The organism is Nonomuraea sp. NPDC049158 (assembly GCF_040648335.1).
Taxonomy (GTDB): Bacteria; Actinomycetota; Actinomycetes; order Streptosporangiales; family Streptosporangiaceae; genus Nonomuraea.
On the sequence record NZ_JBEZDM010000024.1, the window covers coordinates 1 to 170,713 of the forward strand.

The following is a 170,713-nucleotide window of genomic DNA, read 5'->3' on the forward strand; positions in this document are numbered from 1 at the left end:
AGCGCCTCGGCCGCGGCGCCCATGTCCGGGTCCGGGTGGCCGGCCGGGGTGAAGGGCGCCCGCTCGTACGGTACGGCGGGGTTCCCCCGGTGCGCCCGCAACGGCGCGGTGGAGGCGCTCTCGACCCCACCGGCGATGACCAGCTCCATCTCCTCGCTGGCCACGGCCTGACCCGCCATCAAGATCGCGGCCAGCCCGCTGCCGCACTGCCGATCCACCGTGGCGCCGGGAACTGCCTCGCCCAGTCCCGCGCCCAGCGCCGACACGCGAGCCAGGTTCCCGCCCGGACCCATGCAGTTGCCGAGCACCACGTCCTCGATCGGCACGCCGAGACCGGCGACGTCACGGGCCAGCACCTCGATGACGGGCGAGGCCAGCCTGTCGGCGCTCACCTCCTTGAAGGCGTGCCCGGCGGTCCCGATCGCCGTACGGCGCGCGGCCACGATGACCGGCGCGATGTCCGGCCGCATCAGGTGAGCCGCCACAGGTCAGGATCGCCGCCGGCCAGGCGGGCGGACAGGAGGCCGCGGGCCGGCTTGCCCGCCGAGGTGCGGGGCAGGCTGTCCACCGCGTACCAGCGGCGGGGCCGCTGCGCCGCGGCCAGCCCGCCGCGGGCCACGGCCTCGAGCGCGGCCCGCGAAGGCGGGATCCCGGCGCCCACCTCGACGATCGCCGTGACCACCGCGCCCAGGTCCGGGTGCGGCGAGCCGACCACCACGACGTCGCCCACCCCGCGCACGCTCCTGAGCACCTCTTCGACGTCCTCCGGCACGACCGTGGCGCCACCGGTCTGGATCGCGCCGTCGCCCCGGCCGCGCAGCCGCAGGACCTCACCCGGCAGGTACGGCTCCGCCACGTCCCCCACGCTCATCCAGCCGTCGCCGTCCACCCGCAGCGGGCCCGCCGCGCCGGCCAGATAGCCTTCGGCCAGCCAGGGCGACCGCGCCCACACCTCGCCGAGCGTCTGGCCCGGCAGCGTTCTGACCTGGACTTCGACACCCGGAAAAGGGCGCAGCCCCGCGCCGTCGACGTCGGCGGCCACGAAGGACAGCTCGGTCGCGCCGTAGTAGGACACCACCCGTACGCCGGCGTCCGCCGCCCGCTCCCGCAGCCCCGTCGGCAGCGCCGCCCCGCCGATCACGACGGTCCGCAGCGGGGCACCCTCTTCCAACGCTTCCAGTACGGCCGGCAGGCAGTGCGGCACCAGATGGGCCACGGTCGCCCGGCCGAGCTGCTCGCCCAGGGCGCCGGGCGACCAGCGGCCCGGCACCAGAGCCGTGGCGCCGACGGCCAGCGCGTGCACGGCCGCGAAGCCGTACAGGGACGAGCCCAGGGGTCCGGGCACCAGGACGACATCGCCGGGCCCGATCCCGGCCAGCTCGCTCACCCACGGGAACGACGCGGTCCAGGACGCGCGCGTGCGGACCACGGCCCGGGGACGGCCGGTGCTCCCGGAGCTGAAACACGCCCAGGCCCGATCGCCGTCCTCCGGCTGCGGCCACTTCGCCGCGTGAGGAACCAGCATGCCCGTCTCAACGGATGGCCCCGCACCCACCTCGGCAGATGACCGCCCGCCCGCCTCGGCGGATGGCCATCTGCCTGCCTCGGCGGGTGACAGAACGTCGTTCGCCCCGGCGGGCGGGAGGCTGTCGAGGTGGCGGTCCGCGGGGATCGCGGCCCGTACGCGTTCGTCCCAGGTGGGGTCGCACAGCAGCGGCGTACCCCCCGCCAGGTCCGTCGCCAGTGCGGCGATGAGCTGGTCCACCGGGTCGGCCACGCTGATCGCGACCAGCGCCCCGCGAGCCAGCCCCGGCCCGGCCAGGCCCGACGCGGTCCCGCCCGGCGCGGTCAGGTGCGCCGCGGTGTCGCGGATGCGCCGTGCGAGCTCGGCGTAGCTCAGTTCGCCCGCCGGGCCGCACACCGCGAGGCGGTGCGGGTGGTCGGAAGCGTGGCGCAGTACCTGTGCGGCGACCGGCATGACCGGTTCAGCCCTCCTTGCTGGCGCGGAGCCGTTCGCGATGCACGGCCGGGACCGCGTCAGGGTATGCCCGTTGAGTACCTTTCGTCACAATCGCCGCCAGCGCCGCCTTGATCAGGTCGCCGGGCAGGAACAACGTGGCGCTGAGCAGCGCCGTCCGGCCCAGCGGGACGCCGGTGACAGCCGCCTGCACGGGCAGACCGATCAGGTAGATCACCCCGATGCCGCCGACCACACAGGCCACCACCAGCCGTACGATGCCCGGCCGATGGCCGCCGCGTTCGACGATCCAGCCGGTCACGGCCGCGCCGGGCAGCCAGCCGATCAGGTAACCGGCCGACGGCCCCGCGAACACGCCCAGCCCGCCACGCCCGCCCGCCAGCAACGGCAGGCCGACGGCCACCAGCACGAGCAGGACGGCGACTGCCAGGGCGGCCCGCCACGATCCCAGGATCGTGCCCGCCAGCATGACGCCGAACGTCTGCAGCGTGATCGGGACCGCGTTGCCGAACAGGTTCAGGGTGCCCGGCAGGCCGAGCGCGGCGATCAGCGCCGCGAAGACGCTGATCCGGGCGATGTCGCCGGTGGGGAAACCCTTTCCCCCGGTGAGCCTCGGCATGTCGCCGCCTCCACTTCTCGTAGGTGCTTCTCGTAGTCGCGTGGAACTTCTCGTAGGTGCGGATCCGATCTCACACCACAACGTCCCGGGACACGCATGGAGGGATGCCACAACATTCGCCCGCGAGCGTCGTCACCGCTCAACTTGAGTAGGGGCCTACTCTCGCCAACGGGCGGACCTGAGCGCACGATCGTTCGGGCCATGCTCACCGTGCTGGGCCGGGTCCGTCCGGCCCACCCGAAGCAGGACTGGATCGATCTGTCACACGCCCGGCTCGGCGCCGCCGACCTGAGCGCTGCCTACCTGCCCCGAGCCAAGATGTACGGCACGATCCTCGCCGAAGCCAATCTGATCGAAGCTGACCTGTCTGACAGTGTCATGCCCTTCTCCGACCTCTCCTCCGCCTACCTGACGAACGCCAAGCTCGCTCGCGCCACCTTCAACCTCGCCGACCTGACCGGTGCCACGGGGCTGCCGCCCACCGCCCGGCTCAAGAAGATCGTCCGCTGGGACGTCCGCACGAAGTGGCCGTGACCCGTTGGATCAGCGCGACGACCGCGCCGCCGATCGGGCGGCCAAGCCTCCGCCACGCCAGGTGGGCAGCGGCCGGTGACCGGCGGCGACCTCGTACGCGGCGACGGCCATGAGGCGGGTGGAGTCGAGCGTCGGCAGCGGCGACACCCCGGGCGTCACCAGGAGCGGGATCTCGGTGCAGACGAGCGCGACGGCGTCACACCCCCGCTCCGCGAGCCGCGAGATGACACGGACGTACTCCCGCCGCGACTCCTCGGTGAACACCCCGCTCACGAGCTCGGCGAAGATGATCTCGTTGATGATCCGCCGGTCGTCCGGATCCGGCACCTCCGCCGCGATCCCACGCGCGGCGAGCGCCTCCGGATAGAGCCGGCTGTCCATCGTGTACGCCGTACCCAGGACACCGACCTTCGTCCGCCCGTCGCGAACGGCCTGGTCGGCGACCACCTCGGCGATGTGCAGGCCGGGCAGGGCGAGATCGGCGCCGGGCCGTTCGAGCGCCAGGTGGGCGGTGTTGTCCGGGCAGGCGAAGAAGTCGGCCCCGGCCCGAGCCAGCCGCCCCACGCTGACGGCGAGCGTGTCCCTGATCGAGTCGTAGTCGCCCGCGTCCCACGCGGGCATGCTGTAGCCGAAGGCGATGTAATCGAGGGTCACGTCGGGGTGCTCATGCCGGCCCACCCGGCGGAACCCCTCCTGGCAGTAGGCCAGGAAGCACAGGGCCGCCCCTTCGGTGCTGTGGGCGAGGATGCCGAGATGCCGCATAGTGATCACTCCTCCGATGGCGGGAACCTTCGCCCACCACCGCCCAAGGTGCCACAGCCGACCGCCCCGAGCGCGGTTGGCGGAGCTCCGTCCTCTCCGGGTCGCTCACCGCCCAACAAACCAGTAGCGATCACCACACTCCCGTCGAATACGCTGCTAGGAGATCATCAACCAGAAAGGCAGCCCCTCATGCCGCAGCGGGTAGCACCCGGACTCATCTCTTGGGCGAGCGACATCGAGCCGGACGCCATCGAACAAGCCGCCCGCGCCGCCCGCCTGCCCTTCGTGCCCAGCCACGTCGCGCTGATGCCGGACGCCCACGTCGGGATGGGCGCCACCGTCGGCTCCGTCATCCCGACCCAGGGCGCCATCATCCCCTCGGCCGTGGGCGTGGACATCGGCTGCGGCATGGTCGCCACCGAGACCGACCTGACCGCCGCGGATCTGCCCGACACCCTGGCCGCGCTCATGCCGCTCATCGAGCAGCGCATCCCGGCCGGCGTCGGCCAGGGCCATGACGACCCGTCCACGGACGCCTCACTCAACGCGATCGGCACGCCCGGCACCTCGCTGACGGGCAAGCAGGAGCATACGGTCATCGCGCAGTTCGGGACGCTCGGCTCCGGCAACCACTTCGTCGAGGTCTGCCTGGACGAGCGCGACCACGTGTGGACGGTGCTGCACTCCGGCTCGCGCGGCATCGGCAACCAGCTCGCCACCATGCACATCACGCAGGCGAAGAAGCTGATGAAGCAGTGGTTCATCGAGCTGGCCGACCCGGATCTGGCCTACCTCGTGCAGGGCACGCCGCAGTTCACCGCCTACATCGAGGACATGCTGTGGGCCCAGCGCTACGCCATGGCCTCACGCGCCCGCATGGCCGAGGTGCTGGTCGCCTCCCTGTTCCAGGTCGTCGGCCACGGTGCCGCGCTGCGCACGATCAACGCCCATCACAACTTCACCCAGATGGAACGCCACCACGGCCGCGACATGTGGATCACCCGGAAGGGTGCGATCAAGGCGGCCAGCGGGGACGAGGGAATCATCCCCGGCTCCATGGGTACCCGCTCCTACATCGTGACCGGCCTGGGCAGCGCCGCTTCCTACAACTCCTGCTCCCATGGTGCGGGACGGCGCATGTCCCGCACCGAGGCGCGTAAGAAGCTCACCGCCGCCTCGCTCGCCGAGGCGATGGGCAGCCGCGTCTGGAACGCCGACCGCGCCGGGGCGCTGGTGGACGAGCACCCGGAAGCGTACAAGTCGATCGACCAGGTCATGGAAGATCAGAAGGACCTGGTCACCGTGCAACACACGCTGCGCCAGATCTTCAACTACAAGGGCTGATCCCGATCCTCGACGCCCGCCAGCATGGAGGTGATCCGCTGGAGCGCCGCGTGATTCGCGGGCACCTGTACGACCATCACCAGGTCGGGGCGCTCGACCAAGCGGACCTGGAACATCTCCAGTTCGATCCGCCCGGCCTCGGGGTGGTCGAGTTCGATCGTCGCGGGTCTGAAGGAGCGGATCGGGTATTCGTTCCACCATTCCCGGAACTCCGGACTCGCCGCGGTCAACCCGGCCACGATGTCGGCGAACCGCGGGTCGTCCGGACGCTGCCCCACCATGGCCCGGAACTGGCTGAGGACGGCCCGCGCCGCCGGCTCCCATCGGGTCATGCGGGCCCGGTTCTCCTCGTCGGTGAACATCATCCACACCAGGTTGCGCCGATCGGCGGGAAACCTGTCTGGATCGTGGCGGACTAGCGCGTACGCCCGGTTCCACGCCAGGTAGTCGAAATGGCCGTCATAGATGGAGGCGATGTTCGGAGCCACGGCGTCGACCAAGCGTCGCAGTCGCGGACGTACGTCATCGGAGGGGGTTTCCCGGTCCGGGGCGGCGAGACCGGCGAGGTGCCGAAGGTGCCGGTGGTGGTCCGGGCCGAGCAGGAGCGCGCGGGCCAGCGCGTCGATCACCTGAACCGACGTGGAGATGTTCCGGCCCTGCTCCAGCCAGGTGTACCAGGTGACACCGACGCCGGACAGCTCGGCGACCTCTTCGCGCCGGAGGCCGGCGGTCCGGCGTCGCCCCGGTATGACGTCTTCCGGCAGCCCCACGTCTACCGGCCGCAGCCGGGCTCGCCGGGCGCGCAGAAAGGCACCCAGCTCGGCGCGCCGCGCCGCGTGTCCGTTGTCGTGGCCGCTTTCCACACAGCTCCCGTGGACGGTGAACCGACCGGCAGGTTAGCAGTATCTGTACCAGGATCGGCCGCCTCTTCGTCGTTAGCCTGATCATTGTCACCGTCGGGCGAAGGAGGGCATATGGCACAGCAGAAGGGACCGGTGCTGGTGATCGGGGCCACCGGCCAGCAGGGTGGCGCGGCCGCGCGCCAGCTGCTCGATCGTGGCTGGGAGGTGCGCGCCCTGGTACGGAATCCCGGCTCGCCGGGCGCTGAAACGCTGCAGGCCGCGGGAGCCACTCTCGTCACCGGCGATCTGGACGACGCGGCGTCGCTTCGGGCGGCGATGGACGGCGCGTACGGCGTCTTCCTGGTGCTGACCATGCTCACCGGGCCCAAGGTGACCCCTGAAGGAGTGATCGCCGAGGAACGGCGCGGCAAGGCGGTGGCGGAGATCGCCAAGAAGTCCGGCGTCGGGCATCTCGTCTACAGCTCGATCAGCGGCGCCGGCCTGGTGAGCGGCATCCCTTACTACGACAGCAAGGCCCGCATCGAGGAACGCGTCGACTCGCTCGGGTTACCGGCCACCGTGCTGCGGCCTGTCATGTTCATGGAGAACTTCACCTCCCTCACCCGCCCGGTCGTGGACGGCGACGAGCTGGCGGTCAACCTCGCCGTACGGCCGGAGACGCGGGTACGGCTGATCGCGACGCAGGACATCGGGGCTTTCGCCGCGATCGCGTTCGACCAGCCCGGCGAGTTCATCGACCGGAAACTCGAGATCGCCGGGGACTGCCTGTCCGCTCAGGCGATCGCCGAGGCCTTCGGCCGGGCCGGCGGCCTGCCCAGCCGCTTCCATCAGGTGCCCATCGAGCAGGTGCGGGCCTTCGACGAGCAGGTGGCCAGGATGTTCGCCTGGCTCGGCGACCGCGACGACGACGAACCCGACTTCCCAGCGCTGCGCGCTGCCCACCCGGGCCTGATGACGCTGGAGAACTGGCTGGAGGCAACCCGGTGGAAGCCATGAACGACCCGGACCTGACCGATGGACTGCTGCTCGGGCCTGGCGCCGGACACCGGATCCAGACCGCCGGCATGACGGTCAAGGTGGGAGCGGAGCGGTCGGCCAGCTGGTCCATGTTCGAGGCGGACGTCGCACCGGGATTCGACGTCGGGGCGCATCTGCATCATGAGGCCGAGGAGGTCTTCTACATCCTCGACGGGGAGCTCGACCTGCTCGCCTTCCATCCACGCGAGAAGGCCGACGGCGACTGGCGGACGTGGGAGTCGGCCACCGGCACGCCGGTGTTCAGAGGCGGTCCGGGGAGCGTCATGTTCGTACCCGCCGGCTGCCCGCACGCCTTCTTCAACCCCGGCCCCAAGCCTGCGCGCATGCTCTTCCTCGTCTCCCCGTCCGGCCACGAGCACTACCTCCGCGAACTCGCCGATCTGATAGCCGCCACCCAGCCACCCGATCAGGAGGCGATCGCGGCCCTGCGGGCCCGCCACGACATTCACCAGCTGACCTCCCTCATGAACCGCCCCTTGACGTAGCGGTAGACCACGGCCCGGTAGGGCCACCAGGAGGCCCATTCCCACCGATGGCGTTTTAGCCGATATTTCGCCTTTTCCCGCCTTCTGGGGTTGTTGCGATAGGTTGAGGCGGTGACGTACGGGTGGCCCCGCCGGCCGTGGAGAAGGCGCGCGACCGGCTGGAGTGCGTGATCACCTGGCATCGGCGTCATCAGATGGCCCTGCTGCTGGCCCACTCCGTGGGAACGCAGGTGGTGACCTTCGTGCTGCGGCCGACCATGTCGTACGGGGCGATCGAGCTGCACGTTTCGGCGGCGTGGCTGGGCGTGCTGGGCGCCAGCTTCGCCATCGCGCCGCTCGTCCTGGCCATCCCCGCCGGGCAGGCGGCCGACCGGTACGGCGAGCGGCGCATGGCCGTGGCGGGCGCGATCCTGCTCACGACCGCCTGCGCCGCCTTCCTCGCGTTCGGCCACACGATCCCCGGGCTGATCGCCGGCGGCGTCCTGCTCGGCACGGGGCATCTCGGCTGTGTCATCGCCCAGCAGGCGCTGGTGGCCAACGTGACCGAGCGCGGCCGCCATGACACCGCCTTCGGGCACTACACGTTCGCCGCCTCGCTCGGGCAGGCCTTGGGCCCCATCCTGATCATCGTGTTCGGCGGCGCCCACGCGATCCCGGACACCGGGCGGATCTACCTGTGGACCTGCGGGCTCGCCGCCGTGCTCGTCGTGCTGTCAGCGCTCCTGACCGGCAGTCCGCGGGCCACCGCGCGGGCCGGCGGACAAGCCACGGGGGTGCGCTCGCTGCTGCGGCTGCCGGGTCTCGCGCACGCGCTGGTGACCAGCTGCGTGGTGCTGGCCGCGGTCGACATCACGCTCGTCTACCTGCCGGCGCTGGGCACCGAGCAAGGGCTCGCTTCAGGCGTGGTGGGCGTCCTGCTGGCGGTCCGCGGCGTGGCCTCCATGGGGTCACGCTTCTTCCTCGGCCGCCTCTCGCACGCCTTCGGCAGACGGCGTCTCCTTGTGGCCGGCACCGTCTCAGCGGCCCTGGCCATGGCGCTGACGCCGCTGCCGATGCCGCTGTGGCTGCTGGCCTGCGTGCTGCTCGTCCTGGGGTTCGGGCTCGGGATAGGACAGCCGATGACCATGTCGTGGCTCGCCGAGTCCGCGCCCGCCGGCCTGCGGGGGCGGGCGATGTCGCTCCGGCTCGCGGGCAACCGTACCGGGCAGATCCTCATCCCGGGCGCGGCCGGGCTGGTGGCGGCGGGCGCGGGGGCCGCGGGAGTACTCCTGATCACCGCGCTGGGCCTCGGCTGGGCGGGCGTGGCCGCCCGCCGCCTGCCCGTCGACACCTGACCGGCGCTCCACGGGCGAGCGGTGCAGCGCCTAGACTTCGCGACCGTGGCAGGCATTGTTTTCAGGCAGCTCACCGGAGTGCTGGCCGGGCTGGTCACCGGGGCCGCCGCCCTCGCCCTGTGGACCTTCGCCTGGCCGTACCGGAGCAGGTGGGCACCGGGGATGGTGGCGCTCGAACGGGCCCGGCTGGCCGCCTGGTTCGGGCAGGAGACCGACGGGGCCGCGTCCGGTCACGGCTATCTCGCGCTGCGTGCCCTGGTCGGCGTGTTCGGCGGCTATCTCGCGCTGGCGTTGCTGTTCCTGGCTCTGCTGTTCCTGGGCGGCAGCATGTGGGTGCTGTTCTCCGGCGACTACGCGCCGGTGGCGCTGGACCTGCCGGGCATCAAGCTGTCGATGCACAGCTGGGCGGTCGGCCTGGCCTGCGGGGTGCTGATGCTGGCCCTGGGCGCGTTCTGGTGCCGCCTGCTGGTGGCGACCGAGCGGCGGCTGGCCGTACGCTTCCTCGGTCCCGGGCCGCAGGAGCTGATGCGGCGGCGCATCGCCGAGCTGACCGTCAGCCGGTCCGGCATCGTGCGGGTGGTCGACGACGAGCGGCGCCGGATCGAGCGGGACCTGCACGACGGCGTACAGCAGCGCGGTGTGGCGCTGGCCATGCTGCTCGGGCGGGCCCGGCACAGCCCCGCCGGGGCGGCCGAGCTGGTGGACCAGGCCTACGCCGAGTCCCGGCAGCTGCTCGACGAGCTGCGTAGCGTGGCCTGGCGGATCTACCCGACCGCGCTCGACGAGCTGGGCCTGCGCACGGCGCTGGCCGGGGTCGCCGAACGATCGTGCGTGCCGGTGACCGTCGACTACGGGCTGGCCGCGCGGCCCGTCTCGGAGGTGGAGACCGCCCTGTACTTCGTGGCCAGGGAGGCGATCACCAACGCGGTCAAGCACGCGCGGGCGCGGGACATCCTGGTCGTGCTGAGCGAGGACGAGCGGTCGGTACGCGTGGTGATCTCCGATGACGGCCGGGGCGGCGCCGACCCGGCGGGCGGCGGGCTGTCGGGGCTGGCCAGGCGGGTGATGGCACTCGACGGCCGGTTCGAGGTCGACAGCCCGCCCGGCGGCGGCACCAGGGTCTGCGCGACCCTCCCGAAGGCGGCATCGTGCGGCTGATCCTCGCCGACGACGCCGTACTGCTGCGTGAGGGCCTGATCAGGCTGCTGGAGGAGGCCGGGCACGAGGTCGTGGCCGCGATCGGCGACGCGGAGTCCCTGATCGAGGCGGTGGCCGAGCACCGGCCGGAGGTCGCGGTGGTGGACGTGCGGATGCCGCCCACCCACTCCGACGAGGGCCTGCGGGCGGCGCTGGAGATCCGCGCGCGCTGGCCCGCGGTGGGGGTGCTGGTCCTGTCGCAGTACGTGGAGAAGACGTACGCGGCCAAACTGCTCTCCGACGCCACCGAGGGCATGGGCTACCTGCTGAAGGACCGGGTGTCGGAGGTGGCGGACTTCCTGGGCTCCCTGGAGCGGATCCGCGCGGGCGGGACCGTCATCGACCCCGAAGTGGTCAGGCAGCTTCTCGCCCGCACCACCCGCGTGGACCCGCTGCGTACGCTCAGCGAACGCGAGTCGCAGGTGCTGCGGCAACTCGCCGAGGGCTTCACCAACGCCGCGATCGCCACGAACCTGCACGTCTCCCTGAGCACGGTGGAGAAGCACGTCAACGCCATCTTCGACAAGCTCGACCTGCCCGTGACCCCCGCCTACAGCAGACGGGTGCTGGCCATCCTGCGCCACCTCGACGGCTGAGGCGAGGCCGGTCAGAGCTGGGCGGCGCGTGACTCCAGATAGCGCTGCTCGGGCAGGCTGAGCGTGCGGCGGGCGGCCAGCTCGTACTGGGTGCGCGCCGCCTCCCGATCGCCCGCGAGGTCCAGCAGATGCGCGCGTACGGCCAGCACCCGGTGATGGCCGGCGAGCGCCGGATCGGTCTCGGCCTTCGCCAGCCCCTCCAGCCCGGCGAGCGGCCCGTGGACCATGGCGACGGCGACGATCCGGTTGAGCGTGACCATGGGCCCCGGCGCGATGCCGTCGAGCAGGTCGTACAGGGCGAGGATCTGCCGCCAGTCGGTGTCCTCGGCCCGCGGCGCCTCGTCGTGCACGGCCGCGATGGCCGCCTGCACCTGGTAGGGGCCGAGCGGCGCGGCGGCCAGCGTCTCGGTGATCAGCTGGACCCCTTCGGCGATGGCCTCGGCGTCCCATTTGCTACGGTCCTGCTCGGCCAGCGGCACCAGGCCGCCGTCGGGCCGGGTGCGGGCCGGGCGGCGGGCGTCGGTGAGCAGCATCAGGGCGAGCAGCGCGGCCACCTCGCCGTCGCCGGGCAGGCGGTCGTGGAGCTGCCGGGTCAGGCGGAGGGCCTCGCCGGACAGCTCCACGCGGTGCAACGTGCCGCCGGAGCTGGCGGTGTAGCCCTCGTTGAAGATCAGGTACAGCACGTGCAGCACCGCGGCCAGCCGCTCGGCCTGCTCGGCCTCCGGGGGCAGCGTGAACTCGGCGCCGCTGCTCTTGATGCGCTGCTTGGCGCGGCTGATGCGCTGCGCCACGGTCGGTTCGGGCACCAGCAGCGCGCGGGCGATCTCGGCGGTGCTCAGCCCGCCGACGGCGCGCAGTGTCAGCGCCACCTGGGAGACCGTGGTGAGCGCGGGATGGCAGCAGAGCAGCAGCAGCGTGAGCGTGTCGTCCACGGCGGGCGACGGATCCGGCTCCGGCGGCGCCAGCGCGGCGGCGGACTCCTCCCTGCGCCGCCGGGCGGACTCGCTGCGCCACAGCTCGATCCGCCTGCGGGCGGCGACGGTGATCAGCCAGCCCTTGGGATTGGCGGGCACACCCTCCTCGGGCCACTGGACGGCGGCCGCGAGCAGGGCCTCCTGCACGGCGTCCTCGCACAGGTCGAAGTCGCCGTAGCGCCGGACCACCGCGCCGAGGACCTGCGGCGCCAGCTCTCGCAGCAGCCCTTCCAAAATTTCCCCCTCGAAACGTGTCGAATTCGGCCGCCCGGGTTCTACGTCCCCCATGACGGAAGGAAACCATCATGTTCGAGAACTCCAGAGCCTTCAGCGGCTTCTCCACCGACGACATCCCGGCCGCCAAGCGGTTCTACGGCGAGACGCTCGGCCTGCGCGTCACCGAGGACCACGGGATCCTCACGCTGCACCTCGCGGGCGACCGCGACACGATCGTCTACCCGAAGAAGGATCACACGCCGGCGACGTTCACCATACTCAACTTCCCGGTCAGCGACATCGACAAGGCGGTGGACGAGCTGGTGGCGCGCGGGGTCGTCTTCGAGCGGCTGGAGGGCACCGACGACAAGGGCGTCAACCGCGTGAGCGGCCCGCTGATCGCCTGGTTCAAGGACCCGGCGGGCAACTGGCTGTCGGTGATCCAGCTGGACTGAGCTCACGAACTGTTCAGGTACGCCAGTACGGCCAGCACCCGGCGATGACCGCCGTCGGCCCCTGGCGTACACCTTCTCCACGTACTGCGACAGGACCAGCACCGGCAGGCCGGGGTGCGCGCGCCGGATCTCCAGCGCGGCGACCTCTAACCGAGGCGGGGCACGGCGTCCACCAGGGCGCGGGTGTAGGGGTGCCGGGGCCGCTGGAACACCTGCTCGACCGCGCCCTCCTCCACCACCCGGCCGTCCTTCATGACCAGCACCCGGTCGCTGACGTGGTGGACGACGCCCAGGTCGTGGGAGATGAACAGCAGGGCGGTGCCGTACTCGGCCTGGATCTCGGCCAGCAGGTCCAGCACCTGGGCCTGGATGGAGACGTCGAGCGCCGAGACGGGCTCGTCGCAGACCAGCACGTCGGGGCGGGGGGCGAGGGCTCTGGCGATGGCGACCCGCTGGCGCTGGCCGCCGGACAGCTCTCTGGGGTGGCGGGCGGCGTACGCGGCGGGCAGGCCGACGCGCTCCAGCAGGTCCAGAGCCCGCGCCCGGCGTTCGCGGCGGGGCAGGGCGAGCGGCTCGGTGACCAGGCGGCCGACGGTGTGGCGGGGGTCGAAGGAGTCGAGCGGGTTCTGGGAGATGAGCTGGACGCGCTGCCGCATCGGGCGCCGCTGGCGTTCCGGCAGCCCGCTCCACTGCCGCTGGTGCAGGCTCACCCGTCCCGTCTCGGGTTCGAGCAGGCCGAGGACGAGCCTGGCGAGCGTGGTCTTGCCGGAGCCGGACTCGCCGACGATGCCGAGCGTCTCGCCTTCGTGCAGGGTGAAGGAGACGTCGTCGACGACGCGGCGCGGTCCGTACGACCTGCTCAGGGCGGTGGCGGCGAGGACCTGTGCGGACGGGTTCGGTGCGCGGCGCGGGAGCGGCGGGCCGCCCGACAGGCGGGTGCCCCTGGAGGCGGCGGAGGGCACGGCGGCGAGCAGCGAGCGGGTGTAGTCGTGCGCGGGCGCCGACAGCACGCGCCGAACGGGCCCCTCCTCGACCACCCGGCCGTCCTTCATGACCAGGACGCGGTCGGCGATCGAGGCGACCACGGCGAGGTCGTGGCTGATCAGCAGCAGTGCCGTCCCGGCGGCCTTGCGCTCGGCGAGCAGCCGCAGGATCTGGGCCTGCACGGTGACGTCGAGCGCGGTGGTGGGCTCGTCCGCGATGATCAGCTTGGGCTCGGCGGCGATGGCCGAGGCGATCAGCACCCGCTGCCGCAGGCCGCCGGACAGCTGGTGCGGGTGCTGGCGGGCGCGGGCGGCCGGGTCGGGGACGCCGACCGCGTCGAGCAGCTCCAGCACCCGTTCCAGGCGGCGGGCGCGGGGAACGACCTCGTGTACGGCCAGCACCTCGCCGATCTCGGCGGCCACGGTACGCAGCGGATCGAGCGAGACCAGCGCGTCCTGCAGCACCAGCCCGGCGAACCCGCCGCGCAGCCGCCGCCAGTCGGCCGGGCGGAAGGCGCGGGCGTCCCTGCCGGACAGGTCGAACGTCCGGGCCTCGACCTGGGAGCCCGGCCCGGCCAGGCCGAGCAGCGACCGGGCGGTGACGCTCTTGCCGGAGCCGGACTCGCCGACGATCGCCACGCACTCCCCCGCCGCGACCGACAGCGAGACACCGCGCACCACCTCGGTCCCGCCGAAGCCCACCCGCAGATCCGCCACGGCCACCAGCGGGATGTCCGAGGCGGGCGCGCGGCCGGTCTCCGCGTGCTCTTCCTGGAACGTGGTCATGGCGTCCTTCCCTCGAAGCGGCGCTGCAGCCGCCGCCCCAGCACGGTCAGGCAGATGACGGTCAAAGTGATCGCGATGCCTGGGAACAGCGCCTCCCACCAGGCGACGCGCAGGTAGTTGCGGGCCTCGGCGAGCATGGCGCCCCACTCGGCGGCCGGCGGCTGGGGTCCCATGCCGAGGAAGCTGAGCCCCGACGCGCCGATGACGGCCTGGCCGAGCCCGATGGTGGCCAGCACCGGGATCGGGCCCAGCACGTTCGGCAGCACGTGCTGGGCGGTGATGACCGCGCGGGAGCGGCCGAAGGTCACGGCCTGCTCGACGTAGCCGGCGTGGCGGACCACGAAGGTCTGCGCCCGGATCACCCGGGCGTAATTGGGGATCTGCGCGACGGCGATCGCGAAGATCACGCTCCCGGTGCCGGGCCCGGTGATCGCGATGACCAGCAGCGCCAGCAGCAGCTCGGGCAGGGTCGACAGCACGTCGAACGAGCGGGCCAGCGCCTCGTCCAGCCATTTCGGCGACAGCCCGGCGGCCAGGCCGAGCAGGATGCCGGAGGTCACGGCGACGGCGGTGGCCGAGACGCCGATGCTGAGCGAGTGGCGGGCGCCGTACACCACTCTGGACAGCACGTCCCTGCCGAGGTGGTCGCTGCCGAACCAGTGCGCGCCGCCGGGCGGGGTCAGCGCGCGCAGCGGGTCGGCCGCGAGCGGGTCCACGCCGGTGAGCAGGCCGGGCACGGCGACGGCCAGTGCCAGCAGGGTCAGGAGGGCAACGGGTAGGAGGATCCTGGCCGGCACGCTCAGCCCCCGATTCTGGGGTCGATGGCGCGGTAGGCCAGGTCGAGCAGCGTACTGATGGTCACGTACGCGATCGCCGACACCAGCACCACGGCCATCACGACCGGCATGTCCCGGCCGGTGACCGCCTGCATCGCGACCTGGCCGAGCCCCGGCCGGCCGAACAGCACCTCGGTGATCACCGTCCCGCCGAGCAGCGTGCCGGTGAACCACCCGGCCAGCGTCACAGCCGGGATCAGCGCGTGCCTGAGCGCGTGCCTGGCGACCAGGGCCCGCTCGGTCAGCCCGCGCGCCCTGGCCGTGACCGCGAACGGCTGCTCCAGCGCGCGTTCGAGCCCGCCGCGCAGCACCTGCCCGAGCACGCCGGCGATCGGCAGGCCGAGCGCCAGCGCGGGCAGGACGAGCGCCTGCGGCCCCGAGGCGCCGGAGACCGGGAACCAGCCGAAGGTGAACGAGAACACCGACAGCAGCACGATCCCGATGAGGAACGGCGGCACCGAGACCGACACCAGCTCGGCGGCCGAGGCCGCGCCGCGCGACCAGCGGCCCCGGCCCGCGGTGGCCAGCGCGATGACCCCGGCGAGCGTCACGCCGGTCGCCGCGGCGGCGAGCGTGAGCTGGAGCGTCGGGCCCACCTGGGTGGCGAGGATCTCGCCGACGCCGCGCTGGAGCTGGTACGACCGGCCCAGGTCGCCGTGCAGCAGCCGCCACAGGTAGGACAGGTATTGGACCACCTCGGGACGGTCGAGCCCCCATTCGGCGACGATCCTGGCCCGGATCTCCGGGGTGTCGGCGCCGTCGCCGATCAGGATGTCGATGGTGTCGCCCGGGGCCAGGAGCAGCGCGACGTAGGAGGAGGTGGCGGCGGCCCAGAGCACGGCCAGCCCGGTGCCCAGACGTTTGATCATGTGCCGACCTGGACGGCTGATCATGTGTCGGCCTGGACGTCGTAGGCGTTGCGCGGCGTCCCCGAGCCCGGGTCGAAGCCGAGGCCGCGCACGCCGTTCTGGGCGGCCAGCTGGTCGGCGGGCACGTAGATCGGGAAGGCGACGGCCTTCTCGGTCACCACGGCGCGCTGCACCCGGGTGTAGAGGTCCTTGCGTAGTGCCTGGTCAGTGGTGGTGGAGGCCTGGGCCAGCCACTTGTCCACCTGGGGGTCGGAGAAGTGAGTGCGGTTGATGGCCCCCTTGCTCGGCAGGATGAGGTTGAGCGCGGCGCCGACGTCGGAGTCGCCGCGGGAGTTCTCGAAGATCTCGTACTGGTTCTCGTCCACGGCCTTCTGCGCCGTGCCCTGGTCGACGATCTTCACCTGGAAGTCGATGCCCGCGCTCTGCTTGACCTGGGCCTGGATGGCCTGGGCGAGGATGTCGCGGCGGTCCCTGACGTACGGCGCCGCGGAGACGCTGCGCACGGTGAGCCGTTTGCCGTCCTTGCCCCTGAAGCCCTCGCTGTCGCGCTGCCGCCAGCCGGCCTCGTCGAGCAGCGCGTTGGCCTTGGCGGTGTCGCCGCCGAAGGTGTGCTCCAGCGACGGGTCGTAGAACGGGCTCGCCTTGCCGACGACGCTCCACGCCCTGGTGGCGGTGCCCTGGTAGACGGAGGCGAGGACGGCGTCGACGTCCACGGCCTCGCGGAAGGCCTGCCGTACGCGCTGGTCGTCGAACGGCGCGTGCGAGACGTTGAAGTAGTAGATGAAGGAGGTGCCCGAGTTGAGCGCGGTCTGGAAGGCGTGCTCCTTCTTGATCAGGCTCACGTCGGTGGCGGGGACACCCTCGATGACCTGGACCTGGCCGGAGGTGAGCGCGCCGACGCGGACCGCGGCCTCGGGCAGGAAGCGGTAGGTGATCTCGGAGAGGTAGGCGGGCCCCTGGTGCCCGGCGCTCGGCGGCGCCCACTTGTAGGCGGGGTTGCGGTGGTAGTGGAGCTCCTGGCCCTGGACGTACCGGTCGAGGATGAACGGCCCGGTGCCCACCAGGTCGGGGCCGCCGAACTTGAGGTTCTTGGCCGCCTTCAGCGACTTGGGCGAGACCTGCCCGCCGTACGGCGAGGCCAGGAAGTCGAGGAACAGCCCGTCGGGTTTCTTGAGCGTGACCTTCACCGTGGTGGGCGAGACCACCTCGGCCTTGTCGAAGGCGGCCAGCTGGATCGCCGCGACGGCCGCGTTGTAGCCCGGCACCAGGAACTGCTCCAGGTTGGCCTTGACCGCCGCCGCGTCGAATTTCGTGCCGTCGTGGAAGGTCACGTCGTCGCGCAGCTCGAAGGTGTAGCTCAGCCCGTCGGCCGAGACCTTCCACGACTTGGCCAGCCACGGCTGGAACGAACCGTCGCGACCGCGGGACAGCAGCGCGTCGAACTGGTTGAACACCAGCAGCCTGACCTTGTTCTGCGCCCACTGCTGCGGGTTCAGGGTGATGGGCTGCGTCTCGATCGCCCAGGTCAGGGTGGTGCTCTGGGCCTGCTGGGCGGACGGCTGGGAACCGCAGGCGGCCAGGGCCGGCATGAGGACGAGCATGAGGACGAGCAGGGTCCGCTTCATGAGCGGCCGTCCCAGGCGTCGGCCAGCAGCTCGTAGGAGCGTACGCGGTCGGCGTGGTCGTGGGTGATGGTCGTGACCAGCAGCTCGTCGGCGCCCGTCACCCGCCGCAGCACGCGCAGCCGCTCGGCGACGGCCTCGGGCGTGCCGACGAACCGCGTGTCGATCCGGTCCTTCACCAGCGCCAGGTCCTCGGCGCTCCAGACGTGCGCGTCGGCTTCCTCGGGTGTCGGGTACGTCCTGGCGCCCGCCCCGGTCCTGATGCTGCGTACCCACAGCCCGTACGGCTTGGCCAGCTCCCGCGCGGTCGCGTCGTCGTCGGCCACGACGACGTCGGCCGACACGATCACGTAGGGCTCGGCCAGGGCCTTCGACGGCTTGAACGCCTTCCGGTAGCCCTCGACGGCTTCCAGGACGCTGGACGGGCTGACGTGGTAGTTGGCCGCGAACGGCAGCCCGCGTTCGCCCGCCACCTGGGCGCTCTGGCCGCCGCTGCTGCCGAGGATCCACAGCTCCACCTCCGCCCCCTCGCCGGGGACGGCGTGCGCCTGGTGGTCGCCGGTCAGGAACGCGATGACGTCGTCGATCTGCTCGGCGAAGTCGGGCGTCTGCGCGCCGGGCTGCTGGAGCAGCGAGGCGTGGAAGGCCAGCTGCGGGTGCGCGGCGAGCCTGGACCAGTCGAACGGCGGCGGAATGAGCAGCCCGTCGACGACCCGCCCCGCCTCCCCGTCAGGTGGGGGCTTCGCCGGCGCGGCCTTGGCGGCGAGTTCGGCGCGGCGTTGGCCGGAGCGGCCGATGCCGAGGTCGATCCGGCCCGGATACAGCGCGTCGATCAGCCCGAACTGCTCCACCACCGACAGCGGCGTCTGGTGCCCGAGCTGCACGGCTCCGGATCCGACCCTGATCCGGCCGGTGGCCGCCGCCACCAGGCCGATGAGCACGGCCGGGGCCGAGCTGGCCACGCCGGGGGCGAAATGGTGCTCGGCCAGCCAGTAGCGGCGGTAGCCGGACGACTCGGCCCGCCGGGCCAGGTCGATGGTGTTGAGCAGCGCGTCACGCGCGGTGCCGCCGGAGGGGATGGGGGCGAGGTCGAGGATGGACAGCGTCACGCGGTACCTCCGGGGAACGGCCTGCTGGGGATCTCCTGGCGCAGTACGGGCGCGATCTCCGCCTGGAACAGCTCCAGCGCGTCCCGGTGCTGCTTGGTCGTGAGCCCGTCGGCGTCGGCGTGCAGGTGCATCACCTCGTGCCCGAAGCGCTGGTGATAGCGCAGCACCTTGTCGATGATCTGCTGCGGGCTGCCGACCAGGATCGAGCTCCGTTCGATGGCGTCCTCCAGCGTGGCGAACACCGGCTCGATCCCGAGCTTGGCGAACAGCGCCAGCCGGGCGTCGAAGATCGGCCGGTAGGTCTCGATCGCCTCCTGCGAGGTGCGGGCCGCGTAGTAGCCCGCCGTCCCCGCCCCGACCAGCGCGTCGGCCGGGTCGTGCCCGTAGCGGACCCACTGCTTCCGGTAGTAGTCGATCAGGTCGGCGTACGGCTCGATGGGGTTGGTGACGTTCGCGGAGAACAGCGGGTCGCCGTAGTAGGCGGCCAGGTCCACCGACTCCTTGCTGGTGGCGCTGCCGTGCCACACCCTGATCGGCCGCTGGAGCGGCCGGGGCCAGGTCTCGGCCTCGGTCAGCGCGGGACGGAAGCGGCCCGACCAGGTGACCTTGTCCTCCCGCCAGAGGCGGCGGAACAGGTCGTACCCCTCGCGGTTGCGGTCCCACTGGTCCTCGGGGGTGACGTGGAAGAGCTGTGCCTGCGCCGCCCCGTTCCCCTTGCCGATGATCAGCTCCAGCCGACCGTCCGAGAGGTGGTCGAGCGTGGCGTAGTCCTCGTAGGCGCGTACGGGATCGAGCAGGCTCAGTGTGGTGACCGCGGTGAACAGCCGGATCCTGGACGTCTTGGCCGCGATGTGGCTCAGCACCACCGGGGGCGAGGAGGAGATGAACGGCCGCTCGTGCCGCTCCCCCACGCCGAACCCGTCGAAGCCCAGCTCCTCGGCCAGCACCGCGTTGTCGACGACCTCGCGGAACCGCTCGGTGGGCGACCGCCTGTCGTTATGGACGATTAACGTGATGGCCAGAAATTTCATGACACCTCCGCGTAGCGGCTGGCCGGGCGCGGCAGGCCGAGCAGCCCGCGCAGCGTCGTGGCCTCGTACGAGCGCCTGAACGCCCCGCGCCCGCGCAGCTCCGCCGTCAGCCCCCGGGTGATCGCCTCCAGGTCGTACGGCAGCGCGCCGGGACGCAGCCGGAACCCCTCGATCCCGGCCCGCCGCCACTGGAGCAGCAGCTCCGCCAGCTCCTCCGGGGTGCCGGTGAAGATCGCGGCGTCGGAGCGCAGCTCGGCCCCGTCGAGCCCGTCGAGGCGGGCCTTGCGCTCGGCCGCGTCGTCGCCCAGGAACACGACCAGGTCGGCGAAGACCCGCAGCTCCGCCGACAGCTCCCTGACCTCCTCGACGATGGCGCGCGCCTGGTCGGCGGAGTGCGGCGTGACGTACACGACGTCGGCGCCGCCCGCGGCGAACTCGTACGGCAGGCGGGCGTGGGCGAGCGCCGTGACCACCGGCTGGCCCTGCGGCGACCGAGGCGTGATCGACGGCCCGCGCACCGAGAAGAACCGCCCGGCGAAGTCGATGTAGTGAAGCTTGTCCCGGTCGATGAAGCGGCCGGTCGGCAGGTCGCGGATCTCCGCGTCGTCCTCCCAGCTGTCCCACAGCCGCCGTACGACCTCGACCGCGTCGGTGGCCTCCTCGAACAGCGCCCGGACGTGCTCGTCATCGATCGAGAAGGACCCGTCCAGCCGGGGGAACGGGCGGCGGCCGAAATGCGCCGCCTCGGTGCTCCTGGCCGAGATCTGCGGCCGCCACCCGGCTCGCCCGCCGCTGACGTGGTCGAGCGTGGCGATGCCGATCGCCACGTGGAACGGCTCGGTGTGCGTGGTGGTGGCCGTCGGCACCAGCCCGATCCGGCTGGTGAGCGGCGCCAGCCGGGCGGTTAGCAGCACCGCGTCGAAGCGCCCGCGCACCTGGTCGGCCCGCGCGTCGGGCCCGTCAAGCAGAGTGGACTGGAGGCTGAGCGAGTCCTCGATCGTGACGAAGTCGAGCAGCCCCCGCTCGGCCTCGGCCACCAGCGCCGCCCAGTAGCGGGCCGAGAAGATCGCCTCAGGTTGCGCGGACGCCTCGCGCCAGGCGGCGGGATGCCAGCCGGCGCCGTCCAGCGCGACGGCGAGATGCAGGGTCACTAGGGCACCATCCTTCTGGTGGGCATGGTCACGGTGCTCGCTGTCACGACAGCTCCAGGTGCTCGCGCAGCGTGGTGCCGGTGTAGTCGGTACGGAAGGCGCCGCGTTCCTGCAGCAGCGGCACCACGCGGTCCACGAACTCGTCGAGCCCGCCGGGCGTCAGATGCGGCACCAGGATGAACCCGTCCGCCGCGTCCGCCTGGACGTGCTCGTCGATCTGGCGGGCCACGCCCGCCGGAGTCCCGACGAACGTCTGCCGCCCGGTCACCTCGATCACCAGCTCGCGGATCGTCAGCTTCTTCTCCTCGGCCAGCGCCCGCCATTTGGCGGCCACCGCCGCCCGGTCGCCGAACGGCACCCGCCCCTGCGAGACGCCCTCCGACGGGTCGGGCTCGACGTCCGGCAGCGGCCCGTCCGGGTCGTAGGCCGACATGTCACGACCCCACACCTGCTCGATGAAGGCGGTCGCGGTCTGCGGGCCGACCTGCTGGCGGCGAATGGCGGCCGCGTTCTCGGCGGCCTCCTCCTCGGTGTCACCCAGCGCGTACGTGGCCGCGGGCATGATCTTCAGCTGGTCCGGCTCGCGGTGGTAGCGCGCCAGGCGCCCCTTGACGTCGGCGTAGAAGGCCCGGCCGTCCTCCAGCGTGCCGTGCCGGCTGAAGATCACGTCGGCCGTGGCGGCGGCGAACTCCCTGCCCTCGTCGGAGTCCCCGGCCTGGATGATGACGGGATGCCCCTGAGGGCCGCGCGGCAGGGTGAACTGCCCTTCGACGGTGAAGTGCGGCCCCTCGTGGCGGACGGTGCCGATGGCGGCGGGGCGGACGAACTGGGCTCGGCTCTTGTCGGCGAGGTGCGCGCCGGGCTGCCAGGAGTCCCAGAGCTCGCGCGAGAGGCGGACGAACTCGGCGGCGCGGGTGTAGCGGTCGGCGCGGTCGAGGTAGCCGCCGCGCCGGAAGTTCTCGCCGGTGAAGGCGTCGGAGGTGGTCACCACGTTCCAGGCGGCCCGGCCGTCGCTGAGGTGGTCCAGCGTGGACAGGCGCCTGGCCAGTTCGTACGGCTCGTTGAAGGTGGCGTTGACGGTGCCCGCGAGCCCGAGGCGCTCGGTGACGGCGGCCAGCGCGCTCAGCACGGTGAGCGCCTCGGGGCGGCCCACCACGTCCAGGTCGTGGATCCGGCCTTTGAGCTCGCGCAGCCGTAACCCTTCGGCCAGGAAGAAGAAGTCGAACTTGCCCCGCTCGGCCGTCCTGGCCAGGTGGGCGAACGAGGCGAAGTCGATCTGGCTGCCGGAGCGGGGATCGGCCCAGACCGTGGTGTTGTTCACGCCGGGGAAGTGGGCCGCGAGGTGGATCTGCTTGCGCGTCACTGGTCGCGGAGGTTCGGGTGAGTGGAGTGGGACATCGCGCCTCCCTTGAATGCCTACATAAACAGTAGGAAAAGAGGGTTTTTATGTCAATGGCCGCGAGGGAACTCCAGGCGGGCGGCTCTATCCGGGTGGCGTCAGCAGGCCGCGCAGGATGCGGGAGAGGGCGGTCGCGTCGTCCGGCGGCAGGCCGGCGGCCAGCCGGGCCAGGTTGGCGGCGTGCTCGGTGAGCGCGGCGTCGATGACCCGCCGCCCCTCCTCGGTGAGCGCGACGCGGAAGCTGCGCCGGTCGGCCGGGTCGAGACTCCGCTCGACCAGCCCCGCCGCCTCCAGCCGGTCGAGGCGGTTGGTCATGCCGGCCCGCGACATCATCAGCGTCGCCGACAGCTCCGACGGGATCAGGGTGTACGGGGGGCCGCCCCTGCGCAGCGCGGACAGCACGTCGAACTCCCCTTGGCGCAGCCCATGACGCGCGAACACCTCCTCGACCGCCGCCTCCGCGACCCGCGCCACCATGGCTATCCGCCCGAACACCGCCATGGCCGAAAGATCCAGGTCCGGCCGCTCACGGCGCCACTGCTCCAGAATCACGTCGATCGGGTCCCGTGACTGGTCGGATCCCTGCTCCTCAGGCGCGCCGTTCATGCGGTCGATCCTATTCGGCCCGCGATAGTCAGCCCCCGTACCAATCGAAGATGCACAACTTTATTTGCGCAATTTTCCTTTCGCTTCTATGGTGGAGCCATGGCCACGCATGAGACCCGTCGCCTGAGCGATCTCGACGAGCTCAAGGCGTTCACGCACCCGCTGCGGCTGAAGCTCTACCGGGCCCTGCTCGTGGCGGACACGGCCACCGCCTCCCAGCTGGCCGACCAGGTCGACGAGGCCGTCTCCCTGGTCAGCTACCACCTGCGCAAACTGGCCGCGCACGGCCTCATCGAGGAGGCCGTGCCGCAGACCGGCGACGGCAGGGAGCGCTGGTGGCAGGTCGCCTCCCAGCACGTCAGCGCCAGGGCCCCGTCCCCGGAGGAGGGCCCGGAGATCGTCGCCGCCCGCACCGCCCTGTCCCGCGTGGCCTCTCGGATGCAGGACGAGATGTACCAGCGCTACCTCGACGAGCAGCCCGCCTGGTCCGCCGAGTGGCGCGGCGCCGCGTTCGCCAGCGAATACCTGGCCTCGCTCACCGCCGAGGAGCTGCGACTGGTCGGCCAGGAGCTCGACGCGGTCGTCGAGAAGTGGTGGGCGCGCGGCAAAGCCGCCGAGGCGGCGGGCGACACCGAGGGCCGTGAGCACGTCGCCCTGCAGTTCTTCGGATTCCCGTTCCGGGCCTGAGCCTTCCAGGAGGTCGGCACATGCACCCCGACATGCACCTCTACACCGAACGCCACAGAGCCGCCGAGTTGCGGGCCGAGGCCACCAGGTGGCGCCTGCTCCGCGACTGCCGGCGCGAGCTCCCGCCCAGATGGGCGGCCGGCGTGACGGCGCTCGGCTGGACCATGGTGTCGGCCGGCCTGCGCCTGATCAGCCTGCCCCGGCGGCCACCGGGCACCGTCCCGCGCTTCGGTGATCACCGCTGATATCCTTATGACGTAAGGGATTATCGCGCCCGTGGAGGTTGTCAGGTGGTGGTCTTCGCCGGCCAGGGAGACGCGCGCCGCTCGATGGCCCTGCTGTGGCGGGCGACGGGGCCGGGCCCGCGCACCGGTCCCGGCCCCAAGCCGGGGCTGAGCGTGGACATGATCGTGGACGCCGCGATCGCGGTCGCCGACGAGCAGGGCATGGCGGCCCTGTCCATGCGCGCGGTGGGCGAACGCCTCGGCCGTACGGCGATGGCCCTCTACACGTACGTGCCCAGCAAGAGCGAGCTGATCGACCTGATGCACGACCACGCCCTGGCCGAGCTGCCCACCGACTACGACCTCGGGCCGGGCTGGCGGGCGGCCGTGACGTCGTGGGCCGAGGACGTCCGGGCGTTCTACGTACGTCATCCGTGGGTGCTGCAGGTGTCGCAGGCGCGGCCGGTGCTGGGGCCCAACGAGTTCGTGATGATGGAGACGATGGTGGGCGTCCTGCGCGCGACCGGGCTGCGCGCCGGTCCGCTGCGAGGCGTCGTCTCGCTGCTGACCGACTTCGTCCGGGGCGCGGCCAGGACGGTCGCGGAGTCACGGCAGGCGCCGGCGGCGACCGGGGTGTCCGACGAGGAGTGGTGGTACGCCCGATCGGCCCTGCTCGAAGAGGTCGCCCCCGGTTTCGCCGAACGATTCCCGATGGTCGCCTGGATCGAGACCGACGACCCGCCTCCCCCGCCGTCCCGCGAAACCCCGCAGTCCGGGCAGGCCACGACATACCTGGAAGACAAGGCACGACCGGCCTTCGCCGCCGGACTCGCCGTGGTCCTCGACGGGATCGAGGCGGCCATCGACCGGGCGGGCGTCAGACCGGCAGGCTGACCCCGGGCGGGATCAGATCCGCCGGGCGGGCGTCAGACCAGCGAGCTGAGGTCGGGCGGGTCTGATCCGCCGCGCGCCCGTCAGACCAGCAGGCTGAGCTTCGGGTCGCCGCCGGTGTACCACTCGGTGGCGAGCAGCCGGTCGCGTGTCGCCTCGGGCAGGGCGGTCAGCAGCCCCATCGAGGCGCCGCGCTCGATCTCCGACTCGTGCGCCCGCACCGCCGCCCACTTGCGCTCCACCCATGGCCGGACGTCCACGGTGGCGGTGACCTCGTCGTCGGGTATCCCGGGCAGCGTCTGGTCGCCGCCGGGCGCGGCTCCGAACAGGTCCTCCCAGGCGGACCGTACGATAGACCGCGGCAGGGTCACCAGATAGAGCGCACCCGGCCGCCACGGCGGGCCGGCGGCGGGATAGAGCTGGTCGTACCCGGCGGCTTCGACGGCCGCCAGGGTCACCCGGTGCGTGTGGACATGATCCGGATGGCCGTAACCGCCGTACCCGTCATAGGTGATCACCGCATCGGGCCGGAAGTCTCGGATATGCCCGACCAGCCGCCCGACCGCCTCGTCCAGCGGCGCGTCGACGAAGCGGGCGGCGCCCGGCGCCGACAGCCCGGCGTTGCCGTCGGCGTACCCGAGCAGTCGCGGCTCGCCCGCGCCGAGGATCTCCAGCGAGCGCGCCAGCTCGGCGACCCGGCGCGTGCCCTCGGTCCACGTGCAGGTGACGACGCCCGTCCTGGCGCCCGCGTCGGCGAACCGGGCGAGCGTTCCGCCGGTCCACAACGCCTCGTCGTCAGGATGCGCGTGCACGCACAGCAGGCTCGGCTCGGTCACGGATCCCCCTAGATCATCAGCCCGACGCCTGACGACGATACCGGCCCGAAAGCGGTAACGGCCCGAAAAGCCCCGCCCGCCGGGCTTCTCCTCGCGGGCGGACAAATACGTTGCTCCACCTTCCCCGCTGTGGCAGCGTCGGCCGGGACGGTATCCCGCGATCCAGCAGGAGGTGTGGCACATGGCCACCAAGGTCCTCGGCGAAGTCTCGGCTCACACTTCGACGCGAGAGGTCGCCTGAGGCGTACCGGGCTCCTCGCGTTGGAGTGATCTTCCATCACGATCACGAGGAGCAAGAGTGTCTTCCCAACCATCCTTCGAGCCCCTGCTGGGCGCCGAGGGCAATCCCACGCAGGTGGTCCGGCACGGCGACGTCGTGCTGCGCCCGTCCGGGCCGTGGACGGACAGCGTTCACGCGCTGCTGCTGCATCTGGAGAACGCGGGCTTCACCGGGATCCCACGCCTGGTCGGCGACGGTTACGACGAGGAGGGACGAGACGCCGTGACCTACATCGACGGCGACTTCGTCCACCCGCATGCCTGGTCCGACGAGGGCGTGTGGCAGGCAGGACGCCTGCTGCGCGAGCTCCACGACGCGACGGCCGGGTTCCGGCCGCCGCCGGACGCGGTGTGGCACCCGTGGCCGTTCGAGGGTTCCGGGCCGGATGCGATCATCAGCCATCGGGACACGGGGCCGTGGAACACCGTGGCCCGCGACGGCCTGCCAGTTGCGTACATCGACTGGACCACCGCCGGTCCGATCGACCGGCTGGACGACGTGGCGGGTGCCGCGTGGTGGAACGCCCAGTTGCACGACGACGACGTCGCCGAACGGCAGGGCCTGCCCGACGCCGAGACGCGCGCGGGTCAGCTGCGCCGCTTCCTCGACGGCTACGGGCTGCCCGCCGCCGAACGCGACGGCTTCGTCACGCGGATGATCGAGTTCGCCATCCGTGACTGCGCGTCCGTGGCGGTCAGGTCGCGGATCACGCCCGAGAGTACGGACCCGGGCCCGCTGTGGGCCCTGGCCTGGCAGGCGCGGGCGGCGGCGTGGATGCTACGCCACCGGCCACTCCTGGAGAACGCCCTCACGGCGTAGTCGAACAATGGTGGCTGCCGTTCGCCGAACGGCAGCCACCCCCACACCGCCACCCAGTTCACCGAACAGCGGCCACCTGCCACCCGGTTCACCGAGGGTCCGGCGCGCCCAGGTGGCCCAGCCCGTTGGCCAGCAGGGCGTAGGCCCGCTCGGCGTCGCTCACCGCGCCCGGGTAGCGCTCGTCCGCGCTCTCGCCGCCCGCCAGCCGCATGGCGTTGTCGATCGTCAGCGTCCAGTGGACCGCCTGGATCTGGACGGCCGCCACGCGTGCGCTGAGCTCATCGACGCCGGCCGTCTCCCGCAGCGCACCGGCGAGCGCCTGCTCGGCCGCCGCCTGGAACCGGTGCATCCGGGCGGCCAGCGACGAGGTCTCGAAGACCATCCGGTAGAGCGCCACGATCGCGGGTATGTCGTTGAGCCCGCTGGCCGGATCACGCCTGGCCAGCGCGTCGAGGTAGTGCGCCCGCAGCGCCTCCAGCGGCGTGACGTCCGCCGCGCGGGACTCGACCACCCGGGCGCTCTCCGTCTCGTGGTCGGCGAACCGTTGCACCACGAGATCTTCCTTGGCCGGGAAGTAGGCGAACAGCGTGCGCCTGGACACCTCGGCCGCCTCCGCCACCTGGGCCACCGACACCTGGTCGTACCCGTGCCGCAGGAACAGCTCGATCGCCGCCTCGGAGATCGCGGCGTGCGTCCGCTGCTTCTTCCGCTCGCGCAGTCCGGGCTCGTTCGTCACACCCATCACCCTAGCAGAAATCTGCACTTGGACTTTTTCTGCACTGGGTCTATATTCGCACTCAGACGAGATAACCGCGGAAAGAGGGCGGGTCATGAAGGACTTCGAGGTGGTCATCGCGGGTGCCGGGCCGACCGGCCTGATGCTGGCGTACGAGCTGGCGCTGGCCGGGGTCGGCACACTGGTGCTGGAGAAGCTGCCCCAGCGCATCCAGCAGATGAAGGGCGGCGCTCTGCAGCCCCGCACGCTGGAGCTGCTGGAGCTGCGCGGGCTGCTGGAGCCGCTGCTGAGCCGGGCCCTGAACCGCGAACCGGTCGGCGGCCATTTCGCGGCTCTGCCGGTGCCGCTGGACTGCGAGCCGTGGCGGACCCGGCATCCGTACCCGGTCGCGGTTCCTCAGTGGGAGATCGAGGAGGTCCTGGAGGAGGCCGCGACCGCCCGAGGCGCGCGCGTCCTGCGCGACGCCGGGGTCACGGCGGTCGAGCAGGACGCCGACGGGGTGACGGTGCGCGTGGGTGAGCGCCGGTTCCGGGCCGACTATCTGGTGGCGTGCGACGGCGGGCGGAGCACCGTACGCAAGCTGCTGGGCATGCCCTTCCCCGGCCGGGACGGGACGTTCGTGGCGGTGCTGGCCGACGTCCGGCTGTCGGCCACCTCGGCGTCGGTCCCCCAGGCGCTGGGCCACATGAGCAGCCTGGTCCGCGAGGGCGGCGGCTACTGGGCCATGCTGGTTCCCATCGGCGGCGAGCGTTACCGGCTGACGTTCGGCAGCGAGGAGCAGGGAGACCACGGTCGCGACGCGCCGGTCACGGAGGAGGAGGTCGCCACCGCGCTCCGGGCCGTCTACGGCGAGGAGACCGTGCTGCGCGCCGTGGACAACTCCTCGCGCTTCACCGACGCGACGCGGCAGCTGGCGGACTACCGGGCGGGCCGCGTCCTGTTCGCGGGCGACGCCGCGCACATCCACCCGCCGTTCGGCGGGCAGGGCCTGAACCTCGGCGTGCAGGACGCGATCAACCTCGGCTGGCGGCTGGCCGCGACCCTCCAGGACCGGGCGCCCGAGGGCCTCCTGGACCGCTACCAGGCCGAACGGCATCCGGTGGCCGCCCAGGTGCTGCACCACACGTCCGCGCAGCGCGTACTGAGCGCGCCTCGGCCCAGCGCGGACGTGGCCGCGCTGCGCGACATCTTCACCGACCTGCTGCGGCTGCCGGACGCCAACCGCCACATGGCGGGCCTGATGTCCGGCCTGTCGCTGGGCTACGACCTCGGCGGCGAGCATCCGCTGGCCGGGCAGCGGGTGCCGGACGCCGACCTGCTCGTCGGCTCGGCGTCGACCCGGCTGTCCGGGCTGTTCGGCGCCGGGCACGCGGTCCTGCTGGATCTGGGCGGAATCGTCCCCGCCGAGCTCCGGCTGCCCGCCCGGGTCGATCTCGTACGGGCCAAGTGCGCGGACGACCTGGGCGCGGCGGCCCTGCTCCTGCGGCCCGACGGCTACGTGTGCTGGGCGGCCGACGACGCCGCCACCTGCGAGCGGACCCTGGCGGCCGCGATCGCCGAGCACGTGGCAGTAGTGGAGTGAGCGCCGCACGACCGCAGCGGATGGACTGAGCGCCGTGCGGCCGGGACGGCCGGCAGGGGATCCTGTCTACCGTCCCGGCCGATCAGCTCACCGCGAAGAAGAAGGCGATGGCGGTGCCGTCCTTCGAGATGACCTTGTCCATGGTTTTCACTCGGCGAAAAGATGGTCGAGCCAGGCATGCCACGCCGGACCTTGGTCGCCGGTGCCGGCGAAAAGGTGGTGCGCGGCGACCATCGAGCCGCCGAACCCCTGCAGGAACCGGTAGAGCGCGTCCGGGGTCCGCACACCGAGCGTCTGGGCGTTGGCGTAGTAGACGACGCCTTCGATCGGGGCGAGCCCGGCAGGCGCGAAGCGTACGGTATCGCCTGGCTTGGCGTGGCCCGGGGTGCCGAGCGCGCCGTAAAGGATCTCCCAGGCGCGCGGCCAGTCGGCGACAGGCGGCCCGAACTCGGTGATGGGCGTCGCGGTCCGGCCGCGGAAGTGCGTCAGGTAGGCGACCAGAGTGGCGAAGAACATCTCCAGCCCCCTGGACATCGCCTCGAACTCGGCCTCCCAGTCGTCCCCCGGCAGGAAGCCGCTGGTCACCATGCGCAGCGTGGTGCTGCCCTGGTCGCGCCCCTCGACGAGGAACTCGTAGGCGACGAACCGGCCGTCCTCCGCCGTCGGGCTGGCGTGCGCGAACCGGGCAGGCGGCTCCGCGGCGGTCACGGTGGATTCGGGGATGTACTGGCCGAAGGCGGTACGCACCACGCCGTCGGCCACCTCGGTGCGGCCCATGAACCACGAGTCGATGCCGGGGCCGGTGGCGATGGCCGCCCACACCTCCTCGGGGGCCGCCCCGACCTCGGCCTCCTGGGGAAGCTCGAAGGAATGTCCCACGTCAGTGCTCCTTCAGCGACGGGTGCACGGCGACGACCAGCCGGTGGTCGCGACCGTTCTCGGCCGTCTCGTCGTGGTATTTGCTCACCAGCGCGGTCACGGCGTCGGCCAGCTCCTCGGCGAAGGCCGCGCGGTCGGCCGCCGAGGCGAACCGCACCTCGCCGTCGATCGCGAACGTCGCCACCCGCTTGCGGGCCTCGGTGGCGCCGGTGATCAGCGTCCCGACGTCGCGGACGAGCTGAGCGGCGACGGCGAGCAGCCAGCGGGCCGACAGCCGATCGGGCGCCTTCCCGGGATCGGGCTGCACCGCGGCCAGCGCGACCGGGGAGATCACGAAGGACGCGGCCGTGGCCTGCATCACCCGCTCGGTGACGTTGCCCTTCTTGCGCTCCTCCACCAGCTCGACCAGCCCGTGCCGCTCCAGCGTGCGCAGATGGTAGTTGACCTTCTGCCTGGCCAGGCCGACCCTGGCCGCCAGCGACGTGGCCGAGCCGGGCTGGACCAGCTCGGCCAGCAGCTTCGACCGCATCGGGTCGAGCGACGCCTCGGCTGCCGCGGGGTCTTCGATCACCGCCACTTCGTACATGATGAGACGATGACACCGAAAAAAGTTGTTGTCAAGAAAGTCTGGCTGCTCGGCGGCCGACCCTACCCTGCCGACCGCCGAGCGGCATACGTCACGCCGACCTCTGCCGTACCAACCGGCGGACAGACGGCTTTATGCCATACACCGACGCCTCACGCGGGCGGCAGCCATGCGTGGAAGGCCGCTGTCAGGGTGGTGGTGTCGGCCGGGCCCGGGCCGGATGCCCAGGCGACCGTGCCGTCGGGCCGGACGAACGCGGCCGACAGGTCGTCATGGTCCTCCACGGTCGCCTCGACGACGTCCAGCTCGCCCCGCCAGGGTGCCGCCGCCTGCGCGATCTCGGGCTGCGACGGCGCGTGGACGAGCAGCGGCCGGCCCGACGCGGCGAGCTCGGCGAGGGTCCGTGTGACGCCGGACGGCAACGTGAGCCGCAGGTCGGGGCAGGGGCGGCCGGTCAGGGGGTGGGTTGCCGGATACGGGAGGTCGTAGCGGGTGCCGAGCCCGTTCAGCAGCCGTCCGAAGTAGCGGTTGACCTCCGGCAGGTCGAGCAGGTCCGACACGATGTCGCGCATGGCCGCCGCGTGCGCGCCCGGTCGCAGCAGCGCCGACTGGGCGCGGGTGTTGTGCAGGACGGCGGCGCCTACGGGATGGCGTTCGGCGGTGTAGGTGTCGAGCAGGCCGTCCGGCGCGCGCCCGGTGACCGTGGCCGCCAGCTTCCAGCCCAGGTTGACCGCGTCCATCAGCCCCAGGTTCAGCCCCTGGCCGCCGTTGGGAGAGTGGACGTGGGCGGCGTCGCCCGCCAGCAGGACGCGGCCGAGCCGGTAGGTGGCCGCCTGACGGGCGACGTCGGTGAAGCGTAGGGTGTCGCGGACCGCCGTCACCTCGACCTCGACGCCCGTCACTCTGAGCAGGCTGTCCCGCATCTCCTCCCCGGTCAGCGGTGCCTCGCGGTCCTCGGGGAAGCCGTCGTGCTCGACCGTCGCCACCATGCCGGGCGCGCTCATGAACATCCCCGTCGACTGCCAGCCCGGCGCGGGCAACCGCTCCATGCCCGAGATATCGCCGATCAGCCGCCGTACGACACTCGTAGGGGCGGTGCCGGGGAAGTCGAACCCGGCCAGCTTCCGTACCGTCGATCGGCCGCCGTCGCAGCCCGCCACGTACGCCGCGCGGACGCGCCGCTCCCCCTCCGGCGTCCGTACGGTCAAGGTGACGCCGGAGTCGTCCTGGGCCAGGGCCGTCACCTCGTGTTCGCGCTGGACCGGGACGCCGAGCGAGGCCAGGTGCTCGGTCAGGATCCGTTCCAGGTCCGGTTGCCAGATCAGCGCGCCGGTCCGCTCGGGTTCCTCCTGAAGGTCGGGGTCGATCTTGTGGATCTGGGCGAAGTGCCCTTTCTCGCTTCCGTGGTCGCGTGCCTTGTCGGCGAGACCCTGTTCCTGGAACTTCGCCAGGTCCTCCCCCAGCCCGCGGCGGCGCAGCGCCTCCGCGGCCAGCGGGCCGATACCGCGCGCCTTCGGCTCGCTCGTCGGCCGGGCGAGCCGGTCCAGCACCAGCGGCGTGGCCCCGGCCAGCCGTAACTCGGCGGCGAGCAGCAAACCCACAGGTCCGGCCCCGACCACCACAACATCGGCGTTCATACGCCCTCCAAACTAGACTAGACCGTCTAGTCTCGTAGACTAGTACCCATTCGGAGAAAGTGGGGACAAGCCATGGCCGACCACGGCCCGCGACGTTCACCGGCCAAGCGCCGGGCCATCCTCGACGCCGCCATCCAGGTCTTCACCGACCTGGGCTACGCCCGCGCGAGCGTCGACGCGATCGCCGCGGCGGCGGGGGTGGGCAAGCAGACCGTCTACGGCCACTTCGGCGACAAGGAACAACTCTTCCTCGCCGCGATCCAAGAGGCCAGGTCAGCGATGGGAGGCACGCCGGGCCAGGCCGTAGCCTTCACCGGTGATCCGGGTGCGGATCTGACCCTGCTCGGGGAGCGGACGCTGGACATCGCGCTGTCGCCTCGGGTGGCGGCGCTGCACCGGCTGACCATCGCGGAGGTGGGTCACCATCCGGAGTTGCAGCGCACCTGGCGGGCGAGTTCCTCGTCGCTGGACAGCGGCGTCGCGGACTACCTGCGCGCCTGCGACGGTGACGGCAGGCTGCGGGTGCCGGACCCGGTCAGGGCGGCCCGCCAGTTCATGCACCTGGTGATCACCGACGCGCGGGTCGAGACGGCGTACGGGATGCTGCCCCTGCCACCCGCACGACGGCACGCCGTCGCCGCCGAGGCCGCAGACCTCATCGTCCGCGCCCACCGGCCCTGAGCCGGGCCCGCAATGCGGAACGAATCTTTCCGCATTACTTCCTAAGGTCAGTCCCATGGTGAAGATGTCGTGGTCCCAGGTCAGCGCCAGGCGTTTGGAGCGGCACGGCCTGGCCGCCCCCTTGAAGGACGCCACTCCGGCAGGCGTGGTCGGCGCCATGTAAGGGAGCCGAGCAGGACGGGGCTGGCGCGGGCGATGGGCTCGGCCGGACAGGATCATGACGTGCCTGCCTCGAGCAGCTCGCGCCAGTACTGCGACGCCTGCGGTCCGGTGGCGTCCTGGTACTTGCCGCGATACAGGTCGACGGCACCGGTGGACCCGAAGAACATAATCTGCGCGATCTTCATGCCGGGGTAGACACGGAGAGGCCGTACTGGTGCGAGCATCAGGGTGTCCGTGGCCATGTAAGAGTCCCCACAGGTGGCCAGTTCGAGGTCACCACTGATGGCCGGTTAAGGTCCCCACTTCTCCTTTGCGCTGTTCGCGTGTCGTGAGGAGGGGTGTGCCCTGAGCGGTGATCGTGACGGTGTCAGCCAGTCACGAGATCACCGCTCAGGGGGTCTGCCCGGCCATGAAGTCTTCGGGGGAAGTCATGGACATCATCGCCGCCTATCGCGAGGTAGGCACTTATCGCGGGGCCGCCGAGATGTGCGGCACCACGCACAAGACCGTCAAACGCATCATCGAGCGGGCGCTGGCCGGGGACAAGCCGCCGGGCCGCAGACGGCGTGCGCACAACTTCGATGCGGTCGCCGATCTGGTGGCCGAGAAGGTCAGAAGCACGGCTGGGAAGATCTCGGCCAAACGGCTGCTGCCCCTGGCGCAGGCCGCCGGATATGCCGGGTCGGCGCGTAACTTCCGGCGGCTGGTCGCCGGGGCGAAGAAGACGTGGCGGCGTGATCATCATCGCGGTCGGCGGCCGGCAGTCTGGACGCCGGGCGAGATGCTGGTCATCGACTGGGGCGATGCGGGCGGCGGGCTGCACGTGTTCTGCGCGGTGCTGGCCTGGTCGCGGGTGCGGTTCGTCCGCTTCGCCGCCAACGAGCGGGCCACCACCACGCTGGCGTTGCTGGCCGAATGCTTCGAGGAACTTGGCGGGGTGCCCAAGGTGGTGCTGGCGGATCGGATGGGCTGTCTGAAGGCAACGCCCTGACCCTGTCGGCCTGGGTCAAGCCCGGCGCCGTCGATGGCTATCGCACCATCATGGGCAAGGACAACGCGGAGATCGACGAGCTCGGGTACGGCCTGTACGCCGCCAACAACTCCACGCCCATGGGCCTGCTGGCCACCGACGACGCTTTCAGTTCGGTCCCGGGAAGCGGATCGCTGCCGGTCAACACCTGGAGCCACCTCGCCGTCACCTACGACGGCACCATGGCTCGCCTGTACCTCAACGGCGCTCAAGTAGGCCAAGGCCTCGCCACGGGCGATCTGCTCGACGACGGCGGCGCCTTCCACATCGGCGGCAACACCGCGTACGGCGACTACTTCAAGGGCCTGATCGACGAGGTACGCGTCTACAACCGCGCCCAGACCGCCGCCCAAGTCCAAGCCGACATGAACACCCCCATCGGCGCCGCGGCGACGAGCAGCTCAGCTCAGAGACTGGGCACGGGCGCCGCCGCCAACCCCGCCGCGGGGATAGAGAAGCTGACGGTGAACGACAGTCGCACCGTGAACGGCGTCACCGTCGCCTCCACCCTCACCCCGCACCTGACCACCTGGCTGGCTGCCGGGCGCGACGGCGAGGCGAAGGTGGAGATAGAACTCGCCCGCACACCCACCAAGTCCGTCAAGGCGGACAAGGTAGCCTTGGACAAGCTACTGATCTGGGCTGGCCGGGCCACCGCCAAGCCTGGTGACTCCCGGGTGACGTTGCAGGTGCCCGAGGGCAAACTTCAAGACGGTGAGAAGGTCAGATGGCGCGCCCGCGTCGCCGACTCCGACACCGACACCGGAGGCTGGACACACTGGCAGAACCTCACCATTCAGCAGTCGCAGTCGGCCCAACCGCCGGCCAAAAAAGAGCCTGTTGATGGTTCGTTGCCTAGTCGTGAACCAGAGACAAAGCAAAAGGCTACTCGCACCGGCGTATCCTCTGCCTCATTGGCCGAGACGATGAGTCCGCTCAAAGGCACTCAAGCGGTCCAAGCGGCCGGGAAGCCTTTCGACTACGATCGCATTGATAGGCAGATCGATTGCCAGCTGTCACGGAATCACAATATCAAAACGTGGCGCTGGGTAAAAAATTCATTCAACGTGTGTTTCACTGGCCGTATCGGTGAAACCCTTACCGAGAATGACATTCCGACCGGAATAGCGTGGTCGGCCCGTTTCAGCATCGTCGTCCACACATACGTGGGACACTCGGCAGACACCGCGAATCCGACAGCAGCGCGTGGCGAAGCGGGGATCCATAGCCGTCAGATGAAGGCATGGATCAAGATTGACGAATTTTATCCAGGCGGCTTCAAGGATGCTGCGGACCGTCCGGTTAAGATAAGTCTCAGCAACTCCGGCGGATGTTTCGCCGATAAGAATATCATCGCCGATGATATGGGTGATTGGATCCGGGGCGCTGACCGACTGATTACCCTAACCTCGCCAGAGGCTTGGTTTCCGGCGCCGGACCGTAAGGGATTCTGTGGTATCAGGCCCTCGGTTAGCTATCCGGAAACTGATGACCCAGCCAAGCAGTTCGCATGGCTCTCCCCTGACCGCGTCGACTTCCGCTGCGACAGCTCACCCAGGATCAAGAATCACACCGGCGGTTGTGTCGTCTGGAGTACGCGGCCAGTCTGGCACCTCGACGGCAACCGGGCAGAGACACCGGATCCCAGAACCGGAAAAATGACTGGTGTTGACCAAACAGCGGCACACATCTGGAAGGCTCTCTACGACCCGGACGACACCGTGCCGCTGTCTCCCACAAGAAAAAAATCCCCGGCCGCTACAACAAGAACGAACCTGGGTGCATTTCTGAAAACCACAGATGCCTGACCAGAGCCGAGGGGGACCGTGACGAGCCAGGCACCGTCCCCTACAAGAATGACCAGGCCCGGAAAAAAATATGCAAACTAGCCCCGACTCCAAGCGGCCTACAACAGAAATCATGCGACGAGTATCCCTTCGCCTCCACACACGAGGGTGCCGCCTCCGCGGGCTATAACATCTCGGTCGCAATCGTCGAGTGCAGAGACAACACCACTGCGGGCGTACTGCTCCTGGGCTGGTATGACCGGCAGCGCATCCTAGAGAAAGATCCCTTCTGGGTCGATGCGACCAAGAAGGGCGACACACCTCCCGAACATGTCCCTCCGCCAGACATCGCTCAAGTCGATACCTCCGGCTTCGGTGAGAGCTGTAGATAGTTGAAGCCTCGCCGTCCGCCGCTAGCCTCATCATCCTAGCGGCGGACGGCACGCCAATCTGCCGATCATAAACGTGGCCGGTAGCAGGGCGCGTCAACCAAAGGAAGACCAATGATTGATGAGAGCTATACTCGTTGGTTCCGTGGATACACTACTAACGTCCTCGCACTTACATGGTGCTCCGCCACCACGACCGATGATGTCCTGGCGGCCTACGGCATCTCGCCCGAGATCACGGAGCCGATGCGCTTCCTAGGCGGCGATATCGATGTGCTCATTGGGCGTCTCGGCAGCGGCACCATCATCATGGATTACAGCGTCGATTCCCCCACGCCCGGGACTTTTCCCACCCTGGCCAAGTACGGGCCTTGTCTGAGTGCTGCATGGTGCGGCGACGTCCCGGCGATAGTGTCCTATTACGCTCACGACGGTCGCGTAGTCGAGTTCGACGCACGCAGTCGGGACTGGTATCCGAATCCCGATCTCGCCAGCGTCGAACGATGGATCGCCGCTACGCCTGCCGGCACGGAAATATGGGACAGTCGCTGGACCCGCGCCATTCTTATCACCGCCGAAGCGCTGCTGCAAGCTGCTATTGACGAAGAATGGATGCGATCTACACACGTCGGCGTTACATTCCCCGAATAAACACCTGCCCTCCGATCGTCGCCGAGAGCGTTGCGACTCCTCACCCAGATGGCGATGTTGCGCTGCCGGCGATCAAGGAGAGCGTCCGGGCAATCGGCCGCAATCGTCTCCGAGCCCTTCCACTGATTACACAGCGTCACACCGAAACGCCAGCCGCTCGACTTTGAAATCGCCCTACCCACCTCCTCTGGCACGCAGGCGCTTTCGCCGAACCACTCCCCCTGTCCAAAGAATCACCCGACCCCGGGCTGTTCACGCGCTTTACAGGAGCCGTGGACTCTCAGGGTGCGTGTGATCATCCCGCCTCTTCTGTCACCTGCTCCATCGCCTCCTGCTCGCTGACGTGCCGCCCGCAGTTCTCGCACACGTAGTAGCCGGCCCGCGGCTGCCACTCCAGCCGCCGCAGCCCGCAGCCGGGGCAGCGCGCGAGTGTCCGGCCGGGCTCGTCGTCCACCAGGCATCGCAGCCGGGTTTCCCAGGCGAGTGCCCAGTGCACAACGCCGAGTTCCACCGGCTTCCGCTCCTCGGCCTCGACACTGGAGAAGACCGTCAGCCCGTCGAGCGCCAGCACCTGGTCGAGCTTGTCCACCAGCCACGTCACCGACCGCGACCTCACCACGCCCGACCGGCGCGAGTCTCGGTGGCAGAGTTGAGGCACCACACCAGGGACTCGATCCAGGCATAGCGAGGTAGCGGTCATACATCGCAAAATCTGACGCATCGGCTGCGAGCGCCTGCCGGACTGGTCTGACTGGCGCAACGGTCGCAGGCCTCTCCCAGGCTGATGATCGTGTTCCGCCACCCGGCCAGGGGAGGGCGGCAGATCGGCCGTCCGGCGGTGCGGTGGTTCATCATGGCCGAGGACCGCTGTCTGGTGGCCGGTCATGATGTCTCCCCGTCCAGTGAAGAGCTACCGCGGTCCTGCTGGAGGAGCCAAAGATCGCGGAAGAGACCGGGCTGGGTCGTCAGCTGGGAAAACGTGCCCTCGGCAGTCACGCGCCCGCCTTCCATGACCACGATCCGGTCCGCGACGACTGTGTTGGCGAGGTTGTGGGTGACCAGTACGATCGCTCGGTCACGCGCGAGCTCGCGCAGCCCGGTGAACACCAGATGTTCGGCGCGGGCGTCTAGGTCGGAGGTGGGCTCATCCATCACCAGCAGGCCGGCGTCTCGGTGGATTGCCCGGGAGCCCGCGATGCGCTGCCATTGGCCGGAGGACAGGGCCTGGCCGCCCCACCATTCGCGGGCCAGCAGCGTGCCCAGGCCGCTGCGCAGCACGTTGATTACGGCGTCGGCGCCGCTGGCGGCCGCGGCACGATGGACGGCGTCGTCCCCGCCGGGCTGGGGTTGGCCGAGGTGGATGTTCTCGCGGGCGGTCATCGGCCAGCGGGCGAACTCCTGCGGGACGACCGCGCACTGTTTCCACAGGGCGTGCGGGTCCAGGTCGCGGGTGCTGACGCCGTCCCAGGTGACTACCCCCTCTGTGGGCAGGCCAGGACGCCACCACGGGAGCCATACCGGTTAGCCAGGAGAATGGACATCGAAGCGACAACGATGGCGCCATCCACGGCGAGCGGGATGAGCACCGCCGCGAAGTAATCCTCACCATGACGCAGGCACAGGTCATGCATGTGACGGAACGAGACGATGGCCGCGATCCCGGCCAGCAGTACCACCCCGCCGATGGTCGTGCGTTGGATATGGCGTACTGCGCGAATGCTGCCTTCCATGACTATTTACCCCTCCCCACCAGGAAGGATGAGCTCAATGGAGGCCGTGAACGGCATGTACGTATCGAGTGTGTCCCCCCCTGCGACACCGCCCGAAACGCGGAACGAATCTTGCCGCATTGCTCCCTAGGGTCGGTCTCATGATGAAGATGTCGTGGTCCCAGGTCAGTGCCAGGCGTTTGGAGCGGCACGGCCTGGCCGCCCCCGCGAAGGACGTCACTCTGGCAGGCGTGGTCGGCGCCATGTGCGGCGCCCACGCCCAGGTGATGTCGGCGGCCGAGCTGTCGATCAGCCTCCGCCTCGAGGGCGTCACCCGCACTGCGGTGCGCGAGGCGCTGTGGGGCGAGCGCACCTTGGTCAAGACGCACGGCCCGCGCGGCACCGTACACCTGCTGCCCGCCCGCGACCTGCCGATGTGGGTGGGCGCCCTGTCGACGCTGCCAGGCGTGCACTCGGTTTTCGCCCAGGACGTACGCATGACCTCCGCGCAGACCGACCAGGTCGTGGAGGCGATCCGCGAGGTGCTCACCACCGGGGCCGCCCTGACGATCGACGAGCTGAGCGACGCGGTCGTGGCCACCACGGGGCCGTGGGCCGGTGATCTCGTCATGCCCGCCTTCCAGACCATGTGGCCGCGCTGGCGGCAGGCCATGGCGACGGCGGCGCACCGAGGGGCCTTCGTGTTCGGCCCGGCGAGGGGGCGCAAGGTCACCTATACCGCCCCGCCCGCAGGACACGCCAAGCCGGTCGACGACTGTCTGGTTGAGCTGGTCAACGCCTATCTGAGGGCGTACGGTCCCGCCACGCCCGAGCAGTTCGCCAAGTGGATCGGGGCGCCGGTCAAGTGGGCGACCGCGGGCTTCGCGGCGGCCGAGCCGGAGCAGGTGCTGTTCGAGGGCGTCCCGGCGTGGGTGGCGGCCGGTGACACCGAGCTGCCGGACGAGCCGCCGAGGGGCGTACGACTGCTGCCGTACTTCGACGCCTATGTCGTGGCCGGGAGGCCGCGCGAGCTGTTGTACCCGGGCCCGGCCGCCGCGCGGGCGCTGAACGGCGGCCAGGCGGGCAACTTCCCGGTGCTGCTCGTGGACGGGCAGGTGGCGGGGGTGTGGCACCAGCGGCGGTCCGGCCGCCGGTTGGCCGTCACGGTGGAGTCGCTGCGCGAGCTCACCCCCGCCCAGCTGCGCGAACTCGACGAGCAGGTGGCGCTCACCGGACAGATCCTGGAGGGCGAGCCGCAGCTGACGCTCGGCCCGATCACCGTGGGCGGCCACGCCTGACCATGACCGATCCGATGCCATGATTGACAGCCATTGATCGCGCCCGGCGGCGAGGGCAGCGCGGGCTCATCCCCCAACGGCACACGAGCTGTCGGCGAACTCCGCCTGCGCCCGCTCGGTGACGGCGACTGGACCGCCCTGCATTCTCGCGAAGGAAACGCACGGTCGAAAGCCCTATGGGCACGGGAACTGTTCGGAGCGCGCCCTTAACGTGCTCGATATGGGACGCCTTCGGAATGCGTATGCAGCCGTCCCCGCAACAAGGGAGCACGACGGACGTCTGCCCGTGCCCGCATCAGACGCCGAAGCCGGCGACGCGAACGCCGGACGCTGAGCACATGCCCGCCTACGCAACCCACGAGTGCTGCGGCAGTCAGCGCGTCCAATCTGACGAGGTCGTCGCGCCCGAACACCAACTCCCCTCTGGCGTGTACCAGGAAGCCCGTCGCGAAGCACCAAGCCATCACTCCCGTCGCGAGCGCCGCCAGGTAGTGCCTTGCCCAGACTGAGAACAGGCCGACAGTCACCGCCACCAGGATGACGCGTGCCGTGGTCTCCGAGATGATCACCGCGGCCATCGCACAGCCGCCGACCGCCCATATGAATCCGGCTGGAAGCAGTACTTCCACAGGATGCCCGCGCATCGACCATTCCTTCCAGCGGGAAGGTTTTCATGCAACACGATCTGGCGTGCACAAGCGCCATTCCCTACGACATTCCTACGCGTTCGCTACGGCCGCTGACGCATTATTTACGCCCGCCGAATGCGTCAAAGCCATAAGAGGGCCGCGATCACCCCTTGCAAGCGGATGCGGATGCTCGACCGAGTCGACGCAGGCGACCACTGGCCGCGGGAAACCTGGTCGGCGGTCGACAGTGATGACCGGATGCTTGGTCGATCATCCGCGGCTGGGGTAGAAGTAGCGCGTTGACCTCGACAGATATGACGTCAGGGCGGGAGGTTCGGCGGCAATGCCTCGCTACCTGAACAGGGATCGCATCGCACTTGTGGCCGCGCTGGTGGTCCCACTGGCCGTTACGGTGGTCCTTCTGCCGTTTCGTACAAGTCTGCCAAATACGAGCGTGGCTCTTTTTCTGGTCGTGATGGTTGTCGCGGTCGCCGCCAGCGGGAACCGTCTTGCCGGGGCGCTCACGGCGATTTCAGCTGGGGTGTGGTTCGACTTCTTTTTCACTCAGCCCTACCAGCGCTTCGCCATCACCAAGTCCGTAGACCTTCAGACCGCGGTTCTCCTGCTTGTCGTCGGCCTTGCGGTCTCGCAACTGGCCGCTCGCGCTCGGCGGCTGGAAGTGATCACTATCACCGACGCCGGCTACCTGGCCCAGATCCACGACACCGCCGACCTGGCCCAGTCGGCGAAGGCGCCTGACACGGACCATCCCGACCCTGCAGGCACGACTGGTCGCGGTAACCCTCGCCAACCAGGTGGGCGCCGCGCTTGATACCGCGTCGAGATAAGGCTGCTACGGATCGCTCTGGTCGCCCCGCCACTGTTCGACATCTTGGGCAGTGCACCCCGCACTGGCCATTCCAGCCACGTCGCCGGATGGGGCGAAGCGTCAAGACCGCAAGGGGGCGCGTCGAGTCCGCGTAGGCGTTTCGTCAGAACGTACGCGGTCCAAGCCGCCCTGAGCCACGCTGGAAAGATCACAAACACCAGCGAAAGCGACACATGACGATAAATCCCAATCCATGGACTTTTGAGGAGCCGGCTAGCCCGCACGAGGTGGAGGTCGAGCGAACCCGGCTGCGGGAGATCAGATCCCGGCTGCCCGAGGCCGTCAAGCCGCTCGACAAGGTACTGCCCCGCCTGGCCACGCTCACCGTGTCGGAGTCCGCCTTCACGTCGTTCACCTACTCGCTGGCGCTGGCGTACAACGAAGTCGAGGCGTTCACCATGGTGGAGGTGCGCCATCGGGTGGAGGACACGGGATGGATCCAGGACGGCATGACCGCCTCCATCACGACCTGGCAGGACGCGGAGCACGCGAGCTCTGTGAGGCCGATGTCCATGAGATTGACGTGAACTTCGCCGAACTGGCCCGGCGGAGCCTGGAACTGGGCACGGGCTCGGCTCTGAGCTTGTCGGCGCTGGGTGTCCCGGCGGGATGGCCGTTCGTTGGCAAGATGTACATCCACCAGTACCACCCGCAGGCGTTCTTCGACGGCGCGGGCACCTGGCTGGCGGTGCACGACGATGTGGTGACCGCCCGGCTGAACGTCGAGGCCCTCGTCGACGAGGTGGCCGTGACGAGCTGGCGCAGCGAGGACGGCCGGGCCTTCCAGCGCCGCATGGACGCCTACCTGGCCGACCTGCGCGGCATCGAGATCCGTGCCGTGGTCACGGCCATCGTCCTGTACACGGCCGGGGCGGCGCTGGCGGCGATGATCCTTTTCCAGTTCCTGGTCGCGGCGGCCATGGCCGCGGTGGCGCTGTGGGTGCTGACCGCGGCCGTCACGCCGCTCAGCCTGGCCGGGGCCAGGCTCCTGGCCATGCAGTGCCTGGTCAAGCTCTTCGAGGGCTACCAGGCGGTGGAATCGCTGCTGAACATGCTCCTGCACGGGTGTGCCGCCGCGCTGAGCGCGACCGTGGTCGTGGACGTGGCCTACGGGGCCGCCCACAGCGACCACAGCGGCCTGAAGGACCTGGCCGCGGCGACCTTCGCCCAGGGCCCCATGCTCGTCTGGGGCACGGCGAACCGGGTCGAGCGCGACCTTACCGCCCACGGCCTCGGCGGCCGCCATCCGGGCGGCGGGCTCTGGTCGAGCTCGCGGGCCGGCGCGCCTCTGCCCAACGGCCTGCCCCAGTTGGCGGGCGCCAAGGCGGTCGACGACATCATGACCGGCAGCCAGACGATAACCGGCCGGTACGTGCCGGAGCAGGCCGCCAACGGCTCCTACTCGTTCCCCTGGGAGTAACCATGGACTTCAAGCACGAGCTCGGCCTGGACCCCGAGCAGCTCGCGGCCGACGCCGACCGCCTCTTCGACCAGATGCGCCGCCTGCACGGCGGCACCGAAGCCACCGCGCGAGCCGAGTCCGGGAACGGCTGGGTGAGCGTCGAATACGGCAGCACCTCAGGTGTTCAAGCGCTGCGCCTCGATCCCCGCGCCATGCGCATGGACTCGGCCCAGCTCGCCGAGACCATCCTCGATCTGATCCACCAGGCCAAAGAGCAGGCCGAAGCCGAGGAACGCGAGAGAGCCGAAGCCATCCTGGGCAACGGGCTCCGCACCGACCGGGAACTCGTCACCGAGCGGCTCCGCCATGCCACTGGCACACTCCAGGAGAACCTGGAACGCGCCGGCGCGACCATCGACCGGGTACGCGCCCTGCTGCGGCCTTGATCGGCCAGAATCGTGAGGGCACGCGCCCTCACGATTCACTCTGCGAGGGGTGTCAGGAGACGCGGAAGCGCATCCGGCACACCACCGCATCGGTACGGCGGCGCAGCGCCCTGGCCAGTACGGCCCCGCGCTGGTTCTGCAGCATCCGCTGCCAGGCGTGCTCGGGCTCGACCTCGGCGATGAGCACGAACACGTGCGGTTCGGGCACCTGGGCGAGGTAGCCGAGCAACGGCTGATCCAGGCGCCGGTGGGCGTCGAAGAGCTGTACCAGCTCCACGCCCGGATCCCAGCGGTCCCAGTCCTCGGCGAACGCCCGTGCCTGCCGTTCGTCCTCGGGATGGGTGATGTTGACGGCCACCACCCGATCCCCCAGCGACAGTGCCGCGGCCAGCGCATCGCGGGTCAGCCGGGTGACGGCGTGCACCGGCACCACGATGGCGGCGACGAAGGTGAGCAGCGCGCCGAAGCCGTTGAGCAGGGCCCGCCACCGCCAGCCCGCGGGCCGGTCGGTCACCCAGTGCCGGACCATGCCGGCCTGCGACAGCGTGAACCCGACGAACACCCCGATCGCGAACAGCGGCACCAGCAGGTTCATCTCGCCGCCCGCCACGACGAGCAGCAGCGCGCTGGTGACGGTCAGGAAGGCGATGCCGTAGCGGTGCACCTGCCGGTCGGCGCGCAGCGCGAAGAAGTGCGGCAGGTTGTTGTCACCGGCCAGCAACTGGGCCAGCACCGGCAGCCCGCCGAAAGAGGTGTTGGCGGCCAGCGCCAGCAGCACCACAGTGGAGAACTGCACCAGGTAGAACAGCGGCCCGTCCCCCAGCGAAGCCTGCGTGACCTGCGCGAGCACGGTCACCCCGTCGGCGGGCGCGATCGCGAACTTCTCGATCAACGCGGCGATGCCCAGCAACATCACCGCCAGCAGCGCACCCAGGGCGACCTCGGCGCGTTGCGCCCGCCGTACCCGGGGCTGCTTGAACGACGGGACGGCGTTGGCGATCGCCTCCACGCCGGTCAGCGAGGCGCAGCCGTTGGCGAATGCCTTGAGCAGGAGCAGGACGCCGACCGTCTGCAAGCTGCTCACCTGGTGCGAGACGTCGACGGCGGGCTCGCTCCTGAGCAGCCCGGCGACGATGACCAGCAGAATCGCGCCCACGTAGATCGCGGTCGGCGCGATGAACGCGCGGGCGCTGTGCGCGATGCCCTTGAGGTTGATCGCGGTCACCAGCGCCAGCACAGCCAGGCAGATCCACACCGTGTACGGCAGCAACTCGGGAAAGGCGGAGGTGAGCGCGGCGACCCCGGCGGCCACCGACACCGCCACGTTGAGCACGTAGTCGATGATCAGCGAGGCGGCGGCGACCAGTCCGGACCGGCGGCCCAGATAGGTCTTGGCCACACCGTAGGCGCCACCGCCTTGCGGGAAGGCGGCGATGACCTGCCTGTAGGAGAGCGTCAGCACCGCCAGCAGGGCCGCGATGGTGAACGTGACGGGGATGGTGAAGCCGAGCCCCGCGCCACCCGCGAGGGCCAGCACCAGCACGATCGCCTCGGGCCCGTACGCCACCGACGCCATCGCGTCCAGCGACAGCGCGGCCAGACCACCGATCACCGACAGCCGATGCCGATCACCGATATCGGCGGGCTCCTTAACAGGAGGGGAAGTTTTCACACCAGACATTGCAGAATGCTCCTGAACGGGGGATTTCATCCTCATGGTGACCCCGCGAGCGACCGCGCAGGCCTGTCTATATGCATCCCTGACGCCGAGAGAACAACTAACTACGCGAAAAGTACGGCAGCCAATTCCGTGGTGTCCCGGCAGCACATTCGCGTCAGTTTTCCGGGTGAGCCAGCCAGGCGGTCATGGTTTGAAGCGGTAGCCCATGCCGGGTTCGGTGATCAGGTGGGCGGGGTGGGCCGGGTCGCGTTCGAGTTTGCGGCGGATCTGGGCCATGTACTGGCGCAGGTAATGCGTTTCCTTGACGAAACGGGCGCCCCACACCTCGGTGAGAATGTGACGCTGGCTGATCAGCTTGCCCGGGTGGCGGAGCAGCATCTCCAGGATGTGCCACTCGGTCGGGGTGAGGCGCACATTACTGGAGATCGTCTTGTTGGTCAGGTCGATCACGTGGTCGCCGAGCTGGATGTGGGCCAGCTCGGCTTCCTGGGTGGCGGTGCGGCGGGTGACGGCGCGCACTCTGGCCAGCAGTTCGTCAATGCCGAACGGTTTGGTCACGTAGTCGTCGGCGCCGGCGTCCAGGGCCTCGATCTTGTCCTGGTTGCCGGCTCTGCCGGACAGGACGATGATCGGAATGGTGGTCCAGCCGCGCAGGCCGTGGATGACGTCCAGCCCGTCCAGGTCGGGCAGCCCCAAGTCGAGGATGACCAGGTCCGGTGAGCTGTCGACGGCCGCGCGCAGAGCCGATGCGCCGTCGTCGGCGACGTCCACCTCGTAGTGGCGGGCGGCCAGGTTGATGCGCAGCGCGCGCAGGATCTGCGGTTCGTCATCGACGACGAGGATGCGGGTCATGCCGTCGCCCTGCTGGAAATGGGCAGTGTGAGGGTCATGGTGAGACCTCCCCCTGGTGTCTCCTCGGGTACGAGGGTGCCGCCCATCGCCTCGGTCAGGCCCCGCGAGAGGGCCAGGCCGAGGCCGACGCCGGAGTGGTTGTCGCGGTCGCCGAGCCGCTGGAACGGCTGGAAGACACGGTCGTGCGCCTCGGGCGGGATGCCCGGGCCGCGGTCCATCACGCGGATCTCCACGTGCTCGCCATACCGGCTGGCGGTGATCAGTACCGTCTTGTCCAGCGGGCTGTAGCGGACCGCGTTGGACATGAGGTTGACCAGGACGCGCTCCAGCAGGGCCGGGTCGGCAAGGATCTCGGGCAGCTCGATGGAGATGTCCCCCTCGATCCGGTCGCGCAACGGGCCGAGATCGTCGATGGCGCGTGGGACGATCTCCTCCAGGCCCACCGGTTGCGGGGTAACACCGAGCACCCCGGCCTGCAGACGGCTCATGTCGAGCAGGTTCGTCACCAGACGGTCAAGCTTGTCCAGCGACTCCTCGGCGGTGGCGAACAGCTCGGCGCGGTCCTGTTCTGACCAGGCGACGTCCGTGGTGTGCAGGCTCTCCACTGCGGCCTTGGCCGAAGCCAGCGGCGTGCGCAGGTCGTGGCTGACGGCGGCGAGCAGGGCGGTGCGCATCTTGTCGGCCTCGGCCAGCGGGCGGGCCTGCTCGGCCTCCTGCTGGAGGCGTTCCTGGCGGAGCGCGACGGCGACCTCGGCGGCGAACGCCTCCAGCACGGCGCGGTCAGCGGCGTCCATCGGCCCGCCCTGGGCGGCCAGGATCATGTCGTCGTCGATGACCACGTCGGTGTCGGATTGGCCGGGGCAGGTGGACGGGGCGCCGCCGAAGGTGGCCGCGATCCGCCACGCGTCCGGATCCGACTGATTGTCGAGGGTGCGAGCGAACTCGGGCCGTCGTTCGAGCAGGGTCACCGAGGTCAGGCCGAACGTCTCACGCATCCGCTCCAGCAGGGACGACACGGCGGCCTGACCGCGCAGCACGTGCCCGGCCAGCGTGGACAGCAACTCGGCGTCCGCGCTCGCGCGGGCGGCTTCGCGGGTACGGCGGGCGGCGATATCCACGATCGTGCTGACCGCGGCCGCGACCAGGACGAACACGACCAGGGCGAAGAGATTCTCCGGGTCGCTGATGGTGAACTCGCCGACCGGCGGCGTGAAGAACCAGTTGAGCAGCAGAGATCCGCCGACGGCGGCGGTGATGGCCGGCCACATGCCGCCGGCCAGCGCCACGCCGACGGTCAGGCAGAGGAAGAACAGGATTTCGCTGGGCAGCGACAGCACGTCCCTGAACGGCGACAGCGCGGCCGTCAGCGCGGGCATCCCGGCCACCGCCATCACCCAGCCGGTCAACCGGCGCGTGCGGGTGAGCGCGGCGCGTGAGCCGACCGGTCGCCGTCGGCCTTTCTTGGCCTCATCGTGGGTGATCATGTGGACGTCGATCGAGCCGGACAGCGCCGTGGTCTCCACCCCCACACCACGCGAGAAGATCTGCGCGAACCGCCCCCTTCTGGAGGCGCCGAGGACGAGTTGGGTGGCGTTGACACCGCGGGCGAAGTCCAGCAGGGCGCGTGGGATGTCGTCGCCGACGACCTGGTGGTAGGTGCCGCCCATGTCCTCGACCAGCGATCTTTGGCGGGCCAGGCTGGCCGGATCGGCTCCGGCCAGGCCGTCGGCGCTGGTCACGTGCACGGCCAGCAGGTCGGCGCCCTTGGTGCGGGCGGCGATGCGGGCAGCACGCCGTACCAGCGTGTCACCTTCCGGGCCGCCGGTCAGGGCGACCACGACGCGCTCGCGCGCCTCCCAGGTGCTGGCGATGCCATGCTCGGCGCGGTAGCGGTCGAGCTGGTCATCGACTTTTCCCGCGACCCACAGCAGGGCCAGCTCGCGTAGGGCGGTGAGGTTGCCGACGCGGAAGTAGTTCGACAGTGCCGCGTCGACCTTCTCCGGGGCGTAGACGTTGCCGTGTGCCATCCGGCGGCGCAGCGCCTCGGGCGACATGTCGACGAGTTCGATCTGGTCGGCGCGGCGTACGACCTCGTCGGGTACGGTCTCACGCTGCGGAACGCCGGTGATCTCCTGGACCACGTCGTTGACCGACTCCAGGTGCTGGATGTTCACCGTGGAGATCACATCGATCCCGGCGTTCAGGATGTCGTCGATGTCCTGCCAGCGCTTGACGTTGCGGGAGCCGGGCACGTTGGTGTGCGCCAGCTCGTCGATCAACGCCACCGTGGGCGCGCGGGCGATCACTGCCTCGGTGTCCAGCTCGGTGAACGTCGCGCCCCGGTGCGTCATGGTCTTGCGCGGGATCACCTCCATGCCTTCCAGCAGGGCGGCGGTGCGGGCGCGGTCGTGGGTCTCGACGAAACCCACGACCACGTCCCGGCCGCGCTCCAGCGCTCTGCGGCCCTCGCAGAGCATCGCGTACGTCTTGCCCACCCCGGGGGCCGCCCCGAGGTAGACCCGCAGCCGCCCCCTCATGTCACGCCTTGTCCAGAGCCAGGTTGAGTTCGAGCACGTTCACCGCGGGTTCGCCCATGAAGCCGATCGTCCGGCCGGTGGTGTTCGCTTCGATGAGCTGCTTGACCTTGTCGAGCGTGATCCCACGCTCCTTGGCCACGCGTGGCGCCTGGAGCTCGGCGTAGGCAGGCGAGATGTGCGGGTCGAGCCCGGAGCCGCTGGCTGTCACGGCGTCCGCCGGTACGGCAGGGGTTCCCGCGCCTCCCCTGACCGGGACGGTTCGGCCTGCGGCGTAGTCCTCGCCGGGCTTGCCGCATTCCACCTTCAGCCCCTGGTAGGTGGCCACGAACGGTACTGCCGGGCACGCCTGATTCACGCTGACGGCATGGTCGGGGAAGACCTTCAGCACCGCGCCCACGCCGTCCGGTGTGCAGTACGGGCGAGCGCCGCTGACGCCCTCCAGCTCGCCGATCGCCTTCGAGCGGGCGCAGACCTGGGTGAGCAGTGACTGCTTGCCCTCGTCCGGGTTGCCTTCCTCGTCCTTGGCGCCGGGCACCGCCAGCGTGTCCACGATGTCCTCAGGGCCCAGGTTGCTGGCGCTGGTCGAGGTCGGGTCGTAGCCGTCCCCGGCGGCGGACGGGCGGGACTGGAAGTACTTCCTGACCGGGTTGCCGTCCTTGTCGGTGAACTTCTGGCCGATGATCGCGCTGCCGATGTCCTTGCCGCCGGCCTGGACGATCGAGCCGTTGGCCTTGCCGTTGAACAAGGCCTGGGCGACGCCGGTGGTGATCAGTGGATAGATCACACCGAGCAGCACGGTCAGCACGACGACTGCCCTGATCGCGGCAAGATGCTGGCGCAGCCAGCTAGGTAGACGTTCCATTACGACATCCCCGGAAGGAACTGGATGAACAGGTCGATGATCTTGATGCCGATGAACGGCGCGATGATGCCACCCAGGCCGTAGATGTACAGGTTGCGGGACAGCAGCTTGGAGGCGCTGGAGGGCTTGTACCGCACGCCGCGCAGCGACAGCGGGATCAGCGCGATGATCACCAGGGCGTTGAAGACGACCGCCGACAGGATGGCCGACTGCGGGCTGGCCAGGCGCATGATGTTGAGCGCGTCCAGTCCCGGGTAGACGGCCGCGAACATCGCGGGGATGATCGCGAAGTACTTGGCGATGTCGTTGGCGATGGAGAACGTGCTCAGCGCGCCGCGCGTGATGAGCAGTTGCTTGCCGATCTCCACGATCTCGATGAGTTTGGTGGGGTTGGAGTCGAGGTCGACCATGTTGCCGGCCTCTTTGGCGGCGGACGTGCCGGTGTTCATGGCCACGCCGACGTCGGCCTGGGCGAGCGCGGGGGCGTCGTTGGTGCCGTCCCCGGTCATCGCGACCAGGCGGCCGCCCTCCTGCTCCTTCCTGATCAGCGCCAGCTTGTCCTCGGGGGTGGCCTCGGCCAGGAAGTCGTCCACCCCGGCCTCGTCGGCGATGGCCTTGGCGGTCAGCGGGTTGTCACCGGTGATCATCACCGTCCGGATGCCCATCAGCCGCATCTCGTCGAACCGCTCCCGCATGCCCTGCTTGACCACGTCCTTGAGCCGGATCACGCCGAGCACCCGGCCCTTCTCGGCGACGACCAGCGGGGTGCCGCCGGAGCCGGAGATGCCGTCCACGATGTGGCCGATCCCCTCGGTGGGGTGGCCGCCGTGGTCGCGTACCCATTTCATCACCGCGGTCGCGGCGCCCTTGCGGACCTCACGCCCGCCCATGTTCACCCCGGACATGCGGGTCTGGGCGGTGAAATGAACCCATTCGGCGCCGTGGATCTCCCGCTCGCGCAGGCCGTAGCGCTGCTTGGCGAACACCACGATCGAGCGGCCCTCGGGCGTCTCGTCGGCCAGGCTGGACAGCTGCGCCGCCTCGGCCAGCTCCTGTTCGGTGACGCCCTCGACCGGGACGAACTCCGACGCCTGCCGGTTGCCCAGCGTGATCGTGCCGGTCTTGTCCAGCAGCAGCGTGGAGACGTCACCGGCGGCCTCGACCGCGCGCCCGCTCATGGCCAGGACGTTGCGCTGGACGAGGCGGTCCATCCCGGCGATGCCGATCGCCGACAGCAGCGCGCCGATCGTGGTGGGGATCAGGCACACCAGCAGGGACACCAGCACCACGCCGGTGACGCCGTTCGCGTTCAGCGCGAGCGAGTCGGGCACGCCCGGGTTGATCGACTTGGAGTAGATCGCCAGCGGCTGCATGGTGGCGGTGGCGACCAGGAAGATGATCGTCAGGGCGGCCAGCAGGATGTTGAGCGCGATCTCGTTCGGCGTCTTCTGCCGGCTCGCGCCCTCGACCAGGGCGATCATGCGGTCGATGAAGCTCTCGCCGGGCTTCTGGGTGATCTGGACGACGATCCGATCCGACAGCACCTTCGTGCCGCCGGTCACCGCCGACCGGTCGCCGCCCGACTCGCGGATGACCGGCGCGGACTCGCCGGTGATGGCCGACTCGTCCACTGACGCGATGCCCTCGACCGCATCGCCGTCGCCCGGGATGATCTCCCCGGCCTCGACGACCACGAAGTCGCCCTGCTTGAGCTCAGAGGCGCCGACGACGTCCCATTCCGCGGAGGTGCGGCTCTTCAGACGCCGGGCCGTGGTGTCCCGCTTGGCCGCGCGCAAGGTGGCGGCCTGCGCCTTGCCCCGGCCTTCGGCCACGGCTTCGGCCAAGTTCGCGAAAACCACGGTCAGCCAGAGCCACACCACGATGGCCCAGGCGAAGAACGACGGGTCGAGCACCGCCAGGAGGGTGGTGAACACCGCGCCGATCTCGACGATGAACATGACAGGGTTGCGCCACAGCGTGACCGGGTTGAGCTTCTTCACCGCGTCCGGCAGCGAGGTCAGGAGCTGCTTGGGGTCGAGCAGGCCGCCGCCCACGCGGCCGTTCCGCTTGGGTGCGGGAGCCTTGCCCGGCGCTTCGAGCACTGGGGTTGACATATCAGGACAGTCCTTCTGCGATGGGGCCGAGTGCGAGGGCCGGGAGGAAGGTGAGGGCGACGAGGATGATCGTCACGCCGACGACCATGCCGACGAACTGCGGCCGGTGGGTCGGCAGCGTGCCGGCGCCCGCGGGTACGGGTGCCTGCTGGGCCAGCGAACCGGCCAGCGCCAGCGCCAGCACGATCGGCAGGAACCGGCCGAACACCATGCACAGGCCGAGTGCCACGTCATACCACGGCGTGTTGACCGTGATGCCGGCGAACGCCGAGCCGTTGTTGTTGGAGGCGCTGGTGAAGGCGTAGAGGACCTCGGACAAGCCGTGCGGCCCCGAGTTGAGCATGCTCGCGCGCTGCTCCGCCGAGCCCATTGCGAACGCCGTGCCGATCAGCACGAGGACCGGGGTGACCAGGAAGTACAGCGAGGCGAGTTTGATCTCACGGGCGCCGATCTTCTTGCCCAGGTACTCCGGGGTCCGGCCGACCATCAGCCCGGCCACGAACACGGTGATGACGGCCAGGATCAGCATGCCGTACAAGCCGGAGCCGACGCCGCCGGGCGCGACCTCGCCGAGCATCATGTTGAACATCGTCATCATGCCGCCGAACGGCGTGAACGAGTCGTGGAAGGAGTTCACAGCACCGGTGCTCGTGAGCGTGGTGGAGGCGGCGAAGGTGGCCGAGTTGGAGATGCCGAAGCGGATCTCCTTGCCCTCCATCGCCGCGCCGACGGCCTGCGGCACGGTGGCGTTGCCACCCAGCTCGAACACGTTGGTGAGCAGAACGCTGGTCAGCGCGATGATGCCCATCACGGCGAGAATGGCGTAGCCCTGCTTGACCTGGCCGACGAGCTTGCCGAAGGTACGCGGCAGCGCGAACGGGATCAGCAGGATCAGGAAGATCTCCAGCCAGTTGGTCCAGTTGGTGGTGTTCTCGAACGGGTGGGCGGAGTTGGCGTTGTAAAAGCCACCGCCGTTGGTGCCCAGCTCCTTGATGGCCTCCTGCGAGGCGACCGGACCGCCGGTGATCCCTTGGGTGCCGCCGGTCAGCGTGGTCACCTCGTGCACGCCGGAGAAGTTCTGGATCAGCCCGCCGGCCACCAGCACCAGCGCGCCGACGAAGGCGATCGGCAGCAGGATGCGGAGTGAGCCGCGCACCAGGTCCACCCAGAAGTTGCCGATCGTGTCGGCCTTGCGGCGGGCGAAGCCGCGCACCAGCGCGACCGCCACCGCCATGCCCACGGCCGCGGACACGAAGTTCTGCACGGCCAAGGCCGACATCTGCACCAGGTGGCCCATCGTGGACTCACCCGAGTACGCCTGCCAGTTGGTGTTGGTGACGAAGCTGATGGCCGTGTTCCAGGCGATGTGGTCGGTGACCGGCTTCATGCCCAGGCTCAGCGGGAGCTTGTCCTGCAGGCGCTGCATGCCGTACACGACCAGGATCGAGACCACCGAGAACGCCAGCAGGCTGCGCGCGTACACGCCCCAGCTCTGCTCGGCATCGGCACGCACGCCGAGCAGCCGGTAGATCCCCCGCTCGACGACGTTGTGCTTGGTGACCGTGTAGACCCGGTACATGTAGTCGCCCAATGGCTTGTGCACCAAGGCCAGCGCGACGATCAGGGAGACGATGAAGATCATCCCTGCGGTGGTCGTGCTCATCAGAAACGCTCCGGGAACAGCAGGGCGGCGACCATGAAGATCACCAGAGCGGCGACCACGATCAGACCGGCGGCGTTGATCGCGCTCACAGGCGCTCCACCGCCTTAACGACGAGCCCGATGACCACGAAGATCGCGATCGTCAGGGCGACGAAGATGACGTCTGCCATCCCCAACTCCTCAACTCCGGAACACCATGCCTACCGCCCGGGATGAGCGGTTCGTGACCAAGCAAAACCCGGAAATAGGCCCGTTTCGCCGTTCTTGACGGCTTCCATACGGTTGTGGAGCGATCCTTGACGACATTCGTACGCGGCACGCCGCCAGGACAGCGCGGCAGGTCGCGCGGATGCCGCGCTCAACGCGTGCGCCATTCCCTGCAACGTCACCTGGACCGCGAGGACCCGCGCTTCACCGACGGCTGACGTCCGTCAGCCGACGTGGACGTGCGGCCTGAGTTCCGGGTCCGGCTCGGCCTTGCGGAGCACCTCGCGGGTCAGCGGCGGAACGTCGCCGCCACCGAAGACGAGATAGCGCGGCATCGCCACGACCGGGTTGCCCTCCGCCCAGTGAAAGTAGATGTGCGGGGCCCTACCGGTGCGATCGCGCAGGTGGAGCAGGAACGCGGCCAGCGAGTTGGGCACGGCCTCCCGTACGGCGTTCCGTCTTGGCTCGTGAGGTGCCACGGTGACGTGTCAGGCGGAGGTGGAATCCGCCGGCACGTTGTCGTCGGCCAAAAGATCGGCCGAGGGTGTCGCGAGTTGGTGTTCGATGACCTCGGCCAGGCTCGTGTCCATGTCCGGCCCGTAAAGGTCCCCGGCGATGTCGAGGTGCCGGCGCATCGCCTCGCGGGCCCCGTCGGGATCGCGGTCCAGGATGTGCTCCAGGATCACGGTGTGCAGGGGCTCGCCGGCCGCGCGTACCTCGCGGTCGCTGAGGCTGCGCAGCATCAGGCCGTAGGTGAGGTCCTGGATCGCGGTGAACATCATGTGGATCACCGGGTTGCCGGAGGCCCGCGCGATGGTCTCGTGGAAGGTGAGGTCGACGCGCGCCCTGGCGTGCACGTTGCCCGGCTGGGCGAACAGCTGGTGGATCCGCAGCAGGTCGGTCCGGTCCTGCTTGGTGGCGTTGACCGCGGCCAGGCCGGCGGCCTCGGTCTCCAGCATGACGCGGGCCCGCATGAGCTGCCGGGCCGTGACGCCCGCCGCGCGGGCCGCGAGGTTCATCGGCCGCATCAGGTTCTCGGCCGTGTACTGGCGGACGAAGCTGCCGCGTTGCGGCGAGACCTCGACCAGCCCGCGCTCCTGCAGGGCTTTGAGCGTCTCCCGGATGACGGGACGGCTGACGGTGAACTCGGCCGCCAGGTCGCGTTCGGACGGCAGGCGGACACCGGGTGCCCACTGTCCGGTCAGGATCCGGTTCTCGAGTACGGCGATGAGTGTGCCGAGGTTCGTCGTCGACGGTTTCTTCCCCCGCCCAGCGGTCATGCCGACCACGGTAGCGGCTGGCCGTCGTCGGCGAGTTCGGTGCCGTGCCAGCGGGCCCGCCCATCAGGGCCGAAGAGATGAAGATCGGTGAGCGGCACCTGGAATGTCGCGTTTTCGCCGTCGCGCGGGCCGCTGCGCGGCGGGAGCCGGGCGATGATGGTCCGTCCGGCGCCGTCGCGGAGGTGGAGGATGCTCTCGTTGCCGAGGTTCTCCCGGTACGACACGGTCGCCGCGAGCTCGTAGGCGGGAGTCCCGGTGTCGACGGGCAACCGTACCGACTCCGGCCGGAAGCCGATCCGCACCGACTCGGGCAGGTCCGCCGGCAACGCCTCGCGCGGCAGCCGCCAGCTCAGCTCGCCGCTGGTCAGCTCCACGTGCGTGTCGGCCGGGCGTACGGTGGCGTCGAGCAGGTTCATCCGGGGACTGCCGAGGAACGTGGCGACGAACACGCTGGCCGGCTTCTCGTAGATCTCGGTCGGGGTGCCGATCTGCGCGAACTCGCCCTCGTTGAGCACCGCGACCCGGTCTCCCATGGTCATGGCCTCGACCTGGTCGTGTGTCACGTACAGGACGGTGCCCTGGGTGCGGCGGTGGAACTCGATGAGCTCGGCCCGCATCTGCACCCGCAACGCGGCGTCCAGGTTCGACAGCGGCTCGTCCATCAGGTACGCGGCCGGCTCCCTGATCATGGCGCGGCCGAGCGCGACCCGCTGCCGCTGACCGCCGGAGAGCTGTCCGGGCTTCTTCTTGAGCTGGTCGGTGAGGCCGAGGGCCTGGCCGGTGTCGGCCACCCGCTGGCGGATGACCTCTTTCGGCACGTGGTGGGCGCGCAGCCCGAACGCCAGGTTGCCCTCGACGCTCAGATGCGGGTAGAGGGCGTAGTCCTGGAAGACCATGCCGATCCCGCGGTCGCCGGGGTGGGCGTGGGTGACGTCCCGCCCGCCCACCGTCACCCGGCCGGCGCTGACCGGCTCGATGCCGGCCACGATGCGCATGAGCGTGGACTTCCCGCAGCCGGACGGGCCGACGATCACCAGGAACTCCCCGTCCCGTACGTGCAGGTCGATGTCGGCGAACAGCACCTGGTTGCCGTAGCGCTTGGTGACCCGCTCGACGCGGATGCCGTCGGTCATCTCTTGACCCCTCCGAGGGTGAGACCTGAGACGTAGTAACGCTGCAGGAAGGAGAACAGGACGAGCGGGGGCAGGATCGAGATGAGCGCCGCCGCGGTCTGCAGGTGGTAGACGATCCCGTGTTCCCCCTCGAAGGACGACAGCGCCAGCGGCAACGTCCACAGGTCCTGCTCGCTGGCCGCGATCAAGGGCCAGATCAGGTTGTCCCACTGGGCGAGGAACTGCAGCAGCAGCACGGTGAGCAGCGCCGGCCGCAGCAGCGGTACGGCGATGCGGAGGAAGATGCGCAGCTCACTGGCGCCGTCCACCCGCGCGGCGTGCAGCATCTGCACGGGGATGCCCAGCGCGAACTGCCGGACCAGGAAGACGCCCAGCGCGCTGGCGGCGAACGGCGCGATCAGCCCTTGGTAGCTGTTGAGCCAGCCGATCTCGCTGAGCATGACGAACACCGGGATCATGACGACCGCGGGGGTCAGGGACAGCGCGACGACCACCAGGTTCAGCAGGGCGGCCCGGCCGGGGAAGCGCAGCCGGGCCAGCGCGTACCCGGCGGCGGCCGAGATCGCCACGTCGAGCACGGAGACCGCCGACGCGATCAGGACGCTGTTCATCAGGTAGCGCGGGAACCGGCCGTCGGTCATGATCTCGCCGATGTTGTCGAACAGCGCGAAACCGGTGAACCGCAGCCCGGACAGGTCGCTGTCGTCCGGCGCCGACGCCAGCACGATCATGGAGTAGAGCGGGAGCAGCATCAGCGCCACGAACCCGATGAGGGCCACCACGGTGAGCGACCGGCCGATTCTCATTCGTCGTCACTCCTGACCAACGTGAACTGGGTGAACGCGAACACCAGCAGCACCACCAGCAGGACGATCGCGATCGCGGAGGCGTAGCCGAAGCGGGAGAAGGAGAACGCGTTGTTGTAGAGGTACAGGGGCAGCACCTGGGTGGCGTTGACCGGGCCGCCCTTGGTGAGCAGGTAGGCGGGCACGAACGACTGCATGGCCCCGGTGACCGCCACGACGATGACGAAGGTGAAGGTACGGCGCAGCAGCGGCACGGTGACCAGGAAGAAGGTACGCAGCGTGCGGGCGCCGTCGATGGCCGCGGCTTCGAAGACGTTGGCCGGCAGGGCCTGCAGCCCGGCGACGAAGATGATCACGTACAGGCCGACGTACTTCCAGATGACCATCACGAGCAACGCCCAGATGGCGTAGTCGGAGTCGGTGAGCCAGGGACGCGGGCCGACCCCGGCCGCGCCGGCGAGCGCGTCGGCCAGGCCGCCGGTCGAGTAGATCACCTGCCACAGTACGGTGGCGCCGACCAGCGGCATCACCGCGGGGATGAAGACCAGCCCGCGCAGCCAGGCCCGGAACCTGCCGGGTTTGGCCAGCGGCACGGCCACGACCAGCGCGATCACGATCGTCGGGCCCACCGCGAAGATCGTGTACAGCAGGGTCACCCACACGCTGCTCCAGAACTCGTCGCTCGTCACCATCTCGCGGTAGTTGTCGAGCCCGACCCACTGCGGGGTGCCGGAGAGGTCGTACGAGGTGAAGCTCAGGTACAGCGCGGCGAGCGCGGGCAACGCCCAGAAGAGCACGAAGTACACGATCGCCGGGGCGGCGAGGCCCGCGCCGGCGCGGGCCTCGACCGCGCTCATGGTGCGGGCCTTGCTGCCGATCACTTGAGAATCCGTCCCACCGCGGCGTCGAAGGCGGTCGCCGCCTGCTGGGCGGGCGCCTGCTTGTGGATCACCGATTCGAGCGCGTCGAGCAGCGCCTTGATCGTCTCGGTCCATTGCGGGAGCACCGGGCCGAAGTCGGTGTACGGGATCTGCTGCTCCAGCTGCTGGCTGGCCTTGTCGTTCGCGCTGGGCAGCTTCTGCCAGCCGGCCGTCGGCGTGACCAGGCCGGTGGCGGCCAGCTGCTGATTGACGTTGTCCCCGTTGAGCAGCCAGTTAATGAAATGCCACGCCGTGTACGGATTTTTCGCCTTTTTGGCGACAAACCATCCCCAGGAGTAGCCGGCGGCCACCTTCTCCTTGCCCTCCCAGCTGGGCACGAGGGCACTGTCGAAGGTCTGGCCGATCTTGGCGTTCGGGTTGATGGCCGGGATGAGGCTCGAGGTGAACCGGCCGGACATCAGCATGGCCGAGGTGCCCTTGGCGAACAGGCCGAACGCGCCGACCGGGTCGCTCAGCTTGGGATTGCCGAGGCTGCCGTAGTATTCGAGCGCCTTGATGCCCTCCGGCGTGTTCAGCATGCCGCGCCGGGAGCTCTCGTCGATGATCTGCCCGCCCAGGCCGCGGATCAGCGGGATGAAGTTCAGCATCGCCCAGATGTTGTCGGCGAGCTGCCACTGGAGCCCGACCTGGGAGGCGTCGGCGTTGGTGAGCTTCTTACTGAACTCGGCGACCTCCTCCCACGTGGTGGGGGGCTTGTCGGGGTCGAGCCCGGCCTTCTCGAAGCGGTCGCGGCGATACCACAGGTGGACCGAGTTGAAGTCGATCGGCGTGCCGTAGACCTGCTGCTCGTAGGTCAGCGCGGCGAACGCGTTGGTCTCGAACCTGCCCTTGAGCGCGTCGATGGACGCGGCGCCGAACTCCGCCGGCGGCAACGGCGCGAGCTGCTGCTTCGAGGCCCGCTCGGCGAGGGTCCAGGCGCCGACCTTGATCAGGTCGGGCGGCGCGCCCGTGGTGAACGCCGTGGAGAGCTTGGTGTCGAGGTTGGCGATCGGGACGTACAGCGGCTTGATCGACACCTTCGGGAACTGCTTCTGGTACTCGGCGATCTTGGCATTGAAGTACTTGGTGTTGGCGGGCTCCTCGTGCATCCAGACGACGACCTGGCCCTGTGGCCCGGTCTTGCTGGAGCCGGCCTGCGGCGCGGACGACCCGCACCCGGTCAGGGTGAGCTGGCTCGCCGCGCCACCGAGCGTGAGCAGGGCGGCGCCGCGCAGGAGGTCTCGACGGGGGATGGCACTCATGTGTTCGTTCCTCTCAGGACACGAGCCGTTGTGGGGTGAGACCGCTCAGGGAAAGGGCCGCTCAGGGAGAAGGCCGCTCAGAGAGAAGGCCGCTCACGGAACGGCGGTGAATTCGGTTGCCCCCGCGTGTATGGCGTCGGTCATGCTGCGGTGCCAGGCCACGTCACGCCACATGCCGGCGAACTGCGGCCCGCAGAAGTTGCTGGTCGACAGCGCCTCCCAGCGGCCGGTGGCCAGCGCGGCGCGTACCCCGACCTCGCACAGCTCCTTGATCCAGCCCCAGTCCCTGCCCGGCCCGTCCTTGTAGTTGACGATGGCCCAGCACTCGGTCGTCACCAGCGGCTTGCCGGTCGACCGCGACCACTCGGCGACGCGCTGGATGTGGTCGGTCAGGCCACCGGCCCACCGCTGCGGGTCGGCCCGGTACAGGCGTTCGGCCGGGCCGGACAGCGGCTCGTAGGCGCGCGGGTCGAACTGGGAGTGCTCCAGGTCGTAGCCGATCTCGTCGTAGAAGCCGGTGGCCTGCGGCGTCATCCACACGTGTGGTTCGAGCAGGTCCAGCTCGGTGAGGTCCTCACCGTCGGCGCCGGTGGTCTCGGTGGCGATGGACAGCGTGTAGCGGTGGCGCGGATGCTTGGCGCGCAGGGCGCCGATCGCCTCGCGCGTCCAGCTACGTACCCGCTCGTCCGCTCGGGACAGCGCGGCGGCGTCCGCGTCGTTCCCGTACAGGAAGGGCGCCCACATCGCCAGCGGCCACTCGTTGACCAGGTCGACGAAGTAGATCGCGTCGGCCAGACCGGCCTCCTCGACGGCCGTCAGCGTGACGTCCCAGACGGCGGCCAGGTCGGCGGCGGTCCGGATCCGGGACCGGGTGTCGAGCTCGTCCCGGCGGAACCAGGAGGACAGCGCCACCCGCAGGCCCCTGGCCGCGCACGCCTGGATGAACTCCAGCAGCTCGGGCAGCACCCGCACCGACACCGGCTCGGTCGCGCCCCACTGCTCGAAGTGCCAGACGGGCAGCAGGCGCCAGGTCCGCCGCGGATCGGCCGCCACCAGGTGGGGGAAGGCGTCGATGCGTACCGCGTCGTAGCCGCGCTCGACGAGCTCGTCCAGCGCGCGGTCCCAGTCCTCGTACCCGGCGCCGTCCCAGCGCCGTTCGAGCCAGGAGAAGTCCCACATGGTGATCGCCAGAGGTCTGCCGGTCAACGTCATAGTTCTCAACATCCGTCCGGACCGTGGTCTTACCAGATTGCTAGAGCTTTGCTGGCAGAGGCGCCACTGTCAAGGGTGATTCGTTCCTTGCGATTTACTGGTCTTACCAGATACCGTCCTGGAATCATGAGTACCCGAGCCGTCGTGAGCGGACTGGAGACCATCCGCTGTTCGATTCAGCCCAACGTGCTGCTGGTGCGGCTGCACACCGACGACGGGCACGCCGGCCTCGGCGAGTCGTTCTTCGGGGCCGAGGCGGTCGAGGCCTACCTGCACGAGACCGTCGCGCCCCTCCTCGTGGGCGCGCCGCTGCCCGGCCCGGAGCGGCTGCGCCGGCTGCTGACCGGACATGTCGGCTTCCAGGGCAGCGGCGTGGAGACGCGCGGCAACGGCGCGGTCGATCTCGCCGTGTGGGACCTGCTGGGCAAGGCCACAGGGCAGCCGGTGTCCACCCTGCTCGGCGGGCCTTTCCACGACCGCCTCCCGGTCTATAACACCTGCGCCGGCTCCTCTTACATCAAGAACGAGCCGCGCCAGGCCGTGTCCAACTGGGGGCTGGCGGCGGCGTCGGCGTACGACGATCTGCGGGGTTTCCTGGAGCGCCCGGCGGAGCTGGCCAAGTCCCTGTGGGAGGAGGGGTTTCGCGCCATGAAGGTGTGGCCCTTCGACCAGGCGGCCGAGCGTACCGGCGGCATGCGGCTGGACCGCGAGGATCTGCGGGCCGGCCTGCGGGTGCTCGACGAGATCAAGAACGCCGTGCCCGAGATGGAGGTCATGGTCGAGTTGCACGGGTTGTGGAGCCTGTACGCGGCCGTCGGGCTGGTGCGGGAGCTGGAGCGGTTCGCCCCGTTGTGGGTGGAGGACCCGTTGCGGTCCGACAGCCACGGCTCGTACGCGACACTGCAGGCATCGACGTCCGCGCCGCTGGCCACCGGCGAGACGCTGACCGGGCAGCGGTCCTTCCGCGGGCTGCTGGAGCGGTCGGCGATCCGGGTCGCGATCATCGACATGGGCTGGTCGGGCGGGCTCACGGAGGCTCGCAAGATCGCCGCGCTGGCCGACTCGTACGACATCCCCTTCGCGCCGCACGACTGCACCGGCCCGATCTCCTTCGCGGCGTGCGTCCACCTCGCCCTGAGCCAGCCCAACACGCTGATCCAGGAGAGCGTGCGGGCCTTCCAGCACACCTGGTACCAGGAGCTGGCGACCGGCCTGCCGCTGGTGGAGGATGGCTGGGTGAGCCTGGAGGGACGACCGGGGCTGGGGGTGGAGCTCGTCCCCGGCCTCACCGAACGCGCCGACGTCACCACCCGCCTGTCCGGGAACCGGCCGTGAGCGTGGTCCGGAAGCCGGTCGCGAGCAGGATGGCGGCGCTGCGCTGGTACGGGCGCGGCGACGTGCGGCTGGTCGAGACCGAGGTGCCCGCGCCGGGTCCCGGCCAGGTCCTGATCGCGGTCACGCTGTGCGGCCTGTGCGGCAGCGACATCGAGGAGTACCGGTTCGGGCCGGTCGTGGTGCCGGTCGAACCGCACCCCCTGACCGGCCGGACCGCGCCGCTCACCCTGGGGCACGAGGTCGTCGGCGTGGTGGCGGAGGCCGGTGCCGGAGTGAGCCTCGCCCCCGGCACCGCGGTCGTGCCGGACGTCGTGCTGGGCTGCGGCCGCTGCTGGTGGTGCGCCCGCGGCGACTATCCGCTGTGCGAGCGTGGCGCGGCGCTCGGCTTGCAGGACGACGGCGGCCTGGCCGAATACCTGGTGGCGCCGGCCGCGCGCTGCGTCCCGCTGCCCGATGGCCTGCCCGCCGCCGTCGCCGTCTTCGCCGAGCCGGCGGCCGTCGCCGTCCGCGCGCTGGACAAGGCCGGCGACGTGTCCGGGGCCGTGGTCGCGGTCGTCGGCGCCGGGGCCGTCGGCCTGCTGGTCGCCGAGGTGGCCAGGTGCCGGGGCGCGGCGACGGTCGTCGCGGTCGACCCCGATCCGGGCCGCCGCGCGCTGGCCCGGTCGTTCGGCCTGGTCGGCGTGGCGCCGGACGCCGCCCTCGCCGCCGTACGCGAGCTGACCGATGGGCGCGGCGCCGACGCGGTGGTGGAGAGCGCGGGGCCGGCGGCCGCGGTGGAGAGCGCGCTGTCGCTGTGCCGGCGCGGCGGGAGCGTGGTCCTGCTCGGCGTGTCGCCGGACCCTGCCGCCTTTCCCACGCTGGACGTGGTGCTGGGCGAGAAGCGGGTCGTGGGGTCTTCCTCCCACCGGTGGGACACCGACCTGCGGGCGGCGGTCGCCCTGCTGCACGGCGGGCAGATCCGCGTCGATCGGCTGCCCACGCAGACCGTGCCGCTGTCCCAGGCCGTGTCACGCGGGCTGGCCGATCCGCCGCGCGACATCGTGAAGACCATTGTTGGCATGGGGTGATTTGCGAATTATGCAGATCGGTCTATTCTCGGTGGCGTGGCGGTCAAGGGTGATGAGACGCGGGCGCGGCTGATCGAGGCGGCCCGGACGCTGGTGGAGGCCAAGGGCTATCACGGCACCGGGCTCAATGAGGTGCTCGCGATGGCGGGAGCTCCTCGCGGGTCGCTCTATCACCACTTCCCCGGCGGCAAGGACCAGCTGGTCAGCGAGGCCCTCACCGCCGCCGGTCGAGAGGTCGACGGCATCGTGGTCGAGCTGGCCTCGACGGCGCCCAGCTCCCGCGATCTCGTCAAGGCGCTGCTGGCGGCGCTGGCCGACCGGATGGTGGCCGCCGGCTACGCCAAGGGGTGCCCGGTGGCGACGGTGGCCTTGGAGGTCGCCGCGACCAACGACGTCCTGCAGCCGATCTGCGGTGACATCTACGCGGGCTGGCAGCGGGCGCTGGCCGATGCCCTCCGGGTCGACGGCCATGACGCGGCCGAGGCGGATGAGCTCGCGGCGACGGTGCTCGCCCTGATCGAGGGCGCGCTCGTGCTGGCCCGAGCCGGTCGCAGCCGGACTCCCATTGAGCAGACCAGCCGGCGCATCGCCAAGCTGCTCGGCACCGACTGAGCTCTTTTCGCTGAGGTTCGGGCGTTTTGCCGCCCACAGATTATGTAGATCGGTCTAGAGAGGAATGTGGGATGGACGAGACTTCGAGGAGCGTGCCGGACGCCGTGGTGTTCGGCGCGACCGGCTTCATCGGCAGGTGGACGGTGCTGCGCCTGCTGGAACAGGGCCGCACGGTCGCGGCCATCCTCCGCGACCCGTCACGGGGCCGCACGAACGCGAGCGCCTCAGCGGCTCAGGGCCGCACAGGCGCGGGTGGCGAAGGTGAGTTGCGCGCCTGGCTGCACGGTCATGGCGCGGACGCCGAGCGGCTCACGGTCGTGGCCGGTGATCTCACGAGCGGTCCGGGTCTGGCGCTGAGCGCGGCGGACGACGAGCGGCTCGCCGGGGTACGGGATGTCGTCAACGCCGCCGCCATCTACCGGTTCGGGCTGGGGCGCGAGGAGGCCAGGACGGTCAACGTCGAGGGCGCGCTCAACGTGCTGCGCTGGGCCGCGACCCGGCCCGGCCTACGCAGGCTGATCCACGTGTCGGGCTACCGGGTCGGGCTGGGCCCGCGGGAGCGGTACCCGCTTCCGGAGGCCGAGCTGGCGGAGCTCTACCGAGGCCAAGGGGCCTATGAGGGCTCCAAGACCGAGGCGGACGCCGCCGTACGAGTCGTCGCTGAGCAGTTGGGGGTCCCGCTGACCGTGGTGAACCCGAGCGCCGTGATCGGCCACTCGACCACGGGCGAGGCCGGGCAGTACATCGGCCTGGCTGAAGTCGTCCGCGACCTGTGGAACGGCCGGCTTCCCGCGCTGCCGGGAACCGCCCGTACGTTCGTGCCCGTGGAGACCGTGGATCATTTCGCGTCGTTCATGGCCGCGATCCCCGAGCACGACCCGAAGCCCGGCGGCCTGCACTGGGTACTCGACGAGAACACCCCGAACCTGCCCGACCTGGTGCGCCTGCTCGCGGCCCACCTGGGCGTACGCGCGCCGAAAACCCTCGTGCCGGTGGCCCTGATCCGCCGCCTCCCCACCGCGCTGACCGGAGCCAACCCCGAGACCCTGGCCTTCCTGGCCGAGGACCGTTACGACATCGCCTCAGCCGAGCGGGTCGCCGAGGCGGCGGGCCTCCGGCAGCCTCCCGTCGAGACCGCGCTGCGCCGCTGGGCTGATCGGCTGGTGGCGGACAGGTTCGGGACGGCCCCGGCCGTGCTTCCCGGTGGCTTCCACGACGTAGGCGGATCCCGTACCTACCTCGCCGGGGACAGAACCTCGCCCGGCTTCGTGCTCCTGCACGGACTCCCCCTCGACGGCGAGTCCTGGCAGGGAGTGCTCGGCGAACTGGACGGAGCACCGGCTCTCGTCGCCGACCTGCCGGGGCTCGGCCGCTCGGCCCCCACCTCGGCCAGCCCGCTGGCCTGGCTCACCGATCTGCTGGCGCCCGTACGGACCCGGCCCGTGATCGTCGCCCACTCCGCGGCGGCCGCACCGGCGCTCCGCTACGCCGCCGCCTATCCCGATCGCCTCAGCGGCCTGGTCCTCGTCTCCCCCTACTTCCTCCAGGAGGCGGCCCCGAGACTGCTCCGCACACCGGCGCTCGCCACGCCACTCCTCAAGAGAATCTCCGCCGACCGTCTCGCGGCCTCACTCCTCGGCGACGGCGATTCCCCGGACGAAGCCCGCCGGGCCGTCGCGAGCGCCGCCGCCCACCTGCACCGGCCTGGCGTCGCCCGCCGTACGGCCCGCCTGCTCCGGGACGCGAACCAGCCCGCCGAGCGCGCCGCTCTCCAAGCCCTGCTCAGCGAGACGGTCTCGGTCCACCTCGTTGCCGGGCAGCTGGATCCGCTGATCGCCGACCCCGGCCCGGCCACCGTCACGACCATTCCCGGCACCGGTCACCACCCGCACCTCACGCACCCCGCCGCCATCGTCTCGATCATGCGACGCGTCGCCGGGGCGCCGGGCTGAGGTCACAAGGTCGCAGAGGCGTCGGGGCGTCGGGGCGTCAGGCTGAGGTCACAAGGTCGCCGGGGCATGGGGGCGTCGGGCTGGGGTTATGAAGTCGGCGCGCCGCTCCACACCGCGGGCTCATGGAGCATGATGATCGTCTGCGTGCCTTCCGCGTCCACGATGTCGAAGGCCCGGGGCATGTCGGGCGCCACGGTATCGGCGAGTATCCGCTGCGGCCGCTGGATGAGATGAGCGAGCACCACCGGATACCGCCCATCCCGCCCGCCTATCGCCACGGTGAAGATGTCGTCCTTGTCGTCGTACTCGAGATAGGCGAGAGGGAGCTTCTCGGCCTGCATGAGATCGCCGAACGTCCGGCTCAGCACCTCGACGGTCACGTCCGAGCCTTCGTACTGCCTTGACAGGTTGTCGAAGAACTGACGCCATTCCTCGCGCGGCAGCTCGGGTCGCTCCTCGGTCATCTGACGGTTCCTTCCCTCCGGATACGGCCCGCGATCCTCTCCATACTGGTCGGACCGTACGCGCTCGCACATCACACGGTCGGGTAGTCAGCCTCTGTTCTGACGAGCCGCCCGCAGCAGCCCGGTGAGCAGCGGATGCGGCTGTTCCGGTGTCGATCGGGCCTGCGGCACGAACAGGGTCGCCACGTAAAAGGGATGTCCGGGAAGCTCCAGCACCCGCGCCTCCTGCTCTCCATCGACGCCGGTCACCCGGAACCCTCCGTCGTGCAGGGTTCGCCGGTGGCCGGGCTCCAGGCCGAAGTTGCAGTAATACTGCTCCTCGACCTCGGTGAGGCCGTACAACTCGGCCGCCCGTGAGCCCGCCACGAGGCTGACGGGCATGGTCTTGCCGACGAGCGAGCAGGTCAGCGCGCTGACGAACAGGTCCGAGGCGTACGGGTCGTACTCGGCGTGCTGGGCGTCCTCGAACCCGAGCACGTGGCGGGCGTACTCGATCACCATGTGCTGGAAGCCGCCGCAGGTGCCCAGCGTCGGGACGCCCTGCTCGCGGCCGTGACGCAGGGCGGCGACGGCCCCGTTCAGGCTGCGGTACGGGCTGCCGGGCGCGCACAGCAAGGCGTCGGCGGCGTGTACGGCCGACAGGTCCTGTTCCAGCGGCTCGGTCGCCTGCCACTGGACCTCGATCTCGATCCCCAGCTCTGCCGAGGCGTGACGCAGCGCGTCGTTCGTGGCCGTGTGCGTAGGGAATGTCGGGTCGAAGTCGCCCACGACGGCGACGATCAAGGAAGGAGCCATGGCGCCCACTATCGGACACGGCAAGCCGGAAAGCCAAGTCCGCGCCGCGGCGTCGGCCATGTCGTTCACACCGTTCTACCTGCGGAAATGATAAGTGTCGCCCTATGACTAAAACGATCATCGGGGGCGCTCTGGCCGGCGCGGCGCTGCTTACGGCGACCGCCTGCGGGGGCGACGCCCGTCAAATGACCGAGCAGTTCGGCGCTTCTCCCACGCCGTACATCGCCGCCACCGAGTCGCCCAAGTACGGCGCTCACGCCGACTCGCAGAAGCGCTCGGCGGTGAAGAAGCTGGAGGAGGTGGGAAAGGCCGCGATGAAGGCCGTGCCCGGCTCGACGCTCGTCGCGATGGAGACCGAGGAGAACGGCAACCTCTGGGAGGTACAGGTCGTCGACGACAAGGGCATCGAACACCAGATGGACGTCGAATCGGACACCACCAAGGTCGTCAGCGGCCCACGGGCGGAGGACGACGAGAACGCCGACGACAAGGCCCGCCACCTCGACCGGATCAAGTCCGCCAAGCTCGACTACGCGCAGGCGGCGGCCAAGGTCCTCGCGGCCGTGCCGGGCGGCCGCATCACCGAGATCAACCTGGACAGCCACCGGGACAAGATCGTCTGGGAGGTGGACGTGGTGCCGCCCAACGGGTCCAAGCAGGACATGACGGTGGACGCGAGCGACGGCGCGGTGACCAAGGACAGCCACTCGGACTGATCGGGTACGCGAGCGCTGACCGCACCCCGACGGTCAGCGCCGGCGTAGGACACGCGGCGGGTCATCGACCCGAGCCCGCGTCCGCCAGGTCCGAGTCCGCCAGCCAGGCGTCCACCCCCGCCCGCATCCCCGCCTTGAGCTCCTCCCCCGCGAACGACGCGTCGATCGAGGCCCGGGCGAACCCGGCCAGCTCCGCGTCGTCGTACCCGAAGACCTCCCGCGCCAGCGCGTACTCGCCGGCCAGGTCGGTCTCGCCGTCGGTGTTGAGCGTGACCGCCAGCCCCGCCGCGCTCAGCCGCCGCAGCGGATGCTCGGCCAGGCTGGGCACGACACCGAGCAGGACGTTCGACGTGGGACAGACCTCCAGCGGCACTCCGCGCTCCCGCACTTCGGCGACCACCGCCTCGTCCTCCAGGACGCGGACGCCGTGTCCGATCCGCTCGGCGTGCCCGATCGCGAGCGCTTCGCGGATGCTCTCCGGCCCGCCGAACTCCCCCGCGTGGTGCACCAGGCGCACCCCGGCGTCCCTGGCCGCGTCGAGCACCTCCGCGAACGGCGCCACCGGGTGGCTCTCGTCACCCGCCAGCCCGATGCCGATGACCGCCTCGTAACGGGTGGCCAGGCGCAACGTCTGCCAGAGCCGGTCGACGGAGCGGCGCCGGGAGTGGTCGAGCAGCACCCGGCACTCGATCCCGTAGCGGCGCGACCCCTCGGCCAGCCCGTCCAGCACCGCCTCCAGCGGCATCTCCGGCGCGCCGAGCCGCTCGCCGTGCGCGGCCGCGGTGAACGACACCTCCGCGTAGCGGGTGCCCTGGGCCGCCTCGTCCTCGCAGAACTCCAGCGCAATCCGCCGGAAGTGCTCGGCCGTGAGCAGCCGCCCGCGTACCAGCGCCCGATGGTCGGCGAACTCCCGGAACGTGGCGAACGGCCCGCCCCGCCCGGCCGGCCCGCCGAACTCGCGCGAGGTCTCGGGGCGTACCGTGCTCTCCAGGTGAACGTGCAGGTGGGCTTTGGGCAGCAGCCGTACGTCTCTCACTGTCAGCACCCTAGATGGGGAAACGGACAGACCGCATCTCGATTTGGATATTGACTGACTAGTCAGTCATAATGATCTTATGTCCCCCAGGACGGTCGACAAGGCCGCGCGACGCAAAGAGATCCTCACCGCGGCGGTGCGGGTGTTCGCCCGCAAGGGCTTCGCCGCCACCCGCATCGATGACATCGCCGCCGAGGCGGGCATCGCCAAGGGCAGCGTCTATCTCTACTACGACAGCAGGGACGCGCTGCTGGAAGCCGCCTTCGAAGGCTACCGGACCATGTCGGCCGCCATCTTCGACCGGGCGCTCAACGGGCGCGGGCCCGCGCTGGAGCGGCTGGCCGAGATGGTACGCGAGGTGCTCGGCGTGCTGACCGCGCGGCGCGAGCCCGCCCGGATCATGGTCGACCTGTGGGCGGCCTCCCGTGACGCGGAGGGCTCGCTGGTGGACATGGCGGCCGTCTACGGCGACGCGCGGGCGGTGATCGCCGAGCTCCTGCGCCAGGCCGGGAAGGAAGGCGTGCTGCGCGAGGGCCTGGACGAGCGCCACGCGACCGTCATCGTGGGGACCATCGAGGGCTGCCTGCTGCAGTGCCTGGTGGATCCCGGGCTACCGGCGGCGGAGCTGGCCGAGCCGATCATCCAGATCTGCCTGGAGGGGCTGCGCCGACCGGCCGCTTGACAAGCCCGGAGGGCTGATAGAGCCTCCTTGCAGAGATCTCCGGTACACCAGCCACTTCGCCTCTCTCACAGGTGAGGAGACGATGCCGGACGAACACGAGCCGATGCCGTCGCCCGCACAGCAACGGCTGTGGTTTCTCCAGCAGCTCGCGCCGGATTCGCCGCAGTACAACGTCTTCCGGGGCTACGAGCTGCGCGGGCCGCTGGACGTGGCGGCGCTGCGCCGGGCCCTCGGCGCGCTGGCCGACCGGCACGTCGCGTTACGCATGAGGTTCCCCGCCGACGGCGGGGTCGCCCGCGCGGTGGTGAGCGGCACGCCCTTCGACGTCGAGCTGCCCAGCACCGATCTCGGCTCGGAGCCGACGGCGACCGATCTCGGCTCGGCGGCGGCGACGGATCTCGCGGGAGAACCCGGCTGGGAGGCGGCGGCGGATCTTTCGGGCGAGCGTGGCTGGGAGGCGGCGGCGACGGAGTTCGCCCGAGTGTGGTCGGCGCGGCCGTTCGACCTCGCGCGGGACGACCTGATCCGGGCCCACCTCCTTTGCGTCACGCCCGATCTGCACGTGCTCCTGCTGTGCGTCCATCACATCGTGATCGACGGCTGGTCGGTGCCGATCATCGACGAGGAGCTCGGGCTGCTGTACGCGGGCCGGCCCCTCGGCCCGCCGCCGGCCGGCTACCTCGAGTACGCCCGGTGGCAGCAGGAGTTGGCCGGTTCCCCCGCGGCCGAGCGGGTGCTCGCGTACTGGCGGCGGCGGCTGGCGGGCGCGCCGGAACTCATCACGCTGCCCGCCGACCGGCCGCGGCCGAGGATCCAGGACTTCCGCGGCGGCCTGCTCGTCAAGCCCGTGCCGGTGGACGTGACCGCCACGCTGCGGTCCTTCGCCGCGGCGCACCGGGTCACGCCGTACACCGTCGCCTACGCCGCCTTCGCCGTCCTGCTCGCCCGCTACGCCCGCGCGAGCGACCTGGTGATCGGTGTGGTCGTGGCCGGGCGTTCGCGGCCGGAGTTCGCCGGGACGGTGGGCTTCTTCGTGGGCACGCTGCCGGTACGGATGGATCTGTCCGGGGATCCGAGCTTCCTCGCGGTGCTCGGGGCGGCCCGCGAGGCGCTGTTCGACGCCTACGACAATGATCTGCTGCCCTTCGACGTCCTGGTCGACCAGCTGTCCCTGCGGCGTGACCCCTCGTACATCCCGCTGCTCCAGGTGATCTTCCAGATGCTGGTCACTCCGGCGTACGGCACCGAGACGCGCTGGGGCGACCTCGCCGCCCGGCTCTGGGGCAGGGACGTCTCGCAGCCCGCCACCCGCTTCGACCTGGAGGTACACCTGCTGGACCAAGCCGAGGACGACATGGTCATGGAGGTCTCCTTCAACGCCGACCTGTTCGACGAGGAGACGGTCGCGGGGCTGGCCGACGACTACGTGCGGGTGCTGCGCCTTCTGTGCGGTGACCCCGATCAGCCGGTGTCCGGGGCGTACGCGCTGCTCGGCGGGGGTGCGAGGCAGGCTCAGGTGTCGATCCGCGACGAGCACGGGGTGTCGTTGCCGTACGGGGTGCCCGGCGAGGTCTGGCTCGACGGGACGTCGACCGGGCTGCTCGGTCGCATGGGGGCCGGCGGCGGGCTGGACGTCCTGGGGAGTACGGACGGCGAACTCGTGGTCCGCGGCTGCCGGGTGCCGGGGGAGGTGATCGAGCGGACGCTGCTCGACGAACCGTCGGTCGCGGCGGCCGAGGTGTCGGTGGGAGACGACGGCGAGCTCACGGCCCGCCTCACCGCCGTACCTGGCGGGACCCGCCCGGGTCGGCCCGAACTGCGCGCCCGGCTCCGTCGGCGGCTGCCCGGCTTCCTGGTGCCAGGCACCTTCCTCTGGAACGACGAGCCCTCCCCCGCCGAAGCCCCGACCCCGACCGCACAGGACCTGACCGCACCGACCTTGATCACACCGGATCTGGACGCAACGGCCGCGAATGCATCGGACCTGGACGCACTCGGCCTGACCGCAACGGGCCCGAGCGTGTCGGGCCCGGCCGCGCCCGTTCCGGACGAGCCGATGGTCTTCCCTGCCGCGCCGGTTCCTGGCGAGCCGCTGGTCTTCTTCGTGGCCGCCGAACCACCGGGAGAGGCTTCGTGAGCACGTCAGCGGCGGAGGCCTGCTTCTGGACGCCGCGCCGCAGACCCGGCGCGGCGCTGCGCGCGGTCTGCTTCCCGCACGCCGGCGGTGACGCGCTCTCGTACGCCTCCCTCGCCCGCGCGCTGCCCGAGGACGTCGAGGTCCTGGCCGTGCGGATGCCCCGTCCCGGCGACCGGTCCGGACCCGCCGTGACCGATCTCGCGACATTCACCGCCCGGATCGCGGCCGCGCTCACGGACGTGCCGCCGCCGTACATGGTGGTGGGCCAGAGCCTGGGCGCCCTGCTCGCCTTCGAGACGGCCAGGGCGGCACCGGGTACGCCCCCCACGGCCTGCCTGTTCATCTCGTCGGCGCCGCCGCATCGCTGGGCGGAGACGCTCGACCTCTACGCCGCGAACGGCGCGGACCGGGCGCTGCTGTCCTACCTGCGTGACAGTGACGGCGGTGGCGCTGGCGACGGAGGCGGAGGCGTGAGCGCGGTGCTGGAGGATGCGGCGGTGGAGGCGCTCGTGCTCCGGGATCTGCGGGTGGATCTGCGGCTCTTGCAGGGGTACGCCGCATCCGTGGAGCCGCGGCTCACCTGTCCGGTCCGCGTCCTGGTGGGCGCCGAGGACCCGGCACTGTCGCCGGCCGACGTCACCGCGTGGCGCCGCTACACGACCGGTACCTGCTCGGTCGGGTCGGTGCCCACCGGCCACTTCGTCGTACGGCAAGGAGAGGCTTTCGTCGTCCAGGAGATCACCCGCGTCGCCGCCGCGGGACTCACCGCCGAGGGAGAATGATGTTCGACGCGGAGATCGGCCAGCGGGTCGCGGAACACGCCGCCCAGGCCCCCGGCAGCCCGGCGGTCGTGTCCGCCGAGGGCGTCCTGACCTACCACGGCCTGGCCACGCGGATGGAACGCTACCGTGAGGCGCTGATGGCGGCGGGCCTGCGCCCGGGCGACGTGGTGGCGATGGCGCTGCCAGACGGCGCGACCGGCATCGCCGCGATGCTGGCCGCGTTCACCGCCGGCACCGCCTTCGTCTGGCTCGACGAGGACCAGCCCGCCGCCCGCCACCGCGCGATCCTGGAGGACTGCGGCCCGACGGGCCTGGTGACGACGCCGGCCGGCGCGGAACGTGCGGCAGGGTCGCCTCCCGCGGTGGTGACCGTCCAGGGCGACGGGGCGGCGGTCGTCTCGGCCGCGCCGTCCGGGCCGCGAGCGGAGACGGTGCCGCGGGACACCAGCTGCCTGGTCTACACCTCGGGCTCCACGGGCCGGCCCAAGGGCATCGTCCAGCGCAGCGGGAACCTCCTGCACTTCGCCCGCTGGCTCGCCTCGGAGACGGGGCTGCGCCGCGGATCGCACATGCTGCAGCTGGCCCGCCTCAGCTACGACGCCGCCTACCTGGAGATCCTCAGCGCCCTGGACGCCGGTGCCGCGATCGTCATCCCGCCGCCCACGGTCAAACCCGACGGCGCCTCACTCCTCCCGTGGCTGGACGGCCGCGAGGTGACGCACGTGTTCTGCGTGCCCACGCTCATCCGCCGCCTGCTGCTGGCCAGGGAGAGCGCGGGCGAGCCGCCCGACCTCGGTATGCGGGCGGTCAGCCTGTACGGGGAGCCGCTGCACAGCTCCACCGTGGATCAGGTACGTGCTCACTTCCCGGGGACGGCGGTCTACAACATGTACGGCCCGGCCGAGACGACCGTGGCGACGTTCCACCTGGTCGAACCGGACTGCGCCGGGGACATCCCCATCGGCCGGGACATCCCGGGAGTGGAGACCCTGCTGCGGGCAGCCGACAGCACTTCGGGTGCTTCGGGTGCTTCGGGTGCTTCGGGAGCTTCGGGAGCTTCGGATGACGAGGGAGAGGTCTGGATCAGGACCCGGTTCCTCGCCCGCGGCTACCTGGGACGGCCCGCGGAGACCGCCGCGGTCTTCTCGGCGAAGGACGAGTCCGGCCTGCGCACGTACCGGACCGGAGACCTGGCGCGCAGGCGGCCCGACGGCGCGCTGGTGTTCCTCGGCCGCCGCGACCATCAGGTCAAGATCCGGGGCGCCCGCGTCGAACTGGCCGAGATCGAGGCGGTACTGCGGGCCGAACCAGGGGTGGCGCAGGCCGCCGTCGGCGTCTTCAGCGACGAGCAGGGCACCGTGCACCCCGCCGCCTATCTGGAGCCGGTCTCGGCGGCGAAGGTGGATGTGCGGGTCCTGCATCGTCACCTGGCATCCGTCTTGCCCGCGTACATGGTGCCCGCCGCGTACGTCATGCTCGACAAGCTACCCCTCACCGCGACCGGAAAGATCGACCGAAACCGGCTGCCAGACCCGAACACGCTGACCTCGGGCACCGGCGCCCGGGGAGCCTTCGAGACAGAGACCGAGCGGCGGCTGGCGGCGATCTGGCGCGAGGTGCTCGACCGCGAGGAGCTGGGCCCCGACGACGACTTCTTCGAGCTGAAGGGCCACTCCCTCATGGCCGTCCGCATCGCGGCGGCGGTGATCGGAGAGTTCGGGGTGGAGATCCCGGTGCGGGCCGTCTTCGAGCACCCCACCGTGCGCGAACTGGCCGCCTACATCGACGAGGAGCCGTCGCGCTCATAGGCAGCCGTCCCACTTATGGGCGGCCCTCTCACTAATAGGCGGCCTCCTGCATCGATGAGGAGCCGACTCACTTGTAGACGGCCTCCTGCGCGGGGATGCCCCGGATCCGGCAGGGACGTTCGGCGCGGAGCAGGAAACGGTACAGCTCGGCCCGAACGCGCCGAACCGCGTCATCGGTGGCGTCGCGCATGTACAGCTCCAGGACGAACCGCTGCCCGTCGTGCTCGACGTGCTCATCGTCGCCCGCGTATCTACCGCGCCGGCCGTCACCCGCGTATCTGCCGCGCCCGTCGTCGCCCGCACGCGTACCGTGTCCGTGTTCACCGGTGTACGTGCCACGCCCGTCGTCACCCGCGTGCCCGGCTCGGCCGCCGGGGCAGGGGCGGGTGGTCGCGGCCACGACTCCGGGAAGCCCCATGGCCAGGCGACGCACCGACGACAGCGACACCTTGACCCCGTCCACGACGCACGAGTCCCCCATGCGACCGGCGAAGTAGAGATAGCCATCCGAGTCGAGACGGAACAGGTCCCCGGTAGCGATCTGCCCCGGAGCGGTACGTCGGTCGAGAGCACGACTGTCGGTGACGATCTGCCCCGGAGCGGTACGTCGGTCGGGAACGCGGCCGTCGGTGACGATCTGCCCCGGAGCGGTAGAGGTGTCGCGAGTGCGGCCGTCGGCGACGCCGACCCGCCGCACGAGCACGGTGTCGGAGGTCACCAGCAACTCCCCCACTCCGTCGCGTACGTCGCGTAGGGACATCTCAACGCCGGGCAGCGGGCGGCCGACCGAACCGTGCCGGTGGGCGGGTTCACGATGCGCGGCCAGGGTGCTGACCCGCGGTCCTGCCTCGGTCAGGCCGTACGTGATGTACACCTCCAGGTCGCTCCGCGCCTGCACCAGCGCGGTGACCTCCTCCGACGGCAGGGCGTCGCCACCCACGGTGAGCATGCGCAGGCCCCGGGGCGGCTCGCCGGGCACCAGGTTCCGCAGCAGGAAGGGGGTCAGCGAGGAGCTCGTCACGCCGTGGCGGCGCACGGCGTCGAGGTAGCCCCGCTGGCTGAACGGCGGCCCGGTGACCACCAGACGGGCGCCCGTGACCAGGCCCGCCAGCGCCTGGGCCACCAGGGCGTAGGAGAAGTTCAGCGGCAGCGTGACCAGCATCGTGTCATCGGCCCGCAGCCCGACCGCCCCGGCGTGCCTGGCGGCGTTCCGGAACAGAGACGAGGCCCGGTGGAGGCAGCCGCTGAAAATGCCGGAAGTCCCGGATGTCAGGATGATCACATGGCCGGGATCGTGGTACTGCCAGGGACCGGGGAGCGCGGCGACGGCCGTACGGCCGAAGCGCCTGACCTCCGTACCGGGAACGGCCCTGCCGTACGGGGCGACCAGCAGACGGGCACCGAGACGGCGAGCGACTTCCACCAGGCGACTCGCGGGCATGGCGGGCGGGACGGCGACGGGCACCGCCCCGCCGTGCAGCGCACCGAACAGGTACCGCAGCAGCGCCGTCCCGCTCGGCAGGGCGAGGACCACGACGTTCCCCAGTCCATCGGTCCCGAGCTGATCGGCCGCCAGCCGGTCGGTCCGAAGGCGATCCGACCCCAGACGATCCGCCCCCAGCCGGCCGGTCAGCTCAGTGAACAGCTCGGCGATGGCCGCGACAGGCGCTGACGAGCCAGGCCCCGCCCCGCCACCGCTGCCACCGCTGTCAACGCCGCCGTCGACGTCAACGGCGCGCTCGGCAAGATAGGTCTCCACCTCGCTGAGCGACAGGCCCAGGTCCTCGGCGCTCATCGCGGACCTGGGATCCGGCCGTCCGCGCTCTGGTCATCGGGTGCCGGGGCCAGGATGCGGGCGGTGGCGGTGTGGTGGCCGTTGTTCGCGCTGTGCTCGGCGACGGCGACGTAGCGGCACTGGCCGGTCGCCAGCCAGCCGGCCGCGATCAGCGCCACGATGGGCCCCGCGCGCTCCGGCGGCATGCACACCAGCAGGCTGGGGCCGCGGAAGCCGAGCGTGATGCAGAGCAGGCCGGCGAGCGAGCCGGGGTTCGCGCCGGCGAAGCGTAGCGGGGAGACGCGGCCCCGGGCGGCCGTGTCGGCGACCGAGCGCATGGTGTGGCGGCTGCCGTGGTCACTGACGGCCAGCGCGCCGATCTCGGCCGCCCGCCGACGCACCACCTCCGGCGCCCAGGCCAGCGCCGCCTCGACCGCGGACACCACGAGCCAGGCAGCCGGGTCGGCATAGAAGGAAGCGGTCCGGCGCCCAGCCGCCGCCAGGTCACCGGTCTCACGCAGCCCGTGAGCCACGGTGACCAGGCCGGGGCGATCCCCGTACGTGCCCCGCTCTCCAGGCGGCCGATCACGGTACATCCCGTACTCCCCGGGCGGCCGATCACCGTACATGCCGCGCTCCCCGGATGAAGGCCAGGCTCGTGATGAACCCGCCGAAGCCGAGCGTCAGGCTGAGTCCCGCTCCGGGCCGCAGCCCGCTCGGCCGACCGGCGGGGACCGGAAGGGGGAACCCCTCCAGCACCTCCGCCAGGCCCGCGACCGGCGGCACCGTGCCATAGTGCAGCGCCAACACGACCGCGATGGCCTCCAATACGCCGGTGGCGCCGAGGGTGTGCCCAAGCGCCCCCTTCGTGGCGAACACCACCGGCGGCACCGCGCACCCGGCGAACAGCCTGGTCAGGGCGGCCGACTCGGCGGCGTCGTTGACAGGGGTACCGGACCCGTGGGCGTTGATCACGGCGATGTCGTCCGGGGCGATCCCGGAGGCGGCCAGGCAGCGCCGTACGGAGAGGCCGACGCCGCTGCCAGCGGGGTCGGGCGCCGTCATGCCCGCTCCGTCGTTGGCCGCTCCCGTTCCGGCCAGCACCGCGTACGGCTCGGCGCCTCGGGCGCGGGCGGACTCCTCGCGTTCGAGTACGACGAATCCCGCGCCCTCCCCCAGCAGCGTCCCGTCGGCCCGGCGATCGAACGCGCGCAGCCGGGTGGGCGACATCGTGCCCAGTACGGTGTGCGCGAGCCGCTTGGCCGGCGTGACCACGTCGGCCGCGCCGCACACACTCACCTCGGCGACCCCCGACCGGATCACCTCGGCGCCGACGGCGATCGCGTCGGACCCGGACGAACAGGCCGTGCTGACGGCGATGGGCGGCAGCCGCAGCCCTGCGGCGGCGGCGACATCGGCCGCCCACTGGTAGAGGTCCCCGTCCTCATCGTCCAGATGTGCCCCGAAGCTGGTGCCCAGCACGGGGTACGGGTCCACCGCCACGCCAGGGACGGCCCCGGACGACCCGCCAACGTCCGACGAGCGGGGCATGAGCCCGGCGTCGGCGAGCGCGCGCGACAGCGTGCTCTCCGCCAGGGCCCGCTGCCGTGACGACGGCTTCAGCTCCGGCGACGGGTCGAACAGGGTCGCGGCGAGCGGGTTGCGCAGCCGGTGCTCCGACGGTACCTCCCGGAACCCGTCCTCCCCGTCGAGCAGCCGCTTCCACACCCCGGCCAGGCTGTCGCCCAGGGCGGTGGACCAGGCCATCCCGGTGACCCAGACGTTCACCACAGCCGCCGCCCGAGCTGCTCGACCGTGACCCGGATGAGGGAGCCGCGGAAGGCCGCCACCCGTTCGCCGTCCACGGTGGCCCGGCAGGAGAAGTGGAAGGTGTTGCCGATGATCCTGTCGCTGCGTACGTCGAAGATCACCTGGTCGCCGACCACCACGATGCGGTGGAAGCGGCTGTGCGCCGAGCCGATGAGCGTGAGCTCGTCGTCGGCCAGCTTCGACGTGCTCATCTGGTAGAGGATGATGCCCGACTGGGCGATGGCCTGGACCAGGTGGCTGCCGGGGTAGATGCCCCGCTCGGGGAAGTGCCCGGCGATGGCGTCCATGGTGCCGGACACCGACAGCATGCTGCGCAGGTACTCTCCCGGCGCGTAGTCGAGCACCCGGTCGATGTAGATCATGGGGTGGCGGTGCCGCAGCCACTGCTTGATCTCCGTGAACCCCAGGGTCGACTCACCCGTCTCGGCCATCGGCCCTCTCTTCGCTCAGCTGGGCGCGCAGCGCGGCGCGTAAGGCGGCGGGCAGCGGCGCCGGACTGCCGTCGGCCGCGTTGACCAGGCACAGCACGAGCGTGCCCGAGGCGAGCAGCGGTCCGGCGCCGTCGTCCGGGCGGTCGGGCAGGCGGCGTACCGTACCGGAGACCCGCCAGGAGGCCCCGCCCACATGGTCGATGTCGGCGCGTACCTCGATCCGGTCGGGGAAACGGGCGGCGGCTCCGTAACGCATGCGCAGTTCGGTCACGGCCGGTTGCAGCTGGTGCTCGCTCATCAGGCGGGTGCCGACGCCCATCGCCTCCAGATCCTCCAGCAGCGCGGTCTCGATGAGCGAGGCGTAGCGGGTGAAGTGGACCACCCCCGCGGCGTCGGTGTCCACGTGCTCGACACGGCGGCGAAGCGGACGCGGCCCACTCATCGGCCCGCTCACCCGCCCGTGCCAAGGAACGTCGCCGTCCCCCGCCGAATCGCGGCGACCAGCTCCTCCACCTCGGCGAGGCTGGTGACCAGGGGCGGCGCCACGCGCATGGTGGGGAACACGTACGGCAGACCGTGGGAGCGACGCCCCGCGCCGGCCATGAACTCGATGTAGCAGCCCGCTCTGATGATGTGCGACCGCAAATCGTGCAGCCGGTCCGCGGCGTCCTCCGTGAGCTCCAGCCCTTGCAGCAGCCCCGTACCCCGCAGCCCCCGATAGGTCTCGGGGAAGCGGTCGAGCACCTCCCGGCCGAGGAGCGCGGTCAGCCGCGCGCCGAGCTCGGCCGAGCGTTCGAGCAGCTTCTCCTGCTCGATCAGCAGCAGGCCGTCGTGGATCACCGCGCAGGTCAGCGGGCGCAGGTCGGAGGTGGCCACGGCACCGGACGGCCGTACGGCCAGCGACCGCCTGGCGATCACCATCGAGGTGGACAGTACGCCCATGCCGAGGCTCTTGCCGATGACGGTGATATCGGTGGGGATCGGGCCGTCCTCGTCGGCCATGGCGAAGAACCGGCCGGTCTTGGCGAACGTGAGCACCTCGTCGGCCACCAGCAACGCCCCGTGCTCGGCGGCGAGCGCGGCCAGGGTCCGCAGGTAGCCGGGCGGGGGGACCAGCAGGCCCGCGTCCCCCTGGACCGGCTCGACGACGACGGCCAGCAGGCGCTCTCCGTGGCGGGCGAAGAACTCGCGCAACGGCTCCGCGACGCCGAACGGAAGGTGCTCCACCGCCAGCCCGTACGGGCCGTCGGCGGCCATCGCCGGGAGCCCGACGCGGAAGTGGCGCCGGTTGAGCAATGGCGTGAGCGCGCCCGTCCATCCGTGCCACGCGCCCTGGAAGGCGAGCACGAGATCGCGGCCGCCCCGCTCCGGGTCGGGCCGCATCCGGCGGTGGTCGTATCTCGACTCCAGGACCAGCCGCAGGGCCAGTTCCATGCCCTCGGAGCCGGAGTTGCGGCCGGCCGCGTGGTATTCGCCCGGCGGGAAGTGGTCGCGCCACAGCCCGCCGGGGCCGAGCGTCGCGGTGAGGAGGCGGGTGCGTTCGGCGACCTCGATCTCGTCCGTCGCGTACCCGAGATCCGTCGCCGCGCGCGTCAACGCGCGCAGCACGGCCGGGTGCCCGGCCCCGAGGCAGGCGCTGGCGTACCCGCCGGAGGCGTCGATGACCTCGAACGGCTCCCCGGCGCCGCCGCGCTCGGCCAGCCGCAGCCGTACGCCCCTGCCACCGACCGAGACGAACGGAAGCCGGCCGCCGCCGTAGTGATCCAGGTGCAGATCTGCATCGAGGCCGTGGGACGGCGACGCGGCGGTCAGGCCCGCGTGGCTCACGTCCCGCCGCCCTGCAGACGCCGGATGAGCGCGGCGAGGGCGGCGATGGTACGGAAGTTCTCGGGTACGAAGTCCTCATCGGAGACGCGGACGTCGAAGATGTCCTCACATTGCACGCGGAGTTCGGTGAATCCCAGAGAATCGAGCCCGTAGATGTCGCGCAGGCTCTCGTGGTCGCTGATTTCCTCGGCCGGCGTCTCGACGAACAATTCGGTCGCCAGAATCTTCTTTATGGTGCCCTCGATTTCCATTACACCTCCGGACAAAGCGCATGGTAAAGAGAACAGCACGGGACGTGGCAGCTTCGTCACGGAATAGCAGGTCGGCCGCGAAATCCCGGGGCCGTTGGCCGCCAACACCGCCCAGCATGAACCAACGGATGTTGTTCGTCAATTGCCTCCGGCGTCACGGAGTTCACAGGAATTCCACAGGATGAAGTGGAAATGGGAATTACCCCGGCCTGCCGCCTTTCCGATCTACAGTGCGATTATGAACACGGGCACTGGACCGGGGGTGTTCACCTCCGACGGCTCACCGGTGGAGTTCTACGCCGCGATCGACGCCGCGGGCGAACCGGAGATCATTCAGCGGGGTGTGCCCGCGGGCGGGTCGATCCTCGAACTGGGCGCGGGCGCGGGCCGGGTGACGCACGCCCTCACCGCCCTCGGCTACGAACTGGTGGCCGTCGACGAGTCGGCCGAGATGCTGGCCAGGGTCGAGGGCGCGGAGCGGGTCCACGCGCGGATCGAGGACCTCGCGCTCGAGCGCCGCTTCGACGCCGTGCTGCTGGCCTCGCTGCTCGTTCACGTGCCGCAGGTCTCGACCAGGCGGCGGTTTCTCGACTGCTGCCGCCGCCATGTGCGCGACGACGGCGTGGTGGTGATCCAGTGGATTCCGCTGGACGTACGCGCCACCTGGTCAGTGGGGACGACCTTCGGGCGCTCCGGGTTCACCACCACGATCACCGAGTTCGCCCCGTCAGGGCGGGGTCTGGTGAACCTCACCCTGAGGTACGAGACGGACGGCCGTGTCTGGACCCAGTCGATCGTCGAGCGGCCGCTCAGCGACGATCAGCTCACCACGGCTCTGGCCGAGTCCGGGCTGGTCGTGGACCGCTACCTGACCCCCGACCGGACATGGCTGACCGCCCGCCCGAGCTGAACCGCCCGCCCCCAGCTGAGCCCCGTCCTAGCCGAGGTAAGCCCGACCTAGCTGAGGTATTCGCGCAGTGCCAGAGCCCTCGACGGGTGGCGGAGCTTGGACATGGTCTTGGCCTCGATCTGCCGGATCCGCTCGCGCGTCACCCCGTAGATCCTGCCGATCTCGTCGAGGGTCATCGGCTTGCCGTCGTTCAGGCCGTACCGCATCGAGATGACGCCCGCCTCGCGCTCGGACAGCTCGTCGAGCAGGGCCCGCAGTTGCTGCTGGAGCAGGGTGAACGAGACCGCGTCGGCCGGGGAGACGGCCTCGGTGTCCTCGATGAGGTCGCCGAACTCGCTGTCGCCCTCCTCGCCGAGCGGCGTGTGCAGGGAGATCGGCTCGCGGCCGTAGCCCTGCACCTCGGCGACCCGGTCGATGGGCAGCTCGGTCTCGACGGCGATCTCCTCGGGCGTGGGCTCGCGGCCCAGCTCGCCGGACAGCCGCCGCTGCGCCCGGGCCACCTTGTTGATCATCTCGACCATGTGGACCGGGATGCGGATCGTCCGCGCCTGGTCGGCCATCGCCCGGGTGATGGCCTGCTTGATCCACCACGTGGCGTAGGTGGAGAACTTGAACCCGAGCCGGTAGTCGAACTTCTCGATCGTGCGGATCAGCCCCAGGTTGCCTTCCTGGATCAGGTCGAGGAAGAGCATGCCGCGGCCGGTGTAACGCTTGGCGATCGACACCACCAGGCGCAGGTTGGCCTCCAGCATGCGCTCCTTGGCCCGCAGGCCGTCGCCGGCGATCCATTCGAGGTCGGCGCGGAGCTGACCGGGCAGATCGGGCTCCGTGCTGAGGCGCTCCGCGGCGAACAGTCCGGCCTCGATCCGCTTGGCGAGGTCGATCTCCTGCTCGGCGTTGAGCAGTGGCACCCGCCCGATCTCCTTGAGGTACGCCTTGACCGAGTCAGCGCCGGCGACGGGTGCGCCGTCGGCGACGTTTTCGTCTAGCTCGAGAACCTCTGCTGCTTGGGACAAGACACTCTCCTCGCTCGGGTCGTTCGACTGGCGAATATCGATCTCGGACCAAGAAGTCCCTCGGGGGCGAGGAAGCGGGAGACGGGGCAGGTCGTCGCCGACCACGCAGTCCGGCTGCTCCTGATGCGGGGGTCCGGCTGGACGACCGCGGCCCGGGGGGCGAAGATGGCCATCATCGGTTACTTCCCGCGCGCGGGTGATTCGGCACCTGTCCGTCGTAAGAGGTTCGCCGTGGGTGCGCGGGGCAGGGCGAGTGTGAGCTCGCCGCCATACTCGTTAAGGCGACGAGACGCGTGTCCGGCCTCGATCCCACCATCGTCTTCCACGCTACCCGCTGCCCGGCCATGCTCGGCGCCTGCCGTGGCACCCTTTGAAGCCGCCGGTCAGCGTGCGACGCGCTATTGCGGCAGGTTCCTTTCCGCGTTGAGCAGCTCGTCCAGCGCCCCGCGCAGATCGTCGGCGAGTTCCCAGGCGTCGGGCACCATCTCCCGGTCGGTGACCACGCCGATGTCCAGTGAGCCGTCGTAGGAGAAGGCGGTGATGTTCACCCCGCCGCTCACGTCGGTGATCACCGAGACCGGGTAGTGGGTGAGCAGCCGGGCCCCGCACACGTACAGGGGGAACTGCGGGCCCGGCACGTTCGAGATGGCCACGTTGATGGGCGGCGCGGTCTGCCCGACCAGGCCGAACGCCGATCTGGAGGCCAGCCCCATGAGGGCGGCGGGCATCGACTCGCTCAGCTCGCGCAGCCACCGCGCGGGCGCCAGCGAGAACCTGTCCTTGATCCGCTGCATGGCGAGCCGCACCTGCTGCAGCCGCGCCACGGGATCCTCGAGGTGCACGGCCAGCGGCGCCGTCATGAACGTCACCTGGTTGCCGCCCGTCCCCGCCTCCCGCAGCGAGAACGGCACCCCGGCGATCAGCGGCTGACGCGGGACGCCGCCGTGCGCGGCCAGCCACCGGCGCAGCGCGCCCGCGCACACGGCCATCACCACGTCGTTCACGGTCACCCCGAACGCCTTGCGCACCTGCTTGATCTCCTCCAGCGGCAGCGAGACGAACGCGAAGCGCCGGTGTTCGGAGACCGGCCCGCTGAACGGCGTCTTGGGCGCGGGCAGCGACGGCAGTTCGGGGGCCTGCCCGGAGCCGGCGACCCGGCGCGCCAGCCCCGACACCATCCGGCTGCCCGGCAGCGACGACACGACGGGGATCTCGTCCAGGTGCGGCATCGCCCGGGCGGCGAACCGTACCGCCTGCGCCGGATTGCCGGCCAGCCTGGCGAGCCCGCGCAGGACCATCTCGGCCGCTCCCGGCGGCGCCGAGTCGCGCTCGGGCGCGACCGCGGGCGACGGCGCGGGTATGGGGCCCACGTCGAGGAGCGCGGCCAGGACGTCGGCGCCGCCGATGCCGTCCACGGCCGCGTGGTGGATCTTGGTGTAGAGCCCCATGCGGCCACCGGACAGGCCGTGGATCAGGTAGATCTCCCACAGCGGCCGGCGGCGGTCCAGGCGGCGGGCGTGCAGCCGGGACACCTGGTCGGCCAGCTGCCGGTCGTCGCCGGGCGGCGGCAGCCCGATCTCCCGTACGTGATAGTCGAGGTCGAGGTCGTCCTCCTGCACCCAGTAGGGGTGGTCAAGGCCGAGGGGCACGAACGCGAGCTTGCGCCGCAACGCGGGCACGTACGGCAGGCGCCGCTCCAGCAGGGCCTGGAGGTCGGCGCGGTTGAGATCGCCGTCCAGGATGGCCAGGCCGGCGATGTTGGCGATGTTCGTGGGCGTCTCGAAGTGGAGAAACTGGGCATCCAGGGCGGTCAGCTGCGGCATGGCTCACACCTCCGCCCCGAACAAATCAGACTCAGCCTATTACTTCAAGAGCCCATTACTTCAAGTGAGCGGGCCTCCGCGTCCGGCTCGGCGAAGGCCAGCAGGGCCATCGCCTCTTCCTCCAGCGCCTCGGTCGGGACCGGGGTGAAGGGCGTGAGAAGCAGCTTGGCCTTCTTGCCCGTGCGCCTGATCTGCCAGGTCCCGGCCACGAAGCCGTCGACCAGGTAGGTGGCGCGGACGCGCAGGTTCTTGGTCACGACCTCGCCGCGATGCTCCTCGGCCAGCACGCGGCTACGGTCGGCGTGGCCGAGCATCAGGTTGTCGAAGTCGGGCAGGAACCTGACCGGCGCCGGCGCGTCCCCCTCCGGCCTGGGCGCCTCGGGCAGGTCGAACAGCTCCCGGCCGCGCTCGTCCACCAGCACCTCCAGCCGGTCGCGCATGCCGTTCAGCACGGCCTTGAACCCGCTCAGCCCCGACCACGTCTGCATGTCGGCGGCGGTGGCCGGCCCGAACGCGGCCAGGTACCGCTCGACGAGCGTCCCGATGTCCGGCTCCGCGGCGAGCTCGATGCCCGGCAGGGCGAAGGCGGAATCACGCGGGAAGCTCCACCGGTCCTCGGTCGGCACCATGATCAACGGGACCGTCATGCGCACCGCGTAGCCGAGCGCCCGATCGTAGGCGCCCGGGAACTCCCTCTCCAGCCTCGGCCGCAGCTCGTTGAACGTGTGCGGCCCCTCGGCCAGCAGCCGCTCCGCCGCTACCGCGACGGCGGCGAAGTCGACCTCCGGGAAACGTCGCGCCGCGGCGGCGAGCAGCGGCTGCAACAGGGGCCGGAACTCGGCGAAGTCCGCCGCGGTCACCAGATGCAGGGTGGCGCGCATCATGGTGGCGCGCACGAGCGTCCGCGCGCGCAGCGCCGCGTGCAGGTCGTCGCGGGCGAACCCGTCGAGCCGGGTCCACAGTCCCAGGTACGGCGGGCGCGGCTCCTGCGCCTGCAACCCGGCCAGGCGGTGCACGACGGCGGCCACGCCGCCCTGATGACGGCGCAAAAGATGCTGCCGCGCCAGCGTGGCCCGGTTGAGCTCTCTCAGGGTGAGCATGAACACATCATGCCCTTTGTCACTAAATTTCCTGTTCAATCGGTACGCGCGACCTATCCCGCGCTGGACGACGGCCACGCCTACCTCGACGGCGCGGCGGGCACCCAGACCCCGCAGTCGGTGATCGACGCCATCGTGAGCGCCTACCGTACGGGCATCGGCAACGCGGGCGGCGCCTTCGAGGCCAGCCACCGCGCCGACGAGATCGTGGCGGCCTGCCGCGCGGCCGTGGCCGACCTGGTCGGCGGCCTGCCGGACGGGGTGATCCTCGGACCGAACATGACGACGCTGACCTATCGCCTGGCCGGGGCGCTGGCCCTGAGTTGGGGCCCCGGCGACGAGGTGGTGGTCTCGCGGCTCGACCACGACGCCAACGTACGGCCCTGGATCCAGCTCGCGACGCGGGCCGGGGCGACGATCCGCTGGGCCGAGGTGGACCCGGCGACCGGCGAGCTGCCGGTGGAGCAGTACGCGAACCTGATCGGCGAGCGCACCAAGCTGGTGGCGGTGACCGCCGCGAGCAACATCCTGGGCACCCGCCCGGACGTGGCCGCGATCACCGCGCTGGCGCACGCGGCGGGGGCGCTGACCTACGTGGACGGCGTGCACTCCACCGCGCACGGCCCCGTGGACATCGCGGAGCTGGGCGCCGACTTCTACGCCACCAGCGCCTACAAGTGGTCGGGCCCGCACATCGGCGCGGTCGTCGCCGATCCGGCGCTGCTGGAGACCATCAGACCGGACAAACTGGCCTCCTCCCCCGACACGGTGCCGGAGCGCTTCGAGCGGGGCACATCCCCCTTCGCCGACCTGGCCGGCGTCACGGCCGCGGTGAACCACCTGGCCACCATGGTCCCCGGCACCGGAACGCGCAGGGAGCGGCTGCTCACCTCGCTGTCGGCGGCCGAGGCGTACGAGCAGGAGCTGTTCGGCGTGCTGATCGCGGGCCTGGAGGCGATGCCGCACGTCACGTTGTACGGCAAGCCCACCAGGCGTACGGCGACCGCCTACTTCACCGTCGCCGGGCGCACCCCCCGCGAGGTCGCGGAGGCGCTGGCCGCGCGCCGGGTGAACGTGTGGAACGGTCACAACTACGCCTGGGAGCTGACCGGCGCGCTGGGCATCCGCGACTCCGGCGGCGCGGTGCGGGTCGGGCTGGTGCACTACAACGACCATTCGGACGTCGACCGCCTGCTGAAGGCCGTGACCCGCCTGGAGGAGTGAGCCCGGGGCCAAGGCTGTGGCTCGCCTCGAAGAGTGATCCCGGGGCTAAGATCGCCGGGTGAGCCTGCCCGCCGTACCGGGCCTGCCGACCACGCTCGTCGAGCCGGCCCGCGACCCCTATCACGTCTATCTCGACTCGCTGACCAGCCCCGAGTCGCGCCGCACGATGCGCGGCTGCCTCGACCGGCTGGCCCGGCTGCTCACCGGCGACGAGGCGGCCAGCGGCGCGGGCCAGCCGTGGCATCTGCTGCGTTACGAGCACACGGTACGCATTCGCACCCTGCTGACCGATCAGGGATGGTCGGCGGCCTACGTCAACAAGCACCTGGTGGCGCTGCGCCGGGTGCTGAAGGAGTCGTGGCGGCTCGGGCAGAGCAGCGCGGAGGACTACGCGCGCGCCTCCGACCTGGCTCCGGTACGCCAGAGCCGCCTGCCCACCGGTCACCACGTACCGCCGGAGGTCGTGGGGGCGGCCCTGTCGGCGTGCGACGACTCGCCCGCCGGCATCCGCGACGCGGCGCTGATCGCGGTGCTCTACTCCACCGGCTGTCGCCGCGCCGAGATCGGCGGGCTGTCGCTGTCCGACTACGACCCGGGCGCCCGCTCGCTCCGGGTCCGCGGCAAGCGCGACAAGGAGCGGATGGTCTACCTGACGACCGACGCGATCGGGCTGGTCGAGCGGTGGCTGGCGGTGCGCGGCGACGAGGCGGGCGCGCTGTTCAGCCCGATCAGCAGGATGGGCCGCGTACGGCGGCGCGAGGGCCGCCCCGTCGGGCTGACCGGGCAGGGCATCGCCGACATCCTGGCCAGGCGGCTGGGCGAGGCGGGGGCGTCCCGGCGTACGGCGCACGACTTCCGGCGCACCTTCATCGGCGAGTTGCTGGACGCGGGCGTCGACCTGGCCACCGCCCAGGCGCTGGTCGGCCACTCGTCACCGGCCACCACGGCCCGCTACGACCGCCGCCCGGAGAAGACCCGCCGCGAGGCCGTCGACCGGCTCCGCCTGCCCGCCGCGCGACCGCTCCGCTGAACCTTCGCGGTGGCGCGTGATCCGCTGTCCCTGCCCACCGTCCTGACCGGGCGGCAGGCAGGGGACGGCGCGATCAGGTGTTCATGTTGGACACCACGATGTAGCCGAAGACCATGCCGAGGATCATCGCCACACCCGCGGTGACCGCGGCCCACTTGCCCAGCGTCTCGCCGCGCGTGTGACCCGCGATGCCCAGCCCGATCCCGGCCAGGCCGAACAGAATAGGAATGAACAGCAGAGATATCGCCGCGCAGACGAACGCGATGATCGACAGCAACTGCCCGGCCGATTTCTGACCGGACTGCGCGTACGGCGCCTGCTCGTAGGGGGGCGGAGGCGGCGGCCCGGGGGGCGGCTGCTGCGCCCACTGGGCCTCACGACGGGACGGATCGTCGCCCGGGGGCGGATCCTGGGGGGAGGTCACGATCTGGGCTCCTCTCGAGAACACAACCAAGTCGGCGGCCCGTTCCTGACGTGAGGCCATCACACACCGTGTCGGTCGTCCTGTCGAGCGGATCAGGCTAGGACATCTGGTGATTCAGGTGATTTCGGCGGTGGTAAAGACATCGAGAGGTAGCGGCCGGGAGTGCACCACGTCCAGCCGGGAGACCGCGCGGGTCAGCGCGACGTACAGGCGGTTGAGGCCGCGTGCCTCAGCCTCGACGATGGCCGCGGGCTCGGCCAGCACCACGTGGTCGTACTCCAGGCCCTTGGCCATCGAGGCGGGCACCACGCTGAGCCGCTCGCCGATGTCGAGGCCGCCGTTCCACAGGGCGTCGGTGAGCGGGCCTGCGTCGGCGTCGGCCGCGATCACGCCGATCGACCCCTCGAAGGCCAGCGCCTCACGCGCGGCCGCGACGACCCCTTTCTCCAGCTCGGTCACCTCGGTGACGAGCAGCCTGCCATCGGTGCGGTACGACGTGGTGGCGGGCACGTCCACGTCGAGCACCGCCAGCAGCCGGTTGGCCGGGCCGACCACCACCGCGGGCACCCGGAACCCCGTCGTCAGCGCGACGATCCCGGCCTCCGGCTTGCCGAGCAGTTCCAGGTGTCGCGGCCAGGACGCGGCCGCCCATGGCGTGGTGCCCTGAGCCAGGTCGCCGAGCACGGTGATCGAGCCGTGCTCGCTGCGCCTGGCCACCGCCCTGCACTGCATCGGCGACAGGTCCTGCGCCTCGTCCACGATGACGTGGCCGTAGCCGCGCGGCCGTTCCAGCAGCCCGGCGATCTCGTCGAGCAGCACCAGGTCGGCCTCGGACCACTTGGCGCTCTTGTAGCCGCGCGGCGGCCGGGCCCAGGTGATGGCCGCCCGCTCGTCGGCCGTCAGGATCGGGGCGGCCGGGCCCGGGTCGCTCAGCAGCGCGCACAGGAGCTCCTCAGGGCGTACGGCCGGCCAGATCTCGTCCAGGAACGGCGTGAGCGCCTTGCCGATCTTGCGCGTCCAGACGGCGTTGCCCGTGTGACCGCGCGACTCGGCCTGGCGTCGCATCAGCTCGGTGATCCGGGCGCGCACCCGTTCACGCCCGATCGCGTACGGCATGGCCTCGCGCCGTGTGTCGTCGACGATGCGGCGCAACTCGTCCGCGCCGACCCGCCACCGGTAGGAGCCGTCGGCGACGGAGACGGGCTCGACCGGCTTGCCGATGCGCCCGTACAGGGCCTCGCGCAGGACCTCGGCCATCCGCGCGTCGTGCTTGACCAGCGCGGCGACCGGGCTGTCCGTGGCCGTGACCGCGACCCTGCCCAGCAGCCGCTCCAGCGTGGTCTGCTCGACGTCGACCTCGCCCAGCGCGGGCAGCACCGCCGAGATGTAGCCGAGGAAGGCCCGGTTGGGGCCTAGCACCAGCACCCCCGAGCGCTCCAGCCGCTGCCGGTGCGCGTACAGCAGGAACGCCGCCCGGTGCAGCCCGACGGCCGTCTTGCCGGTGCCAGGCGCGCCCTGCACGCAGATCGACTCCTCCAGCCCCGCACGGACCAGGTCGTCCTGGTCGGGCTGGATGGTGGCGACGATGTCGCGCATCGGGCCGACGCGCGGCCGTTCGATCTCGGCGGCCAGGATCCGGCTCTCGGTCTCCTCGCCTTGGGCGAGCCGTTCGTCCTCGAAAGACGTCAGCGTGGTGCCGGCCCAGCCGAATCGGCGGCGTACCTCGACACCCAGCGGGTCACGGGCGCTGGCCCGGTAGAACGCCCGCGAGACGGGCGCCCGCCAGTCGATGACGACCGGCGGGCCGCCGTGCTCGCCGGTGATGTGCCGCCTGCCGATGTGGTAGCCGCGCCCCCGGTGTTCGACGGAATCGCCGCCGAAGTCGAGCCGCCCGAAGAACGGCGGGCCCTCCGGCTCCTCGCTCAGCTCCTTGGCCAGGCTCTTGAGGTGGCGGCCGAGCCGTTCGGCGCTGTAGCGGTCGCCCGCCACGCTCTCGCCGACGATCACGTTGTCCCGTGCCGCGTCGAGCATCCTGCGCAGCCCGGCTCCGCACTGTTCGACGTATCGCCTCTCCTCGTCGAGCGTGGACATCCCACCTCCATGGTTAACTCGGTTAATATTTTTACCAGGTTAACACTTTGCTAGAGTGGTCTCATGACAGGACTTCGGCAGTTGCAGAGGGAACACGTGCGCGAGGCCATCTCCACGGCGGCCATCTCGCTCTTCCTGGCGCGTGGTTTCGACGAGGTTCCCGTCACCGAGATCGCCGCCGCCGCGCGGGTGTCGAAGCCGACGCTGTTCAAGTACTTCCCGGCCAAGGAGGACCTCGTCCTGCACCGCATCAGCGACCACCAGGGCGAGTTCGCGCGGGTGGTGCGGCAGCGCGCCGCCGGCGAGCATCCGCTGACGGCGCTGCACCGGCACTTCCTCGAAGCCCTGGCCCGGCACGACCCGGTCACCGGGCTGAACGACCAGCCGGAGGTGGTGGCCTTTCGCCGCATGGTGTTCGGCACGCCCAGCGTGGCCGCCCGCCTGCTGCACCACATGTCGATGGACGAGGACGCCCTGACGGCCGCGCTCGTGGAGGCTCCGGAGATCCCCGACGCCGTGACCGCCTCGCTGCTGGCGGCGCAGGTGCTGGCCGCGCACCGGGTGCTGGCCAAGCACAACTGGCAGGCCCTGGCGGACGGGCGCGCGCTGGCGGAGGTCGAACCGGAGGCCGTACGCCGCGCCGACCGCGCCTTCGCCCTGCTGCGCCACGACTGACACGCCTTCGTCCCCCTGCGCCACGACTGACGCGCCTTCGTCCTGCTGCGCCACGATTGAGGAGCGACATGCCAGACCTCGAAACGGCCCTCGAAACGGCCAAGGCCCGGCTGCGCCACGAACTGCTGGACACCGCCTCCGGCACCACCGCCGTCGGCGCAGCCACCGGCCTGGCCGCCCCTGGCCTGCTGACCAGCCCCGCCCCCGGCCTCATCTCCGGCCCGCTGGTCAGCCCTGTCCCCGACCTTTCAACCGGCCCGATCCCCGGCCCGCTCGCCGGTCCTGACCCCGATCTCCCGACCGGCCCTGCCCTTGGCCCGCTGGCCGATCCCGGCGCCGCCGGGCCCAGTCCTCTGGTGAACCGGCCCGGCGCTGACGGCACGTGGCCGGACCTCGATTACGCCGACCGGGGCGACGGCCGGAACTGGGCGCCGCTGGAACACCTGTCCAGGACCCTCTCCCTGGCGCTCTCCCCACAGCACCAGCCCATCGCGCTGACCGCCCTCGACGCCTGGCGCCGCCACGGGCCACGCAGCGCCAACTGGTGGTACAACGAGATCGCCGCACCCCAACTGGCCGGAGACACCCTCCTCCTGCTCGCCGACCGGCTCGACCCGGCCGAGCGCGTGGCCTGGGGCGCCTGGCTCGCGGGCTGCGCGGGCCCCGGGGAGATGACCGGCCAGAACCTCGTCTGGACCCAGGCGGTCGTCCTGCGCCACGGCCTGCTGGTGGACGACGCCGACCTGCTCTCCTCAGCGGTCGCACGGATGGCGACGACCCTGCGGCCGACCCGCGACGAGGGGATCCAGGACGACTTCAGCTTCCACCAGCACGGCGCGCAGCTCTACTCCGGCGGCTACGGCTTCGCGCTGGCCGCCGACCTGGGCTTGTGGATCTATGTGGTGTACGGCACGCCGTGGGCGTTCGGCGCCGCCGAGGTGGGCTTCTTCACCGATTTCCTGCTGGACGGCCTGCAGTGGGCGATCCACGGAGGCAGCTTCGACTTCACCACCATGGGCCGCAACATCACCCGAGCGGACGCCCGCCGACCCACCCCCGACCTGCGGACCGCGATCCGCCGCCTGCGCGCGGCCGGTGCACCCCGACAGACCGAGCTGGCGGCATTCGAGCAACAGCTGGCCCAGGCCCAGACCGAGGCCCAGGCCCAGGCCGAGGTCGAGGCCGAGGCCGAGGCCGAGCAGCCGACTGCGGGACTCACTGCCGGGCCCGTCGGGTGTCGTTATTACCCGCGTTCCGACTATCTCGTGCACCGGCGGCCCGGCTGGTCGGTGTCCGTGCGTATGTCGTCCACCCGTACCGCGCCCACCGAGAGCATGAACGGAGAGAACCTGCGTGGCCGCCACCTCGGCGACGGCGTCGCACCCATCCGGGTCGGCGACGGGCCGGAGGACGGCTACCGGGCCGTCATCCCGCTGTGGGACTGGGCGCGACTCCCGGGCGTGACCGCCGAGCAGCCGCCCGACCCGGCGGCGCTCCTCCCGCGCCCCAACGGCCGGCACGGCGCGTCGCCGGATGTCGGCGGCTGGACGGACGGCCGCCACGGCATGGCCGTGATGCGCCTGGCGGGGACCGACCGGATCGCGGACGCCTGGAAGGCGTGGTTCTGCTTCGATGACGTCTTCGTCGCGCTCGGGGCCGGGATCACCGCGCCGTCGGCCCAGTACCCGGTGATGACGACGATCGACCAGCGCCTGGCGACCGGCCCGCTGACGACGGGGCCGCTGACGACCGGCCCATTGACGACGGGGCCATTGACGACCGGGCTCTTCGTGCATCAGGGGCGGATCGGTTACCTGCCGCTGTCCGACCGGGAGTCGATGTCGGCGCGGGTGGAGCGCCGGAGCGGCAGTTGGTCGGACATTACCGCGACCGGCTCCACCGAGACGCTGGCCGCCGAGGTGTTCACCGTCGGCTTCGACCACGGCCCGCGGCCGGTCGGCGCCACGTACGCGTGCCTGGTCCTGCCCGGCGCGGACGCGGCGGCCACGGCCGCGCGCTGCGCGGACCCCGGTGTCACCGTCCTGTCCAACACTCCCCTGCTGCAGTCGGTCCGCTGCGACCACAGCGGCGTGACCCTCACCGCCCACCACGACACGCGAGAGCTGACCTTCACCCGGAGATGAGGTCTACGCGGTCCCTTGCGACCGCAGCTGCATGACCCTCACCGCCCGCCACGACGCACGAGGGCTGGCCTTCACGCGGAGCTGATGTTTACTTCGCTATATCGTTCGATATAGCATCCGAGCCATGATGAACGCACGCCGCGCGCCCGGCGCAGGCGGTCTCGGGCCGACCGGGCGCTTCTTCGGGCCCGGTGAGCTGCGCCTGGCGATCCTGGCCCTGCTCGCCGAGCAGCCCGGCCACGGCTATCAGGTGATGAACCGCCTCGCCGACCGGTTCAACGGAACGTACGAGCCCAGCGCGGGCTCCATCTACCCGACGCTGCAGCTGCTGGAGGACGAGGGCCTCGTCCGGGTCGAGGCGGCCGAGGGCCGCAAGGTGCACCACATCACCGAGGCGGGCCAGAGCGTCGTCGGCGAGCAGGCCGAGGAGATCGACCGGCTCTGGGCGCGGGCGGCCAGCCGGGGCGAGTGGGGGATGTTCCGCGAGCCCGAGGCGGCCGAGATCATCGGCCCGGCCCTGCGCCTGGTGAAGGCCGCGGTCAAGACACTCGCCCACGCGCACGGCGATCCCCGGGTGGTCGACGAGATCCAGACGATCTTCATCGAGGCCCGCCGCCGGATCGAGCAGCTGGACCCCCGCCGCCGCTGACCATCCGCGCTCAGCTCCACAGGTCCGCGCCCAGCCCGGCCACAGGTCCGCACACAAGCCGGTCCACACGTTCTCGCTCAGCCCGCCCGCACACAGCCCGTACGCGCCTAACCCACGTCCGCACTTAGCCCGTACGCGCGCAGCCCGTACGCACCTAGCCCGTACGCACCTAGCCCGTACGCGCGCAGTCCGCGTCCGCACTCAGCAAGGAGTTGGAATGAAGACGACCATCACCCGCGCTCTGCGCGACCGGCTGTTCGTCGTCGGGGAGGTGTTGGAGACCGAGCAGGTGACGCCGCGCATGCGCAAGATCAAGATCGGCGGCGAGGCCCTGGGCGAGCTGAAGTGGACCCCGGGGCAGCACGTACGGCTGGTGGTCAACGACATCTTCGCCGCCCGTACGTGGTTACGGGGCGAGGTCACCGACGCCCTGCGTACGTACTCGATCTGGCACCACGACCCCAGCTGGCAGACCATCGAGCTGATCGGCTTCGACCACGGCGGCGACGGACCGGGCACGACCTGGATCAGGAACGCCCGCCCCGGCCAGGAGATCGCCTTCACCAAGCCGGAAGGCAGTCTCGTGGTACGCGCCGCGCCCTACCACCTGTTCGCCGGGGAGGAGACGGCGTCGGTCGCGTTCGGCGCGATGCTGCGCGCGCTGCCGCTGGGCGAGACGGTGTTCGGGGCCGTGGAGGCCGACGGGCCCGGCGACCACCTGGACCTGCCGCGCGAGCTCACCCGGGTCTGCCGCGACGGAGCGTCCGCGGCGAGCTCCGAGCTGCTGGTGGAGGCCGTCAGGAAGCTCGACCTGCCGGACGAGCCCGGGGTGGCCTACCTCGCCGGGGAGGCCAGGACGATCCAGGCCGTCCGGGCGCATCTCGTACGCGAGCGGGGCTGGCAGCGCGGGGACGTACGGACGAAGCCCTTCTGGACGCCCGGCAAGCGCGGACTCGACTGACACCTTCTGTACGCCCGGCGAGCGCTCTCTCGACTGACATAGGTGGATATAGCGGGCGTGAGATCCTGGGCTGGTGCTTCCTCCGATCGATGAGTTGCGTGAGCTGGTCACCGCCCGCCTGACCGCCTTCGACCGCCGGGAGGTGCCTCCGGCCGAGGGGGTGCGCCGGGCCGCCGTGACGGTGTGCGTGCTCAGGGACCCGGCCGGCCTGCCGTACACGATCCTCATCAGGCGGGCGCCGCGCGGGCGCAATCCCGGGCAGTGGGCGCTGCCGGGCGGGCGGCTCGACGACGGCGAGCAGCCGGTCGAGGCGGCGCTGCGGGAGCTGGCCGAGGAGACGGCCGTCACCGGCGTCGAGGTGGCGGGGCTGCTCGACGACTTCGTCACCGACTCGGGGTTCGTCATCACGCCGGTGGTGGCCTTCGGCGGGGAGCAGCGGCCGGTCGCCGACGCGCACGAGGTGGCCTCGGTGCACGCGGTGCCGCTGGAGCGGTTCCTGGCGCCGGGGGTGCCGCGCTGGCGCGGCGGGCTGCTGCAGATGCCGCTGGGGCCCTCGATCGTGGTCCACGCGCCGACGGGTGCGATTTTGTGGCAGTTCGCGGAGGTTGCCCTTCGTGGCCGTGAGCTGCGGGTCTTCGACGTCGCCCAACCACACTGGACCAGAACCTGACCGATTCTTTTGGGCCGGTGGAATACGTGCCGCCGGATGTCCGTTAGCATCGAATGGCCGATGTGGTCTGTGTCCCCCGGGCCGCAAATTACCGCCTTCACGGAATACCGTTCGGCTGGAGCCGTGTTGTGCATCTCGCCGAGGAGGCGACCGCCACATCGGCCTTAAGCTTTTCAGGCGCCCCGGCTTCGGCCGGGGCGCCTGCTCTAGGGTGGGTGGCCGGACCGCCGATCATCCAGGAGAGCCCGTTGCTATATGAAGTGGTCAAGTTCGCCGCTACGCCGATCGCCCATGCGATGTGCCGCCCGCACATCTCCGGCGCGGCGCACGTGCCGAGGACGGGACCGGCGATTCTGGCCGCCAACCACTTGTCGGTGCTCGACTCCTACCTGCTGCCCGCGCTGCTGCCGCGGCACGTGACGTTCGCCGCCAAGAAGGAATACTTCTCCGGCAACCCGGTCTCCGGCTGGTTCATGCGCCTGGGTGGCAGCCTGCCCACCGACCGCGACAGCGCGCACGCCGCGCAGGAGATGCTCGACGCCGCCGCCGACCTGCTGGATCGCGGCGAGCTGTTCGGCATCCACCCGGAGGGCACCCGCTCCCCCGACGGCCGCCTCTACCGCGGCAAGATCGGCGTGGCCTGGCTGGCGCTCAAGACGGGCGCGCCGGTGCTGCCGGTGGCCCTCAGCGGCACCGAACGCGTGCTGCCGGTCGGCGCCAAGATGCCGCGCCCGGCCAGGATCGGCATCACGATCGGCGCGCCGATGCGGTTCGAGGGCGACCACAGCAAGGCCCGCGACCGGCGCCGGGTGACCGACGAGATCATGGCCGCGATCCGGGAGCTGTCCGGCCAGGAATACGTGCCGACCTATGCGTCGAGCTTCAAAGCTGCCAGCAATATGTCCTAATTTGTCGCTAAGCTCTGCAACCTGTCGATGACCTGGGGGCTGACCAGTGGCGCGTGGCCGCACCATCGCGATCGTGTCCTGCGTCACCGTGCTGGCGGCGGGGGCCGCTGCCGGTGGCGCGTACTACGTGCTTCATACCAGAGGCACACCCGCCGAGACGGCGCGGCTCTTCGCCGCCGCCTGGCAGTCGGGTGACAAGGCGGCCATGAGCGCCACGCTGGCCGCGCCGCAGCAACTGACGGCGTACGACCAGATGCGTACCGGCCTCGCGGTCGAGTCGACCTCGGTCAAGCTCGGCACCGTCACCAAGTCCGGCGACGACCGGGCCCGCGTGCCGTACACCACGACCTTGAAGCTGAAGAACATCGGCGACTGGACCTACGAGGGACAGATCGACCTGAAGGTGGCCGACCGCGCCTGGAAGGTCGACTGGACGCCCAAGACCCTGCATCCGTCGCTGACCGCCGGCGCCACGTTCGCGCTCAAGACGCGCTGGCCCGACCGGGCGAAGATCACCGACGCCGACGACGGCCGCATCGACGACGGCTCGGCCGGCGGGTCGGTGCAACAGCTCGTCGGCTACCTCGAGAAGGCGACCAAGAAGGACGTGGCCAAGCTCGGCTCCTCCTACCAGGTCGGCCAGGCCATCGGCCGGGACGGCCTGCAGGCGACGTTCCAGAAGCAGCTGGCCGGCACCCCGGCGACCGAGATCAAGGTCGGCGACAAGACGCTGCAGACGATCGAGGGCAGCGACGGCGAGGACGTGAAGACGACGCTCGACCCGCGCGCGCAGGCCGCCGCGGTCGCCGCCGTCAAGGACGTCAAGAAGCCCACCTCGATGGTCGCGATCAAGCCGAGCACCGGCGAGATCCTGGCCGTGGTCAACAACCAGGGCGGCTTCAACCGGGCGCTCGACGGCCGCTACCCGCCGGGCTCGACGTTCAAGGCCGTCACCGCGATCGGGCTGCTGGCGGCCGGGATGTCGCCGGAGGACAAGGTGAGCTGCCCGATGTACGCGACGGTGGGCGGGTTGAAGATCCGCAACTCGGAGAAGGAGGAGTTCGGGTCGCTGTCGTTCCTGGACTCCTTCGCGCACTCGTGCAACACCACGTTCGCGCCGCTCGCCGAGACGCGCCTGGGCGCCGACAAACTGCTCAAGGCGGCCGAGGACGTCGGATTCAACCAGCCGCTGAACATCGGGGTGTCGGCCACCAAGGCGAGCTTCCCCAAGGCGGAGTCGGACGCCGAGCTGGCCGCCGAATCGTTCGGGCAGGCCAGGATCACGGCCAGTCCGCTGTCGATGGCCTCGGTCGCGGCGGCCATCGCCGACGGCACCTGGCGGCCGCCCACACTGGTGCCCGACCTGAAGCAGAAGGCGGCCGAGCAGCCGCTGCCCGAGGGCGTCAAAACCAACCTGCACGCCATGATGGCCGCCGTCGTCTCCAAGGGCACCGCCAAGGCGTCCGGGCTGCCCTCGGGTACGCGCGGCAAGACGGGCACGGCCGAGTACGGCACCGGCGACAAGCTCAAGACTCATGCCTGGTTCATGGGGTTCAAGGATGACGTGGCCTTCGCCGTGGTGGTGGAGGGCGGCGGCACCGGGGGCAAGATCGCGGCCCCGGTGGCGGCCACCTTCCTGCGCCACCTGTGACCCGACCAGGCCCCCAGGCCGCCTATGCCCCGGCGGCCACGTTTCTCCGCCATCCGTGACCCGATCGGGCCACCTGTGCCCGGGCGGTCACATGCCACCGCCATCCGTGACCCGATCGGGTCACTTGTGCCCTCATACCTGCGCCCTCCGCGACCCGGTCAGCCCGCCAGGCCGCCTCTGTCCAGGCGGGCTCGTTCCATCGGCCCGGTCTCGTCCGTGTGGCCCCTTGTCGCGGGGCCCGTCGGGACCGGTGCGGGGCGGGTGTTCTGGTAGTAGACCTGCCACTGGTCGAGGCCGGGGAACGTGCCGATCGCCAACTCCGCCAGCAGCGCCCCGGTCCACGCCTCCTCCGCCATGCTCATGGCCAGGGCGTATTCGGACTCGATGAGGAACAGCCGCGGGATCTCGCCGCGCTCGACCTCGAGGGTCTCGCGCTGGACGGCGATCCGATCGCGGAGCAGGGCGAGCCGCCGCCGGAGCAGCGCGGTGACCTCGTCGGGGTCGAGCCCGCCCATCACCGACAGCCCGGCCTCGAACCCCGTCGGCTCCCGCTCGGGAGTCCCCAGGAGCTCGCGCGTCCAGTCCTCGGCCTCCTCGCGGCCGTCGGCGGTGATGCGGTAGACGGTCCGCTCGGGCCGGCCCCCTTGCCGGGCGCTCTGCGTGGCCGCGATCAAACCGTGCTTCTCCAGATTGCGTACCACTGTGTAGAAGGAGCCCCACTTGATGGGTGTCTCGCGGTCCTTGCCACGGGCCCGCAGGACGGATGCCATCTCGTACGGATGCATCGGCCGTTCCGCGACCACCGTGAGCACGGCCAGGGCCAGCAGATTGGCCACCCGGCGTCGTTGCGCCACCCACACCATCCTCGTAGACGAATATTCGTGGGCGACTATACGCATGCGAGTATTCCGGGAGCAATAGGGCTTGTGTCTCTAGGCGGGCGAGATCGCGGCCTGCGGACCCGGCGTCTGGCGTGCGGGCGTGCGGGCGTCGCGAAGCGCCGGATATTTCGGGAGATGCGTTAGAGCGAGGCGGCCAGCGCCAGGGCCGTCGCGGCCTCGTGCTGCAGGACCATGATCAGCAGCGTGGCGACCAGAGTGGCGATCAACAACCAGCTGATCAGGATGATGACCGTCGAGCGGCGCGGCCTGCGCCGGCGGCCGGACTCCCCGTCGACCTTCTCCTCGCTGCGACGAGCCCGCTCGTTGAACGACTCCAACCTCGCCACGAGTCGCGGATCGTCGTCGACGAGGTGCTGCTCGATCTGCGCCAGCATCCGCTCCTCGTCCTGCGACCAGGCCATGGGTGCACCTCCGGAACGCAAGCTCTGTGCCGGGTTTCTGCCCAACCATGAAGATCATTAGCCCCCGCCCAAGCAGGTAATTGCCACCTCTTTTCATTTGCGATCATCGTCGAACCTTTGTTCTAATCATGGGATGCGCTGGGACAACCTGCGCCTGGCCGACTCCGGCCAGGACGATCCGGCCGTGCCGCTGTTCGCCCGCGGCGCGGTCACCCGCACGTTCGACACTCCCGAGTTCAAGGGGATGACCTTCTACGAGATCCAGGCCCGCTCGATCATCAACCGGGTGCCGGCGGCCAGCCGGGTCCCGTTCGAGCACACCATCAATCCCTATCGGGGCTGCGGCCACCGCTGCGTCTACTGCTTCGCGCGCAAGACCCACCAATATCTCGACCTCGACGCCGGCGCCGATTTCGACTCGAAGATCGTGGTCAAGGTCAACGCCGCCGAGCTGGCCCGCAAGGAGCTGGCATCGCCGCGCTGGCACGGCGGCCCCATCGCCATGGGCACGAACGTCGACTGTTACCAGAGGGCCGAGGGCCGTTACCAATTGATGCGCGGCATCCTGGCCGCCCTGCGCGACGCCGCCAACCCGTTCTCGATCCTCACCAAGGGCACGCTCATCCTGCGCGATCTCGACCTGCTGACCGAGGCCGCCGATGTCACCCAGGTGAGCGCCAGCGTGTCGGTCGGCTTCGTCGACCCCGATCTGTGGCGCTCCGTCGAGCCCGGCACCCCCGCCCCGCTGCGAAGGCTGGAGGTCTGCGCCACGCTCAACGACCACGGCATCTCCTGCGGCGTGCTGATGGCGCCGATCCTGCCGTACCTCACCGACTCCCCCGACCAGCTCGAACGCACGGTCAAGGAGATCGCCCAGGCGGGCGCCACCCACCTCGCGCCCATCGTCCTGCACCTGCGGCCCGGGGCGCGCGAGTGGTGGCTGGGGTGGCTGTCGCGCGAGCATCCTCGGCTCGTGCCGCGCTATCTGGAGCTGTACGGAAGGGGCGCGTACGCTCCGCAGGCCTATCAGCAGCGCATCACCGACCAGGTCAAGGAGCTGGCCCGACGCCACGGTGTCGGCCGGGCGACCGCGGCTTCAGCCCGCCGCCTCCCGCCACGCGCCGAGCTCGCGCCACCGGCCCACCCCGAGCCCGCTCCACAGGCCCGGCCCGCCCCGACGGCGCGGCAACTCAGCCTCCCCGGCCTGTGACGGTGCGGCAGGTCGACCTGCATGGCCTGTGACGGTGCGGCAGGCCAGCCCCTCCGACCGGCGAGGCGCGACCAACTCAGCCTCTCCGGCCTGTGACTGCGCGGCTGCTCGGCCTGTCCGGGCCGACGGGCGAGTGAGCCGCGAATAAATCGCTGGCAGTGCGGCCGACGCGGGTGACATCATGAGGCCGTTTCTGACGTCGACCAGCAGGAGCATGTAATGCGGTGCCTTCGAGTCTCCCAGCGCCCCATTGGCACGAGAGTTCTCGAGGCTTCGACCAGGCATGTACATCCTCAACATCGGCATCCTCGCGCACGTAGACGCGGGTAAGACCAGCCTGACCGAGCGGCTGCTGTTCCGGACCGGCGCGATCGACCGGCTGGGCAACGTCGACGACGGCAGCACACAGACCGACAGCGGGGCCATCGAGCGGCGCCGCGGCATCACCATCCGCACCGCCGTCGCCTCCTTCACCGTGGGCGACCTACGGGTCAACCTCATCGACACACCCGGCCACGCCGACTTCGTGGCCGAGGTCGAACGCGCGCTCGGCGTGCTCGATGGCGCCGTGCTGGTGCTGTCGGCCGTCGAAGGGGTTCAGCCGCACTCGCGGCTGCTGATGAAGACGCTGCGCAGGCTGCGGGTGCCTACGCTGATCTTCGTCAACAAGATCGACCGGGCCGGGGCCCGGGAGCGGGAGTTGCTGGACGACATCCGGCGGTGGCTCTCGCCGTACACCGTCGCCTTGAACACCGTGGAACAGATCGGCGGCCCGGACGCCCGCACGCGCTGCATCGTCGGCCTGGACGAGGCGGACGGTTCCGGCGATTCCGCCCTTGGCGGTGAGGTGGCCGATTCTCTCCTTGGCAGTGAGGTGGCCGAGATGCTGGCCGAGCATGACGACGGCATCCTGGAGTCGCTCGTCGAGGGGCGGGCGCCGAGCGGTCGGCAGGTATGGGCGGCGATGGCCCGGCAGTGCGCCGACGGGGTGCTGCATCCGGTGCTGTTCGGGTCGGCGATGACCGGGCGGGGTGTCGGTGATCTGCTCGACGGGTTCCGGCTGCTGCCCGCCACGGCCCTGCCGGGCACGCCCGGGGCGGCCACAGCCGTGGCAAGCACGGCCGAGTCGGGCACAGCTGTGGCAAGCACGCCCGACTTGAGCACGGCCGCCTCGGGCACGGCCGCCTCGGGTGAGGTGCTCGGGGGGACGGTGTTCGCGATCGAGCGGGGCGCCGCCGGGGAGAAGGTCGCCTATCTGCGGATGCGGTCCGGCGTGCTGCGGGCGCGGCAGCGGGTGGCCTTCCATCGCCTGCGCCGCGACGGGACGGTGGAGGAGTACGGTGGGCGGCCGACCGCGGTGCGCGTGGCCGGGTCGGCGGAGTCGCAGGCGGTGGCCGGGGACATCGCGAAGGTATGGGGCGTGCCCGAGGTCCGGGTCGGCGACCACCTCGGCACCCCGCCAAACAGCCGCCTCAGCACCTCACCAGGTGGCCGCCCCGGCACCTCGCCAGACGACGCGTCCAAGGGTGGGCACTTCCCGGCGCCCAGTCTGGAGACGGTGGTCAGGCCGCGGGTTGCCGGGCAGGAGGGTCGGTTGCATGCCGCGCTCGCCGCCCTGGCCGAGCAGGACCCGCTGATCGGCACCCGCGCCCTGCCCGGCGGCCAGACGTCGGTCCTCCTCTACGGGGAGGTGCAGAAGGAGGTCATCGCCGAGACGCTGGCCGCGGAGTTCGGGGTGGAGGCGGTGTTCGAGCCGACCCGGCCCGTCTATCTCGAACGGCCCGCGCGCCGGGCGGAGGTCGTCGAGGAGATCATGCGCCACGGCCGCAACGACTTCGTCGCCACCGTCGGCCTGCGGGTGGAGCCGGCCGCCATCGGGTCCGGTGTCGGATACCGGCTGGGCGTGGATCTGGGGTCGCTGCCGCTGGCCTTCCACCGGGCCATCGAGGACACCGTACGCGACACGCTGTCCGAGGGCCCGCACGGCTGGCCGGTCACCGACCTCCTGGTCACGCTGACCAGAACCGGTTATGACAGCCCGATCACCACGGCGGCCGACTTCCGGGGGCGGACGACGAACGTGCTGCGGCGGGCGCTGCGCCAGGCGGGCACCCGGGTGTACGAGCCGTGCCACCGCTTCGAGCTGGAGGTGCCGCCGGAGTCGCTGAGCGCGGCGACCGTACGGCTGGCGGCTCTGGGCGCCGTGGTGGCCGATGCCGTACGCCGGGAGGCGGTGTGGTTGGTCAGCGGCGACATCCCGGCCGTGGCGGTGCGCGAGTTCGAGCTGGCGTTGCCCGGCCTGTCGCATGGCGAGGGTGTGTGGTGGTCGCGGCCCTTCGGCGACCGCCCCGCCCGACGGTAACGATATGTGACTGTTCATCCGCTGACAGTTAGTTCATATGTCGGTTTTCTGCCGGAAATGGGTACTAAGGCGGTTGATGTACTTATCCCACATCATCCGTTCAGGGGGAACCATGGCTCAGACGAACAAGAAGCCGGCCGCCAAGGCCGGCAAGACCAAGAAACAGACGATCAAGCCCGCCCGCCAGGACAAGGACGCCAAGGACGCCAAGAAGGAGCCCAGGAAGCCGGACGTGGCTTGACGCGGTGAAAGGATCAGGCAGCCGCGGCCGGAGTCCCGGCTGCCTGATCACGGAGCACACATGTCCGCCTATCTGCGCTTCCCCGCCATCTTCCAGGACGTCGTCGTCTTCGCGGCCGAGGACGACCTGTGGATGGTCTCCGCCCTCGGGGGACGCGCCTTCCGTCTGACCGCCGGGCTCGCCGAAGCCGGCTATCCGCGCATCTCGCCGCGCGGCGACCAGCTCGCCTTCGTCGGGCGCGAGGAGGGCCCGGAAGAGGTGTACGTCATGCCCGCCGACGGGGGCGCGGCCCGGCGGGTCACCTATCACGGAGCCCGCTGCACGGTGACCGGCTGGGACCCCGAGGGCCGCATCCTGTACGCCAGCGACGAGTGCCAGCCGTTCGAGGGCCGCAAGTGGCTGCACCGGGTCGCGCCGGGCGGCGTGCCGCACCGCCTGCCGTACGGGCCGGCGGACTCCATCGCCCACGGCCCCCGCGGCATGATCGTCCTGGGCCGCAACACCGCCGATCCCGCGCGCTGGAAGAGGTACCGCGGCGGCACCGTCGGCGACCTGTGGATCGACCCCGACGGCGAAGGCCGCTTCCGCCGGCTCATCCGGCTGCCCGGCAACCTGGCCTCCCCCTGCTGGAGCGGTGACCGCGTCTGCTTCCTGTCCGACCACGAGGGCGTCGGCAACGTGTACTCCTGCACGCCGGACGGCGACGACCTGCGCAAGCACACCCACCACGACGACTACTACGCCCGCAATCTGTCCGGTGACGGCCACCGCCTCGTCTACCACGCGGGCGCCGACCTCTACCTGCTCGATCCCGAGGACGCGCCCCAGCGGATCGACGTACGGCTGGCCAGCTCCAGGACCCAGCGCAACCGCAGGTTCGTCGAGGCCGACGACTACCTCGAGAGCGCCACGCTCACTCCCGACGGCAGCGCCCTGGCCGTCACCGCGCGCGGCAAGGCGTACACCATGGCCGGTTGGGAAGGGCCGGTCCGCCAGCACGGCGAGCCCGACGGCGTCCGCTACCGCTTCCTGACCTTCCTCAACGACGGCCACCGCCTCATCGCCGCCGCCAGCGACGACGGTGACGAGGAGCAGCTGGTCATCCTCGGCGACCCGGCCGCCCCGGAGATCGCCCGGCTCGGGCGGATCACCGCGTTGGTGCCCGATCCCGCCCACGACCGCGTCGCCGTGACCAACCACCGCGACGAGCTGCACCTCGTCGATCTGGCCACCGGGCGGGCCGTGCTCGTCGAGGCCAACCCGCACGGCCCGCCCGCGGACCCCGCCTGGTCGCACGACGGCCATTGGCTGGCGTACGCCACGCCGCTGAACGCCCACACCGCCGCGATCATGCTGCACCACCCCGCGACCGGCCAGACCGTCGCCGCCACCGAGCCCCTGCTCGAAGACTCCCGTCCCGCCTTCGACCCGCGCGGCCGCTATCTCTACTTCATCGGCCAGCGCGTCTTCTCCCCCGTCTACGACCAGCTCCAGTTCGACCTCGGCTTCCCCCTCGGCACCCGCCCCTACGCCATCGCGCTGCGGCGGGACGTCCCCGACCCGTTCGTCCCGACCCCCCGCCCTCTGGGAGCGAAGGACGACGAGGAGGAAGAGGAGGAGGAGGAGGGCGAGCCCGAGCCGCTGCGCGTCGACCTCGACGGCCTGGCCCGCCGCGTCACCCCGTTCCCCCTGCCGGAAGGCCGCTACGAGCGCGTCGCCGGGCTGCCGGGCAAGGCACTCATCCTCAGCAGCCCGCTGCAGGGTGAGAGCATCCTGGACCTGTACGACTTCACCAAGGGTGAGCGCGAGACCTTCGCCCGCGGCGTCAGCGACTTCGAGCTGGGCCGCGATCACAAGACGCTCCTGTATCGGGCGGGCGACCGGCTGCGCGTGCTGAAGGCCACCGAGACGCCCGACGACGACGGCGACAGCCCGGGCCGCGAAACCGGGTGGATCGACCTGTCCCGGATCAAGGTGTCGGTCTGCCCGGCGGCGGAATGGCGGCAGATGTTCCGCGAAGCGTGGCGCCTGCAGCTCGAGAACTTCTGGACCGAGGACATGGCCGGCATCGACTGGCACGCCGTCTACGAGCGCTACCTGCCGCTCGTCGAACGCGTCAGCACCCGAGGCGAGTTCTCCGACCTGCTGTGGGAGCTCCACGGGGAGCTGGCCACCAGTCACGCCTACGAGAGCGGCGGCGAGTACCGGCCCGGCCCCGACTACGCGCAGGGCAAGCTCGGCGTCGACTGGGACTATCGCGACGGCGTCTACCACATCGGCGCCATCGTCACCGGCGACGCCTGGAACCCCGAGGCCACCTCGCCACTCAACCGGATCGGCCTGGACGTACGGCCGGGCGACGCGGTCCTGGCCATCAACGGCGCCCCCATCGGCGAGACCGCCACCCCCAACGAACGCCTGGTCAACCAGGCCGACGAGGAGGTCGAGCTGACCCTGCGCCGCGACGAGCGCGTCTTCACCGCCGTCGTACGCGCCATCGCCGACGAGGGGCCCGCCCGTTACCGCGACTGGGTCAACCTCAACCGCGCCCGCTGCCATCAGCGCTCGGACGGCCGCGTCGGATACGTGCACATTCCCGATATGGGCACCGAGGGGTTCGCCGAGTTCCACCGCGGCTTCCTGGCCGAGCACGACCGTGAGGCGCTCATCGTCGACGTCCGCTTCAACGGCGGCGGCGACGTCTCGGCGCTGCTGCTGGAGAAGCTGGCCCGCCGCCGACTCGGCTACGACTATCCCCGCTGGGGCGATCCCGAGCCCTACCCGCCGGAGTCGACGCGTGGCCCGCTGGTCGCCATCACCAACGAATGGGCCGGCTCCGACGGCGACATCTTCAGCCACACCTTCAAGCTGCGCGGCCTCGGCCCGCTCGTCGGCAAGCGAACCTGGGGCGGGGTCATCGGCATCTGGCCGCGGCACCGGCTGGCCGACGGCACCGTCACCACACAGCCAGAGTTCTCCTTCGCCTTCGACGACGTCGGCTGGCAGGTCGAGAACTACGGCACGGACCCGGACATAGAGATCGACATCACCCCGCAGGACTACGCGGCGGGCACGGACACCCAGCTCGAGAAGGCCATCGACGTGATACTCGGGCTGCTGGCCGAACACCCCCCGCACACTCCGGATCCAATACATCGGCCACGGATGCAACCTTAAGAGGATTTGCAACGTCTATAGATCATGCGTGGGGTTAGTCCTCGGGGATGGACAGGACACTCCACCGAAGCGGGACAATAGGCCGGTGGCGAATTCGCACAGATCGCCACTGGCCACTTGTGTAGTGACACTCTCGGTTCAAGGGGGACTTCTCAGGTGCGCGCACTGGCACGCAAGGGCAGGTCGGCGATGGTCCGGCTGTACAAGGGCTACAACCGCCGCAAGGTGCGCAAGGCGCCGCCGCCGTCCACGGACAAGGTCAGGATTCTGATCCTGCACGCGTACGGCATGGGCGGCACGATCAGGACCGTCTTCAACCTCGCCAGTTATCTGGCCGAGAACCACGACGTGGAGATCGTCAGCATCTTGAAGGAGGCCGAGGAGCCCTTCTTCCCGATCGACCCGCGGGTCAAGTTCCGCTTCCTGGACGACCGGCTGAACCCCGGCCCGGACCCGGTGCGCGCGATGCTGTCGAAGAGGCCGAGCAAGATCATCCCGCCCGAGGAGTCGGCGTTCCACCGCTTCAACCTCTGGACCGACCTCAAGCTGGCCCGCTACATCCGCTCGCTCGACACCGGGATCCTCATCTCCACCAGGCCCGGCCTCAACCTGGCGATGGCCCAGTTAGCGCTGCCGAGCGTCATCACCATCGGCCAGGAGCACGTCGCGCTGCGCACCCAGCCGGAGGCGGTGCAGGAGCTGATCAAGTGGCGCTACCGCCGCTTCGACGCCCTGGCCACCCTCACCAAGGCCGACCTGCGTGACTATCGCGCCGCGCTGCCCAAGAAGCCGAAGCGGCTGATCCGCATCCCGAACGCCGTACCGCCGATGACCGGCGACGTGGCCAAGCTCGACTCCAAGGTCGTCATCGCCGTCGGCCGGCTGACCCGCCTCAAGGGCTTCCACCGGCTCATCGTCGCCTGGGAAGAGGTCGCCAAGACCCACCCCGACTGGAAGCTGCGCATCTTCGGCGCCGGCCCCCAGGAGGACAACCTGCGCCAGCAGGTGATCGACGCGGGTCTCGAAGGCCAGATCGAGCTGCCCGGCGCCACCTCCGACGTCGGCGCCGAGCTGGAGAAGGCGTCCGTCTTCGTGCTCAGCTCGCGCCACGAGGGCTTCCCGATGACCATCCTGGAGGCGATGGCCAAGGGGCTGGCCATCGTCAGCTTCAACAGCCCGCACGGGCCGAAGGAAATGATCACCGACGAGGTCGACGGGCTGCTGGTCAAGCCGCGTACCAACGCCAACCTCGCCACCTCGCTCCTGCGCGTCATCGAGGACGAGGAACTGCGCCGCCGCCTGGCGGCCGGGGCGCTGGAGACGGCGCACACGTACGACGTGGACGTCATCGGCGCGCAGTGGGACGCCTTGTTCGAGGAGCTCCTGGCCCGCCGCAACGGCACCTACGTCAAGCCGACGCCGCCCGCGCCCGCGCCCGCGGAACCGGCCTCGGCCGAACCGGCACCCGCGGAATCCGCACCGATGGCGGCCGAGCCCGCGCGGACTCCGCGGTCCTCCTGACGGCCGGCTGACGACGTCCGCGCCCCCGATCGTTCCGGGCGGACGTCACAGGGCCGAGCGTCGGGGCGGCCGGAGTGGTTCTAGGTACCGCTCGCCACGCCGGTCAGGTACGGCTCGTCAGCTCGACCGGCTCCGCGATGACGTCCACCAGCGCCCCGTTGCGGTGGACCGTGATCGGCAGGGGCCGCCCGATCGCCTCGGCGAACATCAGCCGCTGCAGGCTCTGCGCGTCGCCCACCGGATGGCGGTCGGCGCTCAGCACCAGATCCCCCGCCCGCAGGCCGGCCCGGTCTGCGGGCGATCCGTGCATCACCTCCATCACCCGCAGCGCGCTGTCCTGGCCGGTCCGCCGCCGCAGCGGCTCGCTCAGCGGCGCCGGCGAGGTCACCAGCCCGAGGTAGGCCCGGCGTACCCGGCCGTCCTTGATCAGCGTGGCGATGATCGCCCGCGTCGTGCTGTTGACCGGCACGGCCAGCCCGACCCCGACGCCGGCCACGGCCGTGTTGACGCCGACCACCCGCGCCCGCGAGTCGGCCAGCGCCCCTCCCGAGTTGCCGGGGTTCAGCGCCGCGTCGGTCTGGATCACGTCCTCGATGAGGCGTACGGCCTGACCGCTCCGGGCCGGTAACGACCGTCCCAGTCCCGACACCACGCCGGCCGTCACCGAACCGGCCAGCCCCAGCGGGCTGCCCACCGCCACCACGAGCTGTCCCACCACCAGCTCGTCGCTGTCGCCCAGGACGGCGGGCTCGGGCGTGGGCACCTGCGCCCTGATCACCGCCAGATCGGACAGCGGGTCGCGCCCCACCACCAGGAACTCACCCGAGGACCCGTCGGCGAACGCCACCGTGCCCGCCCTCGACGAGCCCACCACGTGCGCGTTCGTCAGCAGGAACCCGTCGGCCGTGAAGACCACCGCCGACCCGCTGCCCCGGTCCGCCCGAACGCTGGCCACCTTCGGCAGCAGCTCGGCCGCCACCGAGGAGACGACGCGGGAGTAATCATCCATGACGACACCCTTCTCAGTTGCTTACATCATTACTCCGCAACAGAGAAACGGCCACCGCCTTTTCCGCCCGCTGCCTCCGGAGGCATGGAGCATCCGGATCAACAGGACCGTGCGCCATACACCCCTCCCTCTGCCGCCTCAAACCTCTCACCGTGTCAAACACCGCAATGTCGGGAATTGATCTCTAGAGAACCTGTGCCCAAGAATCCCGGAGGCGTACTTGAGCACAAAGGAAACGATCGCCCTCCTGGTAGGGGGCGTGCTGGTCGTCTCCCTCGTCGGCGGCACCAAGACCAGCCCGGCCACCGCGGCCAGCCCGCTCACCAACACCAGCGGAACCCGCCCAGGACTCGCCCCCATCGCCACCGACGCCGACCGGGCCAGCGCCCGCACCCTCATCAAGCGGCTCCGGGTCAAGGGCCGCGGCCCCAAGACCGGCTACGAGCGGACCAGGTACGGCGACAACTGGGCCGACACCGCCACCGGCGTCCCGTACGCCCGCAACGGCTGCCGCACCCGCGACGACCTGCTCGCCCGCGACGGCCAGGACGTCAAGTATCGCCAGGGCTCCCGCTGCGAGGTCGTCTCCCTCATCCTGACCGACCCCTACACCGGCCGGACCATCGAATGGCGCAAGGACCACGCCGACGAGATCCAGGTCGACCATGTCATCCCGCTCGCCTACGGCTGGCGGATGGGCACGCCGCGCTGGTCGATGTCCAAGCGCCTCGACTTCGCCAACGACCCGCTCAACCTGCTGCCCGTCTACGGCGCCGCCAACGAGCAGAAGGACGCCTCGGGACCGGCGGGCTGGCTGCCGCCGCAACACCGTATCCGCTGCGCCTACGTCACCCGCTTCGCCCAGGTCGCGCTCAAGTACGACCTGCCCGTCACCCGCGCGGACAAGAACGCCATGCTCGCCCAGTGCCGCTGACCGCCGCCGCACAGATGACCAGCGCCGCTCAGAGCACAGCTCAGAGCCCGCCTCAGAGCACGTCGATCCACTCGAAACCGTTCTTGAACGTCAACTGCGCCAGGGTCCGCTGTCCCTGGGCGTTGGGGTGGAAGTAGTCCCACTTGCTGATGTGGTCGAGCGTGAACGGGTAGGCGAACACCGCGCCCCCGTCCGTACGGCACGCGGGTCCGAGCGTCGCGCACGCCTCGGCGGCCTCGTGGTTGTAGTCCATCACCCGCGCGCGTACCCGGGCCCGCCGCGCCACGTCCGCGGGCTTGGCCGACGAAGGGGAGGCGAGCATCGTGGGGCAGATCCTGCCGAGCGTCCAGAACGTGCGCGCCAGGGCGTTACTCTTGCCGACCTGCCACAACCGGCGCAGGTCGGGAATGCTGGCGAAGAACACCCTGACCCCCGGCACCCCGGCCCGCAACTCCGCCAGAGCCGCGTCGAGCCGCTGCCGGTAGACCCGCACAGGCGTCATGTCCTTCTCCGCCGGTTTGCAGGCGTCCTGGGCGCCGATGAGGATTGTGACGTATGTCGCCTTGGCGGTGATCGCCTGCTTCACCTGACCCATCAGGTCCGCGCTCGTCGACCCGGGCACCGCGAAGTTGCGGTTGTGCCCCATGATCGACCGGCTCAGCCCGGCCAGTCGCAGGTAATGGCTGCTCACCTCGGCGTTGTCCCCCGCCGACCAGGAGCGGGAGGTGCACGAGACGTACCAGCCGCACGCGTTGAACCCCGCTGAGACCGAGTCTCCCAACGCCGCCATGACCTCTGGGACGGGCTCCGCCGAGGACGCGTGGGCCGTACCGGAGCCGAGGAGAACGAGGGCAGCGGCGAAGAGGGGTGTGAGACGAGTGATCATGCGGCCCAAAGTAGGGATGGGCGCGGAGGCCGACTATGTCGTTAAGGCAACATCTGCCATCTCGGGACCGTGTTCATATCGCTGCTTGACAGTCCTGATCCGATGGGGATGCTCCGAATATCATGCGGGTTCCCCCTTTATCTGGGTTCATTGACCGTAACCGGTCATTCACGGGGGTCCCAGTCGAACGTGTTCAGTTCCCGCATAGAGTGTCTGGGTGAGTGTCGCGCTCGGAACAACCCGCCCGCTACCGGTTCGCACCACCCCCATAGGTGACCCCGGTGACTTGCTGGCCTCCCTGCCCCGGACCGCCGCCCCTTACGCCTGGATCAGGCACGGCGAAGGACTCGTCGGCTGGGGTGAGGCCGCGCGGGTGGCCGTTCCCGCAGGTCCCGACCGGTTCGCCTGGGCGAGCCGGTGGCTCGCCGACCTGTTCGGCGACGCCCACATGGACGCCTACCTCGACGGTCCCGGTGGCGTGCCCGGCGTCGGGCCCGTCGCCTTCGGCTCCTTCACCTTCGACGAGAACGCCGCCGGCTCCGTCCTCGTCGTGCCGCAGGCCGTGCTCGCCCGGCGTGACGGCCGCGCCTGGCTCACCACCATCGGCGACGCGCGCCTCGAACCCCTCGCTCCCGTACGCGATCCGGGCCGCATCAGCTACGGCGACGGCAGCCTGTCCGCCCCCGAATGGGAGCATGTCGTCGCCCAGGCCTCCCGGCGCATCCGCGAGGGCGAACTGGAGAAGGTCGTCCTGGCCCGCGACCTGATCGCCACGGCCGAGCGGCCGATCGACGTACGCCTCCTGCTCGACCGCCTCGCGCAGCGCTATCCCGACTGCTACACCTTCTCCGTCGCCGGCCTCGTCGGCGCCACCCCCGAGCTGCTCATCCGGCGCACCGGCAAGGAGATCGAGTCGCTCGTCCTGGCCGGCACCACGCCGCGCGGCACCGGCCCGGCCGACGACCTGGCGCGCGGCGCGGCGCTGTTCGCCTCGGCCAAGGACCGGCACGAGCACGAGTGCGCGATCGCGTCCGTACGCGAGACGCTCGCCCCGCTGTGCTCGTCGCTGCAGACGCCCGACGAGCCGGAGCTGCTCATGCTGCCCAACGTCCAGCACCTGGCCAGCCACGTCACCGGACGCCTGGCCGACGGCGCGTCGGTGCTCGACGTGGTCGCCGCCATGCACCCGACCGCGGCCGTGGGCGGCACGCCCACCGACACCGCCATCAAGGTGATCCGGGAGCTGGAGGGGATGGACCGCGCGGGCTACGCGGGGCCGGTCGGGTGGATCGACGCGCACGGGGACGGGGAGTGGGGGATCGCGCTGCGGTCGGGGATCGTCCGGGGGCGCCGGGCGCGGCTGTTCGCGGGCGCCGGCATCATGGGCGACTCCGACCCGAGCTCCGAACTCGCCGAGGCGCAAGCGAAGTTCCGCGTCATGCAGTACGCCCTCGAGGGGTGACTTTCCAGGTCGTTGTCGCGGCGTTTTTGTTACGGCGTTTTTTGTTACGGCAAGCACGGTAGGGCCCAGACGCCGTACGTGGCTGAGGGCCTCCAGGGACACGGCCGCTGAGCCCGCACGGGGTCGGCCGCCGTTACGGCCGCGTTCTTAACCAGCTACGTGGATTCTGTTGCCCGGTGTCACCTGGGCCCTGCCTGCCGTCAGGGTGGCCAGCCAGTCCGTGAAGGTCGCCGTCTCGTCGTCCGCCACCGCCACCGTGAAGACGACCTTGCTGCCGTAGGACACCTCCCTGATCGGGTGTCTCGATGCCCGTAGGTCGTTCTCTATGCGGCCCGCCTGGTCGTGGGCCACTGTTACTTCCATGAGCATCGCCGGGATCATCCGGATCGGTACCGCCTGGTCCAGGGTCTCCGTCACCGCGGAGCTGTAGGCGCGGACCAGGCCGCCCGCGCCCAGGAGGGTGCCGCCGAAGTAGCGGGTCACCACCGCCACCACGTCGTTGAAGCCTCTGCCGGTCAGGGCCTGGAGCATGGGCGTGCCCGCGGTGCCGCCTGGTTCGCCGTCGTCGTCGCCCTTCCGGTCGTCGCCGATCACGTAGGCCGTGCAGTTGTGGGAGGCGCTCGGGTGCAGGTGGCGGCGCTCGGTGATGAAGGCCGAGGCTTCCGCGGGTGTCCTCGCCGGGGCGAGCGCGCAGACGAAACGGGAGCGGCGGGCCTCCGTCTCGTGCTCGATGGCGGCGCTGAGGGTGAGGTAGGAGGACACGTCCACAGATTAGTGCTCGCCGGACAGGCCGTCGGGGCTGGCATCCCCCGCCCGGTCATGGGCTGCGGCTGCTCTCCACTGATGCCGGCGCCGAGGGCGAGCCCACACCACGAGACTGGTCCATCTGCCGCCATTCACGGCGCAACCCGGTCAGCCCAATGGTGAGGAAATAGACCGCCCCGCACGTGACCAGCACCGGTGACAGTCCGGCGGCGGCCACCGCCGCGCCGGCCATGAGCCCGCCCAGTGGAATCCCGGCCCAGGCCAGCGAGTCTCCCAGCGCGTTGACCCGCCCCAGCAGCCGGCGCGGCACCCGCTCGAAGAGGATGGCGCCCAGAATCGGGTTGATGAGCCCTCCGCCGAGCCCGCTCACCGCGAACACGACCAGCATCACCCACACCGGCGCGTCCATCGCCAGGACCAGGTACCTCGGCGGCCCCGCCACCAGGAAGGCCACGAAGAACACCGCCCGCCGCGGCATCCGGTGCGCCACCGCGGCGGCCACCAGGCTCCCGCCGACCGCCGCCAATCCCATGACGGCGCTGTTCAGCCCGATCACGGCCGGGCCGTGGCCGGACTCCCGGGCCCACACCGGCACGAGTACCTGCGCGAACGCGGCGTCCAGCAGGTTCGTCACGGCGACCATGAGGGTGAGGGCCAGCAGCATCGGCTCGGCGCGCAGAAAGGCGACCCCTTCGGCGAACCGCCGCCAGTAGCCCGCCGCCCGCTCCCCCTCACCATCCGCCGAATCACGGACCGGGCCCTCGCCAGGCTCCCGTACGGGGCTCGGCCCGCCAGCCTCCGGCACTGGAGCGGCGCCCTGATTGTCTGCCGTCTGAGCGACCGCCTCCGGTGCCTGGGCGCGTGGCAGCGTCCACACGATGACGACGGAGCCGAGCGCGAAGCAGGCCCCGCTGAGCGCCAGCCCCACCAGCGGACCGGCCAACGCCACCAGCGCCCCGCCCATCGCCGGGCCCAGGGTGGCGGCCAGGCGTTCGGTCACGCCCGACAGCGCCGCGGCCCGCTCCAGCGGTATCCGGCCACGTTCGGCCGCCTCCGGCACCATGATCTCCTTGGCCAGGTCGCCGGGTCCGCGAGCCGCGCCGATCAGCGCCACCAGGCCGAGCAACACCGGGAAGGCCAGCAGGTCGAGCGCGTGCAGCAGCGCCACGGTCCCGGCTCCGGCGGCGCCCACCACGTCACCGACCCACGAGACCCGGCGCGGTCCCAGGTGATCGACCAGCGGCCCCGCGAGCAGCTTGACCAGGACGTACGGAGCCATCTCGCAGAAGGCCACGAGCCCGGTCATGGCGGCGCTGCCGGTCGTGACGAGCACGAACCACGGCAGCGCGATGGCTGAGACCCGGGTGCCGGTCAGCGACATCGCCATGGCGGCCAGGACGCCGGCCAGGGGGCGTAAGGACCGCCCGGCCACAGGAGGAGTCATGGCAGATCCGCCTCCGATCCGTCCGGTTCCGGCAGCAGGTGCATGACCAGCGAAACCCGTTCGGCACCCTCAGCCGGCTCCTCGGACGCGTCGCGCCGATAGCGGTCGATCACGGACAGCAGCTCCTCGCGCAGCCGCCCCGCCTCGTCCGAGGTGAGGCGGAGTGCCCAATGGCTGATGTCCAAGGCGTCGAACCAGGGGCGGGGCATGGTCTGCAGTTCGTTCAGCGCACGCTGGGTCAGCAGGCTGTGCGCGGCGGCCACGGAGCGCAGGTACGCCATCAGCGCCTCGGGCTCCTGCCTGGCCACGTCGCTGGAGGTCAGCCGGGTCACCTCGTGCACCGCCCGCCACCACCGCTCCCGCGCGTTCCCGCGTTCGGTGTCCTCCTCGACGAAGCCCGCCGCCGCCAGCCTGCGCAGGTGGTAGCTGGCCGTACCGGAGTTGACGCCGAGGCGCTCGGCCAGCCGGGTGGCCGTCGAAGGACCGTACTTGCGCAGCAACTGGACCAGTTCCACCCGCACCGGGTGGGCGAGGGCCCGCAGGCCCTTGGCATCGAGAACTACGACTGACGTCATGCCCCCACCTTAGATTGCCAACATCTCTTCGCAAACACTTCTTCGCGAAGAGATGTTGGTAATCGCCCCGCCACTCGCCTCCCCGGCCCGCACGCGCCGTACGTTCGGGCTCGGCGTCGTGGCGGGCGCGGCCGTCACGGCCGTGCACAACACCAAGTACAGGGACAGCTATGAAGCCGACCAGGCCAAAGGCAGACTCGTGTGCGTCTTCGGCCAGAGCACGATCGGTCTCGTCAAGGTGACGAAGGTCAGCGATGGTGACAGTGACTACATCACTATGGACCTGACAGTCCGGCAGCGCTGACGCCTACTCTTGAAGTCATGTCCGTGACGCCCTTGCGGGGCGGGCCGGCGCGCGAGGCCGAGTTGCTCGGCGTCGTGCTCGATGTGCTGCGTGAAACCGGCTACGACCGGCTGACCATCGACGCCGTGGCCGCACGCGCGAAGGCGGGCAAGCACACCGTCTACCGGCGCTGGCCGTCCAAGGCGGAACTGGTGGTGGCGGCGTTCGTCAACGCCGTCTCCACCACGCCGGTGGCGCCCGACACGGGTGAGCTGCGGGCCGATCTGCTCGGGCTGATGGAGTCGCTGGTGGGCGAGCTGGCCCGCCTGGGCGACGTCGTCGCCGGGCTGGTCGGCGAGCTCCCGCACAACGCCGACCTGGCCCGCGCGGTGCAGCAGAACTACGTCGCGACCCGGCGCCGGTTGACGCTGGAGGTGTTCGAGCGGGCCTGGGCCAGGGGCGAGCTGTCCCGCAGCGCCGACACCGACCTGCTGTGGCAGGTGGGCCCGGCGGTCCTGTTCTTCCGGGCGCTGGTGAGCGGCGAGCCCGTCGACGGCGAACTGGCCCGGCGACTCGTGGACCACGTCGTACTGCCCCTCGCGCTCGCCCGCCGATAGCCTCCCCGGCCGGCCCTCGCTAGGCCCGCCGCCGGGCGCGGTACGCGCTGGCCTTGGCGCGGTTCTGGCACGACAGCCCGCAGAAGCGCCGCGAGGCGTTACGCGTCACGTCGAAGAAGACCAGCGAACAGCCGTCCGCCTCGCACGAGCGGAGCCGTACCCCCTGCCCCACCCCGATCACCATGGCCAGGGCGGTGCCGATGTCGGCGGCCCAGGCGTCGACCAGCGAGGCCCCCGGCTGATGGAAGGCCAGCCTGGGCGGCTCGCCGCTCAGGTGGGCGACGGCCGCGTACCGCACCAGCAGCTTGTTGAGCGACGCGACGGAATCGGGACCGCCGCCGAAGACGGGCCGCAGCTCGGTGGCCACGTCCGCCAGGTGGTCGGCGTCGGCGGCGGTCAGCGCTGCGGCGGGCGTCCGCTCAAGGCGCGCCGTGGCATCGAGTACGGCGGCACGGCGCGCGGCCCCGTCGGCCGGCGGCTCAAGGTCGCGCCCATGCGCCTCACCCACGGCCAGTACGTTCACCAGGAGGACGGCGAGCTCCACCCACCGGCCAACATAACTGTCTATTTGCGATTGACCAGTGATGCGCCAGGAGTCTATCGTCACTGTCGTAGCCTACCTAGACAGTGAGGAATCGGCATGTCCATCGATGGAAGAGTCGCCCGGCGCATGTGGCACCAGTTGGAGCCGATCCACGCGGCGCTGTACTTCTCGCCGCAGGCCTTCGAGGAGGCGGCGGCGATCGGCTACGACGTGGAGTCGCGCTGGCCGAGCTACTTCGCCTACCGCACCGCGCCGTTGGGCCGTGCGGGCACGAACCTGGCCTTCGCCACCTATTACAGCTTCAGCCCGCGGACGATCGCCGAACATGTTCCGGCCGTCTGGGACACCGCGAGCCCCGAAGAGGTGCTGCGAGCCCGCCATCGGGCCGTGGACCGTACTTACCGGACCATGCTCGGCGACAAGGTCGAGGCGCTCGGCGAGGCCGCTGAGCTGGCCCGGCAGGTGGCTGAGAGCGTGACGGTGGGCGGACGGCCGTTCGCCGCCGCCAACCTGGACCTGCCCTGGCCCGATGAGCCGCACCTGGTGCTCTGGCACGCCGCCACCGTGCTGCGCGAGCACCGCGGCGACGGCCACCTGGTGGCGCTCCAGGCGGCGGAACTGGACCCGTGCGAGTCGCTGGTCTCCTTGGCCGCGATCGGCGGCGCCCCGGTGGCCAACTTCGCCGGGCGCGGCTGGAGCGAGAGCGAGTGGGCCGCCGCCCAGGACCGGCTGGCCGGGCGCGGCCTGGTGGACACCGACGGCCAGGCCACCGACCAGGGCCGGGCACTGCGCGACCAGGTCGAGCGGATGACCGACGACCTGGCCGCCGAGCCGTGGCGGCAACTGGGCGAGCAGCGCGCCGATCGGCTGGCTCAGCTCATCCAGCCGGTCCTGGGAGCCGTCTTCGAGGCGGGCATCCTCCCGATGACCAGCACGCTCGGCATCGCCACCGTGAAGGCCCCCGACTGACCGCCCAGAACCCGGCCGGCCACTCTCAGATCGCCGGCGAACCTCGCCCGTTCGTGAAGCCCTTGATCCCGTCTGAAGACGGGAGCAGTGGCCCGCATCTCGGTAGAATCCGCCTGTGAGTCGTGACGAGGAGGCCGTGCGCCACGCGGTCGAGCGGATGGCGCGGATCTTCTCCGACTGGGGCCTGCCGCCCATGGCCGCGCGGGTGCTGTTCACGATGATGGCGGCCGAGGAGCGGACGCTGACGGCCGCCGAGCTCGGCGAGCGGCTCGGCGTCAGCCCGGCCGCCATCTCCGGCGCGGTACGCCTGCTCACGCAGATGCGCCTGGTGGTGCGCGAGCCGGTGCCCGGGTCCCGCCGCGACGTCTACCGCCTGCCCGACGACGCCTGGTACGAGCTCACGCTGACCAAGATGCCGATCTTCCGGCAGATCACCGGCGAGGCGTCGGCCGCGGTCGAGGCGGTCGGCGGCGACGGCACCGCGGCCGGCGCGAACCTGGCCAGAATGCGCGACTACTTCGAGTACGTGGAGCGGGAACTGCCCCAGCTCCTCGGCAAATGGCGCGAACGCTAGCCCCTGCCGTACTTCTTGTGCACGGCCTGCTTGCTCACCCCGATCGCGTTGGCGATCTGCGCCCACGGCAGCCCGGCGACCCTGGCCCGGCGCACCTGGACCGCCTCCATGCGCTCGAGTTCGTGCCGCAGCGCGGTGGTGGCCTGCAGCGCCCGCAGCGGATCCTCGTCCTGCGCCTGCCGCATCAGCGTCGCCAGGTCGTTCGTCATCCCCTTAACGTAATCCCCTTAACGTCGTCCTGCGGCCGGTCATCGCGAATCCAGGACGAGCCTCAGGCCGAGCCCGATGAGGACGACGCCGGAGACCTGCTCGAGCCGCCGCCTGACCGCCGGGCGGCCGAGGAACGCCTTGGCCTTGGCGACGGTCCAGATGAGCAGGCCGTACCAGAGCAGGTCCACGAGCACCCAGACGACGGCGAGCGTGACCAGGGTGAGCGGGACGTCCTGCCCGCGCGGCACGAACTGCGGCAGGAACGACATCGCGAACACCGCCGCCTTCGGATTGGCCAGGCAGGTCCCGAATCCGGCCAGGAACGACCTGCGCCGCCCGCTGACCGCGTCCACCTCGACCGGCGGCGAGTCCTTGCGGCGGGCCTGCCAGAGCGACTGCGCGCCCATCACGACCAGCAGGACCGCGCCCGCGACGCGCATCACGTCATAGGCCACCTGCGAGGCCAGCACCAGCGCCGACAGGCCGAACGCGGCGGCCAGCCCCCAGATCAGGATGCCGGCCTCGTTGCCCAGGGTGGCGGCCAGGCCGGAGCCGCGCCCGGCCCGCAGGGTCTGTCTGAGGATGATCGCCGTACTGACCCCGGGAACCATCGCCACCAAGATGCACGCGCCCACGAATGCGATGAGATACATGTGGAGCATCGTGGCAGAATCGCCCGGATTCAGCCGTAGATTTTTCCGAGCTCCGCGATCGCCTCGGCCATCAGCGCGCGCAGTTCGGGTGGTCCGAGCACCTCGACGCTCGCCCCGAGCCGCAGCAGCAGCCAGCGGGCGTGCGTGAGCGACTCGATCGGCACGGTGAGCGTGCGCCAGCCCTCCGCGTCGGGCTCGCCGCCCTCGGCCAGCGCGGCGGTGACGACGTCGTTGCCCATCGTGTACGCGAGCAGGCTGTCCGTGCCGGGGGCGACCTTGATGACGGCCTCGGCGGTGTACATGCGCTCGCGGAACTCGCGTGAGTAGTCCTGCCAGAAGTCGCCGAGGTCGAAGCCCTCGGGCCGGTCGAACCCGCCGGGCAGGGTCTCCAGCGTCAGAATGCGCGCCACCCGGTAGGTGCGCGGCCTCTGCCCGTCGGGGGCGGCGATCAGATACCAGGAGCCGCCCTTGAGCACGAGGCCGTAGGGGTTCACCTCCCGCTCGACGTCCTGCTGGCCCCAGCGCCGGTAGGTCATCCGCAGCCGCCGCTGCTCCCATACCGCCGCGGCCACCTCGCTGAGATGCGGCACGTCGTCGGCGTCGCGATACCAGCCCGGCACGTCCATCAGGAAGCGCTCGCGCATCCGGGAGGCGTGCGAGCGCGGCTCGGGCGGCAGCGCGGCCAGCAGTTTCAGCTCAGCGCTCGCCACCACCTCGGACAGCCCCAGCTCGGCCGCCGGCCCCGGGAGGCCGGCCAGGAACAGCGACGACGCCTCCTCGGCCGTCAGCCCGGTCAACCGGGTGCGGTAGCCGTCGAGCAGTTGGTAGCCGCCCGCCGGGCCGCGATCGGCGTAGACCGGCACGCCGGCGGCCGACAGCGCCTCGACATCGCGATAGACGGTCCTGACCGACACCTCCAGCTCCGCGGCCAGGTCGGTGGCGGTCATCCGGCCGCGCGCCTGCAGGAGCAGCAGGAGGGAGAGCAGACGGCTGGCGCGCATGGCCCCATTGTATTGCGCACATTCATCATGTTTGTATGAACACATGGAACGTGTGATGTCCATCATGAACACCCTCCGCACCCACGACAGCGTCTCGGTCGCCGAACTGGCCGCCGAGCACGGCGTGTCGGAGATGACGATCCGCCGCGACCTGGACGAGCTGGCCCAGCAGGGCGTGCTGCGCAGGGTCAGGGGCGGCGCGCTGTCCCTCTTGCTGCGCGGCGAGGAGCCGCCGTTCGGCGTGCGGGAGCGCGAGGCGGTCGAGACCAAACAGCGGATCGGCGCCGAGGTGGCCGGGCTGATCGCCGACGGCGAGGCGGTGCTGCTCGACGGCGGCACGACCGCGCTGGAAGTGGCGCGCGCGCTGCTGGAGCGCCGGCTCACCGTGCTCCCGCTGGCGCTCCAGTCGGTGTCGCTGCTGGCCGCGGCGCCGCGCGTACGGCTGGTGCTGCCCGGCGGAGAGGTACGGCAGGGCGAGCTGAACTTCATGGGCCCCCTGACCGAGACCTCCATCAAGGCCCTGCGCTTCGACACGGCGGTGATCGGCTGCTGCGGCCTGTCCGCCGAGCACGGGCTGACCGCCCACGACCTGCCGGAGGTGGCCGTCAAGCAGGCCGCCATCGCCGCCGCCAGGCGGGTGATCGTGGCGTGCGACTCGGGCAAGTTCGCCAGGACGGCGTTCGGCGCGGTCTGCCCGATCTCGCGACTCGACGTGGTGGTGACCGACGACGGCATTCCGCGCGAGCAGCACGACGCCCTGGCGGCCGCCGGCGTCGCCGTCCGCCTCGTACAGGAGTCACAGTGAAGCGTTCCCGGGTAGCCGTTCATCTCGTCCAGGAGTCGCCGTGAGCCGCGCCCGGGTCGCCGTTTATCTGCTGTTCTTCCTGGCCGGGGCCGCCGTGGGCACCTGGACGGCCCGGATTCCGGCCATCAAGGAGAATCTCGGGCTGAGCGACGGGCGGCTGAGCCTGGCGCTGCTGGCCATCGCCGCCGGAGCGGTAGTGGGCATGCAGGCGGTCGGCCGCCTCGTCGACCGCTACGGCAGCAGCCGCGTCATGATCCCGGCCGCGCTGCTCCAGGGAGTCGTGCTCGTCCTGCCCGCCTACGCCGTGAACCTGGGCACGCTGGCCGCCGCCCTGTTCGGCTTCGGCGTGGTGCACGGAGTGCTGGACGTCTCGATGAACGCCAACGCCGTGGAGGTGGAGCGCGCGTGGGGGCGGCCGATCATGTCGTCGTTCCACGCGGTGTTCAGCATCGGCGGGTTCGCGGGCGCCGCGACCGGCGGGCTGTTCGCGCACCTGGCGCTCTCCCCCACCGTCACGTTCCTGTCCGTCGGGGCGGTGGTCGCGCTCCTGGCCGCGTGGGCGGCGGCCTGGGCGCTGCGCTCCCGTCCCGCCCCGGTGATCTCCGTGGACGGGGTACGCCCAAGGCTGCCCAAGGGCATTCTCTTCCTCGGCGTGCTGGCGTTCTGCTGCCTGGTGGGCGAGGGCGCGGCGGCCGACTGGAGTTCGGTCTACCTGCGGGAGGACCTGGCCGCGTCCGCGGGGTTCGCGGCGGCGGGGTATGCCGCGTTCTCCATCATGATGACGGCCGGTCGCCTGGCCGGGGACCGGCTGGCCGCCCGCTTCGGGCCGGTGGCGCTGGTGCGCGGGTGCGGGCTGCTGGCCGCCGCCGGGCTGGGACTGGCCCTGACGATCGGGCATCCGGTGGCGGCGGTGGCCGGGTTCGGGTGCTTCGGGGCGGGGTTGTCGTGCATCGTGCCGCAGGTGTTCTCCGCCGCCGGGCACCGTGATCCGGCGTTCGCGGGGCGAGCGCTGGCGAGGGTGGCGAGCATCGGCTATCTGGGGTTCCTGTCCGGGCCGGTGCTCATCGGGGGCATCGCCGAGCTCTCCGGGCTGCCGCGGGCGCTGGCCGTACCGGCACTGCTGGCCGCGTTCGTGGCGCTGGCCGCGACCGCGCTGCGCACTCGTACGGCCGAGCCGGTCGGCTCGTAGCCGGTCGGGTCCGAGCCAGGTTCGAACCAGGCGGGTCCTAGCCGGTCGGGTCGTGGTCCGTCGAGTCCGGCCCGCTCAGCCCCTAAGCCGGTCAGGTACTAGCCGAACTGCTGCCAGCCCAGTCTGATCACCATGGCCACCACCACGCACAAGAGCACGACGCGGACGAAGCCCGTGCCGCGCTTGAGCGCCATCCGGGCGCCCACCTGCGCGCCCGCCACGTTGCAGACGGCCATCCCCAGGCCCAGCCCCCACAGCACGTGCCCCTGCCAGGCGAACACGAACAGCGCGCCCAGATTGGTCCCGGTGTTGATGATCTTCGCCGAGGCGGAGGCCGACACGAAGTCGAGCCCGAGGATCGTGGTGAACGCGATGATCAGGAACGTCCCCGTACCCGGTCCCATGATGCCGTCATAGAAGGCGATGCCCACGCCCGCGATCGTCACGGCCGCCACGATGCGGCCGTTCGTCCGCAGATGAGGCTGCGGCACCGAGCCCATCGCCGGACGCAGCGTCACGAAGGCGGCCACGCCGATCAACACCGCCATCACGGCGGGGCGCAGCACGTCGGCCGAGATCGCGGCCGCGGCCAGGGCGCCCAGCCCGGCGCTGACCACGGCCAGCCCCACGCCGGGCAGCGCGACCGCCCGGTCCAGCTTGGTGGTGCGCGCGTAGGTCACGGCGGCGGAGGCGGTGCCGAAGACCGAGGAGAGCTTGTTGGTGGCCATCGCTTGTACGGGCGGTATGCCCGTCACCATCACCGCGGGCAACTGCACCAGCCCGCCACCGCCCACGACGGCGTCGACCCAGCCCGCGCACAGGGCAGCCGCCAACACCAACACCACATGCTCCAGCGGCACGCCACTCCCCCGATTTCCCCTGAGAACCGCCAGAAGCGTATATGTCCTGCTTTCGCAGTCGGTCAGGTGGGATGCCCCTTTGGTCCCGAAGGGCTCGGGGCGGCCGCTACACACCAGGCTCAAGCAGGCCGCCCCGCACGTCCTCGCCCTCCCCCTCGCCGCTCGCCGGACGCCCGGCGAGCGGCGAGCGGCGAGCGGCGAGCGGCTGTCGGTGTCCGCTTCCGCGCTTCAGCGGGCCTTGGTCAGTGTCCGCTTCCGGGAGGCGTAGATGTCGTCGATCAATTGGTAGGAGCGCGCCTGCTCGGCCGTGAAGATCCGGTCCCGTTCGATGTCCTTCCTGATCTCCAGCTCCGTCCTGCCCGTGTGCCGGGCCAGCATGGCCTCCTGCTGGTCGCGCATGCGCAGGATCTCCCTGGCGTGGATCTCCATGTCGCTCGACTGGCCCCGGCCGCCCTCGGTGGCGGGCTGGTGCAGCAGGATGCGGGCGTGCGGCAGGGCGGCGCGCTTGCCCGGCGTGCCCGCCGCCAGCAGCACCGCGGCGGCCGAGGAGGCCTCGCCGATGCAGACGGTGTGGATCTCCGGCCGGACGAACTGCATCGTGTCGTAGATCGCCGTCATGGCGGTGAACGAGCCGCCCGGCGAGTTGATGTACATGTTGATGTCCTGGTCGGGGTCGAGCGACTCCAGCGTCAACAATTGCGCCATCACGTCGTTGGCGCTGGTGTCGTCGATCGGCGTGCCCACGAAGATGACCCGGTCCTCGAACAGCTTGTTGTACGGGTTCATCTCCTTGATGCCGTAAGAGGTGCGCTCGGTGAACGAGGGCAGCACGTAACGTCCGCTCATGTCAGTTCATCCCCTCGGCCAGGTGGTCGACGAATCCGTATTCGAGCGCCTCCTGCGCGGTGAACCAGCGGTCGCGGTCGGAGTCGGCCTGGATCTGCTCCAGCGGCCGGCCGGTGTGCTGGGCGATGATCTCGGCCAGCCTGCGCTTGGTGTAGAGCAGGCTCTCCGCCTGGATCTGGATGTCGGTGGCCGAGCCGCCGATGCCGCCGAGCGGCTGGTGCATGACGATCCGCGCGTTGGGCAGGGCGTAGCGCTTGCCGGGGGCGCCGGCGCACAGCAGCAGCTGCCCCATGGAGGCGGCGAAGCCCATCGCGACCGTCGCGACGTCGCACGGGACGAACTGCATCATGTCGTAGAGAGCCATCCCCGCGGTCACCGATCCGCCGGGTGAATTGATGTAAAGCGTTACGTCCCGATTCGGATCCTCGGCCGCCAGCAAAAGGAGCTCGCCGCACAGCCGATTGCATATCTCGTCGTCGACCTCCTGGCCGAGAACAAGTATGCGCTCCTTCAGCAGGCGCTGGCTTACCTGGTCAGGCCAGGCCGCGCGCTGGGTCTCCGTCATGGAATCGCCTTTCTCTCGAACTATTCAACGACGCTAGACCCGGACCGCCGGAATTCCAGCTCCTTTTCGCTGGGGGCGCATTTCTCTAAAGGCGCATTCCACCGAGAGCGAATAACTGTCGACATACAATCGCGAGTGTGAGATGGAACCTGCCCCGGCGATGGGCGTGCCTGATCCTCGGCGGCGCGCTGCTGATGCCGTACATGATGGCGGGGGTCCTGACGTCGGGCCTGCTCCAGGGCCAGTCGGTCAACATGTACCTGCCCGCCCAGCTCGGGGTGTTCGTGGCGGTGCTGCCGGTGGTGGCGCTGAGCGGGCTGTTCCTGCCGGTACGTGCACTGGAGGTGAGCGCCGCCCAAGGGCTGCTCGGCGCCGGCGTGGAGACGCCGCCCAGGCAGGCGCGCCGGTCGTGGGAGGAACGGTGGCGCACGACCGCCTGGTACACCCTCCACCTGGGAATCGGCGGCTTAGCGAGCGGGTTCACGCTGGCCGGGATTCCGTTCACGGTCTTCACGTTCGCGGTGCCGTTCGTCGGCGGGCCCGCGCGCCTGCTGGGGTTCGACGTCGAGCCGGGCTGGGCGGCGCTGTACTGGTCGCTGATCGGGCTGGCCGTGCTCGGCGCGGTGGTGCTGGTGGCGGCCGGTGCGAGCGCCCTGCTGGCCCGGCTGGCCCCCGTGCTGCTCGGCCCCACCCCGGGCGAACGACTGGCCGCGGCCGAGCGGCAGGCCCGTACGCTGGCCGAGCGCAACCGGCTGGCGCGCGAACTGCACGACTCCGTCGGCCACGCCCTGAGCGTCGTCACCCTCCAGGCCGCCGCGGCCGGGCGGGTGCTCGACCGCGACCCGGAGACGGCCAGGACGGCCCTGGCGGCCATCGAGCAGTCCGCCCGCGCCGCCCTGGACGACCTCGACCACGTCCTCGGCGTCCTGCGCGACGGCTCCCCGCCCCCGGAGGCCGGGCCGCCGCAGGCGACGCTGGCCGATCTCGGCGACCTCGCCGCCGCCACCGGCGCCGACGTGCGCCGCGAGGTGGGCGACCTGACCGGCGTGCCCGCCGTGGTCTCCAGGGAGGCCTACCGGATCGTCCAGGAGGCACTGACCAACGCCATCAAACACGGCCAGGGGCCGGTACGCCTGGCCGTCGCCGTACAGGACGACGACCTGAGGCTGGAGATCACCAACAGGACCACCGCGAACGGCGCCCGGTCAGGCGCACAGACCAAACAGACCCATCGGTCAAGCGCGCAGCCCAAGCGGCCAGGCGCGGAACCGGACGGCCGGACGGCCACCGGGTCCGGCGCAGAACCTGGCGGCCGGTCGGGAGGTCGCGGTGTGACCGGTATGGGGGAACGTGTCCGGCTGCTGCGCGGCGATCTGGAGGCGGGACCGGTGAAGGACGGCTGGCGCGTGTCCGTCCGGCTGCCGCTACGGTCGATTTCATGACATCCACGGTCGGTTCCGTGACACCCCCATGGTCGGCACCCCCATGGTCGGTGTCGTCGCGGTCGGCGCCGTCACGGTCGACGCTCCGGCGGTCGACGCTCCGGCGGTCGACGCTCCGGCGGTCGACGCTCCGGCGGTCGACGCTCCGGCGGTCGACGCTCCGGCGGTCGACACCGCCACAGTCGGCACGGACACAGTCGGCACGGCCACGATCGACGCCCCTGCGATCGACGCCTCGGCGGTCGGGGTCGTGACGCTCAAGGTCGTGATCGCCGACGATGAGGATCTCATCCGGGCCGGTCTGCGGGTCATCATCGATGCCGAGCCGGGGCTGAGCGTGGTCGGCGAGGCCGGTGACGGTGCCGCGGTGGTGCCCGTGGTGCGCCGTGAGCGGCCCGACGTGGTCCTGATGGACGTACGCATGCCCGCCGTGGACGGCATCCAGGCCACCCGGCGTCTGGTGGCCATGGACGAGGCGCCCAAGGTGCTGGTGGTCACCACGTTCGAGAACGACGACTACGTCTACGAGGCGTTGCGGGCGGGCGCCAGCGGGTTCCTGCTCAAGCGGACCAGGCCCGACGAGCTGGTCCACGCGATCAAGCTGGTGGCGGCCGGGGAGTCGCTGCTGTTCCCGGCCGCGATCCGGACGCTGGCCGGCCGCCGGTCCACCGACGCCCGGCCCGCCTCGGTGCCCGGCATCGGGCGGCTGACGGGCCGCGAGGGTGATGTGCTGCGGCTGATGACCAAGGGGCTGTCCAACGGCGAGATCGCCGCCGAGCTGGTCGTCAGCCAGGAGACCGTCAAGACGCACGTCGGCAACGTGCTCACGAAGCTGGGCGCGCGAGACCGCACCCAGGCCGTGATCGCCGCCTACGAGTCGGGCTTCGTTTGCCCCCGCTAAGACGAAGCCTCAGCTCGACCAGGCCTCCCTCACTCAGGCCAAGCCTCACCCCGCTAAGCCCACGCCTCCCTCGCTCGCACCGAGCCTCAGGCCGCTAAGAGGAAGCCTCGCCCCGCGGCACGATCTGCGACAGCGGCAGTGCCGTGCTCTCCGCGACCGTCATCCCGGTGGCGGCCAGGTGGGCGTCCACCAGCCGCAACCCCACCGCATATCCCGCCATGTCGGGAATGCCGCGAGGCTCCTGCCCGAACCGCGCCACGGTGGTGTCCCCCAGCACGTACGCGGACGTGAGGTGCATGCCCTCCAGATCGAAGTCGGCCATGATCTTCTCGTCGGCCCGGTCCAGCTCCTCTCCGCTGACCATCGACGACCACGGCCCCATGGCCTCGACCCCCGACAGCTCCCGTACGAACGCCTCCGCCAGCCCTTCGGAGATCACGTGCTCCCCCACCGTCGGGTGCCACGGCACGTTGGTGTAGCGCGCCTGGTGGTGGAACTCGTGGACGGCGCAGTGCGCGATCCTGCCGATGACCTCCTCCGACGGCCAGCCGAGCAGGTACAGCAGGCCAGGCGAGCTGCCCATCCCGTAGTAGCCGCCCGTGACCTTCATCAACTGCTCGCTGTCGGGATCGCCCAGCACGAACAGCACCCGCAACGACTCGGGCAACTTCAGGCCGGCCAGCCGATCGGCGGCCCGGTGCAGCTCGTGCTCGATCTGCCCCAGGACGTCCGCCTCCATCATGGCGTGGAGGGCGGACAGGTAACGCGGGTCCTCGGCGTCCACCCGGAAGCCGCTGCCCTGGTGGTGGATGTCGACGATGTCGCCCGGAATCGGGATGACCTGGCGGATGGGCGCGAGCAGCTCGCGCAGCAGGTCGGGGCGCCGCTCCAGCGGCTGCTCCAGCAGCTCGGCCATGGGCGTGAGCGTGTCTTGAACGATGAACTCCATGTCCACGGACGCTAGAACCTCACGCAACGTGAGGCTCAAACCAAAAACCCACGACCCGGAAACCCGCGCCCCGCAAAGCAGCCCCACAGGACAGCCCGCCGGAAATCCGCGCGGAACAGGACGGCGCGCCGGAAATCCGCGCGCCGCAAACCGGCGAGCCGTGAGATCAGAGCGGCGAACCGTCTCCCGTGTCCTCGCCGGGCGTCGGCCCCGGCGTGGCCTGGCCGCTCTTGCTCGGCGCCGGCGTCTGGCTGGGCGTCGGCTGCTGCGGCTCCCGTGTGGCCGGCGTCGGGGGCGCCGTCGGCTGGAAGTTCGTCGGCGGCAGGGGCCTGGGCAGCGGCTCGGCGTCCTCCCTGCCCATGATCAGCAGCAGCGCGATCACCGTACCGAGCAGCAGCAGCACGGCCAGCGCCAGCGCGGCCATCAGCACCCGCCGGCGCGTCTCGGTGAGCGGCCGGCGTCCGCGCGGCTGCCCGGGGAGGGCGGGGGCGCGGTCGGTCAGCCAGTACGGTACGAAGTCCGGGCCATGCGCCTGTCCGATGAGGGTGCCGCCGACCATCACCGGTTCCAGGAACCACTCGGCCCCCGGCTGGCCCGGCGCGTACGGCACCGCCACCCAGGGAGCCGTGCCGGTCTCCATCGCCAGCACCTCCGGCGCGCCGTCCAGCACCGCGGCGCGCGTCTTGGTGGCCCGGCCGAGCCAGCCGCGCATGCCGGCGGGCGCGGCCTCGCGCATCACGGTCACGAACCGTTCGCGCGCGGCGGCGTCGAAGGCGGCGCCCCGGGTCAGCAGGGCCAGGGAGACGGCGCGCCCGTCCGCCCCCTGCCCGAGGTAGACGAAACCGGCCGGCGCCGAGTGCAGGCGGGCCTGCACGACGAACGGCCCCAGCCGGGGCGGATCTCCGTACTGCAGCGGACTGGCCACGTTTGCCATGAAAGCACAGACCGGCGCCGTGCACGTTTGCGGGACGTTTGGTGGAATGGCGTCATGAGCGTCGCCGAAGATTTGCCAGACGAAACCGATGCGGCCGTGCTGCGTCAAACTCTTGACGAGGTCCGGCGGGTGATCGTCGGCCAGGACCACATGGTCGAGAGGTTGGTCGTCGCGTTGCTGGCCCGCGGTCACTGCCTGCTGGAAGGCGTGCCAGGCGTCGCCAAGACCCTCGCCGCGTCCACCTTGGCCACGGTGGTGGGCGGCACGTTCGCCCGGATCCAGTTCACCCCGGACCTGGTGCCGAGCGACATCGTCGGCACCCGCGTGTTCCATCCCTCCAACGAGAAGTTCGACGTCGAGCTGGGTCCGGTGTTCGTCAACTTCCTGCTCGCCGACGAGATCAACCGGGCGCCCGCCAAGGTTCAGTCGGCGCTGCTGGAGGTGATGGCCGAGCGCCAGGTCACGCTGGCCGGGGTCACGCACCAGCTGCCCAGGCCGTTCATCGTGCTGGCCACCCAGAACCCGATCGAGTCCGAGGGCGTCTACCCGCTGCCCGAGGTGCAGCGCGACCGGTTCCTGTTCCGCGTACGGGTGCCGCACCCGAGCGCGCACGAGGAGCTGGAGATCCTGCACCGCATGAGCGTCACCCCGCCGACGCCCGAGCGCGTGCTGGACCCCGCGCGGCTGATGGCGCTGCAGGAGGCGGCCGAGCAGATCTCGGTGCACCAGCTCGTCGCCGACTATGTCGTACGGCTGGTCATGTCCACCCGATCACCCGCCGAGTACGGCCTGGGCCAGCTGGCCGAGACCATCGAGATCGGCGTCAGCCCGCGCGCCACGCTCGGCCTGGTCTCCGCCGGGCGCGCCCTGGCCCTGCTGCGCGGCCGTGACTACCTGCTGCCCGACGACGTACGGGACGTGGCCGTCGACGTGATGTCGCACCGGCTGATGCTCACCTTCGACGCGCTGGCCGACGGCGTCGATCCCGAACAGGTGGTCCGGCAGATCCTGCACGCCGTACCGCCGCCCCTCGTCGTGTGGAACCAGAACCGATGACGGTGACGGGACCGGAACCGATGACGCGGACGGGGCACGGCCGATGAGAACGGCCGAGCAGGCGCTGCGGCGGCTGGAGCTGACGGTGACCCGGCGGCTCGACGGGCTGCTGCACGGCGCCCACCTGGGGCTGCTGCCGGGGACCGGCAGCGAGGCGGGCGACAGCCGGATCTACGTGCCCGGCGAGGACGACGTGCGGCGGATGGACTGGGCGGTCACCGCCCGCACGACCGTGCCGCACGTCCGCGACCTGATCGCCGACCGCGAGCTGGAGACGTGGGCGCTGGCCGATTTGTCGCCCAGCATGGACTTCGGCACCGCCGACAGTGACAAGCGCGATCTGGTGGTGGCCGCGGTGGGCGCGATCGGGTTCCTGTCCAGCCGGATGGGCGACCGGTTCGGGGCGCTGGTGCTGCACGACGAGTTCGTGCACCGGATGCCGGCGCGCACCGGGCGGCCCGCCCTGTACGGGCTGCTGCACTCGCTGATGGACGCGCCGCGCGGGCAGGCCGTACCCGACGCGCCCGACCTGGCGGAGGGCATCGACGTGCTGGCCGCCACCCGCAGGCGGCGCGGCATGCGGCTGATCGTCTCGGACTTCCTCGACGCCCGGCCCGAGCTCGACCCCGGCGCCGAGCGGCCCTGGGAGCGGCCGATCAAGCGATTGTCGGCCCGCCACCAGGTGCTGGCCGTGGAGATCATCGACCCGCGCGAGCTCGAACTCCCCGATGTGGGCCGGGTCGCGTTCGCCGACCCCGAGAGCGGGCACGTACGCGAAGTGCACCTTTCCCCTAAAGTACGCCGAGACTATGCCGAAGCGGCGGCACTGCAACGCGAAGGCACCAAGGCCGCGCTGCGCCGCGCCGGTGTGGCGCACCTGGTGCTGCGGACCGACAGGGACTGGGTGTTCGATGTCGCGCAGTTCGTCCTGCGCCAGCGGCGCATGACCCATCTCGCCCATCGGAGGGCACGTGCGTAGCCGGACCGCCATCGAACAGCGCGACAATGGGCCTATGCCGAAGGAGGCAGGCCGAAAGAAGGAGGCAGGGTGACCTTTCTGTCGCCGGCGTGGTTGTGGCTGTTCGCGGTGGTGGCGCTGCTCGTGGTCGGATACGTCGTGGCGCAGTTCGCCAGGCGCCGCTACACCGTGCGCTTCACCAACCTCGCGCTGCTCGACCTGGTCGCGCCCGCCGGCCCCGGCTGGCGGCGGCATGTGGCGCCGCTGCTGTTCCTGGTCATGATGTCGCTCCTGGTCATCGGCGCGGCCAAGCCGGCCGACCAGGTGAAGGTGCCGCGCGACCGGGCCACCATCATGATCGCGCTGGACGTGTCGCTGTCGATGGACGCCGACGACGTCCAGCCCAACAGGATCAGCGCCGCCAAGGCCGCCGCCCAGGCGTTCGCCAGGGAGCTGCCCGACCGGTTCAACGTCGGCGTGGTCTCCTTCGCCCGCTCGGCCAACGTGGTCATCGCCCCCACCACCGACCACCAGGCCGTCGTGACCGCGATCGGCAACCTGACCACCCGGCCGGGCACCGCGATCGGCGAGGCGGTGTTCAACTCGCTCGACTCCGTACGCTCCTTCGACCAGCAGGCGGCCACGGATCCGCCGCCGGCCGCGATCGTGTTGCTGTCCGACGGCGACAACACCTCGGGCCGGGGCGTCAACGAGGCCATCGACGCCGCCCAGCAGGCCCGGGTGCCGGTCTCCACGATCGCCTACGGCACGCAGGAGGGCACCGTCTCCATCGACGGCCGGCCGGTGAACGTGCCGGTCAACAAGCAGACCCTGCAGTCGCTGTCCGACGGCACCAGCGGCCGGGCCTACGCCGCGGAGTCCGGCAGCGAGCTGCGTGACGTCTACGAGCAGATCGGCACCTCGCTCGGCTTCAAGCTGGTGGACCAGGAGGTCACCCAGTGGTTCATTGTGGCCGCCATGGTGGCCGGGCTGCTGGTGGCGGGTGCCGCGGTCCTGTTCGGTGCCCGGATCCCGTAACGTTTTGCCACGTGGCCCACTATTTCTCCGAGCAGCCGCAGACCGCGAGCCGGCCGGGCTCCGTCGACCTGGTGCTGCCCGACCTGCACCTGCGACTGGAGACCGACCGGGGGGTGTTCTCTCCCGAGCGGGTCGATCTCGGCACCCGCGTGCTGCTGGAGAGCGTGCCGCCGCCGCCGCAGGAGGGCGACCTGCTCGACCTGGGCTGCGGCTACGGCCCGATCGCGCTGACCATGGCCTCGCGGGCGCCCGGCGCGAGCGTCTGGGCCGTCGACGTCAACCGGCGCAGCCTGGAGCTCACCGCGCGCAACGCCCAAGCCGTCGGCCTTGACAAAGTAAGGTCCGTACATATCGACGAGGTACCCGATGACGTGAAATTTCGGGCTATCTGGTCTAATCCCGCTATCCGTATTGGCAAGCCCGCCCTGCACGAGATGCTCACCCGCTGGCTCACCCGGCTGACGCCCGACGGCGTCGCCTACCTGGTCGTACAGAAGCACCTCGGCTCCGACTCCCTGCAGCGCTGGCTCGGCGAGCAGGGCTGGCAGGCCGGCCGCGCGGCCTCCCGCGCCGCCTACCGAATCCTGAAGGTAACCCGATGAGAAGGCAGCTGCGCCCCACCGACGTCAAGCGGCTCAACCGCACCTGGCGCAGAAACACCTCGAACCGGCTGTCGCTGATCCTCGAGTCGGTCACCGGCCCGTTCAACGTCGGCTCGATCTTCCGCAGCGCCGCCGCGTTCGGCGTCGACCAGATCTGGCTGGCGGGCAACGCCACCCCGCCGACCAACCCGAAGGCGGGCAAGACGGCGCTCGGCACCGAGCGGCTGGTCACCTGGCACGAGCCGGTCCCCGCGGTCGACGCGGTGAAGGCCGCCCGCGAGGACGGCTACTCCGTGCTGGCCATCGAGCTGACCGCCGAGGCCGTGCCCCTGCACCGGGCCGACCTGGGCCGCGACGTGTGCCTGGTGGTCGGCAGCGAGGATCACGGCTGCTCGCCGGCCCTGCTCGACGCCGTCGACGGGGTCTGCTACATCCCGCAGGTCGGGCGGGTCGGCTCGTTCAACGTCTCGGTGGCCGCCGCCATCGCGCTGGCCGAGGCCCGACGCCAGGAATGGCAGAATCTCCCCGATTTGTAACCTCATTTTTTCCCACGGAAGGCATACTTCAGGACGTGCTCAGCCGCCGCTTCGCGTTTCTCGATCATCCGGGCCCGCTGGCCTTCGCGCATCGCGGGGGCGCCGCCGAGGGCGCCGAGAACTCCGTCGCCGCCTTCGAGCAGGCCGTCCGGCTGGGCTATCGCTATCTGGAGACCGACGCGCACGCCACGGCCGACGGAGTGCTGCTCGCCTTCCACGACCACACCCTCGACCGGGTCACCGACCGGCGCGGCCGCATCTCGGAGCTGCCCTACAGCGCGGTCAGGCAGGCGCGCATCGGGGGTGTGCACGAGATCCCGCTGCTGGAGGATCTGCTCGGCGGCTGGCCGGAGATCCGCTTCAACATCGACGTGAAGGAGGCCGCCGCGATCGCGCCGCTCGCCGAGGCGGTCCGCCGCACCGGGGCCTACGACCGGATCTGCCTGACCTCCTTCTCCGACGAGCGCCTGGTGCTGGCCAGGGCCGCGCTCGGCCGGGAGGTCTGCTCGGCGCTCGGCCCGCGCGGCGTCGCCGCGCTGCGCGCCGCCGCGTCCACCTCCGGCTACGGGCGGCTGCTGACCCGGCTCAAGCGCGCGGGCGTGCCCTGCGCGCAGGTGCCGGTGGGCTTCCGCGGCCTGCGCGTCACCACCGGCCGTCTCATCCGTACGGCGCACGCCATCGGCATGCAGGTGCACGTATGGACGATCAACGACCCCGCCCGCATGGAACACCTGCTCGACCTCGGCGTCGACGGTGTCATGACCGACAACGTCACCGGCCTGCGTGACGTGCTGGAACGTCGCGGCCAGTGGCATCCGGGCCGCATGGCCGCATAGGAGCGACACGACACATGCCCGTACCCGCACCCCCCGCGGCTCCCGACGACACCGCCGACTCCCCGTCGGCACGCAGGCGCGAACAACGCGGCTGGTACGTCTACGACTGGGCCAACTCCGCCTTCTACACCACGATCATCTCGGTCTTCCTCAGCCCGTACCTCATCTCGGTCGCCAGGACCGCGGCCTGCGCCAAGGACTTCCCCTCGGTCGCGGCCGCCACCTGCTCGACCGACTTCGACAAGCTGGCCGAGGCCAACCCGGGCCTGGGCTACGTCGACGTGCTGGGCGCCGACATCAGACCGGCCGCGTTCTTCGGGCTGACCCTGACCGTGGCGGTGCTGCTGCAGATCCTCTGCCTGCCGATCGTGGGCGCGCTGGCCGACCACACCGGGCGCAAGAAGGAGATGCTCGGCGGCTTCGCCTACGTGGGCGCGCTGGCCACGGTGGGCCTGTACTTCCTCGAGGGCGACCGCTACATGCTGGGCGGGGTGCTGTTCATCCTGGCCAACCTGGCCTACGGCTCGTCCGTGGTGGTCTACGACTCCTTCCTGCCGCAGATCTCCACCGCCGAGGAACGCGACCGCGTCTCCTCCCGCGGCTGGGCGATCGGCTATCTGGGCGGCGGCGTGCTGCTCGCGCTCAACCTGGTGCTCTACCTCAAGCACGAGAGCTTCGGGCTGAACGAGGGCATGTCGGTGCGGATCAGCATGATGTCGGCGGGCCTGTGGTGGGCCATCTTCACGATCGTCCCCCTGCTCAGGCTGCGCAACCGGCCGGTCGCGGCCCACGAGAGCACGGCGCTGCGCTCTGTCGGCGGCAGCTTCAAGCAGCTCGGCCGTACGCTGAGCGAGCTGCGCCAATATCCGCTGACGCTGCTGTTCCTGGTGGCCTACCTCGTCTACAACGACGGCGTGCAGACCGTCATCGGCAACAGCTCGGCCTTCGCCTCCGAGGCGCTCAAGCTGAGCAAGGAGACGCAGATCAGCGCGATCCTCATGGTGCAGTTCGTGGCGTTCTTCGGCGCGCTGCTGATGGGCTGGCTGGCCCGCCGGTTCGGCACCAAGCACACGGTGCTGGGCAGCCTGGTGGTGTGGACGGTGATCGTCCTGGCCGCGTACTTCCTTCAGGAGAAGGCCGCCCTGCAGTTCTACCTGCTGGCCTTCGCCATCTCGATCGTGCTGGGCGGCACCCAGGCGCTGTCGCGCTCGCTGTTCTCGCTGGTCATCCCGAAGGGGCGGGAGGCCGAATACTTCAGCCTGCTGCAGATCAGTGACAAGGGGTCGGCGTTCATCGGCTCCCTGACGGTGACGATCGCGGTCCAGCTCACCAACAGCTACCGGATCGCCATCATCTCGATGATCATTTTCTTCGTAATCGGCTTCGTCCTGCTGGCCATGGTCAACCTGCCGAAGGCCATCCGCGCCGCGGGCAACGAGGTGCCGGCGCGGATCTGACACCTGTCTTTCGGGGCCGCCTCGTCGTCTTCACGGGGCGGCCTCGTCGCGCCTGCCAGGGGCGAGCTCGTCGCGCTTGCCGGGGGCGGAGAGCACCATCGTGCCGGGCCCCTGAGCGGCGCCGGGCCCGCGTACGGCCCGCACCGTGTCCGCGTCGGCCCGGCCCCCGCAGTGCGGGCACGTCACGACCGGCGTGAACTGCTCGCCACAGGAGTGCACCAGCAGCGCGGGCGGCCCGCCGGGCGGGGTCGCCCAGCGGTCCCCCCAGGCCATCAGCGTGAACAGCGCGGGCACGATGTCACGGCCCGCCTCGGTCAGCGTGTACGTGAAACGAACCGGCCGTTCCTGATAGGGCCGCCGCTCCACCACCCCCGCCTCCACCAGGCGCTCCAGCCGCCGCGTCAGCAGGTTGCGCGAGATGCCCAGATCCTCCGCGAGGTCGTCGAACCGGCCCACCCCCAGGAACAGATCCCGCAGGATCAACGGCGTCCACGGCTCGGCGACCACGCCGACGGCCTGAGCGATGGAGCAGTGCATCTCCCCGAACCTGTTCACGACCCCAGCATAGTGGGTTGATAAAGTGAACCCATGACAGTTCACATTCAGGACTCACCTGCCCGCGCCTACCGCGAAGCCGGCGAGGCGAAGAACGTCAACGCGATCATGTCCACCCTGGCGCCGGACGTGATCTTCCACTCCCCCCTCAGCGCCACGGCGACCTTCCACGGCCAGGAGCAGGTACGCGAGCTGTTCACCGCGGCACTGGGCGCCCTGTCCGACCTGCGCTACCACACGGACCTGGGCGACGAGCGAACCCGCGTGCTCGCCGCCACCGCCCGCCTGGGCCGCGAGGAGATCGAGGAGTCGGTCCTGCTGCACTTCGACGACCAGGGCCTGATCAAGGAGATCACCATGTGGATCAGGCCGCTGCCGGGCCTGACCGCCATGATGGCCGCCCTCGGTCCCGCCCTGGCCAGAGCGACGGGCAAGCCGGGCCTGCCGCTACTGGTCGGCGCGGCCACGAAGCCGCTGGCCGCGATGACCCGCCTCGGCGACCGCACCCTGGTGCCCCTGCTCGCCAAGCGAGAGCACCGCTCTTGACATCAGCGCTCCAAAGGGAGAGCATTGCTCACACAAGAGAGCAATGCCCCTCCCCCCTCTTTGGAGTGACCATGAACGCCCGGCTGACCTCTGCGGCCTTCGCCGCCTGCGGTGTGCTGTTCCTCATCTATCCGGCCGTGCGGCCGTCCGGCGACGACGCGGCCGCCATGGCATCGGGCGCGTGGGTGGCCGGTCATCTGGCGGCCATGATCGGCTTCATCCTCACCGGGCTGGCCGTCCTGGGACTGCACCAGGTGCTGGGCGACCGGCTGTCGCTGCGGGCGGCGGTGGTGACATGGGTCGGCGCGGGCCTCACCCTGCCCTACTACGGCGCGGAGGACTTCGGGCTGAGCGTCATCGCCCGCCGCTCGCTGCGCGACCAGGCTCCGGCGCTGATGGAGCTGGCCGCGGAGTTCCGGTTCGGGCCGGTGGCGGTGACCATGTTCGCCGCCGGGCTCGCGCTGCTGGGCGTGGGGGCGGTCATGGCGGCGGTGGCCGTGTGGCGGTCCGGGACGCTGGCCAAGTGGAGCGGGGTGCCGTTCGCGGTGGGGTTCGCGCTGTTCATCCCGCAGTTCTTCGGGCCGTACTCGCTGCGGATCGCGCACGGCGCGCTGATCGCCGTCGGCGGCCTCTGGCTGGCCGTCGAGCTGTGGCGCGCACGATCCACGGCGCCGAACTCACTCATCGAGGTTGGGCGCTAGGAGGACAGCAGGAGCGCCGGGTGGCCGATGACGCGTTCGATCACCACGCCGGCCGCGCCGAGCACCGCGGCGTTCCCCGCCAGCTCCGAGGCGACCACCGGCGGCACGGCGGTACGCAGCGAGCCGCTCCCCTCCCCCAGCGCGGCCTCCACCGCCGGCCGGATCCAGGAGGCCAGCGGCGAGAAGATGCCGCCGAGGACGATCGCGCCGGGGTCGACCAGGTTGACGGCCGAGGCGAGGGTGGCGCCGAGTGCCCGGCCCGCGCCGTCGAGCGCGGCCAGCGCCCGCTGGTCCGAGCGTTCCAGCAGGTCGATGAGCTCCCTGATCGGGCCGTCCGGCTTGGCCGCCGTGGTGGCCGTGACGGCGGGCAGCCCGGCGGCGCGCAGGATGGCGTCCTGGCCGGCGATCTGCTCCAGGCAGCCGCGCCCGCCGCAGGTGCACGGCGCGCCGCCCGGCTCCACGACGAGGTGGCCGAGCTCACCGGCGAACCCGTGCGTGCCGCGCAGCACCTGACCGTCCATGACGATGCCCGCGCCGATCCCGATCTCGCCCGAGACGTGGATGAAGCCGCCGTGCCGCGCGCCGTCACCGAACCACAGCTCCGCCAGCGCCGCCAGATTGGCCTCGTTGTCGTGGGCGGCCGGGATCGGCAGGTCGGGCAGCGCGTCGCGGAGCAGGGCGCTGACCGGGACGTCGGTCCAGCCGAGGTTCGGGGCGCGGCGGACCAGGCCGTTCTCCCGGTCGAGCAGGCCGGGGACGGCGACCGTCGCGCCCGCCACCACCAGGCCCTGCCCGGCGGCCGCGGCGACGGCCTCGGCGGCCAGCCGCCCCAGCGAGGAGATCACCGCCTCGGGCGCACGCCCCCGGTTGTCGAAGGTCACGAGCTGGTGGTAGCGAGTGCGCCGGCCCAGGTCCAGCACGCACGCGGCGAGATAGTCGACGTTGATCTCCAGCCCGAGCGCGGCGGCGCCGTCGCCGTTGACCGAGACGGCGATCCCGGGCCGGCCGCGCTCGCCGCCCTGGACCAGCGCGCCGTCCTGGACCAGCCCGGCGCCTTCGAGCACCGCCAGCAGGTTGGAGACGGTGGTCTTGGTGAACCCGGTCTGCTCGGCGAGCCGGGCACGGGTGACCGGCTGGCAGCGTACGACCTGCTCCAGCACCACGGCGAGATTGCGTTCGCGCATGGTGGCGTGCCTGAGCGGCCCTTCCCTGGGTTTTGTCACAATCTAAGACTAATGGGTCTTCCTGGCGATTCGAGGGTCTGTTACGCTATTTAATCCATACAGTTGACTAATATGGAGTCCTGGTGACAGAGGCACTGGTGGCCGGGGTCGACTCCTCGACTCAGTCGACGAAGATCGTGCTGTGCCGGGCCGGTGACGGCACAGTGGTCGACGAGTTCACGGCCCCGCATCCCGACGGCACGGAGTGCCATCCCCATCATTGGGAGAGCGCGCTCGACAAGGGGCGGCACCTGCTTGAGCGGGCCGCGGCCGTCGCGGTGGCGGCTCAGCAGCACGGCATGGTCGCGCTCGACGGCTCCGGCGAGGTGGTGCGGCCCGCCCTGCTGTGGAACGACACGCGGTCGGCGCCGCAGGCCACCCGGCTGACCGCCGAGCTGGGCGGTCCGGCCCGGTGGGCCGAGCTGACCGGCAGCGTGCCCGTGGCCTCGTTCACGGTCACCAAGCTGCGCTGGATGGCCGAGCACGAGCCGGAGCTGGCCGCCCGCACCGCGGCCGTGCTGCTCCCCCACGACTGGCTGACCTGGCGGCTGGGCGAGCGCCGGGCCCTCACGACCGACCGGGGCGACGCCTCGGGCACCGGATACTGGTCCCCGGCGACGGGAGCGTACCTGTCCGAGTTCGTGTCGGCCGCGATCGGGCACGAGGTCGACCTGCCCCGCGTGGCCGGGCCTAACGAGATCGTCGGGCACCTGCCGGGCGGCGCCGCGATCGGGCCGGGCACCGGCGACAACATGGGCGCGGCGCTCGGGCTCGGGCTGCGGCCCGGCGACGTCGCGGTGTCCATCGGGACCTCGGGCACGGTGTTCGCGGTGAGCGAGGTGCCCGCCGCCGACGCCTCGGGGATGGTCGCCGGGTTCGCGGACGCGACCGGGCGGTTCATGCCGCTGCTGGCCACGCTCAACGCGGCCAGGATCCTCTCCTCGGCGGCGTCGATGATCGGCTGCTCGCTGGCGGAGCTGTCGGAGCTCGCGCTGGCCGCCCCGCCGGGCGCCGGAGGGCTCACCCTGCTGCCCTACCTCGACGGCGAGCGCACCCCGAACCGGCCGGACGCCTCGGGCACGCTCACCGGCCTGACCACGCGCAACGCCACACGCGAGAACCTGGCGCGGGCGGCGGTCGAGGGGCTGCTGTCCTCCCTGGCCGACGCCATCGACCACCTGACCGCGCAGGGCGTACGACCGCGCCGCGTGCTGCTGATCGGCGGCGGCGCGAAGTCCGAGGCGGTACGCCGCATCGCCCCCCAGATCTTCGGCAAGCCCGTCGCCGTCCCCGAGCCGGCCGAATACGTGGCGCTCGGCGCGGCCCGCCAGGCCGCCTGGGCGCTGGCCGGCACGCCCGAACCGCCCGTCTGGACGGCCCAGCCGGTCCAGGAGTACGACGGGCCGCCCACTCCCCATGTCCGTGACCAGTACGCCGAGCTGCGCGACCGTACGGCCGGCTGGCAGCACCACCGAGAGGATCGATCATGAGCGTAGACCCCTACACGCCCACCCCCGAGGACCGTTTCTCCTTCGGCATCTGGACCGTCGGCTGGGCGGGCGTCGACGTGTTCGGACCGGCGACCAGGGCGCCCATGCCCGCCGACCGGGCCGTGCGCAAGCTCGCCGAGATCGGCGCGTACGGGGTGAACTTCCACGACAACGACGTGTTCGACTTCGACGGCCATGACCGCGACGAGCGGGTCGGCGCGTTCCGCAAGGCGCTGGAGGAGACCGGCCTGGTGGTCACCACGGCGACCACCAACCTGTTCTCGCACCCGATCTTCAAGGACGGCGCCTTCACCTCCAACGACCGCGACGTGCGCCGGTTCGCGCTGCGCAAGGTGATGGACAACATCGACCTGGCCGCCGAGCTGGGCGCGCAGGTGTACGTGTGCTGGGGAGGCAGGGAAGGCGCGGAGAGCGGCGCGGCCAAGGACGTCCAGGCGGCCCTCGACCGCTACAAGGAAGCCTTCGACGTACTCGGCTCGTACGTGCTGGACCACAACTACGACCTCAAGTTCGCGATCGAGCCCAAGCCCAACGAGCCGAGGGGCGACATCCTGCTGCCCACCATCGGCCACGCGCTGGCGTTCATCAACGAGCTGGAGCACCCGGAGCTGGTCGGGCTCAACCCCGAGGTGGGCCACGAGGAGATGGCCGGGCTCAACTACGCGCACGGCATCGCGCAGGCGCTGTGGCACGGCAAGCTGTTCCACATCGACCTGAACGGGCAGAACGGCCCGCGCTACGACCAGGACTTCCGCTTCGGCGCCGGCAACGCCCGGGGCGCCTTCTGGACCGTCGACGTCCTGGAGTCCAACGGCTTCTCCGGTCCCATCCACTTCGACTTCAAGCCGCCGCGCACCGAGGACGACGAGGGCGTGTGGGCGTCGGCGGCGGCGTGCATGCGCAACTACCTGATCCTGCGGGAGAAGGTGCGCGCCTTCCGCGCCGACCCCGAGGTGCGGGAGGCGCTGCGGGCGGCCCGGCTCGACGAGCTGGCCGTGCCGACGCTCGCCGACGGGGAGAGCTGGCGCGACGTGCGCTCCTTCACCCCCGACATCGACGCGCTCGCCGCCCGCGGCGCCGCGTTCGAGCACCTGGACCAGCTCGCCATCGAGCACTTGTACGGCGTGCGCTAGACCCGCTGTCCCCCGCCGGTGGGCGCTCGCCCCCGGCGGGGCGGTCTTGACGTCCCTTGGCCATCGTCAGGCGCTCCCGTGCCGCGACCACCATCCGGCGCTACCGTCCCGGATGACAGGGAGCGAGCAAAGGCCGCCTTGCGGTCAGGCCGATTCGTAGACTGTCTCAGGACCACCATGGCTCTCACGTGGCCCGGAGCTCCGAAACGCCGACGGAAGCCCGTTTGCGGGCAACTCCTCGGGGAGAGAGAGATTGGATCACCCCCCAGGGGGGAATCCCATCACGGTACCAAGCGTTACACACCGTGGGAGACAGACCCCTCACGATGGGGGCCCTGTAGGAGGCATTTAAACATGGGCGAGCGCGCGCTTCGTGGCACCCGGCTCGGGGCAACCAGCTACGAGAACGACCGTAACACGGATCTGGCCCCGCGCCAGGACGTGTCCTACACCTGTCCCAAGGGCCATCGCTTCGAGGTTCCGCTTGCCGCCGAGGCCGAGATTCCCGCGACCTGGGAGTGCCGCATGTGCGGCGCTACCGCGGTTCGGGTCGACGGCGAGCAGCCGGAGTCGAAGAAGACGAAGCCCCCGCGGACGCACTGGGACATGCTCCTGGAGCGACGGTCCATCGAGGACCTGGAAGAGGTGCTCAACGAGAGGCTGGCGGTCCTGCGGGCCCAGCGTCGAAAGAGCGCCTGACACCTTCTCACGGTGAAAGCCCCCGGACATCTTGTCCGGGGGCTTCGCATTGCTCGCGGCCAGTTGGGCTTGCCGACCAGTAGAGGCCGGCAGGGCCCGCGATCAGGACGGCTCGCGGTCTTCCTTGATCACTTCGCCGTGCACCACACCGGCGCCGCGCCCGCTGACGTGTCCGTCGACGGGCCCGCCGCCCGGCGTCGGGAACAGGTGCGCGTACGGCGAGGCCGCCGCCATCTTCTTGACCCGGCGGTCGAAGAACCAGGACACCAGGCGCCGCATCGCCGGCCGCGTGACCGGCAGCACGCACAGGAACCCGAGGATGTCGCTGAGGAATCCCGGCGTCAGCAGCAGCGCGCCGCCCACCAGGATCAGGCCGCCGTCGGCGAGCTCTTTGTCGGGCATCCGGCCGGACTGCAGCGCGTCCTGCAGCGCCCGCCAGGCCCTGCGCCCCTCACGCCGTACCAGCCACGCGCCCAGCAGGCTGTCGGCGATGAGCAGGGCCACGGTCGTCCAGCCGCCGATCACCGAGCCGACCTGGATCAGCAGCCAGATCTCCAGCACCGGGACGATCAGGAAGGCCAGGAAAAGCAGGAGCCGCATCGTCTTCCCCAATCCGCACCCGCGACGTATCTAAAGGTCTGAAGGCGTATTCGAAGGACCGTGTACACAACGACAACGCCCGGCGCGCCCGAACCGTTCCGCCGCCACCTGAGGGCGGCCACAGGTTCTCAGCCGCGCTTGCCGCGCAGCCGGGCGGGCAGGCCGGACAGGCCCCAGACGGCGATGCGCCAGAACGACTCGGCCATGACGCGGCTGCTCATCTTGCTCGTGCCGACGGTCCGCTCCACGAACGTGATCGGCACCTCGACCACCCGCAGGCCGTGCCTGGTCGTCCGCAGGGTGAGGTCGACCTGGAAGCAGTAGCCCTGCGACTCGACGTCGGCCAGCCCGATCTTCTCCAGCGTCGCGGCGCGATAGACGCGGAACCCGGCGGTCGCGTCGCGCACCGACATGCCGAGCATGAGCCGCGTGTAGATGTTGGCGCCCCTGGACAGGAGCTCGCGGGAGACGGGCCAGTTGACCACCTTGCCGCCGGGCACCCAGCGCGACCCGATCGACAGGTCGGCGCCGTCGGAGACCGCCTCCAGCAGCTTGTGCAGCTCCTCGGGCTGGTGGGAGCCGTCGGCGTCCATCTCCACCAGCACGTTGTAGCCCTCGTCGAGGCCCCAGCGGAACGCGGCGATGTAGGCGGCGCCCAGCCCTTCCTTGCCCGCCCGGTGCAGGACGTGGACATGGTCGTCCTTGCCGGCCAGCTCGTCGGCGATCTCACCGGTGCCGTCGGGGCTGTTGTCGTCGACCACCAGCACGTGGACGTCCGGCAGGGCGGTCCGCACCCGCTCGGTGATCAGCGGCAGGTTGTCGCGCTCGTTGTAGGTCGGTATGACGATGAGTATCCGGCCAAGAGTCTCCATGATCAGTCATTCCTCACCGGTCGCCTTGCGCCTGACACGCCACGCGGCGACCCCGGCGGCCGCCACTCCCATCAACGCCAGCGCCCACTCTGGCAACGCGCCGATCTGGGTCGCGACCGTCGCCTGGGTGCGCACGGGCACCTTCACCACGTTCATGTCCGCGACGAGCTCGCGGGTCTGCCAGGAGACCTTACCGTCAGGTGTGACGTAGGCCGAGATGCCGGTGGTGGCCGCCGTCACGACCGCCCTGTTGTGCTCGACGGCCCGCAGCTTCGACATCGCGAGCTGCTGCGGCGGCAGGTTGGACTCGGCGTAGGTGGCGTTGTTGGTCTGCACCACCAGCGGCGTGGCCCCGGTCTTGACGGTCCCGCGCACGGTGCCGTCATAGGCCACCTCGTAGCAGTTGACCGCGCCGATCGTCACCGGGCCCATCTTCAGGTCGCCCGGCTTGGTGCCCGGGACCGACTGCCGGCCCACCAGACCGGCCCGCTCCCACAGCGCCAGCACGATCTCCTTGAAGGGTGTGTACTCGCCGAACGGCACCAGCTGCTGCTTGTCATAGTAGGCGCCGGGCCCGGTCACCGGGTCCCAGACCAGGCTGCGGGTCGCGCGGTTCTCCTCGCCGATGGCCACGACAGCGCCGACCAGCGTGGGCACCCCGACGTCCTTCACGGAGTCGTCGATGATCTGGCGGGCGGTCTCGTCCCGGTAGGGGTCGATGTCGGTGGAGTTCTCGGGGAGGACGACGATGTCGGGCTTGGCGAGTTTCCCGTCTCGTACGGCCTGCGCCAGCTTTTTGGTCTCGTTGGCATGATTTTTCAGGACAACGGCGGGTTCGTCGCCCATGACGTACATGCCGCGGCCCGGCACGTTGCCCTGCACGATGCCGATGTTGACCGTGCGCCCCTCGTCGCCCGGCCTCGGCACGGCCAGAGTCAGCAGGGGCACGGCCAGAGCGAGCGCCACCGGCACGAGCCGCCCGATGACGCGCCGGGCGTCCGGAGGCCGCCGCAGCAGCGCGTACGCGAGCAGGGCCCCGCACAGCGCGACGGCGAACGACACCAGCGGCGCCCCGCCCAGCGCGGCGTACTCGGTGAACAGCGACTCGCCCTGGCTGAACGCCAGCCGCGCCCAGGGGAAGCCCCCGATGGGGAACAGCCCGCGCGCCATCTCCATGGCCACCCAGAGCCCGCCGAACCACAGCGGCCACAGCCGCAGGCGGAACACCAGCGCGGCCAGGGCGGCCATCACGGCGTAGAACAGGCTCTCGACGCCGACCAGCATCACCCAGACGTCGTCGCCGATCGTGCGTACCCAGGCCAGGGCGGGGAACAGGAACACGGCGGCGGCCAGGTAGCCGAGCCAGGCGGCGCGCCGGGGGCGCGTGCCGTAGAGGGCGGCGACGATCAGCGTGACGCCGAGCGGCGCGGCCGGCCACCAGTCGATGGGCGGAAAGGCGAGGAACAGCAGTCCCCCACCGGCCACGGCGGCGGCCACCCGAGCCATCAGCACGCGTCCGGACTCCCGCACGCCCCGGCCCACGGGAGCGGACCCGTCGGAGACGGAAGCGGACGTATCGGATGGAGATGCGGACGCGTCCGGGGCCGGAACGGGCGTGCCGGACGGAACAGGCGCGCCCGACGGAGGCGCGGGCGGCACGGGCGGACTGGATTCGGGCGTGGGCGAGTCAGGGGTGTGCGGGGTTCCGCCGCCCGTGGGCGGTGGGCCCGTCTTGTCCTGCACCACGCGGGATTCTCCTCGCCGTTCGCACGCCTGCTTGCGAAAACGCTACCGCCCCCGGACGGCGATTCGGCCCTCGCGGCACCCGGTGATCCGCAAATAGGGGTCCCAGGCGCTGGACGTCCCAGGATAGGGGTGGGCGCGATCGGGCGAGGAGCGGCGGCGAAAGGAGCGGCGGCGAAAGGAGCGGCAGGGTGATCCCGTGACCTGACGGGACCACCCGGCGCTGATGGCGATCCTGCGCACGAGAGGGAAGAGGGCCCGGAAACCCTTCGGACCGGACCCGTCTCGTCGGCGGCGAGCGCGGAATTCCGTTGTCTACTGGGCTCCCGGGCCCGTCCCGGGTCCAACCCCCCGCCCGGTTGGGGTGCCCCGACTCGACGGACCGACGGCCCTGCACCTGGCTGTGTGGACGGAGTCACGCTCCGTCACGGACGCAGGATCCGACGATGTCAGAGACGGCCAACCGGCCAAGTCCCGTGCTGGACTGCGCAGCAAACTACCGACTCCACCTCAGATGTCAACCGTGTCCCGATCAGCAGAAACATCAAGTTTCCGCAGGTAGGACATGCTTGCGTTGTCGCATTAAAGCGATCTAATGCCCATTTGTCGGCCCGGACGCGCGGCTTGGCAAGCCGCCCAGCGCCCCCGACAGGAGGGCTGACAGCGGCCGCTCGTGGACGACGCCGAGCCGCTGGGTGGCCCGGGTGAGAGCGACATATAGGTCACTCAGGCCGCGCGGCGACTGCGAGGCTATCAGGTCCGGCTCGGCCACGATGACCGAATCGAACTCCAGCCCCTTCGCATCGGTCACCCCGAGCACGGCCACGGGGGCGTCGAGCGCCGCGGTGCTCCGAGTGGCGCGGGAGGAGACCACGGCGGCCCCCTCCACCGTGTCGGAGATCACCTTGCCGAGCTCGCCGAGCAGCGCGTCGGGGACCACCACGGCGACCTTGCCGCCCTCCCCGACCTCGGCCTTGACCAGCTCGGGCAGCGCGGACAGCGGCGCCGACCAGGGCTCGGCGCCGATCTCGCGAACCGACGCGGGCGCCTCGAGCGCCGGGTCGATGGTGGCCAGCACGCGGGCGGCGACCTCCATGAGCTCCACCGGCGTGCGGTAGTTGACGGTGAGCCGCTCCTGGCGCCAGCGCCCCGCCACATACGGGTCGAGCACCTGCTTCCACGAGCGGGCCCCGGCCATCGAGCCGGTCTGCGCGATGTCGCCGACGATCGTCATCGACCGGGTGGGCACCCGCCGCATGATCACCCGCCAGGCCATGGCCGACAGCTCCTGCGCCTCGTCCACGATCACGTGACCGTAGGCCCAGGCGCGGTCGGCGGCGGCCCGCTCGGCGGTGGTGAGGTAGGGTCCCTCGCCGCGCTGGCGTTCGGCCAGGCGCTCGGCCTCCATGACGTCGGACAGGCCCGTCAGTTCGAGCACCTCACGGGCGTAGGCGAGCTCGGCCTCACGCTCGTGCTCCGCCGCCTGCCGCGCCGCGGCGAGCTCCTCCTCGGCCTGCAGGGCGCTGGCGCGCAGCACCTGCTCGTCGATCTCGCCGAGCAGTTCGGCCGCCTCGTCGAGCAGCGGCACGTCGGACTCGGTCCACTCCCCTCCCTCACGCCGCAGCAGCGCGCGCTCCTGCGGGGTCAGGGCCGCGGCGGCGTGGTCGAGCCGCTCCGGCGAGCCGTACAGGCCGATGAGCAGCCGCTGCGGGGTCAAGTACGGCCACATCCTGTTCAGCGCGGCCTTGACCGGCTGCTCGGTACGCAGCTCCTCCCGCAGGTCGGCCAGCTCGTCGTCGTCGATGAGGCCCTTGCCGAGCTTCTTGGCCGCCTGCCTGGCCAGGGCGTTGAGCAGCGACCTGACGAACACCGCGCGCGCCTGGTTGTGCGCCCGGCGCGAGCGGATGGCCTTGTTCTTGGCCGATTCGAGCATGTTGCGGTCGATGGTGAGGGTGTAGCGGCCCAGGTTCAGCTCGATGGGCTTGCGGGGCACCCGCTGCCGGTCGCGTACGGCCCGCTCGATCACCTCGGCCATACGGAGGTCGCCCTTGATCGCGGCCACCTCCGGCCGGTCCCTGGCGGTGGCCGTCAGGCCGGGATAGAGCTCGCCGACCGTCGACAGCAGCACGTCGGTCTCGCCCAGCGAGGGCAATACCTGCTCGATGTAGCGCAGGAAGGTGAGGTTGGGGCCGAGGATCAGCACACCGCGGCGTTCGAGGCGCTCCCTGTGGGTGTAGAGGAGGTACGCGGCGCGGTGCAGGGCCACGACGGTCTTGCCGGTGCCCGGGCCGCCCTGGACGACCAGCACGCCGTTGAGGTCGGCGCGGATGACGCGGTCCTGCTCGGCCTGGATGGTGGCGACGATGTCGCGCATCCGGCCGGTGCGCCGCTCGTCGAGGGCGGCCAGCAGCGCGGCCTCGCCGTTGAGCGTGGCGCGGTCCTCGTCGGTCAGCGTGTCGAAGTCGAGCAGGTCGTCGTCGACGCCGATGACCACGCGGCCCTTGGTCTGCAGGTGCCGCCTCCTGGTGAGGCCCATGGGCGCGGCCGGGGTGGCGCGGTAGAACGGCTGGGCCACGGGCGCGCGCCAGTCGATGAGCAGCCGCTCCTGCTCGTCGTCGGTGATGCCGAGCTTGCCGATGTAGAGCCTGCCCTCGTCTACGTGATCGAGCCGGCCGAACACCAGCCCGCGCTCCACCGCCCAGAGCCGCGCCAGCCTGGAGGCGTACATGCCGGCGAACGTGTCGCGCTCCGACCTGTTCTGCAGCGTGCCGACGGCGCCGGTGCCGAGCACCTCCTTCAGCTGGCTCTGGGTGCGTTCACGCAACGCGTCGAGGCGGGCATAGAGGCGGGCGACGTACTCCTGCTCCCTTGCGAGCTCTGTTTGACGAGTTGCCGCCTGACCATTATTGTTGTTAATGGGACACTCCGGGCCATTCTGCTTGTTGTTACAACAAACGACGACATTAGCATGCCTGTTGAGGCACTCCCATCTTCCCGCGCCACATCCCGGCCCGCATCCGGTCACGGCTTGGTTTCACCCCTTGACCGAAACCCTCCGGGCCTCTTAGGTTCGCATCAAGTTAGGAAAGTTTCCTAACTTCGGGTCAAGGGGTGGAAGTTGAGCGGTCCGGTACCAGGTACTCCCAGTCTGCTCCGTGCGATCAATGATCGCGCGGCGTTGCAGGCCCTCCTGGAGCGCGGCCCGCTGACCCGCCCTGAGATCGGCACCCTGACCGGGCTGTCGAAGCCGACGGCCTCGCAACTGCTGTCCCGTCTGCAGGAGGCGGGGCTGGTGGTGCTCGACGGCATCAGGGAGGGGCTGCCGGGCCGTACCGCGGAGGTCTACCGGATCAACCCGGCGGCGGCCTACGTGGGCGCGCTGGACGTCACCCCCGCCCGGATCGAGGCCAGGGTCGCCGACATCACCGGCACGACCGTGGGCTCGTACACGCTGCCCACCCCGCGCCGGCCGGGGGGCGAGCTGGTCGCCAGGCTGCGCGCGGCGCTCGACGGCGCGGGCTCCCCCGGCCCGCTGCGCCGGGTGGTGATCGGCGTGCAGGCGGCGATCGACCCGTCCACCGGCCGGCTCGGCTACGCCACCGCCAAGGACATGCCGGGCTGGCAGATCGGCGACCTGGTGCCGACCCTCGCCGAGGGGCTCGGCGTGCCGGTGTCGGTGGAGAACAACGTCAACCTGGTCGCGCTGGCCGAGATGGCGCACGGGGCCGCCCGCGGCGACTCCGACTTCGTGCTGCTGTGGGCCGATGAGGGCATCGGCTCGGCCATCGTGCTGGGCGGGCGGATGCACCGGGGCGCCACCGGCGGCGCGGGCGAGGTCGGCTACATGCCGACCCCGGGCGCGCCGACGGCCCGCGAGGCGGGCCGCTACGCCAACCACGGCTACCAGGCGCTCACCGGCGGCCCCGCCGTGCTGAAGCTGCTGCGCTCGTACGGCGTGCGCGGCACGGACTTCCGCCAGGCCATCACGAACGCGGTGCGCGCGGCGGACGACCACCAGACGGGCCAGAAGGCCGACGACGCGAGGGCGGGGCTGCGCGACATCGCCGCGCGGCTGGCGGTGGGCCTGGCCGCCATCACCTCCGTCATCGATCCCGGGCTCATCGTGCTGACCGGCGGCGTGGTGCTGTCGGGCGGCGAACCCCTGCGCGAGCTGGTCGAGCACGAACTGCACGCGCTGACCATCCCGCGGCCCCGGCTGCGCCTGTCGTCCGTCGAGGGCAACCCCGTCCTCGCCGGCGCGCTCGACCTCGCCCTCGATCTCGTCCGCGACGAGGTCTTCGGCTCTACGGTCCCTACTCCCTGAGCTACACCAACATGAGTGTTCAACGACATGAGTGTTCAACGACATGAGTAACGCCATGAGGAGGCACCCCCCGTGCGCTTCGTCCCCTTGGCGGCCGCAGGGCTCGCCGTCCTGACTCTGGCCGCGTGTACCGCGGGCAAAGAGGGCGGTCCCGCTCTCGGCTCCCAGTCCAAGCCCAGCGGCACCGCGCCGACCGCGCTGCCGGCCGCCTCCATCGAGCTGTGGCACGGGTTCTCGGCGGACTCGGAGGTGAAGGCGTTCACCGACGCCATCGCCGGGTTCAACCAGAAGTATCCGCAGATCAAGGTCAAGCTGGTCAAGGGCGTACAGGACGAGCAGATCACCCAGGCCGTACGCGGTGGCCGCCCGCCGGACGTGGCCTCGTCCTTCACCACCGACTCGGTGGCGACCTGGTGCAAGAGCGGCGTGTTCCAGGACCTCAACCCGGTGATCAAGCAGGACGGCGTCGACCTGTCGGGCCTGCCGCCGGTCGTGAACGACTACACCCAGTACGAGGGCAAGCGGTGCGTGATGCCGCTGCTGACCGACGCGTACGGCCTCTACTACAACAAGGCCCTGATGAAGGGCAAGCAGCCGCCCAAGACCCTGTCGGAGCTGACCAAGCTGGCCAAGGAGCTCACGGTCCGCAACCCCGACGGCACCATCAAGGTCGCCGGGTTCATCCCGAGCGGCCAGTACTACGAGAACACCGCGGGTCACTGGGGCGCCATGGTCGGCGCCAAGTGGACCAACCCCGACGGCACCTCGGCGATCGGCTCCGACCCCGCTTGGAAGACGCTGCTGAACTGGCAGAAGGAGCTCGTCGACTGGTACGGCTACGCCAACCTGGACAAGTTCCGCAAGAGCCTGGGTGACGAGTTCTCCGGCAAGCACCCCTTCTACCAGGGCAAGGTCGCCATGGGCATCGACGGCGAGTGGCGGGTGGCCATGATCGCCAACGAGGCGCCCAAGCTCGACTACGGCACCGCCCCCATGCCGGTCGACGACGCCAAGCCCGACCTGTACGGCAGCGGCTTCACCGCGGGCACCGTGATCGGCGTGCCGAAGGGCGCCAAGAACCCCGAGGCCGCCTGGGCGCTGGTGAAGTATCTGACCACCGACACCGACGCGCTGGTCACGCTGGCCAACGCCATCCGCAACGTGCCGACCACCAAGGCCGCGCTGGAGTCGCCCGCGCTGAAGAAGGACGAGCACTTCCAGACCTTCCTCGACATCTTCGCCAACCCGAAGACGAGCACGATCCCGGCGCACGTCAACAGCGTGTTCAACCAGGAGGCGCTGCAGGGGTTCATCACCTCGTGGGAGAAGGGCTCGGTCAAGGACCTGGACGCGGGGCTGAAGGGCGTGGACAAGACCATCGACGCCAAGTTCAAGCTGTCGGGCGGCTGAGGTGGCGGGCGTACCGCTCAGGCGCCGGGAGGGGTTCCGGGCCCTGCTGTGGCTGTCGCCGTGGCTGGTGGGGTTCGGGGTGTTCTTCGCCTATCCGCTGCTGGCGACCGTGTACTTCTCCTTCTTCAACTACGACCTGTTCTCGCTGAAGTTCAACGGCCTGGCCAACTACCGTTACTTCATGCAGGACGAGCGGGCCTGGCTCTCAATCCGGAACACGGCCTGGCTGGTGGTCGTCATGGTGCCCGCCCAGGTGCTGTTCGCCCTGGGCGTGGCGCAGCTGGTCACCAAGCTGAAGTCCGGCGTGGGGTTCTTCCGCACGCTGTTCTATCTGCCGTCGCTGGTGCCGGTGACGGCGGGGACGGTGGCGTTCGTCTTCCTGCTGAACCCGGCCACCGGGCCGGTCAACCGGATCCTCTCCCTGGTGGGCATTTCGGGGCCCGACTGGTTCGGCGACAAGGACTGGTCCAAGCCGGGGCTGACGTTGCTGGCCATGTGGAGCGTCGGCAACATCATGGTGATCTTCCTGGCGGCGCTGCTGGACGTGCCCCGGCACCTGTACGAGGCGGCGGCCATCGACGGGGCCGGGGCGTGGCGGCAGTTCCGCAGCATCACGCTGCCGACGATCCGTCCCGTGCTGATGTTCTCGGCGGTGACCGGGGTCATCTACACGCTGCAGTACTTCACCCAGGCGATGATCGCCTCCCGGGTCGCGGCGGGTGTCACCGACGCGCCGGGCACCTCGTTCGTGCCCGGCTATCCGGAGATGTCGACCCTGACGCTGCCGCAGTGGCTGTTCCAGACAGGCTTCCGCGACTACGCGATGGGCTACGCCTGTGTGCTGGCGCTGGTGCTGTTCGCGGCGTCGATGGCGTTCACACTGATCCTGCTGCGCCAGTTCCGCGGGTTCGAGGAGGTGGCCGAATGACCGCCACGCTGGTGGCGCCCCCCACGCGGGCCGCCGGGCGGCGCGCCCGGGAGCGGCGTGGCCGTACCAGGAGAATGCTGTACTGGATCGCCACGCACGCAACGGCTGTCGCGCTGGGGATCGCGTTCATCGGGCCGCTGGTCTTCGTCCTGCTGACGGCGGTGATGAGCGACAACCAGACGCTGACCGACGAGCTGTGGCCGCACAGCTGGAACTGGGGCAACTTCGGCGAGGTGTTCGCCAAGTCGCCGATCCTGCTGTGGCTGCGCAACACGATGATCTACGCGGTGGCCGGCACGCTGTTCACGCTGGTGTCGTCGATCCCGGTGGCCTACGCGCTGGCCCGGTTCCGCTTTCCGGGGCGCAGGCTGGCGTTCCTGCTGGTCATCACCATGATGATGCTGCCGCCCCAGGTGGTCGCGGTGCCGATCTACCTGATCTGGGCACGGCTGGACCTGACCGGGACGCTGCTGCCGCTGATCCTGCCGATGCTGCTCGGCGACGCGTTCTCGATCTTCCTGCTGCGGCAGTTCCTGCTCTCGATCCCGCGCGAGTACACCGACGCGGCGCGGGTGGACGGCTGCACCGACTTCAGGACGCTCATCCGGGTGATCCTGCCGATGGCCAGGCCGGGCATCGCGGCGGTGGCGCTGTTCCAGTTCTTCTATTGCTGGAACGATTACTACGGGCCGCTGCTGTACGCCGCCACCAACGTCGACAGCTGGACCCTGTCGGTGGGGCTGGCCTCGTTCAAGGCGCTGCACAGCGTGCAGTGGAATCTGACCATGGCGGCGACGCTGCTCGTCATGGCTCCGGTGATCATCGTGTTCTTCTTCGCCCAGAAGGTCTTCATCGAGGGCGTGACATTGACAGGAGTGAAGGGTTGAAACTGGCCGTGGTGGGGGGCGGCTCGACGTACACGCCCGAGCTGATCGACGGGTTCGCGCGGCTCCGTGATGAGCTGCCGGTCTCAGAAATCGCACTCATAGATCCCGATTTATCGCGACTTGAGGTGGTTTCTGGGATGGCGCGCCGCATGCTGGCACATGCCGGGCATCCGGCCCGGGTGCTGGCCACCTCGTCCGTCGAGGAGGGGGTCTCGGGGGCGCAGGTCGTGCTGTTCCAGTTGCGCGTGGGCGGGCAGGCGGCGCGTGACGTGGACGAGACGCTGCCGCTGCGATGCGGCTGCGTGGGGCAGGAGACGACCGGCGCGGGCGGGCTGGCCAAGGCGCTGCGCACGGTGCCGGTCGTGCTGGAGATCGCCGAGAAGGTGCGTACGCACGCGCCGCAGGCGTGGATCGTCGACTTCACCAACCCGGTCGGCATCGTCACCCGCGCGCTGCTGGACGCCGGGCACCGGGCGATCGGGCTGTGCAACGTGGCGATCGGCTTCCAGCGCCACGTCGCCGACCTGCTGGGCGTGCCGCCGGCGCGGATCTCGCTCGGCCACGTCGGGCTCAACCACCTGACCTGGGAACGGGCCGTGTACCTGGACGGCGAGGACGTGCTGCCGTCGCTGCTCGCCGAGCACGCGGAGTCGCTGGCCGAAGGCCTGGGCCGCCCCGAGCTGCTCCGCCGGCTCGGTGTGGTGCCGTCGTACTATCTACGCTATTTCTACGATCATGACGCGGTGGTGGAGGAACAGCGGGCCAAGCCGTCGCGCGCGGCCGAGGTGGCGGCGATGGAGACGAAGCTGCTGGAGATGTACGCCGACCCGTCGGTCGTCGAGAAGCCGGCGCTGCTGGGCGAGCGCGGCGGCGCCTACTACTCCGAGGCGGCGGTCGCGCTGATCGCCTCGCTGCTCGGCGACCGCCCCGGCACCCACGTGGTGAACGTCCGCAACCACGGCACACTCCCCTTCCTGGGGGACGAGACGGTGATCGAGGTGCCCGCGCACGTCACCGCCGCCGGGGCCGAGCCGCTGCCGGTGCCGCCGGTCGAGCCGCTGTTCGCGGGGCTGATCGCGCACGTGTCCGCCTATGAGACGCTCGCCCTCGAGGCGGCCCGGCACGGCGGCGCGGACCGCGTACGTAACGCCCTGCTGGCCCATCCCCTGATCGGGCAGGACGCGACCACTGAGGAGCTGACCGGCCTGCTGCTGGACGCCAACCACGCCTACCTTCCGTGGACGGTGAGATAGTGGAGCACCGCAGGCTCGTCCTCGCGGTCGACGGCGGCAACAGCAAGACCGACGTGGCGCTGGTCACGGAGGACGGCGATGTGCTGGCCACCGGCCGCGCGGGCCCGTTCGCGCCGCAGAGCGACGGCGTCCCGGCGGCGCTGGACGCGGTGGAGGAGGCGGTACGGCAGGCGCTCACGCAACTGCCGCCGGGCAGCGCCTCCGGCCCGGTCCACTCGCCGGCCACCTCCTCTGGGCCCTCCCCGGACCGTTCCGCTGATCGCTCGCCGGACCACTCCCCCGACCGTTCCTCGGACCACTCCCCCGACCGTTCCTCGGACCGCTCCCCCGACCGTTCCTCGGACCGCTCCGCCGACCGGCCCGTTGTCGCGGGCCGGTTCGATCATGTGGCGGCCTACCTGGCGGGGGCCGATCTGCCGGTCGAGGAGGAGGCCTTGGCCCGCGAGTTCGCCCGCCGGGGCTTCGGCCCAGACATCTCCGTCCGCAACGACACCTTCGCCCTGCTCCGGGCCGGCGCCTCGAACTCCTGGGGCGTGGCCGTGGTGTGCGGCGCGGGCATCAACGCGGTCGGCGTCTCCCCCAGCGGCCAGGTGGCCCGCTTCCCCGCGCTCGGGCGCCTCAGCGGCGACTGGGGCGGCGGCCAGGGCGTCGCGGAGGAGGCGCTGTGGCACGCCGCCCGCGCCGAGGACGGCCGCGGACCGGCGACCGCGCTGGCGGAGCTGTGCACACGGCACTTCGGCGTGCGCACGGTCGAGGAGCTGATCCTGGAGTTCCACTTCGGCCGCCTGGACGAAGACCGCCTGCACGAGCTCACGCCGGGCGTCTTCGCCACGGCCGCGGCGGGCGACCCGATCGCCAGATCGCTGGTGGAACGCCAGGCGGAGGAGATCACCGTGCTGGCGGAGGTCTGCCTGCGCCGCCTGGACCTGCTGGAGACGCCCACGGAGGTGGTGCTGGGCGGCGGCATCCTGCGGGCCCGCGACCCGCTCCTCACGGCCCTCCTGGACGCCTCCTTCGCCGCCAGGGCGCCGCGGGCCAAGCTCGTGGTCGCCGACGTCCCGCCGATCGTCGGCGCCGCTCTCAACGGCCTGGAGCACCTGGGCGCGACAGACCTGGCCAAGACCCGCCTGCGCGCCCGCTACGAACAGACCTGACGGGCCCGCGAACCCGCCGCGCCTTGGCAGCGGGCGCTTTGGGAGCGGGCCCTTTCGGAGCGGGCCTGGACAGCGACCGGCCCCGGCGGTGACGGGCCCTCGTGGTGAGGGCCCTCGCGGTCACGGGCCCTCGCGGTGAGGGCCCTCGTGGTGGTCAGGACGCGGGAACCGGGCCGCCCGTGAGGAGCGTCTCGACGCGGGTGCGGACCTCCGGGGTGTCGAGGCCGCGGACCGTGAGGGTGGTGCGGCGCCGTACGACGTCGTCGACCGTCGCCGCCCACTCGTGGTCGCGCGCGTAGACCGCCTGCGCCCAGATGTCCGGCCCGTCCGGATGGATCCGCTCGCCCAGCGCGGGCGTGTCGCGGATGAGCCGGGCCAGGTCGAACGCGATCGAGCCGTAGTGGGAGGCGAGATGGCGGGCCACCAGCGGGTCCATCCGGGTGCCTGGCTCGCGGTCGGTCCACAGGCGCATCGCGACGGCATCCGGGCTGGCCAGGCCGGGCAGCGGCATGGCGGGCAGGATGGCCGCGAGGTCGTCGCCGAGCGGGTGACCCGGCAGGTGGGCGAGCATGTCCAGGACGAGCTTGCCGATGTGCCGGTAGGTGGTCCACTTGCCGCCCGCCACCGACAGCATGCCGCCCTTGCCCCGGCTGAGCACCGTCTCCCGCTTGGCCGACGACACGCCGCCGGGGCCACCCGGTAGCACGCGCAGCCCGGCGAAGGCGTAGGTGATGTCCTCGCGCCGCAGTTGCGACTCGCGTACGGCGTGCCCGGCCTCGTCGAGGATCTGGGCCACGTCGGCGTCGGTGGCGCGTACGTCGGCCGGGTCGCCCTCGTAGGCCTCGTCGGTGGTGCCGAGCAGCAGGTGGTCCTCCCACGGGATGGCGAAGGACACGCGGTATTTGTCGATCGGGGTGGTCAGGGCCGCCTTCCACGGCTCGTGGCGGCGCATGACCAGGTGGGCGCCCTTCGACAGGCGGATGCTCGGCGCGGCCCCGGGGTCCTCCATGCGCCGCAGGTGGTCCACCCACGGGCCGGTGGCGTTCAGCACGAGGCCGGCCTCGACGCCGAACTCCGTACCGTCGAGCCGGTCGCGCAACTCCGCTCCCGAGACCGTGCCGCCGCTCTCGCGCAGGCCGACGACCTCGGCGTGGTTGAGCACGACCGCGCCCGCGTCGACGGCGGCGCGCACGGTCATCACCGCGACCCGGCTGTCGTTCATCTGGTGGTCGCCGTAGACGGCGGCGGCGCGCAGCCCCTCGGAGCGGAGCGCGGGCACCCTGGCCAGCGCCTGGTGCGGGGTGATGACCCGGCCGAGTCCGTCGCCGAACACCGACAGCGCCGAGTAGAGGAACACCCCCGCGCCCAGCTTGGCGGCGCCGTGCGGGCCGCCGCGATAGACCGGCACCACGAAGGAGAGCGGCTTGACCAGGTGGGGGGCGATGTCGCCGGCCAGCGCCCGGCGTTCGCGGTGGTTCTCGGCGACCAGTTTGACGTTGCCCGTCTGCAGGTAACGCAGGCCGCCGTGGACGAGCTTGGAGGAGGCGCTGGAGGTGGCCCCGGCGAAGTCGCCGCCGTCGACCATGGCGACCCGCAGGCCCGCCTGGGCGGCCATCCAGGTGACGGAGGTCCCGAGGATGCCGCCGCCGATGACCAGCAGGTCGTAGGTGCCCCTGGACAGCTCCTCGCGGGTCTCGGCGCGGGAGGCGGTCGTGGTCATGGCGTGCTCCAGTCGAGGCTTCGGTCGATGGCCTTGCGCCAGTTGCGGTATTCGCGGTCGCGGACGTCCTGGCCGATCTTCGGCCGCCACTCGGCCGCCTTGTGCCAGTTGGCCCGCAGGCTGTCGGTATCGGGCCAGTAGCCGGTGGCCAGCCCGGCCGCGTAGGCGGCGCCCAGGCAGGTGGTCTCCGACACCATCGGGCGTACCACCGGCACCGCGAGCACGTCGGCCAGGATCTGCATGAGCAGGTTGTTGGCGGTCATGCCGCCGTCGGCGCGCAGGGAGGTGAGCGCCAGGCCGGCGTCGGCGTTCATCGCGTCGACCACTTCGCGCGTCTGCCAGGCAGTCGCCTCCAGCACGGCGCGCGCGATGTGCCCCTTGGTGACGAACCCGGTCAGCCCGGCGATGACCCCGCGCGCGTCGGAGCGCCAGTGCGGGGCGAACAGGCCGGAGAACGCCGGGACGAAGTAGCAGCCGCCGTTGTCCTCGACCGTGCCCGCGAGGGTCTCGATCTCGGCGGCGCTGGAGATCAGGCCGAGGTTGTCGCGCAGCCACTGCACGAGCGAGCCGGTGACGGCGATCGAGCCCTCCAGCGCGTACGTGGCGGGGGCGTCGCCGATCTGGTAGCCGACGGTGGTGAGCAGCCCGTGCTTGGAGGCGACGGGCTCGGTGCCGGTGTTCATCAGCAGGAAGCTTCCGGAGCCGTAGGTGCTCTTGGTCTCGCCCGGGCCGAAGCACGTCTGGCCGAACAGGGCCGCCTGCTGGTCCCCCAGCGCCGCCGCCACCGGCACGCCGTCGCCGGTGGTGCCGTAGACCTCGGCCGAGGGGCGGATCTCCGGCAGCATCGCGCGCGGCACGCCGAGCGCGGCGAGCAGCTCGTCGTCCCAGCTCAGGGTGCGCAGGTTCATCAGCATCGTCCGGCTGGCGTTGGTGACGTCGGTGACGTGGCGACCGGTGAGCCGCCAGATCAGCCAGCTGTCGACGGTGCCGAACAGCACGTCGCCGCGCTCGGCCCGCTCCCGCAGCCCGGGGGTCTCGTCGAGCAGCCAGCGGATCTTCGGCCCGGCGAAGTAGGTGGCCAGCGGCAGCCCGGCCCGCTCGCGGAAGAGCTGCTCGTGCCCGGCCAGGGTCCGGACCAGGGCGTCGGTACGGGTGTCCTGCCAGACGATCGCGTTGGCCACGGGCCGCCCGGTGTGGCGGTCCCACAGGACGGTGGTCTCGCGCTGGTTGGTGATGCCGAGGGCGACGAGCTGGCCGAAGTCGATGCCGCTGCCGGTGACGGCCTCGGCCACCACGCCCTGGACGGCCTCCCAGATCTCGGCGGCGTCGTGCTCGACCCAGCCGGGCCGGGGGAAGATCTGCCGGTGCTCCCGCTGCGCCACCGAGACGATCCGGCCGGCCTGGTCGAACACCATGCACCTGCTCGACGTGGTGCCCTGGTCGATGGCGGCGACGTAATGCGGTCCAGGCACGGCTTCCTCACTTCGATGTGTTCGGCATTGCCGAACGGTTGCCAAATCCTAGCTGCGGCCGGGCCGGGCGTGTCAACACGTCACCGGCTCAGGTCGCGAGTGATGGCGCGGGCGGCGTCGCGGACGTAGGAGACGATCGTGATGCTCGGCTCGCCGCCCTCGGCCAGCCGCTCGACCGCGCCTCTGACGCCGATGGCGCCGACGGTGACGCCGCGCGCGTCCCGGATGGGAGCGGCTATGGAGACCTCGCCCTCGACCAGCTCCTCCACGTCGCAGGCCCACCCACGGCCGCGGACCAGCTCCAGCTCCTTGGCGAGGTCGTCGGCGCGGGTGAGGGTCCTGGGGGTGAAGGCGGCCAACCCCTCGACGGCGGGCTCACCGCCTGCCGTCGCGCCGGGCGCTGTGGCGGACGGCATGCCGGGCGTCGCACCGGGCGCTGCTTCAGGCGCTGTGGCGGACGCCGCCGTACCGGGCGTCGCGCTGAGCGCTGCTCCAGGCGCTGTGGCGGACGGCGTGCCGGGCGATGCCGCCGATTGCGTGGCGGACGGCGCGTGGAATGCCGCGCCCGCGTCGCCGTACGGGTCGTACGCCAGGAGGACCTTGCCCAGCGCGGTCGCGTGCGCGGGCAGCAGCGTGCCGACCTGCAGGACCTGCATGCTGTCGTCGGGCCTGAACACATGGTGGACCACCAGGACGCCGCCCTCGTGCGCGGTGCCGATCCACACGCTCTCCCTGCTGCGCCCGGCCAGGGCGTCGGTCCAGTTGAGCGAGCGGGTCCGCAGCACGTTGACGTCGAGGTAGCTGCTGCCCAGGTGCAGCAGCGTGCCGCCGAGCCGGTAGCGGCCGGTGGCGGCGTCCTGCTCGACGAAGCCGACATGGACGAGTGTGCGCAGGATGCCGTGCAGGGTGCCCTTGGGCAGGCCCATCGCGCGGGCCAGCTCGGCCACGCCCAGCTCGCGCGGGCCGGAGGCGAGCAGCCTCAGAATGCCGGCGGCCCGTTCGACGGACTGGATGGTCTCTCCCACGCCCCACACGGTAGCGCAGTTCGGCAATGCCGAACAGTGGTCACCACGCTACGGCGGGGGCCCGTCGCCGAATAGGGCGGAGCTGGCGGCCCATCGTCAGGCAGTGGGGAGCCGGAGTGGGCGCCGGCCCGTCGTCAGGCAGAGGGAGCGGGTGTCGGTCCGTCGGCGCCGTCGCCTGCCACGTCGGGCGGCCGGTGCTCGTAGGGGGTGCTCAGCACGACGGTGGTGCGCGTGGAGACGTTCGCGGACGCGCGGATGTGCTGCAGCAGTTCTTCCAGCGCCAGCGGCGTGGCGACGCGCACCTTGAGGATGTAGCTCTCGTCGCCCGCCACGCTGTGGCACGCCTCGATCTCGGCCAGGTGGGCCAGCCGCTCAGGCGCGTCGTCGGGGGCCGCGGGGTCGATCGGCTTGATGGACACGAACGCGGTCATCGGCAGCCCGATCGCGTCATAGTCGATGATCGCGGCGTAACCGCGTACGACTCCGCGCTTCTCCAGCCGCCGCACCCGCTGGTGCACCGCCGAGACCGAGAGCCCGGTCTCCCTGGCCAGATCGGTGAAGCTCATCCGGCCGTCCCTGGCGAGCAGCGTGACGATCTGGCGGTCGATCTCCTCCATCGGTCAAAGGTAGCCGGTGATGGTCACGACATGGTCCCGACCGGGGTGGCTCCCTGGCGCATGGCGTGCTCGACCAGCGTGATGAGCACTTCCCGGCCGGAGTCCTTCCTGCGGGCGTCGCAGCGCACGATCGGGATCTCCGGCTCGAGGCCGAGCGCCATCCGTACCTCGCCGACCGTGAAGGGGCGCGCGCCGTCGAAGCAGTTGAGCGCCACCACGAACGGCTGACCGCGCCGCTCGAAGTAGTCGATGGCCGGGAAGGAGTCGGCCAGCCGCCGCGTGTCGGCCAGAACCACCGCCCCGAGCGCGCCCATCGCCAGCTCGTCCCAGACGAACCAGAAGCGTTCCTGGCCGGGCGTGCCGAACAGGTACAGCATGTAGTCGTCGCGGATCGTGATCCGGCCGAAGTCCATCGCCACGGTGGTAGTCGGCTTGGCCTCGACGCCCGACAGGTCGTCGATGTCCACGCCGATATGCGTGAGCGCTTCTTCCGTCCGCAGAGGACGGGTCTCGGAGACCGCGCCCACCATGGTGGTCTTGCCCACGCCGAACCCACCCGCGATCAGAATCTTGATCGCGGTCGGCAACCGCCATCGATCAGAGCGACCGAAGTCCATCCAGCACCGCCTGTACATCCCTCCGCGGCCGTGCCGCGCATGCACAAATCCGCCCTGAGGAGCCGTGGTCAGTAGAACCTGTCAAGGCGCAGAGAAAAGGTCGAACCACGTGCCTGGCATCGAGACACCCTAGCAACGCCACATATTCCACTCAAGCCACAATCATCCTCGGGAATCAATATGTCACGGTTTGTCGTATCTAGACCAGTTATTCGCGCCCCGTTCACCCAAGGGTAAAGGCCCTTGTCATGGGAGGTTGCGAGACCGTAACGGCTTCAGAGGGCCTAGCCGGAAATACCGTGCAAACCAGCGTTGAACCCGATCTGTCGCCGCAGGTAGGCGGCCGTGCGCGGACTGCGTTCGCGTACCGGCTTGAGCAGCTCCAGCGCCTCGCGCGCCAGCTCCTCCATCGCGTCCGCGACCTCGGCATGGCTGACGCCGAGCATCAGGACGTTCAGGTCGCCCCAGCTGACGTCCCTGCGGTAGGAGGCGAGGTCGCCCAGCAGGTGCAGATAGCGCTGGACGTGCGCGCTGACGGCCCGCAGCTCCTCCAGATGGCGCCTGGCCCAATCGTCGCCCGCGTAGATCCAGTGCGACAGGTCCACGAAGCAGGACCCCCGGCTGTCGGCGTTGTCCAGGTAACGGGCGAAAGTGGGGACGGCCTGCGTATCGCGCCACACCCACGCCCTGGCCATCGCGTCGAACATGCCGGCCAGCTGGTCCCGCCAGAGCGGGTGCAGAGCCTCGAAGTCCTTGACCGTCGCCAGCTCATCGCGCAGGTCGGCCAGGAAGCGGGTGACCGCGGCCCGCGGCGCCGCGCCGTCGGCCACGGCCAGACAGTCGCGCGTCAGGGCCTCCACCTGAGAACGCGTCGTGGTCGTGTGGTCCACCAGGCGGTCGACGGCCGACACCCAGAGCGACGTCCGGTTGACGATCTTGAGCGCTTCGGACGTGGCCCAGGGGGCGCTGAAGGCACCGGTCAGTGCCAGCGCGGTGTAGAAGTCGGAGTCGAAGGCAGCCGGCGGGAACAGGCCGCCGTACATCTGAGCGCAACGACGTAGATCCCGGCCGCACTCCGCGGCGAGCGCGCACGCCAAGCCCAGCTCGTACGCTTCTTTCAACTCGTCGTCCGGCATCCTAGAGCCGCTCGATCGGCATGCGGATCATGGGCGACGACCCCCCAAACCGGCATTCTGCCGCTACTGGCGAATTTTCACATGATCACCCACATTTGATCAAGGCAAGGACACTGCCGCATCACCCCCCACAGTCACCCCGCACTGTCACCCCCATGTCATCCACCGTGTTCAGCATCCACCGTCCGGGCCGCTCTGTCAGCCATCCTTTCCGCCACTTGTCAGCCCGCCCCTCACCCCGCCTCTCACCCCCGCCCCTCAGCCGCTCCTCAGTCCGCCTCTCGACCGGCCCCACAACCGCCCCTCAACCCGCCCCGATCGCGATGAACGAGACGTCGTCGCCGCGAGCCTCGCAGAGCGCCTCCGCGAGGCTGAGCCCGCGCCGCAACCCGTCGTGCAGAGCCACCATGACGGGCACGGCGGCCGCGTCGTTCACCGGGACGACACTCGCGACGATGCCGGCCGTACCGAGGTGGAGAAGCGCGGTGGCCGGCCCGAGCACCTCGTCGGCCCCCACCGCGGCCACCTGCCCGGAGTCGCAGCTCGACAGCACGAGCCGGTAGGGGGCTCGGCGCAGCCGTTCGAGGTCGTACACGGTGAGGGGACCGTCGTCCAGCAGCAGTGAGGAGAAGGAAGGGCTGTCAGCCCGAAACGTCCCATGCGCCGCCAGATGCGCGAGATGACACCCGTCGATGGCCCTCAGCACGCCCTGAGCCGTCGCCGCCCCATCGGCCAGCACAGTGACGGACCTGACGGTCGGCGCAGCGGCGGACCCAACGGCCGACCCAGCGGTCGATGCGGTGACGGACCCAGCGGCCGGCACGGTAGTCGGCGCGGTGGCCGACGCGGTAGCGGACCCAGCGGCGGGCCTGGCGGCTTCGGCGTACAGCTCGGCGATGGAGCGCACCTCGCCGTCGGCGTGCGCCACGCCGGGGCCGCGTACGAGCACCACGCCCCCGTCAGCGGGCGGGACGGCTGCCCTGGCGCGCAACCAGGCCGCCGCCGACGGCGCCACGCTGAAGGCCCGGCGCCGCAGCGCGGGCAGCAATCCCCATGGCGCCCCGTGCAAGGTCGCCGGAGGCACCACGACCAGCGGCTCACAGACCCGCGACCCGGCAGGGGCCGATCCACCACCGGACCGCCCAGGGCCTGACGACCGACCATAGCCTGACGACTGGCCATCCGGCGGCCCGAGGACTGACCGTTCGCCATCCGACCGCCCGAGGACTGACAACCGGCCATCCGACCGCCTAGGGGCTGATCGTTCGCCGCCGGAGCGTCCGTCGCTCAGGCGGGCAGCTACCGGGCCGAGGAGGGCGCGTTCCAGCCGGGCGCCGAGGCGGGCGAGTTCGTCCGGGTCGGCGCGGCTCTGGTAGGCGAGCCGTCGCAGCCTCGAGCGGGCGAACTCGATCTCTGTGACGGCGGTCGCGGCCGATCCCACCGTGAACCGGCGTACCTGCCCGTTGCCACACAGCAGCGCGTGCAACACACCGTCGACGATCACCAGCTCAACCAACCGGCCGCCGCCGACCGCCGCCAGGAGCTCTCCTCCGCCGACCGCCGTCAGAAGCCGCCCGCCGCCGGAGCCCGACTCATCGCCGCGACCGTCGGTATGACGGTCGGCGCGGCCGTCACCGCAGCCGTCAGCACGACCGTCATCGTGGCCGCCAGCACAACTGTCAGCACGGCCCTCGACACGACCGTCAGCGCGGCCATCAGCACAACTGTCAGCACGGCCCTCGACACGACCGTCATCGCGGCCCTCGGCGCCGCGCACACGCAGGGTCGCGGCACGTACCCGCGCCTCCAGCCGGTCCCGGTCGCGTTCCAGCGTGGCCGCCGACGAGGCGCCCTCGGACCGCGCCCGGCCGAGCAGGTGGTCGGTCTCCCGCAGCGCGGCGAGCTGGGCGAGCAGCCAGTGGTCGTCGGGCGGCCGTACGGGGGGCACGGCCAGCGAGGTCGCCCGCCATCGTTCGGTCCAGTCGAGCAACCGCCGGGGCCGCCCCGCGCGCAGCCAGTGCCGCTGGGCGAGCGTGACCAGTTCGGCGCCGTGGGCGGTCGCCAGGGCCCGCAGTTCCGGCGAACCGAACGCGAGGCGGTGTTCCTCGATCAGCGCCAGCCCGGCCCGGCAGGCGTGCAGCAGCCGCCGGGGCCGGTCAGCCGCCTCCGCACGCAGCGCCTCGGCCAGCCAGCCGCCCGCCCTGGCCGTCGCGGAGCCCCGGTGGCGGGCCCGCGCCGCCTGCGTCAGGTGGTGATCGGCCGCACGCCCCCTGCCGAGCGCCAGCGCCGCACGGCCCGCGAGCAGATGCGCCTGCCACACCTCAGGCGACGCAAGCTCCGCCAGCCTGACGGCCAACCGCCTCGCCTCCGCAAACCGCCTGGCCTCCGCCACCCGTCTGGCCTCCGCCAGCGGCCTGGCGGGCACCGCAGCCCCGGCCTCCCGCCCGACCGCCGGACCGGATGACACCGCAGGCCCGGCCTCCCGCTCAACCACAGAACCAGAAGACACCGCACTCCCGGACACAGGCCCGGAAGACACCACGCCCCCGGCCAAGGCTGTGTCCTCTGCGAGGCTCGCCTGGACCAGGATGAGCTGGGCGTGCGCTGCCCACCAGGCGCGCCGCTGCCCGGCGAACAGGGACCGCGCCTCCCCCGCCCGCGCGCGGGCCGTACCCGGATCCCCGGACAGTAGCGCGGCCTTGGCGGCGAGGAGCAGTAACTCGGCCCGCATGGTCGCCTGCCCGCGCAGCCGGGCCAGGTGCCGCAGTGCCCCGTCGGCCTGCGTCAGGGCGTCGCGCGCCAGACCGGCCGCCAGCAGCACCGCGCACCGGTCGGCGGCCAGGTCGAACATGGGCGTGCCGAGCGCCTGGAAGCCCCGGTCGGCCTCGTCCAGGAGGTCCAGCGCGAGTGGCAGGTCACCCGCGCGGAAGGCGACGACGCCGCGGTTCTGGACGGCGACGACCGAGTCGTGTTCCTGGCTGGTGGTGGCGAACATCCGCTGGGCGACCCGGAAGTCCTCCTCGGCCAGGGCGACCGAGCCGCGCGCGAGCCGGACGTGCCCGCGCAGGGTCAGCGCGCGGGCCGCCCAGACGGTGTCGCCCGCGCCGAGCAGCGCCGGGGCGGCGAGCTCGAGGTCGTCGAGCGCCTCGCCGTGCCGGCCGAGGATCCAGCGGGCGCCGGCCCGCCGGAACAGTACCCGCGCCCGGGTGGTGCCGAGGGAGAGGGCGGCGGCCGTGTCGAGCGCGGACAGGCCGGGCCTGGTGCGGCCGTGCTGCAGGAGCGCGATGCCGAGCGTGGCCAGCACGTCGGCCTCGCGGTCGGCCGAGCCGGAGCGCCGCGCCAGCCGTACCGCCTGCCGCAGTTCGCGGATCGCCGCGTCGAGGTCGCCGAACTCGCGGCGCAGGATGCCGATCGCCTGACGCGCGATCGAGCTCTCGTACGGCCCGCGGCCGTCGGCGAGCATGGCGGTGGCGGCCGTCATGGCCTGTCGCGGGCGCGCGAACACCATGGCCAGCACATCGTGCGGATCAGCCGGAATCCGGGAATCCCTCGCCGTTTCCCCAGACACGGAGTCGATGGTAGATGCGGGTCATCCGGGCGTCCACGCGGCACGTGTATCAGGAAGGGGGTGCGCCGCTCATACATGGCAGGCCCGTAGTCACCCATCGAGGAGGTCCCGAAAGATGAGCACACCACGCAACGGACGCGACATGCGTTTCTGGGAACAGCTCGAGATCCTCAACGAGGCACTGCCGGCGGGCAAGGTGGCGGTGGCCGGGCCGCAGGGCGCGACCCCGGATTCCGACGTCCTGCCGGAGTTCGCCTATCTCGCCGAGCATCTCCTGGTACGCGCGCCTGACGTGGAACGTGCCATCCAGGGCATTCAGGCGAGTCTCCCGTCGGGGGAGCCGGTCCGCGTGGTCTGGCCGCCGGACCAGGACGCGCGGCGGGTCACGGTACGCCGGCTGTCCATCGGATCGCGGGACGTCTTCCGCGCCCTCGCCGTGCTCAGACAGGCCAAGATCCCCGGCACGCTGGTCCACTTCGTCACGGTCTCGGGCGTCAACCTGTGCCCGGGCGACGAGCCGGTGCCCAGCGGCGAGCCGCTCAAGCCGCCGATCGCGGGCCGCGACAGGGGTGAGAACGCGCACGTCACGGTGATCGACACCGGGTTGGTGCACGACTACCTCGACCACCAGTGGCTGGCGCAGAGCTCCGGCCAGCCGAACATCCCGATGGTCGACGGCGACGTCACCACCCAGGCCGAGGAGGTGGACGCCGACGGCTTCATCAAGCCGTACGTCGGCCATGGCACGTTCATCGCGGGCGTGCTGCGCTGCGTGGCACCCAGTACGGACGTACGCGTCTACAACGGCTTCCCGTACGGCGGCGCGGTCGAGGAGGACCAGCTGGGCCTGCTCCTGCTGCAGACGCTCGACACCCACGGCTGGCCCGACGTCCTGTCACTGTCGGCGGGCACCAGGACGAACGACGCCCAGGCGCTGCTCGGCCTGGCCGACTTCATCGACGAGCTGGCCCTACACCCCGAGACGCTGCTGGTGGCCGCGGCCGGCAACGACGGCGAGAGCGTGCCCTTCTGGCCGGCCGCGTTCGCCGCGGAGGCGGTGAACACCACCGGCGACGTGATCCTGTCGGTGGGCGCGCTGCGCGAGGACGGGCTCGGCCGGGCGTGCTTCAGCAATCACGGCGACTGGGTGACGGTGTACGCGCCGGGTGAGCGCCTGATCAACGCCTACACCTCGGGCGACTACGAGTACGACTACCCGCACAACACCACCTGCCGCTTCCACCCCGTCGTCCCGCTGTATCCGGGCTGCACCTGCGTCGCGCCGCTGTCGGAGGGGGATGTGGTCAAGTTCAGCGGGATCGCGCAGTGGAGCGGCACGTCGTTCGCCACGCCGTTCATCGCCGGGCTCATCGCGGCGCGCATGTCGGAGGCCGGGGTGACGTCGCGGCAGGCGGCCGGGCAGCTCATCGCCGGACAGCTGGCGATACCCGATCTCAGTGGTTTTCTGCAATGACTCAACCACTCCCTGTTCTGGAGCGTCTCACGAAATATCATGCTCCAGGATGTTCCAGGACAGGGAAGGACCGCCGTGGACGAGACCGCAGCCCTCGTCAGAGCAGCCGCGGAAGGGGACTCCGGTGCCTGGAAGGAGCTCTACCAGCGCCACAGCGGCCTGGTGTGGGCGGTGGCGCGCGCCTATCTCGTCAACGCGTCCGACGCGCAGGACGTCTGCCAGACGACGTGGTTCCGGCTGGCGGAGAACCTGACCCGGCTCAGGGACCCGGACAAGGTGGGCGCCTGGCTGGCCAGTACGGCCCGGCACGAGGCGCTGCGGGTGATCCGCGCGAGCGGGCGGGCCACGCCCATCAGCGACATGGAACTGCTGGGGATGGACATCGACGAGCGCTCCCCTGAGCACCTGATGCTGGAGGCGGAGGAGGCCGTCGCCGAGGCCGAGCGCGCGCTGGTGGTGTGGGCCGCCTTCGAGGAGATGCCGGATCGCTGCCGCCGCCTCCTGCGGCTGCTGATCGCCTCTCCGCGCCCCACCTATCAGGAGATCGCGTCAGGATTGGGCATCGCGGTGGGCAGCATCGGCCCGATCAGGGCCCGCTGCCTCCAGCGACTCCGCACGCTGGTGGCGGAGCGTGGAGTGACCGGAATACGCAGGTGAGCCGAATGAACGATGAGAGCTTCGACCTGGAAGCCGAGCTGGAAGGCGAGCTGCGGGAGATCGCCGAGCTGCTCGACCCCGTCCCTCCCGCGCTGCTCGAGGACGCCATGCAGGCGTTCACGCTGCGGACGCTCGACGCCGAGCTGGCCTCGCTCACCTTCGACTCCTGGGACGAGGAGCCCTCGGCCAGGGTCGTCAGGGGCGCGGGGCAGCCGCGGCTGCTCACGTTCGAGGCGGGCGGGGTGGCGGTGGAGCTGGAGGTCTCCGCGGCCCGGCTGGTGGGACGGGTGTCACCGGAGGGGCCCGCGGAGATCGGCGTCCAGCGGCCCGACTTGGTCCTGCTCGTACGCTCCGACGAACTGGGCCGCTTCACCGCCGAGGGCCTGGCCCGCGGCCCGCTCCGCCTCCGCGTCACGCCCGACGGAGGCGCGTCGATCGTCACCTCATGGACGCACATATAACCGGATGTACGACGCCGCGCCGGTCCCCTCCTCCGGCGCGGCGTCGTGGCCTCCTGAGCGGTGGCGTCAGGCGCTCTCCTCCAGCGTGGCCAGCTTGGCGGCGAGCGCGACCCGGGAGCCGATGCCGAGCTTGGTGTAGATCTTGCCCAGGTGATACTCGACGGTCTTGACGCTGATCAGCAGCTCCCGGGCGATCTGCCGGTTGGTCAGGCCGTCGGAGACGAGCCTGGCCGTGCTGTACTCCTGAGGCGTCAGTCCCAGCCGTACGGTGCCCGGCTGTTCCAGGCCGCACGCCTCCAGCTCCTGCGCGCAGCCGGCCACGAGCGGGCGGGCCCCCAGCCGGGTGAAGGTGGCCTCGGCGGCCCGCAGCCGGGCGGCGGCCGCCCTGCGCCTTCCGGTACGCCGCAATAACCGCCCCAGGTCCAGCAGGACGCGGGCCTCCTCCAGCGGGCAGCCGGTGCCCTCCAGCAAGCCCAGGGCGGCGGTGAAGCTCTCCTCGGCCCTCGCTGGAACGTTCCTGGCCGCCAAGAGCAACCCGGAGAGCCGAGCCCGCCTCGCCCGCGCCCGCGCGCCGCCGCCGGGCAGGGTGGCGAGCTCGGCCTCGGCCTCGTCCAGGCGTCCCTCCGCGACCAGGGTCTCGATGAGCTGCGGCCGGTGGTCGGGGACGAACGGGTCGTCGGCACCCGCCGGCGCGGCCCCGGCACCGGCGCCGAGCAGGCCCAGCGCCAGGTCCGCCTGGGTCTCGCCCATCACGTTGCGCTGGCAGCGCGCGATGGCCCTGGCGGCGGTGGCGTGGGCGAGGGCCCGTTCGTGCTCCCCGAGCGCCGCCAGTGGGGCGACGCAGACGACGTGCAGGGTGGGCAGCAGCCAGCGCTGACCGAGCCCCTCCGCCTCGGCCAGCGCCCGTTCCGCCCTGGTCAGCGCGTCCTCCCAGCGCCCCTCGCAGTGCTCGGCCACGGCCAGCAGCGCGCCGCCGACCAGGCGGTGGTACGGCAGCCCCGCCTCATCCAGCGCCGCGACGGCCCTGACCAGCGCACCGGCCGCCGCGCCCGCCTCACCCTCCCGCAGCAACCCGACGGCCGCCGGGATGCCCTCCGCCGTAGGCTCACCGCCGAGGGCGCTTGAGCTCGGCACCGGCACATCGTGCGGCTGGCCGGTCGTACTCCGGGCCAGCACGTCGTGCGGCCGGGCGGTCGCGCTCAGGGCCAGCACGTCGTGCGGCCGGGCGGTCGTGCTCTGGATCGGCTGTTCGGCCGCCAGGCGGGCCCAGGTCGCCGCGGCGGCTCGATCCCCGTTGACCAGGTGCAGCCAGGCCAACTGCTCGGCCGTGTCGGCGGCGAGGCGGGGTGAGCGGTCCCGCCACGCGGCGGCGAGCAGGTCGGCGGCCTCGTCGAGCCGGCCGGCGGCCAGCGCGAGCCGTCCCAGGATGTAGCGGCGCACGGGCCGCGGATCGGCGTTGGGTACGGCGGCCAGCTCGGCCGCGCGGACGGCGTCGCCGCCCAGCAGCAGGTGCTTCAGCGCCGCGGTGCGCAGCTCGTCGCGCCGGGCCGCGGACTCGCAGAGCCCGGCGGCCAGCTCCAGATGGGTGGCGGCGTCGAGCCAGAGGCCGTGCTGGGCCTCCTTGGCGGCGTACCTGGCCAGCTCCTCGGCCAGTTGCTCATCGGGCCCACCAGCAGCGGCGGCGCGGTGGCGCAGGGCCGTACCGGTGTGCTCGACGAGCCGGGCGGCGGCCAGGTGCAGCCGCGCACGGGTGCCCGCGCCGAGCGAGCCGTAGACGGTGGCCCCGGCCAGCGGGTCGGGGAAGGCGACGAAGCGTCCTGGACGCTCGTCGAGCAGCCCGGCGTCGACCGCCTCTTCGAGCGCGGCCAGCGGGTCGCCGACGATCCGGGCCACGGAGGCGACCACATGCAGGGGATGGGGCTCGCCGAGCACGGCGCGGGCGGCCACGAGCGCGCGCGTCTCCGCACCGCACGCGCGCAGGCGGCGGGTGAACGGCCGGGCGTAGGAGTCGGGAGCGGGCAGCCGGGCGCCCGGGTCGGCCAGCGTCGTCGGCGCGACGGTGGCGAGCAGCTCGCGGGCGTACAGCGGATTGCCCGAGGTGTGCTCACACAGCCGCCGGGCGGTGCGCTCGGCCAGCGGATCCGGCGCCAGCCCCGCCAGGTCGGCGGCGGGCAGGCCGCCGAGGACGAGACGGAGCCCGCCCTCGCCGGTCAGCAGCCGCCGCAGCCCCTCCGGCAGCCACGCGGCGGCGGTACCGCGGCAGCTGACGACCACGAGGACGCGGCCGGTACGCAGGCGGCGCAGCAGGTAGCCGAGCGCCCGCAGCGACGCCCTGTCGGCCCACTGGGCGTCGTCCACGAGCACGACGACGGGCCCCTCGGCCTGCAGAGGCCCGACCAGCTCACACAGCGCCTCCCCCACGGACCACAGGTCCCGCCCCGCCGCGCTACCGGTCGCCGCACCCGCCAGGCCAGTCCGCCGCACCCTGGCGCTCCGCAGCCCGGTCCCCCGTAGCCCGATCTCCCGTAGCCCGGCCCCTCTCGGTCCGGTCCCGCCCATTCCAGTGCTCGCCGGCCCGGCGCCGTCCAGGACGGACCACGGCTGGTCGGCGAGCTGGCGGACGATCCCGTACCGCAGGTGCCGCTCGGCCTCGTCCCCGCTCGCCGCCAGCACCCGCACGTTCACCTCTCCGCCGAGTACCTGGCGGACAAGCGCCGTCTTCCCGATACCCTCGGGCCCCTCTATGACCATTCGCCGCACGGCGCCCTTGCCCGCGGCGCGCAATTCCTCGCGCACCAGGGCGAGCTCCGTTGCTCTCCCGACGAACATCCCCTCTCCCTCCGTTGCCCCTCGACTTCCCAGAGCACGCGCGGAGGCTTCTGATACACCTCTTTTCCTCGCAAACCTGCAGCGAAGTGGCGGTAACCGCTTTCCTTTTCCGAATCGCCCAAGCATCGCCGCTCCGGAGAAAGACGGCCCTCAAGACGCTGGGCTGGGATCTGAGCGAGGGCATCATTACCATTGGCGGGGTTTGGCCGACGGAGAGGGCGGTGGGATGGCTGTCCTGATTCGTACCCGTGACGTGCCCGCCGCGCGCAGATACGAGGAGTGGCGGAGCATCGTCTGTGACACGCTCGGTCCCCTCGACATGCGGATGGATCCGGACGTGCCGCTGCGGGGCGCCATCGACGCGGGGCAACTCGGTTCGGTGGGTGTCGGCATCGTCCAGACCTCGACGCCGCACAGCGTTCACCGGACGCCTGGCCTGATCCGCCGCGACAGCCCCGAGCTCCATCGGGTGGTGCTGGCCATGTCGGGCCGACCGCTTCTGGTGCAGGACGGCCGCGAAGCGCAGCTCCGGCGCGGCGAGTTCGCGATCTACGACTTCGCGCGGCCATACGAGCTGGCCTATGACTCGGCGGTGCATCTGGCGGTGTTCAGTTTTTCCCGGGAGATGCTGGCTCTGCCCTTCGATTCCATCGCGAAGCTCACGGCCGTTCCGATCACCGCGGACGGCGGAACGGGTGCCCTCGCCGCGCCCCTGTTGCGCAGGGTGGCGCTGGATCTGGAGACCTATCAGCCGGCCAGCGCGGCGCGGCTGTCCACCGTGGTGATGGACCTGGTCACCACCGCCATCGCCGAACGCGCCGACCAGAGCGCCACGCTGCCGGTGGAGTCGCGATCACGAACGCTGCTGCTGCGCGTCCACTCCTTCGTCGAACAGCACCTGGGCGAACCCGACCTCGACCCCGCCACCATCGCGGCCGCGCACCATGTGTCCGTACGCCACCTGCACCGGCTGTTCGAGACGCAGGACACCACAGTGGCCGCCTGGATCAGACATCGGCGGCTTGAGCGGTGCCGCAAGGACCTGGCCGACCTCGCCCTCCGGGACACGTCGGTGAGCGTGATCGCGGCCAGATCGGGGCTGCCTGACTCGGCCCACTTCAGCCGTTTGTTTCGGCACACGTACGGGCTGCCGCCCGCCGAGTATCGCCGCACGCGCCTCACACAAAGCCCTGGCACGGAAAGTCAATCGGACGGCGCCAGGGTGCAAGCGGCGCGGGCTCGTGATCAGCAGACTGAAGCTGTTCGCAAGACGCGGTGCTGAGGAAAGGACCCAGCGATGTCCACCACGCTGTTCGTCAACCTGCCGGTCAAGGACCTGGACCGGTCGAAGACGTTCTTCGGCGAGCTCGGCTTCCCCTTCTTCGGGGCGACCGATGACATGGCGTCCGTGGTGATCAGTGAGCAGACCCAGGTCATGCTCCTGACGGAGCCGACGTTCGCCTCCTACGCCAGGACGGAGGTCGCCGACCCGACCAAGAGCACGCAGGTGATCATGGTTCTGGGCCTCGACAACCCCGTACAGGTCGACGAACTCGTCGACAAGGCGCTGGCGGCGGGTGCGACCGCCGTCGGTGAGCCGATCAACGTCGCGGGCCGCTACCAGCGGGGTTTCGCCGACCTCGACGGTCACCATTGGGCGGCTCTGTGCCTGGCGACCCCTGAGGGCTGACGGGGCCCCGCCATGAGCCATCCCGTGACCGGCAGGGTCACCTCGGCCGACGGCACGCCGATCGCCTTCGGCCGGTCCGGGACCGGACCGGCCGTCATCCTGGTCCACGGCGCGTTCACCGACCGGACTCACCCCACCCTGCGCGGTGTGGCCGAGGCGCTGGGGTCGTGGTTCACCGTGTTCAACTACGACCGTCGCGGACGTGGCGAAAGCGGTGACACCCAGCCCTATGCCGTCGAGCGTGAGATCGAGGACCTGGCCGCCCTCATCGAGACGGCGGGCGGATCGGCCATGGTGTTCGGCGGCTCCTCGGGCGCCGCCCTGGCGCTGACCGCCGCTCCGAAGCCGGCCATCGCGAAACTCGCCGTGTGGGAGCCCCCGTACCACGTCGACGACAGCGCACCCGGTCTGCCGTACGACTTCGCGTCTCAGCTGGAAGACCTGGTCAAGCGGGGTCGGCGCGCGGAGGCGATCGAACTGTTCATGGTCGTGGCCGCCGAGGTCCCTGTCGAGGCGGTGGCCGCGATGCGTGTCCAGCCCTCCTGGCCGCAGCTGGAGGAGATCGCCCACACCTTGGCGTACGAGGCCGCCGTCCTGGGGCCGGGGAACGCCCTGCCTACCGAGGTTCTGGCCTCGATCGCGCAACCCGTGCTCGTACTGACGGGCGGGGACAGCCCTCGGTGGATGGCCGAGGCGGGAAGAGCGGTCGCCGAGACCGTGCCCCGTACGGTCCACAGAATCCTGGACGGCCAGACCCACAACGTGACCCCTGAGTCTCTCGCCCCGATGGAGTAGTAGGTACGGACGGCTATGCTGCGCACTGAACGTTTTACCGCCGCCCCCGCACGGGCGTCACAAGGGAGATCAACGTAAT

162 protein-coding genes and 2 pseudogenes are annotated in these 170,713 nt (G+C 70.9%); 81 read left to right on the top strand and 83 right to left on the bottom strand.

Going from position 1 to position 170,713, the window contains the following annotated elements:
* From AB0B61_RS38240 to AB0B61_RS38250, 3 genes are all read right to left on the bottom strand, one after another.
* Positions 1-485 (bottom strand): beta-ketoacyl synthase N-terminal-like domain-containing protein (locus AB0B61_RS38240; protein ID WP_358442835.1); only part of this gene is annotated, 485 nt, incomplete at its 3' end.
* Positions 470-1,978, bottom strand: coding sequence for an AMP-binding protein (locus AB0B61_RS38245; protein ID WP_358442838.1), 1,509 nt, complete (start codon positions 1,976-1,978; stop codon positions 470-472). The genes AB0B61_RS38245 and AB0B61_RS38240, both read right to left, overlap by 16 nt.
* A 7-nt stretch (positions 1,979-1,985) precedes the next feature.
* Complete coding sequence (locus AB0B61_RS38250; RefSeq protein ID WP_358442841.1) at positions 1,986-2,597, bottom strand: biotin transporter BioY; 612 nt, start codon at positions 2,595-2,597, stop codon at positions 1,986-1,988.
* A gap of 201 nt (positions 2,598-2,798) precedes the next feature.
* On the opposite strand from AB0B61_RS38250, the gene AB0B61_RS38255 reads away from it, so the two are divergent.
* Positions 2,799-3,131 (top strand): pentapeptide repeat-containing protein, encoded by a 333-nt coding sequence (locus AB0B61_RS38255; RefSeq protein ID WP_358442844.1) that lies wholly within the window; start codon positions 2,799-2,801, stop codon positions 3,129-3,131.
* A 9-nt stretch (positions 3,132-3,140) separates the two neighbouring features.
* Here the strand turns inward: AB0B61_RS38255 and AB0B61_RS38260 are convergent, their stop codons facing one another.
* A complete protein-coding gene (locus AB0B61_RS38260) occupies positions 3,141-3,893 on the bottom strand; it encodes an amino acid racemase (protein ID WP_358442846.1) in 753 nt (250 codons plus the stop codon).
* 189 nt (positions 3,894-4,082) lie between these two features.
* On the opposite strand from AB0B61_RS38260, the gene AB0B61_RS38265 reads away from it, so the two are divergent.
* Positions 4,083-5,237: an RtcB family protein gene (locus AB0B61_RS38265; RefSeq protein WP_358442849.1), complete on the top strand. Its 1,155-nt coding sequence runs from the start codon at positions 4,083-4,085 to the stop codon at positions 5,235-5,237.
* On the opposite strand, the gene AB0B61_RS38270 is transcribed toward AB0B61_RS38265, so the two are convergent.
* Positions 5,225-6,100 (bottom strand): helix-turn-helix transcriptional regulator, encoded by an 876-nt coding sequence (locus AB0B61_RS38270; RefSeq protein ID WP_358442852.1) that lies wholly within the window; start codon positions 6,098-6,100, stop codon positions 5,225-5,227. The genes AB0B61_RS38265 and AB0B61_RS38270 overlap by 13 nt on opposite strands.
* Positions 6,101-6,211: 111 nt before the next feature.
* Between AB0B61_RS38270 and AB0B61_RS38275 the strand changes: the two genes are divergently transcribed.
* The 5 genes from AB0B61_RS38275 to AB0B61_RS38295 all read left to right on the top strand — a co-directional run bounded on the left by AB0B61_RS38275 (position 6,212) and on the right by AB0B61_RS38295 (position 10,750).
* Entirely contained in the window at positions 6,212-7,096 is an 885-nt protein-coding gene (locus tag AB0B61_RS38275) for an NmrA/HSCARG family protein (protein ID WP_358442854.1), read from the top strand.
* On the top strand, positions 7,093-7,623 hold the full coding sequence (locus AB0B61_RS38280) for a cupin domain-containing protein (protein ID WP_358442857.1): 531 nt from the start codon (positions 7,093-7,095) through the stop codon (positions 7,621-7,623). The genes AB0B61_RS38275 and AB0B61_RS38280 overlap by 4 nt, the downstream gene beginning before the upstream one ends.
* A gap of 122 nt (positions 7,624-7,745) precedes the next feature.
* On the top strand, positions 7,746-8,957 hold the full coding sequence (locus AB0B61_RS38285; protein ID WP_358442860.1) for an MFS transporter: 1,212 nt from the start codon (positions 7,746-7,748) through the stop codon (positions 8,955-8,957).
* A gap of 45 nt (positions 8,958-9,002) precedes the next feature.
* Positions 9,003-10,115, top strand: a complete 1,113-nt coding sequence (locus AB0B61_RS38290) for a sensor histidine kinase (RefSeq protein WP_358442862.1) — start codon at positions 9,003-9,005, stop codon at positions 10,113-10,115.
* Positions 10,106-10,750 (top strand): response regulator transcription factor, encoded by a 645-nt coding sequence (locus AB0B61_RS38295; protein ID WP_358442865.1) that lies wholly within the window; start codon positions 10,106-10,108, stop codon positions 10,748-10,750. Before AB0B61_RS38290 ends, AB0B61_RS38295 begins: the two co-directional genes overlap by 10 nt.
* Before the next feature lie 11 nt (positions 10,751-10,761).
* Here the strand turns inward: AB0B61_RS38295 and AB0B61_RS38300 are convergent, their stop codons facing one another.
* Entirely contained in the window at positions 10,762-12,012 is a 1,251-nt protein-coding gene (locus AB0B61_RS38300) for a DUF6596 domain-containing protein (protein ID WP_358442868.1), read from the bottom strand.
* 17 nt (positions 12,013-12,029) lie between these two features.
* Between AB0B61_RS38300 and AB0B61_RS38305 the strand changes: the two genes are divergently transcribed.
* Positions 12,030-12,395, top strand: coding sequence for a VOC family protein (locus tag AB0B61_RS38305; protein ID WP_358442870.1), 366 nt, complete (start codon positions 12,030-12,032; stop codon positions 12,393-12,395).
* 146 nt (positions 12,396-12,541) lie between these two features.
* On the opposite strand, the gene AB0B61_RS38310 is transcribed toward AB0B61_RS38305, so the two are convergent.
* From AB0B61_RS38310 to AB0B61_RS38350, 9 genes are all read right to left on the bottom strand, one after another.
* On the bottom strand, positions 12,542-14,164 hold the full coding sequence (locus AB0B61_RS38310; RefSeq protein ID WP_358442873.1) for an ABC transporter ATP-binding protein: 1,623 nt from the start codon (positions 14,162-14,164) through the stop codon (positions 12,542-12,544).
* Positions 14,161-14,961 carry an ABC transporter permease gene (locus AB0B61_RS38315; RefSeq protein ID WP_358442876.1) on the bottom strand — a complete coding sequence of 267 codons (801 nt, stop codon included), beginning with the start codon at positions 14,959-14,961 and terminating at the stop codon, positions 14,161-14,163. Before AB0B61_RS38315 ends, AB0B61_RS38310 begins: the two co-directional genes overlap by 4 nt.
* Positions 14,962-14,963: 2 nt before the next feature.
* On the bottom strand, positions 14,964-15,869 hold the full coding sequence (locus AB0B61_RS38320; RefSeq protein ID WP_358442878.1) for an ABC transporter permease: 906 nt from the start codon (positions 15,867-15,869) through the stop codon (positions 14,964-14,966).
* Between the two features lie 20 nt (positions 15,870-15,889).
* Entirely contained in the window at positions 15,890-17,494 is a 1,605-nt protein-coding gene (locus tag AB0B61_RS38325; protein ID WP_358442880.1) for an ABC transporter substrate-binding protein, read from the bottom strand.
* Positions 17,491-18,600 carry an MsnO8 family LLM class oxidoreductase gene (locus tag AB0B61_RS38330; RefSeq protein WP_358442882.1) on the bottom strand — a complete coding sequence of 370 codons (1,110 nt, stop codon included), beginning with the start codon at positions 18,598-18,600 and terminating at the stop codon, positions 17,491-17,493. The genes AB0B61_RS38325 and AB0B61_RS38330 overlap by 4 nt, the downstream gene beginning before the upstream one ends.
* Complete coding sequence (locus AB0B61_RS38335; RefSeq protein ID WP_358442884.1) at positions 18,597-19,631, bottom strand: LLM class flavin-dependent oxidoreductase; 1,035 nt, start codon at positions 19,629-19,631, stop codon at positions 18,597-18,599. The genes AB0B61_RS38330 and AB0B61_RS38335 overlap by 4 nt, the downstream gene beginning before the upstream one ends.
* Complete coding sequence (locus AB0B61_RS38340; protein ID WP_358442886.1) at positions 19,628-20,782, bottom strand: LLM class flavin-dependent oxidoreductase; 1,155 nt, start codon at positions 20,780-20,782, stop codon at positions 19,628-19,630. The genes AB0B61_RS38335 and AB0B61_RS38340 overlap by 4 nt, the downstream gene beginning before the upstream one ends.
* Before the next feature lie 43 nt (positions 20,783-20,825).
* On the bottom strand, positions 20,826-22,145 hold the full coding sequence (locus tag AB0B61_RS38345) for an NtaA/DmoA family FMN-dependent monooxygenase (RefSeq protein WP_358442889.1): 1,320 nt from the start codon (positions 22,143-22,145) through the stop codon (positions 20,826-20,828).
* Positions 22,146-22,265: 120 nt separating this feature from the next.
* Positions 22,266-22,787 (bottom strand): MarR family transcriptional regulator, encoded by a 522-nt coding sequence (locus AB0B61_RS38350; protein ID WP_358442891.1) that lies wholly within the window; start codon positions 22,785-22,787, stop codon positions 22,266-22,268.
* 99 nt (positions 22,788-22,886) lie between these two features.
* On the opposite strand from AB0B61_RS38350, the gene AB0B61_RS38355 reads away from it, so the two are divergent.
* From AB0B61_RS38355 to AB0B61_RS38365, 3 genes are read left to right on the top strand one after another with little or no spacing between them, the layout of a single operon-like run.
* The gene (locus AB0B61_RS38355) at positions 22,887-23,474 is read left to right on the top strand and encodes a helix-turn-helix domain-containing protein (protein WP_358442894.1); all 588 of its coding nucleotides are present in this window, start codon (positions 22,887-22,889) and stop codon (positions 23,472-23,474) included.
* A 20-nt stretch (positions 23,475-23,494) separates the two neighbouring features.
* On the top strand, positions 23,495-23,719 hold the full coding sequence (locus tag AB0B61_RS38360) for a hypothetical protein (RefSeq protein ID WP_358442896.1): 225 nt from the start codon (positions 23,495-23,497) through the stop codon (positions 23,717-23,719).
* Positions 23,720-23,764: 45 nt separating this feature from the next.
* Positions 23,765-24,592, top strand: a complete 828-nt coding sequence (locus AB0B61_RS38365) for a TetR/AcrR family transcriptional regulator (RefSeq protein WP_358442899.1) — start codon at positions 23,765-23,767, stop codon at positions 24,590-24,592.
* A gap of 80 nt (positions 24,593-24,672) precedes the next feature.
* Here AB0B61_RS38365 and AB0B61_RS38370 read toward each other — a convergent pair whose 3' ends face one another.
* Positions 24,673-25,425, bottom strand: coding sequence for a PIG-L family deacetylase (locus AB0B61_RS38370; protein ID WP_358442902.1), 753 nt, complete (start codon positions 25,423-25,425; stop codon positions 24,673-24,675).
* Between the two features lie 298 nt (positions 25,426-25,723).
* On the opposite strand from AB0B61_RS38370, the gene AB0B61_RS38375 reads away from it, so the two are divergent.
* Positions 25,724-26,524, top strand: coding sequence for an aminoglycoside phosphotransferase family protein (locus AB0B61_RS38375; RefSeq protein WP_358442905.1), 801 nt, complete (start codon positions 25,724-25,726; stop codon positions 26,522-26,524).
* A gap of 88 nt (positions 26,525-26,612) precedes the next feature.
* On the opposite strand, the gene AB0B61_RS38380 is transcribed toward AB0B61_RS38375, so the two are convergent.
* Entirely contained in the window at positions 26,613-27,260 is a 648-nt protein-coding gene (locus AB0B61_RS38380; protein ID WP_358442908.1) for a TetR family transcriptional regulator, read from the bottom strand.
* Positions 27,261-27,354: 94 nt separating this feature from the next.
* On the opposite strand from AB0B61_RS38380, the gene AB0B61_RS38385 reads away from it, so the two are divergent.
* The gene (locus tag AB0B61_RS38385) at positions 27,355-28,842 is read left to right on the top strand and encodes an FAD-dependent monooxygenase (protein WP_358442911.1); all 1,488 of its coding nucleotides are present in this window, start codon (positions 27,355-27,357) and stop codon (positions 28,840-28,842) included.
* A gap of 147 nt (positions 28,843-28,989) precedes the next feature.
* On the opposite strand, the gene AB0B61_RS38390 is transcribed toward AB0B61_RS38385, so the two are convergent.
* The 3 genes from AB0B61_RS38390 to AB0B61_RS38400 form a co-directional block, all read right to left on the bottom strand.
* Positions 28,990-29,721: an SRPBCC domain-containing protein gene (locus tag AB0B61_RS38390; protein ID WP_358442913.1), complete on the bottom strand. Its 732-nt coding sequence runs from the start codon at positions 29,719-29,721 to the stop codon at positions 28,990-28,992.
* 1 nt (position 29,722) lies between these two features.
* Positions 29,723-30,307 carry a helix-turn-helix domain-containing protein gene (locus AB0B61_RS38395; protein WP_358442916.1) on the bottom strand — a complete coding sequence of 195 codons (585 nt, stop codon included), beginning with the start codon at positions 30,305-30,307 and terminating at the stop codon, positions 29,723-29,725.
* Positions 30,308-30,459: 152 nt separating this feature from the next.
* Complete coding sequence (locus AB0B61_RS38400) at positions 30,460-31,944, bottom strand: FAD-dependent monooxygenase (RefSeq protein WP_358442919.1); 1,485 nt, start codon at positions 31,942-31,944, stop codon at positions 30,460-30,462.
* 72 nt (positions 31,945-32,016) lie between these two features.
* Between AB0B61_RS38400 and AB0B61_RS38405 the strand changes: the two genes are divergently transcribed.
* On the top strand, positions 32,017-32,625 hold the full coding sequence (locus AB0B61_RS38405) for a TetR/AcrR family transcriptional regulator (RefSeq protein WP_358442921.1): 609 nt from the start codon (positions 32,017-32,019) through the stop codon (positions 32,623-32,625).
* Positions 32,626-32,840: 215 nt separating this feature from the next.
* Here AB0B61_RS38405 and AB0B61_RS38410 read toward each other — a convergent pair whose 3' ends face one another.
* Complete coding sequence (locus AB0B61_RS38410; RefSeq protein ID WP_358442923.1) at positions 32,841-33,029, bottom strand: hypothetical protein; 189 nt, start codon at positions 33,027-33,029, stop codon at positions 32,841-32,843.
* 167 nt (positions 33,030-33,196) lie between these two features.
* Here AB0B61_RS38410 and AB0B61_RS38415 point away from each other — a divergent pair.
* From AB0B61_RS38415 to AB0B61_RS38430, 4 genes and pseudogenes are all read left to right on the top strand, one after another.
* A pseudogene (locus AB0B61_RS38415) lies at positions 33,197-33,766 on the top strand (IS21 family transposase); the annotation flags it as partial.
* Positions 33,703-35,625, top strand: coding sequence for a LamG domain-containing protein (locus AB0B61_RS38420; protein ID WP_358442926.1), 1,923 nt, complete (start codon positions 33,703-33,705; stop codon positions 35,623-35,625). The pseudogene AB0B61_RS38415 and the gene AB0B61_RS38420, both read left to right, overlap by 64 nt.
* Positions 35,626-35,693: 68 nt before the next feature.
* Positions 35,694-35,996: a NucA/NucB deoxyribonuclease domain-containing protein gene (locus AB0B61_RS38425; RefSeq protein WP_358443247.1), complete on the top strand. Its 303-nt coding sequence runs from the start codon at positions 35,694-35,696 to the stop codon at positions 35,994-35,996.
* Between the two features lie 111 nt (positions 35,997-36,107).
* Positions 36,108-36,644 carry a hypothetical protein gene (locus AB0B61_RS38430; protein ID WP_358442928.1) on the top strand — a complete coding sequence of 179 codons (537 nt, stop codon included), beginning with the start codon at positions 36,108-36,110 and terminating at the stop codon, positions 36,642-36,644.
* Positions 36,645-36,939: 295 nt separating this feature from the next.
* Here AB0B61_RS38430 and AB0B61_RS38435 read toward each other — a convergent pair whose 3' ends face one another.
* From AB0B61_RS38435 to AB0B61_RS38445, 3 genes are all read right to left on the bottom strand, one after another.
* The gene (locus tag AB0B61_RS38435; RefSeq protein WP_358442931.1) at positions 36,940-37,245 is read right to left on the bottom strand and encodes a TFIIB-type zinc ribbon-containing protein; all 306 of its coding nucleotides are present in this window, start codon (positions 37,243-37,245) and stop codon (positions 36,940-36,942) included.
* A 281-nt stretch (positions 37,246-37,526) separates the two neighbouring features.
* On the bottom strand, positions 37,527-38,135 hold the full coding sequence (locus AB0B61_RS38440) for an ABC transporter ATP-binding protein (protein ID WP_358443249.1): 609 nt from the start codon (positions 38,133-38,135) through the stop codon (positions 37,527-37,529).
* The gene (locus tag AB0B61_RS38445; protein ID WP_358442933.1) at positions 38,117-38,374 is read right to left on the bottom strand and encodes a DUF2637 domain-containing protein; all 258 of its coding nucleotides are present in this window, start codon (positions 38,372-38,374) and stop codon (positions 38,117-38,119) included. The genes AB0B61_RS38440 and AB0B61_RS38445 overlap by 19 nt, the downstream gene beginning before the upstream one ends.
* Before the next feature lie 140 nt (positions 38,375-38,514).
* Here AB0B61_RS38445 and AB0B61_RS38450 point away from each other — a divergent pair, with 140 nt between their 5' ends.
* The 5 genes from AB0B61_RS38450 to AB0B61_RS38470 all read left to right on the top strand — a co-directional run bounded on the left by AB0B61_RS38450 (position 38,515) and on the right by AB0B61_RS38470 (position 43,017).
* A complete protein-coding gene (locus AB0B61_RS38450) occupies positions 38,515-39,651 on the top strand; it encodes a winged helix DNA-binding domain-containing protein (RefSeq protein WP_358442936.1) in 1,137 nt (378 codons plus the stop codon).
* Between the two features lie 972 nt (positions 39,652-40,623).
* Positions 40,624-41,112, top strand: a complete 489-nt coding sequence (locus tag AB0B61_RS38455) for a DUF4118 domain-containing protein (RefSeq protein WP_358442938.1) — start codon at positions 40,624-40,626, stop codon at positions 41,110-41,112.
* Positions 41,113-41,396: 284 nt separating this feature from the next.
* Positions 41,397-41,696, top strand: coding sequence for a hypothetical protein (locus AB0B61_RS38460; RefSeq protein ID WP_358442941.1), 300 nt, complete (start codon positions 41,397-41,399; stop codon positions 41,694-41,696).
* Positions 41,693-42,589 carry a hypothetical protein gene (locus AB0B61_RS38465; protein ID WP_358442943.1) on the top strand — a complete coding sequence of 299 codons (897 nt, stop codon included), beginning with the start codon at positions 41,693-41,695 and terminating at the stop codon, positions 42,587-42,589. Before AB0B61_RS38460 ends, AB0B61_RS38465 begins: the two co-directional genes overlap by 4 nt.
* 2 nt (positions 42,590-42,591) lie before the next feature.
* On the top strand, positions 42,592-43,017 hold the full coding sequence (locus tag AB0B61_RS38470; protein WP_358442945.1) for a YbaB/EbfC family nucleoid-associated protein: 426 nt from the start codon (positions 42,592-42,594) through the stop codon (positions 43,015-43,017).
* A 52-nt stretch (positions 43,018-43,069) separates the two neighbouring features.
* Here AB0B61_RS38470 and AB0B61_RS38475 read toward each other — a convergent pair whose 3' ends face one another.
* The 14 genes from AB0B61_RS38475 to AB0B61_RS38540 form a co-directional block, all read right to left on the bottom strand.
* Positions 43,070-44,689: an APC family permease gene (locus AB0B61_RS38475; RefSeq protein WP_358442948.1), complete on the bottom strand. Its 1,620-nt coding sequence runs from the start codon at positions 44,687-44,689 to the stop codon at positions 43,070-43,072.
* A gap of 192 nt (positions 44,690-44,881) precedes the next feature.
* Positions 44,882-45,550, bottom strand: coding sequence for a response regulator (locus tag AB0B61_RS38480; protein WP_358442951.1), 669 nt, complete (start codon positions 45,548-45,550; stop codon positions 44,882-44,884).
* A complete protein-coding gene (locus tag AB0B61_RS38485; RefSeq protein WP_358442954.1) occupies positions 45,547-48,087 on the bottom strand; it encodes a sensor histidine kinase KdpD in 2,541 nt (846 codons plus the stop codon). Before AB0B61_RS38485 ends, AB0B61_RS38480 begins: the two co-directional genes overlap by 4 nt.
* A 1-nt stretch (position 48,088) precedes the next feature.
* The gene (locus AB0B61_RS38490; protein ID WP_358442957.1) at positions 48,089-48,949 is read right to left on the bottom strand and encodes a potassium-transporting ATPase subunit C; all 861 of its coding nucleotides are present in this window, start codon (positions 48,947-48,949) and stop codon (positions 48,089-48,091) included.
* Complete coding sequence (kdpB, locus tag AB0B61_RS38495; RefSeq protein WP_358442959.1) at positions 48,949-51,063, bottom strand: potassium-transporting ATPase subunit KdpB; 2,115 nt, start codon at positions 51,061-51,063, stop codon at positions 48,949-48,951. The genes AB0B61_RS38490 and kdpB overlap by 1 nt, the downstream gene beginning before the upstream one ends.
* A 1-nt stretch (position 51,064) precedes the next feature.
* Positions 51,065-52,726, bottom strand: coding sequence for a potassium-transporting ATPase subunit KdpA (gene kdpA / locus AB0B61_RS38500; RefSeq protein WP_358442962.1), 1,662 nt, complete (start codon positions 52,724-52,726; stop codon positions 51,065-51,067).
* On the bottom strand, positions 52,726-52,815 hold the full coding sequence (gene kdpF / locus AB0B61_RS38505; RefSeq protein WP_358016915.1) for a K(+)-transporting ATPase subunit F: 90 nt from the start codon (positions 52,813-52,815) through the stop codon (positions 52,726-52,728). Before kdpF ends, kdpA begins: the two co-directional genes overlap by 1 nt.
* Positions 52,816-53,156: 341 nt before the next feature.
* Entirely contained in the window at positions 53,157-53,411 is a 255-nt protein-coding gene (locus AB0B61_RS38510; protein ID WP_358442964.1) for a hypothetical protein, read from the bottom strand.
* Between the two features lie 9 nt (positions 53,412-53,420).
* A complete protein-coding gene (locus tag AB0B61_RS38515; RefSeq protein ID WP_358442966.1) occupies positions 53,421-54,212 on the bottom strand; it encodes a FadR/GntR family transcriptional regulator in 792 nt (263 codons plus the stop codon).
* Positions 54,209-55,345: an ABC transporter ATP-binding protein gene (locus AB0B61_RS38520; RefSeq protein WP_358442969.1), complete on the bottom strand. Its 1,137-nt coding sequence runs from the start codon at positions 55,343-55,345 to the stop codon at positions 54,209-54,211. The genes AB0B61_RS38515 and AB0B61_RS38520 overlap by 4 nt, the downstream gene beginning before the upstream one ends.
* Positions 55,342-56,151 carry a carbohydrate ABC transporter permease gene (locus AB0B61_RS38525; RefSeq protein WP_358442972.1) on the bottom strand — a complete coding sequence of 270 codons (810 nt, stop codon included), beginning with the start codon at positions 56,149-56,151 and terminating at the stop codon, positions 55,342-55,344. Before AB0B61_RS38525 ends, AB0B61_RS38520 begins: the two co-directional genes overlap by 4 nt.
* Positions 56,148-57,032, bottom strand: a complete 885-nt coding sequence (locus tag AB0B61_RS38530) for a sugar ABC transporter permease (protein ID WP_358442975.1) — start codon at positions 57,030-57,032, stop codon at positions 56,148-56,150. The genes AB0B61_RS38525 and AB0B61_RS38530 overlap by 4 nt, the downstream gene beginning before the upstream one ends.
* Complete coding sequence (locus AB0B61_RS38535) at positions 57,029-58,333, bottom strand: extracellular solute-binding protein (protein ID WP_358442977.1); 1,305 nt, start codon at positions 58,331-58,333, stop codon at positions 57,029-57,031. Before AB0B61_RS38535 ends, AB0B61_RS38530 begins: the two co-directional genes overlap by 4 nt.
* A 93-nt stretch (positions 58,334-58,426) precedes the next feature.
* Entirely contained in the window at positions 58,427-59,539 is a 1,113-nt protein-coding gene (locus AB0B61_RS38540; RefSeq protein WP_358442979.1) for a cellulase-like family protein, read from the bottom strand.
* Between the two features lie 132 nt (positions 59,540-59,671).
* Between AB0B61_RS38540 and AB0B61_RS38545 the strand changes: the two genes are divergently transcribed.
* From AB0B61_RS38545 to AB0B61_RS38560, 4 genes are all read left to right on the top strand, one after another.
* Complete coding sequence (locus AB0B61_RS38545) at positions 59,672-60,880, top strand: mandelate racemase/muconate lactonizing enzyme family protein (RefSeq protein WP_358442982.1); 1,209 nt, start codon at positions 59,672-59,674, stop codon at positions 60,878-60,880.
* Entirely contained in the window at positions 60,877-61,947 is a 1,071-nt protein-coding gene (locus tag AB0B61_RS38550) for an alcohol dehydrogenase catalytic domain-containing protein (RefSeq protein WP_358442985.1), read from the top strand. The genes AB0B61_RS38545 and AB0B61_RS38550 overlap by 4 nt, the downstream gene beginning before the upstream one ends.
* Before the next feature lie 36 nt (positions 61,948-61,983).
* Complete coding sequence (locus AB0B61_RS38555; RefSeq protein WP_358442988.1) at positions 61,984-62,559, top strand: TetR/AcrR family transcriptional regulator; 576 nt, start codon at positions 61,984-61,986, stop codon at positions 62,557-62,559.
* Between the two features lie 71 nt (positions 62,560-62,630).
* Positions 62,631-64,511, top strand: a complete 1,881-nt coding sequence (locus AB0B61_RS38560; RefSeq protein WP_358442990.1) for an alpha/beta fold hydrolase — start codon at positions 62,631-62,633, stop codon at positions 64,509-64,511.
* A gap of 86 nt (positions 64,512-64,597) precedes the next feature.
* On the opposite strand, the gene AB0B61_RS38565 is transcribed toward AB0B61_RS38560, so the two are convergent.
* Both AB0B61_RS38565 and AB0B61_RS38570 read right to left on the bottom strand, forming a co-directional pair.
* Entirely contained in the window at positions 64,598-64,975 is a 378-nt protein-coding gene (locus tag AB0B61_RS38565) for a DUF5335 family protein (protein WP_358442992.1), read from the bottom strand.
* An 87-nt stretch (positions 64,976-65,062) separates the two neighbouring features.
* On the bottom strand, positions 65,063-65,770 hold the full coding sequence (locus tag AB0B61_RS38570; RefSeq protein ID WP_358442994.1) for a hypothetical protein: 708 nt from the start codon (positions 65,768-65,770) through the stop codon (positions 65,063-65,065).
* A gap of 104 nt (positions 65,771-65,874) precedes the next feature.
* Here AB0B61_RS38570 and AB0B61_RS38575 point away from each other — a divergent pair, with 104 nt between their 5' ends.
* Entirely contained in the window at positions 65,875-66,486 is a 612-nt protein-coding gene (locus tag AB0B61_RS38575) for a PepSY domain-containing protein (protein WP_358442997.1), read from the top strand.
* Positions 66,487-66,547: 61 nt separating this feature from the next.
* Here the strand turns inward: AB0B61_RS38575 and add are convergent, their stop codons facing one another.
* Complete coding sequence (gene add / locus AB0B61_RS38580) at positions 66,548-67,522, bottom strand: adenosine deaminase (RefSeq protein ID WP_358442999.1); 975 nt, start codon at positions 67,520-67,522, stop codon at positions 66,548-66,550.
* A gap of 79 nt (positions 67,523-67,601) precedes the next feature.
* On the opposite strand from add, the gene AB0B61_RS38585 reads away from it, so the two are divergent.
* From AB0B61_RS38585 to AB0B61_RS38600, 4 genes are all read left to right on the top strand, one after another.
* The gene (locus tag AB0B61_RS38585) at positions 67,602-68,204 is read left to right on the top strand and encodes a TetR/AcrR family transcriptional regulator (protein ID WP_358443002.1); all 603 of its coding nucleotides are present in this window, start codon (positions 67,602-67,604) and stop codon (positions 68,202-68,204) included.
* 82 nt (positions 68,205-68,286) lie between these two features.
* Positions 68,287-70,341, top strand: coding sequence for a condensation domain-containing protein (locus AB0B61_RS38590; protein WP_358443005.1), 2,055 nt, complete (start codon positions 68,287-68,289; stop codon positions 70,339-70,341).
* Positions 70,338-71,123, top strand: a complete 786-nt coding sequence (locus AB0B61_RS38595) for an alpha/beta fold hydrolase (RefSeq protein ID WP_358443008.1) — start codon at positions 70,338-70,340, stop codon at positions 71,121-71,123. The genes AB0B61_RS38590 and AB0B61_RS38595 overlap by 4 nt, the downstream gene beginning before the upstream one ends.
* Entirely contained in the window at positions 71,120-72,931 is a 1,812-nt protein-coding gene (locus AB0B61_RS38600; RefSeq protein ID WP_358443011.1) for a non-ribosomal peptide synthetase, read from the top strand. The genes AB0B61_RS38595 and AB0B61_RS38600 overlap by 4 nt, the downstream gene beginning before the upstream one ends.
* Before the next feature lie 67 nt (positions 72,932-72,998).
* Here AB0B61_RS38600 and AB0B61_RS38605 read toward each other — a convergent pair whose 3' ends face one another.
* Genes AB0B61_RS38605 through AB0B61_RS38635 form a run of 7 tightly spaced genes read right to left on the bottom strand, consistent with a single transcriptional unit; the run spans position 72,999 to position 79,044 of the window.
* A complete protein-coding gene (locus tag AB0B61_RS38605; protein WP_358443014.1) occupies positions 72,999-74,726 on the bottom strand; it encodes a class I adenylate-forming enzyme family protein in 1,728 nt (575 codons plus the stop codon).
* Positions 74,723-75,334: a hypothetical protein gene (locus AB0B61_RS38610; RefSeq protein WP_358443016.1), complete on the bottom strand. Its 612-nt coding sequence runs from the start codon at positions 75,332-75,334 to the stop codon at positions 74,723-74,725. Before AB0B61_RS38610 ends, AB0B61_RS38605 begins: the two co-directional genes overlap by 4 nt.
* Entirely contained in the window at positions 75,324-76,493 is a 1,170-nt protein-coding gene (locus AB0B61_RS38615) for a beta-ketoacyl-[acyl-carrier-protein] synthase family protein (RefSeq protein ID WP_358443019.1), read from the bottom strand. Before AB0B61_RS38615 ends, AB0B61_RS38610 begins: the two co-directional genes overlap by 11 nt.
* Positions 76,490-76,966: a hypothetical protein gene (locus AB0B61_RS38620; protein ID WP_358443022.1), complete on the bottom strand. Its 477-nt coding sequence runs from the start codon at positions 76,964-76,966 to the stop codon at positions 76,490-76,492. The genes AB0B61_RS38615 and AB0B61_RS38620 overlap by 4 nt, the downstream gene beginning before the upstream one ends.
* Entirely contained in the window at positions 76,950-77,408 is a 459-nt protein-coding gene (locus AB0B61_RS38625; RefSeq protein WP_358443024.1) for an acyl-CoA thioesterase, read from the bottom strand. The genes AB0B61_RS38620 and AB0B61_RS38625 overlap by 17 nt, the downstream gene beginning before the upstream one ends.
* 8 nt (positions 77,409-77,416) lie before the next feature.
* Positions 77,417-78,793, bottom strand: a complete 1,377-nt coding sequence (locus tag AB0B61_RS38630; RefSeq protein WP_358443027.1) for an aminotransferase class III-fold pyridoxal phosphate-dependent enzyme — start codon at positions 78,791-78,793, stop codon at positions 77,417-77,419.
* Positions 78,790-79,044, bottom strand: coding sequence for an acyl carrier protein (locus AB0B61_RS38635; RefSeq protein WP_358443030.1), 255 nt, complete (start codon positions 79,042-79,044; stop codon positions 78,790-78,792). Before AB0B61_RS38635 ends, AB0B61_RS38630 begins: the two co-directional genes overlap by 4 nt.
* Positions 79,045-79,282: 238 nt before the next feature.
* Between AB0B61_RS38635 and AB0B61_RS38640 the strand changes: the two genes are divergently transcribed.
* Positions 79,283-79,954 (top strand): class I SAM-dependent methyltransferase, encoded by a 672-nt coding sequence (locus AB0B61_RS38640; protein ID WP_358443033.1) that lies wholly within the window; start codon positions 79,283-79,285, stop codon positions 79,952-79,954.
* Between the two features lie 47 nt (positions 79,955-80,001).
* Here AB0B61_RS38640 and AB0B61_RS38645 read toward each other — a convergent pair.
* The 3 genes and pseudogenes from AB0B61_RS38645 to AB0B61_RS38655 all read right to left on the bottom strand — a co-directional run.
* A pseudogene (locus AB0B61_RS38645) lies at positions 80,002-80,910 on the bottom strand (RNA polymerase sigma factor); the annotation flags it as partial.
* A gap of 458 nt (positions 80,911-81,368) precedes the next feature.
* The gene (locus AB0B61_RS38650; protein ID WP_358443035.1) at positions 81,369-82,793 is read right to left on the bottom strand and encodes a wax ester/triacylglycerol synthase family O-acyltransferase; all 1,425 of its coding nucleotides are present in this window, start codon (positions 82,791-82,793) and stop codon (positions 81,369-81,371) included.
* A gap of 44 nt (positions 82,794-82,837) precedes the next feature.
* Positions 82,838-83,893 (bottom strand): winged helix DNA-binding domain-containing protein, encoded by a 1,056-nt coding sequence (locus AB0B61_RS38655; RefSeq protein ID WP_358443038.1) that lies wholly within the window; start codon positions 83,891-83,893, stop codon positions 82,838-82,840.
* 9 nt (positions 83,894-83,902) lie between these two features.
* On the opposite strand from AB0B61_RS38655, the gene AB0B61_RS38660 reads away from it, so the two are divergent.
* The gene (locus AB0B61_RS38660; RefSeq protein ID WP_358443041.1) at positions 83,903-85,117 is read left to right on the top strand and encodes a cysteine desulfurase-like protein; all 1,215 of its coding nucleotides are present in this window, start codon (positions 83,903-83,905) and stop codon (positions 85,115-85,117) included.
* Positions 85,118-85,175: 58 nt separating this feature from the next.
* Positions 85,176-86,147 (top strand): tyrosine-type recombinase/integrase, encoded by a 972-nt coding sequence (locus AB0B61_RS38665; RefSeq protein WP_358443044.1) that lies wholly within the window; start codon positions 85,176-85,178, stop codon positions 86,145-86,147.
* A 73-nt stretch (positions 86,148-86,220) separates the two neighbouring features.
* Here AB0B61_RS38665 and AB0B61_RS38670 read toward each other — a convergent pair whose 3' ends face one another.
* Together AB0B61_RS38670 and AB0B61_RS38675 are read right to left on the bottom strand one after the other, a co-directional pair.
* Entirely contained in the window at positions 86,221-86,571 is a 351-nt protein-coding gene (locus AB0B61_RS38670; protein ID WP_358443046.1) for a hypothetical protein, read from the bottom strand.
* A 114-nt stretch (positions 86,572-86,685) separates the two neighbouring features.
* A complete protein-coding gene (locus tag AB0B61_RS38675; RefSeq protein ID WP_358443049.1) occupies positions 86,686-88,662 on the bottom strand; it encodes an AAA family ATPase in 1,977 nt (658 codons plus the stop codon).
* A 63-nt stretch (positions 88,663-88,725) separates the two neighbouring features.
* Between AB0B61_RS38675 and AB0B61_RS38680 the strand changes: the two genes are divergently transcribed.
* The 7 genes from AB0B61_RS38680 to AB0B61_RS38710 all read left to right on the top strand — a co-directional run bounded on the left by AB0B61_RS38680 (position 88,726) and on the right by AB0B61_RS38710 (position 96,320).
* Positions 88,726-89,337: a TetR family transcriptional regulator gene (locus AB0B61_RS38680; protein ID WP_358443051.1), complete on the top strand. Its 612-nt coding sequence runs from the start codon at positions 88,726-88,728 to the stop codon at positions 89,335-89,337.
* Positions 89,338-89,405: 68 nt separating this feature from the next.
* Positions 89,406-91,481, top strand: a complete 2,076-nt coding sequence (locus AB0B61_RS38685) for a polysaccharide lyase family 8 super-sandwich domain-containing protein (protein ID WP_358443053.1) — start codon at positions 89,406-89,408, stop codon at positions 91,479-91,481.
* Positions 91,482-91,605: 124 nt separating this feature from the next.
* Positions 91,606-92,130 (top strand): PadR family transcriptional regulator, encoded by a 525-nt coding sequence (locus AB0B61_RS38690; protein WP_358443055.1) that lies wholly within the window; start codon positions 91,606-91,608, stop codon positions 92,128-92,130.
* Between the two features lie 217 nt (positions 92,131-92,347).
* The gene (locus AB0B61_RS38695) at positions 92,348-93,091 is read left to right on the top strand and encodes a siderophore-interacting protein (RefSeq protein ID WP_358443058.1); all 744 of its coding nucleotides are present in this window, start codon (positions 92,348-92,350) and stop codon (positions 93,089-93,091) included.
* A gap of 73 nt (positions 93,092-93,164) precedes the next feature.
* Positions 93,165-93,761: a CoA pyrophosphatase gene (locus AB0B61_RS38700; protein ID WP_358443061.1), complete on the top strand. Its 597-nt coding sequence runs from the start codon at positions 93,165-93,167 to the stop codon at positions 93,759-93,761.
* 248 nt (positions 93,762-94,009) lie between these two features.
* Positions 94,010-94,669, top strand: a complete 660-nt coding sequence (locus AB0B61_RS38705; RefSeq protein ID WP_358443064.1) for a lysophospholipid acyltransferase family protein — start codon at positions 94,010-94,012, stop codon at positions 94,667-94,669.
* A gap of 73 nt (positions 94,670-94,742) precedes the next feature.
* Positions 94,743-96,320: a penicillin-binding transpeptidase domain-containing protein gene (locus tag AB0B61_RS38710; protein ID WP_358443067.1), complete on the top strand. Its 1,578-nt coding sequence runs from the start codon at positions 94,743-94,745 to the stop codon at positions 96,318-96,320.
* A gap of 158 nt (positions 96,321-96,478) precedes the next feature.
* On the opposite strand, the gene AB0B61_RS38715 is transcribed toward AB0B61_RS38710, so the two are convergent.
* On the bottom strand, positions 96,479-97,174 hold the full coding sequence (locus AB0B61_RS38715) for a PadR family transcriptional regulator (RefSeq protein WP_358443070.1): 696 nt from the start codon (positions 97,172-97,174) through the stop codon (positions 96,479-96,481).
* Between the two features lie 167 nt (positions 97,175-97,341).
* Positions 97,342-97,623, bottom strand: a complete 282-nt coding sequence (locus AB0B61_RS38720) for a DUF3040 domain-containing protein (protein ID WP_358443073.1) — start codon at positions 97,621-97,623, stop codon at positions 97,342-97,344.
* A gap of 133 nt (positions 97,624-97,756) precedes the next feature.
* On the opposite strand from AB0B61_RS38720, the gene AB0B61_RS38725 reads away from it, so the two are divergent.
* From AB0B61_RS38725 to AB0B61_RS38745, 5 genes are all read left to right on the top strand, one after another.
* Positions 97,757-98,833, top strand: coding sequence for an Rv2578c family radical SAM protein (locus AB0B61_RS38725; RefSeq protein ID WP_358443076.1), 1,077 nt, complete (start codon positions 97,757-97,759; stop codon positions 98,831-98,833).
* A 283-nt stretch (positions 98,834-99,116) separates the two neighbouring features.
* Positions 99,117-101,195, top strand: a complete 2,079-nt coding sequence (locus AB0B61_RS38730; RefSeq protein WP_358443079.1) for a translation factor GTPase family protein — start codon at positions 99,117-99,119, stop codon at positions 101,193-101,195.
* A gap of 112 nt (positions 101,196-101,307) precedes the next feature.
* Positions 101,308-101,436 (top strand): hypothetical protein, encoded by a 129-nt coding sequence (locus tag AB0B61_RS38735; protein ID WP_358443081.1) that lies wholly within the window; start codon positions 101,308-101,310, stop codon positions 101,434-101,436.
* Positions 101,437-101,496: 60 nt separating this feature from the next.
* Positions 101,497-104,613: a S41 family peptidase gene (locus AB0B61_RS38740; RefSeq protein WP_358443083.1), complete on the top strand. Its 3,117-nt coding sequence runs from the start codon at positions 101,497-101,499 to the stop codon at positions 104,611-104,613.
* A 156-nt stretch (positions 104,614-104,769) separates the two neighbouring features.
* Positions 104,770-106,134, top strand: coding sequence for a glycosyltransferase family 4 protein (locus AB0B61_RS38745; RefSeq protein ID WP_358443086.1), 1,365 nt, complete (start codon positions 104,770-104,772; stop codon positions 106,132-106,134).
* A 103-nt stretch (positions 106,135-106,237) separates the two neighbouring features.
* Here the strand turns inward: AB0B61_RS38745 and AB0B61_RS38750 are convergent, their stop codons facing one another.
* On the bottom strand, positions 106,238-107,143 hold the full coding sequence (locus tag AB0B61_RS38750; protein WP_358443088.1) for a trypsin-like peptidase domain-containing protein: 906 nt from the start codon (positions 107,141-107,143) through the stop codon (positions 106,238-106,240).
* Positions 107,144-107,363: 220 nt separating this feature from the next.
* Between AB0B61_RS38750 and AB0B61_RS38755 the strand changes: the two genes are divergently transcribed.
* Positions 107,364-108,077, top strand: coding sequence for an HNH endonuclease family protein (locus tag AB0B61_RS38755; protein WP_358443091.1), 714 nt, complete (start codon positions 107,364-107,366; stop codon positions 108,075-108,077).
* A 52-nt stretch (positions 108,078-108,129) separates the two neighbouring features.
* Here the strand turns inward: AB0B61_RS38755 and AB0B61_RS38760 are convergent, their stop codons facing one another.
* Positions 108,130-108,963, bottom strand: a complete 834-nt coding sequence (locus AB0B61_RS38760) for an SGNH/GDSL hydrolase family protein (protein WP_358443094.1) — start codon at positions 108,961-108,963, stop codon at positions 108,130-108,132.
* Positions 108,964-109,180: 217 nt separating this feature from the next.
* On the opposite strand from AB0B61_RS38760, the gene AB0B61_RS38765 reads away from it, so the two are divergent.
* On the top strand, positions 109,181-110,425 hold the full coding sequence (locus AB0B61_RS38765) for an isochorismate synthase (RefSeq protein WP_358443097.1): 1,245 nt from the start codon (positions 109,181-109,183) through the stop codon (positions 110,423-110,425).
* A gap of 147 nt (positions 110,426-110,572) precedes the next feature.
* On the opposite strand, the gene AB0B61_RS38770 is transcribed toward AB0B61_RS38765, so the two are convergent.
* The 3 genes from AB0B61_RS38770 to AB0B61_RS38780 are packed head-to-tail and all read right to left on the bottom strand — an operon-like array spanning position 110,573 to position 113,209.
* Entirely contained in the window at positions 110,573-111,187 is a 615-nt protein-coding gene (locus AB0B61_RS38770; protein WP_358443099.1) for a YigZ family protein, read from the bottom strand.
* Positions 111,188-111,242: 55 nt separating this feature from the next.
* On the bottom strand, positions 111,243-112,634 hold the full coding sequence (locus tag AB0B61_RS38775; RefSeq protein WP_358443102.1) for an MFS transporter: 1,392 nt from the start codon (positions 112,632-112,634) through the stop codon (positions 111,243-111,245).
* On the bottom strand, positions 112,631-113,209 hold the full coding sequence (locus tag AB0B61_RS38780; protein WP_358443105.1) for a helix-turn-helix domain-containing protein: 579 nt from the start codon (positions 113,207-113,209) through the stop codon (positions 112,631-112,633). Before AB0B61_RS38780 ends, AB0B61_RS38775 begins: the two co-directional genes overlap by 4 nt.
* Positions 113,210-113,261: 52 nt before the next feature.
* Between AB0B61_RS38780 and AB0B61_RS38785 the strand changes: the two genes are divergently transcribed.
* Both AB0B61_RS38785 and AB0B61_RS38790 read left to right on the top strand, forming a co-directional pair.
* Complete coding sequence (locus AB0B61_RS38785; protein ID WP_358443108.1) at positions 113,262-113,513, top strand: hypothetical protein; 252 nt, start codon at positions 113,262-113,264, stop codon at positions 113,511-113,513.
* A gap of 17 nt (positions 113,514-113,530) precedes the next feature.
* On the top strand, positions 113,531-114,109 hold the full coding sequence (locus tag AB0B61_RS38790; RefSeq protein ID WP_358443111.1) for a TetR/AcrR family transcriptional regulator: 579 nt from the start codon (positions 113,531-113,533) through the stop codon (positions 114,107-114,109).
* Between the two features lie 19 nt (positions 114,110-114,128).
* Here the strand turns inward: AB0B61_RS38790 and AB0B61_RS38795 are convergent, their stop codons facing one another.
* Positions 114,129-114,653, bottom strand: a complete 525-nt coding sequence (locus AB0B61_RS38795) for a CGNR zinc finger domain-containing protein (protein WP_358443114.1) — start codon at positions 114,651-114,653, stop codon at positions 114,129-114,131.
* A 96-nt stretch (positions 114,654-114,749) separates the two neighbouring features.
* On the opposite strand from AB0B61_RS38795, the gene AB0B61_RS38800 reads away from it, so the two are divergent.
* Together AB0B61_RS38800 and AB0B61_RS38805 are read left to right on the top strand one after the other, a co-directional pair.
* The gene (locus AB0B61_RS38800) at positions 114,750-115,622 is read left to right on the top strand and encodes a hypothetical protein (protein ID WP_358443117.1); all 873 of its coding nucleotides are present in this window, start codon (positions 114,750-114,752) and stop codon (positions 115,620-115,622) included.
* 115 nt (positions 115,623-115,737) lie between these two features.
* Positions 115,738-116,196, top strand: coding sequence for a MarR family transcriptional regulator (locus AB0B61_RS38805; protein WP_358443120.1), 459 nt, complete (start codon positions 115,738-115,740; stop codon positions 116,194-116,196).
* Here AB0B61_RS38805 and AB0B61_RS38810 read toward each other — a convergent pair.
* The 3 genes from AB0B61_RS38810 to AB0B61_RS38820 are packed head-to-tail and all read right to left on the bottom strand — an operon-like array spanning position 116,193 to position 118,060.
* Positions 116,193-116,405: a hypothetical protein gene (locus AB0B61_RS38810; RefSeq protein ID WP_225291204.1), complete on the bottom strand. Its 213-nt coding sequence runs from the start codon at positions 116,403-116,405 to the stop codon at positions 116,193-116,195. The two genes, AB0B61_RS38805 and AB0B61_RS38810, sit on opposite strands and share 4 nt — an antisense overlap.
* Before the next feature lie 39 nt (positions 116,406-116,444).
* Positions 116,445-117,059, bottom strand: coding sequence for a LysE family translocator (locus tag AB0B61_RS38815; protein ID WP_358443123.1), 615 nt, complete (start codon positions 117,057-117,059; stop codon positions 116,445-116,447).
* A gap of 29 nt (positions 117,060-117,088) precedes the next feature.
* Positions 117,089-118,060, bottom strand: a complete 972-nt coding sequence (locus AB0B61_RS38820) for a YafY family protein (protein ID WP_358443126.1) — start codon at positions 118,058-118,060, stop codon at positions 117,089-117,091.
* 55 nt (positions 118,061-118,115) lie between these two features.
* Here AB0B61_RS38820 and AB0B61_RS38825 point away from each other — a divergent pair, with 55 nt between their 5' ends.
* Both AB0B61_RS38825 and AB0B61_RS38830 read left to right on the top strand, forming a co-directional pair.
* Entirely contained in the window at positions 118,116-118,865 is a 750-nt protein-coding gene (locus tag AB0B61_RS38825; protein WP_358443251.1) for a DeoR/GlpR family DNA-binding transcription regulator, read from the top strand.
* A 40-nt stretch (positions 118,866-118,905) separates the two neighbouring features.
* Positions 118,906-120,054, top strand: a complete 1,149-nt coding sequence (locus AB0B61_RS38830; protein WP_358443129.1) for an MFS transporter — start codon at positions 118,906-118,908, stop codon at positions 120,052-120,054.
* 98 nt (positions 120,055-120,152) lie between these two features.
* On the opposite strand, the gene AB0B61_RS38835 is transcribed toward AB0B61_RS38830, so the two are convergent.
* The 3 genes from AB0B61_RS38835 to AB0B61_RS38845 all read right to left on the bottom strand — a co-directional run bounded on the left by AB0B61_RS38835 (position 120,153) and on the right by AB0B61_RS38845 (position 122,325).
* Positions 120,153-120,914: a TSUP family transporter gene (locus AB0B61_RS38835; protein ID WP_358443132.1), complete on the bottom strand. Its 762-nt coding sequence runs from the start codon at positions 120,912-120,914 to the stop codon at positions 120,153-120,155.
* Positions 120,915-121,142: 228 nt separating this feature from the next.
* A complete protein-coding gene (locus AB0B61_RS38840) occupies positions 121,143-121,760 on the bottom strand; it encodes an ATP-dependent Clp protease proteolytic subunit (RefSeq protein ID WP_358443135.1) in 618 nt (205 codons plus the stop codon).
* A gap of 1 nt (position 121,761) precedes the next feature.
* Positions 121,762-122,325 carry an ATP-dependent Clp protease proteolytic subunit gene (locus tag AB0B61_RS38845; protein ID WP_358443138.1) on the bottom strand — a complete coding sequence of 188 codons (564 nt, stop codon included), beginning with the start codon at positions 122,323-122,325 and terminating at the stop codon, positions 121,762-121,764.
* A gap of 137 nt (positions 122,326-122,462) precedes the next feature.
* On the opposite strand from AB0B61_RS38845, the gene AB0B61_RS38850 reads away from it, so the two are divergent.
* Both AB0B61_RS38850 and AB0B61_RS38855 read left to right on the top strand, forming a co-directional pair.
* Positions 122,463-123,767, top strand: coding sequence for a histidine kinase (locus AB0B61_RS38850; RefSeq protein ID WP_358443141.1), 1,305 nt, complete (start codon positions 122,463-122,465; stop codon positions 123,765-123,767).
* A gap of 28 nt (positions 123,768-123,795) precedes the next feature.
* On the top strand, positions 123,796-124,668 hold the full coding sequence (locus tag AB0B61_RS38855; RefSeq protein ID WP_358443144.1) for a response regulator transcription factor: 873 nt from the start codon (positions 123,796-123,798) through the stop codon (positions 124,666-124,668).
* Positions 124,669-124,762: 94 nt separating this feature from the next.
* Here AB0B61_RS38855 and AB0B61_RS38860 read toward each other — a convergent pair whose 3' ends face one another.
* The gene (locus AB0B61_RS38860; protein WP_358443147.1) at positions 124,763-125,617 is read right to left on the bottom strand and encodes a DUF2268 domain-containing putative Zn-dependent protease; all 855 of its coding nucleotides are present in this window, start codon (positions 125,615-125,617) and stop codon (positions 124,763-124,765) included.
* Positions 125,618-125,783: 166 nt separating this feature from the next.
* Positions 125,784-126,551: a hypothetical protein gene (locus AB0B61_RS38865; RefSeq protein ID WP_358443150.1), complete on the bottom strand. Its 768-nt coding sequence runs from the start codon at positions 126,549-126,551 to the stop codon at positions 125,784-125,786.
* Between the two features lie 54 nt (positions 126,552-126,605).
* Here AB0B61_RS38865 and AB0B61_RS38870 point away from each other — a divergent pair, with 54 nt between their 5' ends.
* The 7 genes from AB0B61_RS38870 (at position 126,606) to AB0B61_RS38900 (ending at position 133,034) form a co-directional block, all read left to right on the top strand.
* Positions 126,606-127,607 carry a MoxR family ATPase gene (locus AB0B61_RS38870; protein WP_358443153.1) on the top strand — a complete coding sequence of 334 codons (1,002 nt, stop codon included), beginning with the start codon at positions 126,606-126,608 and terminating at the stop codon, positions 127,605-127,607.
* Positions 127,608-127,650: 43 nt separating this feature from the next.
* Positions 127,651-128,586 (top strand): DUF58 domain-containing protein, encoded by a 936-nt coding sequence (locus AB0B61_RS38875; protein ID WP_358443156.1) that lies wholly within the window; start codon positions 127,651-127,653, stop codon positions 128,584-128,586.
* A gap of 69 nt (positions 128,587-128,655) precedes the next feature.
* Entirely contained in the window at positions 128,656-129,603 is a 948-nt protein-coding gene (locus tag AB0B61_RS38880) for a VWA domain-containing protein (protein WP_358443159.1), read from the top strand.
* An 11-nt stretch (positions 129,604-129,614) separates the two neighbouring features.
* Positions 129,615-130,205 carry a methyltransferase gene (locus AB0B61_RS38885; protein WP_358443162.1) on the top strand — a complete coding sequence of 197 codons (591 nt, stop codon included), beginning with the start codon at positions 129,615-129,617 and terminating at the stop codon, positions 130,203-130,205.
* On the top strand, positions 130,202-130,741 hold the full coding sequence (locus AB0B61_RS38890) for a TrmH family RNA methyltransferase (protein ID WP_357649632.1): 540 nt from the start codon (positions 130,202-130,204) through the stop codon (positions 130,739-130,741). Before AB0B61_RS38885 ends, AB0B61_RS38890 begins: the two co-directional genes overlap by 4 nt.
* Positions 130,742-130,776: 35 nt before the next feature.
* Entirely contained in the window at positions 130,777-131,577 is an 801-nt protein-coding gene (locus AB0B61_RS38895; RefSeq protein WP_358443165.1) for a glycerophosphodiester phosphodiesterase family protein, read from the top strand.
* Between the two features lie 14 nt (positions 131,578-131,591).
* On the top strand, positions 131,592-133,034 hold the full coding sequence (locus AB0B61_RS38900) for an MFS transporter (RefSeq protein ID WP_358443167.1): 1,443 nt from the start codon (positions 131,592-131,594) through the stop codon (positions 133,032-133,034).
* Positions 133,035-133,064: 30 nt separating this feature from the next.
* Here AB0B61_RS38900 and AB0B61_RS38905 read toward each other — a convergent pair whose 3' ends face one another.
* On the bottom strand, positions 133,065-133,589 hold the full coding sequence (locus AB0B61_RS38905; protein ID WP_358443170.1) for a helix-turn-helix domain-containing protein: 525 nt from the start codon (positions 133,587-133,589) through the stop codon (positions 133,065-133,067).
* A gap of 33 nt (positions 133,590-133,622) precedes the next feature.
* On the opposite strand from AB0B61_RS38905, the gene AB0B61_RS38910 reads away from it, so the two are divergent.
* Together AB0B61_RS38910 and AB0B61_RS38915 are read left to right on the top strand one after the other, a co-directional pair.
* Positions 133,623-134,135, top strand: a complete 513-nt coding sequence (locus AB0B61_RS38910; protein WP_358443173.1) for a nuclear transport factor 2 family protein — start codon at positions 133,623-133,625, stop codon at positions 134,133-134,135.
* A gap of 71 nt (positions 134,136-134,206) precedes the next feature.
* Positions 134,207-134,836: a hypothetical protein gene (locus tag AB0B61_RS38915; RefSeq protein WP_358443176.1), complete on the top strand. Its 630-nt coding sequence runs from the start codon at positions 134,207-134,209 to the stop codon at positions 134,834-134,836.
* Here AB0B61_RS38915 and AB0B61_RS38920 read toward each other — a convergent pair.
* Complete coding sequence (locus AB0B61_RS38920; protein ID WP_358443179.1) at positions 134,833-136,059, bottom strand: ROK family transcriptional regulator; 1,227 nt, start codon at positions 136,057-136,059, stop codon at positions 134,833-134,835. The two genes, AB0B61_RS38915 and AB0B61_RS38920, sit on opposite strands and share 4 nt — an antisense overlap.
* 83 nt (positions 136,060-136,142) lie before the next feature.
* Here AB0B61_RS38920 and xylB point away from each other — a divergent pair, with 83 nt between their 5' ends.
* From xylB to AB0B61_RS38935, 3 genes are all read left to right on the top strand, one after another.
* Entirely contained in the window at positions 136,143-137,549 is a 1,407-nt protein-coding gene (xylB, locus tag AB0B61_RS38925; RefSeq protein WP_358443182.1) for a xylulokinase, read from the top strand.
* Positions 137,546-138,703: a xylose isomerase gene (gene xylA, locus AB0B61_RS38930; protein WP_358443184.1), complete on the top strand. Its 1,158-nt coding sequence runs from the start codon at positions 137,546-137,548 to the stop codon at positions 138,701-138,703. The genes xylB and xylA overlap by 4 nt, the downstream gene beginning before the upstream one ends.
* Before the next feature lie 354 nt (positions 138,704-139,057).
* Positions 139,058-139,402 (top strand): RNA polymerase-binding protein RbpA, encoded by a 345-nt coding sequence (locus AB0B61_RS38935; RefSeq protein ID WP_103962598.1) that lies wholly within the window; start codon positions 139,058-139,060, stop codon positions 139,400-139,402.
* Between the two features lie 102 nt (positions 139,403-139,504).
* On the opposite strand, the gene AB0B61_RS38940 is transcribed toward AB0B61_RS38935, so the two are convergent.
* The 4 genes from AB0B61_RS38940 to AB0B61_RS38955 form a co-directional block, all read right to left on the bottom strand.
* Complete coding sequence (locus tag AB0B61_RS38940; RefSeq protein ID WP_358443187.1) at positions 139,505-140,002, bottom strand: FxsA family protein; 498 nt, start codon at positions 140,000-140,002, stop codon at positions 139,505-139,507.
* Positions 140,003-140,130: 128 nt separating this feature from the next.
* Positions 140,131-140,874: a polyprenol monophosphomannose synthase gene (locus AB0B61_RS38945; protein WP_358443189.1), complete on the bottom strand. Its 744-nt coding sequence runs from the start codon at positions 140,872-140,874 to the stop codon at positions 140,131-140,133.
* A 6-nt stretch (positions 140,875-140,880) separates the two neighbouring features.
* A complete protein-coding gene (lnt, locus tag AB0B61_RS38950) occupies positions 140,881-142,380 on the bottom strand; it encodes an apolipoprotein N-acyltransferase (RefSeq protein WP_358443254.1) in 1,500 nt (499 codons plus the stop codon).
* A gap of 829 nt (positions 142,381-143,209) precedes the next feature.
* The gene (locus AB0B61_RS38955; RefSeq protein WP_358443192.1) at positions 143,210-145,441 is read right to left on the bottom strand and encodes an ATP-binding domain-containing protein; all 2,232 of its coding nucleotides are present in this window, start codon (positions 145,439-145,441) and stop codon (positions 143,210-143,212) included.
* A gap of 294 nt (positions 145,442-145,735) precedes the next feature.
* On the opposite strand from AB0B61_RS38955, the gene AB0B61_RS38960 reads away from it, so the two are divergent.
* The 6 genes from AB0B61_RS38960 (at position 145,736) to AB0B61_RS38985 (ending at position 152,573) form a co-directional block, all read left to right on the top strand.
* Positions 145,736-146,941 carry an ROK family transcriptional regulator gene (locus AB0B61_RS38960; protein ID WP_358443195.1) on the top strand — a complete coding sequence of 402 codons (1,206 nt, stop codon included), beginning with the start codon at positions 145,736-145,738 and terminating at the stop codon, positions 146,939-146,941.
* 72 nt (positions 146,942-147,013) lie between these two features.
* On the top strand, positions 147,014-148,351 hold the full coding sequence (locus AB0B61_RS38965; RefSeq protein WP_358443198.1) for an ABC transporter substrate-binding protein: 1,338 nt from the start codon (positions 147,014-147,016) through the stop codon (positions 148,349-148,351).
* 1 nt (position 148,352) lies between these two features.
* Positions 148,353-149,279 carry a sugar ABC transporter permease gene (locus AB0B61_RS38970; RefSeq protein ID WP_358443201.1) on the top strand — a complete coding sequence of 309 codons (927 nt, stop codon included), beginning with the start codon at positions 148,353-148,355 and terminating at the stop codon, positions 149,277-149,279.
* On the top strand, positions 149,276-150,166 hold the full coding sequence (locus tag AB0B61_RS38975; protein ID WP_358443204.1) for a carbohydrate ABC transporter permease: 891 nt from the start codon (positions 149,276-149,278) through the stop codon (positions 150,164-150,166). The genes AB0B61_RS38970 and AB0B61_RS38975 overlap by 4 nt, the downstream gene beginning before the upstream one ends.
* Positions 150,163-151,419 carry a 6-phospho-beta-glucosidase gene (locus tag AB0B61_RS38980; RefSeq protein WP_358443206.1) on the top strand — a complete coding sequence of 419 codons (1,257 nt, stop codon included), beginning with the start codon at positions 150,163-150,165 and terminating at the stop codon, positions 151,417-151,419. Before AB0B61_RS38975 ends, AB0B61_RS38980 begins: the two co-directional genes overlap by 4 nt.
* Complete coding sequence (locus tag AB0B61_RS38985; RefSeq protein ID WP_358443209.1) at positions 151,404-152,573, top strand: BadF/BadG/BcrA/BcrD ATPase family protein; 1,170 nt, start codon at positions 151,404-151,406, stop codon at positions 152,571-152,573. The genes AB0B61_RS38980 and AB0B61_RS38985 overlap by 16 nt, the downstream gene beginning before the upstream one ends.
* A 154-nt stretch (positions 152,574-152,727) precedes the next feature.
* On the opposite strand, the gene AB0B61_RS38990 is transcribed toward AB0B61_RS38985, so the two are convergent.
* The 7 genes from AB0B61_RS38990 to AB0B61_RS39020 form a co-directional block, all read right to left on the bottom strand.
* Entirely contained in the window at positions 152,728-154,293 is a 1,566-nt protein-coding gene (locus AB0B61_RS38990; RefSeq protein WP_358443213.1) for a glycerol-3-phosphate dehydrogenase/oxidase, read from the bottom strand.
* Complete coding sequence (gene glpK, locus AB0B61_RS38995) at positions 154,290-155,765, bottom strand: glycerol kinase GlpK (protein WP_358443216.1); 1,476 nt, start codon at positions 155,763-155,765, stop codon at positions 154,290-154,292. The genes AB0B61_RS38990 and glpK overlap by 4 nt, the downstream gene beginning before the upstream one ends.
* Positions 155,766-155,845: 80 nt before the next feature.
* The gene (locus AB0B61_RS39000) at positions 155,846-156,790 is read right to left on the bottom strand and encodes an IclR family transcriptional regulator (RefSeq protein ID WP_358443219.1); all 945 of its coding nucleotides are present in this window, start codon (positions 156,788-156,790) and stop codon (positions 155,846-155,848) included.
* Between the two features lie 134 nt (positions 156,791-156,924).
* Positions 156,925-157,407: an Lrp/AsnC family transcriptional regulator gene (locus tag AB0B61_RS39005; protein WP_358443222.1), complete on the bottom strand. Its 483-nt coding sequence runs from the start codon at positions 157,405-157,407 to the stop codon at positions 156,925-156,927.
* 23 nt (positions 157,408-157,430) lie between these two features.
* A complete protein-coding gene (locus tag AB0B61_RS39010) occupies positions 157,431-158,024 on the bottom strand; it encodes an ATP/GTP-binding protein (RefSeq protein WP_225291242.1) in 594 nt (197 codons plus the stop codon).
* Positions 158,025-158,308: 284 nt separating this feature from the next.
* On the bottom strand, positions 158,309-159,145 hold the full coding sequence (locus AB0B61_RS39015; protein WP_358443224.1) for a terpene synthase family protein: 837 nt from the start codon (positions 159,143-159,145) through the stop codon (positions 158,309-158,311).
* A gap of 319 nt (positions 159,146-159,464) precedes the next feature.
* Positions 159,465-162,728 (bottom strand): CHAT domain-containing tetratricopeptide repeat protein, encoded by a 3,264-nt coding sequence (locus AB0B61_RS39020; protein WP_358443226.1) that lies wholly within the window; start codon positions 162,726-162,728, stop codon positions 159,465-159,467.
* 115 nt (positions 162,729-162,843) lie between these two features.
* Here AB0B61_RS39020 and AB0B61_RS39025 point away from each other — a divergent pair, with 115 nt between their 5' ends.
* The 3 genes from AB0B61_RS39025 to AB0B61_RS39035 all read left to right on the top strand — a co-directional run bounded on the left by AB0B61_RS39025 (position 162,844) and on the right by AB0B61_RS39035 (position 165,320).
* On the top strand, positions 162,844-164,202 hold the full coding sequence (locus AB0B61_RS39025; protein ID WP_358443229.1) for a S8/S53 family peptidase: 1,359 nt from the start codon (positions 162,844-162,846) through the stop codon (positions 164,200-164,202).
* A 75-nt stretch (positions 164,203-164,277) separates the two neighbouring features.
* Positions 164,278-164,859 (top strand): sigma-70 family RNA polymerase sigma factor, encoded by a 582-nt coding sequence (locus AB0B61_RS39030; protein WP_358443232.1) that lies wholly within the window; start codon positions 164,278-164,280, stop codon positions 164,857-164,859.
* A gap of 5 nt (positions 164,860-164,864) precedes the next feature.
* The gene (locus AB0B61_RS39035) at positions 164,865-165,320 is read left to right on the top strand and encodes a hypothetical protein (RefSeq protein WP_358443235.1); all 456 of its coding nucleotides are present in this window, start codon (positions 164,865-164,867) and stop codon (positions 165,318-165,320) included.
* Positions 165,321-165,386: 66 nt separating this feature from the next.
* Here AB0B61_RS39035 and AB0B61_RS39040 read toward each other — a convergent pair whose 3' ends face one another.
* Complete coding sequence (locus tag AB0B61_RS39040) at positions 165,387-168,149, bottom strand: AAA family ATPase (protein WP_358443237.1); 2,763 nt, start codon at positions 168,147-168,149, stop codon at positions 165,387-165,389.
* A 226-nt stretch (positions 168,150-168,375) separates the two neighbouring features.
* Between AB0B61_RS39040 and AB0B61_RS39045 the strand changes: the two genes are divergently transcribed.
* Genes AB0B61_RS39045 through AB0B61_RS39055 form a run of 3 tightly spaced genes read left to right on the top strand, consistent with a single transcriptional unit; the run spans position 168,376 to position 170,634 of the window.
* Positions 168,376-169,431, top strand: a complete 1,056-nt coding sequence (locus tag AB0B61_RS39045) for a helix-turn-helix domain-containing protein (RefSeq protein ID WP_358443239.1) — start codon at positions 168,376-168,378, stop codon at positions 169,429-169,431.
* A gap of 15 nt (positions 169,432-169,446) precedes the next feature.
* Positions 169,447-169,839, top strand: a complete 393-nt coding sequence (locus AB0B61_RS39050; RefSeq protein WP_358443242.1) for a VOC family protein — start codon at positions 169,447-169,449, stop codon at positions 169,837-169,839.
* A 12-nt stretch (positions 169,840-169,851) separates the two neighbouring features.
* Complete coding sequence (locus AB0B61_RS39055; RefSeq protein ID WP_358443244.1) at positions 169,852-170,634, top strand: alpha/beta hydrolase; 783 nt, start codon at positions 169,852-169,854, stop codon at positions 170,632-170,634.
* Positions 170,635-170,713: the final 79 nt, after the last annotated feature.

What these genes read in the sequence shown, in the direction of transcription:
- AB0B61_RS38245 (WP_358442838.1), bottom strand. Translation starts at nt 1,978, where the DNA reads ATGCCGGTCGCCGCACAGGTACTGCGCCACGCTTCCGACCACCCGCAC.
- AB0B61_RS38250 (WP_358442841.1), bottom strand. Translation starts at nt 2,597, where the DNA reads ATGCCGAGGCTCACCGGGGGAAAGGGTTTCCCCACCGGCGACATCGCC.
- AB0B61_RS38255 (WP_358442844.1), top strand. Translation starts at nt 2,799, where the DNA reads ATGCTCACCGTGCTGGGCCGGGTCCGTCCGGCCCACCCGAAGCAGGAC.
- AB0B61_RS38260 (WP_358442846.1), bottom strand. Translation starts at nt 3,893, where the DNA reads ATGCGGCATCTCGGCATCCTCGCCCACAGCACCGAAGGGGCGGCCCTG.
- AB0B61_RS38265 (WP_358442849.1), top strand. Translation starts at nt 4,083, where the DNA reads ATGCCGCAGCGGGTAGCACCCGGACTCATCTCTTGGGCGAGCGACATC.
- AB0B61_RS38275 (WP_358442854.1), top strand. Translation starts at nt 6,212, where the DNA reads ATGGCACAGCAGAAGGGACCGGTGCTGGTGATCGGGGCCACCGGCCAG.
- AB0B61_RS38280 (WP_358442857.1), top strand. Translation starts at nt 7,093, where the DNA reads ATGAACGACCCGGACCTGACCGATGGACTGCTGCTCGGGCCTGGCGCC.
- AB0B61_RS38300 (WP_358442868.1), bottom strand. Translation starts at nt 12,012, where the DNA reads ATGGGGGACGTAGAACCCGGGCGGCCGAATTCGACACGTTTCGAGGGG.
- AB0B61_RS38305 (WP_358442870.1), top strand. Translation starts at nt 12,030, where the DNA reads ATGTTCGAGAACTCCAGAGCCTTCAGCGGCTTCTCCACCGACGACATC.
- AB0B61_RS38310 (WP_358442873.1), bottom strand. Translation starts at nt 14,164, where the DNA reads ATGACCACGTTCCAGGAAGAGCACGCGGAGACCGGCCGCGCGCCCGCC.
- AB0B61_RS38320 (WP_358442878.1), bottom strand. Translation starts at nt 15,869, where the DNA reads ATGATCAAACGTCTGGGCACCGGGCTGGCCGTGCTCTGGGCCGCCGCC.
- AB0B61_RS38325 (WP_358442880.1), bottom strand. Translation starts at nt 17,494, where the DNA reads ATGAAGCGGACCCTGCTCGTCCTCATGCTCGTCCTCATGCCGGCCCTG.
- AB0B61_RS38335 (WP_358442884.1), bottom strand. Translation starts at nt 19,631, where the DNA reads ATGAAATTTCTGGCCATCACGTTAATCGTCCATAACGACAGGCGGTCG.
- AB0B61_RS38350 (WP_358442891.1), bottom strand. Translation starts at nt 22,787, where the DNA reads ATGAACGGCGCGCCTGAGGAGCAGGGATCCGACCAGTCACGGGACCCG.
- AB0B61_RS38355 (WP_358442894.1), top strand. Translation starts at nt 22,887, where the DNA reads ATGGCCACGCATGAGACCCGTCGCCTGAGCGATCTCGACGAGCTCAAG.
- AB0B61_RS38360 (WP_358442896.1), top strand. Translation starts at nt 23,495, where the DNA reads ATGCACCCCGACATGCACCTCTACACCGAACGCCACAGAGCCGCCGAG.
- AB0B61_RS38385 (WP_358442911.1), top strand. Translation starts at nt 27,355, where the DNA reads ATGAAGGACTTCGAGGTGGTCATCGCGGGTGCCGGGCCGACCGGCCTG.
- AB0B61_RS38395 (WP_358442916.1), bottom strand. Translation starts at nt 30,307, where the DNA reads ATGTACGAAGTGGCGGTGATCGAAGACCCCGCGGCAGCCGAGGCGTCG.
- AB0B61_RS38400 (WP_358442919.1), bottom strand. Translation starts at nt 31,944, where the DNA reads ATGAACGCCGATGTTGTGGTGGTCGGGGCCGGACCTGTGGGTTTGCTG.
- AB0B61_RS38405 (WP_358442921.1), top strand. Translation starts at nt 32,017, where the DNA reads ATGGCCGACCACGGCCCGCGACGTTCACCGGCCAAGCGCCGGGCCATC.
- AB0B61_RS38410 (WP_358442923.1), bottom strand. Translation starts at nt 33,029, where the DNA reads ATGGCCACGGACACCCTGATGCTCGCACCAGTACGGCCTCTCCGTGTC.
- AB0B61_RS38420 (WP_358442926.1), top strand. Translation starts at nt 33,703, where the DNA reads ATGCTTCGAGGAACTTGGCGGGGTGCCCAAGGTGGTGCTGGCGGATCG.
- AB0B61_RS38430 (WP_358442928.1), top strand. Translation starts at nt 36,108, where the DNA reads ATGATTGATGAGAGCTATACTCGTTGGTTCCGTGGATACACTACTAAC.
- AB0B61_RS38445 (WP_358442933.1), bottom strand. Translation starts at nt 38,374, where the DNA reads ATGGAAGGCAGCATTCGCGCAGTACGCCATATCCAACGCACGACCATC.
- AB0B61_RS38450 (WP_358442936.1), top strand. Translation starts at nt 38,515, where the DNA reads ATGATGAAGATGTCGTGGTCCCAGGTCAGTGCCAGGCGTTTGGAGCGG.
- AB0B61_RS38455 (WP_358442938.1), top strand. Translation starts at nt 40,624, where the DNA reads ATGCCTCGCTACCTGAACAGGGATCGCATCGCACTTGTGGCCGCGCTG.
- AB0B61_RS38470 (WP_358442945.1), top strand. Translation starts at nt 42,592, where the DNA reads ATGGACTTCAAGCACGAGCTCGGCCTGGACCCCGAGCAGCTCGCGGCC.
- AB0B61_RS38480 (WP_358442951.1), bottom strand. Translation starts at nt 45,550, where the DNA reads ATGACCCGCATCCTCGTCGTCGATGACGAACCGCAGATCCTGCGCGCG.
- AB0B61_RS38485 (WP_358442954.1), bottom strand. Translation starts at nt 48,087, where the DNA reads ATGAGGGGGCGGCTGCGGGTCTACCTCGGGGCGGCCCCCGGGGTGGGC.
- AB0B61_RS38490 (WP_358442957.1), bottom strand. Translation starts at nt 48,949, where the DNA reads ATGGAACGTCTACCTAGCTGGCTGCGCCAGCATCTTGCCGCGATCAGG.
- kdpB (WP_358442959.1), bottom strand. Translation starts at nt 51,063, where the DNA reads ATGTCAACCCCAGTGCTCGAAGCGCCGGGCAAGGCTCCCGCACCCAAG.
- kdpA (WP_358442962.1), bottom strand. Translation starts at nt 52,726, where the DNA reads ATGAGCACGACCACCGCAGGGATGATCTTCATCGTCTCCCTGATCGTC.
- AB0B61_RS38515 (WP_358442966.1), bottom strand. Translation starts at nt 54,212, where the DNA reads ATGACCGCTGGGCGGGGGAAGAAACCGTCGACGACGAACCTCGGCACA.
- AB0B61_RS38520 (WP_358442969.1), bottom strand. Translation starts at nt 55,345, where the DNA reads ATGACCGACGGCATCCGCGTCGAGCGGGTCACCAAGCGCTACGGCAAC.
- AB0B61_RS38525 (WP_358442972.1), bottom strand. Translation starts at nt 56,151, where the DNA reads ATGAGAATCGGCCGGTCGCTCACCGTGGTGGCCCTCATCGGGTTCGTG.
- AB0B61_RS38535 (WP_358442977.1), bottom strand. Translation starts at nt 58,333, where the DNA reads ATGAGTGCCATCCCCCGTCGAGACCTCCTGCGCGGCGCCGCCCTGCTC.
- AB0B61_RS38545 (WP_358442982.1), top strand. Translation starts at nt 59,672, where the DNA reads ATGAGTACCCGAGCCGTCGTGAGCGGACTGGAGACCATCCGCTGTTCG.
- AB0B61_RS38560 (WP_358442990.1), top strand. Translation starts at nt 62,631, where the DNA reads ATGGACGAGACTTCGAGGAGCGTGCCGGACGCCGTGGTGTTCGGCGCG.
- AB0B61_RS38565 (WP_358442992.1), bottom strand. Translation starts at nt 64,975, where the DNA reads ATGACCGAGGAGCGACCCGAGCTGCCGCGCGAGGAATGGCGTCAGTTC.
- AB0B61_RS38570 (WP_358442994.1), bottom strand. Translation starts at nt 65,770, where the DNA reads ATGGCTCCTTCCTTGATCGTCGCCGTCGTGGGCGACTTCGACCCGACA.
- AB0B61_RS38575 (WP_358442997.1), top strand. Translation starts at nt 65,875, where the DNA reads ATGACTAAAACGATCATCGGGGGCGCTCTGGCCGGCGCGGCGCTGCTT.
- AB0B61_RS38585 (WP_358443002.1), top strand. Translation starts at nt 67,602, where the DNA reads ATGTCCCCCAGGACGGTCGACAAGGCCGCGCGACGCAAAGAGATCCTC.
- AB0B61_RS38590 (WP_358443005.1), top strand. Translation starts at nt 68,287, where the DNA reads ATGCCGGACGAACACGAGCCGATGCCGTCGCCCGCACAGCAACGGCTG.
- AB0B61_RS38600 (WP_358443011.1), top strand. Translation starts at nt 71,120, where the DNA reads ATGATGTTCGACGCGGAGATCGGCCAGCGGGTCGCGGAACACGCCGCC.
- AB0B61_RS38605 (WP_358443014.1), bottom strand. Translation starts at nt 74,726, where the DNA reads ATGAGCGCCGAGGACCTGGGCCTGTCGCTCAGCGAGGTGGAGACCTAT.
- AB0B61_RS38610 (WP_358443016.1), bottom strand. Translation starts at nt 75,334, where the DNA reads ATGTACGGTGATCGGCCGCCCGGGGAGTACGGGATGTACCGTGATCGG.
- AB0B61_RS38620 (WP_358443022.1), bottom strand. Translation starts at nt 76,966, where the DNA reads ATGGCCGAGACGGGTGAGTCGACCCTGGGGTTCACGGAGATCAAGCAG.
- AB0B61_RS38625 (WP_358443024.1), bottom strand. Translation starts at nt 77,408, where the DNA reads ATGAGTGGGCCGCGTCCGCTTCGCCGCCGTGTCGAGCACGTGGACACC.
- AB0B61_RS38635 (WP_358443030.1), bottom strand. Translation starts at nt 79,044, where the DNA reads ATGGAAATCGAGGGCACCATAAAGAAGATTCTGGCGACCGAATTGTTC.
- AB0B61_RS38640 (WP_358443033.1), top strand. Translation starts at nt 79,283, where the DNA reads ATGAACACGGGCACTGGACCGGGGGTGTTCACCTCCGACGGCTCACCG.
- AB0B61_RS38650 (WP_358443035.1), bottom strand. Translation starts at nt 82,793, where the DNA reads ATGCCGCAGCTGACCGCCCTGGATGCCCAGTTTCTCCACTTCGAGACG.
- AB0B61_RS38655 (WP_358443038.1), bottom strand. Translation starts at nt 83,893, where the DNA reads ATGCTCACCCTGAGAGAGCTCAACCGGGCCACGCTGGCGCGGCAGCAT.
- AB0B61_RS38660 (WP_358443041.1), top strand. Translation starts at nt 83,903, where the DNA reads ATGCCCTTTGTCACTAAATTTCCTGTTCAATCGGTACGCGCGACCTAT.
- AB0B61_RS38675 (WP_358443049.1), bottom strand. Translation starts at nt 88,662, where the DNA reads ATGTCCACGCTCGACGAGGAGAGGCGATACGTCGAACAGTGCGGAGCC.
- AB0B61_RS38680 (WP_358443051.1), top strand. Translation starts at nt 88,726, where the DNA reads ATGACAGGACTTCGGCAGTTGCAGAGGGAACACGTGCGCGAGGCCATC.
- AB0B61_RS38685 (WP_358443053.1), top strand. Translation starts at nt 89,406, where the DNA reads ATGCCAGACCTCGAAACGGCCCTCGAAACGGCCAAGGCCCGGCTGCGC.
- AB0B61_RS38690 (WP_358443055.1), top strand. Translation starts at nt 91,606, where the DNA reads ATGATGAACGCACGCCGCGCGCCCGGCGCAGGCGGTCTCGGGCCGACC.
- AB0B61_RS38695 (WP_358443058.1), top strand. Translation starts at nt 92,348, where the DNA reads ATGAAGACGACCATCACCCGCGCTCTGCGCGACCGGCTGTTCGTCGTC.
- AB0B61_RS38720 (WP_358443073.1), bottom strand. Translation starts at nt 97,623, where the DNA reads ATGGCCTGGTCGCAGGACGAGGAGCGGATGCTGGCGCAGATCGAGCAG.
- AB0B61_RS38725 (WP_358443076.1), top strand. Translation starts at nt 97,757, where the DNA reads ATGCGCTGGGACAACCTGCGCCTGGCCGACTCCGGCCAGGACGATCCG.
- AB0B61_RS38730 (WP_358443079.1), top strand. Translation starts at nt 99,117, where the DNA reads ATGTACATCCTCAACATCGGCATCCTCGCGCACGTAGACGCGGGTAAG.
- AB0B61_RS38735 (WP_358443081.1), top strand. Translation starts at nt 101,308, where the DNA reads ATGGCTCAGACGAACAAGAAGCCGGCCGCCAAGGCCGGCAAGACCAAG.
- AB0B61_RS38740 (WP_358443083.1), top strand. Translation starts at nt 101,497, where the DNA reads ATGTCCGCCTATCTGCGCTTCCCCGCCATCTTCCAGGACGTCGTCGTC.
- AB0B61_RS38750 (WP_358443088.1), bottom strand. Translation starts at nt 107,143, where the DNA reads ATGGATGATTACTCCCGCGTCGTCTCCTCGGTGGCGGCCGAGCTGCTG.
- AB0B61_RS38760 (WP_358443094.1), bottom strand. Translation starts at nt 108,963, where the DNA reads ATGATCACTCGTCTCACACCCCTCTTCGCCGCTGCCCTCGTTCTCCTC.
- AB0B61_RS38775 (WP_358443102.1), bottom strand. Translation starts at nt 112,634, where the DNA reads ATGACTCCTCCTGTGGCCGGGCGGTCCTTACGCCCCCTGGCCGGCGTC.
- AB0B61_RS38780 (WP_358443105.1), bottom strand. Translation starts at nt 113,209, where the DNA reads ATGACGTCAGTCGTAGTTCTCGATGCCAAGGGCCTGCGGGCCCTCGCC.
- AB0B61_RS38785 (WP_358443108.1), top strand. Translation starts at nt 113,262, where the DNA reads ATGTTGGTAATCGCCCCGCCACTCGCCTCCCCGGCCCGCACGCGCCGT.
- AB0B61_RS38790 (WP_358443111.1), top strand. Translation starts at nt 113,531, where the DNA reads ATGTCCGTGACGCCCTTGCGGGGCGGGCCGGCGCGCGAGGCCGAGTTG.
- AB0B61_RS38800 (WP_358443117.1), top strand. Translation starts at nt 114,750, where the DNA reads ATGTCCATCGATGGAAGAGTCGCCCGGCGCATGTGGCACCAGTTGGAG.
- AB0B61_RS38810 (WP_225291204.1), bottom strand. Translation starts at nt 116,405, where the DNA reads ATGACGAACGACCTGGCGACGCTGATGCGGCAGGCGCAGGACGAGGAT.
- AB0B61_RS38815 (WP_358443123.1), bottom strand. Translation starts at nt 117,059, where the DNA reads ATGTATCTCATCGCATTCGTGGGCGCGTGCATCTTGGTGGCGATGGTT.
- AB0B61_RS38820 (WP_358443126.1), bottom strand. Translation starts at nt 118,060, where the DNA reads ATGCGCGCCAGCCGTCTGCTCTCCCTCCTGCTGCTCCTGCAGGCGCGC.
- AB0B61_RS38825 (WP_358443251.1), top strand. Translation starts at nt 118,116, where the DNA reads ATGTCCATCATGAACACCCTCCGCACCCACGACAGCGTCTCGGTCGCC.
- AB0B61_RS38840 (WP_358443135.1), bottom strand. Translation starts at nt 121,760, where the DNA reads ATGAGCGGACGTTACGTGCTGCCCTCGTTCACCGAGCGCACCTCTTAC.
- AB0B61_RS38845 (WP_358443138.1), bottom strand. Translation starts at nt 122,325, where the DNA reads ATGACGGAGACCCAGCGCGCGGCCTGGCCTGACCAGGTAAGCCAGCGC.
- AB0B61_RS38855 (WP_358443144.1), top strand. Translation starts at nt 123,796, where the DNA reads ATGGTCGGCACCCCCATGGTCGGTGTCGTCGCGGTCGGCGCCGTCACG.
- AB0B61_RS38860 (WP_358443147.1), bottom strand. Translation starts at nt 125,617, where the DNA reads ATGGAGTTCATCGTTCAAGACACGCTCACGCCCATGGCCGAGCTGCTG.
- AB0B61_RS38865 (WP_358443150.1), bottom strand. Translation starts at nt 126,551, where the DNA reads ATGGCAAACGTGGCCAGTCCGCTGCAGTACGGAGATCCGCCCCGGCTG.
- AB0B61_RS38870 (WP_358443153.1), top strand. Translation starts at nt 126,606, where the DNA reads ATGAGCGTCGCCGAAGATTTGCCAGACGAAACCGATGCGGCCGTGCTG.
- AB0B61_RS38875 (WP_358443156.1), top strand. Translation starts at nt 127,651, where the DNA reads ATGAGAACGGCCGAGCAGGCGCTGCGGCGGCTGGAGCTGACGGTGACC.
- AB0B61_RS38890 (WP_357649632.1), top strand. Translation starts at nt 130,202, where the DNA reads ATGAGAAGGCAGCTGCGCCCCACCGACGTCAAGCGGCTCAACCGCACC.
- AB0B61_RS38900 (WP_358443167.1), top strand. Translation starts at nt 131,592, where the DNA reads ATGCCCGTACCCGCACCCCCCGCGGCTCCCGACGACACCGCCGACTCC.
- AB0B61_RS38910 (WP_358443173.1), top strand. Translation starts at nt 133,623, where the DNA reads ATGACAGTTCACATTCAGGACTCACCTGCCCGCGCCTACCGCGAAGCC.
- AB0B61_RS38915 (WP_358443176.1), top strand. Translation starts at nt 134,207, where the DNA reads ATGAACGCCCGGCTGACCTCTGCGGCCTTCGCCGCCTGCGGTGTGCTG.
- xylA (WP_358443184.1), top strand. Translation starts at nt 137,546, where the DNA reads ATGAGCGTAGACCCCTACACGCCCACCCCCGAGGACCGTTTCTCCTTC.
- AB0B61_RS38935 (WP_103962598.1), top strand. Translation starts at nt 139,058, where the DNA reads ATGGGCGAGCGCGCGCTTCGTGGCACCCGGCTCGGGGCAACCAGCTAC.
- AB0B61_RS38940 (WP_358443187.1), bottom strand. Translation starts at nt 140,002, where the DNA reads ATGCGGCTCCTGCTTTTCCTGGCCTTCCTGATCGTCCCGGTGCTGGAG.
- AB0B61_RS38945 (WP_358443189.1), bottom strand. Translation starts at nt 140,874, where the DNA reads ATGGAGACTCTTGGCCGGATACTCATCGTCATACCGACCTACAACGAG.
- lnt (WP_358443254.1), bottom strand. Translation starts at nt 142,380, where the DNA reads ATGGCTCGGGTGGCCGCCGCCGTGGCCGGTGGGGGACTGCTGTTCCTC.
- AB0B61_RS38975 (WP_358443204.1), top strand. Translation starts at nt 149,276, where the DNA reads ATGACCGCCACGCTGGTGGCGCCCCCCACGCGGGCCGCCGGGCGGCGC.
- AB0B61_RS38990 (WP_358443213.1), bottom strand. Translation starts at nt 154,293, where the DNA reads ATGACCACGACCGCCTCCCGCGCCGAGACCCGCGAGGAGCTGTCCAGG.
- AB0B61_RS39005 (WP_358443222.1), bottom strand. Translation starts at nt 157,407, where the DNA reads ATGGAGGAGATCGACCGCCAGATCGTCACGCTGCTCGCCAGGGACGGC.
- AB0B61_RS39010 (WP_225291242.1), bottom strand. Translation starts at nt 158,024, where the DNA reads ATGGACTTCGGTCGCTCTGATCGATGGCGGTTGCCGACCGCGATCAAG.
- AB0B61_RS39025 (WP_358443229.1), top strand. Translation starts at nt 162,844, where the DNA reads ATGAGCACACCACGCAACGGACGCGACATGCGTTTCTGGGAACAGCTC.
- AB0B61_RS39035 (WP_358443235.1), top strand. Translation starts at nt 164,865, where the DNA reads ATGAACGATGAGAGCTTCGACCTGGAAGCCGAGCTGGAAGGCGAGCTG.
- AB0B61_RS39040 (WP_358443237.1), bottom strand. Translation starts at nt 168,149, where the DNA reads ATGTTCGTCGGGAGAGCAACGGAGCTCGCCCTGGTGCGCGAGGAATTG.
- AB0B61_RS39045 (WP_358443239.1), top strand. Translation starts at nt 168,376, where the DNA reads ATGGCTGTCCTGATTCGTACCCGTGACGTGCCCGCCGCGCGCAGATAC.
- AB0B61_RS39050 (WP_358443242.1), top strand. Translation starts at nt 169,447, where the DNA reads ATGTCCACCACGCTGTTCGTCAACCTGCCGGTCAAGGACCTGGACCGG.
- AB0B61_RS39055 (WP_358443244.1), top strand. Translation starts at nt 169,852, where the DNA reads ATGAGCCATCCCGTGACCGGCAGGGTCACCTCGGCCGACGGCACGCCG.